This window comes from Paenibacillus sp. FSL R10-2788 (genome assembly GCF_038003885.1).
GTDB lineage: Bacteria > Bacillota > Bacilli > Paenibacillales > Paenibacillaceae > Paenibacillus_AQ > Paenibacillus_AQ odorifer.
This window is the reverse complement of record NZ_JBBOQA010000001.1, coordinates 1787249-2017934: the sequence shown is the minus strand read 5'-3', so window position 1 is coordinate 2017934 and position 230686 is coordinate 1787249. Positions and strand designations below refer to the sequence as shown.

At 44.1% G+C, this 230686-nt stretch carries 173 protein-coding genes, 3 pseudogenes, 1 riboswitch and 1 other annotated feature (1 of these 178 only partly in view); of the genes and pseudogenes, 42 read left to right on the top strand and 134 right to left on the bottom strand.

The genetic code is table 11. The features are described from left to right. Nucleotides 1-39: 39 nt before the first annotated feature. From NSQ50_RS08665 to NSQ50_RS08620, 10 genes are all read right to left on the bottom strand, one after another. Nucleotides 40-1065: an AI-2E family transporter gene (locus NSQ50_RS08665; protein ID WP_076224092.1), complete on the bottom strand. Its 1026-nt coding sequence runs from the start codon at nt 1063-1065 to the stop codon at nt 40-42. A gap of 47 nt (nt 1066-1112) precedes the next feature. Further along, the gene (locus tag NSQ50_RS08660) at nt 1113-1607 is read right to left on the bottom strand and encodes a DedA family protein (protein ID WP_076100017.1); all 495 of its coding nucleotides are present in this window, start codon (nt 1605-1607) and stop codon (nt 1113-1115) included. A 7-nt stretch (nt 1608-1614) separates the two neighbouring features. Then, the gene (gene pssA / locus NSQ50_RS08655; RefSeq protein WP_036684073.1) at nt 1615-2139 is read right to left on the bottom strand and encodes a CDP-diacylglycerol--serine O-phosphatidyltransferase; all 525 of its coding nucleotides are present in this window, start codon (nt 2137-2139) and stop codon (nt 1615-1617) included. Between the two features lie 42 nt (nt 2140-2181). Next, nucleotides 2182-3936, bottom strand: a complete 1755-nt coding sequence (locus NSQ50_RS08650; RefSeq protein ID WP_076224094.1) for a sensor histidine kinase — start codon at nt 3934-3936, stop codon at nt 2182-2184. Beyond that, on the bottom strand, nt 3933-4613 hold the full coding sequence (locus tag NSQ50_RS08645) for a response regulator transcription factor (RefSeq protein ID WP_076100020.1): 681 nt from the start codon (nt 4611-4613) through the stop codon (nt 3933-3935). Before NSQ50_RS08645 ends, NSQ50_RS08650 begins: the two co-directional genes overlap by 4 nt. A gap of 165 nt (nt 4614-4778) precedes the next feature. Next, nucleotides 4779-6137 (bottom strand): hemolysin family protein, encoded by a 1359-nt coding sequence (locus tag NSQ50_RS08640; protein WP_036684171.1) that lies wholly within the window; start codon nt 6135-6137, stop codon nt 4779-4781. Nucleotides 6138-6157: 20 nt separating this feature from the next. Next, nucleotides 6158-7294, bottom strand: coding sequence for a radical SAM/CxCxxxxC motif protein YfkAB (gene yfkAB / locus NSQ50_RS08635; protein ID WP_076179731.1), 1137 nt, complete (start codon nt 7292-7294; stop codon nt 6158-6160). Nucleotides 7295-7518: 224 nt separating this feature from the next. Beyond that, nucleotides 7519-8628: an HD-GYP domain-containing protein gene (locus NSQ50_RS08630; RefSeq protein ID WP_076100022.1), complete on the bottom strand. Its 1110-nt coding sequence runs from the start codon at nt 8626-8628 to the stop codon at nt 7519-7521. Between the two features lie 144 nt (nt 8629-8772). Then, nucleotides 8773-9600 carry an undecaprenyl-diphosphate phosphatase gene (locus tag NSQ50_RS08625; RefSeq protein ID WP_036684081.1) on the bottom strand — a complete coding sequence of 276 codons (828 nt, stop codon included), beginning with the start codon at nt 9598-9600 and terminating at the stop codon, nt 8773-8775. A 74-nt stretch (nt 9601-9674) separates the two neighbouring features. Beyond that, on the bottom strand, nt 9675-11114 hold the full coding sequence (locus NSQ50_RS08620) for a bifunctional metallophosphatase/5'-nucleotidase (protein ID WP_076144378.1): 1440 nt from the start codon (nt 11112-11114) through the stop codon (nt 9675-9677). A gap of 137 nt (nt 11115-11251) precedes the next feature. On the opposite strand from NSQ50_RS08620, the gene NSQ50_RS08615 reads away from it, so the two are divergent. The 3 genes from NSQ50_RS08615 to NSQ50_RS08605 all read left to right on the top strand — a co-directional run bounded on the left by NSQ50_RS08615 (nt 11252) and on the right by NSQ50_RS08605 (nt 13957). Next, nucleotides 11252-11965 (top strand): molybdenum cofactor biosynthesis protein, encoded by a 714-nt coding sequence (locus tag NSQ50_RS08615; RefSeq protein WP_036684088.1) that lies wholly within the window; start codon nt 11252-11254, stop codon nt 11963-11965. 77 nt (nt 11966-12042) lie between these two features. Continuing rightward, nucleotides 12043-13083, top strand: a complete 1041-nt coding sequence (locus NSQ50_RS08610; RefSeq protein WP_036684091.1) for an HD-GYP domain-containing protein — start codon at nt 12043-12045, stop codon at nt 13081-13083. Between the two features lie 625 nt (nt 13084-13708). Beyond that, the gene (locus NSQ50_RS08605; RefSeq protein WP_076179733.1) at nt 13709-13957 is read left to right on the top strand and encodes a DUF7667 family protein; all 249 of its coding nucleotides are present in this window, start codon (nt 13709-13711) and stop codon (nt 13955-13957) included. Here NSQ50_RS08605 and NSQ50_RS08600 read toward each other — a convergent pair. The 3 genes from NSQ50_RS08600 to NSQ50_RS08590 form a co-directional block, all read right to left on the bottom strand. Beyond that, entirely contained in the window at nt 13950-14189 is a 240-nt protein-coding gene (locus NSQ50_RS08600; protein WP_340939681.1) for a hypothetical protein, read from the bottom strand. The two genes, NSQ50_RS08605 and NSQ50_RS08600, sit on opposite strands and share 8 nt — an antisense overlap. Nucleotides 14190-14466: 277 nt before the next feature. Beyond that, complete coding sequence (locus tag NSQ50_RS08595) at nt 14467-16305, bottom strand: ABC transporter ATP-binding protein (RefSeq protein WP_036684176.1); 1839 nt, start codon at nt 16303-16305, stop codon at nt 14467-14469. A gap of 26 nt (nt 16306-16331) precedes the next feature. Beyond that, nucleotides 16332-18092 carry an ABC transporter ATP-binding protein gene (locus NSQ50_RS08590; protein ID WP_036684103.1) on the bottom strand — a complete coding sequence of 587 codons (1761 nt, stop codon included), beginning with the start codon at nt 18090-18092 and terminating at the stop codon, nt 16332-16334. A 452-nt stretch (nt 18093-18544) separates the two neighbouring features. Here NSQ50_RS08590 and NSQ50_RS08585 point away from each other — a divergent pair, with 452 nt between their 5' ends. Both NSQ50_RS08585 and NSQ50_RS08580 read left to right on the top strand, forming a co-directional pair. Continuing rightward, nucleotides 18545-19093, top strand: a complete 549-nt coding sequence (locus NSQ50_RS08585; RefSeq protein ID WP_249267783.1) for a hypothetical protein — start codon at nt 18545-18547, stop codon at nt 19091-19093. A gap of 96 nt (nt 19094-19189) precedes the next feature. Further along, on the top strand, nt 19190-19630 hold the full coding sequence (locus tag NSQ50_RS08580; RefSeq protein WP_036684106.1) for a hypothetical protein: 441 nt from the start codon (nt 19190-19192) through the stop codon (nt 19628-19630). 146 nt (nt 19631-19776) lie between these two features. Here the strand turns inward: NSQ50_RS08580 and sufB are convergent, their stop codons facing one another. The 7 genes from sufB to NSQ50_RS08545 all read right to left on the bottom strand — a co-directional run bounded on the left by sufB (nt 19777) and on the right by NSQ50_RS08545 (nt 26234). After that, nucleotides 19777-21174: a Fe-S cluster assembly protein SufB gene (gene sufB, locus NSQ50_RS08575; protein WP_036684335.1), complete on the bottom strand. Its 1398-nt coding sequence runs from the start codon at nt 21172-21174 to the stop codon at nt 19777-19779. Between the two features lie 24 nt (nt 21175-21198). Beyond that, nucleotides 21199-21630: a Fe-S cluster assembly sulfur transfer protein SufU gene (gene sufU, locus NSQ50_RS08570; RefSeq protein ID WP_036684339.1), complete on the bottom strand. Its 432-nt coding sequence runs from the start codon at nt 21628-21630 to the stop codon at nt 21199-21201. Next, complete coding sequence (locus NSQ50_RS08565; protein ID WP_076224099.1) at nt 21617-22843, bottom strand: cysteine desulfurase; 1227 nt, start codon at nt 22841-22843, stop codon at nt 21617-21619. The genes sufU and NSQ50_RS08565 overlap by 14 nt, the downstream gene beginning before the upstream one ends. Next, nucleotides 22840-24141: a Fe-S cluster assembly protein SufD gene (gene sufD / locus NSQ50_RS08560; RefSeq protein ID WP_036684344.1), complete on the bottom strand. Its 1302-nt coding sequence runs from the start codon at nt 24139-24141 to the stop codon at nt 22840-22842. Before sufD ends, NSQ50_RS08565 begins: the two co-directional genes overlap by 4 nt. A gap of 26 nt (nt 24142-24167) precedes the next feature. Then, entirely contained in the window at nt 24168-24950 is a 783-nt protein-coding gene (gene sufC, locus NSQ50_RS08555) for a Fe-S cluster assembly ATPase SufC (RefSeq protein ID WP_036684347.1), read from the bottom strand. Nucleotides 24951-25230: 280 nt separating this feature from the next. After that, on the bottom strand, nt 25231-25692 hold the full coding sequence (locus NSQ50_RS08550; RefSeq protein WP_036684350.1) for a Dps family protein: 462 nt from the start codon (nt 25690-25692) through the stop codon (nt 25231-25233). 239 nt (nt 25693-25931) lie between these two features. Then, complete coding sequence (locus NSQ50_RS08545) at nt 25932-26234, bottom strand: YunC family protein (RefSeq protein ID WP_036684352.1); 303 nt, start codon at nt 26232-26234, stop codon at nt 25932-25934. Between the two features lie 214 nt (nt 26235-26448). Here NSQ50_RS08545 and NSQ50_RS08540 point away from each other — a divergent pair, with 214 nt between their 5' ends. Beyond that, on the top strand, nt 26449-26976 hold the full coding sequence (locus NSQ50_RS08540; protein WP_036684355.1) for a hypothetical protein: 528 nt from the start codon (nt 26449-26451) through the stop codon (nt 26974-26976). A gap of 78 nt (nt 26977-27054) precedes the next feature. On the opposite strand, the gene NSQ50_RS08535 is transcribed toward NSQ50_RS08540, so the two are convergent. Next, nucleotides 27055-27438 (bottom strand): DUF423 domain-containing protein, encoded by a 384-nt coding sequence (locus NSQ50_RS08535; RefSeq protein WP_076124773.1) that lies wholly within the window; start codon nt 27436-27438, stop codon nt 27055-27057. Between the two features lie 170 nt (nt 27439-27608). On the opposite strand from NSQ50_RS08535, the gene NSQ50_RS08530 reads away from it, so the two are divergent. Beyond that, complete coding sequence (locus NSQ50_RS08530) at nt 27609-28070, top strand: hypothetical protein (RefSeq protein ID WP_076124771.1); 462 nt, start codon at nt 27609-27611, stop codon at nt 28068-28070. Between the two features lie 822 nt (nt 28071-28892). Here NSQ50_RS08530 and NSQ50_RS08525 read toward each other — a convergent pair. Continuing rightward, entirely contained in the window at nt 28893-29381 is a 489-nt protein-coding gene (locus NSQ50_RS08525; RefSeq protein ID WP_036684361.1) for a hypothetical protein, read from the bottom strand. 200 nt (nt 29382-29581) lie between these two features. Between NSQ50_RS08525 and NSQ50_RS08520 the strand changes: the two genes are divergently transcribed. The 4 genes from NSQ50_RS08520 to yhbH all read left to right on the top strand — a co-directional run bounded on the left by NSQ50_RS08520 (nt 29582) and on the right by yhbH (nt 40101). Next, nucleotides 29582-30226, top strand: coding sequence for a methyltransferase domain-containing protein (locus NSQ50_RS08520; RefSeq protein ID WP_051491334.1), 645 nt, complete (start codon nt 29582-29584; stop codon nt 30224-30226). A 118-nt stretch (nt 30227-30344) separates the two neighbouring features. Next, nucleotides 30345-37082: a DUF7507 domain-containing protein gene (locus NSQ50_RS08515; protein ID WP_143760510.1), complete on the top strand. Its 6738-nt coding sequence runs from the start codon at nt 30345-30347 to the stop codon at nt 37080-37082. After that, nucleotides 37079-38764 (top strand): DUF11 domain-containing protein, encoded by a 1686-nt coding sequence (locus NSQ50_RS08510; protein ID WP_038569580.1) that lies wholly within the window; start codon nt 37079-37081, stop codon nt 38762-38764. The genes NSQ50_RS08515 and NSQ50_RS08510 overlap by 4 nt, the downstream gene beginning before the upstream one ends. Before the next feature lie 173 nt (nt 38765-38937). Beyond that, nucleotides 38938-40101 carry a sporulation protein YhbH gene (gene yhbH, locus NSQ50_RS08505; RefSeq protein ID WP_036684553.1) on the top strand — a complete coding sequence of 388 codons (1164 nt, stop codon included), beginning with the start codon at nt 38938-38940 and terminating at the stop codon, nt 40099-40101. An 859-nt stretch (nt 40102-40960) separates the two neighbouring features. On the opposite strand, the gene NSQ50_RS08500 is transcribed toward yhbH, so the two are convergent. The 6 genes from NSQ50_RS08500 to NSQ50_RS08475 form a co-directional block, all read right to left on the bottom strand. Continuing rightward, the gene (locus NSQ50_RS08500) at nt 40961-42466 is read right to left on the bottom strand and encodes an alpha-glucosidase/alpha-galactosidase (RefSeq protein ID WP_038569578.1); all 1506 of its coding nucleotides are present in this window, start codon (nt 42464-42466) and stop codon (nt 40961-40963) included. A gap of 121 nt (nt 42467-42587) precedes the next feature. Next, nucleotides 42588-43517 (bottom strand): AraC family transcriptional regulator, encoded by a 930-nt coding sequence (locus NSQ50_RS08495; protein ID WP_094903395.1) that lies wholly within the window; start codon nt 43515-43517, stop codon nt 42588-42590. A gap of 152 nt (nt 43518-43669) precedes the next feature. After that, nucleotides 43670-45724 carry a methyl-accepting chemotaxis protein gene (locus NSQ50_RS08490; RefSeq protein ID WP_051491335.1) on the bottom strand — a complete coding sequence of 685 codons (2055 nt, stop codon included), beginning with the start codon at nt 45722-45724 and terminating at the stop codon, nt 43670-43672. A gap of 97 nt (nt 45725-45821) precedes the next feature. Then, nucleotides 45822-46664: a sugar ABC transporter permease gene (locus tag NSQ50_RS08485; RefSeq protein WP_036684372.1), complete on the bottom strand. Its 843-nt coding sequence runs from the start codon at nt 46662-46664 to the stop codon at nt 45822-45824. Further along, nucleotides 46661-47974: a sugar ABC transporter permease gene (locus NSQ50_RS08480; protein WP_036684375.1), complete on the bottom strand. Its 1314-nt coding sequence runs from the start codon at nt 47972-47974 to the stop codon at nt 46661-46663. The genes NSQ50_RS08485 and NSQ50_RS08480 overlap by 4 nt, the downstream gene beginning before the upstream one ends. A gap of 107 nt (nt 47975-48081) precedes the next feature. Next, the gene (locus tag NSQ50_RS08475; protein WP_036684378.1) at nt 48082-49413 is read right to left on the bottom strand and encodes a sugar ABC transporter substrate-binding protein; all 1332 of its coding nucleotides are present in this window, start codon (nt 49411-49413) and stop codon (nt 48082-48084) included. Nucleotides 49414-50315: 902 nt separating this feature from the next. Here NSQ50_RS08475 and NSQ50_RS08470 point away from each other — a divergent pair. Beyond that, complete coding sequence (locus NSQ50_RS08470) at nt 50316-52061, top strand: alpha-glycosidase (protein ID WP_036684381.1); 1746 nt, start codon at nt 50316-50318, stop codon at nt 52059-52061. A 163-nt stretch (nt 52062-52224) separates the two neighbouring features. Here the strand turns inward: NSQ50_RS08470 and NSQ50_RS08465 are convergent, their stop codons facing one another. Beyond that, on the bottom strand, nt 52225-60003 hold the full coding sequence (locus NSQ50_RS08465) for a pullulanase (RefSeq protein WP_076224107.1): 7779 nt from the start codon (nt 60001-60003) through the stop codon (nt 52225-52227). Nucleotides 60004-60689: 686 nt separating this feature from the next. Here NSQ50_RS08465 and NSQ50_RS08460 point away from each other — a divergent pair. The 6 genes from NSQ50_RS08460 (at nt 60690) to NSQ50_RS08435 (ending at nt 69012) form a co-directional block, all read left to right on the top strand. Next, the gene (locus NSQ50_RS08460; RefSeq protein ID WP_036684387.1) at nt 60690-61736 is read left to right on the top strand and encodes a LacI family DNA-binding transcriptional regulator; all 1047 of its coding nucleotides are present in this window, start codon (nt 60690-60692) and stop codon (nt 61734-61736) included. 222 nt (nt 61737-61958) lie between these two features. Further along, nucleotides 61959-62615: a beta-phosphoglucomutase gene (gene pgmB / locus NSQ50_RS08455; RefSeq protein ID WP_036684390.1), complete on the top strand. Its 657-nt coding sequence runs from the start codon at nt 61959-61961 to the stop codon at nt 62613-62615. A 288-nt stretch (nt 62616-62903) separates the two neighbouring features. After that, nucleotides 62904-65222, top strand: coding sequence for a glycoside hydrolase family 65 protein (locus NSQ50_RS08450; RefSeq protein ID WP_076224109.1), 2319 nt, complete (start codon nt 62904-62906; stop codon nt 65220-65222). An 88-nt stretch (nt 65223-65310) separates the two neighbouring features. Next, nucleotides 65311-66993 carry a glycoside hydrolase family 13 protein gene (locus NSQ50_RS08445; protein ID WP_036684397.1) on the top strand — a complete coding sequence of 561 codons (1683 nt, stop codon included), beginning with the start codon at nt 65311-65313 and terminating at the stop codon, nt 66991-66993. Between the two features lie 145 nt (nt 66994-67138). Further along, complete coding sequence (locus NSQ50_RS08440; protein WP_170914210.1) at nt 67139-68002, top strand: AraC family transcriptional regulator; 864 nt, start codon at nt 67139-67141, stop codon at nt 68000-68002. A gap of 158 nt (nt 68003-68160) precedes the next feature. Further along, nucleotides 68161-69012, top strand: a complete 852-nt coding sequence (locus NSQ50_RS08435; protein WP_036684402.1) for a DegV family protein — start codon at nt 68161-68163, stop codon at nt 69010-69012. A gap of 65 nt (nt 69013-69077) precedes the next feature. On the opposite strand, the gene NSQ50_RS08430 is transcribed toward NSQ50_RS08435, so the two are convergent. The 5 genes from NSQ50_RS08430 to NSQ50_RS08410 form a co-directional block, all read right to left on the bottom strand. Continuing rightward, the gene (locus tag NSQ50_RS08430) at nt 69078-70715 is read right to left on the bottom strand and encodes an ATP-binding protein (protein WP_051491336.1); all 1638 of its coding nucleotides are present in this window, start codon (nt 70713-70715) and stop codon (nt 69078-69080) included. A 219-nt stretch (nt 70716-70934) separates the two neighbouring features. Then, entirely contained in the window at nt 70935-71636 is a 702-nt protein-coding gene (locus NSQ50_RS08425) for an ABC transporter permease (protein WP_249267707.1), read from the bottom strand. Further along, entirely contained in the window at nt 71620-72540 is a 921-nt protein-coding gene (locus NSQ50_RS08420) for an ABC transporter ATP-binding protein (RefSeq protein ID WP_036684408.1), read from the bottom strand. The genes NSQ50_RS08425 and NSQ50_RS08420 overlap by 17 nt, the downstream gene beginning before the upstream one ends. 117 nt (nt 72541-72657) lie before the next feature. Further along, nucleotides 72658-73593, bottom strand: coding sequence for a sensor histidine kinase (locus NSQ50_RS08415; RefSeq protein ID WP_076101635.1), 936 nt, complete (start codon nt 73591-73593; stop codon nt 72658-72660). Next, on the bottom strand, nt 73593-74309 hold the full coding sequence (locus NSQ50_RS08410; RefSeq protein WP_036684414.1) for a response regulator transcription factor: 717 nt from the start codon (nt 74307-74309) through the stop codon (nt 73593-73595). The genes NSQ50_RS08415 and NSQ50_RS08410 overlap by 1 nt, the downstream gene beginning before the upstream one ends. Nucleotides 74310-74455: 146 nt before the next feature. On the opposite strand from NSQ50_RS08410, the gene NSQ50_RS08405 reads away from it, so the two are divergent. The 3 genes and pseudogenes from NSQ50_RS08405 to NSQ50_RS08395 all read left to right on the top strand — a co-directional run. Beyond that, nucleotides 74456-75427 carry a phosphodiester glycosidase family protein gene (locus NSQ50_RS08405; RefSeq protein WP_143760511.1) on the top strand — a complete coding sequence of 324 codons (972 nt, stop codon included), beginning with the start codon at nt 74456-74458 and terminating at the stop codon, nt 75425-75427. After that, nucleotides 75424-76437, top strand: coding sequence for a bifunctional glycosyltransferase family 2/GtrA family protein (locus NSQ50_RS08400; RefSeq protein WP_076224111.1), 1014 nt, complete (start codon nt 75424-75426; stop codon nt 76435-76437). Before NSQ50_RS08405 ends, NSQ50_RS08400 begins: the two co-directional genes overlap by 4 nt. A gap of 641 nt (nt 76438-77078) precedes the next feature. Beyond that, nucleotides 77079-77903 (top strand): annotated as a pseudogene (locus NSQ50_RS08395) (SpoVR family protein); the annotation flags it as partial. 63 nt (nt 77904-77966) lie between these two features. Here NSQ50_RS08395 and NSQ50_RS08390 read toward each other — a convergent pair. Then, nucleotides 77967-78266, bottom strand: a complete 300-nt coding sequence (locus NSQ50_RS08390) for a Uma2 family endonuclease (protein ID WP_340949344.1) — start codon at nt 78264-78266, stop codon at nt 77967-77969. A gap of 479 nt (nt 78267-78745) precedes the next feature. Here NSQ50_RS08390 and NSQ50_RS08385 point away from each other — a divergent pair, with 479 nt between their 5' ends. Then, the gene (locus NSQ50_RS08385) at nt 78746-80176 is read left to right on the top strand and encodes a SpoVR family protein (protein WP_340949343.1); all 1431 of its coding nucleotides are present in this window, start codon (nt 78746-78748) and stop codon (nt 80174-80176) included. 208 nt (nt 80177-80384) lie between these two features. Here NSQ50_RS08385 and NSQ50_RS08375 read toward each other — a convergent pair whose 3' ends face one another. From NSQ50_RS08375 to NSQ50_RS08360, 4 genes are all read right to left on the bottom strand, one after another. Beyond that, on the bottom strand, nt 80385-81878 hold the full coding sequence (locus NSQ50_RS08375) for a restriction endonuclease subunit S (protein WP_340949342.1): 1494 nt from the start codon (nt 81876-81878) through the stop codon (nt 80385-80387). Further along, nucleotides 81871-83358, bottom strand: a complete 1488-nt coding sequence (locus NSQ50_RS08370) for a class I SAM-dependent DNA methyltransferase (RefSeq protein WP_340949341.1) — start codon at nt 83356-83358, stop codon at nt 81871-81873. The genes NSQ50_RS08375 and NSQ50_RS08370 overlap by 8 nt, the downstream gene beginning before the upstream one ends. Further along, nucleotides 83359-86607, bottom strand: a complete 3249-nt coding sequence (hsdR, locus tag NSQ50_RS08365; protein WP_340949339.1) for a type I restriction-modification system endonuclease — start codon at nt 86605-86607, stop codon at nt 83359-83361. Nucleotides 86608-86805: 198 nt separating this feature from the next. Then, the gene (locus NSQ50_RS08360) at nt 86806-88893 is read right to left on the bottom strand and encodes a DUF262 and DUF1524 domain-containing protein (protein ID WP_340949338.1); all 2088 of its coding nucleotides are present in this window, start codon (nt 88891-88893) and stop codon (nt 86806-86808) included. Nucleotides 88894-89192: 299 nt separating this feature from the next. Between NSQ50_RS08360 and NSQ50_RS08355 the strand changes: the two genes are divergently transcribed. Beyond that, nucleotides 89193-90092, top strand: coding sequence for a hypothetical protein (locus NSQ50_RS08355; RefSeq protein ID WP_340949337.1), 900 nt, complete (start codon nt 89193-89195; stop codon nt 90090-90092). A 62-nt stretch (nt 90093-90154) separates the two neighbouring features. Here the strand turns inward: NSQ50_RS08355 and NSQ50_RS08350 are convergent, their stop codons facing one another. Continuing rightward, nucleotides 90155-91633: a recombinase family protein gene (locus tag NSQ50_RS08350; RefSeq protein WP_340949336.1), complete on the bottom strand. Its 1479-nt coding sequence runs from the start codon at nt 91631-91633 to the stop codon at nt 90155-90157. 166 nt (nt 91634-91799) lie between these two features. On the opposite strand from NSQ50_RS08350, the gene NSQ50_RS08345 reads away from it, so the two are divergent. Next, nucleotides 91800-91982, top strand: a complete 183-nt coding sequence (locus tag NSQ50_RS08345; RefSeq protein WP_340949335.1) for a hypothetical protein — start codon at nt 91800-91802, stop codon at nt 91980-91982. Nucleotides 91983-92098: 116 nt separating this feature from the next. Here the strand turns inward: NSQ50_RS08345 and NSQ50_RS08340 are convergent, their stop codons facing one another. Next, on the bottom strand, nt 92099-92443 hold the full coding sequence (locus NSQ50_RS08340; RefSeq protein WP_340949334.1) for a helix-turn-helix domain-containing protein: 345 nt from the start codon (nt 92441-92443) through the stop codon (nt 92099-92101). A 33-nt stretch (nt 92444-92476) separates the two neighbouring features. Between NSQ50_RS08340 and NSQ50_RS08335 the strand changes: the two genes are divergently transcribed. The 4 genes and pseudogenes from NSQ50_RS08335 (at nt 92477) to NSQ50_RS08320 (ending at nt 95655) form a co-directional block, all read left to right on the top strand. After that, nucleotides 92477-92635: a hypothetical protein gene (locus NSQ50_RS08335; protein ID WP_340949333.1), complete on the top strand. Its 159-nt coding sequence runs from the start codon at nt 92477-92479 to the stop codon at nt 92633-92635. Nucleotides 92636-92642: 7 nt separating this feature from the next. Further along, nucleotides 92643-94094 carry a recombinase family protein gene (locus NSQ50_RS08330; RefSeq protein ID WP_340949331.1) on the top strand — a complete coding sequence of 484 codons (1452 nt, stop codon included), beginning with the start codon at nt 92643-92645 and terminating at the stop codon, nt 94092-94094. Beyond that, nucleotides 94078-94536, top strand: a pseudogene (locus NSQ50_RS08325) (recombinase family protein); the annotation flags it as partial. The gene NSQ50_RS08330 and the pseudogene NSQ50_RS08325, both read left to right, overlap by 17 nt. Further along, nucleotides 94534-95655 carry a recombinase family protein gene (locus NSQ50_RS08320; protein ID WP_445670438.1) on the top strand — a complete coding sequence of 374 codons (1122 nt, stop codon included), beginning with the start codon at nt 94534-94536 and terminating at the stop codon, nt 95653-95655. The pseudogene NSQ50_RS08325 and the gene NSQ50_RS08320, both read left to right, overlap by 3 nt. 309 nt (nt 95656-95964) lie before the next feature. Here NSQ50_RS08320 and NSQ50_RS08315 read toward each other — a convergent pair whose 3' ends face one another. Both NSQ50_RS08315 and NSQ50_RS08310 read right to left on the bottom strand, forming a co-directional pair. Then, complete coding sequence (locus NSQ50_RS08315; RefSeq protein ID WP_340949330.1) at nt 95965-98727, bottom strand: TrlF family AAA-like ATPase; 2763 nt, start codon at nt 98725-98727, stop codon at nt 95965-95967. 405 nt (nt 98728-99132) lie between these two features. Then, a complete protein-coding gene (locus NSQ50_RS08310) occupies nt 99133-102252 on the bottom strand; it encodes a DEAD/DEAH box helicase (protein ID WP_340949329.1) in 3120 nt (1039 codons plus the stop codon). A gap of 345 nt (nt 102253-102597) precedes the next feature. On the opposite strand from NSQ50_RS08310, the pseudogene NSQ50_RS08305 reads away from it, so the two are divergent. Further along, nucleotides 102598-103182, top strand: a pseudogene (locus NSQ50_RS08305) (SpoVR family protein); the annotation flags it as partial. A gap of 61 nt (nt 103183-103243) precedes the next feature. On the opposite strand, the gene NSQ50_RS08300 reads toward NSQ50_RS08305, so the two are convergent. The 3 genes from NSQ50_RS08300 to NSQ50_RS08290 form a co-directional block, all read right to left on the bottom strand. Continuing rightward, entirely contained in the window at nt 103244-103684 is a 441-nt protein-coding gene (locus tag NSQ50_RS08300; RefSeq protein WP_076224114.1) for a GNAT family N-acetyltransferase, read from the bottom strand. A 344-nt stretch (nt 103685-104028) separates the two neighbouring features. Then, nucleotides 104029-104955, bottom strand: coding sequence for an AraC family transcriptional regulator (locus NSQ50_RS08295; protein WP_235219505.1), 927 nt, complete (start codon nt 104953-104955; stop codon nt 104029-104031). Nucleotides 104956-105506: 551 nt separating this feature from the next. Continuing rightward, nucleotides 105507-107402 carry a PrkA family serine protein kinase gene (locus NSQ50_RS08290; RefSeq protein WP_036684429.1) on the bottom strand — a complete coding sequence of 632 codons (1896 nt, stop codon included), beginning with the start codon at nt 107400-107402 and terminating at the stop codon, nt 105507-105509. 194 nt (nt 107403-107596) lie between these two features. On the opposite strand from NSQ50_RS08290, the gene NSQ50_RS08285 reads away from it, so the two are divergent. Further along, nucleotides 107597-108571, top strand: a complete 975-nt coding sequence (locus NSQ50_RS08285) for a DUF2161 family putative PD-(D/E)XK-type phosphodiesterase (RefSeq protein ID WP_254924650.1) — start codon at nt 107597-107599, stop codon at nt 108569-108571. A 1078-nt stretch (nt 108572-109649) separates the two neighbouring features. On the opposite strand, the gene NSQ50_RS08280 is transcribed toward NSQ50_RS08285, so the two are convergent. Next, nucleotides 109650-110867 (bottom strand): aminotransferase-like domain-containing protein, encoded by a 1218-nt coding sequence (locus NSQ50_RS08280; protein WP_038569564.1) that lies wholly within the window; start codon nt 110865-110867, stop codon nt 109650-109652. A gap of 144 nt (nt 110868-111011) precedes the next feature. Beyond that, nucleotides 111012-111668, bottom strand: a complete 657-nt coding sequence (locus tag NSQ50_RS08275; RefSeq protein ID WP_036684433.1) for a response regulator transcription factor — start codon at nt 111666-111668, stop codon at nt 111012-111014. Nucleotides 111669-111952: 284 nt separating this feature from the next. On the opposite strand from NSQ50_RS08275, the gene NSQ50_RS08270 reads away from it, so the two are divergent. Beyond that, nucleotides 111953-112360, top strand: a complete 408-nt coding sequence (locus tag NSQ50_RS08270; RefSeq protein WP_036684435.1) for a hypothetical protein — start codon at nt 111953-111955, stop codon at nt 112358-112360. After that, nucleotides 112357-113421, top strand: coding sequence for a phosphodiester glycosidase family protein (locus NSQ50_RS08265; protein ID WP_143758713.1), 1065 nt, complete (start codon nt 112357-112359; stop codon nt 113419-113421). The genes NSQ50_RS08270 and NSQ50_RS08265 overlap by 4 nt, the downstream gene beginning before the upstream one ends. Before the next feature lie 346 nt (nt 113422-113767). On the opposite strand, the gene NSQ50_RS08260 is transcribed toward NSQ50_RS08265, so the two are convergent. From NSQ50_RS08260 to NSQ50_RS08225, 8 genes are all read right to left on the bottom strand, one after another. Next, entirely contained in the window at nt 113768-114022 is a 255-nt protein-coding gene (locus NSQ50_RS08260) for an AbrB/MazE/SpoVT family DNA-binding domain-containing protein (protein ID WP_036684437.1), read from the bottom strand. A gap of 127 nt (nt 114023-114149) precedes the next feature. Further along, nucleotides 114150-114614, bottom strand: coding sequence for a tRNA (uridine(34)/cytosine(34)/5-carboxymethylaminomethyluridine(34)-2'-O)-methyltransferase TrmL (gene trmL / locus NSQ50_RS08255; RefSeq protein ID WP_036684439.1), 465 nt, complete (start codon nt 114612-114614; stop codon nt 114150-114152). 124 nt (nt 114615-114738) lie between these two features. Further along, nucleotides 114739-115827: a 3-phosphoserine/phosphohydroxythreonine transaminase gene (serC, locus tag NSQ50_RS08250; protein WP_038569561.1), complete on the bottom strand. Its 1089-nt coding sequence runs from the start codon at nt 115825-115827 to the stop codon at nt 114739-114741. A 106-nt stretch (nt 115828-115933) separates the two neighbouring features. After that, nucleotides 115934-116821, bottom strand: coding sequence for a hypothetical protein (locus NSQ50_RS08245; RefSeq protein WP_036684443.1), 888 nt, complete (start codon nt 116819-116821; stop codon nt 115934-115936). 111 nt (nt 116822-116932) lie between these two features. After that, nucleotides 116933-119671: a GH36-type glycosyl hydrolase domain-containing protein gene (locus NSQ50_RS08240; protein ID WP_076101589.1), complete on the bottom strand. Its 2739-nt coding sequence runs from the start codon at nt 119669-119671 to the stop codon at nt 116933-116935. Nucleotides 119672-119700: 29 nt separating this feature from the next. After that, nucleotides 119701-120537 carry a carbohydrate ABC transporter permease gene (locus NSQ50_RS08235; protein WP_036684447.1) on the bottom strand — a complete coding sequence of 279 codons (837 nt, stop codon included), beginning with the start codon at nt 120535-120537 and terminating at the stop codon, nt 119701-119703. Then, on the bottom strand, nt 120537-121430 hold the full coding sequence (locus NSQ50_RS08230) for a carbohydrate ABC transporter permease (protein ID WP_036684449.1): 894 nt from the start codon (nt 121428-121430) through the stop codon (nt 120537-120539). The genes NSQ50_RS08235 and NSQ50_RS08230 overlap by 1 nt, the downstream gene beginning before the upstream one ends. 126 nt (nt 121431-121556) lie before the next feature. Further along, on the bottom strand, nt 121557-122927 hold the full coding sequence (locus NSQ50_RS08225) for an ABC transporter substrate-binding protein (protein WP_036684451.1): 1371 nt from the start codon (nt 122925-122927) through the stop codon (nt 121557-121559). Between the two features lie 376 nt (nt 122928-123303). Between NSQ50_RS08225 and NSQ50_RS08220 the strand changes: the two genes are divergently transcribed. Then, nucleotides 123304-124338 carry a LacI family DNA-binding transcriptional regulator gene (locus tag NSQ50_RS08220; RefSeq protein ID WP_076101584.1) on the top strand — a complete coding sequence of 345 codons (1035 nt, stop codon included), beginning with the start codon at nt 123304-123306 and terminating at the stop codon, nt 124336-124338. A gap of 660 nt (nt 124339-124998) precedes the next feature. On the opposite strand, the gene glnA is transcribed toward NSQ50_RS08220, so the two are convergent. The 17 genes from glnA to metA all read right to left on the bottom strand — a co-directional run bounded on the left by glnA (nt 124999) and on the right by metA (nt 145404). Further along, nucleotides 124999-126423 carry a type I glutamate--ammonia ligase gene (gene glnA, locus NSQ50_RS08215; RefSeq protein WP_036684454.1) on the bottom strand — a complete coding sequence of 475 codons (1425 nt, stop codon included), beginning with the start codon at nt 126421-126423 and terminating at the stop codon, nt 124999-125001. Nucleotides 126424-126706: 283 nt separating this feature from the next. Then, the gene (aroF, locus tag NSQ50_RS08210; protein ID WP_036684456.1) at nt 126707-127753 is read right to left on the bottom strand and encodes a 3-deoxy-7-phosphoheptulonate synthase; all 1047 of its coding nucleotides are present in this window, start codon (nt 127751-127753) and stop codon (nt 126707-126709) included. A 263-nt stretch (nt 127754-128016) separates the two neighbouring features. Continuing rightward, nucleotides 128017-128973, bottom strand: coding sequence for a 4-hydroxy-3-methylbut-2-enyl diphosphate reductase (locus NSQ50_RS08205; RefSeq protein WP_036684457.1), 957 nt, complete (start codon nt 128971-128973; stop codon nt 128017-128019). Between the two features lie 59 nt (nt 128974-129032). Further along, nucleotides 129033-130481, bottom strand: coding sequence for a sensor histidine kinase (locus tag NSQ50_RS08200; RefSeq protein WP_036684459.1), 1449 nt, complete (start codon nt 130479-130481; stop codon nt 129033-129035). 1 nt (nt 130482) lies between these two features. Continuing rightward, on the bottom strand, nt 130483-131172 hold the full coding sequence (locus NSQ50_RS08195; protein WP_036684461.1) for a response regulator transcription factor: 690 nt from the start codon (nt 131170-131172) through the stop codon (nt 130483-130485). A gap of 105 nt (nt 131173-131277) precedes the next feature. Beyond that, nucleotides 131278-132954, bottom strand: coding sequence for a S1C family serine protease (locus NSQ50_RS08190; protein ID WP_076141383.1), 1677 nt, complete (start codon nt 132952-132954; stop codon nt 131278-131280). A 237-nt stretch (nt 132955-133191) separates the two neighbouring features. Further along, the gene (locus tag NSQ50_RS08185; RefSeq protein ID WP_036684464.1) at nt 133192-133845 is read right to left on the bottom strand and encodes a response regulator; all 654 of its coding nucleotides are present in this window, start codon (nt 133843-133845) and stop codon (nt 133192-133194) included. Between the two features lie 3 nt (nt 133846-133848). Next, complete coding sequence (locus NSQ50_RS08180; RefSeq protein WP_036684466.1) at nt 133849-134925, bottom strand: HAMP domain-containing sensor histidine kinase; 1077 nt, start codon at nt 134923-134925, stop codon at nt 133849-133851. After that, entirely contained in the window at nt 134926-135999 is a 1074-nt protein-coding gene (liaF, locus tag NSQ50_RS08175; RefSeq protein WP_036684468.1) for a cell wall-active antibiotics response protein LiaF, read from the bottom strand. It lies immediately after the preceding gene. A gap of 239 nt (nt 136000-136238) precedes the next feature. Continuing rightward, on the bottom strand, nt 136239-136382 hold the full coding sequence (locus tag NSQ50_RS08170; RefSeq protein ID WP_156113077.1) for a hypothetical protein: 144 nt from the start codon (nt 136380-136382) through the stop codon (nt 136239-136241). 146 nt (nt 136383-136528) lie between these two features. Next, entirely contained in the window at nt 136529-137128 is a 600-nt protein-coding gene (locus NSQ50_RS08165) for a 3D domain-containing protein (protein WP_170914212.1), read from the bottom strand. Nucleotides 137129-137513: 385 nt separating this feature from the next. Next, nucleotides 137514-139454 carry a threonine--tRNA ligase gene (gene thrS, locus NSQ50_RS08160; protein ID WP_036684469.1) on the bottom strand — a complete coding sequence of 647 codons (1941 nt, stop codon included), beginning with the start codon at nt 139452-139454 and terminating at the stop codon, nt 137514-137516. Between the two features lie 506 nt (nt 139455-139960). Then, nucleotides 139961-140131 (bottom strand): toxin-antitoxin system HicB family antitoxin, encoded by a 171-nt coding sequence (locus tag NSQ50_RS08155; RefSeq protein WP_036684471.1) that lies wholly within the window; start codon nt 140129-140131, stop codon nt 139961-139963. An 11-nt stretch (nt 140132-140142) separates the two neighbouring features. Beyond that, entirely contained in the window at nt 140143-140985 is an 843-nt protein-coding gene (locus NSQ50_RS08150; protein ID WP_038569553.1) for an SPFH domain-containing protein, read from the bottom strand. A 525-nt stretch (nt 140986-141510) separates the two neighbouring features. Further along, nucleotides 141511-142647 carry a cyclic dehypoxanthinyl futalosine synthase gene (mqnC, locus tag NSQ50_RS08145; RefSeq protein WP_036684474.1) on the bottom strand — a complete coding sequence of 379 codons (1137 nt, stop codon included), beginning with the start codon at nt 142645-142647 and terminating at the stop codon, nt 141511-141513. A 627-nt stretch (nt 142648-143274) separates the two neighbouring features. Continuing rightward, a complete protein-coding gene (locus tag NSQ50_RS08140; RefSeq protein ID WP_076141382.1) occupies nt 143275-144447 on the bottom strand; it encodes a PLP-dependent transferase in 1173 nt (390 codons plus the stop codon). A gap of 36 nt (nt 144448-144483) precedes the next feature. After that, on the bottom strand, nt 144484-145404 hold the full coding sequence (metA, locus tag NSQ50_RS08135) for a homoserine O-acetyltransferase MetA (protein ID WP_076141381.1): 921 nt from the start codon (nt 145402-145404) through the stop codon (nt 144484-144486). Nucleotides 145405-145519: 115 nt separating this feature from the next. Continuing rightward, nucleotides 145520-145649, bottom strand: a riboswitch (SAM riboswitch). Nucleotides 145650-146046: 397 nt separating this feature from the next. Here metA and corA point away from each other — a divergent pair. Next, nucleotides 146047-146982 carry a magnesium/cobalt transporter CorA gene (corA, locus tag NSQ50_RS08130; protein WP_038569550.1) on the top strand — a complete coding sequence of 312 codons (936 nt, stop codon included), beginning with the start codon at nt 146047-146049 and terminating at the stop codon, nt 146980-146982. Nucleotides 146983-147068: 86 nt separating this feature from the next. On the opposite strand, the gene NSQ50_RS08125 is transcribed toward corA, so the two are convergent. From NSQ50_RS08125 to NSQ50_RS07975, 31 genes are all read right to left on the bottom strand, one after another. Beyond that, complete coding sequence (locus tag NSQ50_RS08125) at nt 147069-148085, bottom strand: HRDC domain-containing protein (RefSeq protein WP_036684572.1); 1017 nt, start codon at nt 148083-148085, stop codon at nt 147069-147071. Nucleotides 148086-148295: 210 nt separating this feature from the next. Beyond that, nucleotides 148296-149177: an ROK family protein gene (locus NSQ50_RS08120; protein WP_051491338.1), complete on the bottom strand. Its 882-nt coding sequence runs from the start codon at nt 149175-149177 to the stop codon at nt 148296-148298. A gap of 165 nt (nt 149178-149342) precedes the next feature. Then, a complete protein-coding gene (locus NSQ50_RS08115; protein WP_076224116.1) occupies nt 149343-152069 on the bottom strand; it encodes a hypothetical protein in 2727 nt (908 codons plus the stop codon). Nucleotides 152070-152082: 13 nt separating this feature from the next. Further along, nucleotides 152083-152946 carry a copper amine oxidase N-terminal domain-containing protein gene (locus tag NSQ50_RS08110; protein WP_076101575.1) on the bottom strand — a complete coding sequence of 288 codons (864 nt, stop codon included), beginning with the start codon at nt 152944-152946 and terminating at the stop codon, nt 152083-152085. Nucleotides 152947-152988: 42 nt separating this feature from the next. Next, complete coding sequence (locus NSQ50_RS08105; protein ID WP_076224118.1) at nt 152989-154905, bottom strand: Mbeg1-like protein; 1917 nt, start codon at nt 154903-154905, stop codon at nt 152989-152991. Next, complete coding sequence (locus tag NSQ50_RS08100) at nt 154905-155735, bottom strand: hypothetical protein (RefSeq protein WP_076103994.1); 831 nt, start codon at nt 155733-155735, stop codon at nt 154905-154907. Before NSQ50_RS08100 ends, NSQ50_RS08105 begins: the two co-directional genes overlap by 1 nt. 40 nt (nt 155736-155775) lie before the next feature. Beyond that, nucleotides 155776-156915, bottom strand: coding sequence for an Mbeg1-like protein (locus tag NSQ50_RS08095; RefSeq protein ID WP_038569545.1), 1140 nt, complete (start codon nt 156913-156915; stop codon nt 155776-155778). A 95-nt stretch (nt 156916-157010) separates the two neighbouring features. Next, nucleotides 157011-157310 carry a WXG100 family type VII secretion target gene (locus tag NSQ50_RS08090; protein WP_036684485.1) on the bottom strand — a complete coding sequence of 100 codons (300 nt, stop codon included), beginning with the start codon at nt 157308-157310 and terminating at the stop codon, nt 157011-157013. A gap of 46 nt (nt 157311-157356) precedes the next feature. Continuing rightward, the gene (locus NSQ50_RS08085) at nt 157357-157704 is read right to left on the bottom strand and encodes a WXG100 family type VII secretion target (RefSeq protein WP_162164277.1); all 348 of its coding nucleotides are present in this window, start codon (nt 157702-157704) and stop codon (nt 157357-157359) included. A 16-nt stretch (nt 157705-157720) separates the two neighbouring features. Next, on the bottom strand, nt 157721-161605 hold the full coding sequence (gene essC / locus NSQ50_RS08080) for a type VII secretion protein EssC (protein ID WP_076146941.1): 3885 nt from the start codon (nt 161603-161605) through the stop codon (nt 157721-157723). A gap of 5 nt (nt 161606-161610) precedes the next feature. Then, complete coding sequence (locus NSQ50_RS08075) at nt 161611-162438, bottom strand: DUF5050 domain-containing protein (RefSeq protein WP_036684488.1); 828 nt, start codon at nt 162436-162438, stop codon at nt 161611-161613. Between the two features lie 14 nt (nt 162439-162452). Further along, nucleotides 162453-162701 carry an EsaB/YukD family protein gene (locus tag NSQ50_RS08070; RefSeq protein WP_036684490.1) on the bottom strand — a complete coding sequence of 83 codons (249 nt, stop codon included), beginning with the start codon at nt 162699-162701 and terminating at the stop codon, nt 162453-162455. Continuing rightward, complete coding sequence (locus NSQ50_RS08065) at nt 162701-163198, bottom strand: hypothetical protein (protein WP_036684491.1); 498 nt, start codon at nt 163196-163198, stop codon at nt 162701-162703. The genes NSQ50_RS08070 and NSQ50_RS08065 overlap by 1 nt, the downstream gene beginning before the upstream one ends. 14 nt (nt 163199-163212) lie before the next feature. Then, complete coding sequence (locus NSQ50_RS08060; protein WP_036684493.1) at nt 163213-163695, bottom strand: hypothetical protein; 483 nt, start codon at nt 163693-163695, stop codon at nt 163213-163215. Nucleotides 163696-163712: 17 nt separating this feature from the next. After that, nucleotides 163713-163907, bottom strand: a complete 195-nt coding sequence (locus NSQ50_RS08055; RefSeq protein ID WP_036684494.1) for a hypothetical protein — start codon at nt 163905-163907, stop codon at nt 163713-163715. A 29-nt stretch (nt 163908-163936) separates the two neighbouring features. After that, complete coding sequence (locus NSQ50_RS08050) at nt 163937-164818, bottom strand: hypothetical protein (protein WP_076146943.1); 882 nt, start codon at nt 164816-164818, stop codon at nt 163937-163939. Further along, entirely contained in the window at nt 164815-165798 is a 984-nt protein-coding gene (locus tag NSQ50_RS08045; RefSeq protein WP_036684498.1) for a hypothetical protein, read from the bottom strand. The genes NSQ50_RS08050 and NSQ50_RS08045 overlap by 4 nt, the downstream gene beginning before the upstream one ends. Further along, a complete protein-coding gene (locus tag NSQ50_RS08040) occupies nt 165776-167248 on the bottom strand; it encodes an ATPase, T2SS/T4P/T4SS family (RefSeq protein ID WP_036684499.1) in 1473 nt (490 codons plus the stop codon). Before NSQ50_RS08040 ends, NSQ50_RS08045 begins: the two co-directional genes overlap by 23 nt. A 13-nt stretch (nt 167249-167261) precedes the next feature. Continuing rightward, nucleotides 167262-168089, bottom strand: a complete 828-nt coding sequence (locus NSQ50_RS08035; RefSeq protein ID WP_036684503.1) for a hypothetical protein — start codon at nt 168087-168089, stop codon at nt 167262-167264. Further along, nucleotides 168068-168949 (bottom strand): hypothetical protein, encoded by an 882-nt coding sequence (locus NSQ50_RS08030; protein WP_036684504.1) that lies wholly within the window; start codon nt 168947-168949, stop codon nt 168068-168070. The genes NSQ50_RS08035 and NSQ50_RS08030 overlap by 22 nt, the downstream gene beginning before the upstream one ends. Further along, on the bottom strand, nt 168949-170313 hold the full coding sequence (locus NSQ50_RS08025; RefSeq protein WP_038569542.1) for an AAA family ATPase: 1365 nt from the start codon (nt 170311-170313) through the stop codon (nt 168949-168951). Before NSQ50_RS08025 ends, NSQ50_RS08030 begins: the two co-directional genes overlap by 1 nt. A 222-nt stretch (nt 170314-170535) precedes the next feature. Further along, nucleotides 170536-171447, bottom strand: coding sequence for a 5'-3' exonuclease (locus tag NSQ50_RS08020; RefSeq protein ID WP_052097441.1), 912 nt, complete (start codon nt 171445-171447; stop codon nt 170536-170538). A 48-nt stretch (nt 171448-171495) separates the two neighbouring features. Beyond that, nucleotides 171496-171861 (bottom strand): arsenate reductase family protein, encoded by a 366-nt coding sequence (locus NSQ50_RS08015; protein WP_038569540.1) that lies wholly within the window; start codon nt 171859-171861, stop codon nt 171496-171498. A 193-nt stretch (nt 171862-172054) separates the two neighbouring features. Next, the gene (locus tag NSQ50_RS08010) at nt 172055-173041 is read right to left on the bottom strand and encodes an RluA family pseudouridine synthase (protein WP_036684512.1); all 987 of its coding nucleotides are present in this window, start codon (nt 173039-173041) and stop codon (nt 172055-172057) included. A 1-nt stretch (nt 173042) separates the two neighbouring features. After that, nucleotides 173043-173609: a cob(I)yrinic acid a,c-diamide adenosyltransferase gene (locus NSQ50_RS08005; protein WP_036684514.1), complete on the bottom strand. Its 567-nt coding sequence runs from the start codon at nt 173607-173609 to the stop codon at nt 173043-173045. A 196-nt stretch (nt 173610-173805) separates the two neighbouring features. Next, nucleotides 173806-175068 carry a group II intron reverse transcriptase/maturase gene (gene ltrA / locus NSQ50_RS08000; protein ID WP_036681916.1) on the bottom strand — a complete coding sequence of 421 codons (1263 nt, stop codon included), beginning with the start codon at nt 175066-175068 and terminating at the stop codon, nt 173806-173808. 608 nt (nt 175069-175676) lie between these two features. Then, a complete protein-coding gene (locus NSQ50_RS07995) occupies nt 175677-175865 on the bottom strand; it encodes an aspartyl-phosphate phosphatase Spo0E family protein (protein WP_232061510.1) in 189 nt (62 codons plus the stop codon). 250 nt (nt 175866-176115) lie between these two features. Continuing rightward, the gene (locus tag NSQ50_RS07990; protein WP_036683526.1) at nt 176116-177336 is read right to left on the bottom strand and encodes an aminotransferase class I/II-fold pyridoxal phosphate-dependent enzyme; all 1221 of its coding nucleotides are present in this window, start codon (nt 177334-177336) and stop codon (nt 176116-176118) included. 13 nt (nt 177337-177349) lie between these two features. Further along, a complete protein-coding gene (locus tag NSQ50_RS07985) occupies nt 177350-177850 on the bottom strand; it encodes an Lrp/AsnC family transcriptional regulator (RefSeq protein WP_036683529.1) in 501 nt (166 codons plus the stop codon). A gap of 259 nt (nt 177851-178109) precedes the next feature. Next, nucleotides 178110-178493, bottom strand: a complete 384-nt coding sequence (locus NSQ50_RS07980; RefSeq protein ID WP_036683532.1) for a spore coat protein — start codon at nt 178491-178493, stop codon at nt 178110-178112. Between the two features lie 30 nt (nt 178494-178523). Continuing rightward, nucleotides 178524-178757, bottom strand: a complete 234-nt coding sequence (locus tag NSQ50_RS07975) for a spore coat protein (protein ID WP_036683535.1) — start codon at nt 178755-178757, stop codon at nt 178524-178526. Nucleotides 178758-178932: 175 nt separating this feature from the next. Between NSQ50_RS07975 and NSQ50_RS07970 the strand changes: the two genes are divergently transcribed. After that, a complete protein-coding gene (locus NSQ50_RS07970) occupies nt 178933-180183 on the top strand; it encodes an NAD(P)/FAD-dependent oxidoreductase (RefSeq protein WP_076224423.1) in 1251 nt (416 codons plus the stop codon). 426 nt (nt 180184-180609) lie between these two features. Here NSQ50_RS07970 and NSQ50_RS07965 read toward each other — a convergent pair whose 3' ends face one another. From NSQ50_RS07965 to NSQ50_RS07955, 3 genes are all read right to left on the bottom strand, one after another. Further along, nucleotides 180610-181155, bottom strand: coding sequence for a hypothetical protein (locus NSQ50_RS07965; RefSeq protein WP_051491295.1), 546 nt, complete (start codon nt 181153-181155; stop codon nt 180610-180612). 212 nt (nt 181156-181367) lie between these two features. Further along, nucleotides 181368-181787: a DUF350 domain-containing protein gene (locus NSQ50_RS07960; protein WP_036683543.1), complete on the bottom strand. Its 420-nt coding sequence runs from the start codon at nt 181785-181787 to the stop codon at nt 181368-181370. A 31-nt stretch (nt 181788-181818) separates the two neighbouring features. Next, entirely contained in the window at nt 181819-184185 is a 2367-nt protein-coding gene (locus NSQ50_RS07955) for an endonuclease MutS2 (protein ID WP_076224425.1), read from the bottom strand. Between the two features lie 152 nt (nt 184186-184337). Here NSQ50_RS07955 and NSQ50_RS07950 point away from each other — a divergent pair, with 152 nt between their 5' ends. After that, a complete protein-coding gene (locus NSQ50_RS07950; RefSeq protein WP_036683548.1) occupies nt 184338-184685 on the top strand; it encodes a phage holin family protein in 348 nt (115 codons plus the stop codon). 71 nt (nt 184686-184756) lie between these two features. Here NSQ50_RS07950 and NSQ50_RS07945 read toward each other — a convergent pair whose 3' ends face one another. Then, nucleotides 184757-185749, bottom strand: coding sequence for a GGDEF domain-containing protein (locus NSQ50_RS07945; RefSeq protein WP_218642189.1), 993 nt, complete (start codon nt 185747-185749; stop codon nt 184757-184759). A gap of 390 nt (nt 185750-186139) precedes the next feature. Here NSQ50_RS07945 and NSQ50_RS07940 point away from each other — a divergent pair, with 390 nt between their 5' ends. Then, entirely contained in the window at nt 186140-186493 is a 354-nt protein-coding gene (locus NSQ50_RS07940) for a cupredoxin domain-containing protein (RefSeq protein ID WP_235219496.1), read from the top strand. 138 nt (nt 186494-186631) lie between these two features. Here the strand turns inward: NSQ50_RS07940 and NSQ50_RS07935 are convergent, their stop codons facing one another. The 3 genes from NSQ50_RS07935 to pheS all read right to left on the bottom strand — a co-directional run bounded on the left by NSQ50_RS07935 (nt 186632) and on the right by pheS (nt 192565). Then, on the bottom strand, nt 186632-188704 hold the full coding sequence (locus tag NSQ50_RS07935) for a hypothetical protein (protein WP_445670397.1): 2073 nt from the start codon (nt 188702-188704) through the stop codon (nt 186632-186634). 199 nt (nt 188705-188903) lie between these two features. Then, nucleotides 188904-191348 carry a phenylalanine--tRNA ligase subunit beta gene (gene pheT / locus NSQ50_RS07930; RefSeq protein WP_076224429.1) on the bottom strand — a complete coding sequence of 815 codons (2445 nt, stop codon included), beginning with the start codon at nt 191346-191348 and terminating at the stop codon, nt 188904-188906. A 182-nt stretch (nt 191349-191530) separates the two neighbouring features. Beyond that, the gene (pheS, locus tag NSQ50_RS07925; protein ID WP_036683561.1) at nt 191531-192565 is read right to left on the bottom strand and encodes a phenylalanine--tRNA ligase subunit alpha; all 1035 of its coding nucleotides are present in this window, start codon (nt 192563-192565) and stop codon (nt 191531-191533) included. Between the two features lie 60 nt (nt 192566-192625). After that, nucleotides 192626-192911, bottom strand: a binding site (T-box leader). 589 nt (nt 192912-193500) lie between these two features. On the opposite strand from pheS, the gene NSQ50_RS07920 reads away from it, so the two are divergent. Next, on the top strand, nt 193501-195114 hold the full coding sequence (locus tag NSQ50_RS07920; protein ID WP_076146961.1) for a sensor domain-containing diguanylate cyclase: 1614 nt from the start codon (nt 193501-193503) through the stop codon (nt 195112-195114). Between the two features lie 62 nt (nt 195115-195176). On the opposite strand, the gene pulA is transcribed toward NSQ50_RS07920, so the two are convergent. The 7 genes from pulA to NSQ50_RS07885 all read right to left on the bottom strand — a co-directional run bounded on the left by pulA (nt 195177) and on the right by NSQ50_RS07885 (nt 205757). Continuing rightward, nucleotides 195177-197564: a type I pullulanase gene (gene pulA / locus NSQ50_RS07915; RefSeq protein WP_051491296.1), complete on the bottom strand. Its 2388-nt coding sequence runs from the start codon at nt 197562-197564 to the stop codon at nt 195177-195179. A 379-nt stretch (nt 197565-197943) separates the two neighbouring features. After that, nucleotides 197944-199656, bottom strand: a complete 1713-nt coding sequence (gene ptsP / locus NSQ50_RS07910) for a phosphoenolpyruvate--protein phosphotransferase (protein WP_036683566.1) — start codon at nt 199654-199656, stop codon at nt 197944-197946. Further along, nucleotides 199649-199924: an HPr family phosphocarrier protein gene (locus NSQ50_RS07905; RefSeq protein WP_036683569.1), complete on the bottom strand. Its 276-nt coding sequence runs from the start codon at nt 199922-199924 to the stop codon at nt 199649-199651. The genes ptsP and NSQ50_RS07905 overlap by 8 nt, the downstream gene beginning before the upstream one ends. A gap of 98 nt (nt 199925-200022) precedes the next feature. Then, nucleotides 200023-202092 (bottom strand): glucose-specific PTS transporter subunit IIBC, encoded by a 2070-nt coding sequence (ptsG, locus tag NSQ50_RS07900; RefSeq protein ID WP_036683572.1) that lies wholly within the window; start codon nt 202090-202092, stop codon nt 200023-200025. Between the two features lie 265 nt (nt 202093-202357). Beyond that, nucleotides 202358-203236 carry a glucose PTS transporter transcription antiterminator GlcT gene (gene glcT, locus NSQ50_RS07895; protein ID WP_036683575.1) on the bottom strand — a complete coding sequence of 293 codons (879 nt, stop codon included), beginning with the start codon at nt 203234-203236 and terminating at the stop codon, nt 202358-202360. A gap of 401 nt (nt 203237-203637) precedes the next feature. Further along, complete coding sequence (locus NSQ50_RS07890; RefSeq protein ID WP_081383764.1) at nt 203638-205221, bottom strand: flotillin family protein; 1584 nt, start codon at nt 205219-205221, stop codon at nt 203638-203640. Beyond that, nucleotides 205221-205757, bottom strand: a complete 537-nt coding sequence (locus tag NSQ50_RS07885; RefSeq protein ID WP_036683577.1) for a hypothetical protein — start codon at nt 205755-205757, stop codon at nt 205221-205223. The genes NSQ50_RS07890 and NSQ50_RS07885 overlap by 1 nt, the downstream gene beginning before the upstream one ends. A 902-nt stretch (nt 205758-206659) precedes the next feature. On the opposite strand from NSQ50_RS07885, the gene NSQ50_RS07880 reads away from it, so the two are divergent. Continuing rightward, nucleotides 206660-206893 carry a hypothetical protein gene (locus NSQ50_RS07880; RefSeq protein WP_076141375.1) on the top strand — a complete coding sequence of 78 codons (234 nt, stop codon included), beginning with the start codon at nt 206660-206662 and terminating at the stop codon, nt 206891-206893. Between the two features lie 108 nt (nt 206894-207001). Here the strand turns inward: NSQ50_RS07880 and NSQ50_RS07875 are convergent, their stop codons facing one another. The 4 genes from NSQ50_RS07875 to NSQ50_RS07860 form a co-directional block, all read right to left on the bottom strand. Continuing rightward, nucleotides 207002-208165 carry an iron-containing alcohol dehydrogenase gene (locus NSQ50_RS07875; protein ID WP_036680996.1) on the bottom strand — a complete coding sequence of 388 codons (1164 nt, stop codon included), beginning with the start codon at nt 208163-208165 and terminating at the stop codon, nt 207002-207004. 163 nt (nt 208166-208328) lie between these two features. Then, nucleotides 208329-209909, bottom strand: a complete 1581-nt coding sequence (locus NSQ50_RS07870; protein WP_036680995.1) for a UDP-glucose--hexose-1-phosphate uridylyltransferase — start codon at nt 209907-209909, stop codon at nt 208329-208331. 54 nt (nt 209910-209963) lie between these two features. After that, on the bottom strand, nt 209964-210950 hold the full coding sequence (galE, locus tag NSQ50_RS07865; RefSeq protein WP_036680993.1) for a UDP-glucose 4-epimerase GalE: 987 nt from the start codon (nt 210948-210950) through the stop codon (nt 209964-209966). 4 nt (nt 210951-210954) lie between these two features. Continuing rightward, on the bottom strand, nt 210955-212130 hold the full coding sequence (locus NSQ50_RS07860; protein WP_036680992.1) for a galactokinase: 1176 nt from the start codon (nt 212128-212130) through the stop codon (nt 210955-210957). Between the two features lie 188 nt (nt 212131-212318). Between NSQ50_RS07860 and NSQ50_RS07855 the strand changes: the two genes are divergently transcribed. Beyond that, nucleotides 212319-213215 (top strand): AraC family transcriptional regulator, encoded by an 897-nt coding sequence (locus NSQ50_RS07855; RefSeq protein ID WP_249267705.1) that lies wholly within the window; start codon nt 212319-212321, stop codon nt 213213-213215. Between the two features lie 86 nt (nt 213216-213301). On the opposite strand, the gene mgrA is transcribed toward NSQ50_RS07855, so the two are convergent. The 4 genes from mgrA to NSQ50_RS07835 form a co-directional block, all read right to left on the bottom strand. Next, the gene (mgrA, locus tag NSQ50_RS07850) at nt 213302-214300 is read right to left on the bottom strand and encodes an L-glyceraldehyde 3-phosphate reductase (protein ID WP_036680989.1); all 999 of its coding nucleotides are present in this window, start codon (nt 214298-214300) and stop codon (nt 213302-213304) included. Nucleotides 214301-214407: 107 nt separating this feature from the next. Beyond that, entirely contained in the window at nt 214408-215148 is a 741-nt protein-coding gene (locus NSQ50_RS07845; RefSeq protein WP_076104932.1) for an NAD-dependent protein deacylase, read from the bottom strand. 34 nt (nt 215149-215182) lie between these two features. After that, complete coding sequence (locus NSQ50_RS07840) at nt 215183-215947, bottom strand: HAD family hydrolase (RefSeq protein ID WP_076104931.1); 765 nt, start codon at nt 215945-215947, stop codon at nt 215183-215185. Between the two features lie 34 nt (nt 215948-215981). Then, complete coding sequence (locus NSQ50_RS07835) at nt 215982-216725, bottom strand: alpha/beta hydrolase (protein ID WP_076141374.1); 744 nt, start codon at nt 216723-216725, stop codon at nt 215982-215984. 193 nt (nt 216726-216918) lie between these two features. Between NSQ50_RS07835 and NSQ50_RS07830 the strand changes: the two genes are divergently transcribed. Then, entirely contained in the window at nt 216919-217959 is a 1041-nt protein-coding gene (locus NSQ50_RS07830) for an acyltransferase family protein (RefSeq protein ID WP_036680982.1), read from the top strand. Nucleotides 217960-218048: 89 nt separating this feature from the next. Here the strand turns inward: NSQ50_RS07830 and NSQ50_RS07825 are convergent, their stop codons facing one another. The 8 genes from NSQ50_RS07825 to NSQ50_RS07790 form a co-directional block, all read right to left on the bottom strand. Continuing rightward, nucleotides 218049-218996, bottom strand: coding sequence for an ArsR/SmtB family transcription factor (locus NSQ50_RS07825; RefSeq protein WP_036680981.1), 948 nt, complete (start codon nt 218994-218996; stop codon nt 218049-218051). A gap of 145 nt (nt 218997-219141) precedes the next feature. Further along, complete coding sequence (locus NSQ50_RS07820) at nt 219142-220536, bottom strand: family 43 glycosylhydrolase (protein ID WP_076224431.1); 1395 nt, start codon at nt 220534-220536, stop codon at nt 219142-219144. 42 nt (nt 220537-220578) lie between these two features. Further along, a complete protein-coding gene (locus NSQ50_RS07815) occupies nt 220579-222327 on the bottom strand; it encodes a glycoside hydrolase family 2 protein (protein WP_076224434.1) in 1749 nt (582 codons plus the stop codon). Nucleotides 222328-222354: 27 nt separating this feature from the next. After that, nucleotides 222355-224136: a glycoside hydrolase family 2 protein gene (locus tag NSQ50_RS07810; protein ID WP_076224436.1), complete on the bottom strand. Its 1782-nt coding sequence runs from the start codon at nt 224134-224136 to the stop codon at nt 222355-222357. 58 nt (nt 224137-224194) lie between these two features. Further along, nucleotides 224195-225130 (bottom strand): carbohydrate ABC transporter permease, encoded by a 936-nt coding sequence (locus NSQ50_RS07805; protein WP_036680976.1) that lies wholly within the window; start codon nt 225128-225130, stop codon nt 224195-224197. A gap of 15 nt (nt 225131-225145) precedes the next feature. Next, on the bottom strand, nt 225146-226117 hold the full coding sequence (locus NSQ50_RS07800) for an ABC transporter permease (RefSeq protein WP_036680973.1): 972 nt from the start codon (nt 226115-226117) through the stop codon (nt 225146-225148). An 11-nt stretch (nt 226118-226128) separates the two neighbouring features. Beyond that, entirely contained in the window at nt 226129-227874 is a 1746-nt protein-coding gene (locus NSQ50_RS07795) for an extracellular solute-binding protein (RefSeq protein WP_036680971.1), read from the bottom strand. Nucleotides 227875-228279: 405 nt separating this feature from the next. Beyond that, on the bottom strand, nt 228280-229233 hold the full coding sequence (locus NSQ50_RS07790; RefSeq protein WP_036680969.1) for a glycoside hydrolase family 43 protein: 954 nt from the start codon (nt 229231-229233) through the stop codon (nt 228280-228282). 494 nt (nt 229234-229727) lie between these two features. On the opposite strand from NSQ50_RS07790, the gene ilvD reads away from it, so the two are divergent. Continuing rightward, a protein-coding gene (gene ilvD / locus NSQ50_RS07785; RefSeq protein WP_036680967.1) for a dihydroxy-acid dehydratase crosses the window boundary here: on the top strand, nt 229728-230686 show its 5' portion. 727 nt of this gene lie beyond the right edge of the window; the window shows 959 of its 1686 coding nt (coding positions 1-959); its start codon is at nt 229728-229730; the stop codon falls past the right edge of the window.

Sequence of the window (230686 nt, the reverse complement as noted above, 5' to 3'; positions counted from 1 at the left end):
CCGGAAACAGCTTATAACTTGAGTCTTTTAGTATTCAGCTTAGGGGTTCGCTCTTTTGAACGAATCTTCGTGGGTAATCTCAAGGATATCCAACATAAATACAAAGATAGGAATACCAAGAATAAGTCCCCAGACACCTATATAATGCTCAGAGAACAACAACACGCTAAAGGTGAAGAACATCGGCAAATTCATTTTTGTGGACATCAGCTTAGGATTCAAGAAATAGCCTTCGATAAAATGCAACACCGCAATAATCGCCAGCACATAAGTAACTGTTATCAGACCGCCGATGTTGTAACCAATTATTAAAAGCGGAATGAGCGAAATCAAAAAACCAACCACCGGAATGAGACTGAGCAAAAAAATCAAAATCGCCAGGGCAAATAAATACGGGAAGTTAAGCAGCCACAAGCCAATAACAGTAAGACAGGTATTGAACATGGCAATGAGAATTTGCGCTTCTATTACTTTCCCAAAGGAAACGATGAATTTTCGGCTGAAATACTCCAGATCTATATAAAACCAGGCAATCCTGCTCTCTCTCATCCTAGAAGTGAAACTGACGACCCGGTTCTTCTCCAGAATAAACACAAAGCTTAAAATGGTTGATAGAACGAAAGTTGCACCCCAGTTGCTAACCTGCAGCACATAATCGATGCCTCTTTTGATATAGGACTGATAGTTAAGGTCCCTGAGCATATCATACAAATATAATGTAATCTTGTTCTGCGGAAGATCCTCTGACTTGAGATTGGTGAGGAAGATGGCTAATTGCTTAATCTGCTCCAATACTTTAGGAAGATATTTTACAAGGGCCAGTACAATCAATGCGATTAAAGCAAGGTATAAAATGACAATAATCACCTTACTGTTAACCTTCATGAATTTACCAATTCGTTTACTGAGCACAATCTGAAAGCTGTTCATGACAAAAGCAATCAGAAACGTCAGCAACACCAGATTAAGCATCCCACGAACCATGTACAGCAGCAACCCGATAAGTGCGAGAATAAAAAAGCGTCTGGTAGTCCTATTCGCGTAGAATCGCTTGAATACATTCATTGATCTTGCTCCATTCAATTGCGATTAATAATGTTAAACTTCAATGGCTATAAAAAGGAAAACTTAGCCCCCACAAAAAAGCCGATAGAAACAAAAAGGAGTGACCAGGTTAGCGCTCCTGCAGTCGTTATAAGTATATATTTTTTGAAAGACATAGCACTGATTCCAGAGATATAGCTCGATACATGCCTCAGACCTGGAATAAAATAAGCAATGAAAATCGCCCAGTTTCCGAACCGCAAAAACCATCTTTTCATACTCGCAAAACGCTTGGGTGTAAGGCCAACCCACTTGCCGAATTTTGCTACCACAGGTTGCCCTAGCCTTAGACCAATAGTATAGCTGATAAGCATTCCTGTGATGGATCCCATGAAACAAACCAATACAGAAAGTGAAAAATCCAAAACCATAACGGAGGATAAATAGCCTACAAACAGCATTAACACCTCATCAGGCACAGGAAGTCCGATAATCCCAAGTGCCATAAGGCCAAATATGGCTAAATATCCGTACTGTGAAATAAACTCTATAATCCAAGGCATGGGTGTATCACTTCCTGTTGAAGGATTTTTTAAGGGACGGAAATGGGATACGGCTGATCATCATTACGGACAGCAATGCCATTAATCCGATGACCAGTCCTGGTTTCATACGTTCATCTAGTAAAGAAATCATCGACAGAATGACTCCAGCAGCAGTAATCGGCATCCCCACGAACCCTTTGGAAGGCGCCGACAGATTAAATCTGGCCAAACGAAGTGCGCCACAGATCAAAAAGAAAACTGCAGCTGCAGGTCCAATCCAGTGGGCATCTTCTAACCTATACAACAAGATAAGGAAGGTAGGCGCTAAACCAAATGATATAATATCCGCCAATGAGTCCAATTGTTTACCGAATTCACTAGTACATTGCAATATTCTTGCCAGTAATCCATCCAGTACATCGCATATTGCCGCGAGCAAAATCATTAATAAAGCTAGGCTATATCGTTCTTGAATCGTAAAATACAAGGACAGTGATCCTAGTCCCAAGTTTCCTAGTGTGCACGTTGAAGGCAACCAGTTCAATTTCATACAATCTCACCCCTTTCATAGCAGTATTTCTGTTGATCCGATTTAACCTACAAAGGTCACAGTAAAGCTGACACCGTTCTCCGTATTTTTCACTGTATAAAGACAAGCGTGCATATCTAGTATTCGCTTCGCAATGGAAAGCCCCAGACCCGTACCGCCTGTCATTCGACTGCGGGATGGCTCCAACCGATAGAACCGCTCCCAGATCTGCTCCAGCTGATCTTCAGGGATTGATTCTCCTATATTTTGAATAGTGAATACAATAGTCTGGGCATGACTCTCAATATTGACGGTGATAGAACTTCTTTCTTCCGCATGCCTGATAGCATTGGTCATAAAATTTAGCATAACTTGTTCGATCCAGTTCACATCCGCATAGACCGGTAATTCATTTGCAGGAATAATGATGACTTCCAAATGTTTTTCACTCAGCAAGTGGACCAGCTTGTCCGTCACCTTTTCCGTCAGTTCACTTAACATAAAGGAAGTTTTCCGAAGTTTAATCGTGCCCGACTCCAACCGTGCTAGATCTAGCATATTTTTAACAAGAAACTCCATTTTATCGGCTTCCTCAATAATTACCTTAATGTAGTGATCCTGCCTGCCGGCGCTAACGCCATCTTCCAAGCCTTCAGCAAAACCTTTGATAATACTGAGTGGTGTCTTCAATTCATGGGAGGCGTTGGCAAAAAAGTCCTGCTGCATGATCTCCATTCTTTGTTTCTGCTCCATATCCTCAACTAGCTGCTGATTGGCCTCTCTTAACTCTCGTAAAGCAGAATCCAGACTTAGTGATAAGGTGAACATGCTGTTAGAAAGGCTGCCTAACTCATCCTTCTGCCGAATCGATGTGTCCCCTGTAAAATCCAGAGAAACCATACGTTTGGCTATTTTATTTAATTTAATTAGCGGACGCGTTACCATTTTCGAGAAAAAGAGAGAAAGCACCAGAATCAGGACAAAACCACCCATTCCCAGATATAAAAAGAACCAACGCAACGCATCGTTCGAATCCTTAACTTCCTGTAATGAAGTGACTGTGAATAGTAATTCAATTTCTCCGTTACTTTGCTTCAGGGGCAGAATAACCACAGAATTGCGACTCCCACTCCAGGGAGCAATCCAGTCTTGCTTCTGTATTTTCAAATTTTTGAAGTCTTCTGCCTGCGCCGGTGTCAAAGGAAACCATTCCTCTAGAGCCTCAAACAGTATTCCCTGGCGTGGATTCCATATTTTCAAATCAGGCAGTACAACTTCGGCAACAGTACCAGATGCATGAATCGTCCCAGTCTCTCCCGTCTCCCCTATTGTTCCGCCCCCTTTTTTTGTAATGCTTATGGGGTAGAGTATAACGGGTGAAGCACTGTCTTCGTCCAAAAGTTCGCCTTCCACGCTCAACTGATCATCTACTTTAATGTTTGCTGCTCTCAGTGAATCTCCGTACTGATTCATGAATAGGGATAAAGAAACAACCATACTCTTCCCGTCATCATCGATTAGCTTTATATGAAATGGATCTTCTGAATTCATCTTTCCATCCAGCTTCAAAATAACCATTTGTGTTTTATTCCGCAGCATAAACCGGACAAGCTCCTGAGAGGTTCGAGTGCTTCCCCATGGCTCACTTATATATCTTGCCGCAAAGCTCTTAAGGTGTTTCTCCACGCGGTGCTCTTTTTGCTTCTGATAGAAATTGTCAAACAACAGCAATTGGCTTAGAATCACCATGCCATAGAAGCAAAGGAAAAAGATAACGGTCATCACAAACAGTTTAAAAGTAATTCCCCGTCTTCTCATGCCTCTTCCTCGAACATGTATCCTGTGCCAATTACCGTACGAATAAAACGTGATTCATAACCCAATTTACTTCGCAGCTTTTTAATATGACTGTCCACAACTCTGGAATCTCCTTCAAATTCAATTCCCCAGATCCGACTGAGGATCGTATCCCTTGAAATGACAATCCCTTTATTTCGTATTAAAAGCCATAAAAGATCATATTCCTTAGGGGTAAGCTCCACTTCCGCATCTTCTACCTCCAACCGATGAGCTAAGGTATTAAACATCGCGGAACCAAATTTTATTATGCCAGATTCAGGCTGATGGGTGCCTTCAACCCGCTTCATGAGTGCATTTGCCCGGGCTACCAGCACCTTTGGACTAAATGGTTTTGTAACATAATCATCGGCTCCTAATTCAAATCCATAGATTTTGTCGTCATCTGTGGACTTGGCGGTTAACAAAATGATGGGTACCGCTGATTTCTCACGAACTTCACGGCACACTTCAAAGCCATTCATAGCAGGCATCATGATATCCAGAATCAGCAGATCCGGCAGCAGTGAATCAAACCAAACCAATGCATCTCTTCCATTATCCGCTTCAAGTACTTCCCAATCATTCTGTAAGAAATAATCAGATACCAGTTCACGAATACGAATTTCATCCTCAACGAGAAGAAGTTTCTTTTTCAATCTAGACCCCGCTTTCAAACAATTTATAAACATTAGCATAGACGAGCGTTATGTCCTTTATGTGTCCACAAAAAAACTCCCCCTGTCGTGAGCCATAAAGCTCTTACAGGAGGAGTTCATTATATCCCTGATCAACCGGAACAATACGTTACAATCTTTAATAGGTTATTCTTTATCCTCGTCCAATTTTGATGAGGTTTCTTCATCCTCAACACGGGGTTCCCGGTGGATATTAATTCTAGTGATACGCAATCTTGTTGATTCCTCGACTTCAAAAATAACATCTTCAACTTTGACACGTTTTCCTTTGGTTGGATTACCCTCCAGCTCCTTAAACAACCAGCCGCCGATGGAATCCACCTCATCATCTTCAATCACAACACCCGTAAGATCGTTGACATCCTCAATCAGCATCCGGCCCTCAACAGAGATATACTCCCCGTTATGTTCCACACTTGGACGCTCATCTTCGAACTCGTCATGCAGATCTCCTACGATTTCTTCCAGAATCTCTTCTGCTGTCAGCAAACCTGCTGTGCCGCCATATTCATCGACAACCAACGTTAGCTGCGCCTTATTCTTCTGCATAAAACGAAGAGTATGACTGATCTCCATCGATTCCGGAACGTTAAGGATAGGCCGAACCAGAGTTGTAAGATCATTCTGCTGCTCCGGTGGAGCAAACAACAGGTCGGTAATATGAATAAAACCGATAATACGGTCCTTATCTTCCAGAGCAACCGGATAACGTGAATGTCTCGTTTCGGTAATAATCTTCATATTTTCTTCTAACGAAAGATTGCTGTAAAGCACATCCATATCTGTACGAGGCAGCATGACTTCACGTGCAAGCAGATCTGAGAATTCAAAGATATTATCCATTAGTTTCATTTCATCTTTGTCAATGACGCCACTCTTGGCGCTCTGATTCATCAGAATACGTATTTCCTCTTCCGAGTGTGCTGCTTCACTTTCATTTGCAGGCTCCACACCGACTAACCGAAGTAACGCGTTGGCTGAAGCATTCAGCACCCAGATAAAAGGCATGAACACATTATAGAAGAACATCAGGGGTGCAGATAACAACAGTGCCGAACCTTCTGTTCTTTGAATCGCGAGCGATTTAGGAGCAAGCTCCCCAAGTACAATATGTAAAAATGTAATGATCGAAAATCCAATAATCACAGATACAGTAGAAATCAGGGTATGATCGGTGATCCCCATCTGGTACATTAAAGGTTCGACCAACAGCTCAGAAATCGCGGGCTCTCCAACCCAACCTAAGCCCAGCGATGCAAGTGTTATCCCAAACTGAGTGGCGGATAAATAGGAGTCCAGTCTCTTATTTACTTTCAGAGCATATCCAGCCATTTTATTACCTTCACTGACAAGTTGGGTCAGGCGGGACTGCCTGACCTTAACTAATGAAAATTCCGCTGCTACAAAAATACCGTTCAATAATACGAGCACCAGAACCAGCAAAAGATTAAGCAATAATCTCCCTACTTCAAATTCCGTATGCACCACTTAACAACGCCTCATTTCTACAGATTGATCGCTTTTCTAGTTTTGAAGTCAACTTCCGGATAATACATATCCGCCACTAACAGATTAGGTCCGCAGCAGCCTGCTGCATCGCAGTGGCAGTTCACCTTTTGGTTCAGCGGGTGTTTAGTCTGCCAATCGATAAATATATCATCCAGCTTTTGGTTCTCGATGTTGCCAAAGGCTGCGATATCAGCGAAATCTGTAACAAAAACATCGCCCGTAAACATGTTTACGTTCACTCGATTCCGGCCATCCGGATCATTGCGAAGGGTAACATTCTTCTCGGCGCGCATTCTGCTTATCAGCTTCTGGTCTTCTTCCAGGAAGCTGCAAGCAAAAAACGGAAGGGTCCCAAACAGCATCCAAATCTCCGGATCACGGGTATCCAGTAGTTCATGGATTGCCGTCCGCATTTCATTCAAGGACAACACTGGCAACGCCGAAGCAAAACTGGAGTCGTACATAGGATGTACCTCATGCCGTTTGGCGCCCATGTCGAGAATCAACTTATGAATTTCAGGCAGCTTAGTATGTGTACGGTAATTAATCATAGTTTCCGCAGAAATTAGCATACCATCCTCACTTAGCCGTCGAGAATTCTCAATCATTGCATTATATAACCGATATGCACTTTCCTTTGAAACAGCATGCCCGCTGTTGGCAAAACCAACTTCATGAAAATCGTCTCCGTTCACATAATTAAAAGAAATATGCATAACGTCCAAATACGGAAGCAGCTTTTCATATCGAGCATACGGCATCGTCAGATTAGAATTAATTTGCGATCTAATCCCCCGCTCTTTGGCATACTTTAAGAGCGGCACTATGATATTATCCACCGTTCCGGCCAAAAACATAGGCTCTCCGCCGGTAATACTAATAGTCTCCAGATGCTCTACTTCATCTAAACGGTCCAACATATTTTTAAGCGGCAGCATATCCCCTTCTCTAGAGGTTAAACTATCACCTACCGCACAGTGTTCACACCGCATATTACATAAATTGGTTACTGTAAATTCCACACTCGTTAGCACATGGCGTCCATGCTTGCGTAAAGAAGTAATGGGATCCCATGGATCGTAGCTTGGCGACAGCTCCTTCGGTGAAGATGTTAATGGTCTTATAACATTCATTTGTACTAGCTCCTTTAAATCTTATTCCTATTATTAACCCATAATCATGAAGATTGAACGGTGTCTTATCCTATATCATACCACGTTAGTCAGAAAAACTGCACTTCGGATGTCTTTCGGACTGTCCTCACAAGCTTTCTCACTGTAAAAAATAATAGCAGCGAGACGAAGAAGAGGCTTCCGCGAGTTATGCGGACAAGCCTATTCTTCTCTCTTCGCTGCTATTATAAATATTTTGGCGTTCCCACAGAATCGCCTTGATCTGCGACGTCAACGATAACAACGGAGAGGGCTTTTCCTAGATCCCTTTCGAACGGTACGACTTTCTCTCCTTCAGGCCCTGTAAGCACACGTACGATCGGTCTGTGAGGCGTACTTGGATCTATTTTGACAACAACTCCACTTTCACCCGTACTGAGCTTCACCGTAAGACCAAGTGGATAGATAGCCACACGATCTCTAAATAACTCTAGCTGCTTCTGCTCATACAATGTACCGGAACCTACATAAAGCGCCTCAACGGCTTGATGTGGCAGCATAGCCTTTTTGTAGACCCGGTTGGAGGTCATGGCATCGTAGGAATCAGCCACGCCCAACCATTTGGCATATTCATGAATTTGAGGTCCTTTTAATCCCCGCGGATATCCGGATCCGTCAATGCGTTCATGATGCTGAAGCGCACAATGAGCCGCGAGCAGCGGGATATTCGGTTCTTCCTTGAGAATCTGATACCCGATCTCGGTGTGTGCCTGCATATGCCGAAATTCATCTTCACTGAGCTTGCCGGGTTTTTGAATGATTTTTATCGGGACTTGGGTCTTGCCAATATCATGCAGCAGCGCACCCAGACCAATCACTCGAAGCTCCTCTTTGCTGTACCCATGCGCAATGCCAAGCACCAAAGTGTACAAGCAGACGTTCAGGGAATGGACGTACAAGTAGTTATCAGCAGTGTGCATATCAAGCAGCATGATCATCGGATCTTCTTGTAAAGACAAATCATCCAGGATGCTATCCATGATTTTTGAGAATTTTTTATCCAGATGGTAGAATCCCTTACTTATTCCTGAAGCGCCTGTCATTTGCTGAAACTGATTACGAATCACCTTCAGTGCCTGATTGCGTGTCTCATCTTGAAGCATACCTATAATCTCAACATCGTCCGTGACAGAGTCCTCTATGTAAATATAACCGATGTCAATTCTTGCAAGCCTCTTGATCAACGCATCAGTAAGCTCCACCCCATCCGCGAGGAGAGTTAGACCTTCATCATTATATATTTTTTTACCTAATTTCATGCCTGCTTGAAGCTGATTCACGGATACTAAACGCACTTAGCTCACTCCTGCCTTTAACGGTAAAATGCTATTCTGTTTTGAAATCCTTGGGTCACACGCTTTGTCTATACCGTTTATGTAGAGATCAGACAGGTGCACCATGAAGAACATCGGGTGTGTCTAGGTCTTTGCCTATGGGCATTAACGCATAATAAACAACCAGAATATAGCAGCAAGAATAAATCTGTAGATCGCGAAATGCGTCAATCTAATCTTTTGAATCAATTTCATAAACAAAATGACCACTACATAAGCCACTACAAAAGAAATCAGAAATCCAATTACAAAATAGCCAATCGTCTCACTAGTGAAGTTCTTATAAGAATCCAACAGTTCATATCCGGAAGCCGCACACATAATAGGAATGGCTATAAGGAAGGAGAAATCCGCAGAAGCTTTATAACTAACTCCACTTAACATCCCTCCGGAGATCGTAGATCCCGAACGGGAAAATCCTGGCCAAAGCACTGAAATAATCTGATACATCCCGATAGCCAGCGCCTGTCCGTAGGAAAGATCGTCTAGCTCATGCGCTGTAACTCTAATTTTGCGTCTATTTACCCATTCTGCGATAATCATTAGAATCCCTCCGGCGACAAGCGCCCAAAGAACAGTCGTGGCCCCAAAGAGACTTTTTATAAAATCGCGGGCAAAAAATGCCACAGCTAGTGCTGGGGCAATCCCAAGTATTACATGGATTAAGTTCAAACGAGACGCCGGCATCACACCGCCTCTTCCTGAGTTCTTACGCCCAATGCCCAGCAAATTAAGCACACGCTCGCGGTAAACAAGCGCAATCGCCAATATTGCCCCTAGCTGAATAACGATTTCATAAGTCTTCATAATCGAATCCTGCTCATCAAAGCCCAGAAGCTTCGAGGTCAAAATCATGTGTCCTGTAGAAGAAACAGGAATAAATTCAGTGATCCCTTCGACAATTGCTAAAATAATAGCTGTAATCGTGTCCATAATTTCCTCCTATTTTTTTGGGAATCTAGCACTGTCTAAATGGAATCAAAAAGTAAATCTTGTAAGCTGCAGGTTTACTCAGACTTGATCTGCCAGCGAGTGAGCATGCATTCATCAAGACTGTCCGGGCGCTGCAATTCCATCCCAAGCAGGTCGCGTAAAAAATGAGGCAGCAAAAATAAAGGATCCTTCCCATTGGCGATCGTCTCATAGCCTGCACGGAAAGTAAACATGTCCAGCGTACCAACATTATACTCTTTATCATCCTCCAGCGGATTTCCTTCGACAAAAACTGCAATATTGTTATCATACGGTATCTGCTGCGGATCGTACAAGATTTTTATCCCATCTACTGCTAAGCTGCCCAGATAATTCCCGCGAAAGCCATAACCAAAAATCACCTTATTATAAAATTCTTCCGTAAGACTCTGCTCCAAAGCTATGCGAATATCTAGGCCTTTCAGCTTGATTACGCAGGTATTAATGGGAGAAGGACATAGGGCGTGCAGCATTCCCGTTGTAACCTCCCCTTCAGGTAAAGGTCCTAGAAGCTGACCTGTGTTAACTATCGACAAACTGGCGCCTGTAAATCTACGTACAGCTTGGGCTAAAAGATTGCCAAAAGGGGATTCTCCCTGCAAATTCAAAGGAAGCTCACGATCTGTGATCGCAACGGTCTGCTGAAGAGCCTCACGACCACGCTCCAAATGAATAGTAGCGGCAGGACCTACAACCTCTTCCTTCAGTTCTGGGTCAATCGGAATACATTCACCTGCCACCAGACTGAATCCAGTTTGTCCCTCTCTCCGCTCAAATTGAAGCCGCCCGAGGTAACGCCCGAATTTCCCCGCTCCACATACAGCTGTTCCGTTAATCATGAGCGGCTCTTCCAGCATATGATGCGTATGTCCACCAAGAATAGCATGCACACCTTCCAGCCGCTCTGCCAGAATTCGATCTGCGGGAAGCCCCAAATGAGAAAGGATGATTAGAATATCCACCTGGGGAGCTAAAAGAAGGCATTGTTCCCGAAGGGTTGTCTCGGGATCCAGGGCATCCCAGCCCAGCAAGGAATAGAACGAACTAAATGCCGCTGTCGCTCCAGTTATTCCTATTCTGATTCCATCCTTCTCCAAGATGGCATGACGCTTCATCCAGTGGGGAGGTTCCCCTGTTGCAGTCTCCACAAAATTACAGCATACCACTGGGCACTGTAACCCGGAGAAAATAGAGGATAACATCTCCTGTGAGAATGTTAACCCCTCATTATTACCGATGGTTACAGCATCATATCCTGTTAAGTTAAGTACATCGATGTTAGCCTGACCCATAGTTCCTTCTGTCTCGACGGCTGCACGATCCATATGATCGCCAATATCCAGCAACAGCACAGGCTCTTCCCCCGCTGCAGCTCTTTGTCTCCCGATTTCTGCTGCCAATGGACTCACCATTTCGAAATGGCTATGTATATCATTGGTATGAAGTATGGTCAGTCTTTGCGGCACATGCCCCATTAGCAACATTCCTCCTACCTGTTGAGCCGCTCTTAAATGAAGCAGCCGATGCATGATCTTATAGAGCCTAGCATAACATTTTCAGGCTCATTATGGTATATTGTAGACATTACAACATATTTCAGAGGTGAATAAGTATGCATATCACAATCCGTCTGTTCGCGGGTTTGGCTGAGATTATCGGCTCATCTTCTCTGACCTTTCATGCGACAGAGAATCCCTTAACCGCTGGGAAGTTAAAAGAACTCCTTTCAACCTCTTATCCGGATGCAGCATCCCTAATTGGAACTTCTTTGGTCGCCATTGACCGGGAATATGCACCTGATGAAGCCCTCATCACCGAGTCTGCCGAAGTTGCATTAATCCCTCCCGTTTCCGGTGGAGAGAATGGTTCTTTATATGAAAGCACTTCTGACGGCCTCTATAGCATAACGGATCTGCCTTTAAATGCTGAGAAGCTTCTGGATGCCGTCCTCGACGCCAATCATGGAGCATCCCTATTATTTGTAGGAACTACACGCGAAATGACCGGAGAACTACGTACAACAGCATTAGACTATGAAGCCTATATTCCTATGGCCTTAAGCAAGCTGAAAGAAATTGGTGACGAGGTGCAGAATCGCTGGAATGCACGCTGCGCGATTTCCCACCGCATTGGGCTTGTAGGCCTGAAGGAAGCAAGCGTTATCATTGCCGTCTCTACCCCTCATCGCGATACCTGTTACGAGGCTAGTCGTCTGGCCATTGAACTGCTGAAACAGACCGTCCCTATCTGGAAAAAAGACATCAATGAATCAGGCCAGCACTGGGTAGGCTCTGAACAAAAGGCTGCCGATTCCCTCCACAATTAATCTTCACTCCTTTTTCATTGAAAAATCTGCACTTTGTTGATATTCTGGATAAAATCGGATAAAAGGTGGCATAGGCATTGAGAGTACACGTCTCGGATCTAAAACCTGGTAATCACCTCAACTCAGACGCTTATAGTTCAAGAGGTCTGCATGTATTACCAAAGGGATCGCTGCTCCAGATAGATGATATCGCCAAGCTGATGCAGCATGGAGTTGATTATGTTGATATCCAGACGTTAGTGGAAGAACCTGCCCCATTAAGCAGACCTTCAATTATTCAGACGGTGACCACTAGTTTTGATACCATGATTGACGGCTTTGAGAATCTTTATATGGAAGCACTATTAAAAGGAAGCTTTAACCAATCCGTGGTTAACGACATTCTTCAGCCTTCGCTTCAATCGTTGGACAAGCAAAAGGATGTAGTCTCCCTGCTGCTTCTGCTCGATCGCGAAGATAATTATACCTACAATCACTCTTTGCAGGTAGGTATGCTCTCTTATTATATTGCAATCTGGCTTGGGTATTCCAAACAAGAATGCTATGAGATTGGACGAGCTGGATATTTAATTGATATTGGAAAATGTAGAATCTCACCTGCACTATTAAATAAGCCTGGGAAATTAACCGCGGAAGAATTCGAAGAAGTTAAACTACATACTAAGTACGGCTACGAAATTATCCGTAATTCTATGGATGACTCACATACAGCCTTGGCAGCCTTGCAGCATCATGAACGTGAGGACGGCTCTGGCTATCCTAATAAGCTAACCAAATCCGATATTCATCCTTATGCGCAAATTGCTGCTGTAGCTGACATCTATAGTGCGATGACTTCTAAACGCGTCTATCAGTCCAAGCAAGAGCTTATTTCTGTCCTACGTGAACTAAATGACCTCAGCTTTGGTAAGCTGAACGGCAGAACGGTTCAAGCCTTTATACAGCATTTAATGCCTAACTTTATCGGCAAGCGAGTATTACTGAACACGGGGGATACAGGTGTGATTATCATGAACAATCCAGTTGATATTTTCCGTCCGCTGGTAAAGATCGATGGATTATTTGTCGATCTAGCCCGCGAACGTAACGTTACGATTGTGGAAATCTACATGGACTAGGGCGTTTCTTGAGGTCCTGCGTTGTTTAGCAAAAGGTTCAGAGCTGCTGTTTGTACACTAAATCCCCCGGTTTGACTACGGGGGATTTTTTAGTTGTACTTTGTGCAACAAAATTCATGTCTACCGAGCCGATTTCTGATTTTGTTGTACTTTGTACAACTAGAATCCACATCTAACGAGCTGAATTGTGATTTAGTTGTACTTTGTGCAACTAAATCCACGTCTAGCGAACCGATTTCTGATTTAGTTGTACTTTGTGCAACTAAATCCACGTCTAGCGAGCCGATTTCTGATTTAGTTGTACTTTGTGCAACTAGAATTAAGGAAAATGCCCTTAATAAGCACATTTCTCGAAAATAGCTGCACAAAGTGCAATTAACAGTATTTTTATAACGAGAATGGCGGTTACTATTGTACAAACTGCAACTAAACGATTCGTTTCCTGATTACTCCTAAACTTCCCTCGATTTTCACCTCTACTTGTTTCCTTCTGACTTCGAAGATAGTTCCTCCTACCCTCAACATAGTAAGGCCCCTCAATTTAATTATCTGACGTAACGTTTGAATTTCTCTTCTCATGGCGAAACTAATATGTGGTTTTAAATTGCTGTAGGAGGAAAAAAGCATGCTTCCTGTCCATGAACGCCTTGCCGAGTTGTTCATCCTGAGCCGTAGACGGCAGCTTACTGCTGCTGAGGAAACGGAACAACAGCAGTGCCTGCAAATAAACGCTACCTACTGCTATGAGTTGGCCCGATTGCAAAATGAAATCCAATTAGCGGAACAGACAGCTGATCTACAATGGCATCAAGATATTTGTGCACAAATGTTTGAGCTGCGTGTGACGGGCAGGGTATCCAAACGTCCTAAGTAACTGAATAGAAATCTAACCCTGCTGTATTATGTTCTGCTGTTCTGCTGTTCTTGCATTCTTCCGTTCTTCCGTTCTTCCGTTCTGCCGTTCTGCCGTTCTTCCATTCTGCCGTTCTGCCGTTCCCCTGTTCTGCTGTTCTGCTGTTCTGCTGTTCTGCTGTTCTGCTGTTCTGCTGTTCTGCTGTTCTGCTGTTCTGCTGTTCTGCTGTTCTGCTGTTCTGCTGTTCTTCCATTCTGCCGTTCTTCCTTTGCCTTGTCCCGTAATACCTATATGCCATACTCCACTCTACTCTGGTCTGCCTGTTCTAACCCCGGACCCATTAATCTCTACATTCTATATCCCTATAAAAAACAGCCCACACCGCAGTTGCCTAAGCAACGGGAATGAGCTGTTGTTGTGTTCTGTTCTGTTCTGTTCTGTTCTGTTCTGTTCTGTTCTGTTCTGTTCTGTTCTGTTCTGTTCTGTTCTGTTGTGTTCTGTACTGTTCTGTTCTGTTCTGTACTGTCGGTCTATAAGAAGCGGAATTGCGCTTCGATCAGACCGTTGTATACCCCATCACGGGATGTCAACTCATGATGGTTTCCTTCTTCTTTAATCTCTCCGTGATCGAGGACGACTATTTTATCCGCATGGCGGATGGTAGAAAGTCTGTGCGCTACGATAAAGGAGGTTCGGCCTTGAAGCAGGATTTTGAGTGCCTCCTGGATCTTCAGCTCTGTCTCCGTATCAATGCTGGCAGTTGCCTCATCCAGGATTAGAATACGCGGATTTGCCAAGAGCGCCCGGGCGAAGGAGAGAAGCTGACGTTGTCCCATCGACAACGCGCTGCCGCGCTCTTCCACCTCTGTCTCATACCCACCGGGCAGCTTCATGATGAAGTCGTGGGCATCCACGGCTTTTGCAGCATTTTCCACTTCTTCATCTGTAGCCTCCAGACGGCCAAAACGGATATTATCCCGAATCGTTCCCGAGAAAATAAAGGTATCTTGCAGCACGATTCCGATCTGCCTTCGCAGGCTGTCTAACGTAACCCCGCGGATATCTTCACCGTCTATCGTGATTCGGCCGCTTTTGATATCATAAAACCGGCCAATCAGGTTAATGATCGTACTTTTACCAGAACCTGTATGACCTACGAGCGCGATCGACTGTCCTGCTTTTACATCCAGATCAATACCTTTTAATGCAGCCCGGCCTTTTTCATATTCAAAAATGACCTTCTCAAAGTTAATATCCCCACGAATCGTTCCCATTGGCTTAGCACCAGGATTATCTTGAACCGCAGGTTGCTCATCCAAATATTCAAAGATCCGTTCCGAGGAAGCCATTGCCACAAGCAGCTGATTGTACATCTGCCCAAGGCGATTAATCGGGTCCCAGAAGTTGCTGACATAAGAACTGAATGCTACCAGCATACCTACTGTGAGTTCTCCAGATTGGATCAGATAAGCCCCCAGCCAAAAGAGGATCATTGTCCCAAAACCACCTGTGACCTCAATAATCGGACCGAACGCCTGGTTCATCGCAGAGGCTTTGTTCCAGGATTTTTTGCTGTCGGTATTCATAACATCGAAATAATTCATATTTTCTTGTTCTTGGGTGTAGGCTTGTGTGACTCTGATTCCCTGAATCGATTCATTTAAATGAGAATTAATTCTGGAGTTCTTCATCCGCACATCCTGCCAAGCGATCCGAATCTTTTGGCGCAGCTTAGTTGAAACAAAGAACATAATCGGAACCGTAACCATTACTGCAAGACCTAGCTTCCAGTTGATCACTAGCAGAATAATGGTAATCCCCATAAGCTGCACGCAGTCAATCATCAGATTGACAACCCCGTTTGTGAACAAATCCTGCAAAGAGTTGATATCATTGGTTACCCGCACTAATACCGAACCTGCCGGACGTTTATCAAAGAAGTTAAAGGAGAGCTTCTGAATATGCTTGAACAAATCTGAGCGCAAATCATAAATCACTCTTTGGCCTATGATGTTCGTGTATTTAATCCGGTATACTCCCGCAATCCATTGAATCAGATATAAGACGATTACCCCTGCTGTAAGCGAATATAGCAGAGATAAGCTGGGATTCCCCACCTTTGGTGCAATCGCACGGTCAATAGCTAAACTTGTTAGGAACGGGACGGTCAACTTCGTGATAGTTCCCAGAATCATCATGATGGACACCAATGGAAGCATCTGCTTTGCATAAGGCTTCATGTACCCGAACAGTCTGGTAAATTGCTTCCAGTCAAAAGCCTTATCGATGACATCATCATCTTTATATACAAAACGTTCATCCAGCTCTTGCTGCTCGGCTGCTTTATTTTTTGCTCCCGTAGCGGTCATTGGTTTGGCTTCAAGTTTCATATGCCTCACTCCTCCCCTCTTCCGGTCGCTCTGGCCAGATAATCAGCATACTGTATCCGGTATACATCCTGATAAGGACCCGGCACTTCAATTAGCTCTTTATGGGTACCACGCTGCTGTACATGACCTTCGTTCATGACGATAATCTGATCCGCATGGCGCAAGGAGGAGATCCGATGGGCAATAATAAGTGTAGTGCGCCCCTTCATGACCTCTTGGAATCCGGCTTGAATCTCGTGCTCCGTCTCCATATCGACAGCGCTGGTCGCATCATCGAGGATAAGAATCCGCGGATTCTTAAGCAGGGCTCTAGCGATGGCAATCCGTTGCTTTTGTCCACCGGAAAGACCCATTCCGCGCTCACCCACCACAGTGTCATAACCATCTTCCATCTCCATGATGAAATCATGGGCTTTGGCAAGTTGTGCAGCTCGGATAATTTCTTCCATGCTTACATTTTTCAACCCATAGGAGATGTTGTTGCGAATTGAGGAGGAGAACAGGAAGGTCTCCTGAAAGACCGTCGCGATCTGTGAACGCAAGCTGCGAACATTGTATTCTCTGATGTCCATCCCATCCAGTGTGATGCTGCCTTCATTAACGTCATAAGCACGCATCATCAGCTGTGTAATGGTCGATTTACCAGAGCCCGTTCCTCCAAGGAACCCTATAACCGCACCAGATTTAGCCTCAAAATCAATGTCTGTAACCGCAGGCATTTTGTTTCCATAAGCAAATGTGACGTGATTAAACGCTACATCTCCCTTAACCTCAGAAGGTACCAGTTCACGGGCGTTCTCTTTATCCTTCACATCAATATTCTGATTAAGTACTTCCAATACACGTTCTCCCGATGCTTTGGACTGTGTATAGTTATTAATATGGAATCCAAGACCCCAAATCGGTCCAATGATGTACCAAATTAAGCTGAAAAAAGCAACCAGTTCGCCCAGTGACATTTTCCCCTTAATAACTAACGTTCCGCCTACTCCAAGCAGAATAGCTGCACTGATCGATGCTAAAAACTCCATCGCTGGAAAAAACTTACTCCAGAGCTCAGCAGCAAAAATCTGGTTATTCTTATAACGTTCGTTACGGTGCGAGAATTTCTCTACTTCATGAGCCTCTCTCGCAAACGATTTGACGGTGCGCACACCCGTGATATTCTCCTGTACAGCCGTAGTCAGAGAACTGAGCGCAAGGCGCATCTCTTGAAAGGCCGGGTGAATCTTAGACTCAAATTTTAGCGCAATAAACGCCAGGATTGGCATCGTAATCAAAGTTACTAGAGTAAGCTGCCAATTGAGTGAGAACATCATAATCGAACCAAAAATGACCATAAAAAAGACATTAAGCAACTGAGCAAAACCGAAACCGATAAAGTTACGAATCGCTTCCAAATCTCCGGTTAGTCGGGACATCAAATCCCCAGTTTTCGCGGTATCATAATAACGGAAAGATAGGAATTGCAGCTTCTCATAACAAGCATTACGCAGCCGGTATGCAAGAAAGTTACCTAGCCGTCCTCCAAAAAAACCATGTGCAAACTGCAGGCATGCTTTTACTATTACTACAGCTAACACGCTCAATGCGAGCACTGGCACCTCTGTAAACTTAAGTGGCACAATAACATCATCGATCAGCTTTCTTAACAAATTGGGGGTAATCAGCCCCACTGCAGTTGCAGCGGCCAAACATATAATCGAAAGAATCAGAAAATGCAGCTTCTCTCGATAATAACCGCGCAGTTGCCTGAGAACATCCATATCTCTCCTCCTTAAGGCTTACCTAGTAAGCGTTTTTTTGTATAAAGCAAATGTTACATCGTAAGCTAGCTTTTTTTAGCGCTTACAATTTAGTGACTTTATGCAGTGTATCATCCATAATTTAATGCGGCAAAGGGGAGAATTGCGCGTTTTTGCGGTTATTTCGGAAAAAAGCAGCATTTACATGATATAAAGGACCCTCGTTATCTTAAAATGCTCGTGTTTCCTCCTTAATCCTGATGAATGAAGAATCTACATGAATATTGTAATCATCGTGTAATATTAGGAGGACCTTTATTCGGTTTTTTGCATAATTATTGGAATTTATTCCGGGTTTCGAAGAGTTCACTTTTTCGCCGTCTTAAATTTGCCTCAGATGTAAAACTTTTACCACAATTTACCGTAATATAGTAATACAACACTTTTTACTTATATTATGGAGGGGAACTATATTGAAAAAGCAGCTTATTTTATATTGTATTATCGCCATTATCCTTCTCTCAGGGTGTAGCAATACAAATAACAATAACCCTACGGACGCAAACACAGCGATCAACGAATCTAAAAACTTGTTTAATTTCGGGGAAATTTCCTCAAAAGCAGATACAGCAGCACCCTCACCTGAAAAAACGCTAAGAGAAATAAGCAATTTTGTTATTGCCGACATTTGGAATGTAGGGTTTGTAGATGTTATCTCATACACTAGAAGTGGTACAAGCAGTACAGGAGCGAGCATGGACATAGACTTTACGGTCGAACAGCTTGGCAAAGCCATGGAAGAGAAAAAAGAATACGATACATATATGAACAAGTTAGATACTAAGTATGATTCTATTAAGAAAATATGGGCCAAGCTTTCACCAGAAATTGATCTTTTATATAAGCAGATCCAGGAGACACCTCCAAAAGCAAACGATGACAGCTTAACACTTGATGCAGGTAAATTTAATCAATATTCAGAGGCCTTTAATAAAGAAGTGAATGATCTGGCAAAACAGTAGCCTTTACTATATAAAAAACCCCGCCAATGATTTGGTGCCATTCTATTCTTTCTCTCATAAAATATAAAATCAACAATGAGAGGTTAGGTGAATAGGATGAGTATACAGTTTCTTGATATGCGGATTTCACAGGGCAGCACTATGGATGCACAAAGTCTTAATTTGGTTCGTTCAGGTGCAGTTTTCGGTGACATTGGACTTCAGACAGTAAATGTTACCCCTGCCAATGCAGGCTTAGTGAGAGTCACATTGAATGCTTTTGCCAGACTTAGTGTTGATGTCAGCATTATAGTTCAGAATGATGTTACTTTTAGTATTTACCGCAATAATGTATTAATTTTCAGTACAACCTACCCCGGAAACATTAATAATACAACGACCCAATATGAAATGGTTGGAATCACCGCTGTCGACTATCCGCCTTCGACCGATGTGCTTACTGGCCAGATCCAATACACCATTGTAGCATCAGCGATTAGAACGGCATCTCTGGGAGCCAGATCCTTCAGTGGAATTGCCGTTGCCGGAAATGGATAATTGAAAATATTAAAGGTAAGTCCCCGGAGCATTCGGGGATTTTTTCAATTGTGCCCATAAAAAAAGCATCCGTAGAAAAATATCTACGGATGCTTTGAAGAAATATAACCGTTAGGAGGACGGGCCTCCATTCATAAGCGCTCTTATTAACCGATTGAACCTTCCATCTCGAACTTGATCAGACGGTTCATTTCGACCGCATATTCCATCGGCAGTTCTTTTGTGAACGGCTCGATGAAGCCCATGATGATCATTTGAGTCGCTTCTGCTTCTGTGAGGCCACGGCTCATCAGGTAGAACAGTTGCTCCTCAGAAACTTTAGACACGGTTGCTTCATGTTCAAGAACGATGTTATCGTTCATGATTTCATTGTAAGGAATAGTATCCGAAGTGGACTCATTATCCAAAATCAGCGTATCACATTTAATGTTCGATTTCGCACCTTCTGCTTGACGGCCGAAGGAAGCTAGACCACGGTAAGTTACTTTACCGCCATGTTTACTGATGGATTTCGATACAATGGTGGATGTTGTATCTGGAGCCAAATGGATCATCTTGGCACCCGCATCCTGATGCTGGTCTTTACCTGCTACCGCGATGGATAGTACTGAACCTTTAGCACCACGTCCTTTAAGAACAACCGCAGGATATTTCATGGTCAGCTTGGAACCGATGTTACCATCGACCCATTCCATGGTAGCATTCTCTTCTGCAACCGCACGTTTCGTAACGAGGTTGTAGATGTTTGGAGCCCAGTTCTGGATTGTGGTATAACGAACGCGGGCGTTCTTCATACACAAGATTTCAACAACCGCACTGTGCAGAGAGTTCGTGCTATAGATTGGAGCAGTACATCCTTCTACGTAGTGCACGAAGCTGTCTTCATCAGCAAGGATCAAAGTACGTTCGAATTGTCCCATGTTCTCAGAGTTAATACGGAAGTAAGCCTGCAAAGGAACTTCACATTTCACACCTTTAGGAACATAGATGAAGCTGCCGCCTGACCAAACTGCACTGTTAAGTGCGGCAAACTTATTATCGGTTGGAGGGATGATCGTCCCGAAATATTTTTTCAGAAGCTCTGGGTGCTCACGCAATGCAGTGTCGGTATCTGTAAAAATAACCCCTTGATCTTCAAGGCTCTTCTGCATGCTGTGATAGACTACCTCAGATTCATATTGTGCCGATACGCCGGCGAGGAACTTCTGTTCCGCTTCCGGAATTCCCAGCTTATCAAAGGTTTCTTTGATTTCGGAAGGAACTTCTTCCCAAGTCTTCCCTTGCTTCTCTGAAGGTCTTACATAGTATTGAATATCCTCGAAGTCCAAATCATCCATATTGCCGCCCCATGTAGGCATTGGCATTTTACGGAACTGCTCCAAAGATTTCAAGCGGAAGTCAAGCATCCACTGTGGTTCATTTTTGATTGCTGAAATTTCTTTAACAATTTCGGCCGTCAAACCTTTACCAGACTGGAATATCGACTTATGCTCATCACGGAACCCGTACTGGTATTCTTCCATATCAGGCGCTTTCTTAGCCATGGTGTCAGCCTCCTTGTTCTACTGTTATTTATGTTGCTCTTCTTCGTCAATTCCTTTACGAAGTGCGTTCCAAGCCAGTGTTGCGCATTTGATCCGCGCAGGGAATTTATTCACACCCGAAAGGGCTTCAATGTCTTCGTAATCTCCAAAATCCACGTCTTCACCCTTCATCAGTAAGGAGAAGTTATCAGCCAGTTCAAGTGCACGTTCAACCGTTTGTCCTTTGATCGCCTCAGTCATCATCGAAGCAGACGACATACTGATCGAACAGCCTTCACCATTATAACGGGCATCCTTTACGATTCCATCCTCTACCTTAAGCTGAAGAGTAATCCGGTCACCACAGGTTGGGTTATTCAGTTCAATTTTTAGAGCATCATCTTCAAATGAACCGCGATTTCGAGGACTTTTATAATGATCCATAATTACGCGTCTGTATAAGTCATCCAAGTTCATAGCCGAAGTACTCCTTTGTCTTGATTAAAGCGTCCACCAGTCGATCTACATCCTGCTCGTTATTATATAGATAAAAGCTTGCACGTGCTGTAGAGCTGGCTTCCAGCCAGCGCATCAGCGGCTGACAGCAGTGATGTCCAGCGCGGATGGCAATCCCTTCCGCATCTAGCACTGTAGCGACATCATGCGGGTGAACGTCACCCAGATTAAAGGTGACAACGCCGACTTCTCGATTTCGAGGACCATAAATGTTCAAACCCTCGATCTCTGACAGACGTTGCTCTGCATACGCTGCAAGAGCTTTCTCATGGCGGTGTATCTCATCCAAACCGATTTCTTGTAAGAAATCAATGGCTGCACCTAGACCAACAGCACCAGCTATGATCGGCGTACCGCCTTCAAACTTCCAAGGCAGTTCTTTCCATGTGGATTCATAAAGACCCACATCATCGATCATCTCGCCACCGAATTCGACGGGCTCCATGGCTTCGAGAAGTGCTCTCTTGCCATACAAAGCGCCAATTCCGGTGGGTGCGAGCATTTTATGACCAGATAGTGCATAGAAATCACAATCCAGATCCTGCACATCGACCTTCATATGTGGTGTGCTTTGTGCACCATCTACGACAATTACTGCACCATGACGATGAGCAATAGCCGCAAGCTCTTTAATAGGATGAGTTACTCCCATAACGTTGGATACATAAGCGATAGCAACGATCTTGGTTTTATCCGTAATCGTCTGCTCGGCAGCTTCCAACGTAACCGTTCCATCAGGTTGCAACGGTATATATTTTAATGTAGCACCTGTCTTCTTAGCGAGCTGCTGCCATGGAATCAGATTACTATGATGCTCCATTAAGGTGATGACGATTTCGTCGCCTTCACCCACAGCAGAGGGTCCATAAGAAGAGGCCACAATATTTAATGCTGTAGTTGTTCCGCGTGTAAAGATAATTTCTTTAGTGCTGCGGGCGTTAATAAACTTAGCTAGCTTCTCCCGGGCTCCCTCGTAGGCATCGGTTGCTCGGCTGCCTAAAGTATGGACGCCACGGTGTACGTTGGCGTTATCCCACTCATAATACGACTTGACCGCCTCAATCACTTTCCGAGGCTTCTGTGAAGTAGCAGCACTGTCCAGATAGACTAGTGGATGTCCGTTCACATTTTGATTCAGTATGGGAAATTGCTCCCGGATGGCGTTGCTAATCATTGCACTAACTTCCTTTCCACAAGAGATTGGAGCTGATTGCGCAGTCCCTCCAGTGGAATTTGTGACACAACAGGAGCCAAGAAGCCGTAGATGATCAGAGTCTCTGCATCATGCCGTGTAATTCCGCGGGACATTAGGTAAAAGACTTGCTCGTGATTGACCTGTCCTACGGAAGCGGCATGGCCGGCTGTAACATCATCTTCATCAATAAGCAGGATCGGATTGGCGTCACCACGGGCTTTTGGACTCAGCATCAATACTTTTTCCGTTTGCTGGCCATCCGCTCTAGTAGCACCTTTCTCAATCTTGGTGATTCCGTTGATGATAGAAGTAGCAGAATCACGCATAACTGCACGAGTGATCATATCACTTGGTGTGCTTTTGCCAAAATGCTGAGCTTGAGTGGTGTAATTCAGTTTCTGTGATCCCGTACCTACTGCAATTACTTTAGCGTCGGAGCTAGAACCGTTGCCTTTAAGCACAGACTTGGTATCACTCGCAGTATCTCCGTAGTTCATCTCACCAACGATCCATTCGATGACTCCGTCATTCTCAACAACAGCCCGGCGATAAGTTACATCTGTAGTATCTACACCAAGCTGATGCACTGTAGCATAACGAACTTTAGCGCCAGCGCCCACGAATACCTCTACCGCACCATTGTGTAGTCCAGCTTCTTCTTTATCCGATACGTAGTTGTCTACATAGGTTACGGAACTGTTAGTATCAGCTACGACCAGAATGTGTGGAACAAAAGTAGCTTCCGCATCATCCGTTAACAGCACTGCTTGAAGCGGAGTTTCAATAACAACATTCTTAGGAACATAGAGGAATACTCCACCATTCCACAATGCAGCATGAAGCGCTGCGATAGAATGCTCGTCTGGCTGAATGGCTTTATGCAGGTAACGTTGAACCAAATCTCCGTGTTCTTTAACAGCTGTCTGTAGATCTGTAAAAATAACACCCTGTTCTGCAAGCTCAGGAGCGATACGTGTATATACTGCACCAGAGTTGCGTTGAATAATCAGGCTGCCTTCCTCCTGATCCTTGATCAAGGAAGAAATAGATGCAGGTGCATCACTTAGCGAAGCAAAAGGTTCACTTGCTTTATAGCTACCATAATTATTGACATTCCAACGATCAATCCGTGTCTTCTCTAATTTAGGCAGTGTCAGAGTAGCTGCCAATTCTAGTGCCTTCAAGCGGCTTTCTTTCAGCCAACCCGGTTCGCCGCTGCTGTGCGATAATTCGCTCAAGCGTTCGGCATCCACCGGAAGAATGGTCTGTGTCGTCATAGTGGTCTCCTCCTTCCTGGCGTTTCTTACGCTTCTTGCCCTACAGTTTCATCTTCAATTCCAAGTTCTTCTTTAATCCATTCATAACCCTCTGCTTCCAGACGCTGTGCAAGCTCTGGACCACCGGATTTCACGATTCTACCTTGCATCATAACGTGAACATAATCAGGTTTGATGTAGTTCAAAAGACGTTGATAGTGGGTAATAACTAAGAAGCCGCGTTCTTCGCTCCGCATGGAGTTTACGCCTTCAGCTACAATTTTCAAAGCATCAATATCAAGACCGGAGTCAATTTCGTCCAAGATCACGATTTTTGGATCCAGCATCATCATTTGTAGAATTTCATTACGTTTCTTCTCACCACCGGAGAAGCCTTCGTTCAAGTAACGGTGTAAAAACTCAGGGTTCATATCTAGTTCTTTCATCTTTGCTTCCATTTGGCGAATAAAACGAATCAACGAGATTTCGCTTCCCTCTTCACGACGGGAATTAATGGCAGAACGCAAGAAGTCGGAGTTAGTTACTCCAGAGATTTCGCTTGGATATTGCATTGCAAGGAAAAGACCTGCACGTGCGCGTTCATCAACAGCCATCTCCAGAAGATCTTCACCATCAAGAGTTGCAGTTCCATCAGTTACTTCGTATTTAGGATGACCCATTAGCGCCGAAGCCAAAGTACTTTTACCTGTACCGTTTGGTCCCATGATGGCGTGAATTTCGCCACCTTTCATTTGAAGGTTAATCCCCTTCAAAATTTCTTTTCCCTCAATCGTCGCTTTAAGACCCTCAATGACAAATTCTGCTGCCATAATATTATTCCCTCCATTGATCGATTTGCGAAATCAAAAGTTGTATTGAAACAGGATAATCCTGATTCCCAGCACAATTAGATTTTCTATCACATTATAATTATTATAAATTGAATCACAATGATTATCAATGATTCTCACTAATTTTATATCAAACCTTGTTTTTTTACAAATTTCTCTTTAGCTAATCACTTGTGACTCAGAGAAGATTTTCATTAAGTATAAGACTAACGCAAAAATAAGACTTCCCGCAGGAAGCCTTATTCAAACTGCTTAATGATTAGCTAAGAAATGAACGTAGCATCCATTGGTGTTTCTCCAGATCACTACGGATTTTAATGAACATATCTGAGGTTGGCTGATCCTTGGTTTCTTCGGCAAGCTCGATGCCTTCTGTCAGCTCTTCAGAGATGGTGGCGAAGTCTTCAATCAGAGACTGAACCATTCCCCGTGTATCTTCCTTACCTGTAGCTTCTTGAATTGTAGCTAATTCCAAATATTCTTTCAATGTTGCTGCCGGACTGCCTTTGATGGTTAGCAAGCGTTCTGCTACTTCATCCATGTGAAGGGTTACCTCATTATATAATTCCTCAAATTTCACATGAAGGGAGAAAAACTGTTCTCCTTTGACATACCAATGAAAGTTATGAATTTTTACGTACAAGACATTTAAGTTAGCAACCTGACGATTCATGATCTGTTCCAGTGAAGTTGTATTTACTTTATTCGATGCTTTAGCCATGAGATGATCCCTACCTTATCCATTATATTTACCGGTTACTATTTCCTTCGTCCGGTAGTAACTTGTCTATTCTTAATTTACCCTTTTACCTGTAATACGAAACAAGGAGAAGCCTTCCATAACACCTTTATTTGTTCTAGCATTAGCATAGACACACCCGATTATGCTTAAATGTGAATACTTGCACACAAACAAAAAGGGCCTAAGCCCCGTTTGTTTGGAATTGTTAAATTTTCCGGTCAGACCATAAGAAGTAACGCTTCCGCACCCGTCATACCTGGTACGATGCCAAGACTCTCTGCTTCTATCGTTACAGACTCCAACGGGGCAGCTAAAAGCTGGGCAAGCGTCCGTACACCCACCGCACGAGCTGCGATGATATGCCGGTCACTAAGTGTTTCATTGAGGAGACCGACATCCAGTGCACCGCACATAATATAACCTCGGTTCGTGCTGATGGAGAGCAGTGTAGTTTTGGGAAGCTTAACCTCTACCCCGATCAGCGTATGTTCACCTACTGTAATAGGCTCCATAGTAACCAATAGCAGCACCTCCTTTTTTTCACTATCCACGTTGTATATGTATGCTAATTTTCCTGTGGGTGTGCTGACGGTAGTCCTATGCCTAGTATAAAATGCAGTATAATAGTCCCTATTCCAGTAGTCCTGGGTATATGAATATTGCATGTTTAATGTTATAGTTAATTACATTCCTGTAACCATTCAGAGATGTTCTAAACGAAAAGCTGGGGGATTTATGGACGAGAAACTACAACGCACAGACGGCAATTATTTATTTAACGTCGACATCCTGATTAATGCCCGTACCAACCCGCTTGCACTGCAATTTCTGCTCGAAATGTTGAACAATAATGACCATATCACAGATTTCAACATTAACTCCGGTCTTGAATTAGGGAGAACCATTGACAGCTTGCTACGCTCCGCTAAACTAGCTTTGAATCAAAACTCTGCTCCTCCCATTTCATTAAAGCTGCCTCCAAAATCTACGAAGAAGCAGCTGGATACACCGATAAAAAAACAGGCAGAAACGCCTGCACAGCAAACGGCCATTGAGACGCCAGCTGATGCATACGGGAAGATTCGTCAGTATATTCAGAATAATCAATTGGTACGTTTACGAGCGAACCGGTACGGGAAACAAGTGTCCATGCCCTGTCGTATTTTAAACTTTGATGAAGCAGCCAACTCTATAAGTGTCTACCATGTGGATGAGAAGCAGGTGTACAGCTTTAATCTAAATGAAATCGACGAGTTTCTGTAAGCGCATGCGTTACAAGCCAATAAGCACCCTCCCTCATTGGGGAACAGGTGCTTATTGGTCTTTCTTTTTTTTTAACAACTAAGACGACGTTTTACGTGAAAATCCCTCTATCGCAAGGCATAACCAGCCAATTATAAAGCATACCCCACCGATAGGTGTAATCGCTCCTAGCACCTTAATTCCGGAGATACTCAGAACATACAAACTGCCAGAGAACAAAATGGTACCTGCAATTAACAATCGGCCCGCCCAACGTAATCGGACACTTTCGCCCCATTGGCCCACAGCCAGTGCGATGAGAATTACCCCCAGCGCATGTACCAAGTGATACTGCACACCAGTCTCATATACCTTCATATAGTCTTCACTAATCACTGGTTTTAGTAGATGGGCACCGAAAGCACCAATTCCTACTGCCAGCATTGCTAGCACAGCCCCCCAGGCCATAAATTTCCGTTGCAAATGATTACACCCCCTTAATTTTAGACTCATTCTATCATAACGTAATGCCAGTTCCTATTTCCAGCAGTCATTTTTTATTTTGCCTCATTCAGGGGTTGCTTTTTTAGCATCAATATGAAAAAGTGGATATTAACAACATTTTCATTCTAATCTCTCAAGGAGTGCAAACCATGGACTTAAATTCTCTGTCAAAATCAGACGTACCTGCGGCAGAGGTGGGAAATCCCAACCCTCATCCGGATTACCCAAGCGCTGATTTATCATCTACGCATCAAAAAGTAGAACATGATCTTCAACATTCTGGACCTGGTATTGCTTCATTCATTATCTGTCTCGTGTCGATCATCGGCTACGCAGCCATCTTTATCTCTATTATAATGAAGTCTTCTTCACTGGTTAATGAGAATTCTGAACTATTAAGCCAGTCCTCGCAATTCATAATGCTTCTAGGATTAACGGTTATTATTTTAGCTGCTCTTAATGTAATCGGAGTAGTCATCGGCATCATTGGGCTTTCCATTCGGAAACGTCGCAAGGTGTTTGGCATTATTGGTACGATTGTTAATGGTGTTATTATCTTACTCTTTATGCTGCTTATTACAACCTTCCTAGTCAATGCTGGAACGCTTTAAGCTTATTTTAAACATGTTAACTTCATTAAAAAGGGTATCCCAACAACTTTGAGCTGTTGTGGGGATACCCTCATTTTATGTATGAAGCTAAAATCTGCATCGGGGAGTCCTCATCGTCATCCGCGGCTTGCGGACTCAGATGACGTTATTTACGGATTTTCGCCCTTTGGAGCAGAGTTTCGGACCCCAGTGACGCTATTGCATCGAAAAAGGATCCTAGTGGGCGCTTTTCATGGCAATAGCTGCGATGGGGTCCGATAGTAATTCAAATATCGGAAAAAGCTGCGTTTAAGGGCCGCTGGGTCCGATGATACTAATTCCTATGGTACTAATTCCGATGGTACTAATTCCGATGATGCTAATTCCGATAATGCTAATTCCGATAATGCTGGATCCTATCCCTCATCCGCGGCTTGCGGACTCAGATGGCGTTATTTACGTTTTTTACGCCTTTGGAGCACAGTTTCGGACCCCAGTGACGCTATTGCATCGAAAAAGGATCCTATTGGGCGCTTTTCATGGCAATAGCTGCGATGGGGTCCGATAGTAATTCAAATATCGAAAAAAGCTGCGTATAAGGGCCGCTGGGTCCGATGATGCTGAGTCCAATATAGGGGCTACCAGTTCCGTTAGTGGGGCTACTAGTTCCGTTAGTGGGGCTACTAGATCCATAGTGATGCAGCTAGGTATGCGTACTGTGATCGACCAAACAAAGTTTAGTGTTTTGAGCAAGAACTATGCTTAAAAAATACGAGGGCGTCCCAGCAACCACTATATGATTGCTGAGACACCCTCTATTAATTTGCAAATCAATACATTCAATTATTTTGCTAGAGCCAGCTTTGTCAGCACACGCTGCTTGACGGACGGATCGCCCTCCACTGCTTTTTCCACATATTCAATAACTACGGAATCATCCGAATTCAAAGTGTCGAGTATGCTCTCCATTCCAGCTGAAATCTCAAAAGCGGTTGGACCTTCTTTTGTCGCAATCTCAACGGAATGACTATCAATTTGTCCGATATAAACGGCTGTCATTTTTATTGTTTTACCTTCAGCTTTTGGAGTAGAACTAGGTTTAGCTGTGCTCGGATTTTCGGTTGGTGTGGCTGTACTTGGGTTCTCAGTGGGTACGGGAGTGCTTGGAGCTTCTGTAGGCTCAGCAGTGCTTGCGCTCTCGGTTGGTGTTGGAGAAGGTGTTGCAGTCGGTTCTCCTGAAGTCTGTGCCGAATTATTCCCACCGCAAGCGGTTAAGGCAAATGTTAAGGCAGCAATCGCTGCTATGGCGGGTAATGAACGTTGTTTTTTCATGTTGAGTGCCTCCTCTATGTGGCGATTATTTTCAAAGTCATCTTCATAAGTATACTCCTATAACGTTAACCACTCTATGAAAGTTTCATATGAAGTAATTTTAGATAACTTCCAGCTTCTATTAGGCATCCGTCGGATGCAGGCTACAGCGGTATTAATACAATAGTGTGAGCCTGATTTATCCCAAAGGAGTGAGCCCCTTGAGAATCGATATCGGCTGTGGATCTAATAAGGAAGCAGGTTATCTCGGGATCGATCGGATCGCGGGTCCTGATGTAGATATTGTCTGTGACATTTGCCAAGAGATTCCTCTCCCTGACAATAGTGCTGAGTTTGTTATGGCTAGCCGTGTACTGCCTTATGTGGACAATTTATTCGCAGCCCTGTCGGAAATTCACAGAATTAGCATCCATAAAGCAGTTGTTTGCATCCTAGCACCCTATGCCCACAGCTTTGCCCATATGTCCAACCCTGCCTTCAAGCAGAAGTTTGACGAATATACCCCCCGGCATTTTACAGGATCCTTCTTCCAGCCTCCATCCGGTCCAGTTTGCCCAGCTATTCCAGACTACCCTGTACCCGCACCACCCTTCGATTATCGGTTGCTGCGGATGGAGTTATTCTATCAGCATCCTTATGAAGATCCGCTTTACGAAACTGAAGAACTAGAAATACTAAAGACCCTTCAAGCAAATGTAGTGCATGAAATCATGTACCATTTTGTCGTAGTCAAGCACAATATCAACGATCAGGAGTTAGAGCTGATGAGCAGAAGCCATTATCCTGAACCTCATGTTCTTGTCGAACGAAGACTTAAATCACAAAACAGACATTTTTTTCTATAATTTTAAGATGGGACATACACTAATACCCATTTTGTGTCATAGGCTAACATACAGGTATTAACTGTGCCATCCTAGTTATAGGACGGCACACTTTTGATCAAAACCAACCTCGAAGGAGGTGAGAATCATCCCACTAGTCGTACGGGCAACGATCAATGCGACCGGTGCTATCACATTTACCGGCAACACGCTTGGACTTAGCCGCTCCGATACGATCGGAGTGCCAGGGACACTAGACAGCATCGGTGGCTTTACTACTGTTAATACTTCATCAACATTTGGTACCTATCCTAGCGGAACTACTAGTCTTTATACAAGCAACAGTTCAGCAGCCATACTGGTCCTACCCTCAGGCAGTACCGTACTGTATGCGGAGCTAATCTGGGGCGGTACCTATATTAACGGAAATGTAAACCTTAGTTCGGCCATTAACAACCCTGTCTCCTTCATAACCCCTGCCGGCACTACATTCAGTGTTACTCCTGATTCAGCAACGAGCAACGTAGTCGATTTGGGAGGTGGTGCATCAGCATATGTTCGTTCCGCCAACGTGACCAGCATTATCCAACAAGGCGGTGCCGGCACCTACACCACTGGCGGTGTAGTGGGTACGATTGTTATCCCTAGTGATTCTACAGCCAACCATGCGGGCTGGACGCTGGGTGTAATCTACCAAAATACAGCCTTACCTTTTCGCAATATGTCCCTTCGGGCAGGTGCAATACTTGTACAGGCAAACTCAGCTCCGGTATCCACTACAATAACTGGATTTGCCACACCCATTACTGGTGCGCTTGGCGGCAGAGCGTTATTCAGCGCGCAGGAGGGGGATGCCAACCGTTCGGGGGATCAGGCATTATTTGGTCCAACCTCTGCTACACTTGTTGCTTTATCGGGACCTAATAACTTTGCCAACAACTTTTTTGCATCGCAGATTAACAATGATGCAGGTAACCTAAACACAACGGGTACCTTTGGAAACCGCAACCAAATAAACGGAAATCCAGGAACCAACATTATCGGTGGTCGCCAAGGCTGGGATATTACCAATGTTGACGTCTCCGCACGGCTGATAAACAATCAATCTTCAGCCGTATTACAATTAACCACCTCAGGCGATGCTTATGTACTCAACGGTAATGCCATACAGGTTGATATCAATGCTCCAAAAATAAACCTCACTAAAAGCGCTAATGTAGCCGGCCCCATAGTCGGTGATACGGTAACTTATACGGTGACTGTCAGTAATACAGGAACAGCGGGAGCAGCAAGTGTCGTTTTATCAGATGCGCTGCCGGCAGGATCCACTTTTGTAACTGGAAGCGTAGTTGTTGCTGGTGTCTCCAGACCTACTTTTGATATTACAGCAGGAATCTCACTAGGCTCATTAGCTTTAAGCAGTTCAATAACTGTTACATATCAAGCCAAAGTCACTTCATTACCACCAAGTCCGCAAAATATCGCTAATACCGCTAATGCTGCCTTTACATTTCAAAGTGTAGCCGGAGGCCCTATCATGACCGGGGTCATTCCATCTAATACAGTAACCTTACCTGTATATTCACCCGTCCTTAACATTGTGAAATCAGCCAGTACTACCAATGCTACGGTTGGAGATCAGATCACCTATACCCTTCAAATCACTAACACAGGAAATATCGGCGCGGTAACAACACTTACAGATAATATTCCTTCAGGCAGCTCTTATGTCGCAGGTAGCTTCACCGTCAATGGAAATCCTATCGCCGGTAACCCTGCCACAGGGATTGCTATCGGTACGGTTGCCGCCGGTGGCAGTTCTACTGTTCAATTTCGGGTCATCGTGAATAGCCTACCTTCTCCGCCACAGCTGGTCGACCAAGCAAGCGCCGCTTATACGTTTCAAGTTCCAGATGGGCGAACAGTAGCTGGATCTGCCTCGTCCAACATTTTGTCTATTCCAGTTAGAACACCTAATGTTACCGTAGTCAAAAGCGCTGGATTCGCCGACGTAACTGTCGGAGATATACTACTCTACACCTCTGTAATCAGCAACAACGGAATTGCAGCAGTTACCAACGTTTCACTCTCAGATACCATCCCTGCGAGTACATCGCTGGTCCCCGGAAGTGTTACCGTCGCCGGTGTGTCACAACCCTCAGCTAATCCTGGAACAGGGATTTCTGTCGGTACCATCGCTCCAGGAAGCTCCGTCGCCGTCACTTTTCAGGTCAACGTTATCTCATTACCCAGCCCCGCTCAGCTATTGAATAAATCTAGCGCCTCTTTTAGCTCGGGTGCTTTTACTGGCATTTCAGTCTCAAACACGACGACAACTCCCGTGTATCAGCCTGTAATCCAAATTGCAAAAAGCTCGAACGTTTCCAGTGCAACTGTAGGCGGCAATATTCTTTATACGTTAAATGTGCAGAATTCTGGAAATATTGGGGCGGCTGTAACCCTGAGCGACAATATCCCTTCAGGGAGTGCCTTTGTCTCGGGAAGTGTAACTGTTAACGGTGTTACTAGACCTGCTGACTCTCCACTTACGGGGATTAATTTAGGTACTTTAGCTTCAGGGGCAGCTGTTCCTGTGACCTTTCTTGTCTCTGTGCAATCTATACCTACTCCACCTGTTTTGAATAATCAAGGAAGCAGCAGTTACACCTACCAATTGCCAAGTGGAAGATCATTATCCGGGACCAGTCTGTCCAATACCCTAACCATTCCGGTCTCCGCTCCTAACATTACACTAACCAAAACTGCAAACCTGACTAATGTAGCGGTTGGAGAAAATCTGACTTATTCAGTCGTAGTGTCCAACCCAAGCAGCGTCGCTGTCACCAACGTCGTTGTCTCTGACCTTATTCCTACGGGGGGAGCTTTTGTAGCAGGCAGTGTGACTGTCAACGGTTCGACGGTAGCAGCGGCTAACCCAAGTACAGGTATAGCAATCGGAAGTATCGCCGCGGGCAGCTCTGTCACGGTGTCTTTTAGAGTGAATGTCGCTACCTTGCCAAGTCCAGCACAGTTTACAAACAGAGCCATCGCCTCCTTCACCTCTGGGGCGTTCACCGGTTCTTCGCTCTCAAACACGATAGTAACACCTGTATTTCAGCCCATCCTTAGTATGGTCAAAAGTGCCAATGCAGCACAGGCATCTGTAGGGGGATCTCTCTCATACTCCATCCTGATCAGCAACACCGGGAATATTGCAGCTACTCTATTAGTAACTGATATCCTGCCACCCCAAGCCGTGTTTGACACGAATAGTGTAATTATTGGAGGAACGCCTTTGCCCGGATATAATCCGGCAACTGGCATTCCAGTAGGACCGCTCGCTCCAGGTGACAGTGTCACCGTAAGTTTTCTGGTCACGATCACAGCACTGCCTCCATCACAAGTATTGCTGAACTCTGCTTCAGCGACATATAATTTCACCCTTCCAGACGGGCGTCAGCTCGGTGGAAATGTAGTGTCCAATACGCTCTCTGTCCCAGTGTCTGCCCCTAACGTCAGTGTTGTAAAAAGCGTAAACGCTGCTACTGCTGTTACTGGTGATATCCTTACCTTTACCTCTGTATTGACCAACAACAGTATTGCAACAGTAAGCAATATCATTCTCAGCGATCCTCTGCCTGAGAATGTAGCTTTCATTCCCGGAACCGTAATTGTAAGTGGCACTCCCCTGCCGCTAGCAGTTCCGTCCGCCGGCATTCCAATCGGTAGTTTGAGCCCTGGCGCCACAGCTACCGTAACATTCGAGGTGAGGATAACAATGCCGATACCATCACAGATTAACAATCAGTCGTCTGTCAGTTTTACATCCGGTGTATTCTCCGGTTCTTCTTCATCTAATATCACAACTACACCAGTTATTCAGCCCCAAATCTCCTTATTAAAAAGTGCCGCTGATGGAGACGGCGATTTCGATGCTTTAGTTGTCGGTGATTCTGTCATCTACACAGTGCTTGTTAGCAACACAGGTAATCTGGCTGCAAATCTTACGCTAACTGATAACATTCCAGCAGGTACAGTTTTTGTTCCTAATAGTGTCATTGTAGGTGGCATGCCTCAACCCGGATCAGCCCCTGATACAGGGATAGCTGTAGGAAATGTCGCTCCTGGTGCCAGTATTGCAGTCAGCTTCACCGTTGATATCATCTCCCTGCCAACACCTCAGCAGATTAGTAATCAGGCTTCTGCAAGCTTTACCTTTACTCCGCCTGACGGTAGACCGTTATCTGGGACTGCGGTGTCTAACACTGTAACTTTACAAGTCTCTGCTCCTAACATTGTCGTTACCAAGAGCACTACTTCAACATCAGTTGCTGTTGGTGAAACGGTCACTTACAACGTCAATATAACTAATAATGGTATAGAATCTGTTACTAGCGTCTTACTCAATGATCCTACACCGGTAGGGAGTACTTTTGTAACAGGCAGCGTGTCTGTCAACGGAGTTCCATTCCCGAACTTGAATCCTGCTTCGGGGATATCTATCGGTACTCTAGCAGCTGGTGCATCAGCGCTGGTTACCTACAGTGTTACTGTTATCTCCGTCCCTCCTACAGCTTCACTCATCAATCAGGCATCCGTTACCTTCACTTCAGGCGTTATTTCAAGCTCCACTTTTTCTAATACTGTTACAGTCCCTGTGTTCCAGCCGAACATTGCCGTAGTCAAGAGTGCTAGTACAGCCAATGCCACGGTTGGCGATTCCGTTAGCTACACACTGACAGTGAGTAACACAGGAAACTATGCTGCTAATTTAACACTGACGGATAATATTCCCGCAGGTACCACTTTCGTTCCGAATAGTGTGCTCATCAACGGCCTCCCTTTAGCGCAAGCGGATCCTTCCACCGGAATTGCAGCTGGAATAATACAGCCTGGAGGAACGACCGTAGTCATTTTCACGGTTGACATCACTTCATTGCCTAGTCCTCAGCAACTGGTCAATCAAGGAACCGCAGCATACAGCTTCACCTTACCCGACGGACGTACACTTAATGGGTCTGCACTCTCTAACACCGTCACTATTCCGGTCTCCTCACCTAATATTGCTGTAGTTAAAACTACAACCACAACATCAACTACAGTCGGTGACACTATTACTTATTCCATAGCTTTAACTAATAACGGGATTGCCACTGTAAATAATGTGGTCTTCACAGACGCCCTTCCTGCCGGCACCACCTTTGTGACAGGCAGCGTGCTTGTGGACGGTGTGCCTCGCACAGGAGTTAGCCCAGCTATTGGAGTGACCCTAGGCAGCATAGCACCCGGTGTAACCGTAACTGTTGCTTTTACCGTAAATGTAGTTTCACTGCCGCCTACTGGATTGTTAAATAATCAGTCAACAGTCAGCTTCACCTCAGGTGTTGTCTCAAATGTAGCCTTCTCAAATATCGTCACGACGCCTGTCTATCTGCCTATCCTTGCAGCAGCAAAAAGCTCCAATTCAGTCAATGCTACCGTTGGGGATACGATTACTTATACTATAAATGTGACCAACACAGGTAACTACGGAGCTTTAGCAACCCTGAGTGACACCATTCCAGCGGGTACAACGTTTATTCCAAACAGTGTACTCATTCAAGGCGCTCCTGCTCCAGGAGCAGACCCAGCTGCCGGGATCTCACTGGGGGTAATCTCCGCGAATGGAAGCCTGTCTGTAATGTTCTCAGTGCTTATCACAACATTGCCGGCAAGCCAACAGCTGCTCAATCAAGCTTCCGTCGCGTTTGCATACACACTTCCAGATGGACGGACATTTAACAATTCGATCAATTCCAATACAACAACAATCTCAGTATCCTCACCGAACGTTATCGTCACTAAATCTTCGACAGCTACCGATGCCGTTGTTGGGGATACCATCACTTATAACTTCACTGTTACCAACAGCGGAATAGCAAATATCAGTAACGTTAACCTCAGTGATCCAATACCTGCAGGCTCTAGCTTTGTCGCTGGCAGTGTGACCGTAGATGGCACTCCACGCCCTAGCGCCAACCCAGCGAACGGGATCTCGCTCGGTACACTTGCACCGGGAGCATCTTTCCAAGTCTCGTTCAACACGATTGTCAATGTGCTTCCTAATCCTGCAACGCTTAGTAATCAGGCTTCCGTCAGTTTCACCTCCGGCGCATTCTCAGGATCTTCTTTCTCAAATACACTTGTTATTCTGGTATATCAACCTATCATTGTAGTTGTCAAAGGGGCGGACAGAACCGCCGCAACTGTCGGAGATACGATTACTTACTCCTTAAATGTGACGAATACTGGTAACCTCATAGCAAATGTAGTTATTACCGATACCATTCCGAACGGAGCTGTCTTTGTTCCAAACAGCGTGCTCGTGAATGGGGTACCACAACCAGGATCAGATCCATCTACTGGCTTAAGCATTGGGGCGGTAGCTCCGGGAAGTACAGTAACAGTAACGATTACCTTACAGGTTACTATTGCGTCCCTGCCTTCACCGCAGCAGTTGGTCAATCAAGCTACAGCAAATTTCACATTCACACCGCCAGATGGACGTTCACTCACGGGCTCCTCTGTCTCAAACGTCCTCATTATCCCTGTATCTTCTCCGGACGTAAGTGTGGTTAAGAGCACTACTTCTATTGATGCGGTTGTTGGCGATATCATTACCTATACGATAGTTGTCACCAACTTAGGGATTTCACCAGTCAATAACGTCATCATGGTTGACCCTATTCCAGCTGGCAGCCAGTTCGTAACGGGAAGTATTACCGTAGATGGAGCCCCTCGTCCTAGTGGCAGTCCGGCTTCGGGAATCGTAATTGGTACAATTGCTGCAGGTGCTTCTTCAACCATTACCTTCCAGGTTCAGGTAGTAGCGTTATGATTCCCGGCTCACGTACCCAACCTGTCGTAACCAATCAATCCATGGTACTCTTCAATTCGGCAGCGGGTGTTGACGGAATTGTCTATTCCAATACCGTTAACACCCCGGTCGTGGGCCCCGTGCTTTCATTGCTGAAGAGTACAGATAAACTCCACGCCTCTTTAGGCGACACTTTGGTGTATACCATTACAGCCAGTAATAATGGAAATACAGATGCTTTTTTGACGGTGTTTGACATTCTTCCAGAAGGTGTATCCTTTATTTCCAACAGTGTGCTCAGAGACGGTGTGCCTCTTCCGGGGGCTACACCGTCTTCAGGCATCCCCCTTGGTTCTATTGCACCGCAGAGTCAAGTGAGCATCGCCTTTCAAGTCGTCATCATTTCCCTGCCGTCTTCCCTAGTGCTGCAAAATAAAGCGCTAGGCCGTTTTTCTTTTTCCACTCCGGAGGGAAGAACCGTTAAGGGTGAGCTTGCGTCTAACTCTGTACTGGTTTCTTTACGCTCCTACCAGCTCTCGACCTCCTTGTCTGCAAGTACTCCGACTTCTTTTATAGGGGATGTAGTCACTTACACCTTGCGGCTTACAAATGAAGGCAACAGCCTTTTAACTCAAATCAACGCAATAATTTCTATTCCGGACGGGGCGGTGTTTATACCGGGGAGTGTCATTGCAGGTGGGATTTATTACCCAGAATCGGACCCGGCGCAGGGGATATTACTCGGTTCGCTGGACACAGACCTAAGCGTTGATATTACTTTTCGTGTCCGAGTAACAGAGTTTTCTCCCTCGTTGGCCTTAACCAACAACGCGGTTGTCACCTATTCAGTCGATGAGCATACAATTATGACCGAAAGTAACACTGCGGTTGTCTCACTTGTCCAAGCGGGGGTCAACATTAGTAAAAAAGTGGATCATGTTACAGCAGCTCCGGGCGATAATTTGAGATATGAGCTTACGGTAACGAACAACGGGAATCTGGCTGTAAATGCAGTCCTAACAGATGCTATACCTTCAGGTACTCTTTTCGTATGGGATAGTGTTCTCTTAAATGGAGTGTTGCAAAAAGGTGCACGACCAGCGGAAGGCATCCAGTTAGGTACTTTAAGAGGCGGAACTACAGCAGTTGTAGTATTTCAAGTGAGTATACCTGCAGCCATTAACATTCATGAAATCGCAGCCGTACAAAACCATGGTAGTGTTCAGTATACCTTTGTGCTTCCAGACGGACGGACCGTACGACAAACCTCTCGTTCCAATACAGTTACCACCTTAGTAGTCACACCTGTCATTTCACTCGTAGTCCATGCAAAACCAACTATTGTAGAAGCAGGAGAGCGAGTCCAATGCTGGATCTCACTAACCAATAGCGGAAATTGGCCTGCGGAAATATCTCTGAATCGGCTAACCCCGGAAAAATGTTTTCTTGATCCCAACAGCATTGTGATTGATGGAGTTCCGAATCCACAATCTTCATTTGCCGGCACCTTGCCGCTGGGGGTAGTTAATGCTGCATCTATGGTTAACATTCATTATTTTGTCCAGGTAAGTGAACAGGTAATGGGTCGTTTCCTTAAGGGCTCCGTGAATGCTCAATACTCTTTCAATATGGATGGACGTGACTACTCTGGCGAAAGTCAATCTAACAGTTATGTGCTGACCGTAGATGAGATCAGTGAATAAGAAATCACATATCCCTCATCCCCATGAATATACTTTAGTTACAACCCCAAAACATCCCCACAAGGTGAGGCTTTGCTCTCTATGCGTACTCAGGTACTTTGCGGGGGATCCAAATATATGCTTTGCAAAAGATTTCTTCAATCAACATTCATATTCCATGGGAGGTGGTCATCCTGTCGCAATCATCCGGTCCCTTTTCCTTCGTAGTCTCAAAAGAAGATTGGTCCCTTCATCGTAAAGGTCATCAGGATCAGGAACGCCATCAGCAAAAGGTCAGAGAAGCCATCAAGGATAATTTGCCTGACCTCGTTACCGAAGAGAATATTATTTTGTCAGGCGGTAAGCAGATTGTGAAGGTTCCGATTCGCAGTCTGGATGAATACCGGATTATTTATAACTTCCGTAAACAGAAGCATGTAGGACAGGGGGACGGAGAAAGCCAGGTCGGAGATGTGCTTGGGCGCGATTCACAATCGGCACAGCCAGGCAAAGGAGAAAAAGCAGGCGATCAGCCCGGTCAAGACACCGTGGAAGCAGAGGTCAATCTGGAAGACCTGGAGGACATTCTATTTCAGGATATGGAATTACCACATTTGAAGCCTAAGAATAAGGAAGAGATCGAGGTCAAATCCATTATTTTTAACGATATTCGTAAAAAAGGGATGATGTCCAACATCGATAAAAAACGTACGCTGCTGGAGAATCTTCGGCGCAATGCAAGCAGCGGCAATCCCGGCATCCACAGTATCAGCCCAGATGATCTGCGCTACAAAACATGGGATGATATTAGAACCCCTCATTCCAATGCGGTCATTATTGCCATGATGGATACGTCAGGTTCGATGGGTTCATTTGAAAAATACTGCGCCCGCAGCTTCTTCTTCTGGATGACCCGTTTTCTGCGCCGCCAGTATGAGAAGGTAGAGATTGTCTTTCTCGCCCACCATACGGAGGCTAAGGAAGTCAGTGAGCATGATTTCTTCACCCGTGGCGAAAGCGGGGGAACGATTTGTTCCTCGGCATATCAGCGAGCGATTGAAATTATCGATAGCCGCTACCCGCCTGCGCAGTACAATATTTATCCATTTCACTTCTCCGATGGGGATAATCTCACCTCCGACAACGAACGTTGCGTGAAGCTGATCGGAGAACTGCTGAAACGAAGCAATATGTTCGGCTACGGTGAGGTGAACCAATACAATCGAAGCAGTACCTTGATGTCAGCTTATCGCCATCTGAAACATGAACAATTCATGCATTATGTCATTAAAGACAAAAAAGAAGTGTATCAGGCGCTGAAGACCTTCTTTAGTCCAAAGGGTACGGTTAATTCTTAATCCCCCACTCCAAAACGCGGGTATCCCAAAAGCCAAAAATGGCTGATGGGACATCCGCGTTTTTGGCGTTGCTCCTTCTTGAACAAAACAACAAACTTCGTAAATTGCGTCATCTAAGGCGAATCGCTTCATCTGGGTCCGTAAGATCGAGGGATGGACGAATAGCGTCACCTGGGTCCGTAAGATCAAGGGATGCGCAGAGTAGTATATTAGGGCAACTGAGGGATTACTGGGGGATCGGCGCTTTCGGACACAGATGACCTTATAAGTAGCTTTAGCGCACATTTGGATTGCTATCGGACCCCATAGCTGCTATAGGCATGAAAAACACCAAAAACGAGCCTCATTCTGAGCAATAGCTGCACTGGGGTCCGATAATACGCTCCAAAGGCGATAAATTGCTAAATAGCGTCATCTAGGTCCGCAAGTATCGGGGGATGGGCAAATAGCGTCATCTGGGTCCGAAAGTACCGGGGGATGGACGAATAGCGTCATATGGGACCGCAAGTATCGGGGATGGGCAAATTGCTCATCTGAGTCCGTAAATATCATAGAATGTAGGGCAACTGTGTGGGATTACTGTAGCGCTCGGCGCTACGGTATAGATTAAAAAATAAGCCAGTGAAATTAAACTAACTTTCTTTTTTCAGTTACATAATAACTCCTACTATACACCTAATTTCACAATTTGGATCGGCACCGATAAACTTGTACTCCCCACCCATGTCAGCTTGTTATCGTAAGCTATGACTGCTGTTTTGTTTTTCCCCGCTTAGATTTCCACCATGCAAATAACCTCCAATCTCAAACTCTGGAATGCGGAGGTTATTTATAGTTAAAAAGCTTTCAACGCTACAGCCTAATGAACCTTCTCTCTATCCTTGCCTTTATCAGACTCACCAGCATTTTTGTTCGCTGCTTCCCGGTCCTGCATCATCTCATCCACCGTCTTCACCTTCAGGCGAGCAGCGCCCTCGTTGTTAGCGTTCGTTGGGATAAGCTCTCCTGAAGCCAAACGTTCCTTGGCCCTAGCAATAGCTTCGCTGTATTGAGGCAGCCACTGTTCCCCTGCGACGAGCATCTCATCGACCATCTGCCAGATTTCTTTTGGATTACATACAGCACCAACGAGTGGGTCCATCATAAATGCCTGACGCAACAGCTTATCATCGCCGTGTACAGCTGCTTCAACCGCCAGACGTTGCACTGAAATGCTCACGTTACATACGGCGGCAGGCCCAAGCGGCAATTCACCTACCAATGGCATGGAGATCCCGTTCCGGTCTACATATCCCGGTGCTTCGATAATGGCGTCCTCTGGTAAATTAGAGATTACGCCATTGTTCACTGTATTAAAGTGCCCCCGGTACACTCGTCCCGTTTCCAATCCTTCTATAATATAAGAGCCGTGCTCTTCCCCGCGATTCTCCTTCGTATACTCCAATGCCGGGTCTTTCATCCAGTTTGGAAAATCGGTCTCGAACCAATTCCGACCTTCCGTGCAGACACGCAGATAACCGCCTGTTTCTCCGTTAATCCAGCTCCCCAGATCGATCCAATCCATAATTTCATCACTGCGTTTACGATACCATGGCACGTACTCACTTAAGTGTCCATTGGATTCTGTACTATAGTATCCAAAGCGACGAAGCATATCGATGCGCACTTTTTCCGTACGGCTGAATTCCGGATGTTTCTCAAAAGCCTCTAAAAGACCTTCGGTCAGATCCTTCCCCTCATGACTTGCTGAAATATACCAGGTCTGGTGATTGATGCCCGCACAGATAATATCAACTTCGGATTTCTTAAGCCCATACACATCCGCAATTTGTTGGTGCCCATGCTGTACACCATGACATAGACCGATGGTCCGAACACCACCATATTTATTGCAGGCCCAGGTCAGCATAGCCATCGGGTTCGAATAGTTAAGCAAAAGCACATCCGGTGCTGCCATCTCCCTAATATCACGGCAAATATTCAGCATCTCCGCAATTCCGCGTTGCCCGTACATGATACCTCCCGCACACAGAGTATCTCCCACACACTGATCGACTCCGTATTTTAAGGGAATGTCCACATCCGTAGCAAAGGCTTCAAGCCCACCCATCCGAATAGTACAAAATACGTACTTAGCATCCTTCAGTGCTTCTCTGCGATCCGTTGTCGCCTGAATTTGTATATTTAAACCATTCTCCTTAATATCACGCTGGCATAGCTCCGTGACCATCTCCAGATTGTGGCTGTTAATATCCATAAATGAGACTTCGATATTTTTAAATTCCGGTACAGTTAGTAAGTCCCGCAACAATCCACGGGTAAATCCAATGCTGCCTGCCCCTATAAAAGACACTTTAAATGACATGGTTATCATCCTCCGGTAATGAATTGGTTGTTCCTGTCCATTGTAGCAAGGGACCTGAGGAAAGCGTAACCAATATCATGACCTCTTTTGAAAGAAGGTGTCAAAAATCCTAACCTATCTACTAAAAATCATGCTCTTCATAACTCCAGGCGTGACGCTCAATGGAATTGCGGAATTCTACAGGCGTGCAATCGGCGTATTTTTTAAAAAGAAGGTGAAAATATTGCCTGCTGCTAATTCCTACGTAATCTGCAATTTCAGCAATCGGGATGTCGCTCTGCCCAAGCAGCATCTTCGCCTTCTCCATTCGCAGCATATTCAAGTAATCGCTGAGTGTCCGACCCGTATGGCTCTTAAAAATTCGATGCAAATATCCGGGATGCAGATTTACTGCGGCAGCGATGTCCTTAACCTGAATGTTCTGGTCATAGTTCTGATGCAGAAATTCGATGCTCCGGCGCACATAAAGCTGCGAGGGCTGTTGGCTGGTATGAAGCTGCTCTTGCCGAAGTCTGGATAATCGCAACAGAAGCTCACAAAATAATAAATCAACCATACTTCCCCCCTTCCCGCCGCTCTGATCAAGCTCTAACACAAGTCCCTTTAGAACATGATAGATTTCCTCCGGATCAGGCATTACTAAACTGGAAAAAGGAAGCTGCAGCATTTCTGCGAGCGCCGTTTCTTCACGGGCTAGCTTGCCGACAGAGGGTGCAACCCCTCTATATTCCATGAAGCCAAATTCCACATTTAGCATCCGACAAGGTGCCCCCTCTTCAACAATCAGCCTATGCGGAACATTCGCGTCTAGGATGATCAATTCTCCCCGCTTCAGCCGAACTCTCTCTTCTCCTCCTGAGCTTGGACGGACATCTACGATACAACTTCCTGAGATCAAATACATGATTTCCGTTGAATTATGCTGATGGTAAGACATATTGTAGTTATTCCACTGTTTATAATAGTAAGCAAAAAAATGAGGACTATAATCTCCCTCGATTAAAACCTGCTGAAAAAGACTCCCGCTGGGGCTCAGATTTAAGTTCGTCAATGGATCACTACTTTCTTCATTTATTACTTAATACAAGTGTATCTCTTTAGCCACTTCGAAGACAAGATAACGTCCGATAGCAATCAAATCAACAAAAACGAGCAACTCTCCATTATATTGGAAAATTGCCCGTCTCTATTAGAATAATATTGTCATACTTGAAAAGAAACCAAAGAGTGCTTAAGATCGGCTGCCAAGCCCTCCAGCTTTTCCGATAGGGCAACCAATTCCTCACTAACCGTGAATTGCTGAGATGACATAGAAGCTACCTCCTCCGTCGAAGCAGTGGTTTGCTGGACGATGGAGCTTACGCTGGCCATGGATTCACCGAGTTGACGCTGGAACTCAATCAGTTCGAGGACAGAAGCAGAAGATTCACTAATATGTTTCATGAAATGTTCCATTTCCTCTTTGACACTCGCGAATATCGTTGACGACTCTCTTACAGAAGAGATTTGTTCACGGAACTTAGGAGCGGCTTCATTGATATCCTTAACGGTGTTCTCGATATGTAGACCAATCTCTTCCGTGATCTTGGAGACCGATTGAATCGATTCATTCGACTGGTTAGCGAGCTGCCTGATTTCATCAGCAATCACTATGAACCCTCTACCTGCCGCACCTGCTCTAACTGCTTCTATGGTAGCATTTAGTGCCAAAATATTGGTCTGCTTATTCACAGCAATCATAGGGCTGAGTATACTGCGAATTAAATGAGTGCTTTCTCTGAGCTTAGTAGAATTATCTTGAATTCGATTGATCACCTCTACCGTAGACTCACTCTGCTCTACCAGCAGCTTCATCAGCTCTGTACCTTGATTGCTAACCTCAATGACCCGTTCTGCTGAATGGTCCATCACTGTATTTATTTCCGTCACTTCACTCATTTTGTTGCCGATAATCTCAACATTGTGATAACTGCGTTCGGCTTCAACAGCGAGGCTGGCTGACCCCGCTGCAATCTCACCGGTAGCGGTCGCAACCTCTCTGGCATGGAGGGAGATTGTACTTGATGCTTGTACTAATTGTTCCGAAGTAAGGAGGACCTCATCTGCCGAATTCCCGCTCTGCCTTGCAAGTAAGGAGATCTGCTCCATCATTTTGTTGAAGCTTTGACCCAAGCGGCCAATCTCATCTTTGCCCTTGAAATTGGTTCGTACCTGTAGGTTCCCACGCTCTCCTTCCTCCATCAAGATTGCCAGCTTACCCAGCGGGCGCCCTACCAATCGAACAAGAATATAACCAATTAGCAGTGCTATTAAGGCTGCCGCCAGCACCACAGAAAATGTGATATATAAAAGCTTGTCCGCAGACTTAGTAAAATCACTGACAGGAGCATACCCCATAAGCATCCACTTGGCAGTCGCCAGGGGCTGGTATACAACAAGCTGAGAACTTCCGTTCTCATCCTCCGCTGTAAATGAATGATTTTGCTCTTTCCCTTGTTCTTCTGAAACTTTTATGTAAGAGGATTGACCCAGCTTGGCATGATCCGCACCATACACAATGCTGCCATCCGCACTCAAGATACGAATTTCACCGGTCATCCCAATCTGAAGGTTAGACAGCATTTCAGTCATGGCCTTCCCTTTCACTTCGATTAGCATGTAATACTCCGCTTCGGGATGTAAAAGATTACGTAGCAATCTCCCCATAGTTAAGGATGGCTCAGTATAAGCATCAAAAAAGCCTTTCTCACGAACGGGAAACCAGACTGGCTCTCCTTTAGCTGCGGCAATTTGCTCTAATCTTGCGGAAATGCCTTCATCACTACGAATCCCACTTATGCCAGCAGACTTATAAGATTCTGAGTCTACCAAGCTCTTGGATACCAGCCTGACGCCATACATCCGCTCATCAGACCCTTTTACCAAGTCCAGCTTTCTGCGAATCCGATCTTCAGCACCGGCTTTGTCCACAGTTGTAAGCTCGCCACTATTTATTTTTTCTAAATCACCCTTTAACACAGAGTCGAGTGCAAACTGCCTTGATAGTGCCTCATACTCTGCCAGCACAAAATCCAGCTTGTCCGCTGCCTGAACTACAGATTGTGTGGAGGCTGCAGCAACCTCATTCGTAATGATATTTTTAGCGGCAAAATAGGAAGTCAATCCTAGCACGGAGGATAAGAGAACTATAGAACTAAATAAAATAACGAACAGTTTAACTCCAACAGATTTAAAATATAGAGTCCAGGACTTTTTCATTAAGTTCACTCCCCGTGACGAAATAAGGGTACAGCCCTCCATTTCTGTATAAAGGCTGTACCCTGATCATTTATTAGCATGAAGCGAGCGAATGGGTTTACCCCTTACTAGCTCCTGCTGTCAAGCCATCTACTAGCAGACGTTGCAAGAATACAAACAAAATCATAATTGGAATGGAGATCAAAACCGCACCCGCAGAGAACAAGGTAAAGTTCGTGTTTTGGTTCGTGTTAACCATATCCCACATTCCGACTGCGACCGTCCAGTTCTCCTTCGTCCGCAAAATAAGTCTGGCGAAAATGAAATCCACCCAAGGACCAACAAACTGAGTCAGCGCCATGTAAGTGATCATAGGACGTGACAAGGGTAAGATGATCCGCATAAATATCCCGAAATTACTCGCCCCATCTATTCGAGCCGCCTCATCCAAAGAACGAGGAATCGTATCCAGGAACCCTTTAGCGATAAAGGTCCCACCCAGCGGTGCCCCCGCCGCATAAACGATAATTAACGCAATATGTGTATCCAGCAAATTAAACTCTTTAAGCAGCATATAAATAGCGATCATACTCATAAAACCAGGGAACATACCAAGAATCAATACGGTGGATAACGCTGTTTTACGCGCTTTAAACCGGAATCTGGATACGGCATAACTGGTTAACAAAGTAAGAACTACCCCGATAAGCATCGAGAACACAGCTATTTTCAAGGTATTGGCATACCAAGTCCCAAACATATAGCTGGGTGATGTGAACAATTCTCTGTAATGTGATAAAGTGAATTGCTCGGGAATAAACGTTTTGCTGTACAATGATTTACCAGGTCGGAAGGAAGCTAAGAGAATCCAAAGGGCAGGATAGAGTGCAGCTATCGACAAAGCAATCAAGATAATATAACTACCTGCTAAGCGAATAATGTTCGCGACTTTTCTGCTCATTGGATCATATCCTCCTCTTTAAATGACTTCGTCCGGCGGTAATTGTACAGGGAGAATGAAGCGACAATGATAAAGATAATAATCCCTATTGCCGAAGCCATGTTGTTTTTATTCTGATCAAGCGTTAATTTGTATAACCAGGTTACTAGCAAGTCCGTAGAACCGGCATATTGATAGTCACCATTTACCGGACTACCCCCAGTTAATAGGAAGATTGCGTTAAAGTTGTTGATGTTACCTGCAAACTGCGTAATCAAGGTTGGTGCTGTGGAGAATAATACCATCGGCAACGTTACGATACGGAACTTCTGATAACCCGATGCTCCATCCACCTCAGCAGCTTCATACATATCCCGTGGGATAGTAGTCAGAACGCCCATGATAAGCAGCATAGAAACAGGAATACCTACCCACATATTAACGATAATTACGGTAACCTTAGCCCAGAATGGGTCAGTCAGCCACGGTAATCCATCCAATCCAAAATACCCCATGTATTGATTGATAGGCCCGAATTGACCGTTAAATAAGTTGCGCATGAGCAGAAGCGAGATTAACTGTGGCACCGCGTAAGGCACAATCAGAATTACTCTCCACATTCCTTTGAAGCGAATGCCCTTCTGACTCACCAGCAAAGCGACCAACAGTCCTCCGAAGTATGTAGTAATGGTTGAAAGAACTGCCCATATAATTGTCCATGTTAATACACCATAAAAAGTGTGGCTCCATGTCTTAAGGACCAATAAATTACGAAAGGTCTGAAATCCAACCCAGTCCACCAATTTGGCGGGTGGAAGATGATCAGGTGCGGAATAGTTCGTAAAGGCCAACAGGATCATGAAGATAATAGGCATAATAGTAAAGAATAGAACACCGATACCCGGCAAGACTAGAAACGCTTGAGCAAACTTGTAATCCAGGATATAACGAACACTTTGTTTAAAAGTGTTTGCCTGAAGACCGTTATCACGTTTTTCTCCAATCTTGTAAGCATCTCTGATATTCAAATACCACGCGATAATCAATAGAATAAGAATAAGGATGGTGATCAAGCTTTGGATCATAATATAAATCGAGTGATCACCGGTAACCATCTTGGCGATCCCCTTCACTTTAACCAGACGACTCGGATTCTCTCCTAGTGTTACAATGCCCCATAAGGAGTTGGCAAGATTCTCAATAAAATAAAAAACGGCTACAGCTTCTACGGCTAAATATAATATTCCTTTAACGAATTGGCGGTTATATATTTGTCCCAATCCCATAAAAATCGTCGACAGTATTGCGGCCCTCGTGCGATGTCGTTGCATTTCGCTTCCGTTCTCCTCTCCGAGTGAAAATAAGAAGCTGCCAGCCGCTAAACATGCGGCGGGCAGCTTGATTCACTGTATGCTGTTAAGACAGTGAATTATGATCCTTATTGAGATGCACTGTTATTCAAATCTTTGATTTGTTGTACAGCTTTGTCCATTGCTGCTTTTGGATCCCCATTTTTATCCCAAATTTCTGGAAGGGCAGCATTTACTGGACTCCATACGTTACCCATTTCAGGGATAGAAGGCATCGGTTGGGAGTTCTTAGCTTGTTCTGCAAAAACGGACACATAAGGATCGCTAGAGATCTGTGGATCAAGAAGCGCCTCGTTGTTTGTAGGAACCGAACCAATCGTTTTGTTCAGTAACAGCTGAGCGTCTTTGCTTGAAGCAAAATTCGCATACAATTTAGCAGCATTCGGATATTGAGTAAACGAGTTAACTGCGAAAATTTTAATACCAGAGAATGTAATTGCTGTTTTGCCATTCACTGTAGGGATTGGAGCAATACCAAGGTTGTCACCAAGAGCTTCTTTGTATCCTCCAAGCTCCCATGGACCTGTGATATCCATAGCTACATCACCAGAGTTGAACAAGCTGCGTTTGATATCACTGTTGATATCACCACTCTTAATTGGCAATGCTTCCTTCAATTTCACAAATTCTTTAAGTCCTGCAATTGCGCCATCGTTAGCAAGACCGATATCATCTTTATCCGTACCATCCTTACCGAAGAGGTATCCGCCATCGGATGCGATAAACATGTAGTTGAAGTACACGTTTCCTACTTCCCACATAATTCCATATCTATTTTTCGATTTATCCGTGAATGTTTTGCTGAATGCAAGAACATCATCGAATGATTTAGGTGCTTCTTTAACAAGCGATTTATTGTAGAACAATGCATAAGTTTCTGCTGCTCTTGGGTAACCATACAATTCGCCTTCGTACGAAGATCCGATAATCGAAGCTTCAGTATTGTTAGCTTTTGTTTCTTCACCGAAGACATCGTTAGGAAGAACCAAGCTCGCGCTTGCCGCTTTACCTAAGTTATCGTGAGGGATAAGAATAACGTCTGCCGCTAATCCTGAAGGACCATCTTGAGTAAGCTTAGTTACTTGATCCGGGGGTGCCAATTCTTCAACCTTGACTGGAACGTTATATTTTGCTGTGAACTGTTTAGCAATCTCATCTGCAAAAGGTCTTTCTTCTTTACTTTCCCATACCACTAGAGTTGCGCCATCTTCAGGTACGATTTCATCTGTTACTGCTGCATCTGTGCTCTCTGGCGCTGCAGTCTCTGTAGTAGCGTTGTTAGTAGCTTTTGCTGCGTTGTTGCCCCCGTTATTCGTACTGTTGTTGTTCGAACCGCATGCTGTAACGGACAGAGCCATTGAGAAAGCTGCGGTGATAACCATCATTTTTTTCAATTTCATTACTTTAACCCCTCCCAATTTTTAAAAACGTAAGATGGAAAATAGTAGTGCTGCAATCTGCGCAAACGATTTCAGAAAGGCTAAAAAAAAAGTTCTTCTTTTAGCTTGCTCCTTCTGTATCTGCATTTCACAGGTACGAAAGCGCTTCATTCATGAGTACATCATACAACAGTAACGATTGTTTTTAAAAACGTTTGCATATACTGTATTGGGTCATTTTCCATTAATTGATATACATTATAGGCATATATCTCCATTTTTCACATGATATCTTTTAATTAGTCGATAATTCATGTGTTTAATATTGGAATATCTATTTTATTTGCCCCTAATATGCCACATTTTCTCTATTTCAAGAGATTTCTCATAAATTAACGTTCACAATGCTCGTTTACTTTAGTGAAATTTAGTGCAATGGTTTGAACAAGAGTATTGAAAGCCCTTTTATTCCATGCTATAATCCAAAACGTTAAGAGGCTGTCCAGCATGAAGCACAACATCTCTTGTCTGCCTCCTGTTCTATACAATTAAAAGGCAATGTTACTTATCAAAGGTACAACCTCGGGCAAGCTATTTCGCGGTGGCTGTGCCTCTTTGTTATGTGCTACTCTGCTACTGATTTAGTGCATGTTGCATAAAAAACTGTGCAACCAATAACAATAGCGACATTCTACATTCCACGCGCTCTGTGGAGTATCGTCCGGGAATAGTTTATGCTTTCGATGCGGTTTTGCCGAAGTGTCCGAGGAAGTAGCGCTAACAAAACTTAGCCTATGCTTTCGATGTGGTTTTGCCGAAGTGTTCGAGGAAGTAACGCTAACAAAACTTAGCCTATGCTTTCGATGTGGTTTTGCCGAAGTGTTCGAGGAAGTAACGCTAACAAAACTTTAGGAGGATTTATCATGTTACTGGAAGCAGTGTATCATCGTCCGCGGTTAAATTGGTCTTATGCCTATAATGAAAGTACGATTCACCTGCGTCTACGCGCTAAAAAAGGGGATTTAACCGAAGTGTTCGCCTTTGCTGGAGATAAATATGCTTGGGATACCACAAAAGAGCTAATTCCCATGACCCTCTTCACCTCCGATGCTATGTTTGACTATTGGGAATGTGCTTCAGTACCTCTCTACCGCCGCTTGAAATACGGCTTCTTACTTCAAAAAGATAACGAACGAATTTGGATGACCGAAAGTGACTTTCAAACGGTGCGGCCGGAAAACCCAAACAAGCTGTTCGAATTCCCCTTCATTAACCGCGTTGATGTATTTGCTCCGCCTGCCTGGGTAAAGGACGCTGTTTTTTATCAGATCTTCCCAGAACGCTTTGCAAATGGTGACCCGAGCCTTGATCCGGAAAATGTTCAGCCATGGGGCTCCGAACCAACACCAACCAATTTTTTTGGCGGCGACCTGCAAGGGGTTATTGATCATTTAGATCATCTTAACGAGCTTGGGATCACTGCTATTTATTTCACACCTATCTTTGATGCAACTACTAATCACAAATACGATACAGAAGACTATATGAAAGTCGATCCGCATTTTGGAGATATTGAGACTTTAAAAAAGCTCGTCGATAGCTGCCATAAACGTGGGATTCGTGTCCTGCTAGATGCCGTATTCAATCATTCTGGCAGAACCTTTGCCCCTTTTGTGGATGTTCAAGAAAAAGGAGAGGCTTCCGCCTTTAAAGATTGGTTCCATATTCGCAAGTTTCCACTTCAAATTGAAAACGGTGTCCCTACTTATGACACCTTTGCTTTTGAACCGCTAATGCCAAAGCTAAACACAGAACATCCTGAAGTTAAACAATACTTACTGAAAGTCGCAGAATACTGGATCAAAGAAGTTGGGATCGATGGCTGGCGTCTGGACGTTGCCAATGAAGTGGATCATGATTTCTGGCGGGAATTCCGCAAGGTGGTTAAACGTGCTAATCCTGAGGCTTACATATTGGGAGAAATCTGGCATGAATCTGCACCTTGGCTAGAAGGCGATAAATTTGATGCCGTTATGAACTATCCTTTCACTGACGCTGTCCTTGACTTCTTTGTGCATGGCACTCTTGATGCTGAAGAATTCGCTAATTCCATTGGCAAACAGTTATCGCGCTATCCGCTGCAGGCAAGTGAAGTTGCTTTTAATCTGCTGGACAGCCACGATACTCCACGACTGCTTACGCTGGCTGCTGGAGACAAAAACAAGATGCGATTAGCAGCACTGTTCCAATTCACCTTTATGGGCACTCCCTGCATCTATTACGGTGACGAGATCGGCATGGACGGTGAAGGTGACCCTGGTTGCCGCAAATGCATGGAGTGGAACCCTGAAAAGCAGGATCGTGAGCTCTTCGAGTTCTATCGTCAGCTTATTCAAATACGCAACGATCACCCTGCTCTCCGCACAGGTACATTTACCTTCCTTGAGGCAGGACAACAAGGCAGCAAGCTAGCCTATGAGCGCCGGCTGGATCTGCAGACAATTGTCGTACTAATCAACAGTGAAGAGACCGCTCAGACCTTCCGTATTGACGTAGACGAGCGGGATTGGGAGAACTTGTTTACAGGCGAAACACTGCGCACAGAACGCAGCAAGCTGAACGTGAAGATGCCAGCCTATGGATTCGCAATCCTAAAGGCAATCATCTAAAAGACTTCTTTTCTTCCCACTGCTCAGCCATATAGCATAACAAAACAGGGTATCTCGCAAGCGATAATCGCTTCGGGATACCCTGTTTTCTTTTGGAGAATACTAAAATGCTAACCGCTGCTCTAACTAAAGGGTGCCAGAGTTCAGCACACCTTAGTTTAGCCTACTTGCTCAGCAGCGTATAAATAACCTGTGCGCTTTCTGCGCGGGTCATCCATGCTTTTGGAGCGAATCGATTGTTCTCTCGGCCTTGCAGGAGTCCTAAGTCTGCTGCAGTCTTCACATAAGCTTCCGCCCACTTGCTAATACTTGAAGCGTCAGTAAATGCCGTAGAGGCTGCTACAGGTTCAAGCTTCTTACCAGACTTCACTTCAAGTGCGCGGATCGCCATAACAGCCATTTCCTCACGGGTAATTGATGCATTCGGCGCAAAAATATTATTACTCCGTCCACTAACAATACCCAGCTTAGCAGCTGTGGCTACATATGAGGCATACCATGCATCTGACCTGATGTCAGTAAACAGGACCTGCCCTTCCGCTTTTAAGCCAAGTGCACGTACTAGTAGTGCTGTAAATTCCGCACGGCTAACATTACTTTTCGGATCAAACTCAGAGGTAGTAACCCCTGACACAATTTGTTTGGCGGCAAGTGATTGAATCGCCTTAAATGCCCAATAGGTTGCAGGAACATCTTTGAACGACTTATCGATTTCAAGCACAGCATACTTACTGAAGTGTGTGACTTGTGCCGTGATCACCTCTCCATTCAGCTGTCCTCCCACGTACTCTAACCCGCCATTATCACTTAAATAATAGATTCCGATTAAGTCTTTGTTGAATTGCCCTTTAATCTTAAATGAGATCGTAATCGGCTCATCGAACTGCTTAATTACAATCCGAGTACCGTCTTTCATCAGCACGCTAAGTCTGAATTCAAATACATCGGAAAGAGAGCTAGCATGAGCACTATCATTGTTTAAACCGTCTACTATGGCTTTCGCAGCAGACTGCGCCAGTGGCTTCAGTTCAAGCAAGATTTGGGCACCTACCCCATCAATACCTGAAGCTAAACTTGGCATTGTACTTAAAAGCTGGCTAGGGATAGTAACTAACAGATCTCCCATTTTAAATACAAGATCATTAGTTCCTAGTATTTGTGCAGCTTGTAAAGGTAAGCGTACCGCTGTCTTACCGGCAGCAACATCAATTTGCACCTTGCCTTCTTTACCATTCTTCAAGCTATCCTCATTCACAACCTGAGTATCCGCTGGCGGTGTAGGGCTAGGGTTAACAACAACTCCAGAGGTTGGTGCCGCTGTGGCTTCTGGCGTTGGTGTCACCTCAGGCGACGGTGTTACTTCTGGTGCCGATGTTGGCGTCGATGTTGGCGTCGACGTTGGTGTTGGCGTTGGTGTTGGTGTCGGTGTTGGTGTTGGTGTCGGCGTTGGTGTTGGTGTTGGTGTCGGCGTTGGTGTTGGTGTCGACGTTGGTGTTGGTGTTGGTGTTGGTGTCGGCGTTGGTGTTGGTGTCGACGTTGGTGTCGGTGTTGGTGTCGGTATAACATCCGATACCTCAGCCAAAATAACCGTACCTCCATCATCTCTACCTGGCAGATCAATATTTACCTTTTGATCCTCGGAAACCATGTATGTTTTACCGCTGTATTCATCGGTTACCGATGAATTAGCAGCAAACGGTACTGGAATCGTTACAGAACTCTCACTAGTTTTAGTATTGATTACCGTCACTACGTTCTCATCTTCATAAGATTTGTTGAAAGCCAAATAACCTGAATCATCTGAACCTGCGAGCTTCGTGCGCGCACCTTTGGAATACACTTTGGAGTACTTCGCACGGATATTCAACAGCTTTTGATAATGGTCATGTAGTGGCTTCTCTGCCGTCAATTGATCCCAAGGCATATCCTTACGGTTCTCACTGAATTGACCTTCAGACATATTTCCAGCATTGCTGCCTGAATTACCCAGTTCTTCTCCGTAGTATATTACTGGCTGTCCTTTGGCGGTAATTTGCAGAGCTGCAGCAATCTTCAGCTTGCCTTTATCGCCTCCCACATAATCAGACAAGAAACCATTCTCATCATGACTGCTCAGGAATTGAGCCATCATCTTCGTATTGTCGATCTTCAATTCACGTTCCTGCAGATAAGCATCCACACTGTTTACCTTACCATTTGCAAAATCTCTGGCTGCATCTTTAAATCCAAAATCAAGCAGCCCATCCATCTGGCTAGTTTCGAGCATTCCACCATTGTTATCAATGGTTCCACCGAAGTATTCGCCGGTCATTTTGAAGTTTGGATCCATCGCTGTCAGTGCATTTTTAAAGGCTTTCCAAGTCGTATCGTCCACGTGTTTGACCGTATCCACACGGAAATAATCAATCGTGTCTCCACGTTCCGTACGTGCGTTGTCTAACCAGCCTGTTTGCCAAGCGATAATTTTTTCACGAACGGCTGGATCTTCCGTTTTGAAATCTGGCAGGAAGGCAAGTTCACCCTTAATTGGATCTGTATCTGCGGATACACCATCCGTGCGCAGCATCCCTTCGAAACGTGCTTTATCCTCAGCTGTAATTGTCGGATAGGTATCCTCAGCTTTCAGACCGTAACCCGTATGATTGAGTACAACGTCAACCATGATCTTGATCCCTTTGTCATGCGCCTTTTCGATCAGCTCCTTGAAGGTGGCCATATCGCCAAGATGCTCGTCGAGCTTGGTGAAATCTTTTGCCCAATACCCATGGTATCCATATTGTTCGCTGCCAAAGTCAACGCCTTTGTTAAAATCAATATTATCTACGATTGGCGTGATCCATAACGTGTTAATTCCTAGCTCTTGCAAATAATCGAGATTGTCGATCATCCCCCGGAAATCTCCACCATGATAAGCTTCCAGATGATTTTTATTCACATTCTCATTATTCGTTGGGTCACCGTCTTTAAATCGGTCTGTAAGCGCGAAATAAATTCGAGCCTCATCCCAATCAAAATCCAGCTTATCCCCTGTATAGGTTCTTGCTTTTACCTCAAGTGTAGCCTTTTCCTTATGTGCATTGCCGTATTGGTCTACGAGCGTAATCGGAATATCCTTGATGCCCGCTGACACCGTGTCTTCCACAGCAACCGTTTGTTTCAAGAGTTCCGTATCCAGCTTAACTTTGCTAGGGCCCCCAAGATTAGTTAAATCCATATATGCTTCAGAGTAAGTTACTTCTTCCGAAGAGGAAGCGTGGATGGTTACAACAGCATTCTGATTGGATGTGACTGCCTCTGGACTTACGGATGTCGCAATCTTAACGACAGGTTGATGATAATCAATAACAGATTCATCATTCACCGTATTCTTTGGATCTGTAATTTCGGTAGTGACGCCGTCTTTTGTAATCAAGAAAGTATATTTATACATACCTTCTTTTAAATCAGCCAGTGTGTAAGTGAACCACTCGTTAGCCGGATCATAGATCATTGGATACGAAGTGCCGTTCACTTTTACTTTAGCAGCTGTTATTGCGTCCATATTTCCATTACGGAACAAAGCGTCGTCGCGGTATCTGAAAGTAATCGTTCCATCTTTTAAAATAGGGCCGCTAATACTTGGTTTGATATCAAGCTCTTTAACCATACTGGTTACATACACCTTAGTGAACGGTTCACCAGGGGTCAACGGAATAACACGATCGTCTGGGTAGTCTAGTTTCCCCGTGTTCCAATCCGTACCTTTGCGCAGGACAAATCCAACGCTTGTTGCATTCTCCGCAACCTCAATCAGAACGCTCGCTGTGCCATTCTTAAAGGTTGTGAAATCAATCTGGTCATTTTTAGCTCCAGTGTTCCAAACCCAGATATTCCAATCCTTATAGTCCTTATCGCTACGGGTATAAGTGAATTGAACATATCGTTTGTCAGTAACATTAACAGTGACGGTTGTAGAAATACCTTCATAAGAAATAGTAAGGGTTGCCGTTCCTAGCCCAACCGCTTTGACTAGACCTTTATCAGTTACTGTAGCTACTTCAGGTTTATTGGAGAGGTAAGTAGCCTTCTTAGTAACATTACTTCTGCTATTGTCATCATATTTCGCAAAAACAGCGGTTTGATGCGTATTTCCAGCTGCCAGCGTGTAGCTTGCACTATCTGTTTCCAAAGAGTTCAGCGTAACTGGTGCAGCTTCCTTTTGAATAATCACGGCCGTCAAAGGCTCTAGTGTAATTGAATTTGCTGTCAAAATAAAACCTGACTGCTGTGCAGCCGGTATCGCTGTAACACCAGCTTCATCGTTGTCCACAAGCACCTGACCGCCCGTCAAATCCTCAGATAAGGTCAGTTTTCTAGTTGTGCTGTCACCATTCATGAAGACATAATAGATGCCAGTGCCATCTGTTGCTTTGTTGGAATAGCCGATGACAAGATCGTTATCCTTCATTTCTGGAGCAGGGATCAGGTTAATGTTAGAGTCAACCAAATCCTTATCGCCCAATCGGAAGGCATCCGTTGATTTTCTCAGCTCCATCAGACCCGACGTATATTTTCTTGTCGTGTTCTGTACTGGGAACTTAGATTCATCTGTTGCTTTGGTCCAATCAAACATGTTAACTGCATCCGATGAATCGTAAGAATCATGAATGAAATAGCCAAACGATTGGTTGTTGTTGTCGAACATCTCTGTGAATTTATCCTCAGGATCCGTTGTGCCCTTCCACTGCTTAGTCCGCCCATATTCCTGACCGGCATGGATAAAGGCTGTACCTTGAGAAGTTAATACGAGCATATTTCCTAATCTGATCCGCTGCTGAATTTCAAGCTCATTCTCAGCAATATCCGGATCCTTCTTGATCGATTGTACTATGACATCATGAAGTGTCAGATTATCATGAGCTTCGATATATGGGACGATATCACCCGGATCATCTGCTGGTGTATTCGAAGGTTGAGCTTTGATATTGTCTAGGATTGTAGCGATCGGACGTGCTCCACCTGTAATAAATCTAGGCTGACCTTCGGAACCATAACCAGACTTCAATTCATTACGGAATTCATCTGAGAAAACACCGACACTATCCGTTTTGTCCATCCAATCCTGATCTGCACCTTGCCCAGCGAGAGAAGGATCAGCCGCGGCGCCGCCGAATGTTCTCCAGCCTTCACCAATAAAGAGTGCCTTCGGATTCACTGCTGCTGCGGCATCATAAGCATGCTGAACAGCATCAGCTGTCGCATCGCCCATCATATCCCAGCGCATTCCATCAATCTTGTACTCTTCAAACCAGTATTTTACCGAATCAACCATCAGCTTCTCAGCCATTTTATGGTTGGTGGCTAAATTGTTGCCGAACCCCCCGATAAAGTTACCGTTTGCATCTTGGAAGGCATAGTAATTAGGTACGATGTCGTTTAAAAATTCTTTTTTAGCCATATGAGTATACACTACGTCCAGAATGACACCCATTCCAGCTTCATGCACGGCATCAATCAAACCTTTTAATTCTTTAATCCGCTCTTCTGGATCGGCAGGGTTCTGTGAATAGGCCCCGTCCGGTGAAAAATAGCTGTGAGGATCATAACCCCAGTTGTATTCATTGTTTTTTGCGGAATAATCCGGCTCTCTAGTCCCCATCTTCGTCTCATCCCCGTAATACCAAGCCATCACAGGAAGCAACTGAACATGCGTTACACCAAGAGATTTAATATAATCAAGTTTCTTTTCAAAAGCGCTATAAGAACCCCATCTTTCCCCACTCAGACTATCCTCGATCGATACATCCGATGTAAAATCTCTCACGTGGACTTCGTAGATGATGGCGTCCTCACGTTTTTCGTAGCCTTTTATATCAGCATACCCAAAGGTATCTGGGTTCGTCTGGCTTAAATTAACAATAGCCGCTTTGCCCACTGTATCCCCGCCAGCACCAGCAGCACCTGTGGTATCCACAGTAAATACCGCCATTGATTTAGCATAAGGATCAAGAACCTTATGGGTTACACCGTCATTCGTTACTTCGTATTGATAAAAGTATCCTCTTACATCATTTGTGGTAGTGCCTGTCAAATCAGCTGGCTTCAGCTGGACTGACCAAACCCCGTGCTCGCCGAGCGTTAAAGCAACTCTGCCCACTTGCACGTTAGAGTCATTCTTATCGTAAAGATTTACAACGACCGAGCTTGCTTTAGGTGCCCATAATTTCAATGTGGCTGTTTTGTCAGCATTATACGTAGCTCCAAGATCGTCTCCTGTATAGTTGTACATTTCATCAAGCATTCTCCAGCCACTTGCGGCTGAGACCGTTTTACCTGAATAGGTAACGCTAAGCGGAACTTTTTCCAGATCAAATGCTTCTGTATCCACTTCGATTGAAGTTTTACTTGTAAGGGTTACAGCAGTAATCGGGATTGCAGCACCCTCTTTATCCTTAACTGTAATTGCTGTCTTTAAGGCTGCTGGATCCAAACCGTCAGTCAGTGTGAAGCCGAGAAGGATTTTGCTCGTCGACAGCACCTCTGCGGATACTAAGCCAATAGGTGTCTCACCAAACGGAGAAACATAAACATTGTTGTCTCCTTCTTTAACCCATAGCTGATTGTATCGATCCAGCAGGCTAAAGGTTTTATTGTCACCGTCCTTATCACCGTTCGAAGGTTTCATCACAATAAAGCCGATTTTCTTCGCATTCTCAATAAGCGGAACATCAACATATGCACCATAACGATCTGTTTGATCTGCTACAAAAGGAGTAGCTCCAGACGGCCAATTTTCGGATGGGGCTACGACGTCATCCCACAGCCACAGTCCATATTGATCATGATTTGTATCAGCTCTGGTATAGTGAATTCGCACTGTATTAGGAGCAAGTGTAACTGGTTCATACGGTGTTACATCATTTGAACCCTGCTTGATCCAAATTTCATTCGCCTCAGGCGTGTTAATGGCAAAGAGTTTATCCCCTTCATCCTTGGCCTGAGTGACTCGGTTTACCACAAGGAACGAAATTTTCTTAGCTCCATCCTTCACTGGCACGTCAACATAAGCACCATAAGAATCGATTTGCCCTTCAGGAAATGGAGTTGCACCTGTAGGCCAATTTGCGGAAGGGGATTGAGCATCATCCCATGTCCATAATCCCTGATTTTCATAGTCACCAGCTGTCCGATTGTAGTGAATACGGATGTGTCCAGCCGGAACAGGAGTAACCTCAACAGGTTCAGAAGGAATTTTATATTCTGCTGTCACACTGCCATCCAGTGGATTAAATTTAAAGGTAACCAGAAGATCTGAAGGAAGACTCAGATTATTAGCAGTTTCGGGATACAATTGATCCCCGGCTTCACCGTCTCCTGGAACAGAAACTTGGTAGGTGTAATCTCCCTTAGGAAGGGTAGCCACCGTACTGTAAACATCATCAAAATCAGGATCAGATAATACGGTAAGTGCTTCTGCCGGCAGGTTTCCTGTCAATCTTGGTAGTTTAGCGGAAGCAATCGGTGTGTAATACGTGGAATCAGCTATTTTATGAGTTAAGTCATTATAATAAAAGGTTACGGCAGTCTCTGTTTCCAGCTTGATATGGATATTCTCCCCATCATTTGTTCCCTGAGGATTGGTGTAACTTGTGAATCCATAGTTCTCGTCCCATAAATCATTAAGAGTAACCTTGTAGTTATATTCTCCTGCCGGCAGAGTGCCTGTAAAAGAATATAGGCCATTATCTGAATAGGTCATTTGGGTAACTACTGATGTCTCATCCCAATCCTTACCCGGCGTTTCCGCACCTGTCGATGTAAATTTAGACTGCAGATCCCCAACCAATACAACCTTCGTCGTTGCTGCTGTAACATTAACAGGATGTAGTCCAAGACCAGAGAACACGAGAGCAATAATCATAAAGATCGCAAATGCCCTCTTCCCCCATAAAGTTATTTTCATTTTTGCAAAACCTCCCATAATTATGAATTCCCTTTTTGCAAGCGGATACATGATTTCACAAACCCCACCAATTTATGAGATTATAAATCATGCTATTCCTTCTAAAGTTGGAGAAGGTCTATATGTATGGCTCGTCAAGCCAATTCAACGCTGTCACCATCCTTTTATCAAAGTAAAAGCTTGATACATCATGTCGAAATTAGTGCAATCGTTTGCAAAAAGCTATGCACAAACACTAGTCCATAAAACCCATTCGTTAGTGCAACTGGTTCAACCTAAAAACGCCCAATGAAAACGCTTGCTGTATTTTGATTTACATACTAATGCCGAATTTGCGGTATTGTCAACCAGTATTTTCTAAAATAAAAGCTCAATTTAAAGCCGCAATAAAAACGAAACTTGTTCTTCCCTTCCTTTCAGCTAAGTTCTTGCATCATTTAAGCCATACGTTTGCATTCAGCGAATACTCTTTTCGCAAAATCCAGACCGCATTTATACATATTAAGATCAAAATTCCCGAATCATTCATACTTTTTTGGTGAAAAGCAACAATATTACATTGAAATTTCTTGTGTTCCTTCCAAAAGTAGCAATTTCCCCCTTTTGAATGACTTTATCTATTTACAATTTAGAACTCTTAGATTAATATTACTGTGTAAAGCAAACGGTTCCATAAGGAGGTTTCAATGACAGTTACCATTAAGGATGTGGCCAAGAAAGCGGGAGTATCTCCCTCCACGGTATCCCGGGTATTGTCCAACCATCCCAGAATCAGCCTGGAAACTTCCCGCAAAGTTAAAGCTATTATGGAGGATATGGGCTATACCCCTAACATGATGGCTAAGAGCTTGGTGTCGAAAACTACTAACAGCATCTGCTTCAGTCTTCCTAAACCTGCTGAAGAGCTGTTCTCTAATCTATTTTTTATGGAATTAATTCGCGGGATCGTTACACAAGCCAGCCGTTCCGGTTACGATGTGTTAATAAGCTCCGGAGCGAACGAGAAAGAAGAACTGGAAGCCGTTTCACGACTTCTGAAGGGTCGCCGTGTTGACGGCGTTATTCTGCTTTACTCTCGTACGGATGATGCCGTTATTGATTTTCTAGAGAGCAACGATTATCCATTCGTGCTTGTTGGCCGAAGTGATAAATATGAGAATATTTTATCAGTCGATAATGATAATGTGATGGCAGCGTACGATGCTACGAACCACCTCATTTCCATGGGGCATAAACGTATTGGCTTCGTAAGTGGACCACCTAATCTAATCGTTTCTCGTGACCGTCTCGCCGGATATCGTAAAGCATTGCAGAATAGCGGTTTAGAAATGCGGGATGAATGGATTGTAGAAGGTGAATTTCTACAGGATAGCGGCTATAGAGCGATGTCCTTTTTCATGAATTTGCCGAATCGCCCCACTGCGCTGGTAGCGGTGGATGACATGGTATCGTTCGGAATTTTGCGCGGGTTGAATGAACTGAAATACAAGGTTCCAGACGATCTCGCCATTGTAAGCTTTAACAATATTCCATTATCTGAATTATCTAGTCCTCCGATCAGCAGTATTGATATAGGAATTTATCATCTTGGCTACACCGCATCACAAGTACTTATCCAAAATATCAAGAGTCCGGATAACGGTTCAGGTCATACCAACCGATTTGTTATTCCCCATCGTCTGATCGTGAGAGAGTCATCCATGCACTCTCTGGCAAAGCATAAAACCGAATGAATAAGTGAAGCGTTTAACCGCTTCATTTATTTTTTGAAAATCTGTACAAACGTTTGCGCTAAATCATACAATACTTATTGATCCAGTTCTTTATGGGTGATTTCTAGGATCTTAGGTTAGGATAAACTTACACATCTTAATCAAAGTTTAAACGGTTTAATAAGATTCTAATACGGCATCCGCTGGATCACGACGCTGTCAAAACTTTTAGGAGGTACTACAATGTCGGAAATTAAAGCCTGCTTGTTCGACTTGGACGGAGTAATCGTCGATACAGCAAAATACCATTATATTGCTTGGAAAGAGCTTGCAGATGGACTGGGGTTTCTATTCACAGAACAAGATAACGAACGCCTTAAGGGAGTCAGCAGAACGGCTTCACTAAATATTTTGCTGGAAATCGGCGGACTAACGATTGACGAAGAAGAGAAAGCTAAGCTTGCGGAACAGAAAAATAATCGTTATGTCGAATATATTGCGAAAATGGACAGTTCTGAGATTCTGCCAGGTGCGCTTGATTTCCTAAAAGAGTGCCGTGCGAATGGCATCAAAGTTGCTCTCGGTTCTGCCAGCAAAAACGCTATGACGATCTTGAATAATACCGGATTAACCCCTTACTTTGATGCAATCATCGACGGCACACACACTAGTGCTGCTAAACCAGATCCGGAAGTGTTCCTATTAGGAGCCAAAGCACTGGATGCCGCACCTGAACATTGTGTAGTCTTCGAAGATGCAGAAGCGGGAATTGAGGCCGCTACCCGGGCCGGTATGTTCAGTGTTGGCATTGGTTCGCCGGAAACCCTGAGTGCAGCGAATATTGTTGTCCCATCGCTTGCTCATATGAGTGTGTCCCTGCTCAAAGAATCTTTTGCATAAGTTTATTGAACATAATTAACTCAAATAGTACTGATTTGAGTTGTTGTGGACATTCCAACCAAAGATTAAATGAACTAATAATTAATCGTTAGCCTTCTGGTGATGAAGTGACGGAGAGGAATTTTGGAACTATAGAAGCATAACGTTCGCCTTTATAATCAGATTTCATCCGCAAAATGTGATCGAAAGTCCAAAGATTCCGCGCAGTCACTTATATATCACCGGAAGTTTAACAAGGGATTTGTTCATTTTATATATCCCCCTAACATATTTAAAGGAGCGGTTATCGTGAAACAATATTTAACAATTGATGAATGGTCCATTATTGAGGAATCCTTTGATCCACAGACGCAAGAAATTTCTGAAAGCGTATTTAGTCTTGGTAACGGATTTATGGGTGGCCGGGCCAATTTCGAAGAGCAATATAGCGGTAACAGCCTGCAAGGCAGCTACATGGCTGGCGTCTACTACCCTGACAAAACACGTGTTGGCTGGTGGAAAAACGGCTATCCTGAATATTTTGCCAAAGTACTTAACAGCACGAACTGGATCGGTATTAACATTGATATCGAGGGTACCCCCCTTGATCTGGCAAAGTGCACCGTTTCCGAATTCCGCCGTGTACTTAATATGAAAGAAGGTACGCTCTCCCGTAGCTTCACTGCAACACTCGAAGATGGTAAGGAAGTTAAAGTAGAAAGTATCCGGTTCGTAAGCATGACTCGTCAAGAAATCGGCGCGATTCGCTATTCCATCATTCCTGTCAATTTCTCAGGCAAGATTACGATTACTCCTTATCTTGATGGTGATGTGAAGAACAAGGATTCCAACTATGACGAGAAATTCTGGAATGAAGTTGAGAAACAAGCGGGACCTGATCATGGACATCTCACCCTAAAGACTAAGAAACTCGACTTCCATGTCACCTCTGCTATGGCTCTTGATATCCTTGTCAATGGTGAAAAGGTAACTGCCGAAGCAGAAGTCATCGAACAAGAGAAATATGTAGCCAGCAAACTGGACGTAACCGCACAAGCGGGCAATCAAATCGTCATTTATAAATATGTAGCCAATGTTACTTCTCGGAATCACGGTCTGGGACAATTGGTCGACGCCGCCCAAACTGCTCTGCAAGCTGCTAAGGAAGCTGGGTTCGTAACCCTTTTGACTGAACAAATTGAAGCTTGGAGAGAAAAATGGAAAGAAAGCGACATCATTATTGAAGGTGACGTTTCGGCTCAGCAAGCGATTCGCTTTAATATTTTCCAACTCAATCAAACCTATAATGGTGAAGATGACCGCCTGAACATTGGGCCTAAAGGCTTTACCGGTGAAAAATACGGCGGCAGCACCTACTGGGATACAGAGGCGTATTGCGTTCCCTTCTATCTCAGTACGGCGGACTCCTCCATTGCCCGCAATTTGTTGATCTACCGTTACAAGCACTTAGAGAAAGCTAAAGAAAATGCCCGTAAGCTTGGATTCAAAAAAGGTGCGCTGTACCCAATGGTTACCATGAACGGTGAAGAATGCCACAACGAGTGGGAAATTACATTTGAAGAAATTCACCGGAACGGTGCCATTGCCTACGCCATTTACAACTATGTGAACTACACCGGAGACAAAGCTTATCTGGGACAATATGGCCTAGAGGTTCTCGTGGAAATCTCCCGCTTCTGGGAAGAACGTGTTCACTACGCATCACGTAAAGACAAATACGTAATGCTCGGCGTAACGGGCCCGAATGAATACGAGAATAACGTTAATAATAACTGGTATACAAACCGTATGGCTTCGTGGACTATGGAATACACCATGGAAGCACTGGCATACTTGCAAGAGAATGAGCCTGCTCGTTATGCAGAGCTAGTTGACAAACTAGGGCTGCAAGAGAGCGAAACTACAAAATGGAAAGACATCATTGCTAAGATGTATTATCCTGCGGATGGAGAGCTGGGTATCTTCTTACAACAAGATGGCTTCCTGGACAAAGAGATCATTCAAGTCAAAGATCTGGAACGTGAGCATCTGCCACTTAACCAAAAATGGTCATGGGACCGTATCCTGCGTTCTTGCTTCATTAAACAAGCAGACGTTCTGCAGGGATTATATTTCCTGGGTGACCGTTACGATCTGGATACAAAAAAACGCAACTTCGACTTTTATGAACCGATCACTGTTCATGAGTCCTCCCTTTCCCCTTGTATCCACTCCATTCTAGCCAGTGAGCTGGGATATAAGGATAAGGCCTATGAAATGTACTTGCGTACTTCAAGACTGGATCTTGATAACTATAACAATGATACAGAAGACGGGTTGCACAGCACTAGCATGGCTGGTACTTGGATGTCGATCGTACATGGTTTCGGCGGACTCCGCGTACATGACGGCAGACTGACACTGAGCCCATCTAACCCAGGTCACTGGACTGCTTACTCTTTTAAAATTATGTTCCGCGGCTCCCGTCTGAAAGTAAGCGTTACGGATGCACAAGTTACTGTTACGAATGAAACTGATATCCCTGCTTCTATTACTATCTACGACAAAGAATATACCGTAAACGGACTAAGCAGCATCACTGCTGATAGCAATTCCGTCACAGTATAAAACTTACACCCAAGAGACCCTTGAAGCTTAAAGCTTTTGGGGTCTCTTTATTTTTTAGGAAGCTAACTTATAAAAGGAGTGATTATGAATGAACAGAACCTTTTGGAAAGAAGCCGTTGTCTACCAAATCTATCCCCGCAGCTTTCAAGATAGCAATGGTGACGGGATTGGAGATCTGCAAGGAATCATTTCACGTCTGGATTATTTGCAAAAGCTAGGTGTCGACGTAGTTTGGCTGTCACCTGTCTATAAATCGCCAAATGACGATAACGGTTATGACATCAGCGATTATCAAGATATTATGGATGAGTTCGGCACATTGCAGGATTGGGAAGAATTACTGACTGGATTGCACGCCCGTGGCATAAAACTGATGATGGACCTTGTAATCAATCATTCCTCAGATGAGCATCCTTGGTTCGTAGAATCCCGTTCTTCAAAAGATAATCCATATCGTGATTACTACATTTGGCGTCCGGGTGGACCAGATGGTGAGCGCCCCAACAATTGGAGTTCTGTATTCAGCGGCCCGGCTTGGGAACTGGATGAAACTACTGGTGAATACTATCTGCATCTGTTTTCGCGCAAGCAACCGGATCTCAACTGGGAGAATCCGCAGCTGCGTGAGGAGTTATACAAGATGATCACCTTCTGGCTCGACAAGGGTGTGGATGGTCTACGAATGGATGTAATCAATATGATTTCCAAAGTGGAAGGTCTCCCTTCCTCCCATAGAGACGGCCTCGCTCCCGGGGAACTTGCCTGGGGTGGCGAATATTATATGAATGGACCACGTGTTCATGAGTTTTTACATGAAATGAATGACAAAGTGTTATCCAACTATAACATTATGACTGTCGGCGAAACTCCTGGCGCTACAGTTGAAGATGCTATTCTTTACACGGACGAGGAACGCAAAGAGCTGCAAATGGTGTTCCAGTTCGAGCATATGGATGTGGACTCGGGTCCTGACGGCAAATGGGACGTAGCCCCGTGGACGTTGTCGAAGCTGCGCGATATTCTTCATAAATGGCAAGTGGGTCTGGCGGATAAGGGTTGGAATAGTCTTTATCTTAACAATCATGACCAGCCACGTATGGTCTCAAGATTCGGGGATGATGGTAAGTATCGCGTGATCTCTGCCAAAATGCTCGCTACCTTACTGCACACGCTGAAAGGGACGCCCTATATTTATCAAGGCGAAGAAATCGGGATGACCAATGTAAAGTTCACAGCCATTGAACATTATAAAGACATAGAAATCCTCAATATGTATCGCGAAAAGGTTACCGAAGGCGGCGCTGATCCTAACAGCGTTCTAAACGCTATTCATATCAAAGGCCGTGATAATGCGCGCACTCCGATGCAATGGGATGATTCTGCGAATGCCGGCTTTACTGAAGGGGAGCCGTGGCTCAAAGTTAATCCGAACTACAAGGAAATTAACGTGGAGCAGGCGCTGGCTGATTCGGATTCTATCTTTTATTATTACCAAAGGCTGCTTGCTTTGCGCAAAAAAAATCCGATCATGGCTTATGGCGAATACAAGCTACTTTTGCCAGAGCATGAGGACATATATGCCTATACGCGTACTCTGGATGACGAGAAGTGGCTGGTGCTGCTCAATTTCAATGAGGTTCCACAGACTGTTGATCTTTCCGCAGAGCTAAGTAAGGCTACGGAACTTATAATTGGAAATTACCCTGATGATGCACCCACACGGGAATTATTACGACCTTATGAAGCAAGAGTGTATCGATTGAAAGACTAACTTTGTCTATCTTCCTGAGTTATACTATTTAGGATGATTTTTTATGAGATTATCCTTCTGCCTGCTACCTGTCATTAGAGAGCACGGAATAACAGGATTTTGCAAATGCAGCCTGATAGTATGAACTTAAAGGGAGATGACGGACTTGGAATGGCTTATCCGCATGAAAGAAGCTTTAGATTATATGGAGAGCAAGATGGAGGAATCTGTGACGATTGAAGAAATCGCCAAGGTTGCTTACTCCTCCCCCTTTCATTTCCAGCGCATGTTCAATATGCTTACCGGAGTATCTATTAAAGACTATATCCGTAAGCGCAGATTAACTCTGGCTGCACAGGAGCTTGCTATTTCTAAAGTTAAAGTGCTGGATGTTGCACTGAAATACGGATATGACTCGCCCGAGTCGTTTGCCAAAGCATTCCGCAAGGCACATGGAATTACTCCTTCTGCTGCGCGGGAGTCAGGGGTACAGCTCAAGGCTTTCCCTAGACTCTCCTTCCATCTATCACTGAAGGGAGATAAAGAAATGGACTACAGAATTGAGAAAAGAGACGCCTTTAATGTTATCGGACTAGTAGAGGAAATGACAACGAAAGATGGGGAGAATCTGCGCCGCATCCCTCAGTTGTGGATAGAAGCTAATGAAAATGGTACGTCGGATAAGCTGATTGAGCTCGGTGGAGATAAGGATTTATTAGGCATCTGCTCTGACATGAACCATGATAAAGAAACCTTCTCCTATTGGATCGCTGTCGAAGCTACTCCAGAGACTGATGCACAGGGCTTTGCTTCTACAACAATCCCAGCTGCAAGTTGGGCTGTGTTCACCTCAGTAGGGCCGATGCCTGATGCTATCCAGCAGGTATGGGCACGCATTTTCCAAGAGTGGTTCCCTTCCACAGGCTACGAGCATACAGGCGGGCCTGAGTTTGAGCTATATCTTCCGGGGAGACCAGACGCAGAGGACTATCGCTGTGAGATATGGATCCCTGTTACGAAAAAAGAATAGAACTAGAAAGACTATCGAAACCTCGATAGTCTTTTTTCTTGTGATTGCCTACTATTTCATTTTGAGAATTGGCATAGTCTTGGTATAATAAATAGATTATATAGTTCTATAATGATTATTGATTATTGTCATCCGAATTATCGGTGAAGGAGAATTTCATGTCTACTGTAAAAATATTTTCAGACAGCACTTCCGATTTACCTCAAAACTGGAAGGATACTTATGACATCGGCATCGTTCCTCTTTATGTAGTATTTGAAGAAGGTACCTACAAAGATGGTGAAGATATTACACCCGAGGAAGTGTATCGCCGTGTAGCCGCTAGTGGAGTATTGCCGAAAACGGCAGCACCTTCGCCAGCAGATTTCATTGCTGCATTTCAACCCGTGATTAGTAGCGGACAAGATATTGTATATATCAGTCTCTCCTCCTCACTATCCTCTACATATCAGAATGCACTTTTGGCTGCCGGGGAATTTCCTGAGGGACGCGTACAGGTCATAGATTCGCAAACCTTGTGCGGAGGCATTGCCCTCCTTGTTATGAAGGCTGTCAGAGCTGCTAAAAAAGGCCACACTGCGGTGGAGATTGCAGCCATGCTGGAGCACAGCCGCAACCTTGTGGAAACTGAATTCGTTGTGGATACGCTAGATTACTTATATATGGGTGGACGCTGTTCAGGCATGCAGAACTTCATCGGTAGTCTACTCAAAATCCGTCCTGTTCTTAGACTGGTAGATGGAAGCATCATACCTACTAGCAAAATCCGTGGCAAAAAGGAAAAAGCTGTGGAACAAATGCTCCAGAACGCTTTGGTTCACATCGATCGAATGGATAAAGAGTTGCTCATCGTTGTCCATACCTTGGCGGAAGAAGATGCACTCTATCTGGAGTCAGCACTACGAGAGAAAACTCAAGTTAATGAAATAGCAATTCTCCATGCTGGTTGTGTAATTGGCAGCCATTGTGGGCCGCATACTGTAGGTCTCATGTATATGCTTCAGGACTAATAACACACAAATCTCCGGCCATTGCTTCTTAAGCAAATGGACCGGAGATTTGTGTGTAACCCCCCCTAGTTTGAAGTTACTTCCAGCTCTATATCTTCTGCTCTGCAAGGCAGCATAAAACGAAACGTAGAACCTTGATTCTCTTCACTTTCTACAAAGATCGTCCCACCCATCAGCTCAACGAGCTGCTTGCAAATCGCCAGTCCCAAACCTGTGCCTCCATATTTACGGTTTATGGACGGATGCAGCTGTGAGAAAGATTGAAACAACAGATTGAGTTTGTTACCGGCAATTCCTACACCTGTATCCCGCACTGAAAATTCCAACAAAAATTCTTGTTCATCAGATAGTGGAATGTTCTTCACCGATAGGGTCACGCTCCCACGTTCAGTGAATTTCAGCGCATTGCCTACCAGATTCACGACAATCTGCCGCAAGCGGATCGGATCAGCAATGATTATGGTTGGAACGCTAGTATCCATCCACCACCGTAATGCCAGCTTCTTCTCTTCCGCTTTCGGTGCAAATAAATCAATGACGTCTGAGATCATTTCGCGGAGATCAAACTTCTCGGATTGCAGTGACATTTTACCTGCTTCCATTTTGCTGAAATCAAGAATGTCATTCAAGATCTGCAATAACGTATAACTACTGCTGCGTAAAATCTCGGCATAACCTCGCTGCTCTTCTCCAAGCTCAGTATCCAACAATAGATCAGCCATTCCGATCATCCCGTTCATCGGCGTCCGAATTTCATGGCTCATCATCATTAAGAAATCAGATTTGGCTTGCGCTGCCTGCTCTGCTGATTCTTTGGCACGAATGATTTCTCGCTCATTCGTAATATCACTGAAGGCAATAACCGCACCTGCGATCAGCCCTTCATCAATAAGAGGTGCCACCCGGTAATTAACAAAAAAACTGGTGCCATCCTTACGCCAGAAGATCTCATCATCTTTTTTACGGATGATTCCATCCTCTATCGTAAGACTAATCTGGCAATCAGGCGTCGAATAGCGCGAACCGTCACCTTGGATATGATGGATATAATCCATAAGCTTCAGACCCATCAATTCTGTAGGTTGATAGCCTAGCATATCTGCTGCCTCACGGTTAATAAAAAGAGTTCGCCCCGTTGTATCGAGCACAAAGATTCCCGCAGAGACAGAATTCAGAATGAGACTCGATTGTTGATCCTTCACAGCTACTATTGAGGTATCTTTGGAGCTTACCTCCGCTTCTCCCTTGGCAGGTATTTCAGTGTCCAAGGTGTCTGCCAATTCATCCAACCAGTCTTGTAACAATTCCGCATGTAAAAGAGCGCTTCCGTTAGCTACTTTGGTAATCGCGAATACCCCGGCGATCCCTTCTTCCGTTCTGATCGGTAAAAGTTTAACGCCTACGCAATTCGAGCCTTTTTTGGGATTCTCTAAATCTTGTAGCTCAAAGCTTGAGGAGTTCCCCTGCAGAGCAGCCTCAAAACTAGCAATATTGCCAAGTTTTTTTCTCTTTGCTGATATCGGACTTGTATTTTGAAACTGCGCTTCTGCGCCGGAGCCTAGATGGAACGTTAGGTTGGTTCCTACGCAGCGACCTTGTCTATCCAGAACGAATATCAAATCAGGATGATGGTCATATAACGATTTATAAGCGCTCTCTTCCGAAAGCAACCGTCTCAGAATGGACGTCCAGTCTTTATCCACAGTTCACATCCCCTCAGGCTCTCTCATCCATTATCATTACCCCTAAACGGGCAATGTTCATCTAAAATTTAAAATATATTTCATATCTATTATATCAAAATTACGGAAATCAGTCGTAGATAAACGTCAAATCCCCCCTTTATAACCCCAATCACGATGCTTTTTCATCGTTACAAAAGGGTTATAAAAGGGTTATAAAAGGGGGGAATTCCGAATCTATTAGGCGATATCTTTATGTTCAATGTTGCGAATGGCCATATAGGCAATGGCTGCTCCTAGCAAACCAAGTGAGATCGACACCGCCGCTAAATTACCTAAACGCGCTTGATCAAATCCCCCAGAAATTAGGGAGGTAACTAACACAGCTGAGACGATGGTGGCCGGGACTGATTTCTTCTTCATCCCAAAGTACAATGGAATTAGAGCGATACCCGCGGCATAAAATGCGTTTGCGCCTAACTTAATCAGCTCTGATGTGATTACATGAAGGGTCAGTTCACCCGGAATTAGCCCTGCAAAGGAATTGAATCCTATTAGGATAGCGCCGACTACAATGTCTGCCACGATAATGGCAACAAATGTGAAGGCGAACACTATCAATATTTTCGCAGTCATTAGCTTTTTACGTGAGATAGGATACATGAAGAGAAGAGTAATGGTGTTGTTCTTATACTCATCAATCACCAGCTTGCTAATAATAACCGAAGCGAAAATAATATAAGCAGCCTTTACAAAAACGAACACACCCTCAAACAACTCTGCATAAGAAGCAAACGACGGTTCGCTCTCATTTTGATCAACGAATAAAACCATAATCATAAAAGCAAGAATCGCAAGATTAACGATTGCAGCACCTGTAAGAAGCGTTTTTAGCTTATTCTTCCGAATCTCCAAAGATATTAATTTAAGCAATGCTTTCACCCCCAATCAATTGCAGAAAATGATCTTCCAGCGTATGTTGTTTTTTGCTGATACTCTCAATTTCCACATCTGCTAGCACTAACGCCTTATTCAGATCACGCTGTGAGATTCCATCGTCATATATTCTTACTGTAATATGGTCCAGCACTTTGAAATTATTAAGCCCAAGCTTATGCTCCAACACATACACTGCTTTATTAATCTCGTTCGTAACCACTTCGATATATTCAGTATTTTGGCCACGAATGGAATCCATCGCCACTTCTTCTACCAGAGCACCCTGCCGGATCACACCGATCGTATCAGCAATCTGCTCTATTTCCCCCAGAATATGACTAGATACAAGTAACGTCATTCCATATTCACGGCTAAGCATCCGGAACACTTCACGCATCTCCTTGATTCCCACAGGATCTAACCCGTTAATCGGCTCATCCAAAATGAGCAGCTCAGGTTTCGTCATGAAGGCTCTGGCAATACCCAGTCGTTGCTTCATCCCAAGTGAAAATTGCTTCACCGGCTTTTTATCGACACCTGTGAGCTTTACGAGCTCCAGCGCTTCACCAATCGCTTGCGGATCATAATAGCCCATGTACTCTCCGTGCAAAATCAGATTTTCCTTGGCTGTCAATTTATCATAAAACACGGGATATTCAATGATGCAGCCCATCCGCTTCAGCATTTCGTAAGAATGTTCAGTCATTTTTTCATTAAAAAATTCAATTTCTCCACTCGTAGGTTTAACGAGGTTCGTGACCATTTTCATCACGGTAGTTTTGCCAGCACCATTAGGTCCAAGAAACCCGTAAATTTCACCTTGCTTAATATTCATATTCACATTGCTTACGACTTCTTTACCTTGATAGGTTTTCGTTAAATTTCTTGTCCGAAGTATTGTAGTCAATTCCGCGCTCCCCTTTGTTTTCGTCTCGTCTTCCTTAGTTCTTATTGTACACAGCAGAATTTTCTTTTTTATTACTCGTTTCTTACGAAAATCTTAAGCTGCGCACAATTCTATTCCTTAGAAGCGTAATCTGCGAAAAGTAAGGGTAAACACCGTTCTCACATACGGCTGACTAACCAGTGTAATCGTTCCATTCATTTGCTCCGTTAATCTTTTTGTGATCGTCAGACCTAGACCGCTGCCTTGATAAGCCCGGTTTCTTGAATCCTCCAGCGTATACAGACGCTCAAATACTTTATCTTGGTGTACTTCACTAATGCCCTTTCCCCGGTCCCACACCTCTATGTATACTTTGTTCTCATCACTATAGAGCTTTAATCCTAATACGCCCCCCGCGTCGCCATAAGAAATTGCGTTCGACAACAGATTGGACAATATTCGATCAAGAGCCTCTTCATTTCCCATGAAGTAAACAGCCCCATCCGGAATCTCAATCTCCACCTCACTGCCCTTAGCACTGAGGATATCATAGAAAGAAAGGATGTTGCGTCTGCATACTTCACCTGCCTCAACTCGTGAAAGAGCAACTTCCCGATCTCCTGATTCCAGCTTGGACAAATCAAAAAACTTGTTCATCAGCTGGATCACTTCATTGGCTTTTTGATGAATCATCTTCATCATCCGTTCCCGTTCCTCAGCCGGCAAATGCTCATCCTGCTGAATGGTCTCAATATAACCAAGCACAACCGTTAGCGGAGTCTTAAGATCATGAGAAATATTAGACAGCATATTACGCATGGATTTCTCCAGCCTCACACGCTCAATGCTTCCTTTATGATTGATATCCAGCAGCCGGTTCAGGTCAATCAGCACGTTTTGCAGCTCCAAATTACCGCTGAACAGCAGCAATCTTTCATGTGAGCCTTCTTCCATAATGCTGCTTAACTTGTCATGCATATATCGCAAATCATTAGAAGCTTTACGCGAATTCTGATATTGCCACACAATGACGGCCAGTAAGAGCACAATGACAATACCTAGCACCGCAATCATTATAGCTGTTCTCCCAGCTTATACCCGATGCCCCATAACGTCTTAATGTATTCGGGATGGGAGGGGTCGTCTTCTATTTTTTCACGCAATCTTCTCATATGTACATTAATGACGTTCTCATCCCCGAAATAATCATCCTCCCATACGCTCGCATAAATCTGCGCTTTGGTAAATACTCGGCCCGGATGTGTCACAAACAGCTTAAGAATATGAAATTCCTTCGACGTTAGCTTTACTTCTTCCCCATTCTTCAACGCAGAGAAGTTATCTAAATCTACAGTCAATCGACCAATGGAGATCATTTGCTTCACCGGAGCTTGATCTTCCACTTGGATACTGGGAGATGCATAACCTGCACGACGGATCGCTGCCTTCACCCTAGCCGCTAGCTCAATCATAGAAAAGGGCTTCGTAATATAATCATCTGCCCCAAAGCCTAACCCAAGCGCTTTATCTACATCACTGTCTTTGGCGGACATGATCAACACTGGAACCAGACTCCCCGCACGGATAGTCTGAAGAATGTCAGTCCCGCTTCGCTTCGGCAGCATAAGGTCTAACAGCACAAGATCAAATGGACCCCCGGTCCGAAATGTTCTCTCCGCTACTTCACCGTCAAATACAGCTTCAATCTCATAACCTTCTTTTACCAAATAAGACCTGACCATTTCACTGATTGCTTCGTCGTCCTCAATCAGCAGCACACGCTGTGGCATGTCCAAACCTCCCCGTAGTCGAAAACCTCTTCGTTAAATTATACCAATTTCCCGGAGCGCTTACTATTTCAGTTTTTATTTCAGTTTCGTTAAAGGTAGCCCAGGTATGATGGCCTTAACAACTTACAAAAAGAGGTGATGCTTCAATGTTGAACAAGAGCAGTAAACAAGCCTGGAGCTTCAAACGAAAACTGCTGATCGTGATGATCATTGTCCTCCTGCTTCTCGGCACAGTGATATATAGTCTGGCAGATCGTTACTTAATCGAACATGTCGAAGTCGTGGTTGCGGATGATGCAGCTACAACTAGCAGCTCAGGAGCTACAGCCGTTACAGCTGCCGAAGTTAATGCAACCTCTGATGACTGGAATTACTCCAGCGATGATATTCAGATCCAGCTCGATCAAGTGCAGACAGGGTCCGGTTCAGACCAGATCACCTATTTTGTCGCTGATGTCGTCCTCAAGGAAGCGAACAGCCTGCGCACTGCCTTTGCCGACAACAGCTTTGGAACAAACATCACTGAAGATACCTCGGACATTGCTTCCGCCAACAATGCGATATTTGCCATCAACGGGGATTACTATGGCTTCCGCAATGACGGAGTGATTATCCGTAACGGCACGGTGTATCGTGATGATCCTGTGCGGGATGCAATGGCGCTGTTCGATGATGGGACAATGCAAACCTATAACGAGGAAGAGATTTCTTCCTCTGAACTGCTGGCGCAAGGGGCCACCGATACCCTTTCCTTTGGTCCGATTCTGATTCAGGACGGGGAGATTGCCAGTGATTTCAGCAATGTCAAAATCGATACCAACTTCGGCAACCATTCCATCCAGAATGCGAATCCCCGCACCGCAGTTGGTATGATCGCACCAAACCATTATGTGTTTGTCGTAGTTGACGGGCGCAATGAAGGGTACAGCCGTGGGATGACCCTTACTGAGCTAGCCGATGTAATGTCCGACCTTGGCGCCACAGAAGCCTACAATCTGGACGGCGGTGGTTCATCCACTATGTACTTCATGGGACGGGTCGTAAATAATCCGCAGGGCAAAAACAAGGAGCGGGGCGTCAGCGACATTCTTTATATCAAGGAGGGTGCAACATCATGACTATACTGATCCCAGCCTATGAGCCAGATGAACGACTGCTCGATTTGATTTTACAGCTGCATAATTTCCAGCTTGAACCTATTGTTCTTGTGGATGACGGCAGCGGCCCGCACTACCGTGGAATCTTCGATATGGCAGAAGCATTCGGCTGCACTGTCCTAACCCATGAAGTCAACCTCGGAAAAGGACGTGCTCTGAAGACAGGGTTCAAGTATATTCAGGAGGCTGGTCTGCCGGATTATGTAGTCTGCGCGGATAGCGACGGCCAACATCTGCCTTATGATATTAACCGAATCGTTGAATCTCTGCGGAACCAGACTACCCCGGGAATCGTACTCGGCAGCCGCCGGTTCACCGGAACCATTCCTCTGCGCAGCCGCTTCGGCAACTCGGTAACCCGGACGGTGTTTTCCTTAACTACAGGCACTAAGATTTATGATACACAGACTGGCCTGCGGGGCTACCCTCTATCAATGCTTGATTGGCTATGCCAGATTCCCGGTGAACGGTTTGAATATGAAATGAACATGCTGCTGACCGCCCATAAAGAGGGGTACACCATTACGGAAGAGTACATCGATACCGTCTATCTGGACGATAATAAATCATCCCATTTCCGGCCTCTGATGGACTCCTTCCGGATATACCTGCCGATACTAATGTTCAGCACTTCTTCGCTGCTGTCTGCCCTGCTCGACTTCACACTCTTATTCCTGTTCCAGAGTCTCAGCCATAACCTATTCCTGTCCGTCGCGGCCGCGAGATTGTGCAGTTCTGTCTTCAACTATTCTATGAATCGAAAATATGTCTTCACGGGCAGCAAACGCTCCAAGATTCAGGCGTCGCTTCCCAAATATTTTGCGCTAGTGATCCTCGTGTTGTTGTTCAACTATGGGCTACTCTATTTCTATAATGAAAAGCTGATTATTCCGCTTGTCGCCGCCAAGCTACTGACCGAGGCTTCAATCTTCTTATTCAGCTATTGGGCGCAACGGAGGTTTGTGTATTGAGGGTTTGTGTACTGAGGGTTTATGAACTCTGGGGAAGGTTACGTTCTCTCGACCGCCTATGCTTGTTTGGTAAGCTATCGGGAATTTGTGAAGCACTAATTGGACGTTTGTGGGGTATTTTTCGAACACTTATGGAATACTTTTCGAACACTTATGGAGCTTCTATCGGGCATCTATGGAACTGTTTCTCGAACACATATGGAGCATCTATTGGGCACCTATTGGGCGCCTATCGGACACAGATGACACTAATCGCAGTATTATTCCACTTTTGGTATGCTAACGGACCCCATAGCCGCTATTGGCAAGAAAGACACCACATATGAGCCTCTTTCTGTGGGATAGCGTCTGTGGGGTCCGAAACCCTGTTCAAAAGGCTGGAAATTTGCAAATAACGTCATCTGAGTCCGAATTCACCGAGAAGGATACCGTTGATAGAATTCGCATACAAAAAAGCTAGTGCTTCCTTCCAATAATGTATACAAAATCACATTATCTTTGCTCAGAAATTCAGAACGTCATACACTCATCTACTCTCCCATATATATAAATGGAACAGTCCCGGACGTTGTCGCGGAACCTTTGCAGCCTTGTCAGAATAGGTTGCAGCATAAGCCCAAGCTGGAGGGAGAGAAAGATTCATGCCAAGCGAAGAAATTAATGCGCTAGAGCGGGCAATTGCCGAGATTACGGAAATAGCCACTGGCTTCGGTTTAGATTTTTATCCCATGCGTTATGAAATATGCCCCGCAGATATCATTTATACATTCGGCGCTTATGGAATGCCTACACGATTTGGACACTGGAGTTTTGGAAAAACCTTTCATAAAATGAAATCCCAATACGATTTCGGACTGAGCAAAATATACGAGCTCGTTATTAACTCCAACCCTTGTTATGCCTTCCTGCTGGATGGAAATTCACTGATTCAGAATAAGCTGATTGTTGCCCACGTGCTAGCGCACTGTGATTTTTTCAAAAATAATATGCGTTTCTCCATGTCCAACCGAGATATGGTCGAGAGTATGTCAGCTACAGCAGATCGGATTGCCGGTTATTCTGTAACCTACGGAACTGATGCTGTGGAGAGCTTCATCGATTCAGTGCTGGCTATCCAGGAGCATATAGACCCCAGTCTGATCCAACCACGCAAGCTGGGCAAAACTCACCTGCTGGAAGCTAAGATGAAGGAGCTCAAAGATGCCCCTCCAGGTGGCTCGAAATCATCCAATCCTTATGACGAATTATGGAATCTAGATAAAAGCACTACCGGTCCGCAGGAAGCACCCTCTGGAAATCGTGCTTTCCCCCCAGAGCCAGAAAAAGATATGGTCTGGTTCATTCAGCAATATTCCACTGTTTTGGAGGATTGGCAACGTGACATTATGACGATGCTCCATGATGAAATGCTCTACTTCTGGCCACAGATGGAAACAAAGATCATGAACGAAGGCTGGGCTTCGTATCTCCAAGGTGCTTAAGTTTTGGAGCAGAAAAAACCGATTCCCGTGGGAATCGGCTTTATCGTATTAGGCTTCCAAGTTAAACAGCTTGCTCAGCGATATCTGAAAATCCTTAAACACGTTCGACCGCACGCTATCTTGCTCCGTATATAAGTCGCGCACCTGATACACGCCATCCTGCAGCGCATATACATGAACCGAGCGATTGCCGGGATCGATGATCCAATATTCCTGGACGCCATATTTCTGATAAAGGTTGAACTTCTCATTGAAGTCTTTCAGCGTCGTAGAAGGCGACAGTACCCCTATAATCATCGTTGGAGCGCCTTGACAGCCATTCTTGGAGATTTGATTCTTGGAACACACTACCGGTCCGGCTGCGTCACATGATCAGGCGTATCATATTGATCGCTCTCACTGAAAAACACGTCGAACGGAGCGACAAACACATAGCAGCTCCTATTCTGCAATTGCGTTCGCAGAGCGAAATGCAGCTCTCATACAACAAACTGGTGAAGGGCTGTAGGAGTCGGCGACATGTTATATGCCTTTCCGTTAATTAACTCCCACACGCCATCCTATGACAACCAATCTTGATACGTATGTTGCTTCTTTTCATCCGGATTCGACACTTGGATCTACCTCCTTCGGAATATTTACCTGTTACCCCTTATCTATAACTCATTTTTGTTTAATCTGTTTGATAATTTCGTCTCTTGTCCTACCTGCAACCTCTTTCGATGGACTTGTGAAAATCTGGGTGCATGTACTTGAGTTATAACATAAATCGCTGCGAAATCTGAGTGTGCAGTTCTTACATTCACTAATGACTGGAGGAATTCATTATGCCATCTACAGACATGAAAGCTTTGGAATATGCCATAGATGAAATTACCGAGATTGCAACGGGATTTGGACTTGATTTCTACCCGATGCGGTACGAAATTTGCCCATCCGACATTATTTATACCTTTGGAGCGTATGGAATGCCTACCCGCTTCAGCCATTGGAGCTTTGGTAAGACATTCAACAAGATGAAGATGCAATACGATTTCGGTCTCAGCAAAATTTACGAGCTTGTCATTAACTCCAATCCCTGCTTTGCCTTCCTGCTCGACAGCAACTCCCTTGTCCAAAACAAGCTGATCGTCGCTCACGTTCTCGCTCACTGCGACTTCTTCAAGAACAATGCCCGCTTCTCCAAAACAAATCGTAACATGGTCGAGAGCATGAGCGCAACGGCGGAACGCATCCGCGAGTACGAATTGATCCATGGAACGCTAGCCATTGAACAATTCATCGATGCCGTCCTTACCATCCAGGAACATGTGGATCCCTCCATCGTGAAGCCTTATCGGATGTCCAAGGACGTTTATATTTCTTCCATGCAAAAGCGTTCACCGGTAGCAAAGACAACTCCGCTCTCGTCGCCTTATGACGATCTGTGGTCACTGGAGAAAGTGGATTCGCAAGAGGATCAAGAAAAGCCCGTATCCTTCCCTCCACAACCGGAAAAGGATATCCTATGGTTTATTGAGGAGTATTCCTCCATCCTGGAGCCATGGCAGCGAGATATCTTAACGATGCTACGCGATGAGATGCTGTACTTCTGGGCACAAATCGAGACGAAAATTATGAATGAAGGTTGGGCGAGCTTCTTCCATCAACGGATTATGCGAGAGCTGGATTTAACTTCTGAGGAAACCGTTGAATATGCTACGCTGAACTCCTCTGTCGTGCAGCCATCAAGGCAATCGTTAAACCCATACTACCTGGGGCTTAAAATATTCGAGAACATCGAGAAACGCTGGGATAACCCTACCGCAGAAGAAAGAGAACGGTTCGGGCGAGTGCCTGGACGCGGCATAGAAAAGATGTTTGAGGTCCGTGAGAACGATGCGGACATCTCCTTTATCCGCAATTACTTGACCAAAGATCTGGTGAAGGACCTTGACTTATATGTTTTCGAGAAGAAAGGTCCAGAGTGGAAAGTTACCGATAAATCTTGGGAGAACATTCGCGACCAACTCGCATACGCACGTGTAAATGGCGGGTTCCCATACCTCGTTGTTAAGAATGGCGATTACTTAAACAATGGAGAGCTTTACTTATTTCATCAGTTCGAGAGTGTTGAACTGGACTTGAAATATGTGGAGTGGACGTTACCTTATGTTTATCAGCTATGGGGAAAAACGGTTTACTTGGAGACGGTTGTGGAGGATAAATCGTTGTTGTTTATGTATGATGGAAAGAAGGTCAGTCGTAAATTTTTATAATCAATTTATTAAGGAGCAGGTCATAACCTGCTCCTTAAATTATAGACCAGAGTGGAAATCACGGATAAATCATGGGAGAACGTCCGCGATCAGCTCGCCTATTCGCGGGTGAACGGTTACTTCCCGTACTTGGTTGTCAAAGACGGCGACTATCAGAGAAATTGTGAGCTTTACTTGCAACATCAGTATGAGGGCATTCACTAAATGTCTATTGTCCTCTATAATTTAATCCTACTTCATTTTCTATTAATAAATCGATCGCTTTTACTTCAGCATGATCATATGTTCCAAGTTCACCTTTGAAAGCTTTGTTTAGAATAGACTCTTTAATACACTCGATACGTTCTAACGTAATTATGCAATTTTGTTTTACTTTGTCCAATACTTCATAAACTTTTCTCACTTTACTTACAATGATCTTTTGTTCACTAAGAGGAGCTAGTCTTAAGGGAGCCTGATTTAAGGCAGCTTGAGTTAATTTTCTACGACCCGTTGAACCCGAAGTTAATGGAATAAAATTATAGTAACTCAAACATATATTAAGGTACTCAACATCTATGCCTCCAAGAGGTCTAAGAACATGAGCATGATTATTAACCCATGATTTTCCTCTAACAATATAACTGAATGGCTTTTCTCGCCCTGTAAAAGTTTCATCTTCTACAACCAATACAATATCATCATTAAAAATGTAATCATTAATAGTATCGACTTGTCCGTTAGCCCCATAGTATGGAATATCCCCTGGACGATTCTCTCGCTCTGATTTACTAACTGGTTTTCGAAATCTATCTAAACATTCTGTTAAATCTAAAATCCTAGTCATACACCAATTCTTAGGAAGGCTGCTGTCTTCATGACTAATGTAAGGAATGAAATCTGGTTCTGATTTGTTTTTTCGGGGTGAACTTGTTGCTTTTATTGTTAACTCTACGTTCGATAAATAATCATCCTGTCTTCTTTTTTGGATTTCCATAACTAAATCAAACGCGCTTTCATTTATTTGATTAGTTCTTCTCCATTCCTCAGTTAATTTACCAAGATATGCGTTAACAATTACTGATTTCCTATTCAAATCAATATTCTCCATAGTTTGGACAACTAACTCTTTAGCCTGCTCTAGTTTATACAAAAGTCGTTCGACTTTGTCAGCAATTCGTTTTTGTTCGTTTAGTGGTGGGAGTGGGATTGGAATTAATTCAAAATCTGAATTTCGAACAGAAGGTGAATTATCACCTTTAGTATGCTTATTTAAATAAGCAGTAGCTACCGGACCACGTAAATAATTGTACAGAAATTTTGGTGCGAATGAACCATTCGTACGGCACACATAGAATGCAGTAGAAGCCACTGCGAGTTGATTATTTTCTTCAATCAAAGCAATGTTTTTTAAATAAGGTCTAACTAGCGAAATAATAACGTCGTCCTGATTAATACCACGTTTTGCACGGCTAGGAGCCTCAGAAATCAGAGTTTCTTTATACTCTCTTACCCTTTGGTTTTTATTATCGATTGACTCAACATCTACATAGTGAAATACTTCTCCTTGAAGCTTAATTGGATCACGTAATTCCATCTTTTCAACTATCTCAATAAGTTTAACCCAAGCCCAATTCCCCGGCACCTCATATGGCTGCTCCTCTATCGGCACCAAAGCCTCTTGCAACAGCTCTTCCTGCGACTTCGCAATTTTCTTACTCATTGCCGTATACCCCTGAAGCTTCTGCGACCTTTGCCAGTGCTGGTTTGCTTTCCTCATAGCTATGCGACTTAGTTTCGATCGTTTTCAATTCAGCAACAACCTCACCAAGCAGCGCGAGTGCTTCCTCCAGCTTCGCCATAGCTTCTTCCGCCGAGTCGATCGGGTCAGGCAGGTTGTCATAAGCAGACAGAGACTCGTCGGCGATCAAGCCGATATCGAGGCTGTCATCCTTCTTACGTATGTCCTCACGTGTGAACACGTTCCAGCGCTCATCTTCCACCTTTGTACGATCTTCCGCCGTATAAGCAACCACAAACGTGTCAAAATGCCCCATAGTCAGCGGGTTGCGCTTGCCAAAGCTTGTCATGTTCGTCCGTAGATCGTATACCCATACGTCCTTTGTACTGTCCTTATCCGTCTTCTCACGCGTGAAGAATAAGACATTCGTCTTAACGCCTTGCGCGTAGAAAATGCCCGTCGGCAGACGCAAAATAGTGTGCAAATTACACTTGTCCATCAAGTCGGCACGGATTTTCGTACCAACACCGCTCTCGAACAGTACGTTGTCCGGCAGTACAACTGCGGCACGTGCTTTACCGTTTGCTTTCAGGGCACGATAAATATGCTGAAGGAAGTTCAGCTGTTTGTTCGTTGTTGCGAACGTCAGATCGTCACGAGTCGGTCGCTCGCCGCCCTGTTTCGTGCCGAATGGCGGATTCGTCAGGATGACGTCGAAGTTCTTAAGGTTGGTTCCATCATCAGACAGCGTATCGCCCAGTATGATCTCACTATGAATATCATGAAGCATGGCATTCATCATCGCGAGTCGATGCGTATCTTTGACCAGCTCAACGCCGGTGAATGCTTGGTGCTTCTGGAACTCAGCTTCCTTTTCACCCAGGTCGAAATAATCGTCTGTATTGCTGCGCACATAGCGATCGGCTGCAATCATAAAGCCAAACGTACCTGCAGCAGGGTCGTTACAACGCTCACCCGGCTTTGGATCAACTAGCTTGGTAATGACATCAATAAGCGGACGAGGCGTAAAATATTGCCCTGCTCCCGACTTCGTCTCGCTGGCGTTCTTCTCCAGCAGTCCCTCGTACAGGTCGCCGAGACCTTCTTCTTTCGCACTATACCAGTCGAGCTGATCGATGGACGTAATAATTTTCTCTAGGTTCATCGGCTGATTAATACTAGAAGTTGCATTCATATAGATCTGTTTGATCGTTTCATTACCTAGAATACCAAGATCAAGGAGTAGCTGGCGATAATGCGTCTGTAAAGCCACACCATGACGCTCCGTCAGCGAATCCCAGCGGTATTGCTCCGGCAGAATGCCTTCGTTGTCGGTTTCCTTCATCATCTTGAGGAACAGTACATACGTCAGTTCCGTCACATATTGATGATACGTGATGCCATCATCACGCAGTACGTTACACAAATTCCAAAGCTTTTGTACAATATCCTGATTACCCATTTATGCAAGATCCCTCTTTCGTGGTGTATATAGTGCTTTATTAATTGTCGTTACAATTGTCTCCATTTCGCCGTCGAAAATCTTGTTCAATTGCTTGTAGCCGCCTTTGCTCTTGAAAGGCTCAACTTCAAATGCTTTCTCCGGGTTCGGATCCAGCACCGATTCCTGCAGCAGCTGCTTCTCGATTCGCTTCAGCCAATCCTTCTGGACCTTTGACCAGACTTTCATATCATATATCTTTTTCATAGCATTGGATATACGCTCTTCATGGCTAATTAATGGATCGCCGAGCGCTTGCTGACGAATGAAGCTGATAATATCCGCCGCTATATCTTCATTCTTCGCATCCCGCCATGCCGCCTGTAGCGTTTTCTCCGAGTAGCCTTGCTGATCTAGCGCTACGCGAAGCCTGCGCAGTTCGTCGCGAGTCAGATCATTCGGACGCGTGCAAATAATCGTTAGGGCTGGAATAAGGTTTAAATTCTCTTTTATGAAGGAATGGAACCCTTCTAAATAATCCTCAGGTTTCTGGGCATTGCCATAACCTCGCGTGGTCGAGATCAGCTTATCCTCATGCTCAGAAATATAAATCCGATGTGACCTTCCACGATTCTCATCAATAAATCCGATAAGTGTTTTCTTTGCCTGTAGGTCAGCACCTGCCTGAAGGGCACTCATGTTCTTCAGATCAGCGATAAATTGCTCGATACTCATTCCGCCGGACAGCGCCTTAAAGTCCTCTTGAACCTTAGCCGTCCAAGTACGCTTCTTGCGTTGTATCTTCGCAATGATCTCTTCCTTGTGTTGTTTTCCCTGTTCTTCACTCTCAAACTGAGCAAGCTCTTCTGTGAGTACATCCAGTGTTACAGTAGGTTTGGTCACGACCGGCTTCATATCCGTATACGGCTTCAAGCTCTCGTAAATCCCCACTGCGTCATAGATCATAAAATGGTCTTTCTCAATCTCATCACAACGTCTAGTTGCTCTTCCAAGCATCTGCTCGTACAAAATCCTTGAACGAACACGGCGAAGAAATACCAGATTGGTGATGCTCGGAATATCAATACCTGTGGTCAACAGATCGACTGTAACTACAATACTAGGCATCCGCTCATTTTTAAACAGCTTTATCGCATGAAGCGGATCTTTGATCGAACCGGTGATTTTCAGAACCGCATTGTCATCAACAGCGCCGTAGACCTTTTCAAGCTCTTCTTTAAAAATCCGAACAACCATATCCGCATGATCATCCGTTGCCGCGAAGATGAGAGTCTTCCCTTCCGATTCAGGATCGATATACTTTGTGAGCTCTTCCAGTATAACTCGGTTAAAATTCTCCGTAATAACGGTTTTATTGAATTGAGTGACTTCAAGGTTAATCTCGTCCTGTAGCATTTCCTTATCAATATTACCGGAAGAGACATCATACACCCCAACCTCTTCTCCTACCTGCCACTTAATCCCGTGTTTCTTCAGTTGAGTTTCGAATTGCATTGGCGGTTCATGATCAATCAAATAACCGTCGATGACAGCTTCTCGGTACGAATAATTGTATACCGGGCGCCCGAATATCTCGACCGTATGTAAGGCTGGTGTAGCTGTCAATCCAATCCGTACCGCATCGAAATAGTCCAATACCTTGCGATACTTGCTTACATAATCCTCATGGTCTCGAAACTCTAATTCAAGCTCGGACATTTCTTTATCCAGCGTATAGCCACGATGGGCTTCATCTACGATAATGCAGTCATATTGATCAACCGAAGGGATATCCGAATCATCTGATTCGCTGTAAAATAAACGTTTGACCATTCCCTGTACGGTTGCGATCTGGACTTTGGTCTCTTGATTGGGCTTCTTGTCATCCAATGTGTGAAGCTCGAAAATCTCAGTAAATGAATGATAGCTCTCCAACTTGGAATCCTTGAAAGCCGCCTCAGCTTGACGACCAAGTGCTGAACGATCGACGAGGAAGAGAATACGCTTGAATCGATTATGTTTAATTAGACGGTATATAAGACCGATCGCCATTCTCGTTTTCCCAGTACCTGTCGCCATCGCGAGCAGCATATTACGCTCTCCGGTTTCAATTGCATGTTCAACGGACAAGATGGCATCTTCTTGATACAGACGCAGCTTGAGATAATCCAATGTCTCATCCTTCAGAGCTTTGCTGGCTTCCTCCATATCCTGCTGTAACAAACTCTTCAAACCCTGCGGTGAGTACCAGGCTTGTAATGGACGTGGATGATTCGTTGACTTACGTGCGTCAAGGAACCATATACCTGACATATGCTTGAGCTGTTCCAGGTATGGACGCCCATTCGTGGAAAACAAGAATGGAACCTGGTAGTTTCCCCATGGTCCATGAATAATCTCATCGTCGTGACGAATAACCTGCATGGCATATTTTTTCGCCTGCGCGATATCAGCCTCGACGTTCCGGCTGATCCGTTTAGCTTCAATAATTCCAACTAACTCTAATCCGCAAAATAGCGCATAGTCCGCAAAACCAGACTTGAGCGCCCATTCTGCTATTGCGAGATTTCGTCCCTTCTCTGGACGAGCCCCAAGACCAAAACGAAGAGTCTGTGAATCAGCTTCCCAGCCGGCTTGACGCAGCTTCTCATCGATAATGAGCCTTGTCTCGGCTTCTGTTAGCGAAAAGGCGCTGCTTGCCTGCTTGGATTTTGTATGACGTTTCTTCTTATCTTCATTCGTAACGTTTGTCTGCTGCTCGCGCAGTGTTGTAAGTTCCTGCTGCAGTTGCTCCATTTTCGCTTCATAGGACTGTGCAAGCTGATCTAATTGATTCTGATTGCTTGCATTATCCTGCTGAATAGGTTCTATGTAATCTGACGATATGAAATCCCAATCGCCGTACACTTGCATGAACCACACGCTGAGACGGAACGCTAGCTGCGTCAGCGCTTGCGCTTCACGAGTCGAACCATAACCTGCTTCATGATTTGCTTTATTTCCTATTTTGCGAAGCGTATGAAGCATATCTGCAATCTCTTCGGTCAGCAGATCATCCCGCTTTAACTGAGACAGCCGGTCAACCTGCGTTAAGTCTTTCGTTTCATCCATTTCTTCCAATGCACATATATATTTAGTTAACGTTTCGCCGAACATACGGAGCTTAATCAAAGATGTATTCGGATCAATAAAGAGATTACGTTCTGCCATCTCGCCAAGATCGGATAATATGTTCCAGCGACTCTCAAGAAATTCAAAATTCCCAGCCATCTATTGCCGCACCTCCAAAAACGAACATTTAGTTCTATAGTAACAGTATAATAGGATTAATTCGACTTTCCACCTCAAATAACCTTCAAATTTGGAAACTCGTGCGACATTTTGGTTATTGAATTAGCCTTTCCAATTTTAAAAAAGATAGACTGCTCATTACAGTCTATCTCTCTTCGATTGTTTCAAATATGCTATTCATTCATCGTCTTGTTGCTTCGAAAAAGCTTGTTTAATCAAGCTCATAATATATTCGATTTCATCATGCGAAGATAATCCAACCTCTACATCGCCATTTCCCCATCTACCAACGTTAGATACGTCCCTGCAAAATCCCTTGGGATCAATAATTTCGTTAAATGGCATATTGAGACTTAAACAGAGCCGACTTCTTTGCGGAACTATGTCTACAAAGTTTGTTACAGCTTTATAGGCTATATAGAGCTTTTTGAATTCCTCCCTTACCGTACTATCGAGGTTGCATATCCTCTTTCTGAGTTCATCGAACAAGGATAGCATTTCCCCTTGAAGATAATCAGCATGATCCTTAATACTATAAGCATGGTCCTGAGTGACTTCTGAGTTATTGTATTTAGACAACACATCATCGGTCAGACTAGGAAACCCCCACACAGAAGCAGCTTGGTCAGCAAGTGTCTTTGCTCGAATTTTTATTTGTTCCTCATTCCATGTATCTAGTTTAGCTAATGCCCGGTTGAGACGAAGGGGGCTATCCGCAAACCCGCCTTCTAAGTCACGTTTTGTTAAAAACGACTTAAAACTCAGTTCCGAATTGTAACGAGTTAAAGTCAGATTACCTAATGTATGTAGATATATCTTTTGCACTTCTTCCCAATTCAGACCTAAATCTTGTCTCCAATCTTCGGATAAATCCTTCTTTTGTGGCATGATATGTTCTATTGTGTAACTTTCAATATTTACTACCTCTTTGCGATTATTATTTTCAAGTTTTCTAAGCAAATAATTTCGATTTCTAAAGTTGTAAATGTCCTTAACCATAATTTCACGAATGAACTCTCCATCATTCGGATATCGTTTATAAGAATCTTTATTAATAAATGCTGCTTGAGCACTTTCCAAATAATTAGTTTTATCAATTTCCTTTGTTAAATTGGAAAACGTTTTATTCAATGAGTTTGTTGGAACTCCACAAATGGCACGTCTGAAAACATAAGATTCAACCAATTTTAAAATCGCAACAAATTCTTCTTTCAATAAATTTCCGTTCTCAAAATCATCATAAACCTCCAACAAAAATGGGTAGGATACGTCCACTTTTAATGTGTTTATATCTGAAAATATTTGATTAATATCTACGTCGGCTTCTTTTTCGAAAGCTAATTTAACAAAGTATTTGGAGTAGCAGTAAATATCCTTAACGATTTGTTCAATAGATATGTCCTTCAAGCTATATGAATAACTTTTAAAGCTAGAATATACATCATTAATGTTAGGTATTCTTCCTGTTTTTACTGTTAAGTAATCACGCATGAAACGGTCAAATACATTAGAATCGTTAAGATTACCGAAACTCTTCTCCATCGGATACCAGTATGACCGATACAGATGATCCTGCGCTTTCGGTTCTAATCCCATTAATACATAGTTGCGAATCAAATCCGCTTGAGACAAATCAAGACCCGTCGAGTTCAAACTTTCAAAAATCAGTTGAGGATTGTCATGATCCCGATCCAAAGAAATATCTACGACAATTAACTTCGATAACCCTCTATATAATTCATTCAGATCAGTATCTGACTTTCTCAGATTTTCAAGAAAGTAATTGTAGTTTTCAAAAACTCGTTGTGAATACTCTTCGGGTATTTCCTTGTCAAGAACGAGACGAATTAACGTTTCGTTATCACTTTGTGTTAACAGCAGCTTATGGTAGGCGTCGCCTTCTTCTTCGCTGTTAACCAGATAGTAATTCATAATTTTCTTTCTAGTTATTTCATGACGCTCTTCTCGCTCCTCAATTGCTTTTCCGAGCGCCAAGAGCAACAAATTCAGGGTCGTCATCCTCTGCTGACCATCAATCACGAGTAATTGCGGAACTGAAGAAATCTGATATAACCCCTTTTCGATATACACAATAGATCCCACAAAGTGCCCTTTTATTTGATCATCAGAAGATGCTCGGACAATATCATTCCATAATTGTTTGCATTGATGGATAGTCCAACTATACTTCCGTTGATAAATAGGAATAATGAATTGCTTCGTACCTTGTAGAAATTTAAGGAAATTTGTCTCTGAAGCTTTCAATGTGTTGCCCCCTCAATCCATTATTTTCAAAAGTATCTACTCCAACGTTTCTGTTATATCAGTTACACGATTTTTGAATTACCTAATTACTCTCATTTCTAGTCGTTAAGTCTAGTTCAATAGTAACAGATTAATAGTTTCAATTCGACAACCTGTACTTAATAACCTTCATATTTGGAAACTCCAAGCGTATACATATGACGAGGGAAATTAACTGCAAAGTTAACTTCAAAAACCGGTTAACCCAAATGAACTCATGAGTTATTTAGTTAACCAATCCAAGGAGATGTAATCATCCTATGGCAGATGTAACATTCGGAGTAAAAGTCACACCTGAACTGAAGCTGAAAATCGAACAATTCATCAAAGATTCAGACTTTGATACGCACAAGGAATGGTTCCAGCATCTGCTCTCCAACTATGACTTATACCAATTGAGACATCAGGACGGTACAAAACGATATGCACACGACCTGGAATATATCGAACAGAACCTTACACGCATCCAGGAGACAATCGTTCAGATGATGAAGAAGTCAGCGAATGAGGTGATACATCTAGAAGCTGAATTGGCGAAAGCATCAGACGATATACAGCAGCAACTACAGCAAAGCGAGCAATTCCGCAAGAATTTGGAATCTCAATTAATTGAAACGCAAGAGCAAACAAATCAGCATAAGAAAAATCTGACGGAGTTACAGAAGCAAAGCAACGTTCTCGACGAACTATGCACAACATTGAAGAAATCCTTGCATGAAAAAGAAACAGAAATCGAAAGGATGAATCATGAACGCACTCAATGGCTATCTTCCGATTATCCCTCCACAATCCAGCGACTAGCCGAAGATAACCAAGCCCTCAAGCAACAATGCCAAATGCAGCAGCATCAGATCGATCTATTGCGAATGGAATATGAGAAAAAACTAGAAGTTGAACAATTAAAATCGGATTTTGCCAAGAAAGAAGCCGAGTTGCTCCTATTGTCCCAGCGCAAATTACGCAAAGAAGATCCTGATGACCCACCCCGTAAAAGAGGACGTCCAAGAAAAGACGAACCTATACTGTCTGTCAGGGGGCAACAACAATTATTTACTGATGTTTATGATGACGCAGAAGATGGGCAGAATCAGGAATACGATCTACCTGATGACGCTGAGGGTTTGTATGAAATGCTCGGGGATGAACCTCCTCAAAAGTAAAAGAAATAAACATAACCCCCGTCCATATCCGGCGGGGGCATTCTTAATGATATTGTATAGCTTTATAGCGGTTGTAATTTAATTTCAATATCCTCATCCCCGTGAACGATCACATGCTGTATCAACGTTTGAATAATGCCTTTCGCTTGTTCGGCTGGTAGCAAATTTATAGCGCTAATGATATTGTTTACTTTTTCGTTTAACTCTTTCTGAACCTGACCCAAATCTACCGATTCGACTTCCCCATGATCCATCTTCTCAAGCCCCGATAAAATCTGATCTAATCTTGCCTTCTCCTCATTTAAATCGTCCAGCTCAATTAAGCCAGAAGTATAGGCTTCTATTTTCCGCTTATACCGCGCTTTAGCAGTGTTTGCCTTTTGCTCAAGTTGATCCCTATCTGACTTTACAGCCGCTTCCTTCGCCATGATCATCAAAATACCGGAAGTATCTCCAATGATCTGTAGCAATCCATTTTTAAACCATTCCTCAACCAAATCGGCACGATATTGCTTACTCGTACAAGTGCCTTTATTCTTATTCGCTGAACAACGATAAACACGATATCGTTTACTAGGAGAACCTGAGAAGCCAATACTCATACCCGATCCACAATTCCCACATCTTAGCATACCGCCCAACAGGTGCGGACTTGTCTGGGCTCTTGGAGCCATAGATGTTTGTCCCATTCGTCTTTGCACACTTTCCCATATTGGCTTCTCAATAATGACTGGTAGACAATCTTCCACGTTCACCCACTCCGATTCATCCTTGTCTTTACGCTTTGATTTGCTCGAATCTATCCGATTCCAGACCAATGTACCTTTATAAGCGGGATTCGTTAACATCAACTTAATTGCTCGAATGGACCACTCTTTCCTCTGTCTGGATGGAATGCCTTCCTCATTTAATCTTTTTGCAATGGAATAAAAACCGAGCCCTTCATTCAGGTACAAATCGTACACCCGCCTTACTATATCTGCTTCCTTATCATTAATAACTAAGGACTTGTCCAATAGGTCATACCCATACGGACTTTGCGTTAACCATTTTCCAGTAGTGGCGGCGTGAAACATATTTTCAAACACACGTTCACGAATACGCTCCCGTTCAAACTCAGCAACTGCTCCCAAAACCTGTAGCGTAAGACGACCAGATGGTGTGTTAGTATCAAAAGATTCGCTAATGGATACAAAAGAAACCTCGCAATTTTGAAACATGTCAATTAGATTCAGTAAATCTAACAATCGTCTACTCATCCGATCGAGCTTGGTGACCATGATACGAGATACGTTTCCGCTCTTTACTGCCTGCAGCAACCTTTTTAACTCCGGTCGATCCAAGTTCTTAGCTGAATAACCGTCATCGATGAAAAGCTGAACCTGCTCCGTCCAGCCCATTGCGCGGCAATAAGCCTTTAATCGTTCCTGCTGTTCATCCAGTGAGACGCCCTCTCTTGCTTGCTCATCGGTAGAAACCCGGCAATACAAAGCCACAGAACGGATATCATATACTTCATTTTTCCGTTGTTTTCGGCTCATGACTTCCCCCCTTGTCCATACCTATGCCTGTCCTCTTCTATATATGCTATTCCATAGGGTTGTCCCTGCGACCTTGCAGCATAGATTAGATCGAGGTGATGTTATGGGACAACTCAAAGTCCGTTTTACAATTGAACATCAAGACGAACAGAAAAGTTTCACATTAATGTCCGACTTGCAAGAGCACTCATTTTCAGAACTTCTATTGAATCGCCTCAATGATTTTGAAATCCGTCTAAAACGTGCAGCGGCAGACATTTGGCTACAACAGAAGCTGGGTAGAGATCACCCTTCAAACTACCAAATAACGATGGCGCAGAATAATCCAACCTCAGACATTACCGACTAAACGCCAAAAGCCTAACTCCATCTACAGGGGTTAGGCTTTCCTTATCGTAGTCCGTTTATTCACCATAATAAACAGACATTTATGATTATGAATACTTTTCCAAAGTTTGGGGGAGCTTAATGGATGTCGGATGATCCCGTTGTGAATAGCTCCACTCCTTGTTCCACCATCGTCATCAAGTAATCAGTAGCTATCGGATTAGTGCGATGCAAGTCCAACAGCAATTCACCTATACGCTCTGCACGCCACACTGTATGATCGTTCTGGGCAACATCCTCGTTAATGATCATATGTAGTTCTTGATTCAGCTTACTCAATACTTCCAGCTGGATGGTCTGTGTCTTTCCCGTTTCCAGATTGCTTAAGTACGCGGGTGAAACCCCTATCTCTTTAGCAAACTCGTTCAGACCGAACCCCTTCTGCTGTCTAATCCGCCTTAACTGTTGTCCGAAATTGCTCATTTTCTTTATCACCACCTTAGGAGGAATAACACCTTGAACCACAAAAAAACTCGTACCACGGAGCTTCAAATTTCGTCCATTAGTCATATTCATGACCCACTTGCCGCTCGCAAATGGATGGAACTATACGTCACTCTGCTAAAGAAGCAGCTTATCACCGAACATGTTGACCAATGCCCTGGAGAGGAGTGAATACCCATTGAAAACGGTATTGTACGCTCGATCTTCCATTAAATCGCAGGAGCACTCTATTGATATGCAAAAGGCTCTTGCGCTAGAGAAAGTCAAAGCGAAGGGCTTATTATTCGACGATCTATATCTCGATGAAGCTGTATCGGCAAGAAAAACCGAAATTCACGAACGTCCTGAGTTAAGCCGTTTGGTTCATGACATCGAAAACGATCTAGTTTCAACGCTTTATGTTTATAAACGTGATCGTTTAGCCAGAAATGTGGTGCAGTCAATGGAGTTATTTGAGTTGCTTCGCTCCAAACAAATCAAGGTTGTATTCACCGCCGATAATGAAATACCGATCCAATACTCGCCAGCCGGAGAATTCTTCGAACTAATCATTGCCGGCTTCAATCAGCGTGAAGCCAATCAGATCGTCCAACGCATCAAAGAAACAAAATATACGATGACAAAACAAGGGAAACATGCTCAAGGTCGAGTCGCTTATGGTTATGTGGTTGATAAGGAAAAGAACTATGATCAACATCCGGATCAGGCTAAGACGATCTACAAACTGTATGATGCAATCATTAAGACCAAATGTAATACATTCTCGGACTTTGTTCGAGATATACAGCAACATGATTGTTTTCCTGCCAAATGGGATTACAATCGAATCCAAAGTTTGATTGGAAACACCATTTATAAGGGCATTCGAAAAATCGAGGAATTTGGTGAGTATGTTGAGATTGAGAATGAAAGGCTTCGTATCGTTGACGAATTAACTTGGAGTAAGGCACAGGAACGGATGAATAATCTTATCCAAACTCGCTCTCGAAATACTAGTCGAATCCCTATGACTCTCGACGATCTGTTATTTTGCGGCAAGTGCAACACAGCCATGTTTGGCAAAGAAAAAACGGATGTAAGTACAAGGAAATATTATACTTGCAAGAAGCATAATTACATCCGTCTCGCTCCTGATCTGCTAGAAGAAATGATTCTAGAGGAATGTGCAAAATTCATTACAGGGCAGTTTCAAACCTACTTTCCTGAACTGTACCAGCTCACACACGGAAACCTGATTCAGTTTTACAAAGACTCCATTGCTGAGAGCCAAGAGGCGATTCAATTATACAAACAGAAGCTCTATGAAGATACCGCATTATGGCTGCAGTCCCCAACACCCGATTTACAGGATAAGCTATTCTACCTACACAATTGCATCCGTCGGGAAGAGGAAATGCAACATTATTATCCCCTTGAACTTAATCAACTGCAGAAACAATTCCATCTAATAAAGGAACTCCAACAATCAGTTGATTTAATAACCGAGGTTCTCTCCTATAAAGACAGTGAAAGAGAAGAGTTCATCCGGGACATTGTCTATCGAATCGAGATTGACACGCCCTCACTTTATATCCAATTTCGAGACCCGTTTAAAGGAAAGGCTGTGATTGTACATGTTGGCGTTAGCTGATCTCATAAAGCCTGGGATGAGGGGCGCATTCTATGGGCGTCATTCAACAGATAAACAAACAATGGAAACTCAACGGTCCATGGCTTATGAATTTGCCAAGAAATATGGATGCATGATTACATGTGAGTACGAAGATGCCGGCGTGTCCGCTAGAAAATAGAAGTTAGATGACCGTGATGGAATCTCCCTTCTTCTTAAAGAAGCGATCGACGGCAAATTTGATTTCGTATTAATTAATCATCATGACCGTATTGCAAGAAATCCGACGGAACATCAGAAGATTCGAATGATTTTAGCCGGTTGCAATATTCCTGTTGTTATTAGCAGTTCAGAGAGCTTGTATGACTCTGGGGATTTTATTGTTGATCTGATCAAGGATGGGACTTCCAAAATGGAAGTCGATAATACTCGAATTCGTACCCGAGATACCGCTAAGAGTATTTTAATTAAAGGAAAATGGACTGGCGGTAAAGCCCCTTTTGGTTATCGCTATGACAAAGTAAACAAATCCTTTTCTCAATGCGGAGAAGAATTAACAATTGTACGACGTGTGTATGAGTTGTACCGCAAACGAGAGGGTTTCCAATCCATTTCCCGTTTGATCAGCCATGAATTCGGTAAAACCATTAATAAGGCAACTGTACGCTGGATTATAACGAACCCTTTTTACGCTGGTTACATGTCTCACCATCGCAAATCTGAACACTCAAGAAATTCAATTACTCCAATCGAAAACTGGTTGATGATAAAAAGTGACTTAATCGAGCCGATTATGAGCTTGGATGAATGGAAAGAAACCTGGGCGATCTTCGAGCAGAGAAAGACTGGAAATCTCAACCCGAAAATGTACAAAACGAGCTTCTTTCTAAGCAATCTGCTGTATTGTTCAGGCTGTAAAGGTATTTTGACTGGTAAAGACCAAACAACATTTGATAAGAAACGATGCAAACTCTACGGGAAAAAATGGTATTTCTGCCCTGCTTGCAAATACAAAATCGAGCTAGATCGGATTCATACAGTCATTGATGTTGTGTTGAAGGATTTGAAGTCTCAAAATCTAGAAACCGTTAGTTTGGATGTATATAACGAGCTATTGAAAGAGCGTCAGCTCGTTACTGATCGGTTGAGTAAGACCACGGTCGAGTTAAATGGAGCAGAACATCAACTACAAATGGCAGAAGATCAATCCAAACGCCTTGCGTCATTAGTGAAAGACCTTGAAACCATCGACGACAACACCAAGATGGTTCAAATCCTTACTTTGCAGAAAGAACACCTGTCTAACCGGATCAAAAAACTTAAAACTGAAATTAATCAGTTAGACAAGAGCGCTCAGTACCTCGAACTTATTGAGGGAAATGAAGATGAAATTACGCGTAATATCAAGTCCATGAGTATCATGACTAATCACGACAATGATAATGATATCCGAAAAATGATTACCTATCTGGTTGTGCAAGCTACATTTACTCCCAAAACCATTGATAGCAAGAAAATTGTGACTCATGGCGAAATAGCTATCCAAACAAGAAGTAGCCTTGTAAGAACGACCATAAGTTAACCGACTGTCTTAACTAAGACGGTCGGTTTTTTAGTTATCTAGGTTTTATCATCTGAATGTGGACGAGTTCTCGGTTATTTGGTCAGCTTGTCCTTCGCGAGTGCCAAAATCTCGGTAACGAGGTAGGCACCCGATCGGTAGCCTACCCTGCTACCGAGACAAAGCGCCCAGAAAGTGCTTGTACACTGGGGTTTGTCCGGTTTCTACATTCACCAGTATGGACAGGATTTTAGGATGATAAACGTTTCTCGGTTATTGGGTAAGGTAAACTAATACATATTTAATATTTAGTTATTATAAATTGTTGATTTATTTCAATCCATATTTAGATTTTCTCATAGTGAATGCATCTCTGCCACCTTCAAGGGATAGTACAGCTGCCTTTACATTATCGCGTTCAAGTCCACCCTTTGCTTCTATTTTACCTGTTGGCAAAGGATTTTCATCAGACGTTGGAATATTAGTTGCTTTTACAATATTTTCACTATCAGCAAGTACAGTGATATTCTGGTTGTGTGTAACAAAAACGAACTGTCTTCCATTTCCTTCATTATCAGTTTTGCAACTTCTTAATTTCTGTATAAATGATTCAATATAATTCCAATCAAGCTCATCTTCCGGTTGATCAATAATTAGTGGATTACTATTTGCATTTAAAAGTATTGAGAGTAAATAAGCACATTGTTGACCTGGCGAGAATCGACTAAATTTCTTGAATTTATTATCATTAGAATCTAAAATTTCAATTTCTATAATGTCCTCGAAGAAGAGAAGATCTAAATTGAACAGTTCTTCTGAAATGGCTGTTAGCCCATAATTTGATACAGATATATCAGAACCGTATTTTGACAGCAATTTACCTGCTGCATCTGGTGTCAGTAAATATTTTTTTTCAAGGACCTTCATATCTTGGTTTTTTATACATTTTTTAAAATCAGATAGACTGTCTATATTATTGATTATAACTTGCGATACATCTTTCAATTTAATATTTAGCCCCGATATCACATCATTAAGATGCTTTGCAAATTCTTTTGTATCTTGCTTGTCCGAGATATACATACGGATATCTTGATTATCAGTAATTATAGAACAGGTTTCTTTTCTTCTTTCTTTGAGACGTCTTATAAATTTTTCATAGTTGTTCAATAAAGCATCCCTTATGACTTGTAATTTAAGAAGTTCTTCAAGTCTGCTTTCAATTTTCGGTAACACATTATTATCAATATGTAAGAGCTTATCTTTTTGTTCTTTGAGCTGATTTGTTACATCCGCCACATTCTCAAGATTATTCTCTTTTAAATAATTTAAGTATTCTATTCTTTTCACTTCATAATAATCAATCCATTTATCGCCTTTAATATTTGAATTAGTCAGTTTTTTTGAATAATCCTGAACAACAAAGCGAAGATCGGACAATTTGTATAACATCTCTTCTCTAAATTTAACTAGGTCTTCACTTAAATTTTCAATAAATTCGGATTTTCTATCAGGAAAAGAAATTGATAAAAATCGTCTAGCAACATCGATTTGTTCTTTAAACACGCCATCTAAATTTTTAAGATTTCCTTGAATTAAATCGTAAAAATTCTTATCCTCTTGTAATTCATTAAATTTTTGAATTTTATCATCTGTTAGTATATCTTCTTTTTCCTTAATACTTCTTTGCAATGCTGCCTTTTCTCCAGCAACTTGTAAATCATCCTTTATTAACTCCAACATTTCTAATTGCAATTTAGCATTGGAAATTAACTTTTCCTTGAATGCGGCAATTTTCTTGTGTATACCATGGAGATTTCCAATATCATCAACTAACTTTAATTGCTCATAAGCTCTTTTGGTAATCATTTTAAGATTACCTTGGCTATATAACTCAACATCTAATCCTTTATAATCCGGAATTTCTGAATTATCAATATAAATTTGACCGTTTCGTTCCTTCTTGCTTGTGATGTTACAAATTCTCTTAATTTTATGGGTTCTTGCGCCTTGTGTTATGCTTACTTCAACACTATTATTAAATCTTAAAAGGTGATAAATTCTATCAAGAAAATCTTGATAATCTGTTGATGATTGATCATATTTATTGAAGGTAAACTTAAGTAAATCAACGATTGTCGATTTTCCAGAACCTCTCCCCCCGATTATCGTGTTTAGTTCATGACTTAATTCGAATAGATCATCGTTGTAATAGCCACCATCCGTTTTTATTGATGAAATGTAAGGATATGTAGGCGTGGGTGGAGCATTTTCATTAATATTGATTCGTAACTTTGGTTCAAATAAAATTTGTTTTAAACCTTCAAAGTTCAATGTATCCATTTTAATAAAGGTAAAAAAGGTCCCTATAGAACTTAATTTATGTGAATCAGAAGATAAAATAGAGGGCATTTGCTTAATAAATTTCCCACTATCGTTCAAATAAAATTCTCTTCCGACGTTTGCTTTCTCATAATTTTTTGGAAGTTCCATTATATTAATGCTCATAACGGAATTTATTAGTAATTCGTTAAACGTATTAGATGTATGTTGCATATAATCGAGTTCTCTTTCGATGCCTGCGTGGCTCTTTGGATGAGCAGCAATTGAAATAGCACCCAATTTTACTGCTTCTTCAATCGCCTTGTCAAAGTTCACATATTCATGTTCGCAACCTTTATCATACAACTTTCTCTCATCTGTTTCTCCAGGAGCTTTATCTTTTCCCTTTTCTATTAGATGAGTACGAGTCAACCGTATACCATCACGTGATAAGAATTTATCCATTATCATTTCTTTAGTAAAATGTTCTGGAAAAATAATAAGTAAATGAACAGCAACTCCATCCTTCCCACGGTCAGTTCGAAGCTCGATACCCGGTAGAAACTCAATTTCTATACCGTCTGCTTTCTTCTGTTCAACTACTGCTCTAATTGCATCGACATTGTCAACGTTGTTATGATCAGTAACTGAGAATAAGTTGATTTTTTTTGCAATAATCTCATTCACCAGGTCATTGACGCTAACACTGCAGTCGTGAGATGCATCAGAATGAATATGAAGATCTACTTTTCTCCACCTTACGGAATTCAAGATATTACCCCCAAATGTTTGTTATTTTTTGTTAATTCGACAACTTGAATCAAAATCCCTCCTTACTTTGTTATGTTTAACAAGCATCTTAGCTAACTAAAAGCTGGGCTAAGGTCAACTAAGGTGCTTGAGGTCGAGAAACAAAAAAACTGGTCGAGAATGTATCTCGCCAGCTAATTGTGTTTGTTGTTATAGACAGAATAACGTGGATTGAATCGTTCCTGCTCAGTATATAAATAACACACCTGATAGCTGCTATCCTCCACAGTGTTTATTGGTATATTTTAGAAATTATCTCTAATTTTCATTTGGACTAATACCAGCATTACGTAATTGTAATAGGAGTAATTAATCAGGAAAATATCTGTACTTACACAAATCACCAGTCAACACTTCAATCGGACTTTATTTTTTATCAAAGTAAATTTGAAATTTTGCATGTGAATTTTGTACACAAACCCAAGTTGACATCAATTGATAATCAATTTGTATCATTTCTGGTTTTTGCTCTTCTACATTTTTTTTCTTTTCAGTTAAATATTTATCAAGAGAAAACATATTTCCGAGAAATGCCCAAACATAAATATTACTGTCTTGTTTTCGAGAAATTGTTTTGATTTTCCCCCATATCTCCTCAGCTTTCAAATTATCCTTATTAAAAATAAGCCTGTTTAGCGATACGTCATAATCTTCCTTTTTCCATTTTCCATTCCATACACCTAAATCATTTGGTTCTTTATCACTTAATGGATGTACATAATCAAGATTCTTAATAATTTGACCACAAATATCTTGAAAACTCGAAGCAGATAAAGCACTGTTTGAGGCTTTGCAATGTATGAAATAAACATTTCCTTGTTTTTCATCTAATGCTATAAAATCCGAAATTTCACTATTCAAATCTGTACAAATCAGATAATCGACCCCACTTAAATGTTCCTTCAGTTCTTTTCCATATGCGCTGTTTTCATCAAGTCTGCTCCCACGACTAGCTATCAATTCAAACAATGAGCCAACATCCCACATGTTTTTATATTTTATTCTTTTAGAACTCTCAACAATAGCTCCTTTTTCATTTATGATACTTCCACCTTTTACTTCATATTCTTTTAATATTTCCAGTAATCTATTGTCATTCGGCTTAATCCCAATTTCATAGAAATTTTCTCTAGTATAGATATGTTTTTTTGTACTTAGAATTATTTGAAATGCCTGATTACGATTTAAATAACGAATAATATCATCACTGGTTCTAATTTCAGAAGTTTCAAGAAAATCAATTCCAGAATAAAAAAAATCGAACTTAATAGTTATCCCCTTTTTTTGGGTTAACAAGTATTTGTTATTCCGACTAATAAATTCCACATTTATCTCTAAATCACCTTGATCAGTATTAATAATGAATAGATTATTTTCCACATCACACATAAAGGAATTAATTGTAACTTTTGAAGAGTTCATTTCATTTACAAAGGAATCTGATAGTTCAGAAATGTCAAGAAGTATACTAATTGGATCAGTTTTTATCGGTTTTTTTGTAATTGGAGCGTACCGATTAAAAATATTCGATATTGTCCCATTATTTCGCATACTGAAATATATAGAATTTATCCACTGAAAGTATTGGTCTATACTATGTAATTTTGTTGAATCACTAATTCGTGAATTTGAGAAACCAACATATCTAGATATATACTCTTTTCGAGCGGTTGAGCCAACTACAACAACACCGTTAACAGTTGTACAAAAACTGTATTTATCATTAATCGAAGGTGCGAGGGAAGAAATATCTCCAGCATTAAGAATTTGTCTTCTAATATTTTTTTGTGAAATAAATCCGTTATTTACGGTAACTCTAGAAATTTTATTTCCACTCTCAAATAATTTTTGTAAATCTTCAGAGGGAATTTGGCTATAAGATTCTTTCAATGAACTAAATACAGTATTATTGCTATCAAAAACAAACAGATACGAGCTCAAAAATTTCAATAATATAACTTGAAGTTTAACCTCCAAAAAAAATTCATCCACTAAGTATTGTGAATTCTTATACGTAGAATATATAATCACATATTCATTATGCTTTATATCATTTATCTCAGTAATGACCTTCGCATCTAAGTTAATTAATTCCTCGAATATCTTTTTTCTTGTTTCTTCAATAAGAACACCAGATGGTGAGTTACTAATGAATACATTTGTTTTTAAGGGAACTCGAAATTTCTTCAAACTTGATCTATCGTCGCTTATTTTTAAATGATCGAGCTTTTTCAAATAATGTTTATTGCTATAAATGAATTCAGGATGATTCTTTAATGTTTTTTCAAAAAACTCCTCGAATGAAAAATAAATCAAATTAATATCTTCTTCTAGTTTTCTTTCATATAGCATATACTCTTTCCACAACTTTTCCTGATTTTCACCGTCCAAACTGAAATATACAAAAGCCTTTTCTTCAGAGATCGGATCGCTTTTTCTAATTATTCTTCCTATTTGCTGAACTAAAGATCTTACATCAGAGAACGCATCGTATATAGCAACAATTTGAAACAAGCTATCGTCAATACCTTCAATTAGTTTATTTTGATGTAACCAATAGTTAACACTAACTTTTTTTACATCTGGTACATTTTTCACTTTTTGATTCGCAGTACCTATACCGAACTGGTAATTGTTGTCTTCATATCTATCATGGATAGCAATAACATCTCTCCCCATATTATTAAGTATTTCAAACGCATTATTAAGATCTTCGTAATTGTTAAATTGGAATATAATTTTTAAATCAGGATTTTTCTGAATATACCCATCACTTGCCGTAATAACTTTTCCAATAAACTCATTCAGTCTATCATTCTTATTTAATATACTAATACCATTAAAACAAACATCCCTAATAAATTGCTCATTAACTGCAGCATGGTGGGGATAATTATAGATATAATCCTTATCTATTTCAAATTGGTTACTATCGTTACGAATTGGGGTAGCTGTAAATAAAATCACCTTTTTACCTAGCTCCCTTATGGAATTTTTCCAATCGTCAGCAGGTTCCTTATGTCCTTCATCAAAAATAATTAAATCAACTTCCATTTTTAATTTTTCATACAATGATGACTCTTTCTTTATATCGGTAAGGGCTTTCATAGTCCCAATAAAAATTGTACCGTTAGTGTCCTCACACCCTTTGAATGCACTTTTGTAAAGCTTCTGTACTTTTTTTTTAGTCTTAGGTATTTTGAATTTATCCCAAATTCGTTCCTTTATATCAATATATAATTGATCCCTAATCGCTTGTGAAGGAGTAACAATCAAAATGTTTTTGACCCGTACATTATTTGACGCCGTACACCCAATAAGTAAGGTTTTACCTGTGCCTGTAGGCATCTTAATAAGCGATTGCTTTTGCGATCTGCTATTTATATACTTTGATATCATATTCAAGGCATCGATCTGATAGCCTCTCAACACCCCCATTAATAAATCAGAGTGCAACCAAGTAGTTGATATTGGTTTAGTTTCCATAATTAATCCACCCTCTTCGAATTGAATAGGTAATATTACCCACTATAATGATACTTATAATAATTACTTTTATCTACTACTATAAATAAAAGAGACAGCAATATCTGAGATCTTTTTTGAGTATGCACATCAGTTTCTTCATCACTTTAGTATTGCCAAGGCTGGAGTTTTGTCCATCGCAACTTCAATTGCGTACCGTATACTAAGTGAATCCCAATACAGTTATGAGTAAGTTGGATATAGTGAATATGGACTATCTCGTTCTTTCATAACAAAGACCCCCGCACCTGAGCTTTCGCTTTCTTATCATCTTCATTTGCGAATAGGAAAGCACCTTAGCAATACGAAGGCTGGGCTTCCTACTGGCATCAGCGCATCGTTCGCGAACTAGATCTGACCGAAGAGGAAACAGTGGAATACGCAAAACTGAATTCATCCGTCGTGCAGCCCTCACGGCAAAGCCTGAATCCTTACTATCTGGGGCTGAAAATCTTTGAAGACATCGAACGCCGCTGGGACCGCGAGAAAATCTTTGAAGTACGTGAGCTGGAATCCGATACCTCTTTTATCCGCAGCTATCTATCTAAGGAATTGGTGAACGACCTCGATCTTTATGTTTTTGAGAAAAAAGGCCCCGAATGGAAAATCACCGATAAAGCATGGGAAAATGTACGCGATCAACTGGTGCTCGCCCGGGTCAATGGGGGGTCTCCTTACTTGGTCATTGAGGATGCAGACTTCGAGAAGAATGGTGAATTATTTATAACTCATCGCTATGAAAGCATCGAGCTGGATCTGAAGTACCTGGAGCGCACACTCCCTCACATCTACTCTTTATGGGGGCGGACGGTTCATCTACAGACGGTTGTGGAAGACAAAAAGGCGCGTTTTTCATACGATGGCAAAAAGGTGCAGCGGAAGTTTATTTAGAATTAAAAAGCGGCAGACCTAAACGGGTATTAACACCCTGGTCTGCCGCTTTTTGCTTTGGCTAAAATGAGGATTCAGATTCTTTTAACGACTTCGAGAAATATTTTGGAGCCTCAACAAATCCTTGCCGAGCATAAAATCTATGCGCATCAGTTCTTCTGGAATGACAATGAACCTGAATGTTATCACAGTTTCTTTTTCTAGCTAAATCAGCGCAATACTCCTCAAGCTTTCGTCCAATTCCTTTGCTCCTAATGGCATTACTCACCACAAGATAACTTATAATTGCAGTCTCTCCTACCAGACCTAATTGGGGTATGTAATGCATGGAAATACAAGCTACCACTTTATCATCTTCCTCAAAAACCAATAATTCCTCATCCGGATGTAGGATTAGCTTTTCTATTTTTTCTTGCATGAACATTTCTGTATTCGGATATCCCAACTGTTCTAATAATTCCTCTATGTCTTGCCAGTCATCTGCTCTCGCTTCTCTAATCATCTGCTTCACTCTCCGTTATTTTCGAATTACCTTATTAATTGACTCTATTAAACTACGGAAGATCATACTCGTCAAACGTATTAATTTCGATGTATAACTCCTCCAAGGTATCTACGTTTCCCATATGGGAATTCCTAAAAAAGAAGGCCCGCAGCGGTAACACGCTGCGGACCTTCATCGACACCCTCATATCGACTTAATAACTGCACATGGCAAATGCTCAGGGGAACGTAACGTAAGGAAGTTTGAAAATGTAGGCGCGTAGCGTTCGCCTTTGTCAGCGACATAAAGTCCAAACATTTCAGAAATTACAATTATCACCGAGCGGTATTTGCCCTTATCGACTATTCAGTCAACTTTTTCACAGGAACGTAAATCTCCATCACTGTATCTGGCCGCGAATGGCAGCGTTCATCGTAAAACTCAAAATCCAGCTTAGTCTCGTCATAAACGTAACCACTATCCTTAAACCATTCTTCGAAGATGTACTTCCAGCTGCTTTTTATGACTTGGGCAAACTGTATTTGCTCTGTATCCGTTGAAGTATCCACTGGAGGTGTTGTAAACACGGCATATTCGGCTTCTGGCACATCCATCGTCAACATATCAGCTTCTACCTTGGAGTAGTCCTCAACAATAACACCCAAAAGATAGGTGGCATTGCCGTTATCTGAAGACGGAATACATAAACCAACTTCTCCGTGTTTAGGCGGGTTTAGTATTTTATACATTTTGGACTCCAGGTTTTCACCCTCATAATGGCTCCAAAAAGAAGCAATATCCTTAGTGTACATACTACCCGCAACATTAGTTTGGATACCATAACCAGCCACCTTAAAAGCAGGCTTACGAACAAAAACAGGATTCATAATATAACCTCCGATATCAAATATTGAATTTCCTTTACTAAACCCATCCATCCGCGCCGCATATTGTGTCGGACTATAACCAAAGGTTTTGCGAAAAGCTTTAGTAAAGCCACTTTGTGTTTCAAAACCATAGTCCAGCGCAATATCAATGATCTTTTTTCCAGCAAATAATTCAATTGAGGCTAAGGATAATTTTCGGCTCCGCACATATTCCATCACAGACATTTCCTTGCACAAGCTGAACACTCGGCAAAAATGATACACCGAATATCCGACCTCAGTCGCTATTTCTTCCACCGTTATATTTTCTTTGATATGAGCTTCTATATATTCAACACATTTTTCTATATCTTTACTGTAATTCAAGTGCAGCACCAGCCTTCCCCCGTACGGTGATTTCATTATATCAACTGCGCATGAGATGGACTGTTCCTGTTTTGCTGAGCTGCATTATTGCCTGTATAAAAAAACAGAGCAGCGAGCCCCTCCATTTACAGAAGGATCACAACTCTGCGTATTCTTGGCCGCCATCATTTTGGGTAAGCCTCGAAGTAGACAACGCTGGATTCACGTAACCTACTTACACTTCAGTTGCTCCCTACGACTGACTAAAGGACCCAGATGACGTTATTTTCCAAAATATCGCCTTTTGAGCGGAGTTTCGGACTCCAGTGCAGCAATTACTCAAAAAACGGCTCATATTTAGGTTTTTCCTGCTAATAGCGACCATAGGGTCCAATAGCCTGCTAAAGATGCTCAAAATCTACGTTTAGGGTCTCCTGTGTCCTTTAGCAACTTCCTACGCACAACAGCCAAATTAGTCAGATGGGTGGCGGCGTTTAGATCAACATTAGGAGGGTAAAAGGAGGCAGATAAAACATGGAAGGACAAAAAAAGAGTGCTCCACAGCCATTTTCATGGCTTTTGGAACACCCCGCATAAATGAACTCTTTTTAACGGTTTAGCAGACTTCCCACGTATTTCAGCAGCTCGTTGGCGCAGATTGGGCAGTAGTGATGTCCATCAATAAGTCTGGCGCATACCTCATTGATTCGTTTGAGCTGACTTTCATCAGGTGTTTTGGACGAGGTGGTGATTTTGACGATATCTTTGAGGTCTGTGAACAGCTTTTTCTCAATCGCTTCCCGCAGGCGGTCGTGGTTGTTGTACTCGAATTTCTTCCCTTTGCGTGAATACGCGGAAATCCGGATCAGGATCTCTTCACGGAACGCTTTTTTTGCATTCTCAGAGATACCAATTTGCTCTTCAATCGAACGCATTAACCGCTCATCCGGCTCCATTTCCTCATCCGTCAGCGGATCACGAATTTTCGACCAATTGCAGAAGGCTTCGATATTATCTAGATAATTCTCAAAAAGTGTCTTCGCAGATTCCTCAAAGGAGTAGACAAATGCCTTTTGTACTTCGCTTTTCGCTAAAATATCATATTCCTTGCGGGCAATGGAGATGAAGTTCAGATAACGCTCCCGCTCCTCTTTTGTAATCGATGGATGCTGATCCAGGCCATCCTTTATCGCCCGCAGGACATCCAGTGCGTTCATGCACTGCAGATCTCCTTTGATCAGAGCGCTGGAAATGCGGTTGATAACATAACGCGGATCAATTCCGGACATGCCCTCATCTAAATACTCCGTTTGCATCTCCTTAAGATCGGCCTCTTTATAGCCCTCGACCTCTTCACCATCGTACATCCGCAGCTTTTTGATCAGATCCATACCTTGTTTTTTGCTTTCTTTAAGACGGGTTAGGATGGAAAAAATAGCGGCGGCACGCAGCGCATGTGGCGCAATATGCACATGACTCATATCACTCTGGGCGATCAGCTTCGCGTAGATTTTTTCCTCTTCCGAAACTCTGAGGTTATACGGAACAGGCATAACAATCATACGGGACTGGAGCGCTTCATTCTTTTTATTAGAAATAAACGACTTATACTCGGTTTCATTTGTATGAGCAATTATCATTTCGTCCGCACTTATCAACGCGAAGCGGCCAGCCTTGAAATTGCCTTCTTGCGTCAGTGACAGCAGGTTCCATAAAAACTTTTCGTCGCATTTGAGCATTTCCTGAAATTCCATCAGCCCACGGTTAGCCTTGTTCAACTCACCATCAAAACGGTAGGCACGCGGATCAGATTCCGAACCAAATTCAGTAATGGTCGAAAAATCAATACTTCCTGTCAAATCAGCGATATCCTGAGACTTCGGATCAGATGGACTAAAGGTACCAATCCCTACCCGCTCTTCTTCTGACAAAATAACACGCGTCACCTTAACCTGCTCAATGTCACCAGCATAATCATTTCTCAGACGCATCTGGCAGGATGGGCACAAGTTGCCCTCAATACGTACACCAAGTTCCTTCTCAATCTCCGGACGGAGCTCCAGCGGGATCAAATGCAGCGGGTCCTCATGCATCGGGCAGCCTTCTATTGCGTATACCGCACCCGCATCTGTCCGCGAGTACTGTTCCAAACCACGTTTAAGCAGCGTGACCAGGGTCGATTTCCCCCCACTGACAGGTCCCATCAATAACAAAATCCGTTTGCGAACATCAAGCCGACGTGCTGCAGAGTGAAAATATTCCTCGACCAACTTTTCGACTGCACGATCAAGTCCAAAAATCTCCTGTTCAAAAAACTTATACCGTTTGCGTCCGTTTATGTCCTCTACGCCGTGCGACTTAATCATGTCATAAACGCGGGAGTGAGCGGTTTTTGCGGGAGAGGGGTCTTTTCTCAACAGTTCTATATACTGCTTGAAGGTGCCGCTCCACGCCAACCGGTCGTTCTCAGCCCGATACGAAGCTATACGCTCAAAAATGTCCATTGCTCGCTGCCTCCTCTTGCGCTCCTACTTGCTCTTCTACTTGCTCTCCTATAGCGTTAAAAAGTGTATTACATACCTATGCGGCAAGCGCGGAATAGTTGACCTCTTTTTTACTGTGCTATAATAGAGAATCAGAAAATGGCTGTAAAACCTTATTGAGAAACCCGAAAATAAAGGCCTACGGGAGTGACAAGATGGCGGTACGACATGAAACGGAGCTGTACGCTCCTTTGAAGATTTTTTTTGAAAAGCAGGGTTACAGCATCAAAGGTGAGGTCCGGACCTGCGATTTGGTGGGGATTCGGGAGGACGTTGAGCATCCTCTGATCGTGGAGATGAAAAAATCATTCAATCTCGCCTTGCTGCTGCAAGGGGTAGAACGGTTGAAGCTCAGTCCCATCGTCTATCTCGCAGTGGAACGTGTCCGTGATAAAAAAGGTGCGGTGAACCAGCGCTGGGGCGAGCTTAGCGGGTTATGCCGCCGGCTCGGTCTTGGGTTGATCACCGTTATCTTTTATAAGACCAAAGCACCGCTGGTCGAGGTGCTTGTAGAGCCAGACGAGAAGCCGCCTGCGCAGCGCAGCAACAAGCGGCGGCGCGAGCGCCTGCTCTATGAGTTCCGCGAGCGCAGCGGAGACTACAACACCGGCGGCAGCACGCGCGTCAAGCTCGTGACGGCCTACCGTGAGAAAGCGCTGCGTGTCGCGCTTTCTCTGCAAGCAGCGGAGGCGGACGCCGCCGTCGCTGCGGAGAAGGCAGCTGCGAAGGCTTCGCTCGCAGCTGCCAAACGTTCAGCGGCGGGCACCGCTGAACAGGTTCCGGCGCTGAGCTCAGCGCCGGAGAGCCGTGCTGCCGGGGACGCGGCAGCACGGGAGGCAGCGGCGGCAGGCACGCGAAGCGGTGCCCCTAGCGCTGCCTCAAGCACGCTTCCAGCGGCCGTATTGGCCGCAGGAAGCGCTCCCCGCTCAGCCGGCATCACTCCGGCCGAGCTGCGGAAGCGTAGCGGCGTACCCACCGCCGCCGCTATGCTTCAGAACAACTACTACGGCTGGTTTCACCGGGTAAGCCGTGGGCGTTATACCCTAACCCCAGCCGGTCATGCGGCGCTGGTTGAATATGCCGCGATAACAAGCGGCGTACCCAATAACAGCAATCATCCCAGTAATTAGCTAACCTAACCTGGACAGTACATCAATCGAGCACCTCTTTTAGTCGGGTTCTAATCTTTTACCTCGGTTCTAATCATTTACTCAGACTTTAAACTTATTATTCTGATGCACACATAACATATTAAATAACGCCAAAAAGCATCCCAACTACGGGATGCTTTTTCGTATGTCTAATCTTATTTGAATCTTATCTCTGTACATTCCATGTTCTTATCTTACACATAACACATTAGTATCTGGTGCGTACCACGTTCTTACTATACTCATATCACATTTAGATTACATTTTTAATACACTAGTATCTCATCCGTATCATGTCTTATTTCACACATATCTCATGAGTATCTCATACGTATCACATTCAGACTGCATTCTTAACATACTAGAATCTCGTTCGTACCACGCTCTATCTCATACGTACCACATTCGTATTTCATTCTTACCGCGTGCGTAACTCGCTTTTCCCACGTTCGTAAATCACTCTCATCACATTAGTAACTCATTCATACCACGTTTGCATTTCACTCTTACCACGTTCATATCTCTGCGTACCTCATCCAGCTCTACTTGACTGTACTTAACTAACTTATTTACAATCTTCGAATACGAGCGCTATTTATTAATTACTATTTTCTCTACTCTTGCTTAAACATGCTACTCTTGCTGATTTATTCACATTAGAACCCCTATGCTACATTCAACATCCACTAATACTAAATCATTCAAAGCAAAATAAGCTTTAAAAACACCATTCCGAAAAAGGCACACTAAGTTATTAGGGAAATCCTCCCTAATATTCTTCGATTCACACGCTAAAAACCGCATTTTAGGGAATTACTCCCTGATTTTCGCCAGATTTACCCCTAAAACGGGGCATCCCTTGATTTTTTAGGGAGAAATTCCCTAAACAGTCCATTTTAGAGTTCAGATCGACCAGTTTTAGGGAGGATTTCCCTAATTAATCTCACATCACGCACTTCGTCTTGCCCGACTTGTAATTCTGTCCGTGTTTTAGCTCTAAGAGTGTCTTGTGTTTTCATCATTTCAATCATTTCACTCCCAACTTTCATTCCACTACCTAACTCCGTGCCGTGAACTCCTTAACCGCTTCGCTCATCAGGTTCATGCCAAGCAGCAGCTCATCCCGGCCGGGATGGCTGAAGTTAAGGCGAAGGTGATTGCTGACTCCATCTACACTACATAACGGACCCGGCAAAAAAGCCACTCCCTTACCTAGCGCACATTTGAGCAACGCCATAACATCCATTCCCTCTGGTGGTGAGACCCACAGGAACATGCCTCCTGACGGCAGATCATAGGAGCTGCCCTTCCAAGCAGGCCGCTTTAGCAGTTCTACCATAAGCTTCAGACGGGTGTTATACTCTCGATTCAGCTGCGCGATATGCTCACGCAGATCAAACGCAGACACATCCAATAAATGATGCAGCAGCCGCTGATTTAATGCGCTCGACTGCCAATCGGCCATCTGCTTAGCCGCAGACATCATTCTGATCAAGACTCGGCTGCCTGCCGCCCAGCCCGTCCGCAGCGCGGGCGCAACGGTCTTGCTGAACGAACCGATATAAAGCACATGTCCGCCATCGCTGATATTTTCCAGTGCATACAAAGACGGATATCTTTTGGCCTTGTGTTCACCCTGCTTCTGGAAGTGCAAATCCCCATAAGAATCATCTTCCACAATCAAGATGTTATATGCGATACATAAATCCAATACTGCGCGGCGTCTCTCCAAACTCCATAAAATGCCGCTTGGATTGGTAAAGCTAGGGGTTGCGAACAGCATTTTCGGCTTATGCAGCTCAATCTGGCTCCGCAAATGCTCCGGATCAAGCCCGTCCAAATCACCCTGTACAGGAATAATAACGGCCCCCTGCATCCGAAGAGTCTGCAAAAATCCTGGAGAGGTCGGATTTTCTACTAATACACGATCTCCTGGATCAATATACACCCGCGACAACAAATCAATGGCTTGCTGGCTACCCGTTGTTAGCAGAACTCCACCCTCAACAACATTTACCCCTTTTTCTTTAAGCCAATCCCCAGCAAGCCACTCCCGAAGGGGTCCGTACCCGGCAGGATCACCATATTGCAGTGCTCCCGCATCTGCTGAAATCACCGTAGATGCTGCTTCAGCAAGCAGTGACAATGGGAATAGTTCTTCCGCTGGTAATTCTTCAGCTAGCGATATCATGGAGCTTCTCCGTGTTTGGGTGCGGATACTAAGAAGCGATGACGACAACAATGTGTGTGCGCGAGCAGAAAATTCGTAAATCATGCGAAATCCCCCTTCCCTGTTACCAAGTAGAAACGGCTTCGTCATCCTCATCCAAGGACGGGATGGTTACCTATTCAACATGATATTCTTACTTCTACTCCAAGAATATTCCACCCCATACGTCATTATGTCGTAAAGCGTGGGTTAGGCGTAGATTTGCCTGTTTTGTCTTGAGAAGAGCGCGAATTTCTCAATCGCTTGTGCCCGGGTCGAAACATCGAGCTTTACATAGATTTTGCGCAAATAATTATCAATGGACCGACGGCTTACCGCAATTTCAAGCGCAATTTTATCGTAGGTAATCCCTTGAACGATTCGCTCCATGATAAACATCTCTGTCTCCGTCAGTTGCAGAACATCATCTAATCCTTTAAATGTCGAAATCGGCCAAGCTCCTTTTTCAATCCATTCCAACGGCATTGAAAGAAAACCCTCCCGTAAACCCAGGATCAGCTGTAAAAGCTGACGGGGAGAAGCTCCCTTCGAGAATATCCCGCTGGCTCCTAGTTCTACGAGGGGCTGAAGCAGTTCTCGCCCGTCTTCGTCTGTCATCACGACAAAATGTGAGTTTGGTGAGCTTTTTTTCATATTTAACAGCACACTCTCAATATTCCCCTCAGGCATATGATAATCTACTAGCACTAGCTCGGGATTTTTTTCCCTTACGATGGTAGCGCCTTCGTCCCAAGTGGAATACATTCCCAGAACCTTAAGCCCCTCTTCCTCTTCCAAAATCAATTTTGTCCCCAGCATACTTGTAGGATGACACCCCACAATGACCACCTGCCAAACCTTCATCATTAATGCCCTGACCCCCTGCTCTATATATAATCATCTAGAAAGGAAAGCGCCGCAGCGTTTCCGGTTAAAACGCAAGCAAGGCTGTATGATGACTTGTCTGTATAATCTCTAGCTGGTTACCTTGTGTACGTCTATCAGAATTCCAATCTATAGAAATTGTATCGCAGTAGTTTAATAGGATGCAATTACTTTTTCTAGTTTTCATACTCTCTTACATTTTTGCGAATCTTGTCAAAGTCTGATAGAATGGGGACTTGAAAAAAAGACCAACCCGAGGTGATAAAATGCAACCGCTAGCGGAAACGTCCCCGGTACGCTCGCGCTCTACTACTGCGAGAAACGGCCCTTCCGTAAAATGGTTTTTACTGTTCTGGATTATGATGATCGGACTCGGCGTATATGCTGTATACAGCTACACGAACCATCTGAAGCAACAAGTGCTAACCGAACTTAGTACTCAGAGCCAGCAGCAGCTTACCGTTTTGAAGACCGACTATGAAGCAAAAATTGCCGTTCTCTCTGAAGAAGTGAAGGAATTGCAGAATACAGTGCAAAGCTTTAACGAACTATTAACCTTCACTAAAGATAATGCTAGTGCCAAGACAGATAACAGCAACAAGCTATATACGCAATTGAGTGAGGTAAGCAAACAGTTAGAAGCTTTGAAGAAAGAAATGGATCTGATCAAATGATGACGCCAGTCAAAAGAGTAAATCGCTTCTTCATGCTTCTAACTGCACCGTTCATAGGCTTGTTTATATGTATGTCGTGGTATCGACCACCGCTACAGCTAGACCTTGATGTAGGACAATTCTCACCAAGCTCTGGGCCAGTGAATGAAACAGCTTCCTTAAAAAAAGAGCTGACTCTGGCAGAGGCCTCCGCAGCTTACACCATTGATGCTGTCAGCGCTAGTGCCAAGCTATATAAAGAGACTACCACTACGATGAATAAGCTGGTCGAAACAGCAAAGACTCAGGCGAACCGGCCTGAACTGATCTATAACCGCAGGATTTCAGCCAAGCTTGGTATACCTTCAGAGATTGTTACCAGCGACCGTATAAGAGTTGAGTTATATCGATTGAATCCAGGAAACTACAAAGCTTATGCGTTGAAAATCAAATTGAAGGACCCGACCGCTATGAAGATGAGCTTGGCGGAGACAGCCTCCGGTGCGGAAACTACTATGCATGCCGTACAGCGTAATGGTGCCATTGCTGGTATTAATGCGGGCGGCTTTGCAGATCAATCCGGAAAACGTTATCCCTTAAGCACAACTGTAGTGGATGGAAAGTATTTATACGGTTTTGAGCCAACGTACAAGGACCTAAGTTTTGTTGGGCTGAACAAATCCGGGCAATTAATCGGCGGGAAATTCTACAGTCGCGCACAATTAGATCAGCTAGATCCGGTATTCGGCGCCACCTTTGTGCCTGTCCTCCTTAAAAACAACATTAAAACACCCATACCCGAAAAGTGGAAAACATCCCCTAATCGGGCACCACGTACCGTGATCGGCAAATATAAAGATGATCAGATCCTGCTTTTTGTAGCAGATGGATATAATGAGTATGGCAGCTCTGGTGCACAGCTGGAGGAGATTCAGAACAAATTATCGAATATGGGCCTCGTAGATGCTTATAATTTAGATGGTGGTGGCTCTTCCTCATTGATCTTTAACGGAAGAGTTATCAATAAACCATCCGATGGAAATCTAAGAGCTGTGCCAACGAATTTCCTGTTTTTTAAATAATATAGTAAATTGTCTATGTAACATATCACATTTGCGTTTATTTTTATTAAATTGCAGGTTATAATCTTGATAACGAATACATTCGCTATTGGAGGTGCCAGTATGTCGTTCTCATTAACCTTTTGGATCGTAATGTTCGTATTTGTGTTATTTACGGTCGGCATCCTTACCTCATCTTACAACGACGACAAAACAAAAGGCCTATAAAGCCGATATGTCCCTGCACCCACTTGGTGCGGGGGCATTTTTCGTATACATAAAAAAACTGCCCCCAAGTAGAAGAGTTCTACGAAGAGGACAGTTTTTTTATAAGCTCTTGGCTGTCAAAATTCAAAATATGTACTTCTTAGGCATGTCTTGGCAATTGAGTCATTTCCGAAAGGCATGCAGAACAAATATAACGATCTTTATATTCGCTTACACCATCCATTGATCCACAGAAAACACATTTTGGACGGTAACGCTCCAAGATGATATGGTCACCCTGTACCAAAATTTCAACCGGGTCGCCTTCATTCATCTGATACCTTTTACGCAGGGACTTAGGCAGAACAATTCTACCCAACTGATCCACTTTGCGAACTACACCAGCAGGTTTCATAACTAACGTACACCTCTCCTGTTCAAGAAAAATTATTTAGTAGCTACTACTTATTTCGGCTCTTTCAATATATTTCGTTACCTAATTGTCGAATCCTGCTGAAAAAAATAAAAAATTTGTCTTTTTTTTAAATAAGATTAGGAAAATCCAATTGTCGAAGCGCCTCGTACACAATAATAGCTGCCGAATTGGATAAATTCAGAGATCTCACAGCATCACTCATTGGCATGCGCATTTTTGTTTCTTTACCTGCTTCTAGAATCTCTGCAGAAAGCCCCTTCGTTTCCTTGCCAAAAACAAAAAAATCGCCATCTTGGAACTCAAAGTCACTGTATCTTTTCTCTGCTTTCGTCGTTGCGTAAAAGAAACGCCCCTCGTTATATTTCTCCAAAACCTCAGCAAAGGAGTCGTGATATTCAATAGTAACAGCATGCCAATAGTCTAATCCTGCTCTTTTTAATGTAGCATCGTCTGTACGGAATCCGAGTGGACGAACCAAGTGAAGATGAGTGCCTGTAGCGGCGCAAGTACGCGCAATGTTGCCAGTATTGGCCGGAATTTCCGGCTCGACTAATACGATATGGAGTGCCATTATATGGTTCCTTCCTCTCTAAAGGCTTAATAGCCAGATGTTTTACTCTAGTGCCTAACCATAGCTTCTCCAAACAAACTGAAAACCTTCCACCAAGAAGGCGGAAGGTTATAGATAGAATTCATTAACCTTGAGTTTGCCGGAAATGGTTCATGAAATCGGACAGTGCTTTTACACTTTCGTAAGGAACAGCATTGTAGATGGAAGCACGCAAGCCCCCAACACTGCGGTGACCCTTTAAGCCGACAAAACCTTCCAGTTCAGCAGCTTTGACAAACTGCTTTTCGAGTTCTTCTGATTGCATCCGGAAGGTAACGTTCATAATAGAGCGGCTGCCTTGTTCTGCAACGCCACGGTAGAAACCGTCACTTCCATCGATGTGATCATATAACAGACCCGATTTTTCAAGGTTCTTGGAATGGATGCCAGCTAAGCCGCCTTGCTCCTCAATCCATTTTAATACTTCGTTCACCATATATACAGAGAAAGATGGAGGTGTATTGTAAAGAGAGTTATTCTTATAATGAGTGCTGTAACGCATGATCGTAGGAATGTTAGAAGGTGATTCTGCAAGCAATTCTTCTTTCGCGATAACTACAGTCACGCCTGAAGGTCCAAGGTTCTTTTGTGCTCCGGCATAGATCATTCCGAATTGGTTCACATCGATTGGACGGCAAAGTATATCACTAGACATATCCGCGATTAACGGAATCGAGCCTGCATCCGGAAATTCTGCATATTGCGTTCCTTCAATGGTCTCGTTGGAAGTAACATGAAGGTAAGCAGCATTCTCCGCAGCTTTGATCGAACTTAATTCAGGTATAGCCAAGAATTTCTTATCTTCGGAAGAAGCAGCAACATGAGCGCCTCCTACCAATTTGGCTTCTTTATAAGCTTTATCTGCCCAGCTACCTGTCATTACATAGCTACCTACTTGGCCTTCGGAAACCAAGTTCATAGGGATCATTGCAAACTGTGTGCTTGCTCCGCCTTGTACGAACAATACCTTATAGCCCTTCGGATTGCCGAGGAGCGAAAGCAGACGTTCCTGCGCTTCATTATGCACGGATTCGTAAATTGCACCACGGTGCGACATCTCCATGATAGACATTCCACTTTCCCGGAAATCAACAAACTCCGCTTGTGCGCGTTCCAGTACCGTAAGCGGCAATGCTGCCGGTCCGGCATTAAAATTGTATGCTCTCTTATTCAAAACTGCTCCCCACCCTTTCTCTCCTATCAATATGGATATGGTTATGATAGCAATATTCTCCCGCACCAGCAAGTATAATTATTCACATAAAAGGTTAAAACGGTACTCATTTCGCAGTGAAAAACCGGTAAGATCGGCGCCAGCTCTTGCTTTGACGCGGTAAAAGACTAATGTTCACAAATACTTCAGGAGAGACTACATGACCTTCTCCCCACAGGGCCATACGTTCTACTGGAAAGTCCCCACTCTCTCGCACGCCCGTTCCACTAGGCTTATGAACCAACTCCCAGGTGAACTCATTTTCCTGACCTTCCCAACCGCTCAACTTGCAATAAAAGGGTTTATCCGGTTCCTTTGACCAAGTAAGAGTATTCCCGGATACCTCTAGCAATTCTTTCGTATAGGAGGATTCTGGTTCTACTACCTTGAGTTCCCTCGGAAGACGCAGTTCAAAATCCTGCCCAATATTCAACCCATCGATTCCGATGAAATTGTGAATATATTCCTCCGTATGGAAAGGCTTTTGACCTTTGTTATGCAATTCATATGCAATTGTTAATTGATCCCCCTGTAAAGAAATCGTTTTGGTTAGCTGCACAGCATATCCGTTGCTTTCCATTGGGTGGATCGTATATGTGACAGCATCATTCCCTGCTTCGACATCCTTACTAAAAGAGGTTAAGGGGAACTCCTCATTGAAGCTGTATAATGGGGAATTTCCTTTTTGTAACAATCCGACTCCGATTTTTGGAAACCAGCCTCCGATTGGTGCTTCATCATATCCAATTGCCCGGGAAATGCCAAACTCATTACAAAGCCCCTTGCCTCCAGTTCCTTCGCCTGGCTTCAAGCTTTCCGGCACACAAAACGTATGTTTCCCCTCTTCTAATGTCACCTGTGTAATAAATCCTGTCCAGTCAAAACGAGTGCCCTTATACTCTCCGATATCAGCGATATCGACAGTTAATATGCCATTTGACAGTCTGCAACCCATACCTAACGCGCCCTTTCGTTCATTGTTACAATGAATAAATATTCATTATTGAAAAAAACGTCTGCAGCCGCTATGAATAACGGTGCAGACGTCTTAAAATATCGTATAAAGCTACGCCAATGTCACTTCAATCAAGTGGCATTTCTCTGTCTGCAGAGAGAGCAACTCTTCACGCGGAATAATCGCACTTCCTGAGCCGCGCTGCAGCGTCACCTCGCTGCCATTCAGGGTAACAGAGTGTATTTGGTACTCCCCGTAGTTTAAGCTTCCTGTGGCTTTATAGACCACTTCAAACTCGCGATCCGCGAAGATTGTCTTAATAGAGGCCTTTCCCTCGGAATCAAACTGCTCTTTAACAAGCTTCGGTTCCAACAAAAGATCACCTAGCTTACCTTTTACACCAAATACTTCAGTAACCATAGTTAACAGCAGCCAGCTTGCTGATCCTGTTAAATACGTATACATCCCTCTGCCTTGCTCGTTAATATACTCAGGAATTCCTGGGTATATGCGGGCTTTTGCAAAGTCAGTACTTAAGCTATACAGAGATTCTAGTACTTTATGTCCTTCTTTCACATATCCGCGTTTATACAACGCATTGCCATACATGATGGTCATGTGACTGAACATAGCACCGTTCTCTTTATGTCCAAAGGCAAAGCCAAAGGCACGACCCAGATTTTGCTGGATCCCGCCGAAACGGGAATTAAGTCTGTACCCAATTTTGTCATCCAGTAGATTACGATCCACGGCGGCAATGATATGCGGAATTTGCTCTGGTGCAGCTGCATGGCCCATCAGCGGGAATACTTGACCCGTAAGCGTCATTCGAACGCCTTCTGCGAATTCCCCTTCCACTTGTTCTCCATCATTATTATAATAACCGTTAAACCAGCCTCCACCGTGTTCACTTTCCACCCACTCATTGCGGCGCAAGTGATTAAAGATCCACTCTGCTTTTTGTTCCAGATCGTCCGCTACTGTCTCTATGTCGAGTGCTACACGAATACCGCTGACTTTGTTCGGAGCGGCAGCATAATATTGATTAAGTCTTTCATGCTTGCCTGATACAGATTCATAATCCACTTGCTCACCAAGCGAATCTAGCAATAGTTTCATTTCTTCTGCCAATTCAACTGTCTCTTGCCCTTTAGAAGTCTTTAGCGTACGCAGCACACGAGAAATATCCAATAAGTTACTTGCGTAGAATGCTGTGAAAGCTACACTCTCACCCCGGTCTGCGCCCATATCAAGACCATCATTCCAGTCTGCGCCCTCCAGCAGGATATTATTGTGCTCTCCAACATTAAAGAACGGAACCAGATTTTGCAGCAGGATATGCTCCAGAATCGTACCTTTATAAACCTCACCAGAAGTAGTTCTGAGATCACTTCCCAGCGAGGTATCCCATGAATTATCGCGTTCCTTACAGCGACTCATAAAGGTATCGCGGAAATACGTCTGTTCCTGCAATAAGAAATCAAGATCACCACTCTGATCCAGATATAACATAGTCGTTAAGAACGGCCAAGCTCCATGATCCATCCACACCCGCGGGATGTTGTTACGGTCGGCAATAAATTCACCAGGCTGTTGACCGATAATAGTGGCATTACTACCATCTATTCTTACCCCGGCGTAGTTGTTCAGCAGTAAGCTGCGTACTTCAGCCGGTTCCATAATAAGGAGTGCTAGACAATCCTGCCAAAGATCCCGCCAGCCACGTCCGCCTCTTCCATAATCATGATAAGGCAAGAAGGAGTTACCATAAAGTCTTCTCAGCACGGGTTGAATCGTAACCCATTTCATCCATTGGTCAGCATCTGAATCACCGGTATGAAATTCTACCATATTCACTTTATCTGCCCAGAAGGCTTTAGTTTCCTCAAGCAAATGATCAAAAGCTTCAGATGTACCATATTTGTTCATCAAGGCATCCACGTCAATTCTCTCATTATGGATCGCCATAACTACTATATAAGAATGGCTGTCACCAGGAGACAGATTAAGCGCCTCGTAACGAAGACCCCCGATAGCCTCATATCCCTCTCTTTGTACACCTCCACCCTTGCCAATCTCCGGCGTGTTGTTCAGGATAACAGCTTCTGGCCAATCCAGACTTCCACCTTCTCCAATGAACTCCTCCTGCACTGGAAAGAAACCAGCAGGTTGACTGCCGTCACCCTCTGCACCAAATACTCCATAAGAAGTGTGATTGATGCGGTGTCCCCGCTCATCAAAGGAGAGCGCAGGCTGAACCTCAACACCATAAGGTGAAGTATAGATCCGGTTAAGCAAAGAGGTTACATGCCTATGATCGCGCAGATCATCTGCCGAACGCGCGTAGATCGGAACTACCGCTGTCGGTGTCAGCGTAATAGCCTCTGCTATTGTATTCGTCAACGTAACCTTCATTAGTTCGACCTTATCATTACCGCTTGGCACAAAGCTGGTGATTTCAGCTTTAACACCCATCTCTGCGTTACAACGCGTTACGCGTTGCCACAGGAAACCAGCCTCTAGTACTGCTTCATCAGTAGACGATGTATAGAAATCGGCATTTTGCTTAGCGGAGTTCCCCACTGCCGACCAAGCTCCCTTGCCTTCTACGTATACCCAGAAGTTACGGGAAGCCCGCAAATTATGCAAATCTTCAACAGATAATGGCGGTGTCAAAAATGTATTATGACCTGTGGTAACCTGACCATGAAGTTTTGGAGTTACCGTCGACATCATTCCCCCTTCATTCACTAGAGGGAAATATAGAAAACTGCTGCGATCCGGTTGCTGAAGCCTGAATTCCCCATCATTTCCGGTGAATTCGAAGCCATGAATTTTATTACGATCCATTCTCTCCATCCTCTCATTTACACAACTACTTAAGCTTTAACCGCACCTGCCAATGCACCGTCAACGATATACTTTTGAATGAAGGTGTATAGGATGATAAGCGGTGCAGATACGATCATGATCCCGCACGCCAACATAGGCCAGTTGTTCCCGTATTGACCGCGGAATTCTTTAAGCCCGAAGGTGATTGGATAGTTTTCTGGACTCGGTAAATACATGACCGGCCCCACGAAGTCATTCCAGATACTAATTGCTGTTAGAATAACACCTGTAGCAATTACTGGTTTCATAAGTGGCATGATGATCTGGAACAAATAACGCATATATCCAGCGCCATCCATACCTGCTGCTTCATCCATCTCCCGGCTAATTCCTTTGATGTAACCTACAAACATCATGAACACGATACCCGTTCCGCCTGTTTTAAGGAGAATGTAACCCAGCTTCGTGTCATAACCTACAAATCCTAGCTCCTGTTTCATGGTAAGCATCAGCTTGAACTGTGCGACCATTGGATTCGGCAGGAACTGAGACATCAAGAAGAACAAATAAATAAATCCGCTCCACTTCACATAATTTCTCGCCACCGGGAAGGCCCCGAATAACGAAACAATTAGGGTCAGCACTGTTGCCACAGCTGTATACAGCAGACTGTTTAAGAAATAATTAGAGAAATTACCCTGTAGCCAAGCTTCTTTATAATTATCCCATTGAATACTTTTTACGAGACCGATAGGATCTAACAGATATTCTGTAAAGGACTTGAATGAAATATTGATTACAAATAACAACGGCATGATATACAAAACAAGCAACACTGCAATCAGAATATAAGAGAGAGTTTTGGCGGTTTTGGAATCCTTCATTAATATTCCACCTCTCTCTTACGCATTTGTTTCACTGCAAATACTACAAACACCAGAATCATAAGGAACTGAACCACGGAAAGCGCGGAAGGAAGTCCCATCTGTAGAGAACCACGGAACGTCTCTTTATAAACGTCATATGCCATCGTTCTTGTGTTAAAGCGACCGTCCGTAGTTGCGAGAATAATATCAAAGGTGGACATCGCACCGATAATAGACAAAATAATGTTAATCGTAAAGGATGGAGCGATAAGTGGGAATGTGATATTTTTAAAAGATTGCCACTTCGTAGTTCCGTCTATATATCCAGCCTCATACAAATCTTTCGGTACGGATTGTAGTCCCGCAAGGAAAATCAGCATCGAATAACCCATATACATCCAAATTTGCGTAAATATAATATAACCGAACGCATGAGTGAAGCTTCCAAAGAACATATCTTTATAACCGAACAAAGAATCATACAGTTGGTTAACCGGACCACTCAGCGGATCGAACATCATGCCCCATACCAGTGCAACTACCGCTACACCAAGCACAACCGGTAAAAAGAATACCGCGCGATAGAAATAATCGCCTTTCAGCTTCTGATTGATAACTACGGCCATAAGCAGACCGACACCGTTCTGTACAATGGTTACAATGACCATGAAATAAATAGTACGTATAATGGAATCCCAACGCTCGCCTGAATTTCCTGAGTAAAATACATCATAATAATTGTCAAGGCCTACAAAACTCATCTTGCTTCCAGGAACGTTAGTGATATCTGTAAATGAATAGATAACCGTCATCATAGATGGGCCAAAATAGAAAATTACATACAATGATAATGGAATCATTAGCAGCAGAAGCGGTATATATCGTTTAATACCTTTCCCGAACGGATACATTTCTCTCACCTACCCAATCCTAATTCAATAAAATGATCGGGGCCTGCACAAAACAGACCCCGAAGTTGTAAAACATGTTTGGTGTACAGTATGTTGTAGATTCTTTTTATTTATCGGGATAGCTACTTATTTAGGTGCTGCTGCTTCCCATTCTTTTTGTTGTACATCTGCAAGCTCTTTAGCGGTTTTAAACTCGCCGCCTGGTGCCAAATATTCAGTGTGAACGCCTTCAGCTGCAATGTGCTCACCAACGTTATCACGGTTAATCATCATAATTTCATAAGCAAGTTCGAAATCTCCAGTCATGTATGGAGCAAGTTCTTTGTCAATAAAGTCACTTTCAGTGGCAATATTGTCTTGTGTAGGCAAGAATCCAGCTGCTTTAACATATTCTGTGTAGTTTTCTGGTTCAGAGAAGAATTCCAGCCATTTCAAAGCGCCTTCTTTGTTCGGGCCTTTTTCTGCTGCATACCAAGTTACATCGTATTTACCGACAAGAGAATTATTCTTAGCAGCATCTTCTGTAGCTGGGATTGGGAAGTAACCAAATTTCACATCTGGATTTGCTGCCGCGATCGTAGGAGCATCCCAAGTTCCGTCAGCAATCATAGCTGCTTTTCCTGTTGCGAAAAACGAAGGTGCTGTTGCATAGTCGATACCCAAGAAACCGTCGATGATGTAGTTATCTTGAAGCGTCTTCATTTTCTCCAATACTTCTACAGCCTCAGCATCGTTAAACGCCGAAGTTCCCTTCCAAACCCCTTCAATCCATTGTTGTTGGTTGCCGCCACCCAGAATCTTGGCTTGCAAACCGAACACTGGCAATTTCAAAGGCCATACATCCTTACCAGCCACTACGATTGGAACAATACTCTTTGCTTTCAATGTATCTAGAACACTAATGAACTCTGTCCAAGTTGTAGGTACAGTCAGCCCGTTTTGTTCAAAAATTTCTTTATTATAGAAGAATCCTGACATCGCTACTTTACCGGTTGGGATTGCATACACTTTATCTTTATAAGTGCCGGCTTTAGCAATATCATTCGCATTGTAGTTTTTAACGAAAGCTTCGCCGCTCAGATCAGCAATCAGTCCGGAATCAATCCATTGTTGCCAGTCTGGCACTTTCGCACCTGGTGTCCAATCTTTCGGAGACAATCTCATACCGGATAGATCGGCAAGTACATCTACGTCACCAGCTGTAATTCTTGCTCTTTGTGCTTGTTTGAATTCATCATCCGGACCAGTGGTTGTGTACTCCACTTTGTATTCCGGATATTTTTCTTCAAACTTTTTATTAATTTCTGTAATGACCTTGTTAATATTCTCTTGTTTCCAGTGTAAGATCTTAATCACTTTCTTATCACCAGATGCAGGCTTGTTTGTTCCGCTGCCCGGAGTAGCCTCACCATTCGCGTTGTTATTGCCGCTTCCACATGCTGCTAATGAGAGCACTAGCGCTGAGCTCAACAATACCGCAGAAAGCTTCTTTACCATTTTGTTACCCCCCAGATAATTTGTTATGACCCTTTAACGAAACCACATGCTAATTTCTGAAAATCACGAAACAGTAAGGATGATATCACAGAAAGCGGTTTCGGTATTTTCATTATTGCATCGTTATTTGTCTTTGTAAAGTCTTTTTTCATTGTTCATTTTTGAACGTTTTTTGAACCAATCATTCAAAAAAACCTTTAATATCAAGCATAATCCTAGTTTAAGAGTAAACATTCCATTGACTATAATCTTATTGAACTATAAAATAAGTAACGAAACTATTTCGTAAATCATAAATTCAAGTCATAAAAAAATAGCCTTGAGTAGATTTTAAACATATATTACGGAACATTTTTCACTATAAGGGGGACTTAATTTGGCCTACAGCATCAAAGATATAGCGAAAATTGCTGGAGTTTCTGTTTCGACAGTATCCAAAATCATTAATAACTACAGTGATATTTCGGAAGATACCAAGACAAGGGTTCAACAAATTATAAAAGAAACTGGATATACCCCCTCCAATTCAGCTAAAACATTGGCTACGAAATCGTCCAATCTAATCGGAGTGATTTTTGCCGGAATGCTGAATGTCGACTTTACCCACCCTTTTTTCATCGAGGTGCTAAATTCATTTAAAAAACAAATGGGACTACTAGGTTACGACCTTATCTTTTTTTCCAATGAAAAATTCCAAAGTGGCGATACTAACGATTATCTTGCCCGTTGTCAGCATTTTAATGTAGATGGGTGTGTGCTTCTATCCGGACAGGAGCTAGAAACCTCTATCAGCGAATTAGACAACAGTGCAATTCCATGTATCGGCGTAGATTTAAAACTAACGGGTGACAACTCTGGCTTTATCATGTCGGATAATTTCAAAATGTCCTCCAAAGTGGTAGAACACTTTTATTTACTGGGCTATCGAGAGCTTGGCTACATCGGCAGTTCCTCAGATTCAGACATCTCCAATATGCGCGAAAGTGGTTATCGCAAAGCTCTTGAAGATTTGGGGCTGCCTATTAACGAGAATTGGTTCTTAAACGGAAGTAACTTCTTTGAGGCCAGTGGGTATGAGACGATGCGTAGAATGATTGAGAATGGAAATTTACCTAGAGCGATCTTCGCAGCGTCCGATCAGCTTGCTATAGGGGCGATGCGTGCCCTTAAAGAGGCTTCTATCGCTGTTCCTGAAACTGTTGCAATTATTGGCTGTGATGATATTGAGGCCTGCAATTATACAACACCCCTATTGACTACCATCCGCCAAAATAAAGATAAGATCGGTCGCCTAGCAGCACTAATGCTGTATGATCTAATAAACAACCAATCAGGTACGAGTTCTTTCAGCGTAGAACCAGAGCTTATCATTAGAGAGTCCTGCGGCGCTCCTGAACGGGGGCTAGTGTAGCCTTTCTCGGAGAATACACGAATAGCAAAAAGGGGCTGTCCCAAGCAGCCATTTTATGGCTTGGTGACAGCCTTTTTATGTTTCTTAACACTACTTGATGCCCAAATGGATTCAAGGGCGTACCTAGTGCACTCCAAATGATGCAATAAGTGAAGTACTTATAAAATAATTGGGGAATTTCTCCCTAAAAATCAGAGATTTCTGTTCATCGGACTTATAATTAGGGAAAACTTCCCTGAATTTTGGCCTATTCAGTAACTAATAAAGAAATCACCCTGATTATTAGGGAGGAATTCCCTGATTTCGTTCATTTAGAGCAAATATCGGCTATTTTTAGGGAGTTTTTCCCTAATTAGTTTAAATCCACTTTGTACATCACATAAACACAGAACGCATATCGCTCACCGTACATAGTCCAGCGTCACAGATACCACAAATCATATACTGCAAGCCGAACGGAAATCACACCTAACAGTCACCTACCGCCCACCCCAATAACATAGAACACTACTCATGGCTTAGAACACTATGCGTGGCACACATTCATAAGGTACAATAAAATCCATTACTTTCCCAATTCAAAAAAAGAAGCTGCCTCCAAGTAGAATCACTACTTTTGAGACAGCTTCTTTTATTATAAAGATTATAATAGCAGGAATCTTATAGATCGAAGTACAGGGCATATTCATGTGGATGAACACGAATCGCTACCTCTTGTGCTTCAGAACGTTTCAGAGCAATATAGTTATCGATGAAGTCCTTAGTAAATACGTCGCCTTCTGTTAGGAACTCGTAATCAGCTTCCAAAGAATCAAGCGCTTCGCTCAGGCTGCCTGGAACGCTGCGGATTTTTTCTTTATCTGCATCAGACAATTCATAGATGTTCTTATCAAGAGGACCATAACCCAGTTCTTGCGGGTTGATCTTGTTCTTGATTCCGTCCAGACCTGCCATCAGCATTGCGGAGAATGCCAAGTAAGGGTTAGCCGTGGAATCCGGTGTACGGAATTCGATACGACAGCCTTTTGGTGTCACAGCTGCTACTGGGATACGAACTGCTGCAGAACGATTTCCTTTGGAGTAAACCAAGTTAACCGGTGCTTCGTAGCCAGGAACCAGACGCTTAAAGGAGTTGGTGCTTGGGTTAGTCAAAGCGATCAATGCTGGTGCATGGTACAAAATACCACCGATATAATGAAGAGCCATTTCGCTCAGGTTAGCATAAGCGCCTTTTTCATAGAACAAAGGAGTATCTCCGTCAAAGATCGATTGATGCACGTGCATTCCGCTACCGTTATCACCAAACAGCGGTTTTGGCATGAAGGTTGCTACCTTGCCATACTGACGTGCAGTGTTTTGTACAATATATTTATAAGTCATGAGATTATCAGCAGTTTTCTTCAAGGTATCAAAACGGAAGTTAATTTCCGCTTGACCTGCAGTGGCTACTTCATGGTGATGACGTTCAATGCGTAGTCCAACTTCAGCAAGCAGACGGCACATCTCACTACGGATATCCTGTTGGGAGTCAACTGGCGCTACAGGAACATATCCACCTTTAACGCCAACTTTAAATGCCAAGTTGCCGCCCTCTTCTTTACGACCCGTATTCCAAGCCGCTTCTTCAGAATCTACGAAGAATGAGGATCTGTTCATGCCACTTTCGTAACGAACATCGTCAAAGATAAAGAATTCTGATTCAGGTGCGAAGAATGCAGATGTACCTACTCCGCTTTTTTGCAGGAATTCTTCTGCTTTCACAGCAATACCGCGAGGATCGCGCTCATAACGTTCGCCATCAGGAGTGAAAATGTCGCACATCACGTTCAGCGTTGGATGAGCTGTAAACGGATCTATGAACACACTATTCGGATCAGGCATCATAACCATGTCTGATTCTTCAATACCACGGAAACCTTTGATGGAAGAACCGTCGAATGCTACCCCATTTACAAAAGTTTCATCTTCCACTTCAGAAGCTGGCAGAGAGATGTGGTGGGCACGACCACCTAAATCTACGAATCGAAAATCTACCCACTCGATATTGTTCTCTTTAATTGTTTGCAACACTTTTTCAACCGACATGAATTTTTCCTCCCCCAAGTTCCGAACATTAGGCCGCTCACAGTATGCAAATGTTCTTGTTTTAATTTTTTTTGCTGTCGTAATTATAAATCTCATACCTAACATCGTCAATGCTTATGTCAGGTATTTCTTTCAGCAATGTAAGATATTCTAACGCTTTCGTGAAATCTGTTATTTTCGCATATTTTGATGTCACATTTATTTTATTCAACTCCAAAAAAACCCTCTTTTCCCACTAGGTCGCGGGTTAAGAGGGCTTCCGAGGAAGCTCTTAGATTGAATTTTATAGCGCCGAAACCGTTTCTGGCGAAGTAGAAAACTTACGTCCAACAATTGGAGCCAGCTTTTCCAGATCTTTAAGCAGGTTATCAAACTGATCAGGGAATAACGATTGAACACCATCACCTGTCATGGAATTGTCCGGATCTGTGTGCATTTCGATAATTAGCCCGTTTGCACCAGCAGCAACAGAAGCTTTGGCCATAGGCTCAACTAACTCACGACGACCGGTTCCGTGACTTGGGTCAGAGATTACTGGAAGATGGCTTAAGCTTTGTAGAACTGGAATAGCCGATAGATCCAGTGTGTTACGAGTGTAGGTCTCAAATGTGCGAATACCGCGCTCACAGAGCATTACATCCTTATTACCGCCTGCCAAAATGTACTCCGCTGCATTGAGCAACTCATCATAGGTCGCACTGAAGCCACGTTTTAGAAGAACAGGTCTGCCACAGGTACCCAGCTTGCGCAGCAAATCAAAGTTCTGCATATTCCGTGTACCCACCTGCAGAATATCCGCATGCTCCGCACAGATATCAACATACTCCGGTGTCATAACCTCTGTAATCGTCAACAGGCCATGACGCTTTCCTGCTTCAGCCATCATAGTCAAACCTTCCACACCTACGCCTTGGAAGCTGTACGGTCCTGTGCGGGGCTTAAACGCGCCTCCACGAAGTACCTGAGCACCAGACGCTTTAACAAGCCGGGCGATCTCATCAATCTGCTCTGGAGACTCAACGGCGCAAGGTCCGCCCATGATCACCAGGTTTTCTCCACCAATCTTCACACCCTTGATATCAATAATCGTATCCTCAGGATGGAAATCCCGGCTGGCCAGCTTGTAGGATTTGGAGATCTTCACGACGTTCTCTACACCCTTCATTTGCCGCAAATGCTCGGCGAGCTTAGGAGTGACGCCTCCCACTAAACCTATCACCGTGTGATCTGCTCCTCTGGAGAGATGCACCTGCAAACCTTCTTTTTCGATTACGGCAATTATATCTTTAACCTGCTCTTCCGGTGTTTGATTTGATGTAATGACGATCATATTTATAACTCCCTCTCTACACTTAAAATTTATAATAATTCCGCTAGATAATATTGCGCTACGACGCGTGTTCGCTTTTATGCTTTTATGCTTTTAATCACTAAAGCAATTCTACCTCAAAAAGCGATTATAGTCAATCTATATTCTAGATTCCTATGCTGGAAGCGTTCTTTCGATAAAAAAGAGCACTTAACCTCGACTGACGAAGTTAAGCGCTCTTGTTGCAGCGTTCATAATATATAAGTCGAGCCTAGCCCATTACATTAAGTAGTACTTGCACTCTTATTCTTAACCGGTGGCAGCAGCTTCGCCATATTCACTGTACGTTTGATCTCCCACGTCTCCGGATTAGCCGAATCATACTGATCTAAGTAGTTAATCACTTCTTTGGTGATAGGTGTAGGTGTGGACGCGCCAGAAGTGACCCCGACGATATTTACACCCTCTAGCCATTCTGTTTGGAGTTCAGACACATCAGAAATACGATGGGCAGGAACCCCAGCGATTTCTTCCGACACCTGTGCCAGACGATTAGAGTTGTTGCTTCGCGGATCACCGACAACAATCACCAGATCACATTGCCCTGCTTGTTCCGCTACAGCCTCTTGACGTACCTGGGTAGCCATACATATCTCATTATGCACTTCAGCACCTGGGAAGGTCTCCAGAAGCTTTTTCATGATATGTTTAATATCCCACTGGCTCATAGTAGTCTGATTCGTAATGACGATACGTGAAGAAGGGATGGATAACGTAGCAATCTCATCTTCTTTTTCAATCAGATGCACATGCTCAGGGGCAATACCCACAGCACCCTCTGGTTCCGGATGGCCTTTTTTGCCGATATAAATGACCTCATAACCATCATCTACTTTTTCCTGAATAAGATCGTGGGTCTTCGTGACATCAGGACAGGTGGCGTCGACCGTAGTCAGACCCTTGTCCCTTGCCATCTTGCGCACCTCAGGAGAAACCCCGTGTGCAGTGAATATAACAGTCCCACTATCCACTTTATCCAGAATATCCAGACGATTATGTCCGTCCAAAGTAATAATGCCATCATCTTCGAACGAATTCGTGACATGACTGTTATGAACAATCATACCCAGTATATAAATCGGCCGGGGAAGATCGAGATTTTGCGCAGCCTGCCGTGCCATAACCATTGCATCGACAACTCCGTAACAATATCCCCGGGGAGAGATTTTAATGACTTCCATGAGTTCACCAGCTTTCTGCTTTCATTGACCTCTGTAATAGGACACTTCTAAATTATACCCTATTCCAGCGGCGGAGCAAAGAGAAGCGGCAACCAGATGACAAAAGTAGTACCCTCACCTTGGCGTGTAACAACCTCCACAGACCCACCATGCTCGTCAATAATCCACTTAGCAATGGATAGACCAAGCCCAATCCCTTCCGTAATTCCACGCGATTCATCCGCACGATAGAAACGATCGAAGATATATGGAACCTCATCTTTATCCATACCAATACCTGTATCAGTGATCCGAATACCAACCTGATTCTGATAGAAAAGGGTATCCAAACTCACGATGCCAGAAGGCGTGTACTTAAAGGCATTATCAATAAAAATAAAGAGCATTTGCTGTAGATAATCTTTATTCCCAACTATATATTTGCCGTTTAAGACTGACATATCACCTGTAACCCACTCGGCTTGACGCGGCAGGAAAGAGGCGCGGCGCGCAATCTCATTCATCATCGGTTCCAGTGCCACGGGCTCTATATCAAAAGTACGTCCAGTATCCGCACGCGCGAGCGAGAGCATATCCGCGACCAAGCGGCTCATACGCTTAGACTCGTCTGCGATATCCTGCACCGATTCAAGCGATAGCTGGCGAATCTCAGCTTCACTCATCTTCCCTTCTCCGGGTTCCATCTCCCAAACCTTTTGCAGCAGATCAATATTTCCGCGAATCGTAGTGAGCGGTGTCCGAAGCTCGTGTGAAGCATCTGAAACGAAACGGCGCTGAGCCGCATACGAATCCTCCAGCTCTGTGTAGAATCCTTCCATACGCCCAAGCATACTGTTAACGGTCTCAATAAGTCTTCCTATCTCGTCTGGCGGCCCATCGTATTCAATACGCGAGCTTAAATCATTCCCCGTCTGAATCCCATTCGCAGCTTCAATTACTTTGCCGATTGGACTCATGGATTTGCGCGCTAGGAACAAGCCGAAGGTAAATGCCGCGATCAGGGTAGCAAAAGAACCTACGAGCAGGATAGTTTTTAAACGCTCCAAGAGCTTATTCTGTTCACCTACATAGGTAGCCACTTGTAACACAGCAGCAGGATTATTTTTATAATTTTCCAATAGAATTGGCCGTTCATAAATCAGAAATTGATTGCCTTCAATTACAACATTACGAAATCCCTGTACAATTTTATCCCGCTCGGGATAATCAAATGCAAGATTACCATTTCTCATGTTTGTCGTTCGCTGCATAACCTTAGTATCATAAACATAGATCTGTGTATACGTATTAGAATTCTCAGGAGTTCTGACCCCATCCATCATTAGTTCACCGCTGTATAAATTGATACTGAAAAATGGAATGGTCTGCTCAGCTTGCACCTGGAGGCGATTCTTCAAGTCCCCATAAGTATTAAAATAAACAAAACCGTAAATTGCGGCTGATAAGGCCAGCAGCATAACGGCCAAAATCCCTGAATACCAAGCAGTCAGCCGCAATCTTATAGACATGTTAGTTGTCACCTCTTAGAATGTAACCGGCACCCCGGATCGTTTGAATGAGGCGTTTACCGCCATGCTCCTCCGTCTTTTGACGTAGCATAGCTATGTATACCTCAAGCACATTAGATTCACCGCTATAATCATAACCCCATATTTTATCCATGATCAGATCCCGTGAAAGCACACGTTTCGGATTTTGCATAAAAAGATGAAGCAGCTCAAACTCCTTCGCTGTTAGCTCCAGTCTTTTACCGGCACGGGTAACCTCACGTGAATCCACATCCAGCGTAATATCTTCATAAGAAACCGCTTGCTCTCCACCTTCACTTTGCTCACTCTTACGCCGAAGCAGCGCACGTACACGTGCAAGCAGTTCTTCCAAGGCAAAAGGTTTAACCAGATAATCGTCCGCGCCCAGATCAAGCCCTTTCACACGGTGCTCAATTTCATCCTTCGCGGTAAGCATGAGAACAGGTACATTACTGCCCCCTTCCCGCAGGCGGCGACATACTTCAAAGCCATCCACCTGAGGCATCATTACATCCAAAATTACCACATCCGGATCACTGCTCAAGATCGCCCGTAATCCATCCGCTCCATTCACCGCTGTTTTCACATCGTAACCTTCAAAAGCTAAACCTCTACGCAGCATAGAAATAATCTTTTCGTCATCATCAATAATTAGAATATTCGGTCGCATCAAGCAGCCCCCATTGTTCAGTTCTTTTTATATATTGTAGCAGTTTACATCACAATTAGACAAAAACGGAAGGGTCGCCCCTTCCGTGTGACTTACCGTCCGGTATTATTGCTGCTGACTTTGTTGTGTAGTCGTTGTATCAAAATCATTTTTGTTACCGATGGTAACTGAAAGATCCATGGTTTTACCGTCGCGCACAACATTTAATGTTACTTTATCACCAACTTTTAACGTTTGAATGAAAGTAATCAGATCTTGGTTGGTTGCATACTTCGTTCCATTCGCACCGGTAATGATATCGTAAGGGCGCAGATCAGCGGTATACGCTGGGGATTTATAGATGATATCTGCAACCACAGAACCTTCTTTAATATCCGTACCCATTTGCTTAGCAACCTCATCTGTAATCGTCATAAGAGTTGCACCAATGAAAGGTACCGGCTCTTTCGGAATGGCTTGGTTGGCTTCCAGTTTATCTACGACTTCTTTAATCGTATTCACAGCGATTGCGAAACCAATACCTTGAGAATCCGTGCTGACGGCTACGTTCATCCCGATTACCTGTCCATTCATGTTGAGCAACGGCCCACCTGAGTTACCCGGGTTGATAGAAGCATCGGTTTGCAGCAGATTTTTGTAATTACGAGTTCCACTGCCATCTTCTTCGTTAATATCAATACTGCGTCCTTTTGCACTAAGAACACCGGAAGTTACAGTATGGTCGAAGCCTTGTGGGTTACCGATAGCAACCACTTCTGAACCTACCTTTATGCTATCCGAATCTCCAAGTGCTACGGTAGGGAAATCACTATCTCCTTCAATTTTAAGCACAGCCAAATCCAGATCTTTGCTAGAACCTAGCAGCTTCGCTTCATAAGGCTTGGTTACGCCATCCACGGTGACTTGGATTACATCAGCATTGTCAATTACGTGCTGGTTGGTCAAAATATAGCCGGATTTCTCATAAATGAAGCCTGTTCCAATTCCATAAGGGATAAGCTGTGATGAAGAATCCGATCCTGATTTGGAATCCTGTTCATTTTGTGAAGAACCATTTCCACTGTATTGATCCCCGAAGAAAAATTGTGAGAAGGGATCACTCAGATTCGGGCTGGATGAGCTTCCATTACGCGAATTAGTTTTCACTAATGTCTCAATCTTAACGACTGCTGGTCCCACTGCATCAACAACACCTGTCACATCACGAGATCCAGTCACCAAGGATGTAGTAGAAGTAGAAGGCGCAACACCTGCACTCTCGCCCGTTGTCTTCGCCGTTCCATTCGTTCCGGAGCTAGTAGCAACCGTTGTAGCTGTATCTCCCGTAAACCAGTTACCTCTGTCTGCCATATACATTGAGCCCGAGAGAACGACCATACCGGCTAGGAATGATACCAGCACTGTTTTTAACGAGCTTTTTGGTTTTTTATTATATTGCCAGCCGCCGCCACCTTCAGAACCGCCACCGCCATTTCCTCCGCGGCCACCACCATTACCATCATAGCCAGTGGTACGAAGTGATGTGTTATATGGTAAGGGCTTTACAGGCTGTGGAGGTGTAACCTCGACCCGTTCTGGCTCCATCCGATTGTAGTGCTGCGCGCCTCCGTCAGCGTTATTCTCATCTTTGTTCAAAGATTTAAAAGGTCCGTAAGAATAGTAGTAGGATGATGATCCTGTTTCAGATGAAGTATTATTATTGCTGCTATTGTTATTATTGTCCCATTCCCGATCTGGTGCTGGTCCATTGTCGCGATTGAAGTTGTTTTTGTTATCGTCCATGTTTATCTTTCCTCCTGCTTCCTGTCGCCGTGACAAGGATTAATTTGTTTTCATGTTCTTATTTTGTACTTTAAACCTTAAGGTCACATTAAAAACAATTTAAGCGCAGATAAAAGATATAGGCAAATGGGAGGAGATTATACAGGGAAGCAGAAAAAAGAAGCTCGGGCGCGAAAAAGGTCGCGGCCCGAGCTTCTAAAACCATTTCAAATAGTAATGCACCTTAGTCTACAAGTCCTACCCCTGAGCCCAGCCCTTTCGATGAGCGTAAATAGCCAACTGGGTACGGTCATCAAGCTCGCATTTCATCAACAGATTGCTGACATGCGTCTTCACTGTCTTGATGCTGATATGCAGCTCCTCACCGATATCCTTATTGGTCTTGCCCTCAGCTATAAGCAGCAGGACTTCCTTCTCACGCTCTGTTAAACCGGAGGAATCACCTTGCACGGTGCGCTGGCGTATACCACGGGTCAGCGCCTGTGACACATCACCCGTCATGACAGGCATGCCGCGGTAAGCCCCTTGCAGTGCGTAGATTAACTCTTCTGCCGACACTGTTTTGAGCACGTAGCTGACAGCACCAGCCTCTATAGCATCTACAACAAGATCATCCTCCAGAAAGCTGGTGAGGATCACGATTTTGAGGCCAGGAAATTCAGCCAGCACTGCTCTTGTGGTCTCGGCACCATTCATCACAGGCATCATCAAATCCATCAGCACGAGGTCAGGCAGACCTTCATGTCCACCAGCACGCAGCATCTCCAGCGCCTCTTGTCCATTCGCCGCCTCACCGATGACCTCGAATGTAGGCTCCAGCATTAGATAAGTTTTGAGGCCCATCCGTACCATATCATGATCATCTACGAGCAACACTTTTATGACACTCATGCTCTACTCCTCCTCGTCCTGTGTATCTGTTCCTAACGATCTATTCTGCTCTAATTCTGGGTTCCCTTGAACAAACTTAGGAATATGTACACGGATCGTCGTTCCCGCACCCTTGCGGCTAATAATCTCCACTTGCCCACCCAGTTTCTCCGCGCGTTCGCGCATGGTGGTGAGACCGTAGGAGCCTTGTTTTTGCTGCACATGTTCAAAACCTTGACCGTCATCACTAATACTCAGCACAACTTGTCTTGATCCTTCACGCAGTGATAGGCTGACCAGTCTAGCTTCAGCATGCTTCACAATATTCGCCATCGCCTCTTGAATAATTAGGAACAGCTGATGTTCGATCGCTTCCGATAACTCGCCCTGAAGTTCGAGCTCCTTCATTCCTTTTAAGCCATTCTGGCGACAATAATCGGGAAACCATTTTTCCAGCGCCTCGAACAGATTTCGACCTTCCAGCTCCACTGGACGCAGTTGTGCAATTAATGCTCTCATTTGTTTTTGTGCCATCTGAGACATTGTAATCAACTGGTCCATGACCATTTGACCTTGAGCTTCATTGACCTTCAGAACTTTAGGCAGCGAAGAAGCGGACATATGGATGGCAAAAAGCTGTTGGCTCACCGTATCATGCAGATCCCGGGCCATACGCCTTCTTTCCTCCAACACCGCACTCTCCGCTGCCTGTTCCTTCTCAATAACCTCTTGTTCACCCAATCGCTGTAGAAGCTGCATCTTATTCTCAACCGTATCCATCATGACATTAAACTCGTGATACACTCGGGCAAAAGACTGATCGTCACTTTCTGGCATCCGTACGGACAGATTTCCTTTGGCTACCTGCAGCATATTCAGATCCAGATGATCAATCCGGCGCTGAATCCGCTGGCCTGCCATGTAGCCGATAACTACAGTGAACAACACAATCCCGAGACATAAGTACAGCCACATCCGATAATCCTTCACTTCGATATAACCAAGGCAAGTGCCTGCATACATCAATCCAGCGCTTACCGCTCCAGTGAGCAAAAAGTAAAACAACAGCAACCATTTGGTATTACTGAAGATTGTCCCCATCTAACCCACCGTTTTAACTTTAATGTCACCTATAAATGCACTTACATTTATACGGACTTTTTTGCCTGCTTCTTTATAATAAGGAGTCTTGCACTGTACACTGCTCATAAACCCACTGCGAGACTGATCCAGAACTTCCATATCCCCGATAAAAGAACTGCTGTTCACCGAGATGCCAAGATCCATATCATTCGGAATGTACACTTTAATGTCGCCTATAAAAGCGGAAATATTAATCCTCGTTTCGCCATAAGCAATTTGTGCATTCGTCAGATCCAGTACGGTATCGCCGATAAACTGCGAGATATTCGTGTTCTTCAGTTGGAAATGCTCGCGCCCCATGTGGACATCTCCGATAAAAGCAGAGCGATTGGTCGATTCCTTTTGATTATTTGATTCATGGAATTCCTCATGCCATTCACCATGTCTACGAGCATGACGCTCATGACGTTCCTGACGTCTGCGCTCGTGTCGTTCCTGCTTCTCTTGCCAACGTGCTTCAGCGCCGGACTTATAAGATCCTGTTTCGTCCTCATCGTCTTCTTCATCTTTTTGAAGATAGTCCTTCCAGTCGCGTTGACCAGAAGCCTTGCCGAATTTTTGCTCAAATTGTTCATCAAGTGTGGAATCCAGCGGTTTGGGCGGCTCCACATCTAGTGAGCTTTTTCCTGAAGGAAAGTGATCTGGTGGTGACGGTGGAGCTGGTGGCACAGGTGGTACTGAACCGCGTGGTTTAAAAATCACATAAAGTCCGCCGCCAATCAACATGACTGGAATGAACATTTTGAAAAAATCCCCGGCCGAAATATCAAACCAATCTAAATTCCGTCCAAGGAAAAACACTCCGATCGCCAGAAAGAAAAAGCCGCCGATAGGTGAAGAACCTTTTGATTGCTCCTCCCCTGTACCTAAAAGCCGTTTCATTCCCATTAGGATCAAGATAACCGGCCAATAATTCGAAATCAGGTAACCTAAGCTGAAATCAGTGTAACCCAATTGTCTCAGTAGAAACATAGCTCCAATCCCTATCAGGATCAGGCCGCCTAAAACCTGGCTGGTGAACCTTCTTTTCATGACTCATTTCCCCTTTAAAGTAGTGGAACGCTCTCTTCTTCAATCTTATAGCCTTAGTCTACAGGAATGAAGTGCTGAGAAACAGCGGCGAGAGAAGGAACTTCCCCTCAGTCTCTAGACTGAGATGAATGGGATAAAATTCTATTTACTTCATTATATATGAAAAAAGACTGTCCCTCAGTAATTAACTGATTTGGACAGTCTCTTTTTTTCAGCAGTCTTCTGCTTCAGTTAGCGCATTATTGTTGCGGTTTCTGAGCTGGTTTAGAAGTATTTCCACTTTGCTTAGTAGCGCCGTCATTCTCAACAGCAAACTCAGCATTGTATTTTTCATTTGGTGTTTTGTAATTTTCTTGTACTTTAGATTTCTTGTTATTGGCCACGGAATTCACCTCCTTTTCTCTTATGCAGCATAGAATATGCTTACTAAGAGAACATCTCGGAAGAGGCAATTGCTTTGCCCCAGTCCGTATTATGGCAAGGTGATGTCACTATTATGCATGACCAAGTGAAAATAAGTTCAATCCCATTAAATGGATTCTTCGAGCAGGGATTGCGGCACTGCTTTGTAAGTCTCAATCGCTTGGCTCAGCTTCTTCAGCATGACTTCCGTGCAAGTCCCGTTACCACGCTTAATGAGTTGAACTACAACCGATTTTTTGCCCCATTCCTTATACACCTGTTTCGTAGTAGCAAAATACAGATCAATTTTCCGCCCTTTAATAGCCGAGCCCGTATCAGCAACTATGGCGTATCCATAGCCCGGTATATAAAGAATACTACCCAGCGGCAAAACCTTAGGGTCAGCAGCAATGGTTGAGACTGTATTCTTATCTCTGCGCACTTTTACACCTGAATAAGTGATTCCATATTCGGGATGCTTAGATGTTTTACCTGTAGATTCATAACCCGCAGTATAGCCAGTCGCCATTACTTTCATTGAAGTAATAATCTGGTCTTCCGCGGGAGCGGCTACAGGAATAGAATTTGGTAACTGTTTTGAAGATCCGCTGCCACCATTTGTTTTAGTGGTTGGAGCTTTGGTGCTCTGCGGTGCCTTTGTCGCTGCTGGTTTATTTTTTGTTGTTGCAGGTAATACAGGTGCGACGGAATGCGCCTCGTTTGACATTAGTGTGGCGCGGCCAGTCGCAAGAACGACCTTATCATCTGTGGTTCTCATAAACACAGAATTAGCCTTGGTATATTGCAACTCGTTCGATAGCGTTTTGTTAATACCCGTGTGCTGTAAAGTGTCTCCTGTCCCAATGGCCCCTACTGCCTGTTGCTTAGATTCTGGAATGATTCCAGCAGCGGTCAATAGCAAAACGATGGTGACAAAAAGACACCAAAACCTCTGAAATATGCCCATTTTGTTCATGTGATAAACCTCCCCCTTATTAGCGAAGGTTTCCCGATTCACAAAATTTTATACATGAAGATCAGAAGTTGATCCTCATGGGCATATAACAGAGGTCTTATTTAGACGTAATTTTGGTGTTGTTAATTACAAGAAATTAGGAAATCACACGATCAGCAATTTCCTGAGACAAGAGCTCAATCACTTCTTGAAGCGGCTTAGCTCCAATGTCGCCTTCCCCGCGTTTACGGATGGAGACCGTCTGAGCGTTCATCTCATTCTCGCCAACTACGAACATGTATGGCAGTTTCTCAAGCTGAGCTTCGCGGATCTTATAACCCAGCTTCTCATTGCGGAGATCTGCCTCAGCAGAGATACCACGGCGACGCAGCTTGTCTGTAACTTCCTTGGCATAATCGTCGAACGCTGTCGATACAGGAATTACTTTAACCTGCTGTGGAGATAACCAAAGCGGCAGCGAGCCCGCAAAGTTCTCTAACAGGAAGGCAACGAAACGTTCCATAGTACCCAAGATTCCGCGGTGCAGAACGACTGGACGGTGTTTTTGACCATCATCACCGATATATTCCAGTTCAAAACGTTCAGGCAGCAAGAAGTCGATTTGTACAGTAGACAGAGTCTCTTCTTTACCTAATACAGTTTTAATTTGCACATCAAGTTTAGGACCATAGAATGCAGCTTCGCCTTCTGCTTCGTAGAACGGCAGTCCTGCTTCCTCTACTACCTCACGCAACATCCGCTGTGCAGTTTCCCACATTTCGTCATTCGCATAATATTTCTCTGTATCCTTAGGATCACGATAGGACAACCGGAAACGGTAGTCATTAATACCAAAGTCACTGTATACCTGTTTAATCAATTCGATTACACGAATGAACTCGCCTTTAATTTGGTCCAGACGGCAGAAAATATGGGAGTCATTAAGAGTCATCGAACGTACACGGTGTAATCCAGTCAATGCGCCTGACATTTCATAACGGTGCTGGATACCAAGCTCAGCAATACGGATCGGCAGATCACGGTAGCTGTGCATCGAGCTCTTATAAATCATCATGTGATGCGGGCAGTTCATTGGACGAAGAACAAATTCTTCATTGTCGATAGTCATCTTAGGGAACATATCCTCTTGATAGTGCTCCCAGTGTCCTGAAGTTTTGTACAGTTCAACATTACCCAGAACTGGTGTGTATACATGCTGATAGCCAAGACTTGCTTCCAGATCTACGATATAACGCTCCAGAATACTGCGCAATTTGGCACCCTTAGGCAACCAGATTGGCAAGCCTTGTCCTACCAATTGATTAAATGTAAAGATTTCAAGCTCTTTACCAAGCTTCCGGTGGTCGCGTTTCTTCGCTTCTTCAAGCAGGCGAAGATGCTCATCAAGCTGAGCTTTTTTAATCCAAGCTGTGCCGTATACGCGTTGAAGCATCTTATTCTTGCTGTCGCCGCGCCAGTAAGCACCAGCTACATTCATCAATTTAAAGACTTTGATCTTGGCAGTCGACGGCACATGCGGTCCGCGGCATAGATCGAAGAATTCACCTTGTTCATAGATAGAAATCACGCTATCTTCAGGCAATGCCTCGATCAATTCCAGCTTGTAAGGATCACCTAGCTCACCGAAAATTTCAAGTGCTTCCTTGCGGCTAACTTCTTTGCGCACGATCGGCAGGTTCTCCGAAATTATGCGGTCCATTTCCTTTTCGATTTTGAGCAAATCTTCAGGATTTAGAGGATGTTCCAGATCCATATCGTAGTAGAAGCCATCTTCAATGACCGGACCTACACCAAGCTTAACTTCTTTTGTTCCGAACAAACGTCTGACAGCTTGAGCCATCAAGTGAGCTGTACTGTGACGCATAACCTCCAGACCTTCAGGTGAATCCAAAGTTACGATCTCTACCAGTGCGCCCTCTTCAAGGGGAGTAGATAAATCTACAACGATACCGTTCATTTTCCCCGCTGCTGCATTTTTGCGCAGGCCACTGCTAATAGAAGCTGCTACATCATCAATACTGCTACCCTCTGCGTATTCACGGACAGAACCGTCCGGAAGCTTAATACTTACTGACATTGCTAATTCCTCCTTCATATAATTAAGCCTAACGGCCCTTTAACCTTTGCGGAACAATAATATCCACGCACACAAAAAAACGCCCGTCCCGCAAAGGGACGAGCGATTACACCCGTGGTTCCACCCAAATTCGATTCTCTCTAGCCTCCCTTGAAACCTCAAGCGGAGTGAAGATAGAATCCTTCGTAAGCATGGAGTAACGACCATGAACCGGCAGTTCTTACTATCCCATTGCAGGGAGTTCAAAACGGCAGCTACAAAGGGGTAAATCGAAAGCAGGATGCCGGAGGAAATTTCAGCCTAAGTTTCCTCTCTCTGAACGGTCCAGAACAATCAACTCATATCTTCGTCAATGCTGTTAACGTGAATTATGGAGTAATTATAAATCTGTCCTCTCTGACAGTCAAGTCAGAAAAGGATCCAAAATGATAGAAACTCAGGCAGAAGACACACATAAGGACTGTTCTGGCAGCCAATACATGGATGCCGAAACAGTCCTTTTGTGGTTATTCCTCTCGCCGTTTTTTTTCAGGTAAGCGGCCTGCACGTTTCAAAGACTCACGCAACAAGTATTCGATATGTCCGTTTACGCTGCGAAATTCCTCTCCCGCCCATCGTTCCAGCGCCTCATGCAGATCCGGATCGATCCGCAGTGGAAAGCTTTTCTTGGCCGCCATGATGCACCGCCTTAGTACAACGAGCCGGCGTTAATGACCGGACTCGCTCCGCGCTCCGACACGATCGCAACCATCAGATTATTGATCATCGCCGCTTTGCGTTCCTCATCAAGCTCAACTACGCCGCTTTCTTTAAGCTGTTTAATCGCCATATCGACCATGCCTACGGCGCCTTCAACAATAATTTGACGAGCGGACAGAATTGCAGATGCTTGCTGACGTTGCAACATTGTACTGGCAATTTCTGTGGAATAAGCCAAGTGTGTAAGCCGCGCTTCAATGACCTCTACACCAGATATCGACAAACGTTCTTGCAGCTCGGTTGCCAATTCTTTAGCAATCTCATCTGCATTAGCCCGCAGGGACATGCCCGATTCATTGAAGTTATCATACGGGTATTTACTGGCTACATGACGCAGCGCTGTTTCACTTTGGATTTCCACAAACGCCATATATTTATCTACATCAAAAAGCGCTTTTGCAGAGTTAATTACCTTAAATACGATAACTGCAGCAATTTCAATCGGATTACCTTCCACATCATTAACCTTCAGCTTGACACTGTTAAAGTTACGTACGCGGAGGGAAACCGTCTTGCGCAAACTGAACGGAATGACTGCAAACAAGCCACTTGTCACGATAGTCCCTACATATTGCCCGAAAAAGGTAACTACGACCGACTTATTGGGCTGCACAACCGTAAAACTTGTACATAGAACTCCAGCTACAACGAACAGAATGACTGGCACTGCGACATACTCCTGAACAGCACCATAAATTCCTCCAGCTAAACAAACTGCAATCAATGCGAGAACCCAAAATCCACTGACAGGACGAAGCGTTTTCTCTTTCATAAAAGCACCCCCACTAGATATTCTTTTGATATGATTATGATATCACTTTTGGATAATAATGTGAATAGGTAAAAAGAAATAAAAAATGAATTTATGTTCACATTTATATAAAGTTTCGTTTAAAAAGGCGTACTCCACACCAACCTTAGTTTGTGTAGTTAACCTTAGTTCATAATGTTCGTATACCTCAGCTCTATGGACACTAATGCTCTTATACGCCACATTTTCCGATATCCCCCATGCTATCGGACCCCACAGTCGCTATTGCGCTAAAAACCAGCCTATATGAGGCTCTTTTCAAGGATACCGTCGCTGGGGTCGAACACCTGCTCAAAAGACGCTGAATTTACGAATAAGGTCCACTGGGTCCATACGCCTAACGGATGATATAACAAGCGAAGATTCAGATGTGTTCTGCAATGAGGCTTGCTAATGATCGTAATCCTAACCTTACAAAAAAACGCTTGATGCTCATTAGTCCACTGAAGGATTAACAAGCATCAAGCGTTGATTAATTAATATATATTAGTTCTGCATTACAAAATCATTATCAATCTTCGCATTAGGATCATCGAATACCCGCAGAATATCATAACGTGTATTCCGCTGCGCTGGAACTTTGCCTGCTTCGCGAATCAGCTGAGTGATCGACTCGATGTTTACCTTGTAAGTCGCACCCGCCGAAGATACTACGTTCTCTTCAATCATTGTGCTGCCGAAATCGTTGCAGCCATATTGCAGGGAGAGCTTGCCGACCTCTGGTCCCATAGTGACCCATGAAGATTGGAAGTTCTTAATATTATCCAGCACAAGGCGGCTGATCGCTACCGTCTTCAGATACTCCTCAGGCGTTTGTCTGTCCAGCTTCAGGTTGGTATTGTCCGGCTGGAATGTCCATGAGATAAAGGCCAAGAAACCTTCAGAATCATATTTATTGGCAATACACTCATCCTGAGCCTCTCGCACACGTAGTAAGTGCAAAGCACGTTCCTCCATACTTTCCCCAAGCCCAATCACCATTGTCGCTGTGGTATTCATACCCACTTTATGTGCCGTCTGCATTACATCCATCCACTCGCGCCACGAGCCTTTTAGTCGGCTGATTTTGCGGCGTGTACGGTCATCAAGAATTTCTGCGCCTCCGCCTGGCAATGAATCCAGACCCGCAGCATGAATTTCACGAACCACTTGTTCCAGTGGTAATCCTGATACTTCTTTCATCTTCATAATCTCCGCAGGAGAGAAGGAGTGCATTGTAATCTCAGGGAACCGTTGCTTAATTCCGCGCAGTATATCTGTATAGTAGCTAAATGGAAGGTTAGGATTAGTTCCACCTTGCATAAGAATTTCTGTACCATTAACAGCAATTGTTTCAGCAATTTTTTGATAAATCGCCTCATCTGGCAGCACATAGCCTTCATCCGAGCCTGGTCTGCGGTAAAAAGCGCAAAAACGGCAGTACACATCACATACATTCGTATAGTTAATATTACGGCCAATTACAAAAGTGGCTAACGGGTCCGGGTGCCAGCGTTCCATAATAGTGTTTGCAGCAGCACCCATTTTCTCAATTTCGTTGCTCTCGAATAGTCGGATGGTATCTTCCAATTGGAGACGGTCGCCCCGCAGGGCTTTATCCAAAATAAGATCTATCGCACTCATCGTTCGCATCCTCCTTTTAAACCCTTAGGGATATGGTAGATTCACAAAATCACAAGAAAAAATAACGTTGTCGTCCTTTAGAGATAACAACCGTTTCTCGTAGTAACATAAGGATAAAGTAAGTATGTAACTTATACCTTATATTTTAATAAATGAACAGTTCATTTCCTCATCGTATCACAATCTGAACAGCTTGAAAAACTTTTTACTTTCTCAGCAAGATACCATCCAGCAGAAAGAGTCCTTACATTGCTGCCTGCACCCGTTGAATCAAAATTCCCTGAGGCTGTCGGACACAGATGACGTTATTTGCAAGTTTTTAGCCTTTAGAGCATAGTTATGGACTCCAGTGATGCTATTCCATGAAAAGAGCCTCATGAAAGCTGTTTTTTAGCGCAATAGCTGCTGTGGAGTCCGTTAACATTCCAAATGTGGAATAATGCTGCGTTTAAGGTCAGCTGTGTCCAATAGCGAAAAGTCCAAAAAGAAGAGCTATCCCAGCAGCCAATTCCCGGCTTATGAGACAGCTCTATTTCATCCTCAGTCTAACACCAGTTCTAAATCAACGGTGAGATAGATCCTCGATATTTCCCAGCAATTCGGTGCCGATCTGGGTTGCCGTTACTTTTACTTCGTTTCGATTTCCGCCCGCGCAGCCTCCAAAGCATGACCCAGATCAGCAATTAGATCCTCCGCATGTTCAATGCCCACCGAGAAGCGCAGCAACCGATCATCTACACCCACCGCATTCCGAATTTCCACAGGAATGTCCGCATGCGTCTGTACTGCAGGATAGGTCATTAACGATTCAACCCCGCCGAGGCTCTCAGCGAAGGCTATAAGCCGGATATGACGAAGCAGAGGTTCTACGTATCTGGCATCTTTTAATTTGAAAGAAAAAATTCCGGTATTGCCCGAGGACTGGCGATTCTGAATTTCATATCCCGGATGATCCGGCAGGCCTGGATGGAACACTTCCGCAATCGCCGGGTGCTCTTGTAGATAGCGGGCAATTGCTAGTGCATTACTCTCGTGCCGTTCCATACGCAGAGCCAGTGTCTTCATGCCTCTCATCAGCTGATAACTGTCTGTTGGCCCAAGCACAGCGCCAATAGAGTTATGTAGAATCGCTATTTCAGCGGATAATTCAGCCCCTTTAGATACAATAAGACCAGCAAGTATATCATTGTGTCCGCCCAAATATTTGGTAGCACTATGGACTACAATATCCGCACCTAATTCCAGAGGACGCTGGAAAAATGGAGTCAGCAGTGTATTGTCTACAATTGTGAGCAGCCCATGATGACGAGCCCAAGTAGCAACGGCTGCAATATCCGTAACCATCATCAAAGGATTCGTTGGCGTTTCAATAAATATCGCCTTTGTATTTGGAAGACGGGAAGCCTCAAGCGCATCCAAATCATTCGTATCTACATAGGAAGCAGTGATTCCAAACTTGGACATAATTCGTTCCAACAAACGATAGGTCCCGCCGTAAAGATCCAGCGAAACGATCAAGTGATCGCCTTGCCCAAACAGGGTAAATATGGTTTGAATAGCCGCCATCCCAGAGCTACAGGCAAAACCTGCATCACCAGACTCCAATTCCGCAGCCGCATTCTCCAGTACGGAACGGGTCGGACTTTTGGTACGGCTATAATCGAAACCTGTGCTCTGCCCAAGCTTCGGGTGACGGAATGCCGTAGCATTATAGATAGGAAAATTAATGGCTCCGGTAGCCGGATCTTCTTGTGAACCTATTTGTGCCAGTCTGCTTTCAATCCTAAGTTTGTCGTCCATGATAAATGCCTCCTAAATTATAATGTAGCGCTGATCTTAATAAACAATCGGGTCGATATCGTAAGGTGTCTCTTGATATACATAGTAATTGAGCCAATTAGAGAATAATAAGTTGGCATGTGCACGCCACACTGCAGGAGGTGTCCGTTCTGGATCATCTTTAGGGAAATAGTGTTTCGGCAAGGCCATCTCCATGCCCCTCTCCAAATCACGATCATATTCCCATTTCAGGGATAGAGGATCGTACTCGGAATGTCCGGTCACAAATATTTGTTTGCCGTCGGTCGTAGCTACTAGATACATACCAGCTTCTTCGGATTCTGCCAGAATCTGCAGATCTGGATTGCTCTCAATATCTTCGCGGGAGACATCGGTATGACGGGAATGCGGTACATGGAATACCTCGTCAAAACCGCGCAGCAATTTAATGTTATTTTGATTAATCGTATGGGAGAATACACCAAAACATTTTTCAGGCAATGCCACTTTACGAACACCAAAATGATGATACAACCCTGCCTGTGCCGCCCAACAGATATGCATGGTCGAGGTCACATTATCCTTGCTCCATTCAAAAATCTCTTTTAGCTCTTCCCAATAGGATACTTCCTCAAACTCCATTTGCTCTACGGGTGCTCCTGTAACAATAAGGCCATCCAAACGGCGGTGGCTGATCTCGTCAAAAGTTTTGTAAAAGCTTCTCAAATGCTCAGCAGAAGTATTCTTAGAAGTATGTGAGCGTGGATGCAGCAAGGTAACATCAACTTGCAGCGGTGAATTTCCTATTAAACGCAGCAATTGAGTCTCCGTCGTTTCTTTAGTCGGCATGAGATTCAGAATAGCAATCCTTAGTGGACGGATATCCTGATGGAAAGCCAAACTATCATCCATCACAAAAATATTTTCTCCGGATAGTACTTCTTTTGCTGGTAAACTGTCGGGAATTTTAATTGGCATTGTCTTTCCACTCCTTAACTGTATTTAGGTTATGTTGTCACATCGCGGCTTTCTGAACAATAAAAAGACCTTTCTCGGAAAACGAGAAAGGTCATATCTACAGTCATATGCGCCTCTCTCATCTGCCAGAAACTTTTGGACGGGGTTTAGTCGTCAGCAAAGTTCCGCAAGAATTAGCACCGTGCGTTCACACGCCGGTTGCCGGGTTTCATAGGGCTAGTCCCTCCACCTGCTCTTGATAAGATTTAGCTGTATTCAATTAAATTTCTTTAAAATTTACTTTAAATCATGAACCTCCTTTTCGTCAAGTCCATACAATGCTGAAGTAGCCTTAAAGTAACAATAAATTTGCTTGAAAGAGGCATACTCCGTTGTTATACTAGACAAGTATTTCATACCTGAACGAAAAGAAGAGGTGAGAAGAAGAATGGAAGGCGACCCGAGCTCGCAATTAAGTGTACAAAATGAGCAACCACACAGGATAATCATCAGCTTGCCGGCGGCGGGAGCAGTTCTTCTTCATGCCCTCGAATCGTCATTCGGCCTCTTGTATTGATTGTAACGCCGGCCAAGCTGATTTTTTTCTCTGTGCTTAATTAGCAGTCCCTGGTGAAGACCCGGGGATAGAAGGAGTGGAATCAGATGAAAATCCGGCTGGTGAATGCAGGGGTTTTTACACCTATTGATGAAATTGATGAAACATTGACACCCCCAACAGAAGGGTTCTATTGGATTGATGCAGATGTGGAGGATTTGGAGCTGCTTCAGCCCCTGTTCAACCTGCATGATCTCGCTGTTGAGGATTGCCTTAGTGAAGAGGATCAACGTCCAAAGATCGAAATATACGAAAGTCATTACTTTATTGTTGTAAACAGCATCCGCTTTGATGATGAGGAAATTTTCCTGCGGGCACTCAATATATTCTTGGGCAGACATTATATTATTACTGTAACGAAACAAAAGATCCACGAGCTGCGCATCCTGAAGCCCATGTTATGGGAGCAAGAGGTTAGCGAACCAGACCAATTCCTTTACCTGCTTATCGACCTTGTCGTAGATAATTATTTCTCCGTAGGTGACCGAATTGAAGCCCGGATTGAGAAGCTTGAAGAGGATATCCTAATGCATACCAAGAAATCTCATCTGAGTGAGATTATCGGTCTGCGAAGTGAGATCTTATGGTTAAAGAAGATGCTGGGACCACAGAAAGAGGTTATCAATACCCTGAACAAAAAAGACCTCCGTCTGATTGATGATCAGCTGCAGAAGTATTTTAGCGACATTTATGAAAATGCAGTTAAAATATCCGAAACCTTTGAGACGTACCGCGATCTCATGGGCAACTTACGTGAGGCCTACCAATCCAGTATCGCCAACCGCGCCAATGAAATTATGAGAGTATTTACCGCGATTACAACGATATTCATGCCTTTGACCGTAATTACCGGAATCTATGGGATGAACTTTGATCATATGCCTGAGTTGCATACGAAATACGGCTATTTTGCCGTTATAGGTCTAATGTTGACGTTAGGCTGTGGGATGCTGTATGTATTCCGCAAGAAAGAATGGCTATGAAAATAAACGGACGAATAGGCAAGACGAAGGCCCTTTAACCCTATGGTGTAAGGAAGCCTTCGTCTTTTTGATATGAGGAAAAGCTACTAGAAACTGGTCGCCACGCCCACTTTAGGAGCTTGCTCCCGCCGGAAACGAATGCGGATCAGCCGCAGACGTTCATAATAGCTATCCAGCCCTTCTGCTGCTGAAAAATCCTCCCCATACACCTTATGCAGCACTGGCTTTAGAAAAAGATCTCCTGCCTCTACATAGGCATTCCATATCGCTTCCTGTTCATTCTGCGGCATATTTTTCAGTTCTACCTCGATCAGTTTCTCCACGCAATAACCTTCTCTTTCCAGCTCCTCTACCGCTTCAATCAGTTCGCGACGGTTCACTCCACTGTTCACCTTAAGCTGTTCTAACCCTAACCCATTCTCGATCCCTTGCAGCAGAATTCGCCGTAATCGCAGTCTTTCTAGCTGTTTCTTATATTTGACCTCTTTCTGTTTATAGAGCCAGGATACAAAAGAGTCCTCCTCAATTTCTTGGTGAACCCAATTCAAAGGAAAGGAATGCTCCCTTGCAGCCGTAGAGGTTATAGCCAACCAATCCGTGCCATATTGGGCTACCTTTCCTTCCCCTACACCAGGGATCTGCAGCAGCTCCTCTGGTGTATGCGGCAAGAAAGTGCTTATCAAACGTAACAAACGATTGCTGGCAAGAATGTAAGGGGCTTTCCGTTCACTAGAAGCTCGGCTGCGGCGCCAAGCACATAACTCCTCATAAATAGCTTCGTTCCCATTATATTCACTGTAATATTGCAGCCTTAGCTGCTCCTGATTGCGCCCAGTAAGGCCGTCTTCTTCATGAAATACGCCATCAATCAACGGCCGATAGCCATCCCCCATCTTCACCGCCAGCTCATGCCTGTAAACACAGAGCATTTCATTCCAAGAACCACCCGCATACCACAAATGCTCCTGCGTCTCCTCACCGTCTGAAAAATCACGCCAGCCCAGGCTCCACACTCCTTCTTCCTCTCCAATCCATAGCTGAGCGAACACCTCTTGATCCACCCCAGATATTCTGGATAAGCGATTCATAAATACAATTTGCATATTCATCCCTGCCTTTCTAGTCTTCAGCAAGCACTATACCTACCGGGTCTGAGCTACTCTTCGCTGGTGTGAATCCCACACTGTCAGACTCGGAAAACGCAAAAAAGCACCACTCTCACGATAAACGTGAAAGAGGTGCTCCCTCATTAAATGCTATACTGTTAGATCCTACAATACCATATATTTCCTAACAGTCAATATCTTTTTATACTAGTTTCTTGCCAAAGCTAAGGTTGCCAGTCCAATCGCACCTGCAAGTCCTGCATTATCTCCAAGCTGCGGTGGCACAACGTAATTATCAATATCGGTATTGAGCGCTGGATGCTGAACATAACCTTTAAGCAGCTCCTGCAGCTTGGTACGGATTAGCGGGAACAAGTGGCTTTGCTTCATGACCCCACCGCCCATTACGATTTTTTCGGGAGACAGAATCAGCACGTAATTCATAAGTGCATGTGCAAGATAATGAGCTTCCATATCCCAAGCTGGATGGTCAACAGGTAGCTCGCCTGCTGGTTGTCCCCAGCGTTTGCCAATCCCCGGACCTGCGGCTAACCCTTCAAGGCAATCGCCATGATAAGGGCAGTAGCCCTCAAACGTGTCCTCTGGATGTCTGCGAACTAGAATATGTCCCATCTCAGGATGAGACAATCCATGCACCATCTGACCTCCAACAACTGCTCCCGCTCCAATACCTGTCCCAACCGTAATATAAAGGCAGCTGTCCAGACCTTTAGCCGCTCCCCATTTACTTTCCGCAAGCGCTGCACCATTCACATCCGTATCAAAACCGATCGGCACGTTAAATTGCTCAGCCATTGTGCCTACCAGATTATATTGTCCCCAGTGAGGTTTTGGTGTCGTTGTTATGTAACCATAAGTAGGGCTGTCCAGCACGGGATCAATCGGTCCAAACGATCCAATACCAAAAGCTTCTACATTCTTCCCATTAAAATAGTCGATTACGAGTCCCATCGTTTCTTCCGGTGTTGTTGTCGGAAAGCTAACTCGGTCCAGAATGGTACCGTCCTCATAACCAATCCCGCATACAAACTTCGTTCCGCCTGCTTCAATCGCTCCCAATAACTTCATAGCAACTATCTCCCTTCTCCAATAAGCAATAATCCGCCATCCAGTGTGAAAATAAAAAACAATATAAAAAAACAATCAACAGCCCTTATTATACGTTGGATGAAGCGCTATCACAATAATAAAACTCCCTTCATGCTATTTTGCATGAAGGGAGACTATTGTTGTTTAATTATTTAAGTCATCAAACATAGAGCCTTTTACCGTAACCTCAATTTGATCCAGCGGCTTAATGCCGACAAGCTTGCCCAGTGATTTGTATGCGTTGGTACTCTTGGAGAGCTCCACATCTGCCAACCAAGCCTTAACATAGTACTTCCCATCTGGCATTTCAGCTGTAGTATAGACAGGAATATGGTCCTTATTAATCGTAATCGTCACCGTAGACTTTTCCGTGATCTTGTACATATTCTGATTCAAGCCCACATATTCACGGTATTTGAAATTGTCGAAGCTTCCCAGTGTACTAGACTGTGAGTAACCCTCTAATATATTCTTCCAGAATTCATGGGTGCCATTATCACTTTCTCTTTCTTGTGAATATGGGATCTCTTCCACATCTTTAGTAAAGCTGTTCTCCACCGTCAACAATTTCGCATCATTCACTCCGGTGTTATCCTCTACGGATAAAGCTGCTGGCTTTCTTGCAAAGTTATTCCCGTTTTTGCTCAGTGGTTCATTCCGCAGATTGACCGCAACTTTATCATTATTGATATACATAAGATCAGTTTCATATCGGAAAGAATTCGTAAGTTCCTCAACAAGATCCTTATGGTCCTTCGTGTCTTTATCCGTATCTTTAAACGTAACTGTCTCCAGTGTAAAGGTATACGTTCCAACAGGATTAAAATAATATCCGGATTTAATCGGATAATCATACCCTTGAAGTTGCTTATCCGTCGCAAACACGGCGGTATCATAATTAGATTTGTCGTTAAGCATTTTTTTAGCGGTAGCTCTGGCTTTCTTATAAGCTTGAGCCATGCTATTCTCTACCTTCCAACCGATGTCTCCGCTTGCCTGTTGTGTGAAGATTCGTTCGAATTGCCCCTTTACTTTCGTCCAATCCTGTAAGTTCTTATTCTCATCTTCATGAGCCATCCAGCGGATTACATTATAATTGTAAGGCTCACTTGTCCAGAGGAGCTTTCGAATCAAAGAATCCGCTTTATTCTTGTCTATTGAATTCTTGTACAGCTTAGGTGCTATTTGTTTGGCCCCGTTATAAATATAGGTCCGAATGGTTTTGACATCCTCACCTGGTGTAAACGGAGCTGAAGTGCTGCCGCTCTCCGTATACGTTTGACAAGATTCAACATCTTTACCTTGCCCGTTCTTAGTTGTGCTGCACACCTGATAATTACGAGTGAAATTTCTGCTCACAGTACCCTGGAAACTGATATTACCTGACTTTTGATTAGGTGTATACGGAGCCGGATTAATGTACCACTTACCGTTAACAGGATCATCACCAAAATCAGGACGCTGCAGACTAGCTATGATGTCAGGTTGCCTAACTATAGTACTGGCGGCATCGTTAACCAGCGGATTATTCTCCACACGGAAATAACGATAGATAGTATCCGAATTATTGATTACTTCCAAAGCGCCTGTAGCATTCCCACTCCAAGTAAAATCAGAATATTGCGGTTGTAGAACAGCCTTTATAGCAGCACCATCGGCTAACCCGAATTTCACTTTTTTCGATAACACATTATAATCCAGATCGAAGGAGCCTTTAGTTGTTGGCATCGAGTTGATCTTCTTAATCCATCCGTAAATCTCATTATTTCCGTAAAAGACTTCATTAGGTGACTTCAGCCTGTTCAGATTAAACTGGATGTATACGTCCTCATCAGGCATTGTAAATGTCGCGAAAAGAATATTGTCAGCCGTATTAGCCGCAAGCATAATTTCACCTGCTAACGTTGACGCATGACCATGGTATCTTACAGGGATTTCCTTTCCGTTACTCGTGATCTTCCAAGCGTAATCTGTTGTTTTCTGCGTGGCGAAGCTGGATCTGAGCCTGATTCCAACGGTTACCTCTTGTCCAGCTACCGCGCCGGTTGGCAAAGTTTCGAAATGAGGGGATAAATCATTTACCTGCAAAATAAACGGTGCGATAGGAATGCCTAAGTAAGTAATATTTCCGTTGGAACCTTGGATGTAAATCCTCCCTGATCCCCAAGACAGATAGGTAGGCGGTTGCAAGACGTGAACATAATCTATCCATCGCCCTCCCTTAGACGGTGTAGTATTCTGAGTGTATACAACCCTGTCTTTATACTCCTTGTCTTGATTGTTATAGATGAACCGTTCATATTTCTTACCGGCATAGCTCAGGTTTAGTCCAGTAAGAATCGCCTGCTCAAAAGTCCCGCCGGAATTTGCTAGATACTCAATATCCCGACCTACAAATGCATCAAAATCATTTTTTCTAATTTTGTAGCTTGATTTTACGCCAGAGTCCTTCCAAGGTTCCTTAATCATATTAAAATTCTGAATTTGAATCCCGCTCCATCCAGCATACCATGGAGCTCCCTCAGTTGAGACCGAGTCCCCATCAATCGAATACCCGGAAAAAGCAAACATATTGCTATGCTCAAGCCATTCATGATTTCCACCATAAACAATCTCAAAATTACTATTGTTAGATTTTATCTGGTTTTGCAACAAATCCTCTCTTAACTTTCCTTTATTAGTCTCCATTGTGTAATAATTAGATTTTTTATAGAGCTCCGCCATATCTTTATTGATCTTCTCGATAACAGCTGTCGCTGTTTTTGGAAGATTGTTAGATGTATCATTCACTGACTCTTCAGAGAAAACTGAAGAAGCTATAGATTGGAATAAGAATATTGTCACTATACTAAGCCATATCGATTTTTTCATACCTTCACCTCTCCTACTTCGGCCATACTGCGATTCCTATATCCCCCATACCAGGAGAGTCTACATCAATTTTATAATCTTTGCTTTGGAAGACTTTATAATCTAGCTCATCCATTCTTTTTGTTTTTGTTCTAACATACTTCATAATCGAATCTACGACATCGCCCTCAATGTTTTGTCTAAGAATATTCTCCGCTTCCTTCGCTTCCAGTGCAGGGTCAGAGCCTATATTAGTAAATGTAATTGTGATTTGAAAAAGATACTGACCTGCTTTCCGATCATCATTGTTGTATACTGTCAGCTGTGAATCGGTAATATAAGTCGACTCTAGATTGGCCCCCAATTGAGTATACGGGATTTCAAACCCATGAATCGTTACCGTCTTCGCTCCATTCGTTGATTCTCCCGTAGCAGGCTTATCAGAGGTAGCTATTTCACCTGAAGGAGTAGTGATGTAGACCGTCTTCACAGCATCATCCCATTTCACGTTTACACCGAGTCCTTCATATACAAATCGAAGTGGGACAAAGGTTCTTGACTGTTTGAACAATGCTGCCGTGTCCATTTGTTTTGTTTTTCCATTGAGCTCATAACTCTTTTTCCCGATATAGACACCCATTGTTTTGCCTTCAAGCGAGATTGTTGCCTTTTTGGCCTTACTGTCCCATAACACCTTAGCTCCAAGCGCTTCACTTATAAAACGCACGGGTAGCTGTACTCTTTGCTGCGCATCGATAAAAGGCTGGGCGTCTGGAAAAATAACTTTTTCTCCATTTACTACTACCCTCAATGGAAGACTTGCTGCAAAACCTGAAAATGCAGAAGTCATCAGGGATACCATTAGTAATAAAAGTAGAGAACTGATTAATTTTTTCATATAATTACTCCTCTCAATTTATCTTTCTATTTCCTGATATAATTAGTTAAGATGTATTGTGGTAGTACTTGCACGGGCAGCTGCAACAATTTTGGATTCAATCTCTCGATATTTTGTAACTGTGTATCTTAAACCTGCAGTTTTTCCGTTAATCGCTGTTGTTACACGATTTTTCTGTGTCCGGACTTCATTGCTTAAACGTTGAACTTCTCTTAATTGAGCTTGAACATAAGATTCACTGTAAGTCCTGCCCACGTTAGAACTGACTCCAGAAGCTATAGATAATATCCTCTCGACGGCTTCAGCAATGCTCTCTTCCTTACGCACCAGACTTTTCTGCAGACTCTCCAGTTTATCCATATTCGCCAAAATCTTGGCTCCTTGAATGACACTAGCAGATGCAACTGCAATCTTCGTTATGGTTTTCGTTACGGTCGATTTGACTTTGCTGATCGCTGAATCTTTAATCGTGCGTACGCCAGCGATAAATTCTTCCTTAGTTTTCTTAATTTTAGATTTTACACTTTGGAATATATCCCCCATTTTCTTCATTGCTTTGTCTTTTACACTAATCCAATATTCCTTCTGAGCTTCAATATACTGAATGGCATTCTCTACAAAACGATTAAAGCCCTCTTTTAATTTCGTCATAAAATCAGAGACTGCGTGCTTTACCTTTTGTGAAAACTCCTCAATTTTATCACCGATCAAATTAGTCACTCGGACAGCTTCTGTCACCATATTCGTTACAAATTCAACACTTTGATTATAAAAGGAGACCACTCTCTCCTTGATATCCTCCACCTTTTGCTCAATCCAGGGAATCACACTGTCAATTACAAAACCAATCACATAAAGCGCAACCAGAGCTTTTATAGTGACAACGAGCGCAGCTAACGCTGCAGTAATCGCCGCAGTAACAACTGCAACGGGCCCAACAGTCACCATTAAAAGCCCAACTACGGCTATTCCCGCAAACGCTAATGGTCGCAGATCTACTTCCCCATCCAATACTTTAAAAATCCCTTCAACCAATGCTTCCTTTAGTGGCCCCGGCACAATTTCTAAACCAACTGTAATATTATGCACAAGGTTAGGAACCAAAGCCCGAGTCTGTGACTCTGAACGTTGAAAAGACTCATTGTTCCCGTCGATCTTCAGTGAGAATAAGGAATGATGTGGCAGCACGGTATTCCTTTCAGATTCAGTATCAATGTAAATACCTGCTGATGGATTTTGAAATAAGGCCGGAACGATGTCATTTTTATTTCTGAACTCTTTAATTTTGTCATTCTCATTCAATTCATCTATAGTGGCCCTGTGTTTATCAAGCAAGATTCCATTAAATCCCGGTGCATTAAACGTTGATGTGGAAGTTAGTTGATTCCGTAAATTCTCAGGTAATATAAAAGAGGAATATAGGGCTAGATTACCTCCTAGCGAGTGCCCAGTCAGAAACAATTCATAACCCGCATCTATTTTGAAATTATCCATATATTCTTTAGCTTCCGCCTGTTGTAAAGATTCAAGGGCATATGCAGTTGTTCCGTTGTTTTTCCAGTCATTATGGTAAAGCGGGTTATCCATTGGTTCACTACCCCGGAACGCCGCTACCTTTGCCCCGTTCTTGGTATCTACTGTAAATGCAACAAAACCTGATTCCTCTTTTTTATTATGAGAGACGATATTGGAGATTTCCCAATTCTGATAATCAGATATATTCATCTGCTCTATGAGATCATTCCACTGCTTGTATTCTTTGACTCCGTTAAGATCGTCAGGAAAGCGTTCTTTTAATTGTTGCTGACCTGCGGGAGAAGCGTAGAAGTTGAGAACTTCGCCGAGAGTGATTTTTTTATATAATGCATATGTTTTTTCCAAATCCTTAATGTTGAGTATATCTAAATAAACAAGTTGTGAGATCTGCTTTAACTCTACCTCTGTAAGCGTATCGTCCATTACAATCCCCCTCTTTGTTCCATTCTTTTTATTCTGTCCTCTTTCCATATATCAAAGAATTCTCTAATCTTGTCTTGAGATTCTACAATCTTTCCATCAACTCCTAATTTGAATCCAGCCATTGTAACTATATTAATAATTCCTGTTTTTTTGGTTTCGTCACTAAAATATATGTCAACACTTTCCTCTGCCTTTTTGACCTCTTCTAATCGACCATAGGCCTCTGGAGTGAGGTATCCTATCCCTATCAGACTACTCACATATTTATTTTCTGCTAGTATTTTTGCAAAATCCATATATTTTCTCATTTCTGCCTCTTGGTCCATATCTCCATTACCATCAACATAGTTATCACTATTTAAATAGACTGAAATCACCAGCGTATTCGTTGGATATAACTTCAGAAATTGCTCGTAGGAAATCTTTGTATCGTTATGCTTGGGGTAAACCAACCCCGTTTCGTTGGCAACGATAATTTTACTGTCAGGCCAAATGCTAGCAGCGATTGCTTGAATCATTGGTTCGTCTTTTTTTGCTACCACCTGGTTTAAATAGTTGTCATACACCTTTTCCAAATCCTTCGTGATTTCCACCCGTACATTAATCGTGTCATCCTTCTTAGGATGCACAGTCGCCTTCAATGTATTGTTGTTCATCGTTCCCCAACCGCCGCCTATGCCATCAAGGATGAATTCCTCGCCATACTTTTCCTGCAAGGAGCTCAAAATTTTCTTTTCACTTTTCTCCTCTCTAGAGCCACATCCCATAAAGCTGAACATTGATAATATCAACATCAGAGTCAACACCTTCCTTGTATAAATCTTTTTCATGCTGGCTTCACTCCTTTTTGATGGCGATTCCAGTTAGTAATCAGAACTCAAAATCCAGCTTCAATTCTGGAAATTTGAGCATTTGATTCATGGTTGTTTCAACCACCTTATCGAGATGTAATGTCATTTGGTTCGTTAGTTTCTCCATACGTTCCATGAGGGCATTTGTCAGTTTATTCAACCATTCCTCTACATGGTCCATCAGCTTATCCCCTACCGGACTGCAAATCAGCAGGATGGATAAGACAGCTTGCGTGATTTCATTAAGCTCTTCTGCTATTCCCGCTGCCTCTAGCATGGATGCTTCAGATAGTTGTTCAAATTTCGCACGGATGTCATCGAATAAGAAGGATTCCGGAATATTATTCATTTCGGTTCTCCACTCGCTGAACTTCGCATCCAACATTCGTTCATATTTGTGGGCAATTTCAATCAGTGCACCTCGCACTTTTCCTACATCCAACTGATCTATTAAGGTAAATATCACGTAACCCAAATGATCCGATGCAGATTCTGTTAGTCCGACGGTATCCCCAAATCCACTCATAACAGCATCAAAAACAGGCGTATGCTCTTCCGTTAGGATATTAATCTTGGATAGCAAAGCATAGGCATTCCCTTTTTCACCTATAATCACGCTCCCCTCAGAGTCAAAGGTATAGCGCTGCCAAAGCGAATCAGGAATTAGAAATTCCGTTTCTTCTATACCCGATTTAGCAAATACAATCTCTTCGTTGTGTTTGCCTAACGCGGATACAAGACTGTTATAAGCCACAATATTTTTAACCTGAAGCTTTCCCCTTTGCTCCGCAGTCAGAATGTTTGCTATACCTGGTGCGTCGAATACCACACCACCAATCCCCTCATTAACCGCTGCTGCATAAAGAGCTAAGGCACCGCCCATGGAATAACCAGTAACCTGGCAATCCTTCTCCCCTTTGTTTTTTAATAAAAATCTTGATGCTTCCTCCGGCATGCTGCTCTGACCGCTTAACAGAGACTGCAGATCCGCAAGCCAATCTTTTCCTTTATATGTAAAGATAATTAATCTATCATCATGCTCATCTCTATAGGCATAGGCTGCTGCACCAGCAAAAGCCAGACTATCCGTCAGTTCGAGACCGTCTGCTGCTTCTACAACTGATGCCAGTGTTATGTATTGTTGTTCGGTCAGCTTCACTTACAGATCCCCCCAAATAAATTCACTTCATACTTACTTAAAATCATACTAACAAGGCAGATAGCTCAAAATCTGCCTTGTTATGTATGCCAGCATTATTTTCCACGCAGTTTACTTGCCATTTCTTGCTCGGCTTGTTGCTTGATGTTAGCAATTTGCGTTAGGTTCTTACTGATGTTCTCTACACAGAGAACCATTTCCTTAAAACTAGGCATAAGTCCATCGAATTGTTGTATAAAAGCAGTTTGTGATTCTCCTTGCCACCAACCGCTAACAGCATGAATTTCAGATTGCAATTGTTTGATAAGAGTATCTGCATTGTTTGCTTTGGTTTTAATAGACTTAGCTACACCTAGTGCCTGATCCGGATTAAATGTAAGATTGTTTCCCGCCACATTATTCACCTCCTTTCAAAGCATTTCTATCTCAACACCCCTGTCATTACTTCTGGCTTTGCTTTTGCTTTTCTAATTGCTTTTGTTTCAGTGCCTCTTGCGCCGCTTTCTCTGCTAGTCTTCGCTTTTCTTCTCTTTCCTGTTCAGCACGGATCACTTCTGAAGCCACTCTTTGGACCCCACTTTCGAGCCTATCCAGCATTGTAAGCAGGGTCTTCATTTCGCTATCCAGCTCGTTGTATTCACTTTGAAATGCTTTAGAAGCCGTACCGGTCCAATAGCTGGCCGATTGTGTATAATCACTTTGCAGTTTTTTTGAAGTACTGTTCACTTCATTGATTAGACTATGGATTTGTGAAGCGTTTCCCCTGATTTCTGATGGACTAACTGACACTAGCTGCACCTCCATCCTAAACTCCTACTCCCGCATTAACTCGATTCTCCTTACTCCATACGGCACATCTTAATCCGGTATATTTATTCTTTACAATGAGATAGCCATCACCTTGCTCCCCATCTTTCTCCTGGATTCCGTAAGGTAAGGACACATTGTAAAGATTTTGTTCTTTCATTCTACCTAGCAGGATCCCGGTCTGTTCTTCTCGGATAGTCTTGCCCAAGGAATCCCAATTAGAGGTAAGATCATTTGTGTTATCTGTCGCTAGAACAGCTACCTTCATGCCGCGTTCTTGCTTCACAATTCGTTCAATCAGCTCATGCAGCATATACTTGTCTCCGCTCGTAAATTCACTTAGACGATCAATAACGAAGATTATCTGCTTCCACTGTTTCATCAGAGCGCCAACGTCACCACCGGACATTCTGCATGAGAGAAGCTCACTGCGTCTAGTTTCCAATTGTTCTTTGATCCCATCAATGAAATTGTCCAAATCATCCACGTTCGATAAATCCGTTACGTAAGACTGTTGTATCAGTTCATAAATGCCCATAGCAGATGAATCCAGCGCATATACCTCTAGATCCTCCTTTTCGCTCAGCAGCTTCATCCACGATACAAGTAAAGTGCTCTTTCCTGACATAGCCTCTCCAGCTATCATCAGCACTGGTGTTGCAACAAGGTCTATAAACACAGGCTGTAAATCATTGTTGCCCAAGCCTATTGCCAGTTGCTCTGTATTATTATTGAGCTGCCGCAGATCAATCGTAGAAGGCATCACCGGAATTGGTGCGGCTCCAGTTAGATTCAAAGCCTCCATTCTCTTCAAGATGAGCTCGGTAGCGGTATGTTGATATTCAGGAAGCGAAGTCTGAAATTCCAAAGGCGGCTTGCCTCTTACCAATCCTCTGCCTGCAACCTTAGCGGGTTCCAAGCCTTCCGTTCGTCCTACAATACCATCATATTCACTCTTCTCAGTCATCTGGAAGCTGATCGCCATTTTGAAGTTAACCGAAAATTTATATCTGACCAAAGCACTATTGGTTGCTGTAGCGACCATATAAATACCGTATTTAAAACCTTCACGAGCCAGCAGCACCATTTGAGCGTCAAAATCTTCGTAGGTCTCCGATAAAGCAAAGTAGTTGTCGACTATGACTATAAATGCGGGCAGTTTTCGTCCACTTCTACGGTAATCATTGAACCCTTCACTTCCATTATTTTGAAACAGCGTTCTTCGATCCTCCATAACCCTGAACATAAAGCGCATAAATTGGTCAATTTTATCTTCTTGCTCCAGTGTCATTACCCCACCGACATGAGGGAGTTTCTCCATAGCTTTGAGTGAGCTTCCGCCAAAATCCATAATATAGATATTGACGTCATCCGGCGGATACATTAGAGCCAGCGATAAACATAACGTTTTGAGGAACACGGTTTTACCTGTACCCGGCGTTCCATAGACAAACAGATTCCCCTCAGATGCAAAATCTATCTCCAGCGCTTCCTGTCTCTGTCCTCTTGGATCATCCATGATCCCCACTGGCACACTGAGCAGTTTCTGCTGCTGCGGCCATCTACCATCTGCTAAGCTATTCGGCAGCAATAAATCGAGGTAGACTACTTCAGGCAGTGGCGGTAGCCAAGGCCCTTTCATTGGAGAAATCCCATATTGCTTGGCGGTTTCTGTAATGTATTCAACCATGGCATGCAGTTGGGAAGCAGACTCATTTGGGGAGAATTTCTCTTCCTCAAGCGGAAAGATCTGCTCGCTTCTACCATTCAGAGCTACCTTATAGATTCGTTTGGTCTTGTTCTCCTGTTTCTGCAGTTCGCCTTTCGGATCATAATCAGCACCAGAATACGCAGATTGGAACAACTCAAAGATCTCATCATTTCCGACCTGTATATACGCCCTTCCCGGTTCCTTAATCATGGCCGCATCAGGACGTTTAATAACATCCCGACTGTCAGCCTCATCCTGCACTTTAAGACATATTTTAAATTTCGAGTTACTCCATATCTGGTCATCCACTACGCCGGCAGGCTTCTGGGTGGCAAGGATCAAATGGACGCCAAGGCTTCGACCTACCCGGGCCGTACTTACAAGCTCTTTCATGAAATCCGGTTGATCCTGCTTAAGCTCCGCGAACTCATCCGCAATCATAATCAGATGGGGAATGGCTGGCATGTCACCTTTTACATTTTTGCTATAAAATAATTTCTGGTATTTATCAATATTGTTCACGCCATATTCCGAGAAGACACGTTGCCGCCGCATGAGCTCACTTTTGATAGATAGCAGTGCTCTCGTCGTTTGATTCCCATCCAAATTCGTAATGGTACCGACCAGATGAGGCATTCCCTTGAATACATCTGCCATGCCGCCCCCTTTATAATCAATAAGAACAAAAGCAATATCATGCGGATGGTAATGAATGGCTTGGGATACGATGATACTTTGTAATAATTCACTTTTGCCAGAACCTGTTGTCCCGGCTACAAGACCATGGGGCCCGAACCCCGTCTCATGCATGTCTAAATATAAAGCTTCTCCACCAGCCCTCACCCCTATAGGTACACTCATGCCCATATAGGTTTTGTTGCGGGTCCAGTTCAACATTACATTTACTTCAGATACCTTTTCGTTCTGTAGCATTTCCATCAGTGTGATGGAGGATGGAAGTGAGAAATTAGCACTTGAATTTTTGATTCGTAGCGGTGCGAGCTTTCTGGCGACTAGATCTAAATCTTTTATATCTGCCTGATCCGGAGTAAATACGATCTTCTCCCCGGTTAATCGATTGGCCATTTCACCGTTTTTTCCGTTTAAATGAATAACCGTTTTACAGTTCATGGGCAAATAAGCGGAATTCTTGGCGATAAAAAGGGTTGATACTCCAAGCTTTACACTGCCGTTGTACAAATATTTACTGATTAGCTCATTCTCAAGTAAGGAAGCGTCCTCTACAATAAAGAGATAATGGGGCAATACACCACCGCTCAAAGACCTCATCTCCCGCTCCTTCAAAGAGCCATAAATCTCGGACAAGGTCTGATGGGCAATGGCTTTACCACATAAAAGAAATCTGATATTAAAACCGTCATCCCATAGGTGGGGTACAAATTTCAGCCAATCCCATTTCTCCAATTCATCCTCTGCGGCAAGAACAATAACCCTGACATCGTCATAACCATGATGAGTCACAAGCTGTAGCAGCATCAGTTTTATTAGCACAGCTGTTTTATCGCTTTCACCGGCAATCCCGCATATTTCGGTAGTCAACAGATTAACCGTTATAGGAACGTTCGGGACCTTCTCAAATTCCATGGCCAATCTCTGCGGCTCCATCAGCAGCGGGTCTGTTTCAAGGATGATCGCCTGTTTGGTGTATTTGATGTGCAGTTCCAGGGGTACACTTCCCACCCCGATCCGCAGAGCCAGAAAATCATTATGTGAAGGCGTTTTTTCCCATAGCTTGTTATCCCTGCGCGAGATTCGTTGCACACATTCCGCAGGATCCGGGCTCATTTCATTCATGGCTTTCACCTGTTGTTCGCGAGCTATCGACAAATCGCTGCGGACATCGGTTATAAATTGAAGATATTTTTCTTCCCGTTCCTTCTTCTTTAGCTTATATTTCCGAATCTGAGAAGTTGCTCCTGTCAATGAGCCAATCAGTGTCATTACTGTGGTCGCAACTGAGATCAGTAAATAGATGGACTGTGAAGTCATTGCGATTAATACGGTAATAATCAACATTACGATAGGTGGAAGCAATATTCCGAACCAAGAGATCTCTGGTTTCTCGTTAATCATAGGTGGATTAGGAACATCAATTTCTCCCCGGGGCATATCCGGTAGAAAACGGGGCTGACGACTGAATTCATAGCTCATTAGATCTACCTTCCTATAAAGGTTATTGTCTCCGCCTCTCCACCAAATAGAGAGATTCGATGCCATTCACGACCACTGCAAAAATAAAGATCATTGTCCAGAACATGTAAATAGTCCGCGCTTTCCCCAGATATTCGAATACTCCCTCCATGCAATGGATCTACGCGATATATACTGTTGTCATTTAATCGGTTAGCACAATAAATATATTTGTCATCCGTGCTTATACTAAGGGCAACTATATTGTCTACCATAGTTACCGTATGACGCTCCACATCAAGTAGCGTCAAGCGATGTCCATTCTCGGCATCTGAAAAACACAGCTTATTTCCTATCCGAATCAGTAAACTTGTAACCAATTCACTAATCTTTTCACTTGCCTCACCGGATTCTGTGCTCCTCTTAATCCCATTTGGTGTAGCATAGTAGATTTGTCCTTCGTACAAGAGAAAACTCTCCACATGCTCATCAATCAGCCTCATATCACGTTTACCACTAGTAGAACAGCGATATAATCGATGGTCCTCCTCGTGAATATAGTAGATCCAATCTTCATGTCGCTGAAGCTGATAACAAGGTTTGTCTAACAATACTTCTGAATGTTGCTTTACAATATCAAGCTTACAGAGCACATTTCCCTTTAACTGATCACTGTAATAAAGGAAATTGCCAGCCTCATTCATGAACCAGAACAAACCCTCATAATGAATAGGCACAGCTTGATCATTCGCTCTGTCCAAAGAATAGGTTCCTGAATAGTTTTTAATATCCGTAATAAAAAGAGATTCATCAGCCTTTAGGATTAATCCGCCACTTTGCAGGTTGCCATTCATTTCATTGCCCCTTCTCAGATAAGTGTGAGCAGTGCGCCTTGGGCTACACCTTCTTGATCCAAGGTTTTACTATTACTTAATATTCTGCCTAATGGCTCAGCCTGAAGCTTAGCCCCGCTTCTCTCCTTTAAGCTCAAGGACTCCGTTAACATGTCTAACAGTTCTTCTATAGTCACAAACACCGGGACTTTTAGGTCCATTCTTAGACCTGTATCCGTTTGAAAAGTAACCATGATATAGTCCATTCTGATTATTCCTTTCATCAATTCTTAACGGAGAGAATATATTTCCTCTCGCTAATTAACTGATAATCTACTTCTTTGTCTGCTTCTTCAGCGAGCTTTAAGTATCTGGTTTTAAATTTGTATGTTGCCTGTGCTTTCACATTAACTTCTGATACCCATTGGCTGGTTTGGGTGTTCTCTATGTTAGAAAAATCTAAATTTACCGTAAAATCATTGTATCTATCATCATTGGAGGTAAATGTAAGCACGTTGCCATTATCGGTCTGTTCCGATACATTTAGAGCACTTTCGAACGCATCTGAAAAGTATTCTTTGAACCTCTCCTCGTTAATCACCGCATCCAGTCCACGTAGCAGTTCATACTCTAAACTCCGATCCTTGGCTGCCCGGCAAGCATTAGAGATCGCAGTGCTCAGCACTACCTTCTCTCTAAATACAATGCCCATCTCCACCAAAGGCTCCACAACAATTGACACTAGAATAATCAACAATACTCCTACTGCAATATTTTTCACACAAAGTCATCCTATCAATCTATATAGTAGTCCAGATCCTTATAATGTTTCAGGCCTGTCGTTGACATGGAGAAGTGGACCGGAATTTCACGCTCCAGCTTCTTTCCCCATAAAGTGATAGAGAAAGGATATACAGCTTTAATCTCAACCGTAAGCGGTTCGCCTCTTTGCCGATAAGGTTTATTCCATTCGTTCCCTTCATCGTAATATGAGGTTTCATCATCATTTCCAATCGCATTATCATGATCTGCATTAGTGACCGTAATGACAATATCATCGGCTTTATCTCGGTAAATAGGGCGCTCCTGTAATCTCTCCATAACATCCTCATAATACGATTCCTTCAAGTAGTTATCACCAGCTACAATCTGCGAAACACTATACGTCTCTGTGACCAGCGTTAAATACCATGGGAAAAAGAAAGCCAAATTTACAAACAGCAAAATCGTAACCGAGGTCAGAATGGTAAGTAATACTGCCTTTGCTATCCCTTGCATTGTGTTTTCACCCCAAATTAGCTAACCATCTTTCCAATCAAATCATCGAATAAGAATTCCCAAACATCATCAACCCATCCTGTCAGTACTCCACCCTTTAGATAGGTCACTACCACTCCAATTAAAATAATAACGCCAACCGTGATGGCAATTTGCTTGATCCCTACTTCTCCTTTTTCCTCCACTAGCAATTCCTTAAGATCTGTCTTCATTCGTTTATCCCCCTATAAATAAATTTGGCTTATTGAAACATCTTCATTGAACTCAGAATGGTAAACAAATAGTACATAACGATATAAATAGCCAACACTATAATAAGTAGAAACTGGATCCTTGCGCTGCTGCGCTGCCTACTCTCCAGCTCTTCTTCCAAAGCCCTGATTCTGAAGCCATCTAATTCATTCTTGAGATATGCCATCTGAGACACATTATCGTATCCTTTAAGCCTCGTCTCCATAATGTCGCAGAACTTGATCACGTAATGCATCGGAATCCGTTTCTTCAGCTGCTTAAAAGCGAATTCTTCTCCGTAATCAATATTATCCAGCATCACACCGAGCTCCTCGGCTATATCAGGATTTGCACTAGGAATGTAATCCTTAAGCACATCTGAGAAATGAATGTTAACCGACTTTATATACTGGTAATAGACCATACTATAAAAGGCTGGGAAATCCAGGGATATATTTTTGTTCTTCTTATCGATAATCTTCTCCAACTCGACCACCGGATAGAGCCAGCCCAGCATGATGAAGATGGCAGAGATACAGCCAAGCAGGATGTTCACCTTCCATAGCAACAACATAATCACAATAGCACTTAGCGTGTACATGAATTGCTCGGTCCGTATTTCCTCTGGAGTCTTTTGTAGATCAAGTCGGTCAATGATTTTCTTGAACCTTAATCTTTCAGCACTTCCCAATAACCCTTTAACATATTTCATTGCAATTCTTCGTTTATATTGGTTGAACTTCTCTTTTAGCGCCGCATTTTTACGCTGCTTGATATATTGACGTGCACGTTTTTTCTGTTTTCTGCTCACAGGCTTGAAGAAGGGGTATAACAATATCTTGATCAAATAAAGGATGAAGAGCATGGCTATCAGCTTAACTAGGAATATCATTTGCGCTCACCACCCATGCCGACGTTCCCTTGGAGTACCTGACTGCGTGCAAAGCTTAAACAAATGACACTAATCAATATCGTGTTGATCAATTTCCCAACATTGCTTTCAAGCATAAATTCTCTAAAATCCTTTACAGTTAATGCGTACAAGAAAAAAAGCACAATGATTCCGGTTTTAAACATAAAATCTCGATTCATCTTTCTAAAAATCCGTTCCTTTTTAGAGTTAATCTCGCGCAGCACGGCATTTTCATCTACAATATCGAGGAAAATGTCTGCCATACCTTTTCTTTCGTTATATTCGAAGACCACTGCTTTTTTTGTGAAATTATCAAATTTGGGACCAAGCTGTCTATTTAATAGCGTAATAGCTTGCTTAAAGGAATAGCCGTTGTTGTCGCAATTATCTATAAATTGCTGAAAATATGGCCTAAGATTAGGACTGATATATTCATCGCTCTCCATCACCTTTTTAATGGCTACTAGTACACCTTCACGGGCTAACGGACAAATCACATCTTCGGCATCCATTATATTTTCAAGCCGTTCTGCTTGGATGGCTCTAGACTGCATCACGAAAAAAGTAAACAATCCTACAAAAATTGAAATCGTAATCACAAGCGAAAGCGTAACGCTTTTCATAAGCAGAACCACTAGCAGAGCTATAATCGCAAAGCAAATGCACAGCATTGAGGTAAAGCTCTCCAGCGTAAACGGCATATTAAAGTCTAAAATCAAACCCTCTACCATTCGATTGTATTTCGCATAAATATTTTCCTTCTGCCTGACGATTCGCTCCTTCTTGATCCGGTCAACATAACGCTTCGTGTTATACTTGCCTAGGTACTCTGCGAGGGTATCCATAACGTCGAGAACATATCTTACAGAACCCTGAAAAAACTTGACCTCAAAGATGGCGTTAAATAGTACAAATGCAGCCATACCAAGAAGTAGACTAATGATTAAAGTTGTATTCATCGAATTCGTACACCTCTGTTTCGCCCTCCAACGGATCCTTGGTAAAGAACTCAAACCTGCTTTTCTTAATTCCGGCCTTGAGCATTAGCTGCTGTACATTCTCCGAGATCTTTCCTACACGTAAATGTCTGCCAACAATTTTGATCATCTTCTTGCCTTCAATCATCTCTTCAATAACATCATCACAATCAAATCTATAGATTTGATTAATCAGTGGATTCAAGCCATCTGAGCCCAAAATCTCTGAAATTGAAGTCACTTTACGAGTACCATCTGCCAGTTTCTCTTGAAAGATTACAAATTTCACAGCACTGCAGATATTTCGTAGAGCAAGTTCCGCTGGCTCATTAGAGGCCATTAGATAGGCCGTTAGAAATCTAAAGATCGCTTCCTTATCCCCCTCTGCATGAAGGGTGGAAAAGAAATAGTGTCCCGTCTGTGCTGCTCGAAGCGCTGTGGCGAATTCACCGGGTGTTCGAAGCTCCCCTGGTCCAATCCAGTGAGGTGACTGTCTCATCGCATTAATAAGCAAATTTTCCATAGTCGCTGGGCTTGAGTCATCATCATCAGGGACCGACTCGTATTGCAACACATCATTCAGCACTCTACCGTGTTCGCTGTTATCTTCTCTTTGAATCAATCTCATCTCCGAAGGATTTTCAATGGTAATAATCCTTGATAGAGGATTGATCTCCTTCACAAGAATTTCATTTAGCGTTGTCTTTCCGCTTCCTGTCGGTCCCACTGTAATCCAAGATAAGTCTGATTTCGGGATCAAAGACAATAATTTATACATATTTGAGGAGAAGGATTTATTCTCAATGAGCATTTTTGGAACAATACTCTTCTTGCTGAACTTTCGGATCACAAACGCCGGTTGATCATACGGTGAGATCTCAGCATGAGTGGCATTCACACGATATCCCTCAATCGTTCTGGCATTTACCATGGGTATCTTTGGAATCAGCCGAACCTTGGAGATACCTATAAGCTTGGCGATAATCCGTTCCATATGATCACGATCTGTAAAATTTTGATCCCACTGCAGGCTTCTTCCGCCGCTTTCCACAAAGATTTGATCAGGCCCGTTGGCTCTGATTTCATCTATACTAGGGTCCTCCATAGCCTTGGTAATGGGACCATAGTGAGTGATTTCATTGGTGAGTGCGTTTTTCAACTCTGCTAGATCATAAAATCCCTCGACAGAAGGTTTCTGCGCGTCTACAAATTCATTTATGTATGCCTTAGTCATTTCGCGTTTTCGAGCAGGGTCGTTTTCTCGCCTATAGGCATGTGTCGTTATTTTCGTAATATATTTTTGGCATAACTCCAAAGCCTCATCAAAGCTTATGGTCGTATATTTACTAGCCAGATCCTCCATGTTCTCCTTCGGCCCTACCTGATGCAGTACTTTTTGCTGCATATCGCTAATTTTCGCACGTGTCAGCAAGTCGCTCTCCCCTTTACTGATCCGCCAACCGATCGGCCAGCTTTTGGATCTCTTTTTTAAAATATTTATTAATTAGGGGGTTATCTTTTATGTACAGCCTGCCCTCATGTGCACGAACTACGGCATCCTTCACAAGTGGCAGTACAGAAACTATGTTAAAACCCATGTCCTTCATAACCTTATAATCAAATTCAATATGCTGAATATTCATCATCACCACACTGGTGAACTTAGCCGTACTTATCCCCACCGATTTAGCATAATCCAGCAGCTTCACCATATTTATGGTAGCTTCCATCCTCTCTGTTGCCGTAAAGAATCCTATGTGACAATACTTCATGGCACCCAGACAAAATTCCAATGGAGGGTTGTTGGGAATGTCGATCAGCACAATATCAAACATCTGCTTAAGTGTAGTAATTACACGCTCTAAATTTCCAAACTCAAAATCAAAATACTCCTCCATTAGATCCTGTGGACTAGCTGATAACAGGAACAGCTTCTCGTATTTGGTCCGCTGCAATTCATCTCGGAAATCTACCTTGTCGCTTTTTAACACCTTAATTAATCCTTGCCCCTTCTTATGTGCAGGGACATCTAGAAATTGATATAAGTTCGGATAAAACACCTTAAGGTCAACCACACAAGTATTTAGACCCTTTTGAGATAACAAATATCCTAAGTTGCTTATGAGCATGGCATTATCTACGCCATCACAAGCAGGTATAAAACCTACTACACTATAAATCAGATTATTCTCTTGAAGTTCGGCACCGACGAGATCCTTAGATGATATTTTCTGAAAAATGCTGTCGATTCCTAATCCTCTTTTCCGATCCACGATTCCACCTCTTTCTCCAAAGTGGGCAGTTGGTCAATGATGACATCACTACTTTTTCTGCTCAGTATGGTAATCAGAAATGAATTTCCATTAAGTCCTTTGTATTTGGCATAATTGTTAATTTGTGCACTCGTCCCCTCGAGGAGTAATGCTTTAGGTTGAATGTTCTTTAAGAAATCTTTACTCTTCATAACATTTTGTTTCTTATCCTCATCCAGTTTCTGCACCTCTTTATATACTTCGTAGATGGAATGACTACTTGCGTTGAGCATATCCTTCACAACAATGCTTTCAAACAATACTTCAGTTTTTTTGATCGTATTCGTGGACTCGGAATAAATAGCGTTTGGATTGCCACCCGGGGCATCCTTCTCCTCTACCTCATAGGACACACGGATACGAACACGGTCTCCTGGCATTAGAATATCTCCACCAACCTCCAGAAAATTATAAGGAAGCGTCAAGACCTCATTTTCCTCATTCACTTGATACAGCCATTCATTTTTTTGCGGTTTTTCATCCAGCAACTGATCTTTGTAGAGCACGCTGTTTTCTCGAAGATAATATGCGGACAGTTTATCCTTCACCGAATCTATATCTTCAGACAACACCATGTCCTCGGTGTATTCTTTTTTGATAATATTGTATTTCTCAATCATAGGCTCCGTAATGACTACGTAAGCCGGAATACCATCACTCTGCTTGACCCGCAACACCTCTACCACATCGCTGGCATCTTTGCTGGCTTTCGTAATGAACATATAAGAAACCACGATGATCAATAGACTAAAGAGCAATGCTGCAACCCGCTTGAACATTTGCTTATTGGGTGTCGCGTTTTTAAGCCCACTTAAATCCATTAACTACTCCCCTCCAGTAATCTAAGAAGTATATTTCCATATGCCCGCTCATGGTCTTTGTTTGAATATACAAGCGGCACATCGGTTTCAATCTGAGTATCAAAGTCCGTGTCATAAGAGATATGACCTGCCACTTTCATTCCGTATGTAAAGCTTTCTAAAAGACCGGATGTAGCAACTGCACTTACCTTGTCTGGTACGAAAATTTCACCTTGAAATCTGGAACGGTCATTATATTTGGTGACAATTACTTTTGATTTAGCATTCAAATAGGCCGTATTTTCCTTATTCAGTGTCTCTTCCACATTCCTCAGAGTGCTTAAAACAGCATATAGATTATTGGGAATACAGAGGCCAAAGCTGTCGATATGGATTAATGCTTCTCGAAATCTGTCTAATAAGTTCAGTGGTAGATCCAATAGGATCAAATTAAATTTGTTTCGGAGTAAGGACAACAGACCGACAAGTTTAGAGCTGGTGTAAAATTGCTGGATTAACTTGGGATCGGAAAAGCTGTAACCCAGTCCAGCCAGCCATAGGTTTTCTTTCAAATGAAAAGCCGTAGTCAAATAATCCTGAGGTCTTGCTAACGTTCGGATGAGAGATGCATTTATATCTTCATCCCGCTTGGTTCGTTCATGAAAGCTGCTAAAATACATATTCGTACTTCGATATTCGATATCCATATCCACTATTAATACATTCAGCCCCCGTTTACTCGCTTCACTTGCAACATTGATAGTTGTGCTGGTAATTCCGCATCCACTATGCCCGGTTATCGCTACAATACGACTAATCCCTCGGCTAATCTTATCAAGCTCCCTAGTAAGGGTATCCGTAGCCTGTAATTCAGTTGGGGCTTTCGGTTTCGGTTTAAAGCGATCCAGAAACGACCCTTTTCTGTCTGTACTCTTTTGGTGATTACTCTTATCGTCGTGAGGTCTGGAATGTTGTTTTAATTGAGGTTTGGTATCGGATAAATACTCAAGAGCTTCCTGAAATAGTACTGGTGTAATGCGTATGTATTCGTAATTCTTAATTTGGAGATTCGGATATCTATAGCTGAGATTCTCCCATTCTGTATCTTTCCTTATGTACCTGGTGAGGATTAAAATCTTTACATTTGACTTTTGATTAGCTACGAGCCAATTGATTAGGTTATTTAAATCACTCCTGTTCTGTTCCATCCTCAGAGATAATGCATCATCTGTTATTAATATGCTATCTATAGAAGGATTGATGTTTTGCAAAAACTCCAAAACACCTCCAAGGACTAATTCAGACTCGTTCACTACGTCCATGGTCCGACTGCAATAATTACCTACTATCTTCTGAAACTTGTGCGTGACCAAAAGTATCTTCATCTCATCATCACCTACTATGGAAAATAATCCCTATGTATTTCCTTTGAAATTTCATTAAACCAATATCCATGATTAGAAACCTTAATTTGTAATTCAGTCAAAAAAAGACATATATTGATAAATTTCCACATGAATTCGACAACAAAAAAAGCAGGTCAAGGATAGTAACCTTGACCTGCCATTATGTTTATTCACATTTTCATCAGAAGAGAACCTCTCTCCTTAACCCAGATCACCTAACTCAATCTGTACAATTCCCCGTTCGTCCTGCACCTCAGCGATCAAATGCATCAGGCTGCCGAATTCCAGTTCTTGAAATTTACGCGCAGCTGTTTCCCGCTGTAATTGCCATAAAGCTTGTGCCAGCTCACAGACCACAGGCACATCACAACGGATTTCAGCCAGCTCCCTTGATAGATGCAGCATATCTAGGTCGGCTTCAATTTTGGACCGTACACCTTTAGGGAGCAAGTGAAGATTCTCAATTACACCTTCAACTGTACCGTACTCTGTTAACAGCTTCAGCGCGGTTTTCTCACCAATCCCTTTTACACCAGGGTAATTATCACTTGTATCGCCCATAAAGCCCTTCAGGTCAATAACCTGTCTAGGGGTTAGACCTTTATCCTCAAGCAATTCTGCAAGGTCATAAACTTTATAGTTGGAGCGTCCTTTTTTCATAATGACGACTTTAACATTCTCATCAATAAGCTGCAGCATATCATGGTCACCCGTCAGAATGTAAACCTCAGAATTATCGCTGTAACAGGATGCCAGCGTACCTATGCAATCATCTGCTTCATAGCCGGCAAGACCAATGTTTGGCACACCTAGCTCAGCCACCACTTCTTTTACTAGGTCAAACTGCGGAATTAATTCCAGCGGAGCTTCGATCCGGTTGGATTTGTATCCATCATATTTCTCGGTGCGGAACGTTCCTTTGCCCATATCCCAGCAGCATACGACGTGAGAAGGCTCAAACGTACTTACTGCATCAAAAAAATACTGCAAAAATCCATATACCGCATTCGTTGGCAATCCATCTTTTGTCTTGCGAATATATCCTCCATAAGAGGTCGCATAAAAGGCCCGGAACAGCAGAGCCATTCCATCTACAAGCATTACCCGGCCCATTGTTTCTGTTCTCACTTATAAACCTCTCCCTTGATCGTTGTATTGATATTAAACATTAGTCCAAGTATCGGCATATTGGTCTTCTTTGAATCCCACCGTAACTTTAACTCCATCGGTGACAATCGGACGTTTGATCAGCATCCCGTGGCTTGAGAGCAGCTCTAACTTCTCCTGTTCCGTAAGCTGGGGCAGCTTGTCCTTCAGACCTAATGATTTGTATACTTCACCGCTTGTATTAAAAAACTTCTTCAGCTCAAGGCCGCTGTTCGCGAGCAGCTCACGCAGCTCGTCCACCGTAGGTGGCTGCTCTGCGATGTGCTGAAGCTCCAGCTCATGACCTTGTCCCTGCAACCATTTCACTGCGCTGCGGCAGGTGCTGCATTTGGGATATTGATATACTTTTAATTTGCTCATGCTGTGCTCCTTTAATAATCGGCTAATAATACCGTAACTACAAGGAATGTTTGGACTTCCGGCCGCTGTTGTCTACAGATTTCATCAATTTTACCGTTAAACACGGTTGAAATCCGCAGACAAAGGCGGTCGCTATCGCTCCTACAGTTCCAAACTTCCCCTTCGCCACTCTATCGCCTGAATCATAATTTTATCACAAATTCGCTGTCAGACCTTGCTCCAATATTTTCTCCAAGACTGCCATGTCAGGTGGCAACGGGGCTTCGAATATCATTTCTTGCAGAAGCACCGGGTGCTTGAACGTCAGACGCACTGCGTGCAGTGCCTGACGCGGTATGGAAGCATCGAGTGCTGCAACGGACTCCAACTGCTCGCTTTGCGTTGAAGTAAATTCTGGTAGATTGTACAGCTCATGACGATACATGCTGTCTCCAATCAGTGGACAGCCGATAGAGGTCATATGGACCCGAATCTGATGCGTACGTCCACTCTCCAGCTTTAGTTCAACTCTGGAGCCGGCCGAATACACCTGCTTAACCTCATAGCGGGTTAGGGAAGGATATCCATCCGGTGTCACGATACGCCGATGTGGCTCCTCAGGATCACGGTCGATAGGGCCGTCGATATCACCGGATAGCTCCGCAGGAACCCCATGAACAAATGCAGCGTAACGCTTATCCACAGTACCGGCGATCATCTGCTCGGAAATATGCTGATGGCTGTATGGATTTTTGGCGATCACTAACACACCGGAGGTTTCCTGATCCAGGCGGTGAACAGGCCGGAAACGGAAGCGTTCATTCTTCTGCGCCCAATAATAAACCACGCCATTGGCAAGCGTGTCAGTGTAATGTCCATGTGTTGGATGAACTATAATTCCCGCTGCCTTGTTAACCACTAGCAGATGTTCATCTTCAAATAGAATCTCGAATGGAATCGGCTGCGGTAAAATATCATCCGAAGTCTCCGTTTCCATGCGGATCTGCACGGTATCTCCTGCCTTAACATGCACACTAATGTATACACGTTCACCGTTTAATGTAATGCCTTGTTCCGTCTGCTTCAGCCGGGAGAGTAGCTTGCGTGAGACATCCATCCGTTTGTGCAGGATTGTCTTCAGCAGGAAGTCATCCTCTTCTGGCGGTATGATATAAGTAATGGGTGAATAATAGCTTGTCATATTAGTCTCGAAACACCTTTTTACTACGGATGTATTCTACATCAGTAATCCCTGACCGTGTATTAGCCGTTCTAGCCAACGCGAAAAAATAATCCGACAATCGATTGAGATAAATCACCGCTTCTGGGTTTATGTCCGCATTTCGCCCTAAGGTAACTGCCCGGCGTTCCGCACGACGGCAAACCGTGCGGCATACATGTAGAACCGAAGCCAGCTGACTACCTCCTGGCAGGATAAATTTCTCTAGTGGTGGATTCTCCTCTTGTAGAGAATCTATCCAGCCTTCCAGCCGCTGAGCCATCTCACTTGTCACCATATATTGACCACCGTCAGCAAGTTTAACAAATGCTAAATCCGTGCCGCAATCAAACAGCTCATGCTGTATTTCGAGCAATTGCTCGCGGACATCGTCGAAATTATCACTTTCCATCAGGCTTCGTGCTTGCCCTACAAAACAATTCAGCTCATCGATCGTTCCGTAGGCCTCGACGCGGACATCATCCTTGCCGACCCGGCCGCCAATCACTGAAGTCTGACCTGCATCACCCGTACGTGTATAAATCGCCATGGTTTAAGCCTCCTATCCATTCTTGAAATCACATACTGATAGTTTAAGCTTTCTGCTATAAGGAAGGCAATAAAGATAGCAAATTAAGAGTATACACAATAACACCGTCATTAGTAAGAGTGAACAATCGAGTAGGAGGGGGCGGCTAGCCCCCGACCTCTCACACCACCGTACGTACCGTTCGATATACGGCGGTTCATGAAATATTCCGTAAGGAGTTGTATCTGTCCAATACACTCTTTAATCCATTGGCTTCCCAATATTGGTTATTCAATGCATGTTGTAGAATTGGACTCCCTGCAATTCGCCAATACCCTTTTCGGGTATTTCCCCACTCATAGGCTTTATCCTTAGGTACCCCTAAGGATATAAGTCTTTTGACTTTGGTTCTAGGGGTCTTCCACTGCTTCCAGAGGCACATTCGTAGCCTTCTTCGTATCCATTTATCCATATCTCGAAAGGTACTTGGGGTATCCGCCAGCGAGAAATAACCGCACCATCCCATGAGGTAGTGGTTTAGTTCCTTGATTCGCTCTTCCATCTTCATCGATCTCTTTCGAGAGGATATCTCCTGTATTCGAACCTTGACTCTCTGTAAGGACTGCTTCGCAATTCTCACCTTTGGTTCTTTGTCCACACTAAAACTAAATCCTAGAAACTTTCGTTTCCAGGGACGGTCTACCGCGCTCTTTACTTGGTTCACCTTCAGCTTTAGCCTCGTCTCGATGAATCGGGTGACCGTTGTCTTGACTCTCTCTCCTGCTCTTAGCGTTTTCACGTAAATATTGCAATCATCCGCATAACGAACGAAGCGGTGCCCACGTTTCTCGAGTTCTTTGTCGAGCTCATCTAGGACAATGTTAGATAATAACGGACTCAGTGGACCGCCTTGCGGGGCACCTTCCGTTGTCGGGGTTACTAACCCGTTCTCCATCACACCTGACTGAAGATATTTGCGGATAAGCAGGAGAACTTTCTTGTCCTCCACTTTCTCCGAAATCTTCATCATCAGTCGGTCATGGTTGACGCGATCAAAGAATTTCTCCAAGTCTAGGTCGACTACGAATCGATATCCTTCTTTCATAAAGGTTCGAGCTTTCCTCACCGCATCATGCCCTCGTCTTTTCGGACGGAATCCATAGCTATGGTCGGAAAACTCTGGATCAAACAATGGAGTTAACACCTGCGCGATTGCTTGTTGAATCATTCGATCTGTCACGGTAGGTATTCCTAGTAACCTAACACCTCCGCCACCGGGTTTCGGGATTTCGACTCGGCGCACGGGGCTCGGTTCATAGGTTCCTTCTTCTATGGCATGCCGCAAGGTCTGCCAGTTTTGTACGATGTGTTCTCGTAAGGATTTTACGGACATCCCATCTACGCCATGACTTCCTTTATTCGCTTCAACACGCTTTAAGGCTTGCAGAAGATTTTCCCGTGATAGCAGTTGCTCCAACATTTTTTTTTAACCTCTCTTTACGTGATTTATACCTTCCATTTGTGCCAAAGATGAACTCCGCCCTGCTGAAGACCCCCACGGGATTCACCGTTTCCTTCTTCAGTCAGGTCCTTTCGGATTTTTTTTTTCTGCATTCATCGCTCATCTTGAACGCCTGGATGTATAAATCCTATTCCATGTTCAGCCCTTCCGCAGCTGTTGCAACAGCTTGCGTACTATGGCGTCTGCTGACTTCTGTGCACTCAGCCTACTCTCACAAGTAGGGTTACGAAGTATACTCGCCTATCACACAGATCTCCCCAGGTAAGAACGCTATCTTCCTCTCCATCTATCTGCTTCATTTACTCTCGTACGCCTTTGGCAGTATGGACTTTGGTTTGTTGTGCAACCTCATCCAGCCTACGTTAGCCTTGTATGAAGTTCGTATTCCTCAGACCGGAGATTTGCCGCTGGCTTCCTTCAGATTCCACCTCGCGGTGGACACCCTTGCCTTAAGCTAATGGCTACTACTGCCTTCGCCATTCGGGACTTCAACCCTATAGATAGCGCCCATGCTGGGCGCACACAAAAAGAGGACCCTAGGGTCCTCTCAAGAGCATTCAGCAGCACTATTTTCCAGCCGGACGCCCCTTCATGTACTCATTTATTTTGAGGTCCAATAAACTGCTAATTTCAATCACATTATCCGAAGTGAATGATTTTTCCTGCAGGAAAAGCTGCTCCATCTTGCTGCGGAGTATTCTAATTTCATCTTCCAGAGAGAGTATGCGAGCAGAAGCATCACCCTTGGGGGGTATTTTCCCATTTCCAGAGAAACATTTCCCACCATAGGAAGGTAAGTAATAATCGGCGCTAAGCACAATCATCCCTCCCAAAAGTATTATTGAGCGCGTGCTGCAAAATAGCATAAAAGTTAAATAAAGCAACTTCAAAGCAACGCTTAGTTCCAGAGTAAATGGATCCTTGTAAGTTCTATTATAGGGGCTAATTACTCTCAAAGTAAAATAATACCATAGGATTGTATGATCGGCTATAGTTCAATTTTCACTAATCCGTTCTCTCACGTGTAAGCTTTGTGACAAAAGCACCAATTCGTTCTACTGCTTCGTTCAGTTGAGATACTGATGTGGCGTAGGAACAGCGCAAGTAACCTTCTCCACCTAATCCAAAGACACTTCCAGGCACAGCCGCAACCTTGTATTCAAGCAAAAGCCGCTGAGCAAATTGATCAGAAGTCAGCCCTGTCTTGCGCACGCTTGGGAAAGCGTAGAAGGCGCCCTGCGGCTCATGGCACTCCAGCCCCGCATCGCGTAGGCCTTTGACGATCAACCTCCGCCGTTGATTATAGGAATCTACCATCCGGTCCTTCTCTTCCATACCATTGGTCAGCGCTTCAAGTGCAGCCACCTGTCCCATAGAAGGAGCACACATGACAGTGTACTGGTGAATCTTAAGCATTGCAGCGATAAGATCCGGGTGACCACAAGCATAACCCATCCGCCATCCGGTCATTGCAAAAGCTTTGGAGAAGCCGCTAACCAGAATCGTACGGTCTATCATGCCTGGTAAAGAGGCAAAGCTGACGTGATTAATGCCATAAGACAACTCTGCATAAATCTCATCTGAAATCACTATAAGATCATGTTTCTCTACTACCTTAGCAATCGGCTCCCAATCTTCTCGGGTCATTACACTTCCCGTAGGGTTACTTGGGTAACACAAAATCAGAACCTTGGAGCGCGGAGTGATTTTGGCTTCCAGGCTTTCCGCAGTAAGTTTAAAGTTATTCTCACCAACCGTTTCAATACCTACAGGTATCCCTCCACCAATCGCGGTAATCGGCGAGTAAGAGATATAACAAGGCTCCGGAATCAGAATTTCATCCCCCGGTGAAATCAGCGCACGTAGCGCCAAGTCGATGGCCTCACTTCCGCCAACGGTTGCAATAATTTGATTGGCAGGATCATATTCCACAGCAAAACGGCTGTGTAAGTAATTTGCGATCCCTTCCCGCAGTTCAGGCATCCCTGCATTGGATGTATACCCTGTAAACCCTCTTTCCAGCGAATAGACACAAGCCTCTCTGACATGCCAGGGGGTCTTAAAGTCAGGCTCTCCGACTCCCAGAGAGATGATATCCTTGCTACCTGCAGCCAGATCAAAAAACTTGCGGATACCCGAAGGTTGAATTTGCTGTACCAACGGGGCCAAATAAGAATCCATTGATTTGCTGTCTTCTCCAGTTAGCTGCGATTTATTCGTGATCATATGATTACTTCCTTTATGGAGAGATCATCAGACGGTTGTCTTCTTCATGCTCTTCGAAGATGATCCCGTCCTGTTTGTATTTTTTAAGGGTAAAATTCGTTTTGGTTGAAAGTACTGAATCGATTGGAGACAGCTTCTCAGATACGAAATTGGCCACTTCACGTAAATTCCGGCCTTCCACTTCCACCAGAAGATCATAAGCACCAGACATCAGATAAACTGATTTGACCTGTGGATACAGGTAGATTCGCTCGGCAATTCCTTCAAAACCACGCCCTCGTTCAGGCGTAATCTGCACCTCAATCAGTGCGGTTACCTTCTCATCGTCCACTTTATCCCAGTTTACAACGGCAGCATATTTTACAATGACATGATCTTTCTCCAACTGCTCAATCGCAGTCTTCACATCTTCTTCCTCCGCGCCAAGCAGCGTTGCCAAGAGTGCAGTAGATCTTCTCGCGTCTTCCTTAAGCAGTTCCAGCACTTTCCTCTTAAGCTCGTTCATTTCCTTCATGCCTTCCCTCCGGATAGTTCGCCAATGACGGTACGCTATAAATGCGTCGCCCCGCGAAAAGAGTTTAATACTAATATGACATGAAATGTGCATCTCTGCAAACAAAATAACCCTATAGGAGCTCCCATGAAAGGCTGAGTTTATATAGAGCATACTCACAAATATAGAAAAAACGCCCGTTCTACCGGATTTAACCAGTAAAAACGGGCGTTAGCTCCACACACTTGAAGCGATTTGCTTCATTCGCCAACCATCATGGTTACATTAAATGAGAAGGCTGATGTTGTCCGTTAGCCGGAATATGAGCATTCTGAGCGGATGCGCCAAATTGCCCTGTTTTTTGTTGAACGAATTGCCCTGTTTGCTGTTGCATTTGCTGTGCGGTTTGAAGCTGCTTGTCCACATCTTGGCGCAATGCTTTTGCAGGTGCAGGATACATATTCAATTGAGACATATGCGTGTATAAATCACCTTGGAGTTGCAGTGTGTCCATGGTCATAGTATTAAAAACCCTACGAACCGCTGGACATGCTGATTCTGTAGCAGCTGTAGCATATTCGCGTACGGTCCGCTTCAAATCACACAAAATGGTGTTTAGTAAATCCTCATCCGGCATAAATGCTCCAGTATTTTGCGCGTTCATTAAATAACCTCCTTAGAATTAATATTGCAATTATTGTGGGCTTGTTGGCGCGTATTGTTGATGTTGTTGGATTAACTGAGTGAGCTCAGTCATGTGCTTGGTGTGATTTTGCATATGCTGCATACAAATTTGACGAACCTGTTGATTCTGTGTTGTCGCAGCCGTTGCTGCACATTGCTTAAGAAGCAAGTCCTCATTGGAGATGGAGTCAGCGATATATTCCAATTCTTTACCACTTAGCGCTTGCATTTGCGTTGATTGCATTTGTTGTAGTCCCTCCTTGTAGTTGATTCAAACAGGCATTAGTATGCCGCTTAAGCGCGCTATTTATTTGCCGAAAAGCACTAGAGAGTTATGACAGAAATAAGAACACGCTGCGAATGAGTCGATAAATTGCCGCCAATACTAATCACGGCACGAATGAAGGAGCAAACAATTCATGAATTTAAATAGTGGAAACACACCTTGGTCTAGCACTTTACAGAACCCTCCGACTTACCCCACTCTAGAAGGTACTATTCATTGTGATTGTCTGGTTGTAGGCGCGGGAATGGGTGGAGCAATGGCTTCCTATCGTTTGTCCTTAAGTGGAGCGGATACTGTTCTGATTGAAAAAAAACGGGTCGGTAGCGGCAGCTCGCATGCTAACACAGGGCTCCTGCAAATTTCCAACGATAAATCATTAACCTCATGTATGAACACTTTTGGGCAAAAGAACGGTTTGCTCTTTTATCAGTTATGCCAAGCTGGGGTTAGGAACATTCTGGACCTGCCGGACAAGCTCGATATCGATCCACAGATCATTCCACGCAGCAGTCTTTTATATGCCAGCACATCAGAGGATGTACCTGCATTGCGGGAAGAATATGAGAATCTCGCAGCTAATGGTTTCGATTCTGAATTCTGGGAAGAGGAAAAGATTGCAGCTCTATACTCTTTTTCAAAACCAGCAGGACTTTATTCACCTGGGGATGCCGAAGCGAATCCTTATCGAACGGTGCACAGCTTAATCGCCAAGGCAGCGTCGAATGGTGTACGCGTCTTTGAACAGAGCGAAGCGAAACATTATGAGTTTACTAAGGATGGCGTGATTTGCCACACAGAAAATGGCCGGATTATTGCCAAGGATGTTATTTTTGCAATGGGTTATGAAACACAAGAGTTCAAAAAAGACCGGGGCGCTGAGCTGATCAACACGTATGCAGTGATGACCAAACCTTTAAAGGATCTTCCAAAATGGCATGAGCGTAGCCTGCTGTGGGAGACAGCCCGCCCTTATTTATATTTTCGGACAACTCCTGAAGGCAGGATTATTGCGGGAGGCAAGGATGAGCAGCTGACAGACCCTGAACGTCGTGAGGTCCGGGTAATCTCTCAAGGTCAAAAATTGCTTGAGGAGCTTGAGGCCTTATTTCCAGAAATCAAAGGCATTGAGCTGGAGTACTCCTGGGGTGCTGTGTTCGGTTCTACTCGTGATGGACTCCCATATATCGGCCCCCATCCAAAGTTCCCTCACTGTTATTTCATCGAGGGCTACGGAGGCAATGGGACTGTGTACAGTATGATCGCTGCGGAGTTGTTAACGGATACGATTGCCGGCAAACATCGGCCTGAGTTAGATTTATTCTCACTCACCCGGTCAGCCAAACCCTCTCCTTCTAAGAATTTGGACGTGATGAAACAAAGCTGATTAGCATAGAAAATAAAAAAGGGACCCTCCCACGTAGCCGCTCACGGCTTTTGGGACAATCCTGCTTTTAATTGCCTGCTTTAATCGTAAATCCATCATTCCATGAGCTTGCGGACTCAATTGACGTTATTTACATGTTTTAGCCTTTAAAACAAGGTTTCGGACTCCAGTGATACTATCCTTGGAAAGAGGCCCATATTTAGGCGTTTTTCAGACCAATAGCTGCACTGGAGTCCGATAGCATTCCAAATATCGAATAATGTGGCGCTTAAGGTCGGCTGTGTCCGTTTGCGGGTTACTATGCGCATCCGTCAGTGATTACATATACGCACGCTTTCGACAACGGTCAAGTAAGGTCCAAAAAAAGGAGCACGCCCCAGCAGCTATAAGCTTATGGGACAGCCCCTTTTTTTTATATGCTTAACCTTACGCCTGAGCGTTGCTCAAATTGCGTACGAGCTGAATACGATCTTCCTGTGCCAGACTGTGCTGAACATGGAAGCATGAAGGACACACGTAAACATTGAGTGAGAATGGAGCGGTTAATACCGATTTACCTAATGTTGCTGGAGCAGACGGCTCAAAGCTGCTCACAGGCTGCTTACCCGCAAGGATCGTAAGCTCATGGCATTGAGTACATTCCGGAGCCTCCTCCTGAATGGCTAGAATAGCTGAAACACTCTCTTCGTACTTGTTCAAATCATAATCATCGCCGAATTGATTAAGCGTATTATAGATTGGAACTACGCTGTCTTTATCAGGCTCTCCCCAAAGATCATCGTCATTAACAACCTCTTGTTTGGGTTCTTCTACGACTTCCTCTACTTCTTCTTCTTCGATGCCGTCAATCCCAACAGTGACCGTGCGGTATCCGCTAAGCTCATTGTTACAGTGAGGACAATTCTCCTCAGGTCCAAATTCCTCATCCCATACAATTTCAGTATGACACCAAGGGCATACAGTTGTTTCCATCTTTTTAATCTCCTTCATACTTTCACTTTTAAATTTAATTCATCATTAAATAAATAATACCGGCTGCTATAAAAGCAATCGCTGACAGAAACAGAACTCGGGTGAGAATCTTCATGATTTCCTCCTAAGATACCCCACAAAGAGTGGGACTGCTCATTTCAAAGCTTGTCCAGATCCATAATCCTTTGCAGGGTGTCCTGATAAGGACGGATTTAAAAAATAGCCGCACCAATTACATAAGACAACGATACCGAGATCAGCATGGCAATAAGTCCAACAGCACGGTTATCCGCAGCGATCTCCTCGTCAATAGAGAATACAGGGGTCAGAAATTCAAATAAAAAATAGGCAAGCAGCAGCAGCAAAAAACCGACGACGGACCACTTCATGGTCTCATAAATTGAAACACCAGCTTCAATGCTGAAACGCAGTACGTTGCAAATCCCGAAGATTTTACCGCCTGTGGCCATTGCCACTGCCAGGTTTCCCTTACGTATTTCTTCCCAGCAATTATATTTCGTTACCATTTCAAAAAAAGACAGAAATACAACTAGCCCAAGAATCGCCACTGCGAAGTAGCCAAGCAAGGCACCTAGCGGATGACCCAGCAAAAGATCAATATCTTCTTGCACGCTTTCCCCTTCTTTCTGCCGGGAAATCCCGCTATTGCAGCTCAGCCACAGTTACGCCCGCGCCGCCTTCGTTATAATTCCCGAGCCGATAACTCTTCACATGCTTGTGCTTACGCAAATATTCCTGAATTCCTGTGCGCAGCACACCCGTTCCTTTACCATGAATGATGGCGATTTGGCCCAGATTACCTAAAAAGGCTTCATCGATAAAACGATCTGTTTCCATGATAGCTTCCTCCAGGTTAGTCCCGCGCAAATCCAGTTCACTGCGAATGTTCTCATCACGGGAACGTTTGACGGTTGTCGCATGGCGAAGGGCCGTTGGCGCAGCTGTTGCCTTCGAGGAGAGCAATTCCAAATCATCCAGCCTTACCTTCATCTTCATAATGCCAAACTGCACCAGCGCCTCTTTAGTACCGCTTAGCTCCACCACAAAGCCCTTTTGGTTCAAGCTGTCGACTTTCACTTCATCTCCAGGACCAATTGTCCGTGGGGCCTTGGCAGTCTTGCGGGTAGCAGCCTTCTTGCGCGGTGATGGCTCAGCTTCATCCAGACGTCGCCGCGCTTCAATCAGCTTATGCTCTTTAACTGAAGCTCCTTCTTCCATAGCCAAGCGGCGCAAATCACTGATAATTTCCTCAGCTTCCTTACGCGCTTTGTCCAGGATCGCGCTGGCGTCCTTCTCTGCCTTCTCGAGGCGTTTCTCGCGCTGGCTTTCCAGCTTCTCAAGCTCTTGCTGTTGTCTGCTGCGTAGCTCCTCCACTTCACGGCGGATGCCCTCTGCACGTTCATGCTCCTGTTCCGCTCCCAGCCGATTCTCTTCGAGAGAAGCAATCATATGCTCCACGCGCAGATCTTCTTCCTTCACTTCACCGCGGGCATGCTCCAGAATCGCATGAGGCAGGCCTAGACGCTCAGCAATCGCAAAAGCGTTGCTTCGTCCCGGTACGCCGATCAACAAGCGATAGGTTGGGCTAAGGGTCTGGACATCAAATTCCATACTGGCATTGATGACTCCCTTACGCTCATAAGCGTAAGCTTTCAATTCGCTATAATGTGTTGTTGCGACCATCCGGCATTCGATCCGGTGAATATGCTCCAGAATGGCAATTGCCAGCGCAGAGCCTTCTGCCGGGTCGGTTCCAGCACCCACTTCATCAAGCAGAATAAGGCTCTTAGGAGTCATTCTACGCAGAATGGAGATAATATTAGTCATATGACTAGAGAAGGTACTCAGACTTTGCTCAATGCTCTGTTCATCGCCAATATCAGCATAAATGGCATCAAATACACACATCTGGCTGCCTTCCTCTGCTGGAATAAACAAGCCGGACATCGACATTAAGCTTAACAAGCCGATGGTTTTGAGGGTAACGGTCTTACCACCGGTATTCGGTCCGGTTACGATAATTGAGCTGTATTGATTGCCCAGCTCCACGTCCAAAGGAACCACATGCTCCGCTGGAATAAGCGGATGCCGCCCTTTGCGCAGCTTAAGATAACCGCGGTCATTCATGCGCGGCTGAGTAGCCTTCATATCACGAGCAAGACGCGCCTTGGAGAAGATGAAGTCCAGTTCTCCCAGAATATCAATATCGTAGGTCATTTCTTCCGCAATGTCGGCTACAAGTGCCGTCAGCCTGTGTAAAATGATCTCAATTTCCCGTTCTTCGCGCAGCCGTGTTTCACGAAGTTTATTATTCATCGCCACAATAGACTCTGGCTCGATAAATAAAGTCGCTCCTGATCCAGACTGATCATGTACGATACCGCCGAAATGGGCACGGTACTCCGCTTTTACAGGAATAACAAACCGATCACCACGAATGGTTACCAGCTGATCCTGCAGCATTTTCGCTACTGAAGACGAACGAATCATCGAATCCAGCTTCTCACGAATTCTGATCTCTCCTCCGCGCAATTCACGGCGAATGTTAGCCAGCTCAGAACTAGCTGTATCAAGTACATCAGCATTCTCGTCTATACATAAGCGGATGGCATCTTCCACATGTTTTTGCTCCGATAAAACGTCGCTCAGTGAGAACAGGAGCTCAATCTTTTCTTCCTCATGCATAGCTGCCAGGAAACGTTTGACTCTGCGTGCGCCGCCAATGGTATTTCCAACGGCCAGCAGCTCAGTTGTTCCCAGCATTCCGCCTATAGACGCACGTTTTAGTGCAGCTCGAATATCGCTTACCCCGCCGAACGAAGGAATACCCTTCAGGCGGTCCACATTAGCCGCTTCATCCGTGGCTTGAAGCAGCTTCTTCACGCCTTCGAAATCGCCGGAGGGTCTTAGCTGCTCAGCAGCCAATCTCCCCATGGGGGTTTGCGTATATTGCATTAATTTATTTAAAATCTTGCGATATTCAAGCGTATGCAAAATTTTGTCGTCCAATTACAGTCACAGCTCCCTTCATAGATGTTTCCATTATACAGAATTCAGGTCAATTTCGCTATTTGGGTCTTATTTTTAAGCATAGAATCACGTAATAAGGTCACAATAAGAACTGCACATATCCTTAGCATGGGCCAAAGGAGGTTAGTACAGTGAATTTCTTAAGTCATGTTGGTCGTTTTGTGGTCGCAGCGCTTGTTCTGATGGTTGTTGGCTGGATTGTTCCACAGTTCACGGTTGGTGGGTTCTGGAGCGCTCTAATCCTTGCACTGGTGATTGCGCTACTCGGCTGGGTAGTCGAAGGAATCTTCGGCAAAAAAGCAACGCCTTTCGGTCGCGGTATCGTCGGCTTTATTGTCAGTGCGGTAGTTATCTGGGTCGCTCAATTCGTAGTCAGCGGAGTCAGCGTATCCATTCTGGGTGCCATTTTAGCAGCTCTGGTCATTGGGATTATCGACTTGTTCCTGCCGGTATCCACTCCATTTGAGGCCGCTAAGTAACAAAAGCTCTTCACAACACAGAACCCCTTATTCCCGGTTCTTCTCCGGCAATAAGGGGTTCTGTGTTGTTTTTATGCAAAAGACACAATCTCCTCTTTATGACTTTCAGCACAGTTGACCACTCTGTTCTTGCCTTGCTTTTTAGCGGTATAAAGCGCCTTGTCTGTTTTACGGAAGAGAAGCTCTTTCCCATCCCCAAGCTGATAATCACAAATTCCAATGCTAACGGTAATCGGCTTGTTCCCAGCCTGCAAATGTTCAATTTGAGCAATATTTTTCCGTAATTTTTCTACTGCTTCATAGGACTCCGAGAAACTTTTATCTGTAAAAATCACAGCGAACTCTTCCCCGCCATACCTAGCCGCAAAATCATTTAATTCAATCATACCGCCTACCTTGTCCGCTATCACCTTAAGCACAAGGTCTCCAACCCTGTGTCCGTAGGTATCATTCACTTGCTTGAAGTTATCAATATCGAAAAGAGCCAGCTGCAGTTGAAGGTTGTTGCTTTCACATTGCTCCAATAATGAATCCAAATATTCATGAAAGGTTTTATGATTATAGAGTCCAGTAAGTGCGTCAATCTTCAGCAGCTTATCCGAAATAGCCCTCTCCACCATTAGATCTTGGCCCGCCTTCGTTAATCTCTCTAAATTTATACGCGCTTCACGAGCACGAATAATTACTGCAATAGCCATCAGCACAAATACCAAAAATACACACTCTACCATCAAGAATTCAAGCAGCGGTTTATGTAGGAATGGCCGTTCCAACCCAAAATATACCCCAGCATAAAACACAATACTAAATAACCCCATTATGTACAGGAGCTTACGATCAAAATAAATAAGAGCAACCATAATCGGCATCATAAGTGTCATCTGAGCACCGTCAACAAAAGGCTCTAATACAAAATACATAAGGTAGGACACTAAAAAACCACAGCTAACCACCCCATATTTAGGGGACTGTTTACTATAACGCAGCCACAGCTCCGCAGTAATCATAAGGACCACAATTAGTAAATTACAGGCTATAAATAAATGCCACAGGTTCGTGTCCATTGTTGTTTTTATTTGGAGTCGGTCAATATTCGACAAAAACAGCAACTGTGAGATTAATAAAAGAATGACTACCATCCAATAGCCTTTTAAGATTCTACGGTGCCAAACCTCCGTACTTAGCGCATCGTTAATACTTGTAATATGTATCCCCTACTTTTAGACGTTAATGTAATAGCTTTCATTATAATAAATTTTAGTTATATTTTCATCATTTTTTTGCAATTTACGACAAAGTTTGAACAGTCTGCCTGTTCACAGATTTTTCACATTTAATCAAAGCGCTTTCTTAAATTTTAAGTTATGATGTCTACATAATTGTCACATTTTCACTATGCTTGGACTTCTTGGGAGGGGATTTAGATCATTAAAAAATTTGCAATTCTACTTTCAATGGTGTTCGTTATAGCACTTACAGCCTGTGGGAACAGCAATGATAGTGCTGCTGGCAATGCTAACACATCGGAGCCGGAGATCGAGGCAGAAACAGAACTCATAATTACAGCTACGAATTACAGCTTTGATCAGGAAGAATATCATCTAAAAAAGGGTGTACCCGTCAAAATCATTTTTAAAAATGATGACGGCAATCACGGTATCCTTATTCCTGAGTTCGAGCTGCAGCTTAATGAAAAAAAATCCTCAAAGGTGATCGTACCAGAGGAAGCTGGAACTTTCGAAATGACCTGTTCCATTATGTGTGGCTCCGGACATAGCGGAATGAGAGCTACTATCATCGTGGAATAGATTACACATAAACAGCCGATTATTAGGGATTCTCCCTGATATCGGCTGTTTTTTTAATCTGAGCTCATTAATAAAGAGTGCTGACCCGAGATAGATCTCTCTACTCATCAGGTCAGCCCTCTTACTTGCATCCGGCATTCAACTGTCCTGCTCGATCAGTTGAATCCATTCATTATATTCATTTTGCAGCTTGCCATATTCCTCTTTAAGGTTACGATGCTCGTCCGTAAGCTTGTCAAGCTCTTCCTGACGCATTTCAAACTGGACCTGCAACAAACGAAGCTGTCCTTGAACCATTTCATAGCTTTCACCAACTTCACCTAACTGCTGAAGCACCTCGCTACGTTCACGATCAATAGCTTCCTGCTTCATCTCAGCCTCGCCGGCTTCCTGCTGCCAAATGTCGATCTCCTCGCGCAGCTTCGCTTCGAGATCCGTCCACTGCAGCTGCCGATCGGATAGCTCCTCGTACTTGTGCTTCCAAGAAGCTCCGTACGCCTCTGCTTCCTTCAGCACTTCCTGTTGCTCAGCAACAGTAGCAGCGGCTTCACGACTAGCTTCAGACAGCTCTTCTAAGCGTCGTGTTGCCTCTTCGCCTTCTTCCTGCAGCAGTTGATATCTTTCCTGCAGGCGTTCTCCTTCTTGCAGTACATCATCGTATTGAGCAATCAATTCCTCATAACGCACACGAAGCGCAGACAGCTCCTTCTGAACCTGCACACCTTGCTCCCGAAGTGCCGCTGTTTCGCGTTCTGCATCTGTACGAAGCTGAACCTCCTGATCCAGCTGCTGTACTAATCCATCGGCTTGCCCACGTAGCGTGTCGATCTCTTTCTGAAGCAACACGGATTTCTCCTCAGACTCCAGCAGATTCATTTCCAGTTCACCAATATCTTCCATACGTTTATCCGAAAGCTCCTGCCAGTTAGCCGCCTCTGCTGCTGATCCCGCAAGTTCTTCCTGAACACGGTGCAGATTCTCACTCGTCTCCTGTAGAGACGCTCTTAGCTCTGTCGCTTCATTCTGTGACTGTTGATAACGCTGGCGTAACTCTTCCAGCTCCTCATTCAACAGTGTGCGCAGCTCTTCACTGAGCTGTTCTTCACGTTTAACAATCGCTTCATATTGTCCAAGCAGCGTCTGTCTTGCATCTCGCTCACTCTTAAGACTGGCTTCAGCCGCCCGTAATCTGGACTGAAGTTGCCCGGTCCCACCACGAAGCTCCGCCAGCTGTTTCTCCAGCTCTTGAATGCTTTGCTTATGTCTATGCTCTTGAGTGCCTTGTGACTGCCGCAGTTCCTTATTCTTGGTTTGCTCCCGCTGCAGTGCTTCACGTTCTTCCGCCAGCTCTTTGCCCAACTTCGCTTTGGTACTCTCAAGCTCTTTACCTAAGGTCAACTTGGTATCCTCAAGCTCCTTACCCAGCGTCAATCTGGTATCTTCGAGTTCTTTACCTAATGTAGACTTGGTAACCTCAAGCTCTTCCTCCAGTGTTGACTTGGTCTCGGTCAGCTCAAGCTGCAGAGCAGACAGCGTGTCTGTCTTCTCCTTGGTCAGCGTCTCTCGGATGTTCTCCAGCTCTTGCAGATGAGCAGCCTTCTGCTCCTCCAGCTGCTGCAAGCGGATGGCTTCCGCCTTCGCCAGTTCCTGCCGCTGTTGTTCACGACTAGCTGCCCGCTCTTCTTCGTAGCTTGTCCGCAGTTCTTGCAGCTCTATCTCGCGCTCAAGCAATTCTTCTTCCAGCTTCTTGCGTGCAACTTCCACAGCTTGTACTGCCTCCTGAAGCTGCTCCGCATGTACCTTGCGTTCATTCTCCTGAATCTCCAAATGCCGCTTACGTTCTTCCTCAGCAGCAGCAATCAGTCGCCCAGCCTCTTCTTTGGCCGCAGCTTCAAGTCGCTCAATTTCTTCTTGCCGCTCCCGCTGTACCTCCAGCAGGCGAGATACTTCCAATCGCAGTTCACTGCGTTCACCTGTCATCATGTTTAGTTCATTTTTGAAGTCCTGAACCTGAATAGCCTGCTCCGCCATATGTACAGCTGCAAGCACCGCTATACGCGGTGTGTCCAGTCTGGTGTGTGATTTAGAAATCGTGCGCATATGTTCATCAACATAACGGGCCACTTGTTTCATATATTCAGTACTGCTTCCGACGAGTTTATAGGAAGTTCCGTATATCTCCACGGCGACACGTGTCCGGTCCATAGCCACAGTTGTGCCCTCCTTTGTATGTGTGCGGATTCTAAGCTAGTTTCACTTCTTCTATTGTAGCTTTTTTGGTAAGCATTTGGCAAAATCCCTAATATTCAATAGATTATGGCTGATATTCTCCGCTTTGCACTCTACCTAGAAAAAACCGCAGCGAATCTCAGTTTCTAAATGGATTCGCTGCGGCTTTACACAATTCCTGCTACTTTCTTAATTCTGCACCAAAAGTTTGTTGAAGAGATGCTAATACCTTCTCATGCACCTCTCCTACTTCTTCATCAGTCAATGTATGTTCACTATGACGATACAGCAGTGAGATCGCGATGCTCTTCTTTCCACTCTCCAGCTTACCGCCAGTGTACACGTCAAATACCTGTACGGACTGGAGCAAAGTACCTCCGTTATCACGGATGGAAGCCAGCAGATCGCCCGCTGGTACAGCGGAATCCACGACCACAGCAATATCCCGTTCCATTCCCGGGAAACGCGGAAGCTCATTATATTGCAAACGGCTTTGCGCACTTTCATATAACGGCTGCAATAAAATTTCTGCCGCATAAGTATCCACCAGATCCAGCTGTCTTTGCAGATCCGGATGAATCTGCCCCATCGTTCCGATCTTCACACGGCCCTCGTTCCCGAGTAAATATACCGATGCGGAACGCCCAGGATGAAATCCTTCTGGACTGTCTCCCACATAGACGATTTTATCAGTCAGCCCTAAATGAGCAAATACCGTTTCCAGCGCACCCTTCAAATCAAAGAAGTCCACAGGCTGTGCCGAAACATTCCATTGCTTCACTGTTAAGCTTCCGCTAAGCAACAGCCCCATCACTGGCAGTTCGCGTGGTTGGCGAGTCAGCTGTTCTTCATCCGTGAAGAAGACGTTGCCGATTTCAAACAATGCCAAGTCGCTTTGACGACGATTGGTATTGTAGCTGGCAATATCCAATAGTTGCGGAAGAAGGCTGGTACGCAGTACGCTGCGTTCTTCACTCATCGGCATAGCCAGCTTCACCGCTACTGCTCCTTCTGATAACGCAGGGAACATTGTGCTTTGTTGCGGCTGGATGAAGGAGTAACCCATCACCTCTTGGTAACCGCCATGTGACAATAAGCGGCGCAGTTCACGACGGAGCGCTTGCTTGTGAGTTAGTGCTCCTGGCGTTGTAATTCCTTCAATTAGAGTCGTTGGAATATTGTCATATCCGTACAGGCGGGCAATTTCTTCAATAAGATCAACATCATAGCTGATATCGCCACGTCTGGTTGGGACTTGAACTTCAATCAGCCCTTGTGCGGTATCTCCGCATTTGAAGTGTAGACGGCCAAACAATGTCTTCACTTCCAGCAAGGACAAATCCGTTCCCAGATAACGATTCAGTTTCTCTAAGGACAAGGTGAGAACCTTCTCTTGAACAGCGTCAGTTCCTGCTTGCACGATGCCTTCATGGACCGATCCGCCAGCATAACGTGCAATCAGCACTGCTGCACGGTTCAATGCAGGAATAACTGCACTTGGATCCACTTCCTTCTCGAAACGAAGGGAGGCCTCAGAGCGAAGTCCCAATTGACGCGAGGTTTTACGAATCGTACCACCATCAAACTTAGCAGATTCCAGAACAAGGTTTACCGTCTCAGCAGTAACCTCTGTATCCCGTCCACCCATTACTCCGGCCAGACCTACAGCTTTAACTCCATCAGCGATAACGAGCATTTGCGGCTCTAGCTTACGCTCTTGACCGTCAAGTGTAACCAAAACTTCACCTTCATGGGCAAGACGAACGCCGAGTTCTCCACCTTGCACTTTATCTGCATCAAAAGCATGCAGCGGCTGTCCATATTCCAGCATCACGTAATTGGTAATGTCCACGATATTATTAATTGGACGAACCCCAGCAGCCATCAGACGATTCTGAATCCACAGCGGTGATGGTGCAGGTTTAACACCTGCAATATAACGAACTGCATAATGGCTGCAGTATTCTTCATCTTCAATCTTGACGGAAATGGAATCCGCAGCAGGACCACTGATCTCAATAATTTCGCTTTTTGGATCAGGCAATTTAACTTCTCGCCCAAGAATCGCACTTACTTCATAAGCAGCACCAATCATACTGAGGCAATCCGAACGGTTCGGAGTCAGATCGAATTCCAGAATCTCGTCATCTAAGCCGAGGACCTTGGAAATATCCTGACCAATCTCTGTCCCTTCAGGCAGCACAAGAATACCTTCTTGTTGCTCTTTTGGAAGCAATTTATCATTCAGTCCCAATTCTTTGGCCGAGCAGATCATCCCTTGCGATAGGACGCCGCGCAGCTTGGCTTTTTTGATATCCAGTCCTGGCAGCTTAGCACCGACCAGTGCTACAGGTACAGTTTGACCTGCAGCTACATTTTTTGCGCCGCAGACGATTTGTAGATCCTCATCTTGGCCCGCATCCACGATACATACGTTCAGCTTGTCGGCATCAGGATGTTTTTCCTTTGATTTCACATAGCCGGTTACGATGCCGGAAATGCCTTTATTGCGGCGCTCTACGCCGTCAATCTCAATGCCGGCAGCGGTAATCTTCTCCGCTAGCTGTTCGGCGGTTACTCCTTCAATCGATGTATAATCAGCCAACCATCCGGTTGATACTTTCATATCCGCTCACTTCCTTTATGTTTCAGATGTATTTATTTCACTGTCGTTCGTGCTGCTTCCTGTGGAAGAACGGATGAAGTGCACTCAATTTCAGCTACACACTATTAAGGACGGTCCCTACAAGGAAATCAAATGCTCCAAAACCCATTCTCCAGCCACTATCAGCTAGCGCACCACAATAACTAAACGCCCTTGAACTGCTTCACAAAACTCATATCATTACTATAGAAATGACGGATGTCATCGATGCCGTATTTAAGCATTGCAATCCGCTCTACACCCATTCCGAAGGCGAAGCCGCTGTATTCAGCAGGATCATAGCCACCCATTTTCAGTACATTCGGGTGTACCATACCTGCGCCAAGGATTTCTAACCATCCACTTTGCTTGCATAGTCTGCAGCCATCGCCACCACATTTGAAGCAGCTTACGTCTACTTCAACACTTGGCTCCGTGAATGGGAAAAAGCTCGGACGAAGACGAATGCCTGTATTCGGTCCAAACATCTCCTGCACAAATTGTTGCAGGGTGCCCTTCAGATCACTCATTCGAATGTTACTTCCAATGACCAAACCTTCGATTTGGTGGAACTGGAAGGAATGCGTTGCATCATCATCATCACGGCGGAATACTTTACCCGGACAGATGATTTTAACAGGAGCTTCACCGTTCATAGCCTGCATAGTACGAATCTGTACTGGCGAGGTTTGAGTGCGCATTAGCAGGTCATCTGTTAAATAGAAAGAATCCTGCATATCACGTGCCGGGTGATTCTTAGGCAGATTTAGAGCTTCAAAGTTATAATAATCGGTCTCCACTTCCGGACCTTCAGCTACACGGTAGCCCATGCCGGTAAAAATATCCTCAATCTCCTGTACGACTCTGCTAAGCGGGTGAATGCCCCCTTGCTGTAAACGGCGACCCGGTAAGGTTACGTCTACTTTTTCAGCCTGCAGACGTTGCTGGGTTTCCTGCTCTTGAAAAGCCTCCTGCTTCGCGCCGATAATCTCCTCAATAGCACTGCGAACCTGATTCGCCACTTGCCCGATTACCGGACGCTCCTCAGCACTAAGTCCTCCCATACCGCGCAGAACCTCTGTAAGCTCACCTTTTTTACCGAGATACTTCACTCTTAAATCATTTAGTACCTGCGGATCCATAACCTCCTGCAGCTTAGCCAGCGCTTCAACCTTCAATGCTTCCAACTTCTCTTTCATGGCCGTGTACAGCCCCCTTCAATCATTGTCTAGTTCAACAAAAAAAGGCCTTTCCTCCCGGTAAGGGACGAAAAGACCGTGGTACCACCCTTGTTAGACAAGCTGATCTGTTCCCCTTAAGAGCTTCATTCCCTCTTTTGGCTGGACAGATACCTATCTCACTTTATACAGAAATAACGGTCTGTGACCGGTATCCCCTACCCTTCCCTATTAGACAGCTTAAGGAATTCAGGGAACTGCTCCGGAGTGAACTTCGACAGCTCTGCTTCTTAGAAACGCTCTCAATCCGCGGCGTCTCCTCCCTGTAAGTCAGGCACTGTGTACTCTTCTCCATCACTGCATTTCACAATTCATGCTAATTGTCAGGTATCTCTTTACTACAAGAGATATGTCTCTTTATTATATGCAAAATCTGTCGTTTTGACAAGCTGGATTGGCATCGGGGCGGGCAGGCGTGATTTTTGGAATGATGCCTGCGAACAAAGCCGCACGACTTCACCCCATTCACGCACTGCGTAACGAATAATGAATGATTAGCTTTCCTGTAGTCATTATGACTAAGGGCAGTTTTTTTCAGCAGCTGTAAGCCGTATCATTTATGATCGAGTGGGGTAATAGGATCCATCGGTTTGAATATAGATAATTCAATAGGCCCATACATTAAACTTTAAATTTTGTCTTTTGGATTATTATGAGTAAAGATTGCTCTATAAGCAGCACGTCCTATATACTTGATATACTAGAAACTACCATTTACTCACACGTACACTTTCCTATGTTTTCCCACTATGTATACAACACCTCTTTTATTCCCATAAGCACCTTCAAACATCAGTGACTGAGTTAAATTACGCCTGACCATAGATTGACTTCTGCAGGTTCTACTTAAGCAGCAATAGATTTACTTAATCATCTTATACAGGGAGAAGATGACTGTGGCAGGGTTCTTCGAATTCAAGGTAACACGCAAACTATTCTATGTCTTCGCTGCAATCTCCGTCCTTCTGGTCGGGATCAGCGTGTCCTCGCTACTCTATTTAAATCACACTATTAATAGATTGTCAGATTCTCTTTATGATGATATATATCAGAACTCTAAGCTCATACTAAGCGCCGATCGTGATCTGCATCAAGCTGCTGTAGCCTTGCAAATCGCAATGGGCCCAAACCTAACAGCCGCGGAAGGTGAACAGTTCACTACGGAGTTTATAGATAATAATCTTCAAGCGCAGGAACGAATAAGTCTAGCAAGAGCAAATATCAACGCTATAAAAAAACCTTACAGTGATATGAAACAAAGTGGAATTATCCTTTCCGAATTAAAAAACGAGCTGCGCTCCTTTGAAACTACTATTGTCATGTGGAAAAATTCAGGGCATACGCTAATAACGGAACGGACGAAGAGTAGCTGGAATCCGGATTCATATTCTGCGCTCACCCTAAACTCGCAATTCAATGAAGCTAGAGCATATCTCGATCAAGCAGAGGACTTGATTGGCAACTACGCCTTGCAAGTAACGGACGGTTTTAAGGATAAAAAAAGCGCTTTGTTCTCCCTGTATTCGCTCCTCTTACTTGTGTTTCTCCTGGTCATTATTTACCTTGGACGCAAAATCATCTGGCTCCAGAATGAAATGCTGGAAGAACAAACACTTTATCAGCTAATCGGTGAAACCATGTCTGATTTCATTATTTTGACGGATCCTAACGGGTTGATTCTATACGCTTCCCCCTCACACTCCAGTATTCTAGGCTATGTGCCTAAAAAAGGAGATCCGTTATCCAACTATATACGTGAACCGGAGATTGCCTGGGCTAAATTAAAGAGCGTGGTTCAGGGAACCCCGCGCATTTCAGAACTGCGCATGCGCGGAGCAGAAGGCCAATGGGTATGGCTTGAAACTAAGGTGTCACCTGTTCTCGGCAGCCGTAAATTCCCAGCACAATTCATGCTGTTATCTCGAGAAATTACCCAGCGAAAACAATACGAAGAACGACTACATAAGCTAGCCTTCTATGATCATTTAACAGCGATTCCCAACAGGGCTCATTTCAAAATGTATATGGAGAACCTTATCACACAACCCGAAGAACGGAAGCAAAAAATTGCACTGGCCCTGCTGGATTGTGACAGATTCAAGCAGCTAAATGATACCTTAGGCCATCTGGCTGGAGACGAATTTCTTCAGCTGCTCTCCCGTGAACTTCAGCATACAGTCAAAGGAATAGGTCAGGCCTTCCGGATCGGCGGAGATGAATTCGCAGTTGTACTGCATCGATTCACTTCTCCAGAGATGCTTGATGAAACGCTGCAGCGGTTACTTAAACTGTTCAATAAGTCTTGGTCTGTTGATAACGGGTCCAGCTTCCACACCTCCGCGAGTATCGGAGTAGCTTTATTTCCTGAACATGGAAGCAGTATCAATGAACTGCTGCGTGCCGCCGATTTGGCGATGTACCGCTCCAAAGACCATGGTGGCAATAAAGCCAATCTTTACTATGAGCTTGTGGACGAAGAGTTTGCTGACCAGACCATTGTAAAACCATAAAACCAAATAAAAAGCTGTCTCAGGATACAATCAACCCTGAAACAGCTTTTTTTGTATTGCCACTAACTGCTTAACCGAAGATGATCCTCTGAAATTCCATCAATCTCCTGTTCACGATCCCGGACTAAGACCTTGGTTAACTCTCCATTCGTAGAACAATCAATGAAGCGGTCTCCGTCTCCATCTTTTTCTTCCCAATCATTAAGCCGCAAAATATATCCGATGGATTGGGTATCTGGCAGCACTTCGATGCGGGCTACTGCACGCCCGTTCTCCATATAACGGAAATCGCATTGTCCATCCTGGATTCCTGTATCCCAAACCCAAAGATTCCAGCCTTGGTAATTCCGATCTGGGCGTTCATAGTGTATTTCGATGATTTTAGAGCGTGGGGCTGGCTCACCACATTCATCATAAAGGACCATCATCGACAACCCTTCCACCTCTACCTCATTGCCTTCGATCCTGCGGAGGGCTTCTGTACCTGCATGGGTATGGTCTACTACTATACTCCACCCGTTAGAAATCTCAGGAAGAGCCACCGTCATTCGATCATTATTAGCATTGAAGATAACGGTTATATTGTTCCAAAGATCGCCTCCTGCATGGCCTCTAAGAAAATACGATACTATTCCGCCATCACATCGCAGAAATTCCAACGAACGTTCAATTTCCTGGCGGCCATGCAGACGAAATGCCGGATGTGTGCGCCGCAGCTCGATCAGGCCTTTATAATATTGAAATACGGGCTTAAATACGCTTTTCATATTCCAGCGGATCGAGTTGATCGCGTCACCGCTGCGGTAGCTGTTATGATCCCCAAATTTACTGCGCAGGAGCTCATCTCCAGCATGCAGGAAAGGTATCCCTTGCGATGTCAGAATAATTCCGTTAGCAAGCAAGGAACGACGTACAGTTTCATTACCGAGAATGTTCTCCGGATCTACATTCACGTATGGATTGGCAAGGGCCACTGCATCTTCAAGATCCTCGTTATCCATGTTGGCGATTACCGGAAAATCAGCTTTCTGGCTCCCCCCTTGAACGATAAGCAACTTATCCCATAAATTCAAATTATCATGGGCAGTTACATAGTTCACAGATTCCACAGGCGAGTCCGTAAACTCATGAATTGCTCCTTTAATTCCGGCTGCAATAGCACCTTCTTTGCCGTATTCGCCTGTCACGAACCCTCTTCCGAAGCCATCACTATCCCCTTTGATCGCTGAACGAAAGTTATCGTTGAAGACAGCATAACCCTTGCCCCGTTGTACACCTTTTAGCGTTTTAGTGGCCAGCGGAGAATCTCCACCCGTCCAAGGTTCACCGTAAAGCAACAGATTCGGATTCACTTCTAGACGGAGCTCTTCCGTAATCTCCCGCATGGTAACACTGTCCATCAGACCCATCAGATCAAACCGGAAACCATCGATATGATATTCCGCAGCCCAATAAGATAGGGAGTCTTTAATAAATTTTCGGACCATCGGACGTTCTGTAGCCAGCTCATTGCCAACCCCGGAGCCATTCGACAAACGTCCCATAAAATCGCGGCGATAGAAATAATCTGGGACAAGCGGCTCAAAAGGTCCATTCTCCACAGCATAAGTGTGGTTGTAAACGACATCCATAATTACCGCGATCCCGCGGCTGTGCAAGGCCTGCACCACTTCTTTAAATTCACGGATCCGCAAGCCAGGATTGGCAGGATCGGTGCTGTAAGATCCTTCAGGTACATTATAATGCTGGGGATCATACCCCCAATTGTAGTCCACATTAGCTATGGAGGAACCCCGATTAACCACCTTCAGCTCATCCACGGTCTGAAAATCAAATACCGGCATCAGATGAACATGGGTAATCCCTAATTCAGCCAGATGATCAATCCCCACTGTATTTCCTGCCGGATCCTTTAATCCAAATTCGGTAAATGCTTTGAATTTACCCTTATAATACATACCAGAGCTCTCATGTGAGGAGAAATCACGAACATGCAGTTCATAAATCACTGCGTCGGCAGGATGCTGTAACGGAGGCGCTACATCCTGATCCCAATGTTCTGGATTCGTATCCTGCAAATTAACGATTGCCGATCTTAAACCATTAGCTGATACGGCTGTTGCATAAGGATCTACTGCTTCTGTCACATTACCATCTGCAAAAACAGCACGGTACATATAATATTTCCCTTTTAGATCACCTGATAACTTGGTCTGCCAGACTCCGCCATTACTACGCTGCATATATACAATCCGACCACTGTCCACAACACTCTTATGTGACTCAGCATTCAGTCGATAACCACCTGTTTCGTACAGGACAAGGGACACAGCAAGAGCCGTAGGTGCCCAGACTTTAAAGACACTGTACTCCGTTGAATACGTCAAGCCTAAATCCTTACCCTCATAGACTTCCATCATCAATTCTGCATTTATATAATTTTTACTCATGAATTAACACCATCCTATGGCTCCCCACCTAACCTGTGGGGTTGCTTATAAGTCCATATATTACCAATTCATTACATATTAATACTTGCACAGCGCTGCAAGTCGGCAAATGGAGTATAAACTTTCTATGGATCCTTACTATTATATGTACGACATATTTATAGGTTTGGGTTCCTTATCGACTTTATGCTCATTACTAATACTATCGGTATAGACATCTGCGCAATAAAGAAAATAAACAGTGAACAGTAAATGAGGTCGAATTAAAGTAAATTATAGATTAAAAAACATAAAAAAGCCGACCTCCAGCCATCGGAAGTCGGCAATAGTAGTTGGAAAACAGTAGAACGCTAAAACGGATTAATGCATGCGTTAAAAGTTACTTAGCGATACTTTGAACAAGTGCAGCTACTTCTTCAGCCGTGCCAAGCTGCAAAGCTTTTGCAGCCAAATCCTTCATGTCGGCAGCCGACAATTTAGAAATTTGACTGCGCGCTGGCAGAATGGAAGTTGCACTCATGCTGAATTCGTCAAGACCAAGACCCAGTAGCAGCGGAATAGCTGTTGCGTCACCAGCCATTTCACCACACATCCCTGTCCATTTACCTTCTGCATGGGCTGCATCAATTACATTTTTGACCAAACGCAGGATGGCTGGATTGTAAGGCTGATACAGGTAAGATACCTGTTCATTCATACGGTCAGCAGCCATTGTATATTGAATAAGATCATTCGTACCGATACTGAAGAAATCAACTTCCTTAGCAAACTGGTCAGCCAGTACAGCAGTTGATGGAATCTCAACCATTATGCCGAGCTGAATGTTGTCTGATACTTCCTTACCTTCTTCCCGAAGCTTAGCTTTCTCTTCGAGCAAAAGATCACGCGCAGCACGGAATTCACCAAGCGTAGCTATCATAGGGAACATAATGCGAAGATCCCCGTGAACACTTGCTCTTAGTAATGCACGTAGTTGAGTACGGAAAATATCCTGACGATCCAAGCACAGACGGATCGCACGGAAACCAAGGAAAGGATTCATTTCCTTCGGAAGGTCCAGATAAGGCAGCTCTTTATCGCCACCGATATCCAGGGTACGTACGACTACCGGCTTACCCTTCATGTTCTCAAGTACAGTACGGTAGGCGTTATATTGGATTTCCTCAGAAGGCAGCTTATCGCGACCCATGTAAAGGAACTCAGTGCGGTACAGACCTACACCTTCGCCACCATTCTCAATTACACCATTCACATCATTTGGTGTACCAATATTGGCAGCTAGCTCAACATGTTTACCGTCTGCTGATACTGTTGGTTCGTCGCGAAGTTTCTTCCATTCTGCGATTTGCAAGTCGTAAGCTTCCTGCTTGCGAGTGTACTCTGCCACTTCAGCTTCGCTAGGATTGATCAGAACGTCCCCATTCAGACCATCGACAATCACCAAATCGCCAGAATTCACTTCGGACAGAACCGTTTTAGTTCCAACAACCGCTGGAATTTCCAAAGAACGTGCCATAATCGCAGAGTGGGAAGTCCGTCCACCAATGTTCGTTGTGAAGCCTTTAACGAACTTACGATTAAGCTGTGCTGTATCCGATGGTGTTAGATCTTGAGCAATCACGATTACTTCTTCACTGATTTCTGCAGGACTTACATAATGAATGCCCAGCAGGTGGTTCAGCAAGCGCTTGGTAACATCACGCATGTCAGCTGCACGTTCCTGCAGATAGGCACTCTTCATATTTTCAAACATCTCAATGAATTGCGTAGCCACTTCGTTTAGCGCATAGTCCGCGTTAACCGATTCCTCACGGATTTTATCAATTACAGGATTGATCAGCTCTGGGTCATCAAGAATAAGCAGATGTGATTCGAAAATCTCAGCCTTTTTCTCTCCCAGCTCTGCCAAAGTACGCTCTTTAATCGTTTGCAGCTCCACTCTTGATTTGGCGAGTGCATCATTCAACTTAGCGACTTCTGCTTCAGTATCACTGATACCTGTCTTCGTAATCGTATAATCCGGATGTTTCAGGATAAAAGCACGGGCTACTGCAATCCCTGCTGAAGCCGCGATTCCTGAAATCTTATTCATGGATTTCCCCTAGCCCTTCTTTAATCATTACTTCTTGAAGAGCGTTCAAAGCTTCTGCTTCTTCGCTTCCTTCGGTAATCAAAGACAAAGTATCTCCAGCTTCAAGACCCAATGACAATACGCCAAGAATGGATTTCAAAGTTACTTTTTTACCTTTAGCTTCTGCAAATGCTTCTGTACCTTTGAATTTTGTTGCTGTATTTACCAAGGCAGTTGCTGGACGTGCGTGAATTCCATCTTCATCGACAATTCTGAATGTTTTTTGCATAATATTATCCAACTCGCTTTCTGTTATTAGAGTATTTTAAATTTATAGTGAAAGCTTCGCTTCCTTGTATGAACAAGGAAGCATCGGCCCTTGCACTTTTACTGAATCGTAATGATGTCTTGGTCTCCTATAGAAACCTTACCCGGCTTCTTCAATGTTACAGAAGAGCCTTCTGGTAAATTCGAGAAAATAACAGGTGAGATTACAGAAGGTGCATGTGCTTTTACATACTCTAAATCCACTTCCATAATCGGTTGCCCAGCCGCTACAAGATCGCCTTCTTCAACTAATACCGTGAAGCCTTGACCTTTAAGCTTAACCGTATTAACCCCAATATGAACGAGCACTTCCTTGCCTCCGTCAGACATAATACCGATGGCATGTTTGCTCGGGAACACGTTAAATACCTTACCGTAAACCGGTGAAGCAATCTTCCCATCTTCGGATAGGAACGCGAAGCCATCGCCCGTCATTTTTTGGGAGAATACTGGATCTGGCACCTCTGTGATATCCAACAATTCACCGTTTACTGGAGATACGATATCTTCCTTGATAATCGCTTCACCAGCTTCACCTGCCTGTTGTTCTTCTTCTGGCTCTGGAGTAACCACTACTGGAGCTGCTGAAGCCGCAGGTGTCTTTCCGTTAATCACATCTTGAATCTGCGATTTAATCGTGTCTGAACGTGTGCCAAAAATCGCTTGAACGTTATTACCCACTTCCAGCACACCTGATGCACCAAGTTTCTTAAGACGGTTCTTGTCTACGCCTGCCTTATCTTTAACTTCAACACGAAGGCGGGTAATACAAGCGTCTAGATGAGTGATGTTTTCTTTACCACCTAGAGCGGACAAAATGTTCCGCGGTAGATCATCACCGGCTCTGGAGACAGACTCCGTATTCACTTCTTCTTCTTCATTCGTATCTTCTTCACGACCCGGTGTCATAAGATTGAATTTCCGAATTACAAACCGGAAGCCGAAGTAATAAATTAAGGCAAGGGCCAGACCTACCGGAATAACCAGCCACCAAGCTGTACGGTTCGGGATAATACCGAAGAGCACAAAATCGATAAAACCACCCGAGAATGTCATCCCGATTTTAACATCAAGAATATGCATAGTCATAAAGGACAGACCTGCAAACACAGCATGTACAGCGAACAGCAATGGAGCCACGAATAGGAACGAGAATTCGAGCGGCTCAGTAATCCCTGTCAAGAACGATGTCAATGCCGCGGAAATCATCAAACTTCCGACGATCTTTTTATTCTGTGGTTTAGCTTCATGATAGATAGCCAAAGCCGCTGCTGGAAGACCAAACATCATGAATGGATATTTACCCGTAGTAAATGTCCCTGCTGTGAAGTCTACTCCATCGCGAAGCTGCTGCATGAAGATCCGTTGGTCACCACGTACCAATTCTCCAGCTTTATCAACGTAGGTACCAAATTCATACCAGAATGGAGAGTAGAAAATGTGATGCAGTCCAAAAGGAATGAGCGAACGTTCGATCGTTCCGAAGATAAACGCTGCAAGCGTTTTGTTCGTATCAATCATACTTTGTGACACATAGTTCAGACCATGTTGAATAGGTGGCCATACTATTGTCAGTAACAAGCCCAAGATTAGAGCTGTTACCGCCGTCATAATCGGTACGAAACGTTTACCTGCGAAGAAACCTAGGTAAGAAGGAAGCTCAATTTTGAAGAATCGCTTGTACATGGCCGAAGCCAATATACCGACGAGTATACCTCCAAACACCCCTGTTTGCAGTGTTGGAATCCCTAATACGCTGGCATACGAGAAGTCGCCTTGGCTTAGAACGTAATCATTAACACCAATAACTGTACCCATCGTAATGTTCATTACGAGGAAACCGATAATGGCAGCTAGACCCGCAACACCTTCACCCCCGGCTAAACCTATCGCAACCCCCACCGCGAAGAGTAAGGCTAGATTATCAAATACAATTTGTCCTGAATTCATCAATACGTTGGCAACAGCCTGAACAACATGGTTCTCCAGTGCTGGAACATATTGCAGGAAGTCTGGGTTTACCAGCATGTTTCCTATTCCAAGAAGCAAACCTGCCGCAGGCAGAATAGCTACTGGAAGCATCAGAGCTTTACCAACTCTTTGTAAAACACCAAACAACTTTTTAAACATTTAGGTTACTCCTTTCATTAATTTCACTAAAACAGATGCCAAAAAAGGCATGAGCAACACAGTATAGAAGTTGTAATCTAACGCTATCGTTAGATTGCCCCAAGAAGGGGGTTAACAACCAAAATACTGTAATTCACTCATGCCTGATCGAATCAGTTACACGCTCGATATTCTGTTTTGTTGATGACAGTGAACATTGTAGCATCGTTTTTTTTAAGTAGCAAGCGTTTTTTTTGAAACCATGATTTGTTACAACTTTTGCACTTTAAGGAGCTTCACCATTCTTGTCCATATCTTGTTCGTCCACTTTTTTCTGGGCAATACGCTGCAGGTGAATCGTCAAATAACTTACCTCAGCTTGATACACGGGAATTCGCACACGCTGTTCGATAATTTTTGTTAATTTCCAAGCCAACGAATACATCTCAGGATACTCCCGTTTCATGAGTCCATCCAGGGTTGAGGTCTCTTGTACCGCCTCTCCACGGCGTAATCTTTCTAGAACAAATCGCAGATGGGTTACCAGTCTTGAGTAATCAAGTGAATCCCGTGGGATTCGATAGTCCAGATAATTCTCGACTAACCCAACCAGCTCTCCAATCAAGAGAGAATGTTGTCTAACCTCGGAAATTTGCCTATTACTAAGTGCGCTGACAATATGAAGAGCCACAAAACCTATCTCATCCACCGGCAATTCCACGCCCATAGCCTCATTGATCCGTCCAATCGCATATTCTGCCATCTTATATTCCTCAGGATAAATCTCCTTAGTTTCATACAAAAATGGATTATGAATTGGGATATCTTGTTCAAAACGACGGATAGCAAAAGAAATATGGTCGGTAAGTGCAATGTGAATATGCTCATTAAGCGGCTGACGGTTACAATGCATAATATGTAATACTATTTCTTGAACGACCTCAATCAACTTCTCATCCACTTGGGGAAGAAGCTGTTTATATTGTTCCTGCTCCTCCTGGCTACGAAGAATAAACATCTTCTCCACGGAGGATAGATTAATCTGATCACGCAGCTTGCGGTTAAACCCTATCCCTTTACCGATAACTACAACCTCAGAATATTGAGGATGCTGGGCAATGATAACGTTGTTATTTAACACCTTCGCCACTGTTATGCTACTCATTTTTGACACCTCTTTTATTTCTAAACACCTAACTTCCAGCAGCATTCGCAATAAGAAATCGTACGATAAATACAAGCTTTGCTACCATCATAACACCAAGAATTGCATATTAGAAGAACACTCTGTGTCCTTACTAAGCTAGTAGATCAGAGTGAACAGCCTTAAAGGCTTTTATTTTACCTGAAAAAATCTTTAAACACCAGTGAAAGCGACGATGTCCATTTATACAATAATTCCCATGGTATTTCGATAAGCTATAAGCCTTCACCAAAAATCACCTGTATACGCACGAGCTGTTTATCATGTTGTCTGTTTTAGATCAACACATAAAGATTAAGGTATGACCAGCAGCTTTGCCAGTCATACCTTAAGTAAATTAAATCAATATAATTTGCATTAAACTATTTTTCCTTTTGTTCAGGCAGAGAAGTTAAAGTCTCGCTGGCTGCACTGGATGTTACTGATGGCTGAATATAAGTTGCAGGGGCAACTGCTGCGGTTGGTGTAACTGATGCTCCTTTGCTTCCGGAAGCTTTAGTGGTCAGCCCCTTGATCAGTGCCTCTACATCAATCCCTGAGACGCTCTTCAGCATCTCTGGAGCGGTGGACATTAGCTGAGTCACATAATTGCTGACCCGGGCTGCACCTTCCCCATTACCGGTATCTACAACGGTAAGTTTATCAATAGATGCCAGCGGCTTCGCAATTTGGCCAGCCAAATCAGGCAGCATTTTGACGATGATGTCGAGCACCGCTGCTTCGCCGAATTTCTGGAAAGCTTCCGCCAGTTTCTCTTTGGCTTCTGCTTCCGCTAGACCGCGCAACCGGATAACCTCAGCATCCGCTGTACCTTTAGCCAGCTCTGCATCCGCCATCGCTTGACCTTCAAGACGCTTCTGCTCAGATGTCGCTTTTGCTTGCGTTTCAATACTATATTGCAAGGCATCTGCCTCACGCATTCTCTTCGCCTTATCGGCTTCCGCCGCTTGCTCTACTGCATAACGATCCGCTTCTGCTTTTTTCTTCACTTCAGCATCATACTGCTTCTCGCGAACTTGAATTTCTTTGGCTTGCAAATCGATTTCACGTTCCTTACGTACCAGCTCAACCTTCATCTGTTCTTCAACAACGGTCTGCTTTGCACGTGCCTCTTGAATATGATAAGCCTGGTCGGCTTCCGCTTTCGCTGTATCCTGATCCCGTTTAAACGCAGCCACCTTAAGCTGGTTTTCCTTAGAGGCTTCGGCAATATTCGTATCCCGCAGCAGCTCAGCTTTTTGCCCTTGCTCTTCTGCGTTTGCCTTTTGAATTCTCGCATCCCGCACTGCTTCTGCTTCAGCGATCTCTGCATCCCGCTTCACAGCAGCTATCCGCGGTTTACCCAGTGCCTCTAGATATCCATGTTTGTCTCGCACATCCTTGATGGTAAAGGAAACAATTTGCAGACCCATTTTCTTAAGATCACGTGCCGCCACGCCTTGAACCTCTTGCGCAAAGCGGTCACGGTTACGATATACTTCCTCAACGGTCATCGAACCGAGAATGGCCCGCAGATGACCTTCAAGAACTTCTTGTGCTTCGCTCTTCAGTGCTTCAATCGGTTTGCCCATAAATTGCTCAGCAGCTGTCGCCACATCTTCCGTTGAGCTACCCACTTTAATGATCGCTACGCCGTCGGCAATAACCGGAACCCCTTGTTCGGTGTATACTTCCGGGGTCGTCACATCGAGTTTATGAGAAAGAAGCGACATAAATTCAGCCTTCTGAAAGACTGGGAGTATAAAGGCACCGCCCCCGCGTACAATCTTTATTTTACGACCAGAACCATCGTCTGAAATATGATTTTTCCCTAAGAACGACCCCGTTACGATCATCCCTTCATCGGGTCCAACCGTTTTGTAACGTGCCCAGAATGCGATACCTAGCACAAACAAAACAGCAACGACAACAGCAGGGACTAACAAATACTCAGGAATACCGAACATTAAAGATCCACTCCTCTTCTCTTTTCGAATTCTGACACCAATGCAACGCCTTCTCTAACCTCCACTACAACAACTTTAATCCCTGCCGGAAGCAGCTCATGATCAAAGCTTGCTGCCGTATGCAGGCTATTGCCGGCGCCAAACTTTACCATAATCTCACCATAACCAGTGGCGGGAACAGGAATTGTGATTTCCCCGATCTTACCAGGCAGATCACTCATTGAGAAACCATTGGACATTTCGCTTTTTTCCATGGGCTTAACCACCCCTAGATACATAAGTACTCCCAAAAAAGCGGCGGCTAACAAAGACAAAGCAATGATCGCCCCAGCTTCCAGAGCGCTGTACCGGGTTAGAAGAATGCCCGCTCCGCCGAACACGGTTATTCCTCCTGCCAGCACGGTGGGATTCAGAAAATCTACAGATACGAAATCAAAGGCCCCATGCAAGGCATCTCCGATCACATCGCCCACCAGGACGCTGACTATGGCAAATATGACGCCTAGCGCCAAGCAGCCTAAATACAGCGTTTGCATTTTTATTTCCTCCTGTCTTCAATCAGGACTGTCATATTACATTAAACGTACAAAGTAGGTCCTTGGTTTCACAATCTTTGGATATTCACCCAAATAAGTTCCATTCAGAGGATAAGCATACGCACATTGACACTGTTTTATTACATACGATGGGGTTGTTCTCAAAGCCGTCCAATAGTTGCTGAGGCGCTGATTTTTGTTGGTAACACTCTCGCGCGTATGAAGGGGTTATGCTGTTTACGCGCCTTCGGCCCATCGGACTCAGCAGACCCTATTTGCCGTTTTATCCGACATTTGGTATGCTATCGGACCGCATAGCCACTATTGGCATTGAAACCAGCAAATATAAGAGCATTTCCAAGCAATAGTGTCTCTGGTGTCCGAAAACTTGCTCAAAAGACTGAAAATTCGCATATAACGTCAGTTGGGTCCGTAGGTAGGGCGTATAAGGGTAGGCCGTATATTGGTAGAGGAATCAGTTGAGGGAGATTACAAACACTAGTTGGTTGGGTAACACTCTCGCGCGTATGAAGGGGCTATGCTGCTTATGCTGCTTATGCTGCTTATGCTCCTTCGGCCCAACGGACTCAGCAGACCCTATTCGCCGTTTTATCCGACATTTGGTATGCTATCGGACCGCATAGCCTCTATTGGCATTGAAACCAGCAAATATGAGGTCATTTCGAAGCAATAGTGTCTCTGGTGTCCGAAACCTTACTCAAAAGGCTGAAAATTCGCAAATAACGGCAGCTGGGTCCGTAAGACTGTGGAGGACGGTCGACGGATTAGATTACGGGAACGAACAGTGATAGATGAGGAGCGGTCAGCGGCAGTGGGTATCTGTCAGCGGCAACGGAGGTTAGTCAGATGCAGTCGAGGTGTGAACAGCGGTAGCCGGAGGTTTGGACAGCCGCAGCGAGACACGGTCAGCGGCAGCGGAGGTTTGGACAGCCGCAGCGAGACACGGTCAGCGGCAGCGGAGTTCGGATAGCGGCAGCGGAGGTTTGGACAGCCGCAGCGAGATACGGTCTGCGGCAGCGGAGGTTCCGCCAGCCGCAGTGGAGTTCGGTCAGCGGCAGCGAAACCTTGTGATGAGAGCGACAGAAAAGTACCGTAAGAGGAGCAAGTCACACTAGACCATAAACACCAAGAAGCGATTCCTCCATAACGAGGAATCGCTTCTTTGACATGCTTTTGCGGCTTCTAGAATAAAGAAATATGGTCTCTTTCCGTAGAAGAGTTACTTACAAAGCCATTTTATAAATCTCAACTACATCTTCACGCTCAAGCTTGCGGAAATTACCAAACGCTCCGAAACGAACAGCCTTGTCAGCCATACTGCCGATCTCGCTGTCATCAATATCATAATCACCAAGTGTCTTCGGCGCACCGATGGAATCCCAGAAATTACGCAGAGCCTCGATACCCTCCAACCCGATTTCTTCATCAGTCTTGCCAGCAGGATCAACTCCGAACACATTTACCGCAAGCTTGCGGAAACGTGCAGGGTTTGTGCTGAGGTTATATTTCATCCATTGCGGGAACAAAATCGCCAAACCTCCGCCATGCGGAATATCGTATACAGCCGATACTGCATGCTCGATATTATGAGTCGCCCAATCTCCGGCAAAACCCATGCTGACCATTCCGTTAAGCGCCATCGTACCGCAGTACATGATGGTCTCACGCAGCTCGTAGTTATTCAGATCTTCGATAAGCTTCGGCGCGGTTTCAATTACAGTGCGCAGCAAAGTTTCACAGAAACCGTCTTGTACCGGTGTATTGCCGTCTGTATGGAAATAGTGCTCCAGAACATGTGACATGATATCCACCATGCCATAAACGGTCTGATCACGTGGCAGAGAAAAAGTGTTCTCTGGATCAAGAATCGAAAATGCCGGGTAGGCATGCACGCTGCCCCAGCCCATTTTTTCCTTAGTAACCTCGTTTGTGATTACGGAGCCGTTATTCATTTCAGATCCCGTAGCAGCCATTGTCAGCACTGTGCCCAGTGGAAGCGCGTCTTGGGCCGCTGCTTTACGCTCTACAAAGTCCCACATATCACCATCATATTTCGCTCCAACAGCAACAGCTTTTGCACAGTCCAATACGCTTCCGCCCCCTACTGCGAGAACAAGGTCAATATTATGCTCCCGGCACAGCTCTACGCCTTTATGTACTGTGGAAAGACGTGGATTGGGTTCTACTCCAGAGAGTTCAGTCACTGTAGCGCCTATTGAACTCAGCTCAGCAACTACTTTATCGTACAAACCGCTACGCTTGATACTGCCGCCACCGTACATCAAAAGCACATTTTTACCGTACTTAGGAACCTCCGTCTTTAAGGCTTCAAGGGTACCCTGTCCAAAAATCAGCTTGGTAGGATTATAAAATTCAAATTTACGCATATGTGTAAACCTCCAGTAGTTAATTCATAATGTCTTACTCCTTCGTATTATAAACCTCTGGTTACCCGCATTCAAATTAGGTGGCTGGATTTCGTCATTCCGAATAAAAAAAGATGCCCCAAGCCCATAGGCTTGAGGACATCCTTAAATCTAAATTCACTTACTACAAAGCACCGAAGCTAGTTACAAAACGGCGGAAAGCCGCTTGACCTTCTGGAGTCCGTTTGTAAACGCCAGCGTGTTCAAGAATATGCGTAAACTTGATGCCAACTTCGTTCTGCACAATCTTGAGCGCTTCCTCGTGTTGCAGTGCAGTTCCGAATCGCTCCACCAGCTCCTGAATCCAAGCCGCATGCTGCGCAAGAGAATGACTAGGGTCATTCTTCACCGCCTCTAACAGCGCTTGATCTCCTGCAAGAATACCTGCGATGGAATCGAGTTCTTCCTTCAAACGGCCTGGCAGAATCGCCAGTCCCATAACTTCAATCAAGCCGATGTTTTCTTTCTTGATATGATGCATTTCCCGGTGTGGATGAAAAATCCCTTCAGGATATTGCTCATTAGTCCGGTTATTCCGCAGCACAAGATCCATCTCGAAGCTGCCGTCCTCGGCCCGGCGGACGATAGGAGTAACGGTATTATGAGGTTGTACTTCACCGTCAACCTCACTAAAGGCTAGCACTTCCGCCTCTGGATCGCTGTAGGCTTTCCAAGCTTCATAAAGCGCATTTCCGCATTCCAGTAGAACCGCAGGATCTTCACCATTTAAGCGCAATACGGACATCGGCCATTTTACGATATTAATGCTGACACCCGGATAAGAAGCATGTGTAAATGTATCTTCCTTAGGCGCTTTTTGAATCGGGAACGTGTGGCGTCCGCCCTGAAAATGGTCATGCGTCAGAATAGAGCCGCCAACAATCGGCAAGTCTGCATTTGAGCCAATAAAATAATGCGGAAATGATTCCACGAAGCTAAGCAGCCGCTTCAAGGTATCCTTGGTAAGCTTCATTGGCACATGATCATGATGGAATACAATGCAGTGCTCATTGTAATAAACATATGGCGAGTATTGGAAGAACCATTTTTCATTATTCAGGTTAAGCGGAATGATACGCAGGTTCTGGCGCGGCGGATGATTGATCCGTCCGGCATAACCTACATTCTCACGGCACAGCAGACATTTCGGATAGACTGGCGGCGGGAGCAGCCGAGCCATCGCAATTTCCTTCGGATTTTTCTCAGGCTTGGACAAATTGATCGTCATTTCAATGTCTCCGTACGGCGAATCCTGCAGCCAGTAGACATTCTTGGAGATCCGATCCATCCGAATATAGTTCGAATCAATGCTCAATTTATAAAAACGGTCTGTAGCCGCGGAGATGCCTTTTTCAGCAGTCAGACTATAGAATTCAGCATTTACATCCGAAGGACGGGCCATGAGAAGTCCCATAATCTTGGCGTCCAGCAAGTCACGGTAAGTGTCACTATTCTCTGGGATCAATCCGATTTCAAAACCATAATCAATCAGTGCATCGAGTGGAGCCTGCGGCCCTTCCAATGCACTTTGATCGATGTCACCTACAAGCGGCTCACTGAAACCAAACTGTTCGAGCAGCACATTACGGCTATAATCTTCATCGGATGGAGCTATAAGCTGCTGGCGCAGTGCGAACAGAACAAGCTGCTCAATCGCATGTAATGCTTTCTGGCCAGCAGGCGTAATCTTATTCTCGTTGTGCATTTTAATTCTCCTTAAGTAGGGTCTCAAGTTCAAGATAAGCTAACCTAAAGTCCCTTATTCTCCGTATCCTTGCGGATTGGCAGAGTGCCAGTTCCATGCACTTTGAATAATATCTTCCAAATCTGCATGCTGCGGGTTCCATCCAAGGACGCTACGCGCTTTGTCGGAGGAAGCTACCAGCACAGCAGGATCGCCGGCACGGCGTTCTTGAATGACTACAGGAATTTCAAGTCCAGTAACCTTCTTCGCCGTTTCAATCACCTGTTTTACCGAGAATCCAAGTCCATTGCCCAGGTTGAAAATATTGCTGCTGCTTCCGCTGCGCAGGTAAGTTACCGCACGGACATGGGCGTCAGCCAGATCGCTGACATGGATGTAGTCGCGCACACAAGTACCGTCTTCTGTAGGATAGTCATCTCCGAAAACAGCGATACTGTCACGTTGCTTCAAAGCCGTTTGCAATACCAGCGGCACCAAATGACTTTCTGGACGATGGTCTTCACCGATTTTGCCACTGGCATGTGCGCCAGCTGCATTGAAGTAACGCAATGCTACATATTTGATGCCCAGTACTTTATCAAACCAAGCCATCATCCGTTCCATGGTCAGCTTAGTTTCTCCATACACATTGGCCGGTTCAGTGCGATCTGTTTCTTCAATCGGCACCTTTTCCGGTTCGCCGTAGGTTGCAGCTGTGGACGAGAATACGATCTTGTTTACGCCAGCTTTTTGCATAGCTTCCAAAAGACACTGTGTACCATATACATTGTTGTCGTAATATTTTACAGGGTCCTTCATGCTTTCTCCGACCAGCGAGCTTGCGGCAAAATGGATAACCGCTTCAATCTCATTTTCAGCGAACAGCTTACCCAGCAGTTCTTTATCACGCAGATCACCTTCGTACAGCTTGCCACCCAGCAACGCCTCACGATGCCCTGTTAGCAGATTGTCGATGACCACCACTTCTTCGCCACGATCCAGCAGCTCCGCTACAGTATGAGACCCAATATACCCTGCTCCACCTGTTACTAAAATCGCCATCTGATTACACTCCCTTCAATTCTTGGACACCATTACCGATGCCGCAAACGTAGAACTCGCCAACCAAACCAGATCTTGTGGTATAGGCTTCACCAACTTCACGAATGAAACGTTCTATATCATCTTCATGTACCAAAGATACTGTACAACCTCCGAAACCCGCGCCAGTCATACGGGAACCGAGTGTACCTGGGATACGTCCAGCTTCTTCAACCATAATATCAAGCTCTGCACAGCTAACTTCATACAAATCGCGCAAGGACGCATGCGAATCATTCATGAACTGTCCAAACTGCTTCAGATCATTGTTTTTTAATACCTCAACGGAATCCAGCACGCGTTGATTCTCTTCCACGACATGGCGAGCGCGGCGTCTTACAATTTCGTCTGTGATTTTATCTTGATGTGCTTCGAACTGTTCACGATTGAGCTGTGCCAGATAAGCTAGCGAAGGCACTTCTTTTTGCAAAATAGCCAATGCCTCATCACACTGCTGACGACGTTCATTGTACTTGGAATCTACAAGCCCTCTGCGTTTGTTCGTGTTGCCGATAACCAATTTGTATGAACCTGTGATGAATGGTACCAAATTGTACTCAAGTGTGTCGCACATCAGCAGGATTGCATGATCGCGTTTGCCGTTAGCAACTGCGAACTGATCCATAATTCCGGAGTTTACACCTACGTACTGATTCTCCGCACGCTGGGACAAAAGTGCAATCTCAACAGTGTCTGTATCGCCGCCTTCGAGAGTCAGGAACGCATAAGCAGTAACGACTTCAAGAGATGCCGAGGAGGACAAGCCTGCTCCATTCGGAATATCGCCATGGAACAGCAGATCGTACCCTTTGGATACCGGGGTGCTTTTCTTATCCAGCTCAACCATTACCCCAATCGGATAGTCAATCCATTCACCAGTTTTGGACTTGCCAATTTCGCTATAATCAATAGAAGCTTCGTAAGGAAAATTAGTCGATGCAAAATTCACTTTGCTGTCACTACGTGGACGCACAATCAGCGTTGTACCGAATTCCAAAGCTGCGGGAAGTACATATCCGCCGTTATAATCCAAGTGCTCTCCGATGAGATTGACACGACCTGGTGCATAAAACACCTTAGCCTCTTCCTCGCTCACCCCATATTTTTCAATAAATTTGTTGTTAAGTTCCTGCATGCTCATTAATACCACTCCATCCTTTCGCTGCTTCAGCCAGTGGGAATTAGTAAAGCGTTCTTTATGTACTCATTATAATAGATTCACTCATCCTCTGATAATGCAATCATGTGTGTAATGTATGGATAAATGTGACTTCCCATAATATAATAATTACATATATTACTGTTACTCTCTAAACTATAAGCCATTAAATGACATTAACACAAGAAAGGCTGTCCCAAATGGAGCATACTTATTCCGTAGGATCCAATCCCGTGTATTACGATAAACAGAACCTTCATGTACTATTTGCCGGCCAGAGTCAGACACTGCCCATGCATCAAGCTGGACCCAAGATCTATGATTATTATTTGCTGCATTTCATAGAATCTGGCTCGGGTGTTTTCCGTACAGAACATCATAAATATGAGTTGGGTAAAGGAGACTGCTTCTTGATCCATCCGGGACAATTAGTCAGTTACGTCTCTGATAAAGATCAGCCCTGGTGCTATCGCTGGGCAGCATTTACTGGCAGCGAAGCTGACGATCTGGTGCTGCAGACGGGGTTCACACCACAACAACCCGTGGTGACCACAACAGGTGAAAGCCTCATTCCAGGTGCCCTGTCCAGCATCATGCAAGCCTTCAACGCCAACAAAGAAAGTGCCCATCTGACTTCGCTTGGGTATCTCTATCTCATTGTCGGCGAGGCAGCTGATTTGCTCTCTTCCTTCTCCCGTCTTCCCGGAACAGAATCACAGGTTAAGCGTACTGTGAAGCAAATGATCCACTATATGGCTTCTCAATATGCGCACCCGGTCTCTATTGAACAAATGTGTGATACGCTGGGTTATAATCGAGCCTACCTGTCCCGTGTATTTAAGCAAGAGACCGGATTATCTCCGGTGACCTACTTGCTAAAGCTGCGTATTGAAAAGTCCAGACAGCTGCTGCGTGAACGACCGGAGCTGTCCGTGGAACAGGTAGCAGCATCCGTGGGGCTCACCGATGCTTTATACTTCTCTCGCCAATTCAAACGGTTTTGTGCCCAGTCACCGACGGCTTACCGGATGACTACAACGAGACAAGCAGAGAAACCTGAACGTTAGTTTGACCTTTAATTCATAAATCCACCTTACAACAACAGCCCGTCTTCCTTAACTTAAGGAACCGGGCTGTTACTGTGTTCAATACGCTATAGTTCTGTCTTTAGAATCGTTTCAATCCGCTCTAACTCCTCTGGACTGAAATCAGGCTTAGCTAAAGCAGCTATATTCTCTTCAATCTGATCCACTCTGCTTGCTCCAATTAGGGCAGAAGTAACCTTGCCCCCCCGGAGTGTCCAAGCCAGTGCAAACTGAGCCAGACTCTGTCCTCGCGAAACCGCAAGCTGATTAAGTGCGCGAATCCTCCGCTGCACCTCCGGTGTAATCCGGCTCTCATTCAAGGCGGCAGACGGCTTGGCAGCCCTTGATCCCTCTGGAATACCATTCAAGTATTTGTTGGTTAACAAACCTTCAGCCAGAGGTGTAAAAGCGATGCTTCCTACACCACTTTGTTCCAGTACATCCTGTAAGCCGCCCTCAATCCAACGATCGAGCATAGAATAACTAGGCTGATGGATTAAGAGCGGTGTGCCCAGGCTTTTTAGAATGCTGAGGGCTTCAGCCGTCTGCTCCGCATTATAGTTGGATAGTCCTATATATAAAGCTTTGCCAGAACGTACCGCATAATCCAGTGCCTGCATGGTTTCTTCAAGCGGTGTTTCCGGGTCTGGACGATGAGAGTAATAAATATCAACATAATCTAGGCCTAGCCGTTTCAGGCTCTGATCCAGACTAGCCAGCATATATTTACGCGAACCCCATTCGCCATAAGGGCCGGGCCACATGTTATACCCTGCTTTTGTAGAGATCACTATTTCATCACGATAAGGAAACATATCATTGGCAAGAACTTTACCGAACAGCTCTTCTGCTGAACCAGCTGGTGGACCATAGTTATTGGCCAGATCAAAATGGGTAATTCCAAGATCAAAAGCACGAGTGATCATTTCTCTGCCGTTCTCGTAATTATCGATCCCACCAAAATTCTGCCATAATCCTAATGAGATTGCTGGGAGCTTGAGACCTGAGTTCCCGCAACGATTATAACGCATGTTGTCATACCGTTTATCGTCTGCTACATATACCATTGCTTATCCCTGCCTCTCATTACACGCTGTTGTGAGCCTACCTTATCTTTAAACTTCTGAGCGTAATAATAATCTGGCAAGAGAAACCAAAGGACAGCTTTTTCCATCTAGCTTAATAGATCCTTGACACTGCCCATTACTTTTCCAATTCGATCTGTAATCAGCAGATCCGCCCGGTCATCATAAGGTGTGGGATCTCCGTTCAGCAGCACCGTACGTTTGCCACGGAAATAAGTCACCAAACTGGCCGCAGGCTGAACCGTTAGCGAGGTTCCACCAATAATAAGCATATCTGCAGAGGCAATCGCTGCGACAGAGCCCATAAGCACGGAATGATCCAATTCTTCTTCATATAAAACCACATCCGGCTTGATAATTCCGCCACATTCCGGGCAGCGAGGAACGATCTCAGTCATTTCCAGCAGTTGATCCAGCCCGTAATACCGTGAGCAGTCCATACAATAGTTGCGATGGATCGAACCATGCAGCTCAAGTACACTACGGCTACCCGCCTGCTGGTGCAGGCCGTCAATATTTTGCGTAATCACCGCCTTCAGCTTCCCCTGCTGTTCCAATTCCGCTAGTAGCTGGTGCGCACCATTCGGACGGGCCTCTGGATGAATCATTTTACTGCGGTAAAAATCAAAAAAAATGTCCGGTGAGGACATGAAAAAAGTGCGGCTCAGCATCACTTCAGGTGGATAAGGTGAATTGTGCTGAGTTTGATATAATCCAGCTGCGGAGCGGAAATCGGGAATTCCACTCTCTGTCGACGTACCCGCCCCTCCGAAAAAAACGATGTTGTCACTTTCTTTGATCCAAGAAGCAAGTGTCTGCAATTGATCCATGCTAAGTAGCACATCCTTTCCTTTTATTAGCTGATCAGTAAGTGATCCGAAGCTCATTAAAACCGGAAATGATTACATCTGCGTCTATAAGGTGCTCCCCATCACCACTGGCGGAAATCCCAATTGCGAGGCGAAGCCCTGCACCTTTACCTAATTGCATATCGGCATTACTGTCCCCAATAATAATCGTCTCTTCAGGCGAAAGCCCTAGCTCCCGGCAGGCCAATTCAGCCATTTCAGGAGCGGGTTTTCCGTTTTTCACCCTGTCCCTAGTAACTACCGAATCAAAATAGCCTGCCACATTAAGCCATTCCAAATGCTCTCCAGTGGTCTTTGCCCCATCGGAGGTAACCACGCCAAGCTTAAGGGATGCCGCAGAGCATTGCTCCAAAAAAGAATAAAGTCCCGCTAAAGGCTGTGCCATACGGCGTCGGCGTAATTCGTACATTGCGTTTTTAGTTATGCTTTTCACACGGGTCAGCGCTTCATTCCAAGGAACTCCTGCTGCATATAGCTGCCACGCGAGTACACCGTAACTTTCTTCCTCTGTAGCCATGGTAAGCGGCCCCGCCGGGTCGTACCCTATTAACTTCCCTTGCGGATCATGTTGCGTACCCAGCACCTTGCTGCGCTCTACAATAAATCCCGCTCCCATGATCGCTAGTTGATCTTCCAGTCCGCGCAGCACAAGCTCCGCCCAATTCCCCCAGGTGGCTAATAGATCGAGTAACGTCCCGTCTTTATCAAACAATATTCCAGAGCAGGGAACGCATTCATCGTTAATGTGTAATACTGGCATGAATTGTTTCCTCCCTCTGTTGAATGACCCGTAACTACCTCAGATTTCCCAGCCAATCCAACAGGGCACTTACTGTGCGACTCTGCTGCTCTTGCTCAGATATTGTGGCTTCGCCGTCCCCCTTCTGAGGCCCGTAGCTGCCAAATTGCGCATGATTCCCACCTAAAATTGAACTATAAACTGTATTATCTGGCAGATAGGAACGCCCTTTGTTGTAGCTGTCTCTGTCAATCACTTGATCCTCAGTACCCACAACTGATAACACTGACAAAGTAGTCTCTCGTAGACTGCCCTTTTCATCTGGATAAGAGGCTAAGAAAAATACACCTTCCAGCTGGTCCGTATGCTCAATTGCGTAACGTGAGGCCATGACACCCCCAAGTGAATGTCCACCCAGCACAAAAGATTGCTTCGGATGTACACGAATAATCTCTTCTGCGGCATCCCCCTTCGTTACGGCTAAATTAAACGGCATTTTGGCGATGTAGAAGGGATGCCCTGCAGCAGCGACGCTCTTCGCAAGAGGGGAGTAAGCTTCCGGTTTAACCAAAGCCCCAGGATAAAATATAATCGAGGCGCCTTTAGTAATGGAAGGTTCGAACGAAATCCAATTATCATTCTGTTCGACGGTAACTCCACCACTTGAAATCAGTGCGGTTTCGGCTTCTTGAGCCGGTGCATATGGCGTTAAATACTTCCATATCAGCAACCCAGCTACAACTAAAATAATCAATACAAAAATAGCGACGCGACGCTTAGTTATTCTTCTCTTCAACATGTTCCACTCCCAGATGTTAATGCATATAAAAATTATAGTGGAATCCCTCTATTCTAACAACCTTCAACACATCGCCACATTTCGCACACATGATAACGCTTTCTATTGTGATTTAATTCACAATTAAATCAAAGAAAATCTAGTATTTTAAAATTAAATTAATTTGCATACAGCATAATTTGGAGGCTAAATCATGGTAGGGGAAAACTCGCTGGAAACGCGCGGAGAAACCTTTTTTCTCAACCTGCGTTTTATGCTTATTATCACTGTTTTTGCCGGTAATGCAATTGAACCTCTGATTAACAAAATGAGCGGAATACACGGATTATATATGTGGATTTTCAGCTTTCACATGCCGCTGTTCGTACTGGTGACCGGCTATTTCGCCAGAAAAAGCCTTGCCGGAACTACCGGCCGCAAAATGCTGCTGCAAATTGGATTGCAATACCTCATTTTTCAAAGCTTATATTCCGCACTCGACGTTTCCCTCTTTCATGTAAGCAACATCCAGCATTCCATTTTCGCACCCTATCTGCTCCTATGGTTTCTGGCCAGTCATGCCTGCTGGCGCCTCCTGATGCTCGGAATGAGCAGATGGTCAATAACCGCTAAGCTCCTCTTCGCTGTAACAGCGGGGGTGGCTGTGGGATATCTCCAGCTGGACGGTGTATGGTTTAGCATCAGCCGTACCTTTGTATATTTGCCTTTTTTCATTATCGGCTATCATTTCTCCTTCGAAACCTTCGTCAAGCTCTATCAGAAATATATCAAAATCTTTGCAGCAGCAGCCTCCGTTCTACTCCTTGCCATCATGGCTACATGGGGAGCAGGATTTCCCTTTGGCTGGTTATATGGCAACATGACCTATATGCAGCTTGATGCCAATGTATGGTATGCAGGCGTATACCGCCTGGGACTGTACGGACTACAAATTGTCGCTTCACTCGCTTTCCTCGGTCTTGTACCTTACGGAGCAAGCCGCATGACCGACTGGGGACGCCGCACGTTGTATGTCTTCCTGCTTCATGGTTTTATCGTTCGTCTGGCTGCCGTTTCTGGGATTTACACCTATATTGGCAATGCTGCTGGGGCAGTAGTCCTGCTGCTCACCGCCGTATTATTCACCGTATTGCTGGCTCAGCCGTCAGTTAAACGGCTCTTTCACCCGCTGGTTGAGCCGTCCGTTGACTGGATGATCACCCTTCAGCGTGCCGCCCTACGCCGCACACTCTGATTTTACATCCAGAACAAACAAAGCAAGGCGGTTCCCTGGATACGAAGATTCGTTTCCGAGGAACCGCCTTGCTTTATCCATCTCCTAAGCTAAAGTTCTACTTCATCCTGATCCATTGTATATTTTACCTTCATCATAATATGTTGTTCATAATCGCCAAACTGGCGCCCAAACAGGTTAAGTCCACCTTGATGAACTGCATCGGGATTGATTCCAATGCGCAGCCGCAATTTGGGGCTCCGGTTAATCAGAAGATCATTTAAGGAAACATTCGACACCTTCTCCATATCAAGTGTCGTCTTTTCATGGTCAACACGCCAGGTCTTGAGAAACCCGTATTGTGTGGATCCATCCCACCACCAGTTCGGATTCAGCTTGCCCCGCCGGTCACCGAAATCACCGGGACTGGTCCACATGCCGATCTCCGATCCATTCACCCACACGGAAATGTTCGAAGGCCAGTTCTGGTCATAATTCGGAGCTTCCGAACAGATCTCCATGGATAATTCCAGCGATTCAATTTGTGCTCCGGAGGGGATATCCATAGGCAGCAAATATTCCAGGAATCCTTTGCGGAGCCAGATCAGCTGAGCGTTGACATGTTTAGGGTGATAAAAGCTCGATGGTTCATCTTCTTTGATAATAAGACCCTCGCTATTAGCCATTCCGCAAGTAGGAGATACCTCACAGTCGCTATAATGACCGATCGGCATCTCTACTTCATAGACATGAGTTAATCCCTTTGGCATCGGCTCTTTTAAATTCAAGGCAATATGAAGATCATCATAATTCCGGCTGCAAACTTTCATCGCCCCGCGTGAAGCCGGAAGCAATTCTGTATGAATTAACTCTGCTGCTTCTAATACTTTAATATTGCTTGCTACCGTCGACACTGGAAGCTTCAGCCTCTCAGCGATTTCAATAATATTTAAGTTTTTGGAGTTTAAGAGCCGAAGTATATCAACCCTAGAACGGGTTGATAAAGCATGCGTTACTGTGACTAATTTTTCCGGGTCGTTTAAGCTAAGTTCCAGCACAAATCAGCTCTCCTTGTATCCTAATAATTATCCTAATCTTACTTCTTAATGAGATGAAAAACAATTACAACTACAGGCCCTTTCACCTAGAAATGACCTCCGGAAAACCGGAAGCCATCTCGTAGGTCTCTTAGGTTTGTTCGATTCACAATGGCTTAATATCAATGAAATCAATTTCTCCGTAACCTTCGCCTTTGGTAAAACGAAGCTTGTTTATGCCTGCCTTCAGTTGAATCCGGGCTGTGGACAGCCCCCAATTCTCCCACCCTTTATTGGTGATATAGAATGGTCCGGAAGGTCCTGCATTGACACTAAGCTGAAAATTCGACCAATTCCCGCCAGCCGTTCCATTCGCCGTTCGAGCCAAAAGAATATACTCGCCTGCGGCTGCCGCATCAACCGAAAATTCTACGTAACTGTCCGGTGTATCAATATGACCCGCCTTAAGCCCACCCGAGCCCTTGGGACTCGAAGAGGCATAGGCATCGCCGCCAAATGTCCCTTTTTCCGCTTCGTAGCGGGTATGCATGTTTTCACCTGAAGGCAAAGTTATAGGAAGATTAGGGTCAACGGGAATGCCCAGATTAGGTGTATGATCAGCATTCCAGCTGAATTTCTGCATCCGTACCTCGCGGTTCCAGCCAGCGTTGTTGTATTTGGCGACATGGTACATGATCCAATCCTCTTGGCCGTCAGGAGACTTAGTAAACGAATGGTGTCCAGGTCCGTAAAGTCCATTGCCTGAGGAAAAGATAGGCTGATTGCGTTTATTCCATGATGCCGGATTCAACAGATCACTGGAGATGTCTGCGGTGATCAGTCCCAGACAATAATCATTGGTCCAGCTTCCACTTGCCGAGTAGACCAAACTAATGACTTCTCCATTTATAATCACCTGCGGTCCTTCATTCACATTTGGGGAATGAATCGTTTCCCAGCTATACGTTGGTCTTGAAATCTCTACGCGTTCGGAATCAATGGTCCAGGGATTACTCATATGCGCGATATAGAGATTCTGCCGCACATTAACATTCCCCTCCCAGCCGGACCAGATAAAATACAGCTCGCCGTTCACTTGCAGCACAGTACCGTCTATAGCCCACTTATTGCTTGAATCTGTGATCTGGCCTTTGTACTGCCAAGTTCCCTGCATCGGGTCTGCCGCTGTGTTCTCCATTACATGCATGCGGTGGTTTACGTTATCTCCGTCGTCCATCGCATAGTAGATATACCAAGCTCCGTTTATATAATGTAGCTCAGGCGCCCAGATGCCGCTACCGCCCGTGTTGACAACTTTAGTAGGCGCTGCATCAATAGTGGTCAACTGGGCTGACTTCCAGAGAGTAACATTGCCACCTGTTGTTTTGGTGAAATAATAGAAGCCATCTGTATGTTTATACACCCATGGGTCCGCCCCGTCCTGCATAACCACGTTGTAAAAGTCATTATGATCAGAGACAGCTAAGGTCACCTTCCCCATTGGAAGAATAAGAAGAACACTTAAGGCTACCAGACATTTTTGCCGGAAATTCACTTTCATAATCTATCACATTCCTTTCGAATGAATAGTTACGTAGCGCCTCTAATCTTCAATTGCAGCCTTACGCGCATTGATGCGGCGGATACGCTCAGGATCGAACTTCGGCTGTCTGTCATAAGTATACAGTCCATTAACTTCCTGCTCCACATCGTACAGCTGGGTATAGCAGAATCCAAACATCAGCGGATGATCTAATAGAACATTCGTCAACCCCTCGTAGCGTTCGATAAACATTTGCTCTGAGGTCGGTCTGTCCCCATACCCCCATGATTTTTCATCTTTCTGCTGTGGGTTCCACCAAATTCCGCCATACTCGCTGATGAAGTAAGGTTGACCTTCATACGTTTGGCGATCCGGGAAGGTATTGAATACTTGACCGCCATGCTTCATAGGTTCATATCTGTCCCGGAACGTCTGCGGATTCTGGTCATAGTCATGAAGATCGAAGATATCTGTAGCCACATGGAAGTTACCGCTTGTATCAATTACGGGACGTGTTGGATCCATACGTTTTGTTACGTCGTAAACAATCTGTAGCACGGCGTTATGCTGCTTCACACCGTCCCGATCCCAGGTCTCATTAAAAGGGCACCAGCCGATCAGCGCGGGATGATTGAAATCACGCTGCATACCTTCGAGCCATTCCGGCAGGAAGTGAGACAGGCTATCCGCTCCAGTAATATTCAGCCCCCAATTGGCATGTTCTCCCCAGACAAGATAACCTAATTGGTCAGCCCAATAAAGATAACGCGGCTCAAAGATCTTCTCGTGAAGTCTTGCGCCATTGAAGCCAAGCCCCATTGAGATTTCGATGTCTCTGCGCAGATCTTCATCAGTAGGAGCGGTATAGATTCCCTCCGGATAAAAACCTTGATCCAGTACTAACCGCTGAAATAAGGATTTCCCATTGATCCGGAATGCCATCCCATCCAGTCGTACCGTGCGGAGTCCAAAATAAGAATGGACCACATCACTCTCCCGTCCCTGACAATGCAAGGATAACTTCAGGTCATACAATCTGGCGTTTCCAACTTCCCATAAGTGAATCTCTGACAGTGGAATCGTAAGTTTTATAGAGGGCCCGGAAACAATCACACTGCTGTCCCCGACGGGTTTGCCGCCATAAAGAGCAGTAGCGCTAAGCGTGTCCCCCGCAACGTTCCCTTGTACCTTCATTTCGAGGTGCACACAGCCATTGTCGGGATCAGCGACAACTTTCAGATTAGACAGATAGGTCTCAGGCACTTGCTCAAGCCATACCGTCTGCCAGATTCCTGTAGTGCGTGTATAGTCGCAGCCGTGCGAATGGAACTGTTCACTCTGCTTGCCCCGCGGCTGTCGCCCCGATCGAACGTCGTCTTCAGCATATACAGTAATCACATTACCGCCCGCTAAAAGATTAGAAGTAATATCAAAGCTAAACGGAGTATATCCTCCGCGATGCGTACCTACGGATACGCCGTTCACCCAGACCTCCGCCATATAATCAACGGCGCCAAAATGAAGGATAACTCTGCCATTTGTCCAGTTCTCCGGCACGGTAAACTCCCTTTTATACCATACAGCAGCCATAAAATCTTTGTATTCTACGCCGGACAGCCTGCTTTCCGGACAGAAGGGCACAGTAATTGTCCCTGAGAGATTATGTTCGTTAACAGGGTATCCGCGTTCCTTCCCACTTTTGCCATGATCAATTTCGAATTGCCACTGGCCGTTCAGATTGATCCACTCTGGTCGAACAAAGTCAGGGCGGGGATATTCAGGACGCGGAAGCGTTGCTTTTTGTGTCATGGTGTAACTCCTTTTAATAAATGTTATTTATTTGATATGCATCATGATGTTGCGGATCGCTTCAAGCGGAGCTTTGGGCTGTCTATCATAGGTGAGCAGTCCGTTGATTTCCTGCTCGACATCCGTCAGCTGGGTATAGCAATAACCTTGGATCACCGGGGAAGTGAACATCGGGTCAACCACAGCCTTGAGCTTCATCAGGAAATCCTCTTCGTTCTCTGCCCCAGAATAACCCCAGCCCTCCCACTCACTTTTCTTGAAGGCAATTCCACCAAACTCGGATACGAGAATCGGCTGGCCTTGATACGAAGCTCCACCGACAAATATTTTGCGGTTGGCCGGCATCGCATTTACAGAAGATTCAGCCGTGGCGTATCTATCCTCCAGCACTTCCTGATGGCTCTCATAGTCATGAATAGTCACCAAATCTGTAGTCATATGCTCCCACCCATCGTTATACACAACAGGTCTCATCTCATCCAAGGATTTCGTTAAATGATACATTGCCAATCCGTGCTGCTGCTGGCGTGTATCAATCTGGACATTGGGAACCCCCCAACTCTCATTAAGCGGAACCCAGGTCAGGATACAAGGATGGTTATAGTCGCGCTCGATGATCTCCTGCCATTCCTTCGTGAAGCGGCGGACATACTCCTCGGAATATTCGTAAGCATTGGCTGCCTCACTCCATACCAGCAGGCCGAGCTTATCACACCAATACAGGAACCGGGGATCTTCTGTCTTCTGATGTTTCCTCACCCCGTTAAAGCCCATTTCCTTCGTCAGCTGGGCATCACGTTTCAGCTCTTCGTCTGTAGGTGCGGTTAGTATCCCGTCAGGGAAGTACCCCTGATCCAGCACCAGTCTCTGGAAATATGGGCGGTTATTCAAGCATAGCTTGCCATTTTCAATCGACACCTTGCGCATGCCGAAATAACTCGCCGCTTCATCAATTACTTCCTCATTCCGAAGCAATTGGAATTGAATATCATACAAATTCGGATGCTCAGGGCTCCATAAACGTCCAAGACCATGATCCGCAAAATCCCCCAAGCCGATAGCCCGCAGCTGCTCTGCATTCTTGATCATATATTGATCCTCTGCGATCACTTCACCGTCATACGATACCGTTATGCGCAGCTTGAGCGGATCAGCAGACTTAAATCCTTGCAGAAAGGTCCGAAGCCGGATTTCATTGCGGTCTATATCAGGTGTCATCATAGTTTTACTCAGATGCACTGCAGACAGCGGTTCAAGCCAGACACTCTGCCAGATTCCGGTTGTGCGGGTATAAAAGATGGCAGCAGACTGCTCCAGCCAATATTGCTTGCCCCGCGGCAAGGTGACATCGCGGCTGAAATCCTCTGCGCGCAGTATAATGGTATTATTTCCTTTGATCAGCGAAGGAGTGATATCGGCCTGAAATGGCGTATGTCCGCCTTCATGCACGGCCACCAGCTGACCATTCACCCAGACCTTTGCCAAATAATCAACGGCGCCGAAATGGAGGACAATCCGCTTCCCGTTCCAACCCTCAGGAACTTCGAAAGTTCTTCTATACCACACAACATCATGAAATGAAGGATCTTCAATTCCGCTCAGCTTGCTCTGAAACGCAAAGGGCACTTGAATAACCTGTGAAAATAAACCCTTTGTGTCCGCCCGATACCATTGTTCTTCCTCACCGACATCTTCATCATCAAACGTAAAATCCCATTCTCCATTTAGGCTAAGCCAATCCTTACGGGCAAATTGGGGTCTTGGATATTCTGGACGTGGAACGGATGTGCTGCTTGCTTCTGTCAACATGGTGTACTTCACTCCTATTAAATAATTTCTATATAAGATGAACTTGTTTTTTTGCCCACTATCCTTTAATCGAACCTACGTAAACACCTTTAACAAAATATTTTTGCAAGAAAGGATATACCATTAATATAGGAAGCGTAGAAACGACAATCGCGCAATACTTAACCAGCTCGCGGAAAGCCGTCTGGCTCTGGGCGCTATCGATGACTACCCCGCCTGCACTGCCGATCGAGGTTGCGGTTGCATCATTAGCTACTAATATTTCCTTCATTAATAGCTGCAGCGGGAACAGCTGTCTGTCCTTCAACAACACCATCGCATTAAACCATGAGTTCCAGTTCCCCACTAAATAGTATAAAAAGATTACGGCCAGCGTAGCTTTGGACAGCGGTAGAATCACATTCGTTAAAATATGGGCCTGACTTGCCCCGTCAATAGTAGCCGCCTCTTCCAATTCCTGCGGAATGGCTTGAAAGCTAGTTCGTAAAATAATAATGTTCCATGTGCTTAAAGCACTTGGCAAAATCATGGCCCACAAATTATTGTACAAACCAATATCCTTCATTAATAAGAACCAAGGAATCAACCCGCCACCAAAGAACATGGTGATTGTAATCAGGATCATGATGAAGTTTTTAAAATACAAACCTCGTCTGGACAATACATAAGCTCCCAGAATGGTCATGATCATGTTGACTAATGTGCCTAACCCTACATATATAATCGTGTTTTTATAGCCGTTGATCAGACTGTTATCTTTAAACACCAGCTTATAGCCATCCAAAGTGAACCCCAGCGGTTTCAGCAAAATCCCTTTATGAGCAATCAACATGCCGGGGTCGCTGACGGAAGCAAACAGGATATGCAGGATCGGATAAAAACACACCAAGGTTAATGCGGTCAGCAGAGTATAAAGCGTGCCGTCAAACACTCTGTCGCCGATGGATTTATGTTTTCGTCTTTTTTTCGTTTTACGCTGCAAATTATCTTTCATAGCTGTCCCTCTTTCTTACCATAAGCTGACCTCGGACCTGCGTTTGGCTATTGTATTTGTCATCCAGAGCAGCCCGAAGTTAACGATTGAGCTGACCAAGCCCACAGCCGTAGAATAACTAAGACTGGCTTCTCTTAAACCGCGACGATAAACATAAGAGGCAATAACATCCGCCGTATCATAGATCAGAGGATTGTACAGCAGGATAATCTTCTCGTACCCGGATGACATCAACCCGCCGATGGCAAAAATAAACAGAATGATGATAACTGGGCTGATCTGCGGCAGCGTAATATGCCACATTTTTTTAATCCGTCCCACTCCGTCAATTTCAGCAGCTTCATATAATGAAGTATCGATGGAACTCATCGCCGCAAGGTAGATGATGCTATCCCAGCCGATGCTCTGCCAAATGCCGGAGAAGGTATAAATCGGCCGGAAGAACGAAGAGTAGCCGAGCAGTGAAGAGTACTCTTTTCCGGTAATAAATTGCAGGATTTGCGTGATAATCCCTTCATCTGCGGCAAAGATATGAATGATCCCGCATACCACCACCAGGGAAATAAAGTGCGGCATATAGGTGATCGTTTGGACCACTTTTTTAAACTTAACCCCACGGATTTCGTTCAGCATCAAGGACAGAATAATCGGGGCTGTAAATCCAAAGGCAATCCCCCAAACATTGAGGAGAAGGGTGTTTTTAACGACCCGCCAGAAATAAGGCCCTTGGAAAAAATCAATAAAGTGCTTAAACCCTACCCACTCGCTCTGGCCAAACCCCAGCAGGGGTTTAAAATCCTTGAAGGCGATCATAACCCCCCACATCGGCCCGTAGCAGAAAATCAGGAACCATGCTACAACAGGGACGGCCAACAGATAGACAAACCAGTTCTTTTTCAAATCCTTCTTAATCACTAGCTTGGTATTTTTAGGTTTGGCGTCCTGAGGAATGGGCTTTATCGCTCTGTTTTTTCGTAATATTTCCATAAAACAACCACCTATCGTTTGTTATATCGATCTAAGGCTGCCTGATGGATACTCAAAAACTCTTCCAGTCCCATGCTCTGAGCTTCTTTCAAAAATTTATCATAGGCATCTACCGGCAGGTCTCCCATTATGATTTTTGCAAAATACTCTCCGCGCAGTGTCGACAGCTGGTTTCCAAGCTCGGCTTCCCGCGAAGCTTCATCCTTGGTAAAGGAAATAGGTGGCATAGCCATACTGGTGTCCATATTTTCAGTCCAATTCTTGCGAATGTCTCCCGAATAACTTCCTTTGGCAGCGATCAGCGGGTTGGAATGATGCTCATCCCGGATATCCGGCCAGTTGTGCATCCGGTATTTCCATAAGGTTGTCGATACGGGCTGACCTTCAGGGTCTTTAAAGATATAACTGTTCTCTGGATAATAAGGCATTCCCGTGTCATCAATCAGGTGGACCGTGCCGTATTCACCAAAGTTAATCAATTCCCAGCCCTTTTTACTGTAATTAAAATCAAGCCAAGCCATTGCCGCTTCTACATTTTTGCTTTGCGTTGTGATCGCAGCTTCGATCCCCGCTCTTTTGAAATTTTTGTACGTGGTTGCGGACTTATCTCCTTTGTTTAGAACCGGGTTCAGTGCCCCCACAAAGTCGATACCGCTTTGCTCTTTCCAATAACTCCACATCGTATCCGGAGAGTCCATCATCATCGCGGTATCTCCCGAAATGGCACTCGCCATTCTCTGGTTAAAGTCTGCCGTTGCCCAGTCCGGGTTCAGTAATCCTTCTTTGTTCCATTGCTGCATGGTGGTCAAATATTCCTTAGCTTTCGGCTGTGCTGGCCCCCAGGCCACTTTGCCATTCTCATCAAGGAACGTCCAATCCCATACTCCATATGCGCCATTTATGATGCCGGTAAAAATCTGGCCGTAAGTAGAGCCGTAATTAAGTGGTGCTTTGTATCCGACTTCCTTTGCTTTTGTCAGGAAGGTATGCCATTCATCAATCGTATTTGGAACTTCAAGCCCTGTTTTATCCAGCGCCTCTTGCTTAATCAACGTTCCAAACCAAGTCCACTCTGAATATGGGGCGATGCCATAAAAGCCAAGCAGCTTGCCGTCATCCGTGACCGTGGTTTTTCTTCTTGATTCATCCGAATTGCGCCACTTCGTATAGTTCGGAGCATTTTTCTCCATCAGATCTGTCAGATCGATATAAGCGCCGTCATTTACGCCCGCTTCAAAACCTCCCGGATAACGTCCCGGCTCAATGATAATGTCAGGCAGTTCACCGGAGGAGATCATCAGCGTGAAGGCATCCGCTTCCTGGCCGATTGGCGGCGTGATGAAGTTTACTTTGATTCCCGTTAATTGCTCCACCTGCTTCTGGACAGCATGATTGTTCATATCCGGAATATTGGAATTCGCAGGCATCCATACATCCAGAACCACATCACCTTTAACAGGATAAGCTGAGTAATCATTTGGAATGACTTCATCGAAAACGTCGCCGAGGTATGTATCATTCAAGGAATGATTAACTTCGTCGATTTGCTCTTGCGTTGGGGCTGTATTGCCGCGTATGTCTGCGCTGATATCTGTAAACTCAACCGGGTCTTTGGCTGTGCTCTCGTTCTCTTTGTTGTTGGAGCCACCGTTATCAGCCCCATTGTTTGCACTGTTGCCACTACATGCTGTTACAGTCGAAATGATCAGTATTAACACAAATAAAAGACTAAAAAAACGCTTTGCATTGTTCTTCATACTTAACCTCCCACTATAAAATATTTGCCACAACGCCTTAAGCAAATCCAAAGCTTGGAACCACGCTCCTTTTTGCCCTGTAGATAACTCCCCTTGATTAATACAGTTTTTCTGTATCTCAGATCGAATTATAAGCATCCAAAATCCATATGTCAACGCTTTCATACAATAATTTTGTAATCTTACGAACTTTTCTCAAACAAATATATGGCTACACCATCTACAAACCTATTAAAAAAACGTACTAAACATCTTGTATTTTGGCGAAAAACCCCTTATAACACAGGCGTTTTTCGTCAATTATTATCGACAGCGAATAAAAATATCTGCATTACATGAAAAGGCCATTCATTACAGTTTTTCTGTAATGAATGGCCTTTTCAATCTTGTTTTTCTGTTTTATTCTTATTCTCCCGACGGTACGGTCTGAGCAAGCGTATCCCTACAAGGAACCCCAAAATCCGGTGTGCCATCCACCTTCCACCCAAATTTCTGGATACGGGTTGCTCGCAAAGACACATCCGCTCCAGCGGAAGGAAGCGCATGATAGACTATCCAATCTTCCTTGCCATCAGGAGATCGTGTGAAGCTATTGTGCCCCGTGGCAAAAATCCCGTTCTCTACACTTTTGCAAAATACAGGCGACATTGATTTTTCCCATGACAGCGGTTGCAAAGGATCTGCCGCTTCGCTCATGGTGAGCATCCCTAGTGCATAATCCTCAGACCAAGTCGTACTTGCCGAATAAACCATGAAAATACGATTGTTGCGCCGCAAAATTACCGGACCTTCGTTAATCGCCATGCCACCTTGCTTCTCCCATGACAGAGTTGGAGCGGTAAGCAGGTGATGCTCCCCTTCCAAGGTCCAAGGATTACTCATTCGCATAATGTAAATAGCCGACCCATAATCAGGGAAATGACCATATCCCGCATACAGAAAGTACAGCTGATCCCGCAAAGACATTACTGTTCCATCCAACCCTGGGACAGGTGTCTGCAAAGCACCTCTCCATACCCACTGCCCTTCCAGCGGGTTTGCCTCTTCATTCTCCAGCACGCAAATCCGTCGTGAATCGTCGCCTCCTCCGTCATTCGCAGTGTAGTAAATGTACCATTTGTTGTCCAAATGATGAATTTCCGGCGCCCACAGATTGTAACTGTAGCTGCCCCCCGGTTCGGGAGACCAGATCACTTTCTTGTCGCCCTCCGCAAGGCCGGTCAAGGTTCTAGATCTCGTCAGCTCCAGACATTTAGCTTTTGTGGCCATAAAGTAATAATAGCCATCGGTATGTTTGAATACCCATGGGTCTCCTGAGCTTGCTACAATTGGATTTAAATAAGTTGTACGCTGTGACATTCCCTTTCCCTCCTTAGCTTTTCATCCCCGTAAAAACGATCCACCGCGGCGATAATAATACACAAATCCCGATTTTCCAGCACCTCCCATAAAATAATAACTCCCATCATACTCAGCTCTCCTAAAGTTGTCTAGAGTGGTAAATAGATACATCCGAACCCTGATCCATTTTCCAAATAAAGCACTTTCCTTTCGAAAATGAGCTTTTCCTCCACTTCCCACGCTTTGCGTCAATCGACAAACTTCACATTGTCCGGTAGAAAAAACGTGCTCTTTGTGATAGACTCACTAATAACAATGACTTCTCCGTTCATTTTAGGCGGTAACTGTTTATACCAAAACAGCGGCTTTTTTTATAGAAACGGCATCGCTTTTCTTATTGAGGAAGCAGGTCCCCGTTCTTTCTATAAACCGTATATACGCAGGTCTTTGGAGTTCATTGCGTTAATGCGACACTATATTTGATTGAAATTCATTTAGGGGGGAATGTCATTATGGCAGCCAAGAAAATGCGTTCAGACATGATTAAAAAAGGCTTTGACCGTGCTCCACACCGTAGTCTCCTGAGAGCAGCCGGAGTAAAAGAAGAAGATTTCGGAAAGCCGTTTATTGCGGTCTGCAATTCCTATATTGATATTGTTCCAGGGCATGTGCATTTGCAAGAGTTCGGTAAAATCGTTAAGGAAGCGATTCGCGAAGCTGGTGGCGTTCCTTTTGAATTCAATACGATCGGCGTAGATGACGGAATTGCTATGGGACATATCGGCATGCGTTATTCACTGCCAAGCCGCGAGATCATCGCTGACGCCTTGGAAACCGTAGTTTCCGCGCATTGGTTCGATGGCATGGTCTGCATCCCTAACTGTGATAAAATTACACCGGGCATGATGATGGGCGCACTGCGTGTTAACATCCCAACCATGTTCGTAAGCGGCGGCCCAATGAAAGCCGGCGTAGATAGTAAAGGTAACAAGCTCTCTCTGACCTCGGTATTTGAAGGCGTTGGTGCTCACCAAGTCGGCAAAATCAACGATGCAGAGTTGCTTGAATTAGAACAATTCGGTTGTCCAACTTGTGGATCTTGTTCCGGAATGTTCACTGCCAACTCCATGAACTGCCTTGCAGAAGCACTTGGACTGGCATTGCCAGGTAACGGCACAATTTTGGCTGTTGCTGATGAGCGTAGAGAATTTGTTCGCAGATCCGCAACACAACTGATGGAATTGATTAAGCTGGATCTTAAACCAAGAGATATCGTAACTAAAGAATCCCTTGATAACGCATTTGCACTGGATATGGCAATGGGTGGTTCTACTAACACAGTGCTGCACACCCTTGCATTAGCTCAAGAAGCAGGTATCGATTATCCGCTTGAACGCATTAACGAAGTTGCAAACCGTGTTCCATATCTGGCTAAGCTGGCTCCAGCTTCTGATATCTTTATCGAAGATGT

Excerpts from the sequence above, each read along its gene's own strand:
- NSQ50_RS07830 (WP_036680982.1), top strand. The coding sequence starts at position 216,919 with ATGGTAGGGGAAAACTCGCTGGAAACGCGCGGAGAAACCTTTTTTCTC.
- NSQ50_RS08470 (WP_036684381.1), top strand. The coding sequence starts at position 50,316 with ATGTTACTGGAAGCAGTGTATCATCGTCCGCGGTTAAATTGGTCTTAT.
- NSQ50_RS08025 (WP_038569542.1), bottom strand. The coding sequence starts at position 170,313 with ATGAAGATACTTTTGGTCACGCACAAGTTTCAGAAGATAGTAGGTAAT.
- NSQ50_RS07870 (WP_036680995.1), bottom strand. The coding sequence starts at position 209,909 with ATGCACAACGAGAATAAGATTACGCCTGCTGGCCAGAAAGCATTACAT.
- NSQ50_RS08180 (WP_036684466.1), bottom strand. The coding sequence starts at position 134,925 with ATGGGGACAATCTTCAGTAATACCAAATGGTTGCTGTTGTTTTACTTT.
- NSQ50_RS08195 (WP_036684461.1), bottom strand. The coding sequence starts at position 131,172 with ATGCGACCGAATATTCTAATTATTGATGATGACGAAAAGATTATTTCT.
- NSQ50_RS08205 (WP_036684457.1), bottom strand. The coding sequence starts at position 128,973 with ATGGAAGTCATTAAAATCTCTCCCCGGGGATATTGTTACGGAGTTGTC.
- NSQ50_RS08665 (WP_076224092.1), bottom strand. The coding sequence starts at position 1,065 with ATGAATGTATTCAAGCGATTCTACGCGAATAGGACTACCAGACGCTTT.
- NSQ50_RS08460 (WP_036684387.1), top strand. The coding sequence starts at position 60,690 with ATGACAGTTACCATTAAGGATGTGGCCAAGAAAGCGGGAGTATCTCCC.
- NSQ50_RS08370 (WP_340949341.1), bottom strand. The coding sequence starts at position 83,358 with ATGGGTAATCAGGATATTGTACAAAAGCTTTGGAATTTGTGTAACGTA.
- NSQ50_RS08410 (WP_036684414.1), bottom strand. The coding sequence starts at position 74,309 with ATGCCACAGCGTGTGCTGCTGATTGAGGACGACGAAGCAATCAGTGAA.
- NSQ50_RS08185 (WP_036684464.1), bottom strand. The coding sequence starts at position 133,845 with ATGAGTGTCATAAAAGTGTTGCTCGTAGATGATCATGATATGGTACGG.
- NSQ50_RS08100 (WP_076103994.1), bottom strand. The coding sequence starts at position 155,735 with ATGAAAAAGATTTATACAAGGAAGGTGTTGACTCTGATGTTGATATTA.
- NSQ50_RS08465 (WP_076224107.1), bottom strand. The coding sequence starts at position 60,003 with ATGAAAATAACTTTATGGGGGAAGAGGGCATTTGCGATCTTTATGATT.
- NSQ50_RS08155 (WP_036684471.1), bottom strand. The coding sequence starts at position 140,131 with ATGGCGGCCAAGAAAAGCTTTCCACTGCGGATCGATCCGGATCTGCAT.
- sufB (WP_036684335.1), bottom strand. The coding sequence starts at position 21,174 with ATGGCTAAGAAAGCGCCTGATATGGAAGAATACCAGTACGGGTTCCGT.
- NSQ50_RS08510 (WP_038569580.1), top strand. The coding sequence starts at position 37,079 with ATGATTCCCGGCTCACGTACCCAACCTGTCGTAACCAATCAATCCATG.
- NSQ50_RS08400 (WP_076224111.1), top strand. The coding sequence starts at position 75,424 with ATGACTATACTGATCCCAGCCTATGAGCCAGATGAACGACTGCTCGAT.
- pulA (WP_051491296.1), bottom strand. The coding sequence starts at position 197,564 with ATGAGTAAAAATTATATAAATGCAGAATTGATGATGGAAGTCTATGAG.
- NSQ50_RS08005 (WP_036684514.1), bottom strand. The coding sequence starts at position 173,609 with ATGGCGATTTATACACGTACGGGTGATGCAGGTCAGACTTCAGTGATT.
- NSQ50_RS07965 (WP_051491295.1), bottom strand. The coding sequence starts at position 181,155 with ATGGAAACAACTGTATGCCCTTGGTGTCATACTGAAATTGTATGGGAT.
- pheS (WP_036683561.1), bottom strand. The coding sequence starts at position 192,565 with ATGAAAGAGAAGTTGGAAGCATTGAAGGTTGAAGCGCTGGCTAAGCTG.
- yfkAB (WP_076179731.1), bottom strand. The coding sequence starts at position 7,294 with ATGAATGTTATAAGACCATTAACATCTTCACCGAAGGAGCTGTCGCCA.
- NSQ50_RS08345 (WP_340949335.1), top strand. The coding sequence starts at position 91,800 with ATGTCCGACTTGCAAGAGCACTCATTTTCAGAACTTCTATTGAATCGC.
- NSQ50_RS07945 (WP_218642189.1), bottom strand. The coding sequence starts at position 185,749 with ATGGACACGAACCTGTGGCATTTATTTATAGCCTGTAATTTACTAATT.
- NSQ50_RS08245 (WP_036684443.1), bottom strand. The coding sequence starts at position 116,821 with ATGGGTTGCAGACTGTCAAATGGCATATTAACTGTCGATATCGCTGAT.
- NSQ50_RS07855 (WP_249267705.1), top strand. The coding sequence starts at position 212,319 with ATGACATTAACACAAGAAAGGCTGTCCCAAATGGAGCATACTTATTCC.
- NSQ50_RS08125 (WP_036684572.1), bottom strand. The coding sequence starts at position 148,085 with ATGCAAATTGTATTTATGAATCGCTTATCCAGAATATCTGGGGTGGAT.
- NSQ50_RS08045 (WP_036684498.1), bottom strand. The coding sequence starts at position 165,798 with ATGAATACAACTTTAATCATTAGTCTACTTCTTGGTATGGCTGCATTT.
- NSQ50_RS07980 (WP_036683532.1), bottom strand. The coding sequence starts at position 178,493 with ATGAACGCGCAAAATACTGGAGCATTTATGCCGGATGAGGATTTACTA.
- metA (WP_076141381.1), bottom strand. The coding sequence starts at position 145,404 with ATGCCAATTAAAATTCCCGACAGTTTACCAGCAAAAGAAGTACTATCC.
- NSQ50_RS07890 (WP_081383764.1), bottom strand. The coding sequence starts at position 205,221 with ATGTTCGGTATTCCTGAGTATTTGTTAGTCCCTGCTGTTGTCGTTGCT.
- NSQ50_RS08290 (WP_036684429.1), bottom strand. The coding sequence starts at position 107,402 with ATGGACATTTTTGAGCGTATAGCTTCGTATCGGGCTGAGAACGACCGG.
- NSQ50_RS08295 (WP_235219505.1), bottom strand. The coding sequence starts at position 104,955 with ATGAAATCACCGTACGGGGGAAGGCTGGTGCTGCACTTGAATTACAGT.
- hsdR (WP_340949339.1), bottom strand. The coding sequence starts at position 86,607 with ATGGCTGGGAATTTTGAATTTCTTGAGAGTCGCTGGAACATATTATCC.
- NSQ50_RS08375 (WP_340949342.1), bottom strand. The coding sequence starts at position 81,878 with ATGAGTAAGAAAATTGCGAAGTCGCAGGAAGAGCTGTTGCAAGAGGCT.
- aroF (WP_036684456.1), bottom strand. The coding sequence starts at position 127,753 with ATGATCGTCATTACATCAAATCAAACACCGGAAGAGCAGGTTAAAGAT.
- NSQ50_RS07810 (WP_076224436.1), bottom strand. The coding sequence starts at position 224,136 with ATGTTGACAGAAGCAAGCAGCACATCCGTTCCACGTCCAGAATATCCA.
- NSQ50_RS08230 (WP_036684449.1), bottom strand. The coding sequence starts at position 121,430 with ATGTATCCGTTCGGGAAAGGTATTAAACGATATATACCGCTTCTGCTG.
- NSQ50_RS08105 (WP_076224118.1), bottom strand. The coding sequence starts at position 154,905 with ATGGACGATACGCTTACAGAGGTAGAGTTAAAGCAGATCTCACAACTT.
- NSQ50_RS08600 (WP_340939681.1), bottom strand. The coding sequence starts at position 14,189 with ATGGAAGAACAGCAGAACAGCAGAACAGCAGAACAGCAGAACAGCAGA.
- NSQ50_RS08015 (WP_038569540.1), bottom strand. The coding sequence starts at position 171,861 with ATGAGCAAATTAAAAGTATATCAATATCCCAAATGCAGCACCTGCCGC.
- NSQ50_RS08265 (WP_143758713.1), top strand. The coding sequence starts at position 112,357 with ATGATGACGCCAGTCAAAAGAGTAAATCGCTTCTTCATGCTTCTAACT.
- NSQ50_RS07790 (WP_036680969.1), bottom strand. The coding sequence starts at position 229,233 with ATGTCACAGCGTACAACTTATTTAAATCCAATTGTAGCAAGCTCAGGA.
- ptsG (WP_036683572.1), bottom strand. The coding sequence starts at position 202,092 with ATGTTTAAAAAGTTGTTTGGTGTTTTACAAAGAGTTGGTAAAGCTCTG.
- NSQ50_RS08550 (WP_036684350.1), bottom strand. The coding sequence starts at position 25,692 with ATGGCTAAAGCATCGAATAAAGTAAATACAACTTCACTGGAACAGATC.
- NSQ50_RS08475 (WP_036684378.1), bottom strand. The coding sequence starts at position 49,413 with ATGAAATTGAAAAAAATGATGGTTATCACCGCAGCTTTCTCAATGGCT.
- NSQ50_RS08200 (WP_036684459.1), bottom strand. The coding sequence starts at position 130,481 with ATGTCTATAAGATTGCGGCTGACTGCTTGGTATTCAGGGATTTTGGCC.
- NSQ50_RS07805 (WP_036680976.1), bottom strand. The coding sequence starts at position 225,130 with ATGAAAGATAATTTGCAGCGTAAAACGAAAAAAAGACGAAAACATAAA.
- corA (WP_038569550.1), top strand. The coding sequence starts at position 146,047 with ATGAAAATCCGGCTGGTGAATGCAGGGGTTTTTACACCTATTGATGAA.
- NSQ50_RS07815 (WP_076224434.1), bottom strand. The coding sequence starts at position 222,327 with ATGACACAAAAAGCAACGCTTCCGCGTCCTGAATATCCCCGCCCTGAC.
- NSQ50_RS07845 (WP_076104932.1), bottom strand. The coding sequence starts at position 215,148 with ATGGATCAATTGCAGACACTTGCTTCTTGGATCAAAGAAAGTGACAAC.
- NSQ50_RS08565 (WP_076224099.1), bottom strand. The coding sequence starts at position 22,843 with ATGATTAGCAACGCCATCCGGGAGCAATTTCCCATACTGAATCAAAAT.
- NSQ50_RS08120 (WP_051491338.1), bottom strand. The coding sequence starts at position 149,177 with ATGAAGTTATTGGGAGCGATTGAAGCAGGCGGAACGAAGTTTGTATGC.
- NSQ50_RS07985 (WP_036683529.1), bottom strand. The coding sequence starts at position 177,850 with ATGAAGGAAATGAACGAGCTTAAGAGGAAAGTGCTGGAACTGCTTAAG.
- NSQ50_RS08405 (WP_143760511.1), top strand. The coding sequence starts at position 74,456 with ATGTTGAACAAGAGCAGTAAACAAGCCTGGAGCTTCAAACGAAAACTG.
- NSQ50_RS08445 (WP_036684397.1), top strand. The coding sequence starts at position 65,311 with ATGAACAGAACCTTTTGGAAAGAAGCCGTTGTCTACCAAATCTATCCC.
- NSQ50_RS08595 (WP_036684176.1), bottom strand. The coding sequence starts at position 16,305 with ATGACCGCTACGGGAGCAAAAAATAAAGCAGCCGAGCAGCAAGAGCTG.
- NSQ50_RS08355 (WP_340949337.1), top strand. The coding sequence starts at position 89,193 with ATGGCAGATGTAACATTCGGAGTAAAAGTCACACCTGAACTGAAGCTG.
- glnA (WP_036684454.1), bottom strand. The coding sequence starts at position 126,423 with ATGTCGGTTGAAAAAGTGTTGCAAACAATTAAAGAGAACAATATCGAG.
- pssA (WP_036684073.1), bottom strand. The coding sequence starts at position 2,139 with ATGAAATTGAACTGGTTGCCTTCAACGTGCACACTAGGAAACTTGGGA.
- NSQ50_RS08490 (WP_051491335.1), bottom strand. The coding sequence starts at position 45,724 with ATGAAAAAGTCCTGGACTCTATATTTTAAATCTGTTGGAGTTAAACTG.
- NSQ50_RS08110 (WP_076101575.1), bottom strand. The coding sequence starts at position 152,946 with ATGAAAAAATTAATCAGTTCTCTACTTTTATTACTAATGGTATCCCTG.
- NSQ50_RS07990 (WP_036683526.1), bottom strand. The coding sequence starts at position 177,336 with ATGATCACGAATAAATCGCAGCTAACTGGAGAAGACAGCAAATCAATG.
- NSQ50_RS08190 (WP_076141383.1), bottom strand. The coding sequence starts at position 132,954 with ATGGACGATAACAAAAACAACTTCAATCGCGACAATGGACCAGCACCA.
- pgmB (WP_036684390.1), top strand. The coding sequence starts at position 61,959 with ATGTCGGAAATTAAAGCCTGCTTGTTCGACTTGGACGGAGTAATCGTC.
- NSQ50_RS08050 (WP_076146943.1), bottom strand. The coding sequence starts at position 164,818 with ATGATATTCCTAGTTAAGCTGATAGCCATGCTCTTCATCCTTTATTTG.
- NSQ50_RS08140 (WP_076141382.1), bottom strand. The coding sequence starts at position 144,447 with ATGGACGACAAACTTAGGATTGAAAGCAGACTGGCACAAATAGGTTCA.
- NSQ50_RS07835 (WP_076141374.1), bottom strand. The coding sequence starts at position 216,725 with ATGTTGAAGAGAAGAATAACTAAGCGTCGCGTCGCTATTTTTGTATTG.
- glcT (WP_036683575.1), bottom strand. The coding sequence starts at position 203,236 with ATGAGTAGCATAACAGTGGCGAAGGTGTTAAATAACAACGTTATCATT.
- NSQ50_RS08300 (WP_076224114.1), bottom strand. The coding sequence starts at position 103,684 with ATGATTAGAGAAGCGAGAGCAGATGACTGGCAAGACATAGAGGAATTA.
- NSQ50_RS08150 (WP_038569553.1), bottom strand. The coding sequence starts at position 140,985 with ATGAAAGAGAAAACGCTTCGTCCTGTCAGTGGATTTTGGGTTCTCGCA.
- NSQ50_RS08350 (WP_340949336.1), bottom strand. The coding sequence starts at position 91,633 with ATGAGCCGAAAACAACGGAAAAATGAAGTATATGATATCCGTTCTGTG.
- NSQ50_RS08485 (WP_036684372.1), bottom strand. The coding sequence starts at position 46,664 with ATGAGCAGAAAAGTCGCGAACATTATTCGCTTAGCAGGTAGTTATATT.
- NSQ50_RS07840 (WP_076104931.1), bottom strand. The coding sequence starts at position 215,947 with ATGCCAGTATTACACATTAACGATGAATGCGTTCCCTGCTCTGGAATA.
- NSQ50_RS08340 (WP_340949334.1), bottom strand. The coding sequence starts at position 92,443 with ATGAGCAATTTCGGACAACAGTTAAGGCGGATTAGACAGCAGAAGGGG.
- NSQ50_RS07820 (WP_076224431.1), bottom strand. The coding sequence starts at position 220,536 with ATGAAAGTGAATTTCCGGCAAAAATGTCTGGTAGCCTTAAGTGTTCTT.
- NSQ50_RS07860 (WP_036680992.1), bottom strand. The coding sequence starts at position 212,130 with ATGAGCATGCAGGAACTTAACAACAAATTTATTGAAAAATATGGGGTG.
- NSQ50_RS08500 (WP_038569578.1), bottom strand. The coding sequence starts at position 42,466 with ATGTCATTTAAAGTGTCTTTTATAGGGGCAGGCAGCATTGGATTTACC.
- NSQ50_RS07800 (WP_036680973.1), bottom strand. The coding sequence starts at position 226,117 with ATGGAAATATTACGAAAAAACAGAGCGATAAAGCCCATTCCTCAGGAC.
- NSQ50_RS08070 (WP_036684490.1), bottom strand. The coding sequence starts at position 162,701 with ATGAAAGGAATAATCAGAATGGACTATATCATGGTTACTTTTCAAACG.
- NSQ50_RS08660 (WP_076100017.1), bottom strand. The coding sequence starts at position 1,607 with ATGCCTTGGATTATAGAGTTTATTTCACAGTACGGATATTTAGCCATA.
- NSQ50_RS08165 (WP_170914212.1), bottom strand. The coding sequence starts at position 137,128 with ATGTCAAACGAGGCGCATTCCGTCGCACCTGTATTACCTGCAACAACA.
- pheT (WP_076224429.1), bottom strand. The coding sequence starts at position 191,348 with ATGAAAGTATCAACCGGATGGTTGGCTGATTATACATCGATTGAAGGA.
- thrS (WP_036684469.1), bottom strand. The coding sequence starts at position 139,454 with ATGTCAGTAAGTATTAAGCTTCCGGACGGTTCTGTCCGTGAATACGCA.
- NSQ50_RS08260 (WP_036684437.1), bottom strand. The coding sequence starts at position 114,022 with ATGAAACCTGCTGGTGTAGTTCGCAAAGTGGATCAGTTGGGTAGAATT.
- NSQ50_RS08385 (WP_340949343.1), top strand. The coding sequence starts at position 78,746 with ATGCCATCTACAGACATGAAAGCTTTGGAATATGCCATAGATGAAATT.
- NSQ50_RS08615 (WP_036684088.1), top strand. The coding sequence starts at position 11,252 with ATGCATATCACAATCCGTCTGTTCGCGGGTTTGGCTGAGATTATCGGC.
- NSQ50_RS08590 (WP_036684103.1), bottom strand. The coding sequence starts at position 18,092 with ATGGATGTTCTCAGGCAACTGCGCGGTTATTATCGAGAGAAGCTGCAT.
- NSQ50_RS08115 (WP_076224116.1), bottom strand. The coding sequence starts at position 152,069 with ATGAAAAAATCGATATGGCTTAGTATAGTGACAATATTCTTATTCCAA.
- NSQ50_RS07905 (WP_036683569.1), bottom strand. The coding sequence starts at position 199,924 with ATGCAAAAAACATTCAGAATTGTCGATGAAGATGGAATTCACGCACGT.
- NSQ50_RS08055 (WP_036684494.1), bottom strand. The coding sequence starts at position 163,907 with ATGAAGACAGATCTTAAGGAATTGCTAGTGGAGGAAAAAGGAGAAGTA.
- NSQ50_RS08240 (WP_076101589.1), bottom strand. The coding sequence starts at position 119,671 with ATGGATCGTAATAAAATTCATGGCTTCGAATTCACCGGAAATGATGGG.
- NSQ50_RS08075 (WP_036684488.1), bottom strand. The coding sequence starts at position 162,438 with ATGAATGGCAACCTGCAAAGTGGCGGATTAATCCTAAAGGCTGATGAA.
- ptsP (WP_036683566.1), bottom strand. The coding sequence starts at position 199,656 with ATGAATAAGATTTCAGGAATCGCGGCTTCAGCAGGGATTGCAGTAGCC.
- NSQ50_RS08435 (WP_036684402.1), top strand. The coding sequence starts at position 68,161 with ATGTCTACTGTAAAAATATTTTCAGACAGCACTTCCGATTTACCTCAA.
- NSQ50_RS08625 (WP_036684081.1), bottom strand. The coding sequence starts at position 9,600 with ATGGACACGATTACAGCTATTATTTTAGCAATTGTCGAAGGGATCACT.
- sufU (WP_036684339.1), bottom strand. The coding sequence starts at position 21,630 with ATGAACTTGGATGACTTATACAGACGCGTAATTATGGATCATTATAAA.
- NSQ50_RS08010 (WP_036684512.1), bottom strand. The coding sequence starts at position 173,041 with ATGACAAGCTATTATTCACCCATTACTTATATCATACCGCCAGAAGAG.
- NSQ50_RS08605 (WP_076179733.1), top strand. The coding sequence starts at position 13,709 with ATGCTTCCTGTCCATGAACGCCTTGCCGAGTTGTTCATCCTGAGCCGT.
- sufC (WP_036684347.1), bottom strand. The coding sequence starts at position 24,950 with ATGGCAGCAGAATTTGTCATTGAGGGTCTTAAAGCGACGATTGAGGGA.
- NSQ50_RS08415 (WP_076101635.1), bottom strand. The coding sequence starts at position 73,593 with ATGATTGCGGTGCTAGGTATTGTCATTGTGCTCTTACTGGCCGTCATT.
- NSQ50_RS08525 (WP_036684361.1), bottom strand. The coding sequence starts at position 29,381 with ATGAAAAAACAACGTTCATTACCCGCCATAGCAGCGATTGCTGCCTTA.
- ltrA (WP_036681916.1), bottom strand. The coding sequence starts at position 175,068 with ATGTTGGAGCAACTGCTATCACGGGAAAATCTTCTGCAAGCCTTAAAG.
- NSQ50_RS08580 (WP_036684106.1), top strand. The coding sequence starts at position 19,190 with ATGAGTATACAGTTTCTTGATATGCGGATTTCACAGGGCAGCACTATG.
- mgrA (WP_036680989.1), bottom strand. The coding sequence starts at position 214,300 with ATGGTATATGTAGCAGACGATAAACGGTATGACAACATGCGTTATAAT.
- galE (WP_036680993.1), bottom strand. The coding sequence starts at position 210,950 with ATGGCGATTTTAGTAACAGGTGGAGCAGGGTATATTGGGTCTCATACT.
- essC (WP_076146941.1), bottom strand. The coding sequence starts at position 161,605 with ATGAGCTATGAATTCAGTCGTCAGCCCCGTTTTCTACCGGATATGCCC.
- NSQ50_RS08310 (WP_340949329.1), bottom strand. The coding sequence starts at position 102,252 with ATGGAAACTAAACCAATATCAACTACTTGGTTGCACTCTGATTTATTA.
- NSQ50_RS08060 (WP_036684493.1), bottom strand. The coding sequence starts at position 163,695 with ATGCAAGGGATAGCAAAGGCAGTATTACTTACCATTCTGACCTCGGTT.
- NSQ50_RS07795 (WP_036680971.1), bottom strand. The coding sequence starts at position 227,874 with ATGAAGAACAATGCAAAGCGTTTTTTTAGTCTTTTATTTGTGTTAATA.
- NSQ50_RS08530 (WP_076124771.1), top strand. The coding sequence starts at position 27,609 with ATGGACTTAAATTCTCTGTCAAAATCAGACGTACCTGCGGCAGAGGTG.
- NSQ50_RS08275 (WP_036684433.1), bottom strand. The coding sequence starts at position 111,668 with ATGATGAAGGTTTGGCAGGTGGTCATTGTGGGGTGTCATCCTACAAGT.
- NSQ50_RS08270 (WP_036684435.1), top strand. The coding sequence starts at position 111,953 with ATGCAACCGCTAGCGGAAACGTCCCCGGTACGCTCGCGCTCTACTACT.
- NSQ50_RS07975 (WP_036683535.1), bottom strand. The coding sequence starts at position 178,757 with ATGCAATCAACGCAAATGCAAGCGCTAAGTGGTAAAGAATTGGAATAT.
- NSQ50_RS07970 (WP_076224423.1), top strand. The coding sequence starts at position 178,933 with ATGAATTTAAATAGTGGAAACACACCTTGGTCTAGCACTTTACAGAAC.
- mqnC (WP_036684474.1), bottom strand. The coding sequence starts at position 142,647 with ATGAGTGCGATAGATCTTATTTTGGATAAAGCCCTGCGGGGCGACCGT.
- trmL (WP_036684439.1), bottom strand. The coding sequence starts at position 114,614 with ATGGCACTCCATATCGTATTAGTCGAGCCGGAAATTCCGGCCAATACT.
- liaF (WP_036684468.1), bottom strand. The coding sequence starts at position 135,999 with ATGAAAAGAAGGTTCACCAGCCAGGTTTTAGGCGGCCTGATCCTGATA.
- NSQ50_RS07940 (WP_235219496.1), top strand. The coding sequence starts at position 186,140 with ATGGTGTTCGTTATAGCACTTACAGCCTGTGGGAACAGCAATGATAGT.
- sufD (WP_036684344.1), bottom strand. The coding sequence starts at position 24,141 with ATGACGACACAGACCATTCTTCCGGTGGATGCCGAACGCTTGAGCGAA.
- NSQ50_RS08285 (WP_254924650.1), top strand. The coding sequence starts at position 107,597 with ATGGCGGTACGACATGAAACGGAGCTGTACGCTCCTTTGAAGATTTTT.
- NSQ50_RS07885 (WP_036683577.1), bottom strand. The coding sequence starts at position 205,757 with ATGCAAACGCTGTATTTAGGCTGCTTGGCGCTAGGCGTCATATTTGCC.
- NSQ50_RS08235 (WP_036684447.1), bottom strand. The coding sequence starts at position 120,537 with ATGAAGGATTCCAAAACCGCCAAAACTCTCTCTTATATTCTGATTGCA.
- NSQ50_RS07875 (WP_036680996.1), bottom strand. The coding sequence starts at position 208,165 with ATGCGTAAATTTGAATTTTATAATCCTACCAAGCTGATTTTTGGACAG.
- NSQ50_RS08480 (WP_036684375.1), bottom strand. The coding sequence starts at position 47,974 with ATGCAACGACATCGCACGAGGGCCGCAATACTGTCGACGATTTTTATG.
- NSQ50_RS08020 (WP_052097441.1), bottom strand. The coding sequence starts at position 171,447 with ATGGGCCGGGTAATGCTTGTAGATGGAATGGCTCTGCTGTTCCGGGCC.
- NSQ50_RS08650 (WP_076224094.1), bottom strand. The coding sequence starts at position 3,936 with ATGAGAAGACGGGGAATTACTTTTAAACTGTTTGTGATGACCGTTATC.
- NSQ50_RS08225 (WP_036684451.1), bottom strand. The coding sequence starts at position 122,927 with ATGGTAAAGAAGCTTTCTGCGGTATTGTTGAGCTCAGCGCTAGTGCTC.
- NSQ50_RS08280 (WP_038569564.1), bottom strand. The coding sequence starts at position 110,867 with ATGATTTACGAATTTTCTGCTCGCGCACACACATTGTTGTCGTCATCG.
- NSQ50_RS08540 (WP_036684355.1), top strand. The coding sequence starts at position 26,449 with ATGGACGAGAAACTACAACGCACAGACGGCAATTATTTATTTAACGTC.
- NSQ50_RS08620 (WP_076144378.1), bottom strand. The coding sequence starts at position 11,114 with ATGGGGCATGTGCCGCAAAGACTGACCATACTTCATACCAATGATATA.
- NSQ50_RS08030 (WP_036684504.1), bottom strand. The coding sequence starts at position 168,949 with ATGGATTTAAGTGGGCTTAAAAACGCGACACCCAATAAGCAAATGTTC.